Source organism: Streptomyces sp. NBC_00234 (genome assembly GCF_036195325.1).
Taxonomy (GTDB): Bacteria; Actinomycetota; Actinomycetes; order Streptomycetales; family Streptomycetaceae; genus Streptomyces.
Genome location: NZ_CP108101.1, coordinates 2,800,036 through 3,030,721 on the forward strand (window position 1 = coordinate 2,800,036; position 230,686 = coordinate 3,030,721).

Here is a 230,686-nt window from a genome sequence, read left to right on the forward strand (position 1 = left end):
GCCGCCGCAGGGGTTCCAGCAGCCGTTCCCCGGCCAGGGCCAGGGCCCCGGACAGGGACCCGGCCTCGGACAGGGCCCGGGGCAGGAGCAGGGGCCCGGCCACGGCCAGGGTCACGGCCCCGATCAGGGGCAGAACCGGGGGCAGCAGTCCACCACCTGGACGGCCGTCATCGCTCCGGACCGCGAGTACTTCCTGGCGATGATGCAGCGCAGCGGCCCCGAGGCGACCGGGCTCAATCTGCCCGCGTACTCCCCGGAACAGCACCTGCCGCTGACCGGCAACCAGATCACCATCGGGCGCCGCCGGCAGAGCACCGGCGAGTCCCCCGACATCGATCTGTCCGTGCCGCCGGAGGACCCCGGTGTCTCGCACCAGCACGCGGTGCTCGTGCAGCAGCCCGACGGCGGCTGGGCCGTGGTCGACCAGAACTCCACCAACGGCACCACGCTCAACACGGCCGAGGACCCGATCCAGCCCTACGTCCCCGTTCCGCTCCAGGACGGCGACCAGGTGCACGTCGGGGCCTGGACCACCATCACGCTCCGTCGCGGCTGAGGTCCTGGCAGCCGGCGACGGGCCAGGCGTACGGCCCCTCCGGGTCGTCGAGCCAGGCCCACTGCCGGCCCCGCCAGACCGTGACGCCGTACCTCTCCCTCCGGGGGCGCCGCTCGCGCTGCCAGAGGGAGAGGGCCTCGTGCGGATCGAGGACGCCCGCGGTCAGCGTGAGCAGGAAGCGGAACTGTTCGTTCTCGACGACCCGTGCCGGCAGACCGCCGAGGCGCTGGAGCTGGGCGGGCAGCGGCAGCGCCCCGCGCAGCGGCACGAAGTACGCGGGCGTGTCCAGGAACCGGCCCTCCGCGCACGGGCCGTGCGCGGTCTCCCGTACGTCCAGCGCGACCAGCCCGGTGGCGAGCGGGGCGAGGATGCGCGCGCCCGGCCGGCACTGCGCCGGCCAGGTCGGCGGTACGCAGGGCAGGGCGCAGGTCGCGATGATCCGGTCGTACGGACCGCGCTCGGGGCAGCCGCGCGCCCCGTCGCCCGTGACCACCGCGGGCCGGTAGCCGGCCGCCGCCAGATGCCGGCGGGCCGACTCCGTGATCTCCGGGTCCAGGTCGACCGTGGTCACCGCGGAGTCCCCGAGCCGGTGGGCGAGAAGGGCGGCGTTGTAGCCGGTGCCCGCGCCGATCTCCAGGACCGTGTGCCCGTCGCGGACGTCCAGCGCCTCCAGCATCCGGGCCATCAGTGACGGCCTGCTGCTCGACGAGACGAGGACACCGTCCCTGATACGGGTGGCCAGCGGCGCGTTCTCGTACGCCCCGCGCAGCCAGCGCGCCCGTCGGCCGGCATCGGGGTCCTCGCACCACAGCCGCTCCTCCCGGCCGACCGGACCCGCGAAGTAGCAGGGCACGAAGAGATGGCGCGGGACGTGCTCGAAGGCGGCCCGCCAGGCCGGATCGTTCAGGCCGCCCTCCGCGAGGACGGCACGCACCATGGCCCACCGCGCCTCGGCGCCGTCGGCCGCGCAGTGGTCCAGGTATGCGCCCATGTCACCACTTTCCCGCTGCGACGCCCGTGTGGCCAGGGTGCGGGGTCCTAGGACCCCGGTCCTCGGCCGGTGCGTCTGCGACCATGGACACGTGACTGACATTCCGCGCGACACGCTTCAGGAGCAGACCTTCTACGAGCAGGTCGGCGGCGAGGAGACCTTCCGGCGCCTGGTGCACCGCTTCTACCAGGGTGTCGCCGAGGACCCGCTGCTGCGTCCGATGTACCCCGAGGAGGACCTCGGCCCCGCCGAGGAACGCTTCACGCTCTTCCTCATGCAGTACTGGGGCGGCCCCCGGACGTACAGCGACGAGCGCGGGCACCCGCGGCTGAGGATGCGGCACGCCCCGTTCCAGGTGGACCGGGCCGCGCACGACGCCTGGCTCGGGCACATGCGGGTCGCGCTCGACGAGCTCGGACTGTCCGCCGAGCACGAGCAGCAGCTGTGGAACTACCTGACCTACGCCGCCGCTTCGATGGTGAACACCGAGGGCTGAGGCAACCGGAATCCGGTACTCCACGGTCGGATAACGGTCACGATCCCATCAAGGTGCACCCGTAAGCGGTTTCCATAACCCCGTGCTCTCTGAAAGCATCCCTGGAAGCGTCGGGGGGCGTGCGTACACAGGGTGTCTGGGGGGTCAGGTGACGGGGTTCGTCTTTCTGCGGGTGAGGGCGCACCGGCTCCTTCTCGCCGCGGCCGTACTGGCCGTGCTGCTGACCACGTCCGTACTGGCCGCGCTCACCGCGTTCTCCGGTTCCATCGGCGACGCCGCCCTGCGCCACACGCTCACGCACCGGTCCGCCGCCCCGGCCTCGCTCCTCATATCCGCCCAGGTGGACCGCGATCAGCGCGAGGAAGCGGACGCGGCGGCGCGCGAGGCGGCCCGCGACACCTTCGACGGGCTCCCCGTGACCGTACGGAAGCTGGAGCTCTCCGGGCCGTACGCCCTGCCGCGCGGCCTCCAGGCCCCGGCAGCCCGGCGCGGCGACCCCGATCTGACCCAGTTCGCGGCGCTGGACCACAGCCGCATCCGGATCACCTCCGGCCGCATGCCGGCCGGCGGGAGCGGGAAGGCCGACGGGCCCGTGGAGGTGGCCCTGCCGGGTACCGCCGCCGAGGTCCTGAAGGTGAAGCCCGGCGCCCGGCTCACCCTCACCGACCGGCTGGGCGGCAAGCCGCTGCGGATCCTGATCACCGGTCTGTACGAGGCCGCCGACCAGGCCGATCCGTACTGGCAGCTGGACCCGCTGGCCGGGCGCGGCGTCCGCAAGGTCGTCTTCACCACCTACGGTCCGCTGCTCACCGATCCCGCCGTGCTCGGCTCCGGCCGGATCAGCCCGGGAGAGATGTCCTGGCTGGCCGGCGCGGACTTCCGTACGGTCACCACCGGCCGGATGGACGCGCTGCACCGGGCGTCGACGGACGGTCCCGCGGCCCTGCTCACCACCGAGGTGTTCAAGGACGGCGCCTCCGTGCGGACTTCGCTTCCCACGGTGCTCGAACAGATCGAGAAGGCGCTGCTGGTCTCCCGCTCGACACTGATGATCGTCGCCGTCCAGCTGGTGCTGCTCGCCGCCTACGCCCTGCTGCTGGTGGCCCGGCTGCTGAGCAGCGAGCGCGGCGGTGAGACCGAGCTGCTGCGGGCCCGTGGCGGCTCGCGGGGGCGGATCACCTCGTTCGCCGCGATCGAGGCGCTGATGCTCGCGGTGCCCGCGGCAGTCGTCGCGCCGCTGCTCGCAGGGCCGTTGACCCGTCTGCTCGCGGAGCGCAGTGAGCTGTCCCGGATCGGCGTGCGCCTGGGCGGCAGCGCGTCCGGCACCGTGTGGCTGGTCGCCGCCGCCGTCGCGCTGGCCTGCGCGCTCGCCGTGGTGGCGCCCGCGCTGACCTCGGGCGGCGGCGGGCGCGGCCGTGCGGCCTCGCTCCCCGGGCCCGTGCGGGCGGGCGCCGATGTGGGCCTGCTGCTGATCGCGGCGGTGGCGTACTGGCAGCTCGACCGGCAGACCGGGGCGTCCGGCAGCGGAGCGCTCAGCGGGGACCGGGAGGGCGAGCTCGGTATCGATCCGCTGCTCGTCGCCGCCCCCGCGCTGGCCCTGCTCGCGGGCACGGTCCTGACCCTGCGGCTGCTGCCGCCCGCGGCCCGGCTCGCCGAGCGCCGCGCGGCGAGCGGCAGGGGGCTGCCCATGGCGCTGGCCGGCTGGCAGTTCAGCCGCCGGCCGCTCCGCGGCGCGGGGCCGGTGCTGCTGCTGGTGCTGTCCGTCGCGATGGGCATGCTGGCGATCGGGCAGAGCGCGTCCTGGGACCGTTCGCAGGGCGACCAGGCGGACTTCAGGTCCGGAGCGTCCGTACGGATGATGGGCGGACCGAACAGCGATCCCGCGAAGGCGGGCGCCTACGGCACGCTGGACGGCGTGCGGGAGGCCGCGCCCGCGTACCGCACGAGCATGGAGCTCTCCGGCGAGCGCACGGCCCAGATACTCGCCCTGGACACCGCGCACGCCGACGAGCTGATGATGCTGCGCGACGATCTGGCCGACGAGTCCCCGGCCGCGCTCCTGCGTTCACTGGCTCCGCCGCGGACCGAACGGCCCGGACTGGTGCTGCCGAAGGGCGGCACGCAGCTGAGGTTCGACCTGAAGATCACCGACACGGCCGCCCGGAAGGGGGCGTCCCCGTCGGGGCGCACGCCGCAGGTCGGCGTGATCCTGGAGGATCGTTTCGGTCTGCCGTACCGCGCCCTCGTCGGCCCGGTGCCGGCCGACGGCAGGCCGCACACCGTGTCCGTCCCGGTCTCCGCCGCCGGCGGACTGGCCCTGACGGGCTTCGAGCTGGACGACAAGCCGCCCGTCGGCAGTGCCGAGCAGCACCGGCTGTCGGTGACCGCCCTGCGGACCGCGGCCGGCGACGGCGCCGAGCAGCCGGTGCCGGTACCGGACGGTTTCCGCTGGCAGGCGGTCAGCACGGTCAACACCGGGGGCGAGGACGTGCCGGGCCCCGGCCTGGAACCGACGGTTCCGGCCGGGACCGCGCTGTCCCTCGACTACGGCACCGGGCTGGTGGCCGAGGAGGACGCCCGGTTCGTCCTGCCGACGAACAGCATCCGTGTCACCGCGGCCCGTTCGAAGGTCCCGGTGCTGAACGCCGTGGCCACGGACGCGTTCCTGAAGGCGTCCGGGGCGAAGAAGGGCCAGAGCGTCGACGTGCCGCTGGCCGGCGAGCAGGTCCGCGTGAAGATCGCGAAGGTGGTCCGGCAGCTGCCCACGACGGGCCCGGCCGCCGCCGCCGAGACCTCCGGTCCGACCGGCGACGGCGGAGCGCTGCTGCTCGATCTCAAGGCCCTCACCGAGGTGTTCGCCCACGATTCGACCTCGCTCCTCGCCCCCACCGAGTGGTGGCTGAGCGCCGGGCCCGGCGACGCGGACAAGGTCGCCGCCCAGCTGCGCGCCCTGCCCGACACCGACCCGGCGCAGGTCCACGTGCGCGACGAGGTGGCCGAGGACCTGGTCGGCGATCCGCTGGGCGCCGGGCCGCAGTCCGCGCTGCTGGCCGTGGCCGTGGTCGCCGCCGCGCTCGCGGCGGTCGGATTCGCGGTGAGCGCCGTCGGCTCGCAGCGCGAACGCGCCGCCGAGTTCGCCGTGCTGCGGGCGCTGGGCGCGCCGCGCCGCCGGCTGGCGCGGATGATCGCCGCCGAACAGGGCGTGCTGATCACCATCGGACTGCTGGCCGGGCTCGCGCTCGGCGCGGTACTGACCCGGGCCGTGGTGCCGCTCATCGTGCTGACCGGGCAGGCCGCCCAGCCGGTGCCCACGGTGCTGGTGCAGCTGCCGGTCCCGCAGGTCGCCGGACTGCTGGCGGGCGTCGCCGCACTGCCTCTGCTGATCGTCGCGGCGATCGCACTGCGCCGGGCCGACCCGGCGGTATCGCTGCGTCACCAGGGGGACAACTGACATGAGCGCCGACAAGAATCCCGCACAGACCGCCACCGGCCGCGCCCCCCGTGGCCCGGCCGCCTGCGCCCCCTGGATCCGCACCCGGCTGCGTACCGCACCCGGCGCCGCCGCCGCGCTCGCCGTGCTCGTGGTGCTCACCGCGTTCCTCGCCGCCGCGTTCCCGCGCTCCGTGGACGCGTACGAGACGAAGGGGCTGCGTCACGACGTCGGCTCCGCCAGTCCGGAACGCAGTCTGCTGGAGGTGACGACGCCGCCCCTGGGTCTCGACCTGGAGGAACGGGCGGATGCCTCGCGCAGGGCGGAACTGGCCAAGATCCACGGCGAGCTCCTGGCCGCGGTGCCCTCCCCCGTCCGGCCCGACACGGCGAACTCCTCGTACGGGGTCCACACCACGAAGCCGGTGCCCGCCACCGAGCCCTGGCTGCCGCGCCCCAACACCCTTCCCCCGCAGTTCACGTACGCGGCCCCGTCGGCGCTGTCCGAGCACAGCACCCTGAGCGCCGGGCGCTGGCCCACGTCCCGTGGCGAGGTCACCCCCGCCACCCGGGAGGTGGAGGCGGCCGTCACGGCCGAGAGCGCCGCCGCCCTGAGCATCGAGGTCGGATCGACGATCGCGGTGTCCACGCACGACGGGAAGCCGCTGACCCTGCGGATCAGCGGGATCGTCACCCCCCGGGACCCGGAGAGCGCCTACTGGGCCGCCGAGCCCCTGATGCGTGCCGCGTCGCTGGTCCCGGCGCCCGACTCCCCCACGCCCGTCTTCTACTGGGCGGCCACGCTGATACTGGCGCCGGACGCCGGTCCCGCGCTGCTGACCACGACGGGCGAACCCGAGCTGTTCTGGCGCATCGCGCCGGACTCCTCGCACCTCACCTCGCTCGACGCCGCCCCGCTCCAGGACGCCGTCGCCTCGCTGGAGCGCGGGCCGGAGCTGCTGAAACTGCGCGACATCGCGGGCCCCACCGCGACGCTGACCACCGATCTGGACGAGATCCTCCTCTCCTACGAGGCGATGCGCTCCGCGATCAGCCCGGTCGTCGCGGTCGCCGCGGTGGGGATCGGCGCGGTCGCCGGGGTCGTCCTGCTGATGACCGGAGGGCTGACCGCGAGCCGCCGGCACAGCGAACTGTCGCTGCTGCGCTCGCGCGGCGCCTCCCTCGCCGGCATCGGCAGGAGGCTGTTCGGCGAAGCGGCCGTGACCGTACTGCCCGCCGCCGCGCTCGGCCTGCTGCTCTCCGTGCTCCTCGTCGGGGACGCCCGGCTGTGGCCTGCGGTGACGGCCGCCGCGGCGGTCGGTGCGCTGGTGTGCGTCGCCCTGCCTCTGCGTACGACGCTCCAGCACCGCAGGCCCCAACTGCACGGCGCCCGCGACGACATGATGAACGCCCGGCCCTCACGGCGGCGCACCGTCGCCGAACTGACCGTGCTGGTGCTGGCGATCGGCGCGGTCACCGCGCTGCGCCGCCGCGGCACCGCCTCGGCCGGGGGCACCGACCTGCTCGTCAGTGCCGCCCCCGTCCTCGTCGGGCTGATCGCGGCCCTGGTCCTCGTACGGCTCTACCCGCTGCCGCTGCGCCTGGCCTCCCGCCCCGTCGCCCGGATGCGCGGCGCGGTCGGCTTCCTGTCGCTGGCCCGCGCAGGGCGTTCGTCGGCGAGCGGCACGCTCCCGCTGCTCGCCCTGCTGATCGCGCTGACCACGGCGGCGTTCGGCGGTTCGGTGCTCGCGGGCGTCGGGGACGCCCGGGACGACGCCGCGCTCTCGGCCGTCGGCGCGGATGCCCGGATCAGCGGGCAGGGCGACGCGACACCAGTGACGGACCGTTTCGCCAAGGAGGTACGGGCCTCGGGCGGCGTACGGGACGTGGCGCCCGTCCAGATCGACTACAGCGTCGTACTGCCGCCCGGCGAGGGCGGCTCCGAGGGCAACAAGGGGGCGACCCTGGTCGGTGTCGACCCCGGATCGTACGACCGGCTGGCCCGCGCCACCGGCGCCCCGTCGTTCCCTCCCGGGCTGCTGAAGGCCACCGGCCCCTCGGCGCCACTGCCCGAGGGTGCGCCGTACTCGGCGGACCGGGTGCTGCCCGCGATCGCCTCGCCGTCCGTCGCCGAGCGCCTCGGCGACGGGCCGCAGGCCATCGAGACACTGGCCGGGGACTTCAAGGTCCGGGTCGTGGCGGTCCGGCAGACCACTCCCGCGGTGAACGGTTCCTCCTTCCTGATCGTCAACTCCGCCTCCCTCACGCAGCGGCAGACCAGCGCGCTGCTGGTCACCGGGGGCGCGCTGGACAAGAAGGCGCTGAAGGCCGCGGCCCACGACGCCGGCGAGGACTTCGTCGTACGTCTGCGGTCCGAGGAGCGCGAGACGTTCGTCGACACCCCTCTGCAGGCCGGCGCCGAACAGATCTACGGCGCGGGGATCGCGGCGGGTGCGGGGTACGCGCTGCTGGCCGTCCTGCTGTCGCTGCTGCAGACCGCGCCCGAGCGCACCACCCTGCTGGCGCGGCTGCGCACCATGGGGCTCACCACACGGCAGGGCAGGCGGCTGCTCGCCTTCGAGGCGATGCCGCAGGCGCTGCTGGCAGCCGTCGGCGGTCTGCTCGTCGGCTGGGCGACCATCGCCCTGCTGGCCCCGGGCGTCGACCTGGTCTCGCTCGCACTGTCGGGCGCGCGCGGCGCCACCGATGTACCGCACACCGCTTCACTGCGGGCCGACCTCTGGTCCCTGGCACTTCCGGCGCTCGGCGTGGTCCTCCTCGCCGCCGCCGTGGCCGGCATCCAGGCATGGTGGGCGAGCCGTCGTGGATCGATCACCGAACTCAGGGCAGGAGACACCCGATGACGTCGTCGACCGAGACCACCCTGGCGGAGCTCGAACAACGGGCCGCCGCCCGCCGCGACCGGCCCTCGTACGGCCATGACGCGCTGATCGCCTGCGACCGGCTGGTGCGCATCTTCACCACGGACGGGGTGGAGGTGCAGGCTCTCCAGGGTCTCGACCTGCTCGTCACCGAGGGCGAGTTGATGGCCCTGGTCGGCGCGTCGGGCAGCGGCAAGTCGACGCTGATGAACATCCTGGCGGGCCTCGACGTGCCCACGGCCGGATCGGCGAAGGTCGCGGGCTGCGATCTGCTGTCCATGGGCAAGAAGGAACGGCTGCGCTACCGCCGTGACGTGGTGGGGTTCGTCTGGCAGCAGACCGCCCGCAATCTCCTCCCGTACCTCACCGCGGTCCAGAACATCACGCTGCCGATGCAACTGCGCGGCGGCGGCCGGAACTCCGAACGGGCCGCCCGCGCCGAGTCCTTGCTTCAGATGCTGGATGTGGCGGACTGCCGCGACCGGCGCCCGCAGCAGATGTCCGGCGGCCAGCAGCAGCGGGTCGCGATCGCGGTGGCCCTGGCCAACTCCCCCTCGGTGCTCCTCGCCGACGAACCGACCGGCGAGCTCGACTCGGCCACCGGTGAGCAGGTCTTCGCCGCGTTCCGCCGTGCCAACGAGGAGCTGGGCACGTCGATCGTGATCGTGACCCACGACCAGGCGGTGGCGAGCGAGGTGCGCCGTACGGTCGCCATCCGCGACGGCCGTACGTCCTCCGAGGTGCTGCGGCGCACCGAGGTCGACGCGGCGACGGGCCAGGAGTCGCAGGTGGCCCGCGAGTACGCGATGCTCGACCGCGCGGGCCGGCTCCAGCTGCCCGCCGACTACACCGAGGCGCTGGGCATGGAGCACCGGGTGATGCTGGAGCTGGAGCAGGACCACATCGGGGTGTGGCCGGACGGACGGCAGGAGTAGGACCGGAGGCCGCGCACACCCCCCACGGGATGCGCGGCCTCCGGCGTTCTGTGGGCCCCTCCTGATCAGCGCACGTGCACCGCGTGGATCACGGTCTGGTCGATGCTGCTGCCCGCGGCGTTCTCGCCGTGGATCCGCAGGGAGATCCCCTTGGCCCCCTTCGGGGCGTTCAGGGCTCCGGTGACCGTGCCCTTGTACGTCGCGACCAAGATCTTCTTCCAGGTCGCACCCTCGTCGTACGAGACCTCGATGGTGCCCTTGGTCAGTGCCGCGCGGGTGCCGTCGGGGTTACGGAAGGACACCGAGACCGGGTGGTACTTCCCGGCGGTGACGGTGGAGTCCAGTGCCACGCCCTCCAGGTCGTAGTCGGCCTGGAGCAGCGGGAGCATGGCCTTGGCGTCTCCGTCGACATGGGCCGAGGAGAAGTTCCAGGCGGTGTGCTGCTCCGTGCTGACGTTCCACCACATGTTGGTGCGCTTGGCGTCCGCCTCGATGCGGTACTGCGACTTCTCCTGGGGCAGGTTGTTGACCGCGACCCAGGAGTTGGGGGCGCTGCCGAGCAGGGCCCCGTTCCGGTAGAGGCGGAACTCGGTCTCGTCGCCGTCGGCGTTGCGGCCACCGTACTCGTAGAAGTCGGACGGGCCCGTGGCGTACTTCGGGATCGCGACGATCATCGAGTCGCCCTTGCGGTACGGCTGCTGGCTTCCCGTCGGGTCGGAACCGGGGCCGGGAGTGCCCGCATGCAGCACCGGCTTGAACCACTCCTGGGTGGAGCGGCTGCCCGGCCGGTAGGAGGCGGCGGCCGAGTAGTACGGCTGGGCCGAGAGGTACCCCGAAAGGTAGGCCGTGCGGGACCACTTGGTGTTCGCGGCGGTCAGGTAGGCACGCTGACTGGTTCCGAGGTGGGCCGTGTCGAACAGGCCGATACCGACGCCGGTGACGGTGCTCTGCCCCTGCCAGGCGGCCTGGGTGTAGAGCTCGCTCTCCGACTTCGGGGCGGGCGAGTAGTCCCGTGTCGTGACCTCCGCCAGATCGGAGGCCAAGGGGGCATACGTCTGATTCGCAGGGACAGCGCCGTTGTGACCGTTCACCAGCGCGTACAGGTAGGACGGTGTGAGCTCACCCGTGAGCCGCACGGTGACACTGCCCTGCGCGACCGCCGCGGCGACCCGGTCGCCCTCCCCCTTGGGCACGCTGAACACGGGCACCTTGACGGGGGAGCCGCCGAAGAACGGCTCGTCGACGCTGTTGACGAGCATCACCGCCGCCGCACCCGCGTCCGCGAGTCGGGGCAGCAGGGTGTTCAGGGGTTCGCTGCCCACCCGGACCAGCGCGAGCTTTCCGGTCACGGCGTGCGCGGCGAGGTCGTCGGCGCTTCCGGTACCCGCGTCGGCGACGGTGAGCCGGCGGCTGCCCTGGAAGCGGGCGGTCAGGTTGATGGACTGCGTGGAGAGGTCGAGCGTGCCGGTCGGCAGCATCGCCCGCGCGGTGAACGGCCGGGCCTGCAGATTCTGGAACACGGTGGACGTGAGCATGCCGTCCCGGGCAGCGGCGGAGGGCAACAGGTAATGGGGGCCGGAGCCTCCTATCAGGCTGGCACTCACCCCTACGTTCTGCTCCGAGGACATGCGCGAGACATTGACGCTCATCCCGCGTTCCTCAGCCGGCAGGGGCGTCTTCGCCCGGATCCTGGCCGCGTCACGGCCGTCGGCGGACAGGGACACGTCGCGGTCGGTGACATCGACGTCGGGCAGGATGAAGGTCACCGCCGTGCCGCTCTTCATCACGTGTCCGAGGACGGTGTACCGGCCGGGCTTCACCGAGGTGCCGAAGGTGCCGTCGGATCCTCGGCGCAGCGTCACGGGGGGTTTGTTGTCGCGCAGGTTGTAGAGCGAGGCCGATACCACGTCGGGAGCGCTGCCGTCGGGCATCACCGCCTTCAGTCCGACCCTGAAGGTCGGCAGGGCACGGCTCAGGGCCACGGTTGCGTGCGCGGTGACGCCGTCACCGGTGGCCGTGATCGTGCCGGTGTAGGTGCCACCGGTGGTGGCGAGGTCGGGGTCGACGGTGACCTCGACGCCCTGGCTGCCGCCTGCGGGCAGGGTGATGCTGCTGCTGCCCAGGGCGAGCGCCCCGGCCACCTCGGAGCCGCCGTCCAGGGAGAGCGCGCCCGACAGGGCGAGGGTGATCTCCTTGTCGGCGGTGTTGTGGAAGGTGACCGTCCTGGTGACCGGCTCGGAGGTGGCTCCCTGCGCGTAGCTGCCGAAGGAGGCGTTGGTGGCCCAGACACTCGCGCGGATGGCGGTGGTCAGGTCGACCCGCCCGGAGCCCTCGGCGAAGCCGCCGTTGCCGCTGGTCCTCGCGCTGGACATGAGGGCGCCCTTGAGGGTCGCGGCGTCCCAGTCCGGGTGTTCCTGCGCGAGGATCGCGGCGGCGCCCGAGACGTGCGGGGTGGCCATCGACGTACCGCTGGCGGATGTGTAGCCGGCCTCGGCCGGGGTGCCCATGGCGGTGCCTGCCGCGCGGGCGGCGACGATGTTCACGCCCGGGGCGGCGATGTCCGGCTTCATGGCCTTGTCACCGAAGCGCGGGCCCCGGCTGGAGAACGAGGCGATCTTGTCCTGGTCGTCGACCGCCGCCACGGTCAGGGCCGCGTCGGCAGCGCCGGGCGTGCCGACGGTGCTCTCGTCGGGGCCCACGTTGCCCGCCGCGACGACGAAGAGGGTGCCGGTGTCCTTCGTCAGAGTGTTCAGGGCCTGACTCATCGGGTCGGTGCCGTCGGTGAAGGTGTTCGCCCCGAGGCTCATGCTGACGACCTTGGCACCGCTGTGCGCGGCCCATTCCATGCCCGCGAGCACCCCGGACTCCGTACCGGAGCCGTTGTCGCCGAGCACCTTGCCGATCAGCAGCTTCGCGCCGGGGGCAACACCCTTGTACTTTCCGCCCGATGCCGCGCCGGAGCCGGCGACGGTGGAGGCGACATGGGTGCCGTGCCCGTGGCGGTCGACCGCGTCGGCCGAGGTGGAGAAGTTACGGGCCTCGTCGATCCGGTCCGAGAGGTCGGCGTGGGTGGCGTCGATTCCCGTGTCGAGGATGGCGACCTTCGTGCCGGAACCGTCGTAGCCGGCCGCCCATGCGGTGGGGGCGCCGATCTGCGGGACGCTCTTGTCGAGGGTGGGAGTGACCTTGCCGTCGAGCCACACCTTCCGTACCCCATCGGCCAGTTGCTTCGCCGTGGCACCGTCCTGTGTGTCCCGCAGCCCTGCCCAGAACTCCTGCGCCTTCTCCGGTGCGACCTCCGCGGCCGTCGCCCTGATCGCCGACAACCTCCGCACCTGCCGGGAGTCGGCCGGCGCCTTCGCCGACGCGTCGGCGTTCTGCACGATCAGCGGCAGGTCGTTGCCGTCGGCGTATCCCTGCTCGATCAGTGCGCCGACCTCGAAGAGGCGCGGGTCCAGAACCCCGGAGTCCAGCAGTGGCCGGGCCTCCTCCGGGACGACGGTGATGTCCTTGCCGTGCTGGAGGATCGAGGCGGTCCCGGTCGGACTGTCGGAGTCGGGGGCGAACGACACCTGCCGGTCGGTGCCGCTGCCGGTGATCACGACCCGGTCGCCGGTGACCAGCCGCACGGTGTGGGCGGATTTCGCCACGGCCGAGGGCCTGAGAACGGACACGGCCGGATCGTCGGCCGGAGAGGCACCTGCCGGAGCGGCGATACCGGCGGCCATCAGCGCCGTCAGCACCGTCACAGCAGGCACGGACGCCTGGCTGAGTAATCTGCGCATGGTCGGAAAGCTCCTTCGCCTCGAGTGAATCGCTGTGCACCCGATGCGGAACTCTCCCAACCCTCACTCCCTGCGCATAGATGACAACGTGGCGCATGCATGCCACCTGACACACATACGCCACGGGTCTCAACCAGGTTCGCCCGTCAGGGACTTGAGTCGAGAGGGACCGGTTACCCGGTTCAGTGCGTGCTGCCGACCGTCACCGCGAGGTTCCCGAGCCCGCCGCCCGCACCGCGGACGATGACGGAGCCGAAGGGTGTGCGCAGCCGGAGCCACGGGCCCGAGGCCAGCAGGGTCACCGGGAAGTCCGGTGCGGCGCGCAGGAAGCCCAGGGACTGGGCGGCGTGGACGGCGCGCAGCGGAAGCTGCGTGGTGCCGACGGTGCGGGACCAGATCTCGCGGCCGAGCCGGTCGCGTTCGGCCCTGGTACGGCGGTCCTCGGGCAGTTCCTCGTCGCGGGTACGGAACTCCGCGACAGCGGCCGTGAGCTGGGCGCGCAGGGCCATCGGGTCCGGCAGTCCGGACCGTTCGCGCCAGCCGCCGCGCGGCGGGAGCACGCCCGTCCACGGCGGTCCCGTGACCGGCGCGGGGACGGCGCCGGAGCCGGTCGACTCCTCCAGCGATTCGAGGAGTTCACCGGCGGACACGGTCACGTCGAACTCGTGCGTGCCGGTCAGCCGCGCCGTCCGGATCGCGAGGACCTCGAACGACGGCGGCCGGCCGAACACGGCCAGTGCGCCGCCGCCGGCCTGCAGGCGGACGGCGGCGGCCCGGTCGTAGTGGAGCAGCCGGCCGAGGAAGGCGGCGAGATCCGCCGCCTCCCTCGCGTCGGCGAACTGCAGCGACCGCACGGGCACCGTCATACTGCGGCGGGCTCCTCGGCCAGGAACTCCTGGAGGAAGAGCTTCTCCTCCGGGGAGATCCGCCGGGGCCGCTCCTCGGCCAGGTTGTACGGGACGACAACGGTCGACGCCCGTACGTACACCTGCTCCGGGTCCTTGATCTCGTACGCGATCGTGAGCGAAGCGGCACCTATCTTCGTGACCCACGACTCGACGGTCACCGGGGCGTGCCGGTGGACCAGCGGCCGTACGTAGTCGATCTCGTGCCGGGCCACGACGGACCCGCCCGAGAAGGACGGCGAGCCGTCCCCCGGCGCCAGCCGGAACATGAAGTCGATGCGCGCCTCCTCCAGATAGCGGAGGAAGACCACGTTGTTGACGTGGCCGAAGGCATCCATGTCCGACCAGCGCAGCGGGCAGCTGTAGATATGACGAGCCAAGACGATCAGCCTCGCGTGAGCTTCTTGTACGTGGCACGGTGCGGGCGGACCGCGTCCGCGCCGAGACGCTCGACCTTGTTCTTCTCGTACGACTCGAAGTTGCCCTCGAACCAGTACCACTTGGACTCGCCCTCGTACGCCAGGATGTGCGTGGCGACTCGGTCGAGGAACCAGCGGTCGTGGGAGATGACCACGGCCGCACCGGGGAACTCCAGCAGCGCGTTCTCGAGCGAGGACAGGGTCTCGACGTCGAGGTCGTTGGTGGGCTCGTCGAGGAGCAGCAGGTTGCCGCCCTCCTTGAGCGTCAGCGCCAGGTTGAGGCGGTTGCGCTCACCACCGGACAGGACACCGGCCGGCTTCTGCTGGTCCGGGCCCTTGAAGCCGAACGCGGAGACGTACGCCCGCGACGGCATCTCGACCTGGCCGACGTTGATGTAGTCCAGCTCGTCCGACACGACGGCCCAGAGGGTCTTCTTCGGGTCGATGTTGGCGCGGGACTGGTCGACGTAGGAGATCTTGACCGTGTCGCCGACCTTGATGCCGCCGGAGTCCGGCGTCTCCAGGCCCTGGATCATCTTGAACAGCGTGGTCTTGCCCGCACCGTTCGGACCGATGATGCCGACGATGCCGTTGCGCGGCAGCGTGAAGGACAGGTCGTCGATGAGGACCTTGTCGCCGAACGCCTTCGAGAGGTTCTCGACCTCGACGACGATGGACCCGAGCCGCGGGCCCGGCGGAATCTGGATCTCCTCGAAGTCCAGCTTCCGCATCTTGTCCGCCTCGGCCGCCATCTCCTCGTAACGGGCGAGACGTGCCTTGGACTTGGTCTGCCGGCCCTTGGCGTTGGAGCGGACCCACTCCAGCTCTTCCTTGAGCCGCTTCTGGCGCTTCTCGTCCTTGCGGCCCTCGACCTTGAGGCGCGCCTGCTTCTTCTCCAGGTAAGTGGAGTAGTTGCCCTCGTAGGCGATGGCGCGGCCGCGGTCGAGCTCGAGGATCCACTCGGCGACGTTGTTCAGGAAGTACCGGTCGTGGGTCACGGCGATGACGCAGCCCGCGTACTTCGAGAGGTGCTGCTCCAGCCAGTTCACCGACTCGGCGTCGAGGTGGTTGGTGGGCTCGTCGAGGAGGAGCAGGTCCGGGGCCTCGATGAGGAGCTTGCAGAGCGCGACACGGCGCTTCTCGCCACCGGAGAGGTTGGTGACGGGCCAGTCGCCGGGCGGGCAGCCCAGGGCGTCCATGGCCTGCTCAAGCTGCGCGTCCAGGTCCCACGCGTTGGCGTGGTCCAGGTCCTCCTGGAGCTTGCCCATCTCGTCCATGAGCGCGTCGGAGTAGTCGGTCGCCATGAGCTCGGCGACCTCGTTGAAGCGCTTGAGCTTGCCCATGATCTCGGCTGCGCCGTCCTGGACGTTCTCCAGGACGGTCTTCGACTCGTCGAGCTTCGGCTCCTGCATGAGGATGCCGACGCTGAACCCGGGCGTGATGTACGCCTCGCCGTTGGACGGCTGCTCGAGGCCCGCCATGATCTTCAGCACCGTGGACTTACCGGCACCGTTGGGTCCCACGACACCGATCTTTGCGCCGGGCAGGAAGTTCAGGGTGACGTCATCGAGAATCACCTTGTCGCCGTGCGCCTTGCGCGTCTTGCGCATGGTGTAGATGAACTCAGCCAAGAGAAACCGTCCGGCAGCAATAGAGGTGTGGGCAGATACACCCCATCTTGCCTGACGGCTACCTCTTGACGGAAACCAGTCTCATCAGGGACCTGTGACCTGCCCCTTCACCATGAGGGCCGGTAGCCGACCCGTCACCGGTCGTCGCGCTCGATCCACGTCGACGGCCTCGATGGCGCCGGCGCGCGTGGCGGAGACGGGGTGGCAGGGGCGGCGGACCGCGGTCGGGAGGCGCTTGAGCGCCCCACGGCGGCGTCGCTGCCAGGACGGTTTCAAGAGCGCTGTCGCCCCTCTGCGGCGAGTGCGTTCGACAGCCTGTACCGGATCCGCACGTTCCGGTACTCCACGCCGACGTCGACCGGATCGGCCAGGTTCGTCCTCGTGCACACCGTGACCGAGCGAGTGCCGGGGCTCCCACTGAATCGGACGTCCGCCCGCGGTGCTTCGCGGAAACGGAGCCGGTCGGCCGCCACGGTGGTGGTGAACTCGATCTCCGCGTGCCGGTGTTCATGCCTTCACGGAGGGTGGCCGTCGTCCTCCTTCTCCCGCACCCGCTTCGTCTTGCGACGAGGCGCTTCAGCACTCCGTCGCGCCCGCCCCTCGTCACCTTCGGCGGCCCGGCGCCTTCGCGCGGGTCCTTCGCGCGCGGGCTTCTTCTCCGCGCGGCCTCTCGTGCCCCCGGCCTTCTTGGCGCGCTTGGCGCGCTTGGCGCCGCCACTCTCCGTGTCGGTGTCCGGCAGCGTGTCGCCGACCCGCGCAGCGGCTCCCTCCACCGTGTCCCCGGTCCGTTCCGCGAGCTCCGCGACCGCGCTGCCCGTGTCGTCACCCAGGCTCTCGACCGCGGCCCCGGCTCCGCGCCCCACGTCCTCCACCGCCCTGCCGGCACCACGCCCGACCTCGTCGAGCGTACGGCCGGCCCCGGTGCCCACCTCACGCGCGGCGGCCCCGACGCCCGAGGTCAGGTCCCTGAGGATGTCCGGGTTTCGGTCGATGGTCGTCAGAACCCTGCCAATGGCCTCCACGACGTTGTCCAGGCGCACCTTCAGCAGCGCCTGCGCCTCCACGCCCTTGATGTCGAGATGGACGGCGCCCAGCTCCACGTACGCCCCCACATTCAGCCGGAGCAGGTCGTGCACCTCCGCCTGGAGCGACACCCTCGCGCGCAGGTCCTCGACGTCCAGGGCGATCTCGTCGACCTTCAGCAGGGGGATGTCGAGGAGAACGTCCGGCTCCTCGGACTCCGCACCGACGGGCTCCTCGTCGGCGTATTCGTCGATGTCATCGACGTCGGCTTCCGGCACATCCTCTGTGCCCTCGTCTGTGCCCTCGTCGTCCATGGCGCTCCTCGAGAACGCGTACGGAATGGGATCCGGGATCTTTCCGATCCTTCCACCGCCCATGGGGGGCCGCCACCGGTCGGCAGGCTGCCCGCCGCCGCCCCGGAGGGTGTTCCGGGCGCTGTGCGGGGCCGACCTCCCGAGCGCTGCCCCCGGTACGCGCTCCGGACGCCTCCGCCCGGATCCGGGAACGCCCCGGGCCCGGTACGCGGAGGCGTACCGGGCCCGGAACAGGCGCGTGATCAGGGTGCGCCGGTGGTCATTCGCTCACTCGCCGTCGCCGGTCGGCTTCTTCCGGCGCAGGAGGAGGACCGCGCCGCCGCCGATGACGACGAGCGCGATGGCGATGCCCGCGATGATCGGGGTGGCGCTGGAACCGCCGGTCTCGGCGAGGTCGCCCTCGAGCCCTGTGGAGCTGGTGCCGGTGGAGGCCGGGACGGGCTGCCTGGCGCTCTGCGTACCGATCCCGCCCTTGTCCTCGGAGGCGGTGTCGGCCGCGGTCGCGCAGTCCAGGACGCCCGTGAAGCGCTTCTGGAGGCCGCCGGGCCCGGTGATCGTGAAGTCGTACGCCTGGTCCTCGGCGACGGGGATCGTCACGGTCCTGGTGGCTCCCGCGGCGATCGTGTGCTCGAAGCCGGCCAGCTCGAAGGTGAAGGGTGCGTCACCCTGGTTGCTCGCGGTGATGTCGACGCCGCCCTCGGCGCAGTTCTTCCTCGCGCTGAGGGCCGGGACCGCACCCACCTCGGCCCAGGTGGCGGTGGCGTGGGCGGAGACCGTGGATTCGCTGGACCCGGCGAGGATCTGCGTCTGGCTCCGGGTGACACCGGCGAAGGCCCGGCCGACCGGTACGGACGTGGTCGCCTGCACCGTCAGCGCGGCGGAACCGTCGGTGGCGTCCTTCGGTATGTCGAAGTAGAGCCGCGCGCCGTCGACCGCCGAGGTGACGGGCTTGCCGTTCTTGTCGGTGATTCTGACACCGCTGGCGGCGTCGGCGGGCGGCGTCAGGGAGACCTGGCCGGCGTTGGTCCGGACGGTGACCGGCCCGAGCCGCTCACCGGCCCGGCCGGAGACCGCGGCGGGCTCCAGGGCCAGGGACGCCCTGGGCTCGGCGGAGTCGGAGGCGTGCTTCGCCAGCCAGTCGGCGAGCTTCTCGGCCTGCGGGTCGGCGGCCTCGACCCGGACGTCGTCCGAGAACCGCCAGATGGCCACCTGCGTCCCGGCCGCCGCGGTCTGCTCGGTGAGCGGTCCCGTACCGGCCAGGCGCGCGAGGCCCGCGAGGTCGTCGACGCGGGGGTAGGAGTGCTGGAGGATCCAGCGGATCTTCCCTGCGTTCCTGTTGGCCCCGAGCGAGGTCTGGTCCCAGGAGGTCTCCAGGTACTTCGCCTGGTCCTGGGTGGCGTTGTGGATGTCGACGCAGTACGTCTTGAGCTTGCCGCCGCCCTCGACGGTCATCTCGAAGAGACCTGCGGGGATCACCTGGGTGGTGTTCTTCCCGCCGTCCTCGCCCTCGATGTGGAGCACCGCGCGGTCGAAGGTCTTCAGCCCGTCGAGGACCGCGGTCGCCCCGCCCTGGTGCTGAGGGGCGCTCTCGGCCGCCGCCACGGTCGCGCCGAGAAGGGTGCCTGCCGCGACGAGTCCGGTGACCAGCACGGTGGCGGCCAGTCCGGCGAGCCCTCCGGCGCGACCCCGTACGGAGCTCGTCGCCGGGGCCGCTGACTGCGGGCCGGACGGCGGAGCGGACGCACAGGACCCGGATGTTCCGGAAGACGCCGAGAACGCAGAAAACACAGAATTCCCCTCCGGGCGAGGACCTCGCGCTTGGTGCGCGTGTGGGGATTGCCTCGCCAGCAGACTCAAGTGCCCCATGAATACTGAGGAATCCTAAAGACCGAGCGAAGCACAGTCCCCCGTCATACGGTCCGACAACCATTCCGACTCGGAATCGTTATCGCGGGTATCCGGCATCCCCCTGCCGCTTTCAGGACACCGATGCGAGTTCCGTGGCCGGTTCCTGACGCTTCGCCGAATCCTCGCCGACGGCTTCCGCCTCCTTGGGCGTACGTGCCGTCAGGGAGGGTTCCGCCCTGAGCACGCGGCGGAACGCGGCCGTCCCCCGCGTCAGATCGTGGCCCGCCGCCACCGCCTCGATGTCCACGAAGGTCCTGCGCTGCCCCTCCCGTTCCTCCTCGCGCACCTTCAGACGGCCGTGCACGACCAGGGGTTCTCCGACGGAGACGGAACCCGCGAGGTTCGAGGCGAGCGTGCGCCAGGCCCAGACCGTGTAGAAGCTGGTGTGCCCGTCGGCCCAGAGCTGTTTCTCCCGGTCCCAGCGGCGGGCCGTCACGGCGAAGCGGAATCGTGCCATTCCGCCGGTGGCCGTTTCCCGGAACTCCACAGCGGTCGCCGCGTTTCCCACCAGCGTCACAAAGGTGTCGTTCATTTCCCCGTCTCCCGTCCGCACTCCGCGTAGCGGTCCGGTGCACACTCCGTGCACCGGCTTCCGTACCGACTTCATGCTGGACCGGAAACGGGAATCCCGCCGACGCCTGTGGACTACCGGCCGGTTGTGGAAATCTCCGTCACTGCCACGTACCTCTCCCGCACCTCGCGATAGCGCGCCAGCTCCGCCGACACCGGGTCGAGGACCCTGGCCCGGCCGCACCCGGCCGCCGCGTCGCGCAGCCGCCGCTCCGCCTCCTGCCCGTACCGCCGCGCCGGACCCCGCGCCGCCGCCGCGCACGACCACTCCACGAGCGGTCCGCCGATGACTCCGGCCAGCATCAGCAGCGCCGGTGCGACCAGGCCCGGTTCGAGTACGCCGACGATCTGGCCGAGCAGCCAGAGCCCGCCGAAGATCTGCAGCAGGGTCATCGACGCCTGCACCAGCACGGCGGCGGGCCACCAGGCCGGACGCGGCGGCTTGGCGCTCCGGCCGCCCGCCGGGACGACGGCGCCTCTGCCGGCCACCCCACCCGTCTCCGTACCGCCCGCGGGCCTGCCCCGGCCTTCCGCGGCGGCCGTCTGGGCCAGTTCGTCCAGGGCCTCCGGCAGCCCCTTCGCCCCGTTCACCGCCGCTTCGCGGACGGCCTGCGCCCACGGGGCAGGCAGCCCGGCGGAGGCGTCGTCCGCCACCGCCCGTACCGCCTGCTCGACCCGCTGCCGTGCGGTGATCTCCTCCTCCGGCGGGGCCAGGGCCAGCGCCTGGGCCATGCGGTCCAGGCCACCGAGCTGCCGGGTGGACTCGTACCAGCGCCAGAGCCGCAGCCAGGGCGTCCCGCAGGCCCGTCCGGCGTTCCGGCGCCACTCGCGCTCCGCCGCCTGGCCCGCGGCTGCCGCGCCGACCGCCTCCGCGAGCCGGTCGGTGAACTCCTCGCGCGCCAGCTCGCCGAGCCCGGCCCGCCCCTCGGCGACGTACACCGGCCGGAGCTGCGCCGCCGCCGCGTCCACATCGGCGGAGAGACGGCGTGCGGCGGCCGTGCGCTCCTGGACGAACCGGCCGAGCACCTCGCGCAGTTCACCCATTCCGTCGCCGGTGAGCGCGGACAGGGACATGACGGTGGCGCCGGGTTCGCCGTGCTCCCCCAGGGCCATGCCGTCCTCGTCGAGGAGTCTGCGCAGATCGTCGAGGACCAGCTCGGCGGCCTCCCCCGGCAGCCGGTCGATCTGGTTGAGGACGACGAAGGTGACCTCCGCGTGCCCGGCCAGCGGTCGCAGATAGCGCTCGTGGAGGGCCGCGTCGGCGTACTTCTCGGGGTCGACGACCCAGATCACCGCGTCGACCAGCGCCAGCACCCGGTCCACCTGGTCCCGGTGGCCGGACGCCGCCGAGTCGTGGTCGGGCAGGTCGATGAGGACGAGGCCCTGGAGCGCCGCGTCGGCCTCGGCGCCGCAGCCCGGCTGCGGCCTGCGCCGCAGCCGTCCCGGGATCGCGAGCCGGTCCAGGAGCCCGGCGGCCCCGTCGGTCCAGCTGCAGGCGATCGGCGACGCGGTCGTCGGCCGCCGCAGCCCGGTGTCGGAGATCTGTGCGCCCGCGAGGGAGTTGAACAGGGTGGACTTCCCGCTGCCGGTCGCCCCTGCGATGGCGACGACGGTGTGCCGGGAGGAGAGACGCTGACGGGCCGCGGCCTCGTCGAGCACCCGGCCGGCCTCGGCGAGGGTCTCGCGGTCCAGCCGGGCCCGTGACAGGCCGACGAGTTCGCGCAGCGAGTCGAGCCGCTGGGTGAGCGGCCCGCCGGACGGTACGTACGCCTCGACCTGGGGCCCCGCGTCGCCGTCCGGCCCCTCACCGGCCGCGTCGGCCTCCTTGGCGGCGGCAGCGGCGCGACGGGCGATCAGCCCGTCGTCCCAGCGCCCGTCCCGGTCCCCGCTCTTCGCCGGGCCGGACTCCTTTCCCCGCTCCCCCTCGTCCTCGCGCGGCTCCCGCGCCCCGGCCTTCCCGGCGTCGGGCCCCGGCCCCGGGTTCTGATCCTGGTCCTGGTCGGTGACGGCGGTCATGGCTGGACCCTCTCCTTCTGCAGTACGGACAGCGCGGCGATCAGCTCGGCCTGCGGCTCCGGCGCCACGTCGAGCGCATCGAGGGGCGCGAGCCGCCGGTCCCGCTCCCCGTGCATGACCTGGTCGAGATAGGTGGTGAGCAGGGCCCCGCCCTTGTCGCGCAGCCGCAGCGCGCCCTGGGCGCCGATCCGCTCGGCGAGCTGCTCCCCCGCGGTGCGGGCGCGACGCCCGCCGAGCAGGGCGGCGGCCAGCAGCGCGGCCACGGTCTCGGCGTCGGGGGCGACATTCCGTTCCAGGAGCCGCACCTCTTCCTCGGCCAGCTCTTCGAGGACGCGGCGCCAGCGTCGTACGGCCATGGCGATACGACCCTGGATGTCCTCGGCCGGTCCCCATCCGCCGGCTTCCCGTCCGGCGTCCTCGAAGCGGAACGCGCCGGAAGCCGGTTCCTGCCGCCACCTCGTGCGGATCTCGTCGTCGGCGGCGGCCACCGCCGACTGGAGCAGCGCCACCAGGCTCTCGACCAGCGCTTCCAGCAACTCCCCCGCGGAGCTGTCGAGGGGATAGCCGCGCCACCGGGTCCGGGCGTCCCCGGCGAGCACGGCGCCGCTCTGGAGCCTGGAACGGATCCGGGACGTCTCCTTGCGGTACGCCTCCTCGACGACGCCGGTCAGCCGCACCGAGGCCGCGTACTGGGCGGCGACGGCCCCGGCCAGCTCCGGCATCCGGACGTTCAGCGACTCCATGACCCCGGACGCCGTGCGCCCGACGGCCTGCTGACGGGCCGCCGGGTCATGGGCGCGGTGGGTGAGCCAGGCCCGCAGCGGGGCGACTGCGGTGGTGGGCAGCAGACCGCTGCCACCGCCCGCGGACTCGGGCAGCTCGGGGATGGTGAACCGGGGGATCTCGCCCAGCCCGGCCCTGGTGAGCAGGGCCGCGTACTGCCGGGAGACCTCGGCGATCACCTGGTGCGGCACCCGGTCGAGGACGGTGACGAGGGAGGCGTCGTACTCCTTGGCCGTACGCAGCAGATACCAGGGCACGGCGTCGGCGTACCGCGACGCGGTGGTCACCATCACCCAGACGTCGGCGGCGCAGATGAGTTCCGCGGCGAGCACGCGGTTCCGTACGACGAGGGAGTCGATGTCGGGCGCGTCCAGCAGCGCGAGACCGCGCGGCAGGCTGACGGCGGTCTCGACCCGCAGGGCAGCCTCCTCGTCGTCCCCGCCGGCGGCACCGAGGTCGTCCAGGCCGTCCGGGTCCCTGGCCTGACCCGGCGGCAGCCAGATCCTGGTCAGCTGCGGCAGCACCCGCACCCCGGCGAACCAGTGGTGGTCGTCCGGGTGGCAGACGAGCACCGGTGTCCGGGTCGTCGGACGCAGCACACCGGCCTGGCTGACCCGGCACCCCACGAGCGAGTTCACCAGCGTGGACTTGCCCGCGCCGGTCGAGCCACCGATCACCGCGAGCAGCGGAGCCTCGGGATCCTTGAGTCGTGGAAGCAGATAGTCGTCGAGCTGCGCGAGCAGCTCGACTCTGGTTTGCCGGGCCCGTTCGGCCCCTGGAAGAGGGAGTGGAAGACGCACGGCGGCGACACGGTCGCGCAGGGCGGAAAGTGCGTCGATGAGCTGAGGCCGTACGTCCATGGTCACCACATGCGAAGAATGCCCAATTTTGGCGCCTTTTTGAAGCGTATAGGCACCTCTGCGCGGCGGTTCCATCCTGGGGACAGACGGGACGAGTGGGGCGCAGGCATAACGAGTGCACAACACCCGGCGCGCGAGACGTCAAAAGCGGTGCATGAATCGCACCTACCTGCGATTATCGGTTCGCTTCACCGAACCTCCACATCGTGCCACGCAGGTGAAGCAACCGGGTCGAGGCGATCGGAGCCCTATCCTTGTCCCGGCAAGGTCAGGACCGGCCAGGACCGGCCCCGACCACAGGGCCCCAGGCCACCACCGGCCCCCGTAGCTCAGTGGATAGAGCAGGCGCCTTCTAAGCGCTTGGCCGCAGGTTCGAGTCCTGCCGGGGGCACACAGCTCGCACGACATCAGGCCCTCCCTCGGGAGGGCCTTTTTTGCAGGTCATCGCACGGTAGCGAGGGCGGCGTAGCGAACGCATAAGCGCCGGAACCTCCCCAGGTCACGGCGGGGAGGGTCCGGCGCTGTGCGGCTGTCACCGGGGTTCTGCGGGTGGCCACGGTGGATACGCGGTGGCCACCCAGGTCAACGAACTCACGGGGTCTACAAGACGCCTTGAGCGTCATCGTCGCCCTGGCCACGCTGCAAACCCTCTGGCGACGCGTGGGTGAGGCTGTCGGTACCGTGCAGCTCTCGGAGCGGACGACGACAGAGGCAACATGGGCGAGAACGCACCGCATCAAGACTTCCGGGTCGGCGACGTCCTGCGTGTGAGCTGCCCGCAGGCGCAGTGCCGAGTGGCCGAAGTGTCTCGTTTCTGTGCCTCGGTCGAGTGGCCATGGGCCGAGATCGATCCGGAATCTCAGTTCAGGTGGAATGGCCGGAGAGCCTTCGCGGTGTCGGCCGACTCCTCGGAATGGACCATGAGCCTGTTCAAGACCGACCCTGAGCCGTGGAACCTGCACGCTGGTGACAGCTGCCTCGTGGGCATACCTGAGACGCTGGTGCGGATCATTGATATCGGCCGCTACGACCCTCCACAGGATGTGGGCTGGCTTCCCCGCCCACACACGATGCTGGTCGTAGTGCCTGCCGACTACCCCGACGAGGCTCTCTCCGAGGACGACGGAGACACGATCGACCTTGACTCAGCGGCCCCGCTGACCATCGAGCTGGTGTCCCGGAGCTGACACGAACAGGGGCGTACGGCACCGATCAACGCCGAACCTCAGCGACAGCCGGACCAGGGTTCAGCGGACGTTCCTCATGGTCGAGATGGCGCCTCGATCGACCTGATAAGGATGAAGCCAGAGTGCAAAGCCGGTGGCGCCGGCATCGGCAGACGGACGGCGCCGCGCCGGCTTGACTCCGTCGTCGAGACTTCGCCGGAACCTCAGTGGTGCATCAGGTCGGACCTTTCCTGGCCCGGTTCCTCAGGGAGGAGGTACAGCCTCAAGTGCTGGCGGAGAAAGCTCTCCAACCGTGGAAGCTCGATGGCATCGGCTGGGATGTCACCGGGACGCGCACGGTAGAGGTCGACCAGCCGGGTCATCAGCTCCTCGTTGAGCAACGGCGCCTGATAGCGATCAATCGTTCCGATGTAGAAAAGCCAGCTGAACAGCCGGTTGGCGGGAGAGCGACCTTCACCTGCATGTAGGTTCTCCGGCTCGTGCTCCTCACTCCAGGAACCGACGTACAGGTAGGAGGCGCAACGCAGGACCTCGTCCAAAGTGGGGGTCGGATCGTCCTTGCAATTCCAATAGATCCGAGCCTCGTCCTCGGGTATGGGAGTCGGTGCGGCTGCCAACCACAGGTGGTAGATCTCTTCCACGACCGCAGTCTGGCATGCCGAGTCGCACGATCAACAGGGATCGAGAATGGCCGGGTGGACTGGGCCGCTGATCTCTGCCGTACAGCAGAGAAGTACAGCAACCACCCCGAATGCAGGCAATCGACGCCAACCGCGAGTGGCTACGCGACGAGCGCGCATGCCCTCAGTGACCGCCCCGCCCGTAGTTCGGCATCCATTGGGTCGCGGTGGACTGGTACGACGGCGCTGTCCGGCTGTCGCCGGGTTTCTACGGGTGGTCAGGCGCCCTTCGGGTGTCGGGAGACGGGGGCGGTCAGGCCGTCGCGGTCACCGAAAGGCAGTTGTACAGTCCGCCGTTGTCCGTCTGGCACACCTTGAGGGTGATCTTGGAGCCCTCGGGGAACGTGAGGTCCGCCGAATCGCTGTCGCCCGAGCCACCGGTGGCCCATACCTCTCCGGACTGTCCGCCGGCGGCCCAGGTCGCCTTGGCGTAGACGCCGTACCCGTCCGCGTGGGAGTCCCTGGCCGTCAGGCGCTCACCGTAGGCGGTGAAGTACCCGATTCCGGCTTCCTCCAGGTAGCTGTTGTCGGTCCAGAAGCGGACGTGACAGTCCACGGCGCCGGCGTCCTGCTCCGAGCCTTCGCAGAGCGACAGCGGCTGGGTCCAGGCGTACGACACCCCGGACATCGCACCGAACAGTGCGGCCGCACTGGCCGCCACGAGAATCGAACGCGCAAGTCGGCGCACGTGACCTCCCCTTGTTCCACGTTCGAGCGATCCTAGGAAAAGGAACGGGAGTTGAGGCTGGAGTGGCGCAAAGACGCCACTGTGAGCCTAGATCGTGAAGCGTACGGAGGTCAGCTCCTCCGAGAGCTGCCACAGGCGCGCGGCCGTCCCGGGGTCGGTTGCCGCGGGGGACAGACGCACCCGCGTCGGCGCGCCGCGCAGTTCCGCCGGGCCGTCCGGGCCGATGAAGTCGCCGCCCGCGATGTCCGGGGCGGTCGCCGCGTACAGCTGGGGCAGGGCGCCGTGGGCCGGGGACTGGGCGAGCAGGGGGTTGCCGATGCGGCCGAAGACGAAGCGCATCAGGCCCGTCGGCGCGGCCAGTTGCAGGTTGGTGGCCGTGTAGCCGGGGTGGGCCAGCACGCTGCGTACCGGGCTGCCGGCCTCGGTCAGCCGCCGGTGGAGCTCGTGGCCGAACAGGGCGTTGGCGAGCTTCGACTGGTCGTAGAAGGCCATCGGCCTGTACCCGCGCTCGCCGGAGAGGTCGTCGAAGCGGATGCGGCCCTGGCGGTGCTTGATCGAGCTGACCGTGACCACACGGGGGTCGCGCCCGTCGCCCAGCAGGCCGAGGAGCAGTCCGGTGAGCGCGAAGTGGCCGAGGTGGTTGGCGGCGAACTGGAGCTCGTGGCCCTGGGCGCTCAGCGAGCGCGGGGGCGCCATCACTCCGGCGTTGTTGACGAGCGCGTCCAGGCGCGGATGGTCCGCGCGCATCCCGGCGGCGAAGGCCCGGACCGAGTCGAGGTCGGCCAGGTCGAGGGGGCGCACCTCCAGGGCGGCGCCCGGCTGTGCCGCGGAGATCTCCGCGACGGCGCGGCGGCCCTTCTCCTCGTCGCGTACGGCGAGGATCACGCGCGCGCCGCGGCGGGCGAGCGCCCGGGTCGTCGCCAGGCCGAGGCCGCTGTTGGCTCCGGTGACGACGAACAGCCGCCCGGCCTGGTCCGGGATGTCCTCGGTGGTCCAGCGCTTCTTCTGCGTCATGTGACATACGTTGCCGCCGGTGGCACCAAGTGTCAAGACGATACCGAGTGTCATGTGTGGCATGGTGTGTACCATCGGCGAGGTGAGCTCCCGCCCTGAAACCAGCAGCCTGGCCCAGCGCAAGCGTCAGCTCGTGTCGGACGAACTGACCGAGGCCGCGCTGCAGTTGCTGGCGCTCAAGGGCTTCGACGTGGTCACCGTCGACGAGATCGTGACCACCGCCGGCGTGTCCAAGCGGACGTTTTTCCGGTACTTCGCGTCCAAGGAGGACGTGGTCGTCCAGTTCCTCGCCGACATGGGCACCGGTATGCGCGCGGAGCTGGCGGAGCGCCCCGCCGGTGAGCCGCCGTCCGTGGCGCTGCGGCACGCCGTCACGGTCCCGCTGGCCACCTGCGCCGACCACTCCGAGAGGGCGCTGCGCGTGGTCCAGCTGATTCTGCGTACGCCCGCCCTGCGCGCCCGCTTCCTGGAGCGGCAGGGGCAGTGGCACGACGATCTGACGGCCGAGCTGGGGCAGCGGCTCGGCCGCGATCCCGAAACCGACCTGTACCCGCGGATGGCCGCCGGGATGGCGCTGACCGCCTTCGACACCGTGCTCGCACGGTGGAGCGGCAGCGACGGGACGCAGGACCCCACCGAACTGATCGCGCGGGCTTTCGCCCTCGTCGCCCCCGCGCTGGATGCCGTGCGGGGGCAGGGCTGAGGAGTCCTCGGGTTCGGGGGCCCCGGCGCGTCCGGTGAGCAACGCCGTGGGGAGCGACCGCTGGTCGGCGGCCGCTCCCCCGGTGCGTTCAGGTCCCGCGCCGCCTCAGCGGCCGAAGGACGCGCCCAGTGCGGCCTTCACGGCGACCGTCGCGAGCGTCGCGTTGTTGATGGCCGACGAGCCCGTGGCCGTGGTGCCGGCCGTCGTGGCGGGGAAGAACCAGAGCGCGCCCGCGCCCGCGTCCTCTCCCGGGGCACCCACCGCGAGTTCCGCGCGGCCGTCCTTGTTGCCGTCGACGAAGGCCGCAGCCGCGCCGAACCTGTCGTTGAGCTCGGCGACTCCGGCCACGCCCGCCGTGTCCTGGTTGAAGCCCTTGGTCCCCGTACCCGTGGGGCCGGTGGAGGTGCCGGGCATCACCAGGACCGCGCCCGCCCGCGCGACCGTTCCGAGCGCCTCGCCCGAGACACCCACCGCGACGTCCCCGTAGCCGTCGCCGTTGGTGTCGCCGATCGCGACGGACGAACCGAAGCCGTCCGACGCCTCCGCCGCACCGGGGATGCCCGCCGAGTCCTGGTTGAAGACCTTCGTCCTGGTGCCCTGCGCGCCGGTGGCTCCGCCCGGTACGTAGGTGACCATGCCGCCCTTGGCGAGCGGCAGGTCGAGGTCGCTGTCGTAGCCGTCGACGGATCGTCCGACGACGAGGTCGGCGTAGACGTCACCGTTGACCCGGCCGACGGCGAGGTGTTCGCCGCCCTCGATCGCGTAGCCGTCGGCGCCCTTGACCGGGGCGAGAGGCCCCAGGCCGGTGGCGCCACCGGCGGCGACGGCGACCGAGCGGCTGTCGTACTCGTCGCCGGAGTGCCGGAGCGCGACGACGTCGTCGCGGCCGTCCCCGTTGACGTCGCCGGAGGCGAGGTCGAGGTAGCGCATGTCGTCCATGTCGGGGTAGGCGGTGGTGCCGGCCGCGGCTCCCGCACGGGTGAAGGGGCCCGACAGGGTCTGGAGGTCGGCCCACTTGACGGTGGCGAGGTCCGGGGCGCCGTCTCCGTTGAAGTCGCCCGCCGTGAGCCGGCCGCCGACCCCGTCGTACTGCTCGCCCGTGTAGAGCGTGGCGCCTCCGGACAGGCCGCTCGCCCCGCCCCAGACGACGGTCAGCAGGCCCGTGCGCTCGACGGTGCCGTCCTTCTCGGTCTCGGCGCCGACCACCAGGTCGCTGTAGCCGTCCCGGTCGAGGTCGGCGGAGACGATCGCGCTGCCGAAGGCGTCACCGGCCTCCGCCACGTCGGGGACACCCGCCGAGTCCTGGGTGACGATCTGCTTGGTGGCGGTCGCCGGACCGCTCGCGGAGCCGTAGACCACACCGACGTAACCCGCCCCCGCCTTGCCGTTGACGGTGGCGCCGGGTGCGGCGACCGCGAGGTCGGCGAATCCGTCGCCGTTGTAGTCGGTACGGCCCGGGACCGGGGCGACCGGTGCCGTCGGCGCAGCGGCGGACGCGGTCGCGCGCGCAGGGGCCGCCGCCTGGGCCGCGGGTGCGGTGACGACCGCGGCGGCGGCCACGGTGATGGCGAGTGCCACGGTCGTTCCGAATGCTCGGGATGCCACACGGACTCCTTAACGAGAGTTCAAGAGAAATTCTCTGTGCTGAATCGGTGAGTACGCGGGGGTGTGTCCTGCATACGCTGAGACGGGCGGGACCCGGTAAGGGTTGTGCGCCGCCCGTGGCCGGATCCGCCGATTCGGGAACGGCATCAGGCGTACGGCGCCCTATCCTTGATCACTCGTCACGGCGGCCGGCCGGGGCGCCGGGGACGGGAGCGATGGCGTGGGCACAGAGGTGCGGCTCGTGGCGGGCGCGAGTCTGCCGGTGCACGCCGACGGCATCCGACGGGTGTACGCGGAGGTGTTCTCGGCCCCGCCGTGGGACGAGGACGAGGCCATGGCCGGCCTCTACGTGGAACGGCTGGCCGCCGACGCGCAGCGGCCCGGGTTCACGGCCGCGCTCGCGTTCGACGGGGACACGGTGGTCGGATTCGCCACCGCCTGGTCCACGCCCGAGTCCTTTCCGGAGGACCGCAGTTACGGACACGTGGCCGCCGCCCTCGGGCCGGAGCGGACCACCGCCTGGCTGTGCGGCGGGCTCGAGGTCGACGAACTCGCCGTCACCGCACGGGCGCGCGGCACGGGCCTGGGCGCGGCCCTTCTCACGACGGTCACGGGTCCGGCGGCGGACGGCCGTTGCTGGCTGCTGACCTCGGTCCGCGCGCAGGGGGCGCTGCGCTTCTACCAGCGGGCCGGCTGGTACCAGGTGCCCGTGACGGTGCCCGGCAGAGCGGCCCTGACGGTCCTGCTGGGCCCCCGGCACCCGGCCCGACCGGACGCGTCGGGACCGGATGCGCCACGGCCGGAAGGCTCCTGACGGGGCGTCGGCGGCACCGGGCGCCTCGGACGGCTCCCGACCCTGGCATGAATCGTTTCAGAAAACGGGGAAGATAGGGGGCAGGCCGGAACACTGTCAAGTGTTCCGGCCCATTCGGCCCGTTCAGGTCGCAGCCCCACGTTCCCTCACGAACTTCCCACCACCAACCCATTGACTGCGCCCGCAATCCCCGTTTAGCTTCCGAGCAACCTCATTGAAACCTTTCACGGCGGGTGGAGACCGACTCGACCCCACCGCTGAGGAGCTCCCATGAACCAGTCCGCCACGGGCCCGGCCCCGGTCCTGGCCCTGAAGGGCGTGAGCAAGTCCTTCGGAGCCGTACGGGCCCTGCAGGACGTGTCTCTGAGCCTCTTCCCCGGCGAGGCCCACGCAGTCGCCGGGGAGAACGGCGCGGGGAAATCCACCCTCATCAAGGCCCTCGCCGGGGTCCACCGGCCCGACAGCGGGCAGGTGCTGCTTGACGGCGAGCCCGTCGTGTTCCACGGCCCGGCCGATGCCCGCGACGCGGGTATCGCGGTCATCTACCAGGAACCGACGCTCTTCCCCGACCTGTCGATCGCCGAGAACATCTTCATGGGCCGCCAGCCGCGACGCGCGTTCGGCCGGATCGACCACCAGGCGGTGCGCGAGACCACCGCGGCCCTGATGCGCCGGCTCGGAGTCGATCTGGCCCCGGACCGGCCGGCCCGCGGCCTCTCCATCGCCGACCAGCAGATCGTCGAGATCGCCAAGGCGCTCTCCTTCGACGCCCGGGTCCTGATCATGGACGAGCCGACGGCCGCGCTGACCGGCAGCGAGACGGCCCGGCTCTTCTCCGTCGTACAGACACTGCGGGCCGAGGGCGCCGCCGTGCTGTTCATCTCGCACCGCCTCGACGAGATCTTCGAGCTGTGCCAGCGCGTGACGACCCTGCGCGACGGCCGGTGGATCTCCTCCGAGCCGCTGGACGGGCTCACCGAGGACGATCTCGTACGCAGGATGGTCGGGCGCGATCTCGGCGACCTCTATCCGAAGCAGGACGCCGAGGTCGGCGAAGTCGCCCTGTCGGTACGGCGGCTGACCCGCGAAGGCGTCTTCCGCGACGTGTCGTTCGAGGTCAGGCGCGGGGAGATCGTGGCACTCGCCGGACTCGTCGGCGCCGGGCGCACCGAGGTCGCCCAGGCCGTCTTCGGCGTCGACCGCGCGGACGCCGGCGAGGTCCGGGTGAACGGCACGGTCCTGCGGGCCGGTTCGCCCACCGCCGCGATGGCCGCCGGGCTCGCGCTCGTCCCCGAGGACCGGCGCCAGCGCGGGCTCGTCATGGATATGTCGATCGAGCGCAACATCGGTCTCACCGGTCTGGACGAGGTCCGGCGGGGAGGTCTCGTCAGCCGCGCCCTGGAACACGACCGGGCCGCCGACTGGGCCGTACGCCTCCAGCTCAAGTACAACCGCCTCGCCGACGCCGTCGGCGTCCTGTCCGGCGGGAACCAGCAGAAGGTCGTCCTGGCCAAATGGCTGGCCACCGAACCGTGCGTGCTCGTCGTCGACGAACCGACGCGCGGCATCGACGTCGGCACCAAGGCCGAGGTCCACCGGCTGCTCTCCTCACTCGCCGCGGAAGGACTCGCCGTACTGATGATCTCCTCCGACCTCCCCGAGGTCATCGGGATGGCGGACCGCGTCCTCGTCATGCACGAGGGCCGGCTCGTCGCCGAGATCCCGCGCGCGACGGCCACCGAGGAATCGGTGATGGCGGCGGCGACCGGACTGGGCGGAAGGACGGCGGCATGACCACCACCATCGAGAGCCCTCCGGAGACCGGCCGGAAGGCTCCGGCGAGGAGCGCGGCCTCCCTCATGGACGCCGTCTTCCGGGCCCGTGAGATCTCCATCGCCGGGGCGCTGCTGCTGCTGATCCTCGGTACCTACCTCGCCAACCCGCGGTTCCTGTCCGACCAGGGCATCAAGGACCTGCTGCTCAACGCCTCAATCCTGGTGCTGCTCGCGGTCGGCCAGTCGGCCGTCGTCATCACCCGCAACATCGATCTGTCGGTGGGGTCCGTCGTCGGCCTCTCGGCGTTCGCCTGCGGCAGATTCGTCGCCGGGACCGACCACGGCGTGGTGACGGTGATGCTGCTCGGGATCGCCATCGGCGTGGTGTGCGGGCTGGTGTCCGGCGCCCTCGTGAGCTTCGGCAAGGTGCCGGCCCTCGTCGTGACGCTCGGCATGCTCTACATCATCCAGGGCGTCGACTACTGGTGGGCGCAGGGCGACCAGATCAGCGCCGCCGAGGTGCCGGAGCAGATCCTGGGGCTCGGCAGCGGCAGCCTCCTCGGCGTGCCGTATCTGCCGCTCGTCACCGTGGTGCTGCTCGCGGCGACCGCGTACTTCCTGCGCAGCTACCGCTCGGGCCGTGAGCTGTACGCGATCGGGTCGAGCCCCGAGGCCGCCCGGCTCGCCGGTGTGCCGATCCGGCGCCGGGTGCTCGCCGCGTACGCCTTCTCCGGCGCCGTCGCCGGTTTCGCCGGCGCCCTCTGGCTGGCGCGCTTCGGCACGGTGGTGGCGGACAACGCGCACGGCTGGGAACTCACCGTCGTCAGCGCGGTAGTCGTCGGCGGCGTCGCCATCACCGGCGGCACCGGCACCGTCTGGGGCGCGGCCCTCGGCGCCCTGCTGCTCACCACCATCGGCAGTGTCCTGGTCGTCCTGAAGGTGGACTCCTTCTGGCAGGGCGCCATCACCGGCGCACTGCTGCTGCTGGCCATCAGCGTCGACCGGATCGTGAACCTGCGGATGACCGCCGCACTGAGGAAGAGGAGCGCCCGCCATGACCATGGCGCCTGAGACGACGGCGGCCCCGCAGCCGCCCGCGAAGACCCGCTCCGGCGCCGGTCTCCTGCGCTCCCTCGCGCTGCGCTGGGACACCGCGGTCGGTGTGCTGCTGGTGGCGGTGCTGGCGGTCGGCCTCGGTACGACGGAGGGCTTCGGATCGAGCGGGAATCTCGCCTTCGCCTTCAACGACATCGCCGAAGTCGCCCTGATCGCCCTCCCGATGACGCTGCTGGTGGTCGCGGGCCAGGTCGATCTGTCCGTCGCCTCCATGCTGGGTCTGGGCAGCGCGCTGACCGGTGCGCTGTGGGAGGCGGGCTGGGCGTTCGAGACGATCGTGCCGGTGGTGCTCCTGGTGGGCGTCGCCGGAGGGCTCCTCAACGGCTGGCTGGTCACACGGGTGGGCCTGCCGTCCCTCGCCGTCACGATCGGCACCCTGGCGCTCTACCGGGGTCTGGCCTCGGTGGCGCTCGGCAGCGACGCGGTGACCGACTTCCCGCAGGTGTACGCGGACTGGGCCGTCGACACCACGACGGTGCCCGGCACCTTCCTCACGTATCCGGTCCTCCTCTTCGTCGTGCTGGCGGCCGTCACCGCGGTGGTGCTGCACGCCACCGGCCTGGGCCGCTCGCTGTTCGCGATCGGCGCCCAGGAGGAGGCCGCGTACTTCGCGGGCATCCGGGTCAAGCGCATCAAGCTGCTGCTGTTCGTGGTGACCGGGCTGTTCGCCTCGTTCGCGGGGATCGTCTTCACCCTGCGGTACGGAAGTGCCCGCGCCGACAACGGACTCGGCTTCGAGATGCTCGTCATCGCCTCCGTCCTGCTCGGCGGCACCGACTTCGACGGCGGAAAGGGCACGCTCTTCGGCGCGGTCGCCGGTGTCCTGCTGATCGGGGTCCTGAAGAACCTGCTCACCCTCAACGACATCGCCAACGAGGTCCAGGTCATCGTGACCGGTCTGCTGCTCGTCGCGTCGGTCCTGACCCCGCGGGTGATCGCGTCGGTCGTCGAACGAAGGCACCGGCGCGCCGCGAACGCGCCCGCCCAGTAACGGAACTCCCCTCCTCCGCACCCCGTCGAAAGGCACAACGCCGCCATGATGCTCCGCAATGCCGCCGGGCGCCGCGCCGTCGCGACCGCCGCCACCGCCCTCTCCCTCGCCCTGGCCCTCACCGCCTGCTCCGGCACCACCAAGGACAGCAAGGGGAGCGGCGCCGCGAAGGCGGGCAGCTCCGCGAAGGCCGATCCGGACGCGCCGCTGAAGAAGGGCCTGAAGCTGGCCTTCCTGCCCAAGCAGATCAACAACCCGTACGAGAAGATCGTCGACGAGGCGGGTATCGCGGCGGCGAAGGAGTACGGCGGCACGGGCAAGGAGGTCGGCCCGTCCGACGCCAACGCCTCCTCGCAGGTCTCCTACATCAACACCCTGATCCAGCAGCGCCAGGACGCCATCCTGATCGCGGCCAACGACCCCAACGCGGTGTGCGGCCCGCTCAAGCAGGCCATGAAGAAGGACATCAAGGTCGTCGCGTACGACTCCGACACGGCGCAGGACTGCCGTCAGCTCTTCATCAACCAGGCCAGCTCCGAGCAGATCGGCCGCAGTCTCGTCCAGCACCTCGGTGAGCAGCTCGGCCACAAGGGCAAGATCGCGATTCTCTCGGCCACGCAGAACGCGACGAACCAGAACACCTGGATCGAGTTCATGAAGAAGGAGCTCGAACTTCCCGCGTACAAGGACATGGAGCTGGTCAAGGTCGCGTACGGGGACGACGCCGACCAGAAGTCGTTCCAGCAGACGCAGGGGCTGATGCAGGCGTACCCCGACCTCAAGGGCATCATCTCGCCCACCACGGTCGGTATCGCGGCTGCCGCCCGCTACCTCAGCGACTCCTCGTACAAGGGCAAGGTCGTCCTCAACGGGCTCGGGACACCGAACCAGATGCGGAAGTACGTCAAGGACGGCACCGTCGAGCAGTTCTCGCTGTGGAATCCCGAGGAGCTCGGCTACCTCGGTTCGTACGCGGCGGCGGCACTGGCCTCGGGGCAGATCACCGGTGCCGAGGGCGAGACGTTCACGGCGGGCAAGCTCGGCGAGTACACGGTGGGCAGGAACGGCGAGGTGATCCTCGGCGAGCCGACGGTCTTCGACGCCGAGAACATCGACCAGTTCAACTTCTGAGCCAGGGAGCCGGTTCCGTGCAGCGCGTCTGTTTTCTGCTGAAGGTCCGCGAGGACCGCGTCGACGAGTACCGCGCGCGGCACGCCGCGGTCTGGCCCGACATGCTCGCCGCGCTCTCGCAGTGCGGCTGGCGCAACTACTCGCTCTTCCTGCGTGAGGACGGACTGCTCGTCGGCTATCTGGAGACGGAGGACTTCGGCGCCGCCCGCGACGCCATGGCGGCGACCGAGGTCAACGAGCGGTGGCAGCGGGACATGGCGGAGTTCTTCGAGCAGCCGGAGGCGGCGGACGAGGCGATGGTCCCGCTGACCGAGGTCTTCCACCTGGCCTAGGGCCTCTCGTTTGGATCATGCCGGGCTCGCGGGGTCCGGCCTGATCCAAACGAAAGACCCTAGGCGGGCCCTACAGCGCCACGGCGGCGAGCAGCGCGAAAGAGGCGATGGTGACGAGGGTGCGGATCCGGTGGAGCCGGTTCCAGCGGGGCTCGAACGCCGCCCGGGCCGCACGGTCGTCGCCGCCCTCGGAGGCGGCCAGCGCGTTGTTCAGCGGGATGTTCCCGGCGATCGTGATCAGATGACTGACCACCGCGCAGGCCAGCGCGCCCGCGACCAGCAGCCGTTCGCCGCCGTCGCGCCCGCCGGACGTGAGGAGTGCGGCGGCGGGGAAGGCGACCACGCCGAGGAAGACGACCAGGAACACCGGTCCCGGCACCTTCTCGTTGAAGCGGCGCATCGTGGCCGTGAACATGTCGTCCGGCAGCGCGCCGAGGCCGGGCATGATCGCGATCAGGAACGTCAGCATGAAGCCGGCGTAGAGGCCGGCGGTGATCACGGCAGCCATCATGAACGGGGAGAACATGGCGCCCATCATGACGTGACGGGGCGGTCCGCGCGCGGCCTTTCCGCAGGACGCCGCCGGACTGCCGGTCTCCGCTCCGCGCGCCGGTCAGCCCGCCTCCGGCCGCCGTTCCGGGCAGCTGTCCGGATGCAGCGCGGTCCGGGCCGAGGTGTCCGCGCCCAGGGGAAGTCCGAGCGTGAAGGCCCAGCAGACCGCGGGCTCGGTGCCCAGGGCCGGGGTCGTGGTGGCCACCACCCGGATGGCCCGGTCGGTGCGCCGTACGGCCCAGGGCTCCGTACGCAGCGTGCGGGAGATCTCCTCGTCGGTGAGTGCGCCGTCGTGGGCGGAGGCCGACAGACCCCTGGCGAGGCTCTGGGCGTGCAGGCGGTCGTTCTCCCGCGTGGTCCGGTCGGCCCCTGCGGGCAGTTCGGCCTGGAGCCACCAGACCAGACCGCCGACGGCGGCCAGTACGACGAGGATTACGAGGAGGGCGGCGCCCCCCGCCAGTCGCGCCAGTGGGCGGACTGCCGGGGGGCGCCGGTCGTTGTTTCCGGTCACGAACCTGTGTAGCCGATCTCGTCGAGTCTCTTCTTCATCACGGCCGCGTAGCCCGTGGTGCCGTCGGACTTGGGGTGGAAGGACTCCCGGCTGAGGCACACCTCGGGCAGCCAGTCGGTGGTGCACTGGCCGCCGACCTTGGTGACCGGGTCGCCCTGGTGGAAGTCGCCGTCGCCGTTGGGGCCGACGACCACCTTGTTGATCCACTCGGGATCGTCGCAGCCGGAGTGACCGACGAACGCGTCCACCGGATTGGCGTACTCGATCTTCATGCCACCGGCCTTGAGGGTGTCGACCAGCGCCTTCTGCTTGTTGTTGGCGTAGTTGACCAGCTCGGCCAGCGCGGCCACCTCCGGCATCATGTAGTAGTACGAGCCCGAGCACTTCACCGTACGGCTGAGCAGCTCCGGGTACCCCATGAGCATGATCTGCGCCTTGTCGGCCCGGAAGCTGACGTCGTACAGGGTGGTCCTGAGGTTCGGGATCATCAGGTCGTCGATGATCTTCTTGTACTTGACGAGGAAGTTCGGGTCCTCGTTGCAGTTCGTGCCGATCCCCGAGCAGTCCAGCATCGCGTTGGCGAAGCCACCGCCGTCGTTACCGCCCAGGGTGAGCATGGCCAGGGTCGTGTCGGAGCTCAGCACCCCGGAGTTGACCTGGTTGATCTCCTTGAACTGCCCTTCGCCGAAGCTCTGCGACGCGGGGTCGAACGCCCCGTCCCAGACGTTCCTCGTCATCGCTCCGGAGCAGGCGACGAAGCCGAGCTCCGCCTGGGTGCTCCAGTCGTCGGAGAGCTGTCCCAGCGGGGTCGAGGACCCCGGGAGCGCGATCTTCCGGCCCCAGGCGTTCTTGCTGCGCCGGCAGGCGTTCCAGCCGGACTCGCCGTGGTCGGTGTTGGACTCGGGCGCGTAGTCGCCCGCGCCCTCGCCGGCGGTGTACGAGTCCCCGATGACGGCGACGATGTGCTTGGGCTTGGCCGGCAGCGGCTGGAAGGCCACCGCGTCCCAGGCCACGTCCTCACTGCCCTCGCCGTCGTCGGTCTGGCTCGCGAGCTGCACCCTGGGCTTGCCGCTCATGTTGTAGACGCCCAGTGACACCCAGGAGTTGGCCTTGATCTTCTGGTTGATGTAGCGGGTCCGGGTGAAGTTTCCGGTTCCGGTGTCCACCTCGTACTTGGCCTGCTGGGTGTGCGCACCGTGGTCCGGGATGTGGACCATGACGCGGGACCAGCCGTTGATGTCCTGGCCGAGGCTCCAGGTACCCGTGGTCTCCAGCCGGTCGGCCTCGGCCGTGGCCGTCTTGCGGGTGTGGGTGAACCAGAAGTGGTTGCCGTGGCCCGCACCGATCTGGTGCAGGTCGATCTTCCCCGGATACACGCCGTTCGAGGCGGCGAAGGTGAACTTGAAGCTTCCTGCCGAGCTCACCGCCCCGCAGGTACGCGCGTCCGAGCCGGCCGGCCTGGTGCCGCCCGGCAGTTCGTCGACGACCAGCGCGCCCGACGGGAGCCCGCCCGAGCAGCGCGGCGGATAGGAGTTCTCGTCCGGCTGTTCGGGATAGGTGTCGTCGAAGCGGTGGATGGCGTTGCCGCAGGTGCCGACCGCGCAGTTCTTCCAACCGGTCGCCGCGATCGGCTTGTTCCACCAGCAGTAGAGGTCGGAACGGGTGCAGGCGCCCATGCCCGGGTCGTTGGAGTCGTTGGGGCCGATCTTCGACGGGTCGCACTCGTTGGAGCTGTCGCAGAACAGGCCCTCCGGCGGCTTGAGCGCCGTACGGTCCTGCACGGTCGTCCACCACGCGGGGCGGTAACCGGCCTGCATGTCACCCGGCTTGAACAGGGCCGAGATGGGCCGGGCGGCCCAGCCGAGGACCTTCTCCTGGTACGGCCAGTCCTGCGGGTGCGCCGCGTGCGAGTAGTCGTCGGTACCGGTCGAACTCTCCAGGAAGGGAGTGCGGTTGGCCTTCCACAGCGGGTTGGCGGGGTTGTTGGTGAAGCCGACGCCCCACTTGCCCTTGTTGTTGGCCGCGTCGGACTGCTTGTAGTAGCCGGCGTTGTACGCCCACAGGGCGAAGAACCAGCTCTCCAGGTAGGCCGGGTCGGCGTTGCCGATCTTCAGACCGCCTTCGAGGGTCTGGTTCCACTTCTCCACAAGGATGTTGACACCGGCGGCGATGTTGGCCGTGTAGTCGATGGCCACCGCCTTCTGCTGGAGGGAGGACCACTGGGTGTCGCCCTTGCGCATGCCGTCCGTGACCTGGGTGATGCCGTAGCCGCAGTCCGACTCGGTCCAGTCGATCGCCCACGGGTCGGGGATCTGGCCGTCCGAGTTGTACTTCGTGCCGTAGTAGTTGCCGATCAGGGAGTTGGCCGTGACACCGGGCACCGCGTAGCGGGTGGCCTGCCACATGTTGGACTCCTGGGCGGTGATGCCGAGCATCACCTGCGCCGGGATACGGCCGCCGCCCGAGAGCGGCTTCAGGGGGAAGAGCTGCTGCGGACGGTACGCACCGATGCCGGTGCCCTTCCAGTCCGCGGGCCGGACCACGTGCTTGTCCAGGTTACTCGTGATCGCCTGGTCCACCGCCCACTCGATCTGGCGGGGCGTGGGCTGGAACGCCTGGAGCTTCGGGTCACCGCGCGGCACCGCGCAGGTGCGCTCCTCCTCGACCGGGTTGTTCGGGTCGGCGGCCAGTGCGCTCGTCCCGGACGCCTGGGCGTCGCCGGGCAGCGCGGGCGACTGCTGGTGCCCGGCGGACTCGGCGGGCGCCGTGCCGGGGAAGGAGTCGAGGGTGCTGCTGCGGCCCGAGTCGAGGTCCTTGACGCCGATCCGCACCGTGCGGGCGGTGAGCGCCTCCTCGGCACGGATACGGGAGTCCTTGCCGTCGGCCCAGGCGGTCCTGGTGACCAGCGCCTCGCCCCGGGTGGAGACCAGCGAACCCTTGGGGGTCTTCGCCGGGCGCCGGACGGACGCGGGCAGCGCGGCCGTTCCCGCCTCGGTGTCGCCGGTGACCACGACCGTGCCCCCGGCCGACGCGGCGAGGTCCATCGCGCTGAGCGTGCCGCGCGCGAGCTGTGCGGGCCTGGCCTTGCCGTTGCCCTTGCGCAGGTCGCCGGAGGCCACCCGCATCACGGTGCCGCGGGGTGCGGCCTTCGCCTTCGTGGACACGCCCGGGGCCTTGTCCAGGTAGACGACGCCGCCCTCGTGGTCGGCCCTCAGCTGGAAGGGGATGCCTTCGGTGACGGCGACCGCGGTCCGCTCGCCCTTCGCGGAGCCCTTCATGCCGATGCGTACGATCCGGTTGCCGTCGGCGGCGACGGCCTCGTCCCCGTACGGCACCGCGGACGTGACCTGCCCCGTCAGCGCGACCGGCGCGGCGACCTTGCCGGTGGCCGTGTCGACGCGCAGGAGGCGGGTGGCGTTCCGCTTCATGGTGTCGTCGGTGAACTGGGACAGGATCGCCTGCTCACCCGTACCGCAGCCGGGCGAGAAGTAGGCGAGGGACGTCTGTACCGGAAGCTTGGTCACCTTGCCGGTGGAGAGCTCCACGACGGCGGTGAAGGCCCCGCGCGCCATCAGGTCGGCCTTGTTGGTGAACGTCCGCGGGGCGTACGTGACCACGGCGCGCTTGCCCGAGCCCGTCACACAGGCGTTGCCGATCCAGGTGTCCGTCTCGAATCCGGGTTCCGACAGCGTGGCCGCGGTCCGCCACGCGTAGCCGTCCTTGCGGGGGGCGACGAGCAGATGGAATCCGGTCGCGTCACCCGACGTCGTCCACGCCTGGTCCTTCGACGCGGTGAATCCCTTTCCGAGCACCTTCGCGCGCTGCTCGGTGGGGATGGCGGCCGGCTTGCGGTCCGCCGTGGCCGCGTCCGGTGCCGCGTCGGCCGCCGGCTCGGACCAGCCCTTCGCGGCACCCTTCGGAGCCTTGGGTTCCGGGGTGGCGGCCTGGGCGGGGACGGCTGCCAGCAGCGCGGCCGAGATGCCCGCCGCCACCAGCGCCTGGAGGTTCTTCCTTCTGTGTCTGCGTATCAATGCTCTTCCTGCCTCGGTGCAGTGGGGGGGGCCGGACACCGATGGGACGAGGTGCCGGCCTGGCGGCGGATCGAGAGGCCACCGTGGTCCAGTCCACACGGCGGCTCTCTCGCGCCACTCTTCCTGACGCCCCCTCAGCCGATCTCGCCCTCCCCGTCACCCGCCTCCGGCGCGCCTTCTCCGCCCATGAGCGAGTCGGCCTGTTCGATCGCCCTGGCCAGCTTCGACACGGAGCTGTCCTCGGTGACGCCCGCCAGTTTCCGTGCCCTGTCGGAGAGTTCGCCGAGTCCGGGAGTACCGGGCAGATCTCCACCGCGCAGCACGTCGGCGAAGTACGCGGCCACGGCCGTCACTTGGAGGCGGGTGTTGTCTCCGCCCCACAGGGTCCCGTCGATCGCGCCGGTCTCCACCGATCCGGTCTCCTCGTGCGCTTCCCTGGTCTTCGGGTCCTGCCAGCGCACCGTCGCGGTCGCCACGTGACCGTGGGCGCCGTCCCGGAGGCGTACGGCATAGAGCGCCGTCACCGTGTGGCCGGGACCGATCTCGCCGCCGTCCACGCTGTCGTCGCGGAAGTCCTCGTCGGCTACCTTGCGGTTCTCGTAACCGACGAGCCTGAACTGCTGGACCGTCTCGCGGTCGAAGGCCACCTGGGCCTTGGCGTCACGGGCCCGCAGCTCGACGTGGGCGGGGAGCTGGTCGACGAAGACCTTGCGGGCCTGCGTCTCGTCCGAGATGTACGTGGTGTGGCCGTCGCCCTTGTTCGTGAGGCGTTCCATCAGCGCGTCGCCGTAGTCGCTGCCGACGCCCACCCCGAACAGGGTGATGCCGTACTCGCGGCGCGAGGAGTCGATGCGACCGAGGATCGCGTCGGCCTCCGTCTCCCCGGTGTTGGCGAGCGCGTCGGACAGCAGCACGACCCGGTTGTTGGCGCCCTTGCGGTGGCCCTTGACGGCCTCGTCGTATCCGCGCCTGATACCGGCGTCCACATTGGTGGAGTCCTGCGGCTCCATGGCCTCGACGACGTCCCGGACCTTGGTGCGGTTGCCCTGGAGCCGGGTCATCGGCAGCCGGGTCTCGGCCTCGTCGCTGAAGGTGACCAGGGAGACGGAGTCGTCGTCGCGCAGTTCGTCGGTGAGGATGCCCAGGGACTTCTTCGCCAGGTCCAGACGGCCCGGTTCGGCCATCGACCCGGAGATGTCGACGACGAAGGTGAGTGCGGCCGGCGGGCGTTCTCCCTGACCGGTGGCGGCCTTGGTGGCGAGCCCGACCCGGACGAGCGACCAGTCGCTCGCTCCCGCCCCGGCGCGGGCACCGTCGACGGTCACCGAGAAGCCGTTGTCCCTGGGCCGCTCGTAGCCCTGGCGGAAGCTGTTGACGAACTCCTCGGGCCGCACGGTCTCCGGTCCTGGCAGCTGCCCGTCGCCCAATGTGCGGCGCGCGAAGCCGTAACTGGCGGTGTCCACGTCGAGGGCGAAGGTCGACAGGTAGTCCGGCGGCGCCACCTCACGGGCCGCGTCCTTCCCCTGTTCCGGAGCGGCCTTGTCCGCCGCCGCGCCGGGCGCCGTCGCGGCCGGGGCGGGGGCCCCGCCGCTCGAACCACTGGCATCGGTCTTGCGGTCCGCGGAGTACGAGCCGTCCGATCCCCCGCCGCAGCCGGTGAGCAGCATTCCGCCCGCCAGCAGCAGCGCGAGCGTCCCGCTGTACTTCGCCGTCCTGTGATTCATCGGTACCCCCCACATCGTCGACATCTGTGAATGTGACGTACGAGGAGGGGCGAAAAAGCAGACGAACGAGTTGCGGATCAATCTCGATGCGGCAACGGCGGGCGGAATCGGTGCGGAATATCAGCGTCAGGACACGATGTCCTTACGACTGAACCCCCGGAAGGCGAAAGCGAACAGGATCAGGGCATAGGTGACGGACACCGCGGCGCCCTTCGCCATGCCGCCCCACTCCAGGTCCGGCTGGAGCGCGTCCGCCCAGGCGAACTGCCAGTGCGCGGGGAGGAATTCGCGCCAGGAGCCGAGCGCGGTGACGGCGTCCAGGACATTGCCGACGATGGTGAGGCCGACGGCGCCTCCGACCGCTCCCAGGGGTGCGTCCGTCTTCGTCGACAGCCAGAACGCCAGGGCGGCGGTGACCAGTTGGGAGACGAAGATGAACGCCACCACGAGCGCCAGCCGCGGAACCGTGTCCCCGGTGGCGAGCGCGCCGCCGGTGGGGAGTTGCAGTGGCCCCCAGCCGTACGCCGCGGCTCCCGCCGCGAGTGCCACCACGGGCAGCAGCACCATCGCGGCCAGGCTGAAGCCGAGCGCGACGACGAGCTTGCTCCACAGCAGCCGGGTCCGCGGCACGGGTGCGGCGAGCAGGTAGCGCAGCGAGGACCAGCTGGCCTCGGAGGCGACGGTGTCCCCGCAGAACAGGGCCACCGGCACCACGAGCAGGAATCCGGCCGAGACGAACAGGCAGGTGGCGGCGAAGTTGGCGGCGGAGGCCGTCGCCGTGTCCATCAGGGTGATGCGTTCACCGCCGCCCGGTCCGCCGTCGGGGGTGCCGCCGATCGCGAAGGCGATGATCAGGATGAAGGGCAGGGCGGCCAGCACTCCGCCCATGAGCAGGGTGCGGCGCCTGCGCAGCTGCCGCATCGCTTCGACACGCAGCGGCAGCGTGCGCCGGGCCCGGTAGCCGGGCGCCTCGGGGGCGTGTGTCACATCGACTGCGGCACTCATGCGGAGCCTCCGGAGATCAGGGTGAGGAACGCGTCCTCCAGGCGGCGGTGCGGGCCGACACCCGTCAGCGGCAGGTCGAGACGCACCAGCTCGGTGATCAGCTCGGACGAGGTGGCCCCGTCGAGCCGTACGAGCAGCCCGAGCCCGTCGCCCATACGGACGGCCGAGCCGATCCCCGGGAGTGCGGCGATCTTCTCGACGAGCGGTTCCGGGACCTCCTGCGCGGTTCTGACGAGGAGCATGTCGCCGGATCCGGTGATCTCGGCGACGGGGCCCGCCTGGACGAGCCGGCCGCGGTCCATGACGACGAGGTGGGTGCAGGACTGCTCGACCTCGGAGAGGAGGTGGCTGGAGACGATGACGGTCCGGCCGCCGGCCGCGTACCGGATCATCACGTCGCGCATCTCGCGGATCTGGGGCGGGTCGAGGCCGTTGGTCGGTTCGTCGAGGATGAGGAGGTCCGGCATCCCGAGCATGGCCTGGGCGATGGCGAGGCGCTGCCGCATGCCCTGCGAGTACGTCCGCACGGCGCGGGCGAGAGCGTCGCCGAGCCCCGCGATCTCCAGGGCTTCCTCGATGTGCGAGTCCTCGGCCGGCCGGCCGGTGGCCTGCCAGTACAGCTCCAGGTTGGCCCGCCCGGAGAGGTGCGGCAGGAAGCCCGCACCCTCCACGAACGAACCGACCCGCGACAGCACGGGCGCACCCGGCCGGATCGCGTGTCCGAAGACGCGGATATCACCCTCGTCTGGAGTGATGAGACCCATCAGCATCCGCAGGCTGGTGGTCTTCCCGGCTCCGTTCGGACCGAGGAGTCCCAGCACCTGCCCCTTCTCCACGCGGAAGGACAGCTCCCGGACGGCGTACCGGTCCGCGGACTTGGCGTACTTCTTCGACAGGCCGGTGATCTGGAGCGGGACGTCGGCGAGCGCCGGGTCGGGCGCGGGCGTCGCGGTGCGGCGGCGCGCGGAGAGCAGGAGCGCGGCGGCGATCACGACGGCTGCGCCCGGGAGCCCCCAGGTCCACCAGGGCAGCGCGGTCGACGCGGTCTTGACCTGCGGTGCCGTGGGAACGGTCAGCGGGCTTTCCAGTGAGGCGGTGTACGTGACGGGCTCGGCCGGCGACGCGTAGCCGAGGTCGGTCGCGGACAGGACGAGACGGAGCCGGTGCCCGGAGTCGATCTCGTGGTCGACGGCCGGGAGGGTCAGCTCGACGGGCCTGCCCTGCTGGGCCGGGGTGATGCGGTGGGGGGTGACGAGCTGGGACGGCAGCACCTGCTGCTTGCCGTCCGGCGACACGTCGTAGACCTTGCCGAACAGCACGGCGTCGCCGCTGCCCGCCGTAACGTTTACGCGGACGGTGGGTGAGCCGGTGACGCGGACGGATTCGGTCAGCGGCCGGGAGTCGAAACGGGCGTACTGGCCGGGGAAGTCGAGCGAGAGCCCGACGCCGACGGACGACAGCTGCGCGAGCCCGCCGCCGATGCCCGGCACGGCGGAGATGGCGGGCGGACTGGCCCCGGCGGGATTGCGGAAGGTCTGCTTACCTCCGGCGAGCGCGATCTCCTCGCCACCGCCCGTCAGCCCCGGATAGCGGTCACTGCTCGCCCCCCGCTGCTGGGCGGCCCCGTCGGTCGAGTCGATGCCGCCGGTACGGGTGACGCGGAAGGCCGGGCCCGTATCGGCGCCCTCGTCCTCCTTGAGGTACCGGTCGAACCACGCACCGACGCGGCTCGCGACCCGGTCGCCCTCCATGTCCCCGCCGTCGTGCCCGCCCGCGATCCAGTCGACGGACACGGGCGCGCCGTTCCCGCTGATGGCCTTCGCCATGGCGTCGGCCTGGTCGAGGGGGAAGAGGGAGTCCGACTGGCCCTGCACGATCAGTGCGGGTACGTCGATGCGGTCGGCGACGGCGACCGGGGAGCGCTCGGTCAGCAGCTCGCGGGCGGCCGCGTCCGGCTTCCCGTTGACGGCGACCCGCTCGTACATCTCGCAGAGCCGCTTCTCGAACTTCTCGCAGCCGCCGCCGGTGGTGACGAAGATCCCCGCCCAGAGCTTCTTGAAGACGCCGTCGGGGAACAGCGCGTCGGCCAGATTCCAGTACGTGATCACCGGTGCGACGGAATCGACGCGCTGGTCGTATCCGGCGGCGAGGAGGGAGACGGCCCCACCGTAGGAGGCGCCGGTGAGACCGACCCGGGGGTCTCCCTTGCCGTCGAGTTCGACCTCGGGCCGGCCGGCCAGCCAGTCGATGAGCCCGGACACGTCCTTGACCTCGGCATCGGGTGCGTTGAGGGAGATCTCCCCACCCGACTTCCCGAACCCACGGGCCGACCAGGTCAGTACGGCGTACCCGTCGGCGGCCAGCTTCTCGGCCTGCGCCCGCACATCGGCCTTGCTGCCGCCGAAGCCGTGCCCGATGAGCACGGCGGGGCGCCGCTCCGCACCTCCGGTGGTGAAGTACGAGGTGTCGATCGGCACCCCGTCCATCCGCAGCATCCGGTCCTCGCGCTGCACGGCGGGGGCGCTGTCGTCGGCGACCGCGGTCCACGTACCGCCGGCCGCGAGCACGACGAGCGCGGCGAGGCCCGCGGCCCATCGGCCGCGCTTGCGTGGCAGCCGGGGCCGCCACCGGGAAGTTGGGGAGTCCATGTCTCGACCCTAAGCGGGTGACGGCCGTCCGTAAGAGGCCGGCAGGGGGAAGTGCCCGGCCTCCCTGAGAGGTACGGGGCTCCCCCGCCGTACTCCGGACGCGGTACGTCAGCCCTCGTGCGCGGGCGCCCGCACCGGGCGGGGCACTCGCCCGGTGAAGGGCAGGGGGGTCTCCCGCGGCAGCAGCGCGGCAGCCGCTTCGGTCTCCCCCGCGCGTACGAGCCCGTGGATCTCCCGGGCGAGCGGCGTGACGTCCCGGATGGAGACCGTCCACTCGTCCGCATACCGCCGGGCCGCCTCGCCCGCCAGCCCGAGCTGCAGGGAGCGGTACGGGAGCTGGTTCAGGTGCAGGTCGCGCTCCGGGTCCCACTGGACGCGGGTCGGCGCCCGGCGCAGGGCGCGCTGCCAGGTGGCACGGTCCTGGTGCGCTCCCCGCACGTAGTGGGAGAGTTCGGCGTTCTCCAGCGCCCAGGTGAAGCCCTCACGGGTGATCTCGACTGCGAGGACCGTCTCCTGGCCCTCCTTCGCCGCCCAGCCGCAGCGATACATCATCCACAGGAAGCTCGGCTTGATCCAGGTCATGCGGTCGCGCTTCCAGACGGCGGGGAAGCGGCCGTCGCGGGCGGCCGGAAGACCGATGGCCGGCCGGTACGCCTGGTAGACGGTGACGGTCGAAGCGGTGTGCAGGGCGCGGATCTCGTGGGGCGGAGTGGTCATGGCGTTCAGGATGCGTGGGGCGGCCGGTCCCGTGCCACCGGCTTTTTCACTGCGTGTACCACGGGCGCTTCGCGGGCACGGGCTCCAGCCTCGGCCAGCGCGTCAGCATCCGGTCGCGCAGGTCCGTGGCGAGGGTGCCCAGACCGGCGAGTTCCGGGTGGTCCGTGGTCAGTTCGGCGACTGCGCCCAGCCGATGGACGAGGCGGCCCCGGGCTGTCGTGGTGCCCCACGTCCAGTCCTCGTCCGGGACGCGGGCCAGGTGGTCGGTGGTCCCCCGGTGGGCCCGCTGGACCAGGGCGTCGCCGCGGATCAGCCAGCCCGCGCAGGCGTCGGCGAGGCCCGTGTCGTCGAGTTCGGTGCCGGTCGCGGTGTGCCAGGCCGCGCGGTAGGCGTGGGTGGCCCGGTCCAGCAGCGGTCGGGCCGCAGCGGTGACGCACCAGCAGGTCGGGAAGCCGATGCGCAGGTAGGCGAGTTCCATCAGGCCGTTGCCCAGCGAAGCCTGTTCGAAGTCGATGAACCTGATGCCGTCGGCGGTGTGCAGGTCGTTGCCCGGGCAGGGGTCCCCGTGGAGCAGGGCGTTCCCCGGTGCGTGGGCGAGCCGGTGGACCAGGGCGTCGAGCTCTCCGGCCACGCCCGGTGCCACCGGGGCCCCGAGGGCGTCGGCCAGGGTGAGGAAGGCGGTGGCGTCGGCCTGCGTCGGGCCCTGCCAGCGGGGAAGGGAACCGGTGTCGCCGGGTTCCGCGGTGGCGTGCAGCCGGGCCAGGGCCTCCGCGTAGTCGACGATCCAGTCGGCGGGCGGGCGCCGGTCGTCCACGAGTTCCAGGACCAGCACGCGTTCCTCGGGGTCGGTGCCCAGCAGCGCGGGCACCACGGGTGTTCCGGCCGCTCCGGCACGGGCGGCGATCCGCAGCGCCGCCACCTCACGCCCGTAGCGCTCCTCGGCGTCGGGCCCCTCCACGAGCTGCTTCAGCACCGCCGGACGGCCGGCCGGCGCGATGCGCCAGACCCTCGAACGCGGGCTGCTCTCCAGCATCCGGGCATCCCCGGGCTCGCCCAGACCGGCCCGTAGCGCTTCCCCGAACGGCAGTGGTGGATTCGTCATCCGGCCACCCTTTCACCCGGGGCGCGGAAAGCCCCCGCCCGGGAGAGGGCGGGGGCTTCGTGGTCCGGTGTACGGATCAGTGGTTGCGGGGGAAGCCCAGGTCGACGCCGGAGGGGGCGTCCGCCGGGTCGGGCCAGCGGGTGGTGACGACCTTGCCGCGGGTGTAGAAGTGCACGCCGTCGTTGCCGTAGATGTGGTGGTCGCCGAAGAGCGAGTCCTTCCAGCCACCGAAGGAGTGGTAGCCGACCGGCACCGGGATCGGGACGTTGACGCCGACCATGCCGGCCTCGATCTCCAGCTGGAAGCGGCGGGCTGCGCCGCCGTCACGGGTGAAGATCGCGGTGCCGTTGCCGAACGGCGAGGCGTTCATGAGGGCGACACCCTCGTCGTAGGTGTCGACGCGCAGGACGCACAGGACCGGACCGAAGATCTCGTCCTTGTACGCGTCGGAGTCCGTCGACACGTTGTCGAGGAGGGACAGGCCGATCCAGTGGCCGTCCTCGAAGCCCTCGACCGTGTGACCGGTGCCGTCGAGGACGACGTCGGCGCCCTGGGCCGCGGCGCCCGTGACGTAGGAGGCGACCTTGTCGCGGTGGGCGGCGGTGATCAGCGGGCCCATCTCGGACGCGGGGTCGTTGCCGGGGCCGATCTTGATCTTCTCGGCCCGCTCCTTGATCTTGGCGACGAGCTCGTCGGCGATGGAGCTGACGGCGACGACGGCGGAGATCGCCATGCAGCGCTCACCGGCGGAGCCGTACGCCGCCGAGACCGCGGCGTCGGCCGCCGCGTCCAGGTCGGCGTCGGGCAGGACCAGCATGTGGTTCTTGGCGCCGCCGAGCGCCTGGACGCGCTTGCCGTTGACCGTGGCGGTGGTGTGGATGTAGCGGGCGATCGGGGTGGAGCCCACGAAGGAGACCGCGGCCACGTCGGGGTGGTTCAGCAGCCCGTCGACGGCGACCTTGTCACCGTGCAGGACGTTGAGCACACCGTCCGGGAGACCGGCCTCGGCGGCCAGCTCGGCCAGCAGGTTGGCGGCCGACGGGTCCTTCTCGCTGGGCTTCAGGACGAAGGTGTTGCCGCAGGCGATGGCGAGCGGGAACATCCACATCGGCACCATGGCGGGGAAGTTGAACGGCGTGATGCCGGCGACCACACCGATCGACTGACGGATCGAGGAGACGTCGACCCGGCTGGAGACCTGGGTGGACAGCTCGCCCTTGAGCTGCGTGGTGATGCCGCAGGCCAGCTCGACGATCTCCAGACCGCGGGCGACCTCGCCGAGCGCGTCCGAGTGCACCTTGCCGTGCTCGGCGGTGATCAGCGCGGCGATGTCGTCGCGGTGGGCGTCGAGCAGTGCGCGGTAGCGGAAGAGGACCGCGGTGCGGGCGGAGAGCGAGGACGTGCCCCACGTCTCGTACGCGGACTTCGCGGCGGCGACCGCGGCGTCGACCTCTTCGAGCGAGGCGAGCGCGACCTTGGTGGTGACGGCACCGGTGGCGGGGTCGGTGACCGGACCGTAATTGCCCGACGTGCCCTCGACGCTCTTGCCACCGATCCAGTGGTTGACGGTCTTCGTCATGACTACGTGCTCCTTCAGAGGTGGCGGCGTCGGGCTGCGACGTGGCGTTCGTACTCTTCTCTCGCCTTGACCGCCGACGGGCGGGTCGCGGTTTCGGCTACCGGAACATCCCACCACGCCTGCGCCGGAGGGGGGCCCGACACAGTGTCTGCCGTTTCGGTCTCGACGTAGACACAAGTGGGACGGTCCGCCGCACGGGCTTCGGCGAGGGCTTCGCGCAGGTCAGTCACGGTCTCGGCGCGCAGGACACGCATTCCGAGGGACGCCGCGTTGGCCGCGAGATCGACGGGGAGCGGCGGTCCGGTGAAGCTGCCGTCCTCGACCCGGTGGCGGTAGGCCGTACCGAAGCGCTCGCCGCCGACGGACTCGGAGAGGCCACCGATCGAGGCGTAGCCGTGGTTCTGGAGGATGACGACCTTGATGGGCAGTCCCTCCTGCACGGCGGTGACGATCTCGGTGGGATTCATCAGATACGTACCGTCTCCGACGAGCGCCCAGACGGGCCGGCCGGGGGCCGCGAGCTGGACTCCGACGGCCGCGGGGATCTCGTATCCCATGCAGGAGTATCCGTATTCGACGTGGTACTGGTCGGGGGAACGGGTGCGCCAGAGCTTGTGCAGGTCGCCCGGGAGCGAGCCGGCGGCGTTGATCAGAATGTCGTCCGGGGTGACCAAGGTGTCGAGTACGCCGAGGACCTGGGCCTGGGTGGGGCGCCGCCCCTCGTCGGCGGGCGTGAAGGCGGTGGTGACCCGCTCCTCCCAGCGGGCCTTGGCCTCGCGGTAGTCCGCTTCGTACTGCGGGCCGACCCGGTAGGGGGCGGCGTCGAGGCTGCCGTGCAGGGCTTCGAGGGTCGCGCGGGCGTCGGCGACGACCGTCAGCGCGGAGAGCTTGTGCGCGTCGAAGCCGCCGATGTTGATGTTGACGAAGCGGGCCGAGGGCGCGAAGAGCGTCGACGAGGCGGTGGTGAAGTCGCTGTAGCGGGTGCCGACACCGATCACCACGTCGGCCGCGCGCGCGAGGTCGTCGGCGGTGGCGGTCCCGGTGTGCCCGATGCCGCCGACGTCGCAGGGGTGGTCGTGGGGCAGCGACCCCTTGCCGGCCTGGGTGGAGGCGACGGGGATACCCGTCGCGGTCGCGTAGGCACTCAGCGCGGCCTGGGCCCCGCTGTGACGCACACCGCCGCCCGCGACGATCAGCGGGCGGGCGGATTGCCTGATCGCCGCGATCGCCGCGTCGAGTTCGCGGTCCTCGGGGCAGGGCCGGCGGATGTGCCAGACCCGCTCCCGGAAGAACTCCTCCGGCCAGTCGAAGCCCTCCGCCTGCACGTCCTGCGGCAGCGCCAGGGTGACGGCGCCGGTCGCCGCCGGGTCCGTGAGGACGCGCATCGCGGCGAGGGCGGCGGGGATCAGCGCCTCCGGGCGGCCGATCCGGTCGAAGTACCTCGACACCGGCCGCAGGCAGTCGTTGACCGAGACGTCGCCCGCGTACGGGACCTCCAGCTGCTGGAGCACGGGGTCGGCCGGCCGGGTCGCGAAGGTGTCACCGGGGAGGAGCAGAACGGGCAGGTGGTTGACCGTGGCGAGGGCCGCGCCGGTGACGAGGTTGGTGGCGCCGGGGCCGATGGAGGTGGTGACGGCCTGCGCGGAGAGCCGGCCGCACTGGCGCGCGTAGCCCACGGCCGCGTGCACCATGGCCTGTTCGTTGCGGCCCTGGAGGAAGGGCATCACGCCCGGTCCGGACTCGGTGAGCGCCTGGCCGATCCCGGCGACGTTGCCGTGGCCGAAGATGCCCCAGGTGGCGTTGATCAGGCGTTGGCGGTGGCCGTCGCGCTCGGTGTACTGGCGGGCGAGGAAGGCGACGAGGGCCTGGGCGGTCGTCAGCCGCCGGGTGCGTGCGGTGGTCACCGGACCACCTCCGGACCGTAGAGGGGGAGCCGCGGGTCCCTGGGCAGTCCGGGCCAGGTGTCACGGATCCAGCGGTGCTCGGGGTGGTCGCTGATCAGCCACTCGCGCCGCCCCGGTCCCGCCATCACGTTCAGGTAGTACAGGGTGCGGCCGGGCGGAGCGATGGACGGGCCGTGCCAGCCGTCGGGGACCAGAACGGCGTCCCCGGTGCGGACCTCGGCGAGGACGTCCGCACCGCCCGCCCGGGACGGTGACACCCGGTGGTAGGCCAGGCCGCCGTCCGCCACCTCGAAGTAGTAGATCTCCTCGAGCACCGACTCGGCTCCGGGGACGTGCTCGTCGTGCTTGTGCGGCGGGTACGAGGACCAGTTGCCCCCGGGGGTGAGGACCTCCACCGCGATGAGGCGGTCGCAGTCGAAGGTGTCCGCGGCGGCGAAGTTGTTGACCTGCCGGGAGCAGTTGCCGGCGCCCCGCAGTTCGACGGGTACCTCCGGCGCGGGGCCGTAGCGAGCGGGGAGTCGTCGCTCGCACTTCGCTCCTGCCAGGGCGAAGCGGCCTCCTGCGCCGGAGGCGATCTGTGCGTGGGCGTCACGCGGGAGGTACGCAAAATCGCTCACCCCGCTGAACACGCTTTCCCTGCCCAGCAGTTCAAAGGTCTCATCTGCCGTGTGCACCGTACAGCCACCCGTCAACGGCAGAATGATCCATTCACTCTCCCCGGTGGCCAGGGTGTGAACACCTCCCGGTTCCAGTTCGAGCACGCGCAGACTCGACCGGTCCCAGCCGGCCCCCTCGGGATCGATGTCGAGGGCGTAGGCGTCGCTTCCCGCGCTGCCCGCCGGGAGGTGGTGGCGGCCGTGCCGCGGGTCCGTGTGCGTCGTCATCTCCATGCCCTTTCCATGCCCTCCTAGAGCAGTGCCACGGCCGCGTCGACCGCCCCGGCCACATCGCCGTCGGCCGGATAGAGCAACGAGCGGCCCACCACCAGCCCCTGGACGGACGGCAGTCGCAGCGCGCCGCGCCACTTCTCGTACGCGCCGTCGAGATCGCCGCCGACCTCACCGCCGAGCAGCACGGCGGGCAGGGTGGAGGTCTCCATCACCTGGGCCATGTCGTCGGGGTTCTCCGTGACGGGGACCTTGAGCCAGGTGTACGCGGAGGTGCCCGCGAGCCCCGAGGCGATGGCGATGGACGTGGTGACGGCGGCTGCGCCCAGGTCGTTGCGGAGCCGGCCGTCGACACGGTGACAGAGGAACGGCTCGACGAAGACGGGCAGCCGGTGCGCCGCCATGTCGTCGATGACGCGGGCGGTGGAGTGCAGGGTGTCGAGGGAGCCCGGGTCGTCGTAGTCGATGCGGAGCAGCAGTTTGCCCGCGTCGAAACCGAGCCTGGCCAGGTCGGTGGGCCGGTGGCCGGTGAAGCGGTCGTCCAGCTCGAAGGCGGCGCCCGCGAGTCCACCGCGGTTCATGGAGCCGATGACGACCTTGCTCTCCAGGGCACCGAGGAGCAGCAGGTCGTCGAGGATGTCGGCGGTGGCGAGGACCCCGTCGACGCCCGGCCGGGAGAGTGCGAGGCAGAGCCGGTCCAGGAGCTCGAAGCGGTTGGCCATGGCCAGTTCGCGGTCGCCGACGGCGAGCGAGCCGCGGGCCGGATGGTCGGCCGCGACGATCATCAGTCGTCCGCCGGCGGAGACGAGGGGGCGCCTCCGGCGCCGCCCTGCGGCCTCGGCGACGGCCTCCGGATGGTGCACCCGCAGCCGGACGAGCTCGGAGGCGGAGGAGGCGGCCGGCGTCATGAGACCGCTCCGGTCGTGAGGACGGCGCCGTCGGCCAGGGCCTGTTCGACCTCGTCCGGGAACGGCATCGCGGACGAGCAGGCCAGCCGGGACGCGACGATGGCACCGGCCGCGTTCGCGTACCGCATGATGCGTTCGGTCTCCCATCCGGCGAGCAGCCCGTGGCAGAGCGCCCCGCCGAACGCGTCCCCGGCGCCGAGCCCGTTGACGACCTCCACGGGCAGGGGCGGTACGTCGGCCGTGGTGCCGTCGCGGTGAACGGCCAGAACGCCCTTGGGACCCTGCTTGACGACGGCCAGCTCGACCCCGGCCGCCAGCAGGGCGCGGGCGGCGGCATACGGCTCGCGTTCCCCGGTGGCGATCTCGCACTCGTCGAGATTGCCGACGGCCACGGTGGCGTGGGCGAGCGCTTCGCGGTAGCGCGCGGGCGCCACGGTCCTGTGGTCGCCCTCCCAGAACATCGGCCGCCAGTCGAGATCGAAGACGGTGACACCGGACGCGCCCTCCCCTGCCGGCTCATCGGCACGGGCATCACTCCGTGCCTCGCCGCGGGCCTCGCTCCGGGCCTCGCTCCGGGCGCGGAGTGCGGCGAGGGTCGACGCGCGGCTCGGTTCCGCGCACAGCCCGGTGCCCGTCATCCAGAACACCCGGGCGGCGCGCACCGCGTCCAGGTCCAGTTCCGCACCGCGGATCTCCAGGTCGGGCGCCTTGGGCAGGCGGTAGAAGTAGAGCGGGAAGTCGTCCGGCGGGAAGATCTCGCAGAAGGTGACCGGGGTCGGATACTCCTCGACGCCCGTCACCCACCGGTCGTCCACCCCGAACTCCCGCAGCTGTCCGCGGAGATAGTCACCGAAGGCGTCCCGTCCGGTCCGGGTGATCACGGCCGTGCGCCGGCCGAGACGGGCCGCGGCCACCGCGACATTGGTCGGCGAGCCGCCGAGGAACTTCCCGAAGGTCTCGACGCGAGCGAGCGGCACACCGGCCTGCAGGGGGTAGATGTCCACCCCGATCCGCCCCATGGTGATCACGTCGTACGGCTCAGGCATACGCATCCCTTCGCGCCGCGGTTCGACCACGGCCGGACGGCTGGTCCCAGGTCTAGCCCTCCCTCGGAACCCTGTCAACATTTTGTCCGGACATTCGGACGAACTCTTGACACTCCTCGGCGAGGACCGGAGGGTGGGCGATATGACCTCCTCCGTACCCTCTCCGGCCCGCCTCCGTATCGGCTCGGCACCTGATTCGTGGGGGGTGTGGTTCCCCGACGATCCGCAGCAAGTGCCCTGGCAGCGCTTCCTCGACGAGGTCGCCGAGGCCGGTTACGAATGGATCGAGCTCGGTCCGTACGGCTACCTCCCCGTCGACCCGGCCCGGCTGACGGAGGAGACCGAACGCCGTGGACTCACCGTCTCGGCGGGCACCGTCTTCACCGGATTGCACCACGGCCCCGCCGTCTGGGACCGGACCTGGGCGCATGTCGCCGAGATCGCGGCACTCACCCGGGCCATGGGCGCCGAGCACCTCGTGGTCATCCCGTCGTTCTGGCGCGACGACAAGACGGGCGAGGTGCTGGAGGACCGCACACTCACGGCGGCGCAGTGGCGCGATCTGACCGTCCAGACGGAGCGGCTGGGCCGCGAGGTCCAGGACCGCTACGGGCTGCGGATCGTCGTCCACCCGCACGCCGATACGCACATCGACAGCGAGGAGAACGTCAGCCGCTTCCTCGACGCCACCGACCCCGACCTCGTCTCGCTCTGCCTGGACACCGGCCACTACGCGTACTGCGGCGGGGACAGTGTCGAGCTCCTCAAGACCTACGGCGAGCGCATCGGCTATCTGCACCTCAAGCAGGTCGATCCCGAGATCCTGGCCGAAGTCGTCGCCGACGGGGTGCCGTTCGGGCCGGCCGTGGCCCGCGGAGTGATGTGCGAGCCGCCGCACGGGGTCCCCGCGCTCGAACCGGTCCTGGAGGCCGCCCGCGCCCTGGACGTCGATATGTTCGCGATCGTCGAGCAGGACATGTACCCCTGTCCGCCCGACAAGCCGTTCCCGATCGCCCGCCGCACCCGTGACTTCCTCCGCTCCTGCGGCGCGCCCCGCAGTCCCCACTGACCTCGCTCCGTCACGGCTGTCACCTCCTCGTCACACATATCTCCGTTACGCGGGTCTTCCGTCACAGGCGCCCGACATCTCTCCCCGATCGTCACTCTGCGTCGTTGACCGGACACAGGCTGAGTGATCGTCAGCGTCCATGCCGCACATCCCCCCGACGGCCCCCGCCGCCGCTGCGGTACAGAGAGGTGTCACCCATGACGGACAGAAGTCTCTGGTCCTACAAGGACATTGCCGCGCACATCCGGGTGCAGCCGGACACCATCCGCTCCTATCGCAAGCACGGTCTGCTCCCACCTCCCGACCACGTGGAGAACGGCAAGCCCTATTGGTACGCGGACACGGTCCGTGCCTGGGTCGCCTCCCGCCCCGGCAACCGCGGACGACGCGACTGACCTGACCTCTCCCCCGCCCCCGTACGACGACCGGTCCCCTCCGGCGCCGTGCGGGGCCTCCTTCGTGCTACTCCGACGGTGCGGTGCCCGACGGTTCGATGATCGTCACGCCCGCACCGGGCGCCGTCCCCATGGCGGCGAGCGCGGCCGGGGCCGCGTCCAGCGGGATGGTGGACGTCACCAGCAGATCCGGGCGCAGCGTCCCGGCCCGCACCATGTCCATCATCGGCCGGTAGTCGTGGGCGGCCATGCCGTGGCTGCCGAGGATCTCCAGCTCCAGACCGATCACCCGCGCCATGGGCACGACCGGGTCGCCGGTCGCGGAGGGCAGCAGGCCCACCTGTATATGGCGGCCCTGCCGGCGCAGGCTCCGTACCGAGGCGGCACAGGTGACCGGTGAACCGAGCGCGTCGATCGACAGATGCGCACCGCCGCCCGTGAGTTCGCGCACCGCTTCGTCCGCGCCCTCCGGATGCGCCGAGGCGTCCACGCACGCCGCCGCACCGAAGGCCCGCGCCAGCTCCAGGGCTCGTGGGGAGACATCGACCGCCACGACGCGTGCCCCGCACGCCACCGCGATCATCACGGCCGACAGACCGACCCCGCCGCAACCGTGCACCGCGACCCACTCCCCCGGTGCCACCCGGCCCTGGCCGACGACGGCCCGGAAGGCGGTGGCGAACCGGCAGCCGAGTCCGGCCGCCGTGGCGAACGACAGCCCCTCCGGCAGCGCGACCAGATTGACGTCCGCCTGCTCCAGCGCCACGTACTCGGCGAAGGAGCCCCAGTGCGTGAACCCGGGCTGGGTCTGCCGCTCGCAGACCTGCTGGGCGCCGGCCGCACATGCCTCGCACCGGCCGCAGGCGCAGACGAAGGGCACCGTCACCCGGTCGCCCGGACGCCAGTTGACGACATCGGCGCCCACCGCCTCGACCACACCGGCCAGTTCATGACCGGGCACGTGAGGGAGGGTGATGTCCGGGTCGTGGCCCATCCAGCCGTGCCAGTCGCTGCGACACAGGCCGGTGGCCTCGACCCGGACCACCACGCCCTGGGCGGAGGGAGCCGGATCGGGCACCTCCCGCAGCCGGGCCTCCTGCCCGAACTCCTCGAACACAACTGCCCGCATCGGTTCCGCCCTTCGCCTCGTCCGCCGCTCGGAGGCGCCGAATCTACGCCCCGCCACTGATCTTGTCCCGCCCCTCACCGGACTCGGACACCCCGCCCGCCTCCGCGTCCACCGGAGCCTTCGGAGCAGGTGGGGGACCCGCTGATCGGCGAATCCGCACCCGGCGCGGCCCCACGCGCCCGATAAGGGCATGAAGCATAGGATTTGGGCACCCTAGGAGACACCCAACGGGAGTTCGCGTGAACTGGATCGCTTCAGATTCCCCACAGCCCCCACGGAACCCTCAGCAGACCCGGTCCACCCAGCCCCTTCAACGCCCCCAGCCACCCGCGCCCCCGGCGCCGCGCGGCCCGGCCTGCGGAAGCGCCGCCTCTGGGGCGGGATCACCCTCTGAGCCCTCACCGCGCTCGCCACGACCAGGAACTCGCATTGATACCCCCTAGGGGTATAGTGTGAGACAGGTGAGGGCGCACCGGCTCCGTCGGGCTCCCGCACGTCGCACCCACCTGTGTTTGCCGAAGAGGAGAACGCCATGACCGCCGAGACCGAGACCCCCCAGGCCACCACCGGCTCCTGCTGCTCGCCCACCGGCTCGTGCCACGACGGCGCGACGGATGCCCAGGCGGGCGCCGTCACCACGGTGTACGAGGTGAAGGGCATGACCTGCGGCCACTGCGAAGGCGCCGTCTCCGAGGAGATCTCCGGAATCGACGGGGTCACCTCCGTGAAGGCGGTCGCCTCCACCGGCCTGGTGACCGTGGCCTCCCGGGCGCCGCTGGACGAGGACGCGGTGCGCGCCGCGGTCGACGAGGCGGGCTACGAGCTCATCGGCCCCGCCTGAGCCTCCGGAGTTCCGCACGTCCCACCCGCACCACCGCACCATGCCGTCGGGCCGGACCTACCAGCAGATACTGGTGGGGTACGGCCCGATCTGCGTTACCCAGGAGTTCGGACATGGCCAGCACCACAACAGCCGAGGTCCCGGCTGCGGAATCCTCCGAGACCGAGCTCACGATCGGTGGGATGACCTGCGCCTCGTGTGCGGCCCGCGTCGAGAAGAAGCTCAACCGGATGGAAGGCGTCACCGCCACCGTCAACTACGCCACCGAGAAGGCGCACGTCTCCTTCGGCGAGGGGACGGAGGTGGCGGACCTCGTCGCCGTGGTCGAGAAGACCGGCTACACCGCCCGCCCCGTACCCCGCCCGGCCCCGGCCCCGCCGCCGTCGGCCGCACCCGGGCCCACCGCCGGAGGGACCGCACCGGCTGGAGCGCCGGCCACCGACGGCGAAGAAGCATCCGCGGCGGAGGGGGCCGCCACCGACACCCTCGCCGCACTCCGGCAGCGCCTCCTCGTCTCCGCGGTGCTCTCCCTCCCCGTCGTGCTGCTCGCGATGGTCCCGGCCCTCCAGTTCGACAACTGGCAGTGGCTCTCCCTCACCCTGGCCGCCCCCGTGGTCGTCTGGGGCGGGCTGCCCTTCCACCGCGCCACCTGGACCAACCTCCGGCACGGCGCGGCCACCATGGACACGCTCGTCTCGATCGGTACCCTCGCGGCGTTCGGCTGGTCGCTGTGGGCCCTGTTCCTCGGGGACGCGGGCATGCCCGGCATGCGGCACGGCTTCGACCTCACCGCCTCGCGCGCCGACGCCAGCTCGACGATCTACCTGGAGGTCGCGTCGGGTGTCATCACCTTCATCCTGCTGGGCCGGTACCTGGAGGCGCGGTCCAAGCGGAAGGCCGGTTCGGCACTGCGCGCGCTGATGCATCTCGGCGCCAAGGACGTCGCGGTCCTCAGGGACGGTACGGAGGTACGCGTCCCGGTCGGCCGGCTCGCCGTCGGGGACCGCTTCGTGGTCCGGCCCGGGGAGAAGATCGCCACCGACGGCACCGTCGTCGAGGGCGTGTCCGCCGTGGACGCAGCCCTGCTGACCGGTGAGTCGGTCCCGGTGGACGTGAGCGCAGGCGACGAGGTCACCGGAGCCACCGTGAACGTCTCCGGCCGGCTCGTCGTCGAGGCCACCCGCGTCGGCGCCGACACCCAGCTCGCCCGGATGGCCAAGCTCGTCGAGGACGCCCAGAACGGCAAGGCGGCGGTACAACGCCTCGCCGACCGGATCTCCGCCGTCTTCGTGCCCGTGGTGCTCCTGATCGCCCTGGGCACCCTGGTCACCTGGCTCCTGCTCACCGACGACGCCACCGCCGCGTTCACCGCCGCGGTCGCCGTCCTGATCATCGCCTGCCCCTGCGCCCTCGGCCTCGCCACACCCACCGCGCTCATGGTCGGCACCGGACGCGGAGCCCAGCTCGGCATCCTCATCAAGGGCCCCGAAGTCCTCGAAACCACCCGCCGCGTCGACACGATCGTCCTCGACAAGACCGGCACCGTCACCACCGGCCGCATGACCCTCCTGAACGTCCACACCACCGACGGCACCACCGAAACGGACGTCCTGCGCATCGCCGGAGCCCTCGAACACTCCTCCGAACACCCCATCGCCCAAGCAGTCGCCACAGGCGCCGCCGCCAAGGTCGGCACCCTCCCCACCCCCGAGGACTTCACCAACGTCCCCGGCCTCGGCGTCCGCGGCACCGTCGACGGACACCGGGCGCTGGTCGGGCGTCCGAAGCTGCTCACGGAGGCCGGGATCACCCTGCCCCCACCCCTGGCCGCCGCGATGACGGAGGCGGCGGAGCGGGGCCGTACGGCCGTCGCCGTCGCCTGGGACGGCGAGGCACGGGCGGTCCTCGAAGTCGCCGACGCGATCAAGGACACCAGCGCGGAGGCCGTCGCCGAACTGCGCGCCCTGGGCCTGCGCCCCGTTCTGCTCACCGGGGACAACCGGGCCGTGGCGGACTCCGTCGCCCGCGCGACCGGGATCGACGAGGTGTACGCGGAGGTGCTCCCGCAGGAGAAGGTGGACGTGATCCGGCGGCTACGGGCCGAGGGCCGGACGGTCGCCATGGTCGGCGACGGCGTCAACGACGCGGCTGCGCTCGCCACCGCCGACCTCGGTCTGGCGATGGGAACCGGCACGGATGCGGCGATCGAGGCGAGCGACCTGACGCTCGTTCGTGGAGATCTCAAGGTTGCCGCCGATGCCATCCGACTCTCCCGCAGCACCCTCGCGACCATCAGGGGCAACCTCTTCTGGGCGTTCGGCTACAACGTGGCCGCCCTGCCACTCGCCGCATTCGGCCTGCTCAACCCCATGATCGCGGGCGCGGCGATGGCTTTTTCGTCCGTCTTCGTCGTGACGAACAGCCTCCGGTTGCGCTCCTTCACGTAATTTCCACAAAGAGATCTAGATCACACTGCTTTTAGGGTAACCATCTGAGGGGTTCGCGAGTCTTAGAGTGCGATGCCAAGGATGTCTTGGGGGACATCCGATGGAGTGTCTTGGGGGACGCTCCTGGCTAGCGTTGGCCGGGGCACGTGCACCGGGGAGCTTTGAGCGGCCCTCCCGTACGTACCCCGGCGGAACGCCAAGCGGCATCCAACTGAATAAGTACGACCAGCGCAGCACCAGGAGCCTCGGCTCTGCACAGACGCCCGGCCGGATCCCGTGGGGGGAATCCGCTCCGGGACAAGGGAAGCGCCCTGTACGTCGACCCGTGGGGGGATCGGCGGCGGGGCGCTTCTCGCTATCCCCGTCCGGGCGGACGGCGGATCACTCTTCAGACAGTGGATCCCGGCAGGAGCTCCCCTGAAGGCCGAAGGCGCGCAAAGGGCCGGACGGCCTCCCCCGGAACGCCGAATCGCCCCGGACACCGCGCTCTGTGCGAAAGCGCGGTACGCGGGGCGAAGGCAGACGGCCCTGAGGCCAGGTGCGGCAGAGCCGGCCGTACCGGGAAGGCTCTGCGGAGGGGTCGGGGTCAGCGACCCTCGACCGGGACGAAGTCGCGCAGGACCTCGCCGGTGTAGATCTGGCGCGGGCGGCCGATGCGCGATCCCGGCTCCTTGATCATCTCGTGCCACTGGGCGATCCAGCCCGGCAGCCGTCCGATCGCGAAGAGCACGGTGAACATCTCGCTCGGGAAGCCCATGGCCCGGTAGATCAGGCCGGTGTAGAAGTCCACGTTGGGGTAGAGGTTGCGCGAGACGAAGTACTCGTCGGAGAGCGCGTGCTCCTCCAGCTTGAGCGCGATGTCCAGCAGCTCGTCGGACTTGCCGAGCGAGGACAGCACGTCGTGGGCCGCGGCCTTGATGATCTTGGCGCGCGGGTCGAAGGACTTGTACACCCGGTGGCCGAAGCCCATCAGGCGGACGCCGTCCTCCTTGTTCTTCACCTTCTGGATGAAGGAGTCGACATCGCCGCCGTTGGCCTGGATGCCTTCCAGCATCTCCAGCACCGACTGGTTGGCGCCACCGTGCAGGGGGCCCCACAGCGCCGAGATACCGGCGGAGATCGAGGCGAACATGTTCGCCTGCGAGGAGCCGACCAGACGCACGGTGGAGGTCGAACAGTTCTGCTCGTGGTCCGCGTGCAGGATGAGCAGCTTCTCCAGCGCCGAGACGACGACCGGGTCCGGCACGTACTCCTGGGCCGGGACCGAGAACGTCATCCGCAGGAAGTTCTCGACGTAGCCGAGGTCGTTGCGCGGGTAGACGAACGGGTGGCCGATCGACTTCTTGTACGCGTACGCCGCGATCGTCGGGAGCTTGGCCAGCAGCCGGATCGTCGAGAGGTGGCGCTGCTCCTCGTCGAACGGGTTGTGGCTGTCCTGGTAGAACGTGGACAGCGCGCTGACGACCGAGGACAGCATGGCCATCGGGTGCGCGTCGCGCGGGAAGCCGTCGAAGAACCGCTTGACGTCCTCGTGCAGCAGCGTGTGCTGGGTGATCTCGTTCTTGAAGTCCGACAGCTCGTCGGCCTTGGGAAGCTCACCGTTGATCAGCGTGTAGGCGACCTCGAGGAACGTCGACTGCTCCGCCAGCTGCTCGATCGGGTAGCCGCGGTACCGCAGAATGCCCTGCTCACCGTCGAGATAGGTGATGGCCGATTTATACGCGGCGGTGTTGCCGTACCCGCTGTCCAGCGTCACCAGGCCGGTATTGGCCCGGAGCTTCCCGATGTCGAAGCCCTTGTCGCCGACGGTGCTGTCGATCACCGGGTAGGTGTACTCGTCATCGCCGTACCGCAGTACTACAGAGTTGTCGCTCACGTCATCCCTCACCGACGTAGTGCCTCTTCTTCGAGGTGCCCTGACTGTCTTCCACCCTCCCCCATTTGGCTCAGGAGAGTGCACTCGGGGTCGTCCATTGGACCTACTGGCGGCACTCAGTGCCGCCAACTTACTCATCCTGCCCCCTTGACTCTGGTTCCGGAAGACCTCAGTGATGTTTCCCACCGATTTGATCGATCATTTTTGTGCGAAGTCTCCGCCGAGCCCTCCGCGCAGCCGAAAATCCAGTCCCGTACAGCGTCTGCCTGCGGAAACCGTGCGTACGGCCTGGCCTATCGCCTTGCGCGACCCGACGAGTACGACGAGCTTCTTGGCGCGCGTGACGGCCGTGTAGAGCAGGTTCCGCTGGAGCATCATCCAGGCGCTGTTGGTGACCGGGATGACGACGGCCGGGTACTCGCTGCCCTGGGAGCGATGGATGGTCATGGCGTACGCGTGGGCCAGCTCGTCGAGCTCGTCGAAGTCGTAGACGACCTCTTCGTCCTCGTCCGTCCGGACGGTCAGCTTCTGCTCGTCCACGTCCAGGGTGGTGACCACGCCGACGGTCCCGTTGAAGACGCCGTTCTCACCCTTGTCGTAGTTGTTGCGGACCTGGGTCACCTTGTCGCCGACGCGGAAGACCCGGCCTCCGGACCGCTTCTCCGGCAGGTCCGGGCGGGCGGGGGTGATGACCTGCTGGAGCAGCCCGTTCAGCGCGCCCGCGCCGGCCGGGCCCCGGTGCATCGGAGCGAGAACCTGCACGTCACGGCGGGGGTCGAGGCCGAACTTCGCCGGGATGCGACGGGCCGCGACATCCACGGCGAGCAGGCCCGCCTGCTCCGTCTCGTCCTCCACGAAGAGGAAGAAGTCGGCCAGGCCCTGGGTGAGCGGGGGAACTCCGGAGTTGATGCGGTGGGCGTTGGTGACGACTCCGGACTGCTGGGCCTGCCGGAAGATGGTCGTCAGCCTCACCGCCGGAACCGGTCCGCCCTCGGCGAGCAGATCGCGCAGCACCTCCCCCGCGCCGACCGAGGGAAGCTGGTCGACGTCACCCACCAGCAGGAGGTGGGCACCGGGTGCCACCGCCTTCACGAGCTTGTTGGCGAGCAGCAGATCGAGCATGGACGCCTCGTCGACGACGACCAGATCGGCGTCGAGCGGCCGGTCCCTGTCGTACGCCGCGTCCCCGCCCGGCTTCAGTTCGAGCAGCCGGTGCACGGTGGACGCCTCGGCCCCGGTCAGTTCGGAGAGCCGCTTGGCGGCCCGCCCGGTGGGCGCGGCCAGCACGACCTTCGCCTGCTTGGCGCGGGCCAGCTCGACGACGGAGCGGACGGTGAAGGACTTGCCGCAGCCCGGCCCGCCCGTCAGCACGGCGACCTTCCGGCTGAGGGCGAGCCGGACGGCGGCCTCCTGCTCGGGTGCCAGCGTCGCCCCCGTACGCGTGGCGAGCCAGCCGAGCGCCTTGTCCCAGTCCACGTCCTGGAAGGCCGGCATCCGGTCCTCCGGGGTGCCCAGCAGGCGGCGCACCTGTGCGGCGAGGGAGATCTCGGCGCGGTGGAAGGGCACGAGATAGACGGCGGTGACCGGCTCCCCGTCCCCTCCCTCGGGGGACGGCACCTTCTCCCGTACGACACCCTCGGGGTCCGCCGCCAGTTCGGCGAGGCACTCGATGACCAGGCCCGTATCGACCTGGAGCAGCTTCACCCCGTCGGCGATCAGGCGCTCCTCGGGGAGGTAGCAGTGTCCCTGGTCGGAGGACTGCGACAGCGCGTACTGGAGACCCGCCTTGACCCGCTCCGGGCTGTCGTGCGGGATGCCGACGGCCTGGGCGATCTTGTCGGCGGTGAGGAAGCCGATGCCCCAGACGTCGGCGGCCAGCCGGTAGGGCTGGTTCTTCACGACGGAGATCGAGGCGTCCTCGTACTTCTTGTAGATACGGACGGCGATGGAGGTGGAGACGCCGACGCTCTGGAGGAAGACCATGACCTCCTTGATCGCCTTCTGCTCCTCCCAGGCCGCCGCGATCATCTTCGTCCGCTTCGGGCCGAGGCCGGGCACCTCGACGAGCCGCTTCGGCTGCTGCTCGATGATGTCGAGGGTGTCGACGCCGAAGTGCGTGGTGATCCGGTCGGCCATGACGGGGCCGATGCCCTTGATCAGTCCGGAGCCGAGATAGCGGCGGATGCCCTGGATGGTGGCGGGGAGGATCGTCGTGTAGTTCTCGACGGTGAACTGCTTGCCGAACTGCGGATGGGAGCCCCAACGACCCTCCATCCGAAGGGACTCGCCGGGCTGCGCACCGAGCAGCGAGCCGACCACCGTGAGGAGATCGTTGGCGCCGCGTCCGGTGTCGACGCGGGCGACCGTGTACCCGTTCTCCTCGTTGGCGTAGGTGATCCGTTCCAGGACCCCTTCGAGGACGGCCGTGTTGGACATGCGCCGACGCTACCGTCCTGCACCGACAACCCGGTGCAGCCGCCGGGGCATCGCGGTGAGAACCTCCGCGAGCGGCGCCCGGGCCCGCCGTCCGCGGGGCGGACCGGGCCCGTACGGCCGATCGGCCCGTACAAGCGGAATGGGGCCCGGCCTCACGGCCGGACCCCCCTCGCTTTCCCCTCCCGTCGGGATTTCCCGTCCCCCCGGACCCCTCCCCGGAAGTCCCGACGCTGAGTACGACCCGGCAAGGTACGTAAAGGTTGCATCCCTTGACGATCTCTTTACCTTTGATCGTGCCCAGGTCTCTCAGCAGGCATGTTCCAGGTAGCGGGCGGCCACTTCGGCCAGGACTTCGGCGCCGTCCCGGACCCACAGCGCCTCGTTGAAGATCTCCACCTCGATCGGTCCGGTGAAGCCCGCGGCCTCGACCAGACGCCTGTGCTCGCGGAAGTCCACGCTTCCCTCGCCCAGTTGGCCACGGCCCAGCAGGACCCCCGCCGGAAGGGGAGTGATCCAGTCCGCGAGCTGGAAGGAATGGATGCGTCCGCCCGCGCCCGCACGGGCGATCTGCGCGGGCGCCTGGTCGTCCCACCAGACGTGGTACGTGTCGACGACCACCCCGACCTGCTCGGCGGGGAAGCGCTCCGCGATGTCCAGGGCCTGCGACAGCGTGGAGACGACACAGCGGTCCGAGGCGAACATCGGGTGCAGCGGCTCGATGGCCAGCCGCACACCGCGCTCCGCCGCGTACGGGGCCAGCTCGGCGAGGGCGTCCGCGATGCGCTCGCGGGCGCCGTACAGGTCGCGGCTGCCGGGCGGGAGTCCGCCGGAGACCAGGACCAGGGTGTCGGTGGACAGGCCGGCCGCCTCGTCCACCGCCGCCCGGTTGTCGTCCAGGGCGCGGGCGCGTTCGGCCGGGTCGAGTGCGGTGAAGAAGCCGCCCCGGCAGAGGCTGGTCACGGAGAGACCCGCGTCGCCCAGCAGGCGGGCGGTGCGCTCGACCCCGTACTCCTGGACCGGCGCCCGCCACAGTCCGACCTTGTCGATGCCCGCCTTGACGCAGCCCTCGGCGAGTTCCGGCAGGGACCACTGCTTGATGGTCTCCTGGTTGATGCTCAGTCGGCCCAGCTCGCTCATCGTGCTCCTCCGTGGACCGTCAGCAGCGCGCGCATCCGGGATTCGGCCAGCTCGGGGTCGGGGAACAGGCCCAGCCGGTCGGCGAGTTCGTACGCCTTCGCCAGGTGCGGCAGCGAGCGCGCCGACTGCAGACCGCCGACCATCGTGAAGTGCTCCTGGTGTCCGGCCAGCCAGGCCAGGAAGACCACACCCGTCTTGTAGAAACGGGTCGGCGACTGGAAGAGGTGGCGGGACAACTCGACCGTGGGATCGAGGAGTTCGCGGAACCCCTTCGTGTCGCCCGTGTCCAGGACCCGTACGGCGTGCGCGGCCAGCGGACCCAGGGGGTCGAAGATGCCGAGCAGGGCGTGACTGAAGCCGCGCTCGTCGCCCGCGATCAGCTCGGGGTAGTTGAAGTCGTCGCCGGTGTAGCAGCGCACGCCGCCGGGAAGACGGCGCCGGACATCGATCTCGCGCTCCGCGTCCAGGAGCGAGATCTTGATGCCGTCGACCTTGTCGGGGTGTTCCGCGATGACCTTCAGGAAGGTGTCGGTGGCGGCGTCGAGGTCGGCGCTCCCCCAGTACCCCTCCAGCGCCGGGTCGAACATCGGGCCGAGCCAGTGCAGGACGACCGGTTCCGTGGCCTGACGCAGGAGATGGGCGTACGTCTCCAGGTAGTCCTCGGGGCCCTTCGCCGCAGCGGCGAGCGCGCGGGAGGCCATCAGGACGGCCTGGGCGCCGCTCTCCTCGACGAGGGCGAGCTGCTCCTCGTACGCCGCGCGCACCTCGGCAAGGCTCGCGGGGCCCGTGAGCTGGTCGGTGCCGACGCCACAGGCGATGCGCCCGCCGACCGCCTTCGCCTCGGCCGCCGAGCGGCGGATCAGCTCCGCCGCTCCCGCCCAGTCCAGGCCCATGCCGCGCTGCGCGGTGTCCATGGCCTCGGCGACCCCGAGACCGTGCGACCAGAGGTGGCGGCGGAAGGCGAGGGTGGCGTCCCAGTCGACGGCGGCCGGTGCGTCCGGGCTGATGTCGGCGTACGGGTCGGCGACGACGTGGGCGGCGGAGAAGACCGTACGGGAGGTGAGCGGGGCCTTGCCCGGCGCGAGGTCGAGCGGGGTGGCCCGGGGCTCGTACGGGCCCTGCGGGAGGTGGATCGTCACAGGGTCAGCTCCGGCACGTCGAAGCGCCGGCCCTCGGCGGAGGACTTCAGGCCGAGCTCGGCGAGCTGGACGCCACGGGCGCCGGCCATCAGGTCCCAGGTGTAGGGCTCGTCGAGGACGATGTGGCGCAGGAAGAGCTCCCACTGGGCCTTGAAGCCGTTGTCGAAGACGGCGTTGTCGGGGACTTCCTGCCACTGGTCGCGGAACGACTCGGTGACCGGGAGGTCCGGGTTCCAGACCGGCTTGGGCGTGGCCGAGCGGTGCTGGACGCGGCAGTTGCGCAGGCCGGCGACGGCGGAGCCGTGGGTGCCGTCCACCTGGAACTCGACCAGCTCGTCGCGGTTGACGCGCACCGTCCAGGAGGAGTTGATCTGGGCGACCGCTCCGCCGGCGAGCTGGAAGATGCCGTAGGCGGCGTCGTCGGCGGTGGCGGCGTACGGCTTGCCCTGCTCGTCCCAGCGCTGCGGGATGTGCGTGTGGACGTGTGCCTGGACGGTCGTGACCTGGCCGAACAGCTCGTGCAGGACGTACTCCCAGTGCGGGAACATGTCGACGACGATGCCGCCGCCGTCCTCGGCGCGGTAGTTCCAGGAGGGACGCTGGGCGTCCTGCCAGTCGCCTTCGAAGACCCAGTAGCCGAACTCTCCGCGCACGGACAGGATCTCGCCGAAGAAGCCGCCGTCGATGAGGCGCTTCAGCTTCAGCAGGCCCGGCAGGAAGATCTTGTCCTGGACGACGCCGTGCTTGATTCCGGCGTCCCGGGCCAGGCGGGCCAGGTCCAGGGCGCCTTCGACGTCCGTGGCGGTGGGCTTCTCGGTGTAGATGTGCTTGCCGGCCGCGATGGCCTTCTTGATCGCCTCGACGCGGGCCGAGGTGACCTGGGCGTCGAAGTAGATGTCGATGGTGTCGTCGGCGAGCACCGCGTCCAGGTCGGTCGACCACTCGGTCAGACCGTGCTGCGCGGCCATCTCCTCCAGGGCGTGGGCTCTGCGGCCGACGAGCACCGGTTCGGGCCACAGCACCTCGCCGCCGCCGAGGTCGAGGCCGCCCTGCTCGCGGATCGCGAGGATCGAGCGCACCAGGTGCTGCCGGTATCCCATGCGACCTGTGACGCCGTTCATGGCGATGCGCACTGTCCTGCGTGTCACGAAGTTCCCTCCATACAGCCGTAGCAAGCGCTTTCTATGCGGTATGACGCTAGCCTGCCGACAGCGACCCGGACAAGAGGGGGCGCCCTGATTACTCCTCGGAGGAAAGCGATGACAGTCACCCTGGCGGACGTGGCGGCTCGCGCCCGGGTGTCCCCGGCCACCGTCTCCCGTGTCCTGAACGGCAACTACCCGGTCGCCGCCTCGACGCGTGAGCGGGTCCTGCGGGCGGTGGACGACCTGGACTACGTGCTCAACGGCCCGGCCAGCTCGCTCGCCGCGGCCACCTCGGACCTCGTCGGCATCCTGGTCAACGACATCGCCGACCCGTTCTTCGGGATCATGGCGGGGGCCGCCCAGACCGAGATCGGCGGCCCGGGCGACGGTTCGGGCCGGGCGGGCGGCGAGAAGCTCGCCGTGGTCTGCAACACGGGCGGCTCACCCGAACGCGAACTCACCTATCTCACCCTGCTCCAGCGCCAGCGCGCGGCGGCCGTCGTCCTGACCGGCGGCGCGCTGGAGGACCCCGTCCACCAGGCCGCGATGTCCGCGAAGCTGGCCAAACTGGCGGACGCGGGCACCCGGATCGTCTTCTGCGGGCGCCCCCCGCTCCCGGGCAGCGACGCGGTCGCCGCCTCCCTGGCCTTCGACAACCGGGGCGGCGGCCGGCGGCTCACCGAGCACCTGATCTCCCTCGGTCACCGTCGGATCGGCTACGTCGCCGGGCCCCGCGAGCGCACCACCACCCGCCACCGGCTGGAGGGCCACCGCGAGGCGATGCGGTCGGCGGGGCTGTACGGGGACGGGAGCGAGGCCGAGAAGCAGCACGCCGAGGAGCGCCTCACCGTCCACGGCCCGTACGACCGCCGCTCCGGCTACGAGGCCACGCTCGAACTCCTGCGCCGCGAACCGGAGGTGACGGCGATCGTCGCCGCCAACGACACCGTGGCACTGGGTGCCGGGGCGGCCGTCCGCGACCAAGGGCTGCGTATCCCGCAGGACGTCTCGGTGGCCGGTTTCGACGATCTGCCGTTCTCGGTGGACGCGGTCCCCGCGCTGACGACCGTACGGCTGCCGCTGTTCGAGGCGGGGGCGCGGGCGGGCCGGCTGGCGATGGGCAAGGAGACCCCGCCGCCCGGCGGCATCGCGACGATCGCGGCCGAACTCATGGTGCGGGGCTCGACGGCCCCGCCCCGGGCGGGCCGGAGGCCGGCGGCAGGCTGAGGTTTCCGCCTCCGTAGCCCGGACATCCGTACATGTACCGATTGGAAGGACCACGCACGTGAAGCTCGCATTCTCGACCCTCGGAGTGCCGGGGACGCCGATCCCGGACGTCGTGCGGCTCGCCGCCGACCACGGCTATCAGGGGGTGGAGCTGCGCACCCACCCGGAGGAGCCGGTCCACCTGGGGCTCTCACCCGCCGAACGCGCGGACGTGGTGCAGGAGTTCAAGCGCGGCGGGGTGGAGATCCTGACCCTCGCCGGATACGTGCGGGTGGCGGCCGAGGGTGCGGACGAGCCCGTGATCGCCGAGCTCGCCGAGCTGGTCGAGCTGGCCCGGGACCTGGGGGCGCGGAACGTCCGGGTGTTCCCCGGCGGGGGCGACCAGGACCCGGAGGCGGCGGACGCCACGGCCGCCCGCCGGCTCGGTGCCGCCGCCCCGCACGCCGCCGACATGGGCGTACGGATCCTGCTGGAGACCCATGACTCGCACCGGGCGGGCGTCGACACGGCCCGGGTGGTGGCAGCCGTCGGACACGGTCACATCGGTGCGCTGTGGGACATCATGCACACCTGGCTGGCCGGCGAGGAACCGGCCGCCAGCCATGCGGTACTGGCCCCGCACCTGGGCTACGTACAGGTGAAGGACGTCGCGTCGGCGGACGACATCGAGCCCCTGCCGCTGGGCGCGGGCGTCCTGCCGCTCGGGGCGTGCCTGGACACCCTGGACCCGGACAGCTGGGTCTGCTGGGAGTACGAGAAGCGCTGGCACCCGGACGCGGCGGAGCTGCCGGGGCTGCTGGCCGCGGGACGCGAGCACCTGCTGCGGCTGGGAGCGCCGAAGCAGTAGGCACCGGCGGCGGATCGGAGCCGTGACCCCGGCCTCGATCCGCCGGAACAGGCCCTAGACCCCCGGCCCGGGTATGCCGGGCCGACCCGGTTCAGACCCGCGCCACCGGCGTCTCCGTCGGCGCGGGCAGGGCCGGGCGGGGGCGGCGCACTCCGGGCAGGGAGGTCAGCGCCACCCCGCCGACGAGCAGCGCCGCCGCGCACCACCGCAGCGGGCTCACCGACTCGCCGAGCAGCAGCGCGGCCGAGGACATCCCGAAGACCGGCACGAGCAGCGTGAACGGGGCGACGGACGAGGCCGGGTGGTGGCGCAGGAGGAAGCCCCAGGCGCCGAAGCCGAACACCGTCGTGATCCAGGCGACGTAGAGGATGATGCCGGCGCCGCTCCAGTCGAGGGCGGCCAGCGCCTCCACATCGCGGTCCCAGCCCTCGAAGAGCAGGGAGAGGCCCAGCAGCGGCGGCACGGGCACGGTCGACACCCAGACCATGAAGTTGAGGGAGTCGGGCGGCGCGGCCTTGCGGGTCAGCACGTTCGACACGCCCCAGCAGGCCGCCGCCGCGATCACCAGGACGAAGGCGAGCACGGGGCCGCCCGCCCCTTCGTCGACCGCGGCCACCCCGATGCCGGCGAGCGCCACGGCCATGCCCAGCACCCGCACCCCGCCCGGCCGCTCGCCCAGCGTCAGGGCGGCGAAGAGCGCGGTGAAGACCGCCTGGACCTGGAGGACGAGGGAGGAGAGCCCGGCGGGCATCCCCTGGTCCATGCCGATGAAGAGGAGTCCGAACTTCGCCACCCCGAGGACCAGGCCGACGCCGACGATCCACTTCCAGGCGACCTTGGGCCGCCCGACGAGGAACACCGCGGGCAGGGCCGCGACGAGGAAGCGCAGGGCGGAGAAGAGCAGCGGCGGGAAGTGGTCCAGGCCGATCTCGATGACGACGAAGTTCACACCCCAGACGGCGGCGACCAGCGCGGCCAGGGCGATGTGGAGGGGACGCATGCACCGAGCATCGGCCCCACGGACCATGTAGCACCAGCGCGGATTTCTTCATGGTGCAATTAAGCGTTGCTCACGCTTCCTTTCGGCCTGCGAGGTACCGGTGCTCGATCTCTCCCGGCTGCGCGCCCTGCACGCGATCTCCGTCCACGGTTCCGTCGCGGGCGCCGCCGCCGCGCTCGGCTACACCCCGTCGGCGGTCTCCCAGCAGATCACCAAGCTGGAGCGGGAGACCCGGACGACGCTGCTCGAACGCCGCGGGCGCGGTGTCGCGCTGACCGAGGAGGCGCTCCATCTGGCCGCCACCGCGCAGCAGTTGCTGGCGATCGTCGAGCAGGCGGAGACCACGCTGGAGGAGCGCAGGGGGCTGCCCACGGGGCGTCTGTCGATCGGGGCCTTCGCCTCGGCGGCGCGCGGCCTGCTGCCGGGCGTACTGGCGGAGCTGGACCGGGAGCACCCCGCCCTGGAGGCCCGGCTCACCGAGGTCGATCCGCACCTCTCGGTCGATCTGGTGGCCAGGGGCGTGATCGACCTGGCGGTCGCGCACGACTGGGACATCGCCCCGCTGCCCGCCCCGGAAGGGGTCGCGCAGGCGGTGATCGGGGACGACCGCTGCGATCTGCTCGTGCCGGAGGGGCATCCGCTGGCCGGGCGCGAGGCGGTACGGCGCACGGAGCTGGCCAAGGAGCGGTGGATCTGCCAGCCACCGGGGACGGTCTGCCACGACTGGCTCGTACGGACGCTGCGCGCCGCGGGCTACGAGCCGGACATCAGGCACCAGGCGGAGGAGAACCACACCCAGCTGGCCCTGGTCGCCGCCGGCCTCGGCGTCGCGATGATCCCCCGGCTGGGGCGGGGGCCGTTACCGGCGGGCGTGGTGGCGGTACGGCTCGATCCCGTACCGGTGCGGCGGCTGTACGCGCTGTGGCGCACGGAGGCCGCACGGCGGCCGGCGATCACGGCGGCGGTGGACGCACTGCGGGTGCGGGGCGCGGAGGCGGGGCTGACCTACGACAGGCCCTAGGTCGCCCGTTCGGACAAGCCGGGCTCCGGGCGGATTGATCGGGCGCCGCGCTCCTTTTCTGTGGCCGCACCCTTGACTGGTAGTTACTTTCCATATATCCGTACAGTCTTGGAAGTTTCTTTCAGTACCGGAAGGAGCCCACGTGCACCACCGCACCTCCAGGCGCGCCATCCTCACCGCCGCCGCGATCTCCGCCGCGGCAGCCGCGACCGGCGCCGTCGCCCCCGGCGCCGCCGCCGAGGAGTCCGGCAGCGCCTCCACGCACGACCGCCTCAGGCGGCTCATCTCCCGGATGAGTCTGGAGGAGAAGGTCGGCCAGCTCTTCGTGATGCGGGTGTACGGACATTCCGCCACCGAACCCGACCAGGCCGACATCGACGCCAACCTCGCCGAGATCGGGGTGCGTACGGCGGCCGAGCTGATCTCCACGTACCACGTCGGCGGGATCATCTACTTCGCCTGGGCCCACAACACCCGTGACCCGCACCAGATCGCCGAGCTCTCCAACGGCATCCAGCGGGCCGGGCTCGGGGGCTCCACCCCCGTACCGCTGCTGATCTCCACCGACCAGGAGCACGGCATCGTCTGCCGGGTCGGCGAACCCGCCACGCTGATGCCGGGCGCGATGGCGCTGGGCGCGGGCGGTTCCCTCTCCGACGCCCGTCTCGCGGGCCGGATCGCGGGCGCCGAACTGGCCGCCATCGGCATCAGGCAGAACTACGCGCCGGACGCCGACGTCAACGTCAACCCGGCCAACCCCGTGATCGGCGTACGCTCCTTCGGCTCCGATCCGCAGTCGGTGGCCGGCCTGGTCGCCGCCCAGGTGAAGGGGTACCAGAGCGCCGGGGTCGCCGCCACGGCCAAGCACTTCCCCGGCCACGGCGACACCAGCACCGACAGCCACACCGGCATCCCGTACATCCACCACACCCGGGAGCAGTGGGCCGAGCTGGACGCCCCGCCGTTCCGGGCGGCGATCGCCGCGGGCATCGACTCGATCATGACCGCGCACATCGTGGTGCCCGCGCTCGACGCCACGGAGGACCCGGCGACGCTCTCGCACCCGATCCTCACCGGGGTCCTGCGCGAGGAACTGGGCTACGACGGCGTCGTGGTCACCGACGCGCTGAACATGGAGGGGGTGCGGACGAAGTACGGCGACGACCGGGTGCCCGTGCTCGCCCTCAAGGCGGGCGTCGACCAGCTGCTGAACCCGCCGAACCTCTCCGTCGCCTGGAACGCCGTCCTGGCGGCCGTGAAGAGCGGCGAGATCAGCGAGGCGCGGATCGAGGAGTCGATCCTGCGCATCCTGCGGCTGAAGGCGAAACTCGGGCTGTTCCGCGACCCGTTCGTGAGCAGCAGGGGCGTGGACACCGTCGTCGGCATCCCGTCCCACCTCGCCGCCGCCGACCGGATCGCCGAGCACACCACCACCCTGCTCGCCAACTCCGGTTCGCTGCTGCCCCTTTCACGCCGCACCCACAAGAACGTCCTCGTGGTCGGCGCCGATCCGGCCTCGCCCTCCGGCACGACGGGCCCGCCGACCGGCACGCTCGCCGCGGCCTTCGGCGAGCTCGGGTACACGGCGACCGCCCTGTCCACCGGCACGGCCCCCACCCAGGCGAAGATCGACGAAGCGGTGGCCGCGGCGCAGGGCAAGGACGCGGTGGTCGTGGGGACGTACAACGTCACGACGACCAGCAGCCAGCGCACGCTCGTCAGCGCGCTCGCGGCGACCGGCGTGCCGGTGATCGCCGTCGCCATCCGCAACCCGTACGACATCGCCCGGCTGGCCGGGACCGGATACGCGGCGAGCCTCGCCACGTACTCCTGGACGGATGTCGAACTGCGGGCCGCGGTACGGGTCATCGCGGGCGTCGCCCGTCCCGAGGGCACGCTGCCGGTGCCCGTCCAGCGCGCGGACGACCCCACGCAGGTGCTCCACCCGGTCGGATACGGGCTCTCCTACTAGCCGGGAAAAGGCCGATGGGCCGCCTCCGCGGATCCAGGTCGGATCCGCGGGGGCGGCCCACTGCGGTGTCAGGGCGTCACGGACGCAGCGTGCCCTGGCCCCGCTCGGTCTTCGCGTCCCGCTTGTCCAGGCGCGCGTCGAACGCGGCGAGCGGCTTCGCCTTGGCCGGGTCGGCCTGAACGGCCGCCGGGGCGACCCCCGCCCAGCGCAGGATGGCCGCGATGGCCTCGGCCTTCTCGTCGGCGACGAGACCGGCCACCTTGGAGCCGTGGTTGCCGCCCGGCACGGTGTAGACGTAGCTGTCACGGGCGCCCGCGCCGAGGCGGAAGGGCTCCGCACCCCACGGGTCGTTCTCCCCGTAGACGTACATCATCCGGTTGGCGTTGTGCCGCACCCAGGTGTCCACGTCCCGCATCGCCCACGGCTGGAACGTCATCGGGATGTCGCTCGGCACGAAGTTGCGCGGCGGCTGGTAGCCGTAGCGGCTCAGGTCGCCGAGCCACGGCTGCTTGATGTCGGGCGATCCGAGCTGGGTGCCGGCCTGGTAGTAGTACGGCGTGTAGTTCCCCAGGCCCTGGTCGGCATAGGCGGAGAAGCCGGAGATGCCGTCGATCGAGTCCCAGATCGCGTCGTCGGTGGCGTTGACGGCGTCGGCCGGGATGGCCTCGCAGTCGGCGAGGAGGCTGTACTGCCAGAACGCCCAGACGTAGTCCATGACCACGGCTTCGTACGCCTTGTCGAGCGAGCCGACGGTGGTGAAGGTGTAGCCGTTCTCGGCGGCGTACGCCTCGTACTTCTTCTCCAGCGGCTCGCGGCGGACGAGCGCCTCGCGCTGCACACCGTTCAGCCGGTCGCGGCACTCCTTGGTGCCGACGTTGTCGAAGAACCGGTCGTACGCCGAGTCCTCCTTGTTCACCACGTCGTTGGGCGCGACGTAGGCGACGACGCCGTCCATGTCCTTCGGGTAGAAGCGCTCGAAGTACGTGGCGGTCATGCCGCCCTTGGAACCGCCGGTGGTCAGCCAGTTCTGCGTGTAGATCTTCTTCAGCGCCTTGAAGACCCGGTGCTGATCGGTGGCCGCCTGCCAGATGTCCAGCTTGGACCAGTCGGCGGGAGCCGGGCGGGACGGGGTGAAGAAGCGGTACTCCAGCGAGACCTGGTTGCCGTCGATGATCTGCGTCGGCTCACTGCGGCTGGGGTTGGTGGAGACGTTGTAGCCACTGGTGAAGAAGACCGTCGGCCGGGTCGTGTCCTTGTGCAGCAGGGTGATCCGCTGCTGGAACGTGCCCTTGGACGGGTTCCGGTGATCGACCGGCTGGGTGTAGTTGAGGACGAAGTAGCGGTATCCGGGATACGGCTTCTCCTGGATCAGACTCATCCCCGGGATGGCCAGGATGCGGTCCTTGATGTCCTCGCTGACTGCTTCGCTGCTGATCGTGCTGCTCTGCGTCGCGGTCGGTTCCGCGGCGGTGGCCGCACCGGCCGAAGCTCCGGCCGCACTGACAGTGCCTATGAGCACCGCGAGCGACAGAAACCCTCTGAGCGCCTTGCGCATGCACCCTCCCCTTGATTCACGACATTCGCCGTGAACCTAGCGGGGGCAACACGTGCCACGCCAGACCCGGTTGTGCGATCTTTCAACAGGACGTCAGCAGAGGATCCATCCGGTGGAGGCCGAACTGCCCGCGACGGAGCCCGTCGCGCGGACGCAGCGGTGGAGTGCGTAGACCGTCACGGGGCCCGCCCGCGTCGTATAGCGGCCCTTGTCGACGACCGGACGGCCACCGCGCGCCTGGAGCTTGACGCTCATCGCGCGCCGGGCGCCGGGCCGCTTGGCGACGGTGACGGCGCAGACGTAGGCGCGGCTCTTGTAGACACGCAGCTCACCCTTGGCGAAGGCCACCGTCTTCGCAGGCCGGCCGGAACAGGCTCCGGCGGCCTGGGCGGGTGCGCCGAGGGCGAGGCCGACGGACGCGAGCAGCGGCAGGACGAGCAGATACGTCAGGGCGCGCTTCCTCCGGGACCGCACGGATCCCACGGCATCCTCCGCTCCCGACGGTCTCGATGACCTCAGCGGTCTCACCATCCCCATCGAACACATTGGCCCTACCCGAGACGTGCGCGTACATGCGTACGACGCACGTGGCCGTCCGAAGGTTGCACGCCGGCGGACCCACCTCCGCCCGCCCTCACACCGCCGCCGGTTCGTCCTCCCCGACGAAGGTGCGCCACAGCCGGGCGTACTGCCCGTCCCTGGCCAGCAGTTCGTCATGGGTGCCGTCCTCGACGACCCGGCCGTGGTCCATCACCACGACCCGGTCCGCGCGGGCCGCCGTGGTCAGCCGGTGCGCCACGACCAGGGTGGTGCGGCGGCCGGTGAGCCGGTCGGTGGCCTGGTTGACCAGGGCCTCGGTGGCGAGGTCCAGTGCGGCGGTGGCCTCGTCGAGCAGCAGGATGTCCGGGTCGACCAGTTCGGCGCGGGCGAGTGCGATCAGCTGGCGCTGTCCGGCCGAGAGGTTGCGGCCCCGCTCGGCCACCTCGTGCAGATAGCCGTCCTCCAGCGTGGCGATCATCTCGTGCGCGCCCACCGCGCGCGCCGCCGCCTCCACCTGTGCGTCGGTGGCGTCGGGGAGCCCGTAGGCGATGGCGTCGCGGACCGTGCCCGCGAACAGGTACGCCTCCTGCGGCACGACTCCGAGGCGGTGCCGGTACGCGGTCATGTCGAGCTTGCGCAGATCGGTGCCGTCCGCCGTGACCCGGCCCGCCGTCGGGTCGTAGAACCGGGCGACGAGCTTGACGAGCGTGGACTTGCCCGCGCCCGTCTCCCCGACGAAGGCCACCGTCTGGCCCGCCGGGACGCGCAGGTCGATCCCGGTGAGCGCCTCCTCCTCGCCGTTGTAGGCGAAGGACACGTCCTCGAAGGCGATCTCGCCGCGCAGCGACAGCACGTCCAGCGGCTCGTCGGGGTCGGCCGTGGACGTCCGCTCCTGGAGGAGTTCCTGGATGCGGCCGAGCGAGACCGTGGCCTGCTGGTAGCCGTCGAACACCTGGGAGAGCTGCTGCACGGGGGCGAAGAACAGCTCGATGTAGAGGAGGTACGCGACCAGCGCACCGGTGGTCAGCGTGCCGTTGTCGACGCGGCCCGCACCGACGATGAGCACGGCTGCGGCGGCCACGGACGACAGCAGCTGGACGAACGGGAAGTAGACCGAGATCAGCCACTGGCCACGCACCCGGGCCTCGCGGTAGTGGTCGCTGCTCGCTGCGTACCGCTCGGAACCGTCCCGCTCGCGGCGGAACGCCTGCACGATCCGCAGTCCGGAGACGGACTCCTGGAGGTCGGCGTTGACGGCGCTGATCCGCTCACGGGCCAGCTCGTACGCCGCGACGCTCTTGCGGCGGAAGAAGAACGTCCCGACCACCAGGACGGGCAGGGTGGCGAAGACGACCAGGGCCAGCTGGACGTCGAGGACGAGCAGGGCGACCATGATGCCGAAGAAGGTGACGACGGAGACGAAGGCCGTGACCAGTCCGGTCTGGAGGAACGTGGACAGCGCGTCCACGTCCGTCGTCATCCGGGTCATGATCCGGCCGGTCAGCTCGCGCTCGTAGTAGTCGAGGCCCAGCCGCTGGAGCTGCGCGAAGATCTTGAGGCGGAGCGAGTACAGGACGCGCTCACCGGTGCGGCCCGTCATCCGGGTCTCGCCGATCTGCGCGAGCCACTGCACGAGCACGACGAACAGGGCGAGCCCGGAGGCCGCCCAGACCGCGCCGAGCGCCAGCTGGGTGACGCCCTCGTCGATGCCGTGCCGGATCAGTACGGGCAGGAGCAGGCCCATGCCCGCGTCGATGCCGACGAGTCCCAGGCTCACCAGCAGCGGCAGCCCGAAGCCCCGCAGCAGCCTGCGCAGGCCGTAGGACTCCTCGGCCCGTACGGCGCTCGCCTCGTCGATGTCCGGGGTGTCCGTGGCCGGCGGCAGTGCGTCGACCTGGGCCAGCAGCTCGGGGGTGGCGGGCATCCCGTCCGCCGCCGTGCCGCGCGGCTCGTCCTTGCGGATCCACAGCTCGGGGGTGATGCCGTGCTCGGCGTCGAACTCGGCCTCCATCTCCTCCTGGAGCATCCGGTCGTCCTCGCGCACGTCCGCCCTGACCGGCCGGTGGCCGGGCGAGGTGGAGCCGAGCTCGTCCGGGTCGGTGAGGAGACGACGGTAGAGCGCGGAGCGCCCCTCCAGCTCCTCGTGCGTACCGATGTCGGCGAGCCGGCCCTCGTCGAGGACGGCGATCCGGTCGGCGAGGCCGAGCGTGGAGCGGCGGTGGGCGATCAGGAGCGTGGTGCGGCCCGCCATCACCTGCTTGAGGGCCTCGTGGATCTCGTGCTCGACCCGGGCGTCCACGGCGGACGTGGCGTCGTCCAGGAGCAGCAGACGGGGGTCGGTGAGGATGGCGCGGGCGAGCGCGACCCGCTGGCGCTGGCCGCCGGAGAGGGTGAGCCCGTGCTCGCCGACCTTGGTGTCGTAGCCCTTGGGCAGATCCGCGATGAAGCCGTGGGCCTGCGCGGAGCGCGCGGCCTCCTCGATCTGTTCCTGGGTGGCGTCCGGGAATCCGTACGCGATGTTGGCCCGGACGGTGTCGGAGAACAGGAAGCTGTCCTCCGGTACGAGCCCGATGGCGGCCCGCAGGGAGTCCTGGGTGAGCTCGCGGACGTCGTGGCCGCCGACCAGGACGGCGCCGTGCGTCACGTCGTAGAAGCGGGGCAGCAGGAGCGAGACGGTCGACTTGCCGCTGCCGGAGGCGCCGACGAGGGCGACGGTCTCACCGGGCTCGATGGTCAGCGAGAAGCCGTCGAGGACGGGGCGCTCCTCGTCATACCCGAAGCGGACGTCGTCGAACTCGACGCGCGCCGGGGCGTCGGCCGGGAGTTCCTTCGTGCCGTCCTGCATGGTCGGCTCGGTGTCGATGAGCTCCAGTACGCGTTCCACACCGGCCCTGGCCTGCTGGCCGACGGTGAGGACCATGGCGAGCATCCGGACCGGGCCGACGAGCTGGGCGAGATAGGCGGAGAAGGCGACGAACGTGCCGAGAGTGATCTCCCCCCGGGTGGCGAGCCAGCCGCCGAGCGCCAGCATCGCGACCTGGCCGAGCGCGGGCACGGCCTGGAGGGCCGGGGTGTAGCGGGAATTCAGCTTGATGGTGCGCAGCCGGCCGGCGAAGAGCCGGCGGCCCACCTCGCGCAGCTTGCCGGTCTCCTGGTCCTCCTGGCCGAATCCCTTGACGACCCGGACGCCGGAGACGGCCCCGTCGACGACTCCGGCGACGGCGGCGGCCTGGCTCTGGGCGTACCAGGTGGCGGGGAAGAGGCGGGTGCGGGAGCGGCGGGCGATGAACCAGAGCGCGGGGGCCACGGCCAGGGCGACGAGCGTCAGGAGCGGCGAGAGCCACGCCATGATCACCAGGGAGATGACGAAGAGCAGGACGTTCCCGATCGTCATCGGGAGCATGAAGAGCAGCCCTTGGATCAGCTGGAGGTCGCTGGTGGCGCGCCCCACGACCTGGCCGGTGGACAGCTCGTCCTGCCGCTTCCCGTCGAGCCGGGTGATCGTCGTGTACATCTCGGTACGCAGGTCGTGCTGTACGTCGAGGGCGAGCCTGCCGCCGTAGAACCGCCTGATGTACGTGGCGATGTAGACGAGCACGGCCCCGGCGATCAGGAACCCGGTCCAGACGGCGAGAGAACGGGTGTGGCCGACGACCACGTCGTCGATGATCACCTTGGTGACCAGCGGGACGAGGGCCATGACGGCCATACCGGCGAGCGAGGACCCCAGCGCCAGCACCACATTGCGCTTGTAGCGCCATGCGTAACCGGCCAGCCGCCGGCCCCACCCCAGTTGCTCTGCGCCCTCCACCGGTGCCTCCCGTTCGACCCGCTGTCCACCTGATCTACCGGAAGTCACCAACGCGCTCAGCAGCGGATTTCATCCCGCCGCAACACAAAAGGTCCCCCGGTCCATGGACCGGGGGACCTCTGGACGTCCTACAGGTGCGTCGGCTCGAACATCCTCAGCAGGGCCGGGAGCACGACCACGGAGGGCCCGGGGGCCGCCAGCGCCTTCGCCAGGTCCTCGGTGAGGGACTCCGGCGTCGTACGGACCGCGGGGACGCCGAAGGACTCGGCGAGGGCGACGAAGTCGGGGCGTGAGAGCTCCGTCCCGGTGGCCTCGCCGAACGCGCCCGTCATGTACTCGCGCAGGATTCCGTAGCCGCCGTCGTCGACGATCAGCCAGGTGACGGGGAGGCCGTACTGCCTGGCCGTGGCCAGTTCGGCGATCGAGTACATCGCGCCGCCGTCCCCGGAGACCGCGAGGACCGGCCTCGTGGGGTCGGCCGCCGCGGCGCCGATCGCCGCCGGGAATCCGTAGCCGAGGCCGCCGGCGCCCTGGGCCGAGTGCATCGTGTTCGGGTGGCGGGCGTCGAAGGCGGACCACGCCCAGTAGGCGAGGATCGTCATGTCCCAGAAGCTGGGCGCGGTGTCGGGCAGGGCCTCGCGCACCGAGGCGAGGACCTGCTGCTCCAGGGTGAGGTCCTGGGCGTCGATCCGGGCCCGTACCTTCTCCAGCACCGTACGGACCCGCTCGGCCGCCGTCGCGTCCTCGCGGTCCTCGACCGCTTCGAGGAGGTCGGAGAGCGCTTCGCGGGCGTCGGAGTGGATGCCGAGGGCGGGGTGGTTGGACTCCAGCTTGCCGGCGTCGGCCTCGATCTGGATGACCCGGCCGCGCGGGGCGAACGTGTGGTAGTTCGAGGAGAGCTCGCCCAGGCCCGAGCCGACGACCAGCAGGACGTCCGCGGACTCCAGGAAGTCCGTGGTGTGCCGGTCCTCCAGCCAGGAGCGCAGGGACAGCGGGTGCTCCCAGGGGAAGGCGCCCTTGCCGCCGAAGGTGGTGACGACGGGGGCGTTGAGCTTCTCCGCGAGGGCGCGCAGCTTGCCGCTCGCGTCGGACCGTACGACTCCGCCACCCGCGATGATCGCCGGGCGCTCGGCCTTCGACAGCAGGTGGGCCGCCGCGACGGTCAGCTCGGGGCGCGGGTACAGCTCGCGCGGGGTGGCGTCCATCGCCGTGACGACCGGCAGGATCGTCTCGGCGAGCAGCACGTCCTGCGGGATCTCCACCCAGACCGGGCCGTGCGGGGCGGTGAGCGCGGACTCCCAGGCCGCGGCGATCGCGGACGGGATCTGGGAAGCGGTACGCACGGTGTGCACCGACTTCACGATGTCGCGGAACGACGCCTTCTGGTCGCGGAGCTCGTGCAGGTAGCCGTGACGGCCACCGCCGAGGCCCGCGGTCGGGATCTGGCTGGAGATCGCGAGGACGGGGGCCGAGGCCGCCGCCGCCTCCTGGAGCGCGGCGAGGGAGGTCAGGGCGCCCGGACCCGTGGAAAGCAGCAGCGGGGCGACCTCGCCGGTGATCCGGCCGTAGGCATCGGCGGCGAAGCCCGCGTTGTTCTCGACGCGCAGACCGACGTACGAGAGGGAGGAGCGGCGCAGCGCGTCGAACATGCCGAGCGCGTGCTGGCCGGGCAGTCCGAAGACGGTGGTGGCGCCGAGGCCCTGGAGCGTCTCGACGACGAGGTCGCCGCCGTTGCGGCCGGGCGGCGGGCTGAGAGCCGCCTCGGCCTGCGCGGGCGTGAGCTGCGGGCGGTCGTCGTGGTGGTCGTGGGTCACTTGGAGCGTGCCTCCGCGATCTGACGGGACATGATCGTGGTCAGTTCGTACGCCGTGTGGGAGGCGGCGACGGAGGTGATCTCCGCGTGGTCGTACGCGGGGGCGACCTCGACCAGGTCGGCGGAGACCAGGTGGCAGGAGGAGAGCCCGCGGAGGATCTCCAGCAGCTCGCGGGAGGTGAGACCGCCGGCCTCGGGGGTGCCGGTGCCGGGCGCGTGGGCCGGGTCCAGGACGTCGATGTCGATGGAGATGTAGAGCGGACGGTCACCGATGCGCTGGCGCAGCTGGTCGGCGATCTCGTCGACGCCGCGCCGCATGACGTCGGCGGAGGTGACGATGCCGAAGCCCATCTTGGCGTCGTCGGTGAGGTCCTGCTTGCCGTAGAGCGGGCCGCGCGTGCCGACGTGGGAGAGCGCCTCGGTGTCGAGGATGCCCTCCTCGACGGCCCGGCGGAACGGGGTGCCGTGGGTGTACTCGGCGCCGAAGTAGGTGTCCCAGGTGTCCAGGTGCGCGTCGAAGTGGAGCAGGGCGACGGGGCCGTGCTTCTTGGCGACGGAACGCAGCAGGGGCAGCGCGATGGTGTGGTCGCCGCCGAGCGTCATCAGCCGGGCGCCGGTGCCGAGCAGCTCGTCGGCGGCGGCCTCGACGGTCTCGACGGCCTCGTTGATGTTGAACGGGTTCGCGGCGATGTCACCGGCGTCGGCGACCTGCGCGAGGGCGAACGGCGAGGCGTCCTGGGCGGGGTTGTACGGACGCAGCAGACGGGACGCCTCGCGGATCGCGTTCCCGCCGAAGCGGGCGCCGGGGCGGTACGAGACACCGCTGTCGAAAGGCACGCCGACGACGGCGACATCGGCGGTGCCGACCTCGTCGAGCCGGGGCAGCCGGGCGAAGGTCGCGGGTCCGGCGTACCGCGGGACGCGGGACGAGTCGACGGGGCCGCGCGGCGTTTCGTTGCTGCTCATGGACGGAGTGCCTTTCCTTCGGGTTTCGTACGGTACTTCGAGTGTGCGGGATCGCCCTGGGTGAGGGCCGGGCCCGGGGTCAGGTGGTGGCCGGTTCCGGGACCGGCAGCGGTTCGGCCTCCGCGCCCCGCCCGGCCAGCCGCTCGCGCCAGGCGACCAGCACCGCCGCGTCCGTCGGCTTCGTCGCCAGGGACACGATCACGTAGGCGGCGAGCGAGGACAGCAGGCCGTAGTACACGGGCTCGTTGGCCAGGATTCCGTACCAGGCCATCAGTCCGATCACCGCGACGCCACCGACCGACACGGCCGCCAGCGCCCCCGCAGCCGTCCCGCGGCGCCACAGCAGCCCGCCCAGGATCGGCACCAGGAGCCCGCCCACGAGCAGGTTGTAGGCGACGGTCAGCGCCTCGACCACGTTGTTGAGCGCGATCGCGATGAGGACGACGGCGATGCCCATGATCAGGATGAAGACCCGGTTGCCCCTCACCTCGTCGCGTTCCTCGTCGCTGCCGCCCCCGGCGACCGCACCCCGCAGCCGGGACCAGATGTCGTTGTTGGCGACGGTGGCGCAGGCGATCAGCGCGCCGGAGGACGTCGACATGACCGCGGCCAGCGCGGCGGCCAGCACGAGACCGCGCACACCCATCGGCAGCTCGTCCTTGACGATGGTCGCGAAGGCGGCGTCGGCGCTGGGCAGCGTCGGGTAGATGACCTTGGCCGCCGTGCCGATGACGGCTCCGGCGATCGCGTACACCAGGCAGTACGTACCGGCGACCGTGCCGCCCCAGCGCGCCGTCCGGTCGGTGCGGGCGGTGAACACGCGCTGCCAGATGTCCTGGCCGATCAGCATGCCGAAGGTGTAGATCAGGACGTACGTGAAGATCGTCTCGCCGCCGATGCCCAGCGGGTCGAAGTACTCGGTGGGCAGCTGGGCCTTCATCTCGCTGAAGCCGCCGGCCTTGACGACCGCGATGGGCAGCAGGAGCAGCAGCACACCGATCGTCTTGACGACGAACTGCACCATGTCCGTCAGCGTGATCGACCACATGCCGCCGAGCGTCGAGTACGCGACGACGATGGCGCCGCCCAGGACGATCGAGACGGTCCGGTTCATGTCGAACAGGACGTCGAAGATGGTGGCGTACGCGATGGTCGAGGTGACCGCGAGCATCAGGGTGTACGCCCACATGACGATGCCGGAGATGAGTCCGGCCCGGCCGCCGTAGCGCAGGTCGAGCATCTCGGAGACGGTGTAGACCTTCAGCCGGGCGATGCGGGCCGAGAAGAAGACGGACAGGGCCAGGAGCCCGAGGCCGATGGTGAAGACCATCCACGCGCCGGAGAGCCCGTACTGGTAGCCCAGGCCGACGCCGCCGATGGTGGAGGCCCCGCCGAGGACGATGGCGGCCATGGTGCCGGAGTACATCCAGGGGCCGAGGCGGCGGCCCGCCACGAGGAACTCGCTCTTGGACTTGGCGCGGCGCATGCCCCACCAGCCCATGGCGAGCATGCCGGCCAGGTAGACGACGATCACGGCGTAGTCGACAGCCATGGGCTTTCCCTCCGTCTCGCTCAACAGGTTGGTGAAGACGGTAGGTGGCCGATAAGCAAGCCTGAAGTGTACGTTTCATCCATTCTCGACGTGACGAATGGATGGACCGTCCATGCCGGACTCCCCCGCCGGTCCGCCGGCCCCGCCCATCCCGCTGGCCGAGCTGCTGGCCCGCGAGGAGCTGGGGCTGCGCCGGATCGCCGGCCCCGCCCACGCGGACCTGCTGTGGGTGCACACCTCGGAGATGGCCGACCCGTATCCGTACCTCCTCGGCGGTGAGCTGCTGCTGAGTGCCGGAGTGCTGCTGAAGGACGCGGACACCTATGTCGCCCGGCTGGTGGAGGCGGGGGCCGCGGCACTGGGCTTCGGGGTGGCGCCGGTGCACGACACGGTGCCGCAGGCGCTCGTCGAGGCGTGCGACCGGCATGGGCTGCCGCTCCTGGAGGTGCCGCCGGAGACCCCGTTCACCGCGATCGCGCGGGCCGTGTGGCGGCTGATGGCGGAGGCCCGGCACCGTGAGCTGCGCCGGGTGACCCGCGCCCAGCAGGCCCTGGCGACCGCGGCTGCCCGGCCCGACCCGGTACCCGCGGTGCTGCACCAGCTGGCCACGCAGCTGTCGGGGCGGGCGGCCCTGCTGACCGCGGACGGCGAGGAGCTGCACGCGGCGGGCCGCCGCCCGGCCCCCGAGGCCCGGACCGCCCTGACCCGCCTGGCCCGGGTCGTCTCCCCCGCGACGCGCGCCGCCCCCGCACCCACCTCAGCCACCGACACCGTCGCCGGCCGGCAGCTGTCCGCGTACGCGCTCGGCGGCGGCCAGGGCCTGGTCCTCACCCTGGCCGCCGACCGGCGCGGGGCGGGCGACCACACCGTGGCCGGCATCGCCGTCGTCCTGCTCTCCCTGCTGACCGCCCCGCACCAGGGCGCCGACGCGGCGGGCCGTTCGGCCGCGCTCGTACGGATGCTGCTGGGCGCGGACCCCGGGGACGTCACCCCGCTCCTGGGCCCCGCCGACCGGTGGACGGTGGTGCACGCGCGCCGCACCGCGGGCGCCCCCGCCGATCCGCTCACCGCCGGGGCACTCGGTACGGCCCTGGGTTCCGCCCTCGTCGACGCGGACCGCCACCTCGTCCGCGTGCTGGTCACCGAAGCCGACCGGATCGTCCCGCAGCCGGGCTGGACGCTCGGCGCCTCGGCCACCGCGACGGTCGCGGACCTGGCGGCGGCCGACGCCCAGGCGTCCCTCGCCCTGGGCCGGGCCGAGGCCACCCGCGCCCCTCTCCGCGTGCACCGCCCGGCCACGGGCCTGGCGGAGCTGGTCCCGCGCGAGCAGGCGGAGGCCCATGCCCGCACCCTCCTCGCCCCGCTCGACGAACCGCTGACCGGGACCCTGCGCTGCTGGCTGAGCCTGCACGGCAGCTGGGACCGCACGGCGGTCGCGCTCCAGGTCCACCGCAACACGGTCCGCCAGCGCATCGCCCGCTGCGCGGCGCTGCTGGACGCGGACCTGGACGACATGGACGTACGTACGGAGCTGTGGTTCGCCCTGGGGATCCGCGAGTGACGGCACAGGGCCGCCGGGGCGGCGAGGCCACCGGTCACCGGCAGCGGGCGTGCTGAGCATCACCCTGGACAGGCCCGGTGACTGCCGGGTAACTTTTGACCAGGTCTGAGCAAGCGCTTAGCCAGCCCGCCGGAAGCTCACGCCGAGCTGACGAAGCCGACAGAGGAGGCACCCCGTGCGCCGTACGGTATTCAACGAGGACCACGAGGCGTTCCGGGAGACCCTGCGCGCCTTCATCGAGGCCGAGGTCGTTCCCGTCTACGACGAGTGGTTCGCCGCGGGGCAGGCGCCGCGCGAGTTCTATTACAAGCTCGGCGAGCTGGGTGTCTTCGGCATCTCGGTCGACGAGGAGTACGGCGGCGCGGGCGTCGACTCGCACAAGTACGAGGCCGTGCTCCAGGAGGAGTGTGCGCGCGCGGGCGTCTCCTTCGGCGGCTCCGGTGTGCACGTCCTGCTCGGCCTGCCGTACATCAAGATGCTCGCCACCGGCGACCAGAAGAAGCGCTGGCTGCCGAAGTTCGTCAGCGGCGAGGAGATGTGGGCCCTCGCGATGACCGAGCCGGGCACCGGTTCCGACGTCGCGGGCATGAAGACCAACGCGAAGCTCTCCGAGGACGGCACGCACTACGTCCTCAACGGCTCGAAGACCTTCATCACCGGCGGTGTGCACGCCGACCGGGTGATCGTCTGCGCCCGCACCTCCGCCCCGCGCGAGGACGACCGCCGCTTCGGCATCTCGCTCTTCGCCGTCGACACCAAGTCCGAGGGCTACTCGATCGGCCGCAAGCTGGACAAGCTCGGCCTGAAGGTCTCCGACACCGCCGAGCTGGCGTTCGTCGACGTGAAGGTCCCGGTCGAGGACCTGCTCGGCGAGGAGAACAAGGGCTTCGGCTACCTGGGCACCAACCTGGCCTCCGAGCGCTGGGGCATCGCCTTCGGCTCGTACGCGCAGGCCGCCGCCGCCGTACGCTTCGCGAAGGAGTACGTCCAGGACCGCACGGTCTTCGGCAAGACGGTCGCCTCCTTCCAGAACACCAAGTTCGAGCTGGCCGCCTGCCAGGCCGAGGTGGACGCGGCCCAGGCCGTCGCCGACCGCGCCCTGGAGGCACTGGACGCCGGTGAGCTGACCGCCGCCGAGGCCGCCTCCGCGAAGCTGTTCTGCACCGAGGTCGCGCACCGCGTCATCGACCGCTGCCTCCAGCTGCACGGCGGCTACGGCTTCATGAACGAGTACCCGATCGCCCGCCTGTACGCCGACAACCGGGTCAACCGGATCTACGGCGGCACCAGCGAGGTCATGAAGTCGATCATCGCCAAGTCGATGGGCCTGTAGAGCAGTTACGTTCCCTCCAGAACAGTTACGTTCCTCTCATGAGCGCAGCACTTGAATCCCTGCTCGATCTGCTCGACCTGGAGCAGATCGAGCGGGACATCTTCCGGGGCACGAGCCGTTCCGCGGTCGTGCCCCGGGTCTTCGGCGGACAGGTCGCGGCCCAGGCGCTGGTCGCCGCGGGCCGGACCGTCCCCGCGGACCGGACCGCCCACTCCCTGCACTCCTACTTCCTGCGGATGGGCGATCCGGGCGCCCCGATCGTCTACACCGTCGACCGCATCCGCGACGGCCGCTCCTTCACCACCCGGCGGGTCGTCGCCGTCCAGCACGGGCAGCCGATCTTCCACCTCTCGGCCTCCTTCCAGACGTACGAGGAGGGGCTGGAGCACCAGGCGGCCATGCCGCCCGCCCCGGACCCCGAGACCCTGCCCACCGCCGCGGAGATGCTTCCGCGGTACGCGGACCGGTTCGTCGACCCGAGTGTCATGGACAGGCTCCTGGAGGCCCGGGCGGCCGTCGACCTGCGGTACTCCGACGCCCCGCCCTTCGCCACGGTCGGCGATCCGCGCGAGCCCCGCTCGCAGGTGTGGTTCCGGACGAACGGCAAGCTCGCGGACGATCCGCTGCTCCACGTCTGCATGGCCACGTACGTCTCCGACATGACGCTGCTCGACTCGGTGCTCCTCGCCCACGGGCGCGGCGGCTGGACGGTCGGTGACGTGGTGGGGGCCAGCCTGGACCACGCGATGTGGTTCCACCGTCCGTTCCGCGCGGACGAATGGCTGCTGTACGACCAGGAGTCGCCGTCCGCGTCCGGCGGGCGCGGGCTCGGCCAGGCGCGCATCTACACGCAGGACGGCCGACTGGCCATCACGGTGATCCAGGAGGGCGTGATCCGCGCCCCGCGGGACTGAACAGGCCACAGCCATCCGACTCGGACATACTCCCCACCATGACCGATGCGAAAAGTGAGGGTGAGGAGTCCACGTTCACCGTCGTCGTCGCGGCGATCGCCAATCTGGGCATCGCCGTGGCGAAGGCGGTCGCGGGGCTGATCAGCGGATCGAGCGCGATGCTCTCGGAGGCCGCGCACTCGGTCGCCGACACCGTCACCGAGGTCATGCTCCTGACCGCGCTCCGGCGCAGCCAGAAGCCGGCCGACGAGGAGCACCCGCTCGGCTACGGTCCCGAGCGCTACATCTGGGCGATGCTCGCCTCCATCGCCACGTTCGTCGGCGGCGCCGTCTTCTCCGTCTACGACGGCGTCCACACCCTCGTCGCGGGCGAGGAGCTGGGCGATCCGCTCATCTCGTACATCGTGCTGGCCGTCGCCTTCCTACTGGAGGGCTACTCGCTGCGCACCGGGGTCAAGCAGGTCCGCCGCGAGGCCGCCCGGCTGCACTCCCCCGCCGGTTACTACCTGCGCCACACCCCCGACACGGCCGTCAAGGCGGTCGTGATGGAGGACTCCGCGGCCCTGGTCGGGCTGCTGCTCGCCGCGGGCGGTCTGCTCGGCGGCCAGCTCACCGGCTCCGGCGTCTGGGACGGCATCGCCTCGATCCTGATCGGCGTCCTGCTCGTGTACGTGGCCTGGGTCCTCGGCCGCTCCAACGCCCAGCTGCTGATCGGCCGTCCGCTGCCGAAGGCGATGCGGGACGGGGTGCGCGAGGAACTGCTCTCCGTCCCGCACATCGTGGACGTCCTGGAACTCACCACTTTGATCCAGGGGCCGACGGAGATCCTGATCGCCGCGAAGATCGACTTCCGGGACGTGTCGAGCGCCGAGCAGGTCGAATGGGCCTGCGAGGAGGCGGAGGCCCAGCTCCGGGAGCGCTTCCCGGCGGTCCGGCGCGTGTATCTGGACCCCACGCCGGGACCCGGCCGGCGAAGGGACGGCCGAACCGCGTCCAATCGTAGGTAATACGGCCGAATTGTCGGGTCGGTACACCGGAGGGTGTGTCGCGGAAAAATATGTTGCCCCGTGAAACCATCCGGCTTCTCGGGAGATGCGCGTACATGCCGACCATCGACAGCACACCGCAGTCACACCCGTCCGCCGGACCGGGGAGGAAGATCCCCCGCCGGGCTCTCGCAGCCACCGCTCTGGCCTCCGCGCTCGCCCTGGGCGCGGTGATGCAGAGCGCCGACGCGCTACCCGGCGCGGACGACGCCGACGGCAGCGGCACCGGCACGAACATCCTGCTCATCGGCACGGACAGCCGGGACACGATCACCGCGCAGCAGAAGAAGGAGTTCCGCCTGGGCGGCGTGGGCTGCGACTGCTCGGACACGATGATGCTGCTCCACGTCGCGCAGGACCGCGAGCGGGTCAGCGTCGTCAGCATCCCGCGCGACTCACTCGCCGAGCTTCCCGCGCACACCGACCGGCGCACCGGCGAGGAGCACGGAGCCCATCTCGCGAAGATCAACGCGGCGCACTCCGAGGGCGGCGGGGACCTCGCCGTCCGTACGGTCGAGGCGAAGACCGGCCTGGACATCGACCGGTACCTCGCCGTCGACTTCGCGCGCTTCATGAAGACCGTCGACGAGCTGGGCAAGGTCGAGGTCTGCACGCCGTCCCCGCTCCAGGACCCGTCGACCGGGCTCGACCTGACCGCGGGCACCCATCACCTGGGCGGCGGGGACTCCCTGCGGTACGTGAGGTCCCGCAAGGTCGACAACTCCGCCGACTTCGGCCGCATGCAGCGCCAGCAGAAGTTCCTCGTCTCCTTCGTGAAGAAGATCAGGAGCGACGGCGCACTGCAGAGTCCGGCCCGCCTCAAGGAACTGGCGGGGCTGCTGCTGCCCGCCGACCGCGCGGAGAAGGCGCTGACCCCGATGGAACTGGTCTCGCTCGCCGGCGACCTGCGGGACATCGGGCTCTCGTCGCTCGAATTCGCCTCGGTGCCGATCAGCGACTTCAACTCCACCATCGAAGGGGTCGGGTCGACACTCGCCTGGGACGGGACGAGGGCGGCGGTCGTCTTCGACACCCTGGGCCGGGACCGGCCGCTGACGGAGGCCACGGCCGCTCTCCCGTCCCGGCCTGCCGACGGCACCGCCCGCCAGGGGGAGTTCGTGCCCGTCGGGGGTTCGGCGCTGGAGTGCCGCTGACTGGGTCAGAGCAGTCCGGCCGCGTCCAGCAGGTAGTCGGTCATCGGGTCGTAGAAGCGCGGATCGGTGACGTGGTCGTCCAGCGGCACCGTCACCTGGAGCGTGCCTTCCGCCTCGCCGAGGAACAGCGCCGGGTCGTTGCAGTCCGCGTACCCGACCGAGTCGATGCCGCGCTGCCCCGCGCATCCGGCCCACCCGTGGTCGGCGACGACGAGGTCGGGCATCGGCCGCCCCTCGCGCTCGAAGGCGTCCAGGATCGCCGCCATGGGGGCGGGCGAGTGGGTGTGCCACAGCGATGCCCCGTGCTCCAGGACGGCCACGTCGGCGAACTGGAAAACCATGCCCTCGTCCGTCATCAGCCCACCCGGGATACGGACGATCTCGCATCCGGCGGCCCGCAGCGCGTCCGCGGTCTGCCGGTGCACGTCCAGCAGGCCGCCCGGGTGGCCGGTCGCGAACAGCACCCGCTCGGAACCGGCAGCCGCCTTGCGCAGCCGCGCCGCCATCCGTTCCAGGGCGTCGACGGTCAGCTCCGGATCGATGGTGTCCTGCCCGTACCGGTGCTCGGGGTCGTCGCTGACCCCGCAGCGCTCCGCCATCACGGCGAGCACGTCCTGCTCGTCGGCCCACCGGTCGCCGAGCTCCAGGCCGAGCCAGTAGTGACGGTCACCGTTGGCGAGCTTGCGGTAGTGGGAGAGGTTGTTGTCGCGCGGGGTGGCGACGTCTCCGGCGATGCGCGTACGGACGAGGTGGTCGACGAGGGCGGCGCGGCTGGGTATCGGCATGAACCCATTGTGCCGTCAGGTGTGCGCAGTGTGCCGGGTGTCTTGCACGGCGGACGGACGGCCCCGGACACGTACGGGGGACACATCGGGGCCACGGGCCCCGGCGGGCCCGCCGGCCGTTCGCGGAGACTTCACGCACCCGTCCGGGCGCCCTCCGTACCTCTGCTAGGAGGCCGCCGCCGCGAACGCCCCACGCGCCAGCCGGTGCAGCAGCGCGGCCGTCGCGTCCCGGTCCGGAAGAGCGCCGGGGCCGGTGAGGTGCGGGGTGGAGTTGAGCAGGCCGAAGACCGCGTGGACGGTCATCCGGGCCTCGTCCTCGGCCAGCGGCGGATAGACGGCGCGGACCACCTCGACCCACACCTCGACGTACTGCCGCTGGAGCTGGCGGACCCGCTTGCGGTCCGCGTCCCGGAGGCGGTCCAGCTCGCGGTCGTGGAGGGTGATCAGGGGGCGGTCGTCGAGGGCGAAGTCGATGTGGCCCTCGATGAGCGCGTCGAGGAGCGATCGCGGCGATCCGTCACCGGCCGCCGCGTCCTCCGACACGCGCAGCTTTCCGCCCGCCAGCAGACGCTCGCTGATTCCCACCAGCAGTTCGGCGAGCATCGCGTCCTTCCCGGGGAAGTGCCGATAGAGGCCGGGACCGCTGATACCGACCGCGGCCCCTATCTCGTCGACACCCACTCCGTGGAAGCCGCGCTCCGCGAAGAGGCGGGCGGCCTCCCGGAGGATCTGCTCGCGGCGGGTGGGAGCCGCGACTCGGGCGGCGGCATGGGTGCTCATGAGGATTCATTCTAGACAGGGCCGTTAGCGCTCGTTAACCTGAGCGCAATGCGTTAACGGTCATTAACCAGTGCGGTACGGGCAAGGGGGCTCGACACGATGCAGCAGGCACCGGTCCTGACGAGCGGGGCCGATCCCGCCTCGGCGGCCTGGCAGGCCAACGAGGCGGCGCATCACGCGCTCGCCGACGAGCTGCGGACGCGGCTCGCCACGGCCCGTCTCGGCGGGGGTGAGAAGGCCCGCGCCCGGCATGTGGCGCGCGGCAAGCTGCTGCCCCGGGAGCGGGTGGACACCCTGCTCGACGCGGGCTCGCCCTTCCTGGAGCTGGCCCCGCTGGCGGCCGAGGGGCTGTACGGGGGCGCGGCCCCGGCGGCGGGAGTGATCGCCGGGATCGGGCGGGTCAGCGGCCGGGAGTGCGTGATCGTCGCCAATGACGCGACCGTCAAGGGCGGCACGTACTACCCGATGACCGTGAAGAAGCACCTGCGGGCCCAGGAGGTGGCGCTGGAGAACCGGCTGCCCTGCCTGTACCTGGTCGACTCGGGCGGGGCCTTCCTGCCCATGCAGGACGAGGTGTTCCCGGACCGGGAGCACTTCGGACGGATCTTCTACAACCAGGCGCGGATGTCGGGGGCCGGTATCCCGCAGATCGCCGCCGTGCTCGGTTCCTGCACGGCGGGCGGGGCGTACGTCCCCGCGATGAGCGACGAGGCCGTCATCGTCCGCAACCAGGGGACGATCTTCCTCGGCGGGCCGCCGCTGGTGAAGGCCGCGACCGGTGAGGTCGTGACGGCCGAGGAGCTGGGCGGCGGCGAGGTGCACTCGCGGACCTCGGGCGTGACCGATCACCTCGCCGAGGACGACGCGCACGCGCTGCGGATCGTGCGGAACATCGTGGCCACCCTGCCCGAGCGCGCGGCGCTGCCCTGGCCGGTGCGGCCGGCCGAGGAGCCCAAGGTCGACCCCGCCGGGCTGTACGGGGCGGTGCCGGTCGATTCGCGGACGCCCTACGACGTACGGGAAGTGATCGCCCGCGTCGTCGACGGCTCCCGGTTCGCGGAGTTCAAGGCGGAGTACGGGACCACGCTCATCACCGGGTTCGCGCAGATCCACGGCCACCCCGTCGGCATCGTCGCGAACAACGGCATCCTGTTCTCGGAGTCCGCCCAGAAGGGCGCCCACTTCATCGAGCTGTGCGACCAGCGCGGCATCCCCCTGGTGTTCCTCCAGAACATCTCCGGCTTCATGGTCGGCCGAGACTACGAGGCCGGCGGCATCGCCAAGCACGGCGCGAAGATGGTCACGGCCGTGGCCTGCACCCGGGTGCCCAAGCTGACCGTGGTGGTCGGCGGGTCCTACGGGGCGGGCAACTACTCGATGTGCGGGCGGGCCTACAGCCCCCGCTTCCTGTGGATGTGGCCCAACGCGAAGATCTCCGTCATGGGCGGCGAGCAGGCCGCATCGGTGCTCGCGACCGTCAAGCGCGACCAGCTCGGTGACGACTGGAGCGCCGAGGACGAGGAGACCTTCAAGGCTCCGATCCGCGCCCAGTACGAGCAGCAGGGCAACGCGTACTACGCCACCGCCCGGCTGTGGGACGACGGTGTGATCGACCCGCTGGAGACCCGGCAGGTGCTGGGGCTCGCTCTGACCGCGTGTGCCAACGCCCCCCTGGGTGAACCCCAGTTCGGCGTCTTCCGGATGTGATGTGAGGACCTCCATGTTCAGCACTGTTCTGGTCGCCAACCGTGGCGAGATCGCGGTCCGGGTCATCCGGACCCTGCGCGAGCTCGGCGTGCGGTCGGTCGCCGTCTTCAGCGACGCGGACGCGGACGCCCGTCATGTACGGGAGGCCGATACGGCGGTACGGATCGGGCCCGCGCCCGCCGCCGAGAGCTACCTCTCCGTGGACCGGCTGCTGGACGCCGCCCGGCGCACCGGCGCCGAGGCCGTCCACCCCGGATACGGGTTCCTCGCCGAGAACGCGGGCTTCGCGCAGGCGTGCGCGGAGGCCGGTCTGGCCTTCATCGGACCGCCCGCCTCCGCCATCTCGCTGATGGGCGACAAGATCCGGGCCAAGGAGACGGTCGCGGCGGCCGGTGTGCCGGTCGTACCCGGCTCCTCGGGCAGCGGACTCACCGACGCCCAACTGGCCGACGCCGCACGCGAGATCGCCATGCCCGTCCTGCTGAAGCCCTCGGCGGGCGGCGGCGGCAAGGGAATGCGGCTCGTGCGCGACGAGGCGCTGCTCGCCGACGAGATCGCGGCGGCGCGGCGCGAGGCCCGTGCCTCCTTCGGCGACGACACCCTGCTCGTGGAGCGGTGGATCGACCGGCCGCGCCACATCGAGATCCAGGTCCTGGCCGACGGCCACGGAAACGTGGTGCATCTGGGCGAGCGCGAATGCTCGCTCCAGCGCCGCCACCAGAAGATCATCGAGGAGGCGCCCTCGGTCCTGCTCGACGCGGAGACCCGGGCGGCCATGGGCGAGGCGGCCGTCCAGGCGGCCCGCTCCTGCGGCTATGTGGGCGCGGGCACGGTGGAGTTCATCGTTCCGGGCAGCGACCCCTCCTCGTACTACTTCATGGAGATGAACACCCGCCTCCAGGTCGAGCACCCGGTGACGGAGCTGATCACCGGCCTCGACCTCGTCGAGTGGCAGCTGCGGATCGCCGCCGGTGAGCAACTGCCGTACAAGCAGGACGACATCACCCTCACCGGCCACGCGATCGAGGCCCGGATCTGCGCCGAGGACCCGTCCCGGGGCTTCCTGCCCTCGGGCGGCACGGTGCTGCGGCTGAACGAGCCGCAGGGCGGCGGGGTCCGCACGGACTCCGGGCTCAGCGAGGGCGTGCCGGTCGGCAGCACGTACGACCCGATGCTCTCGAAGGTCATCGCGTACGGCCCCGACCGGGCGACGGCCCTGCGCCGACTGCGCGCGGCCCTCGCGGACACGGTGGTGCTCGGCGTCCCGACCAACGCGGGATTCCTGCGCCGGCTGCTCGCCCACCCGGCCGTGGCCGCGGGCGAGCTGGACACCGGGCTGGTGGAGCGCGAGGTGGCGGGGCTGATCCCGGACGGCGTACCGGAGGAGGTGTACGGGGCGGCGGCGCTGCTGCGGCAGTCCTCCCCCGCCACGCCCCCGGACGTCTGGGCCGACCCGTTCTCCGCACCCAGCGGCTGGCGCCTCGGCGGCACTCCGGCCACGATCGTCCGCCACTTCCGCGTCCCCGGCCACGAGCCGGTACGGACCGGTCTGCGGCCGGGCACGACGGGGGCCGGGCTGACGCTCGGGCCCACCGTGGACAACGGGCCGGCCGAGGGCGTCCAGGTGGACGCCTGCGGGCCGGTCCCGCCGCAGCCCGGCGCACGGGCGGCCCGGCTCGTCGACGGGTCCTCGCATCGCGTCACCGTCGAGATCGACGGGCTCACCCACACCTTCGACCATGCCGCCTCCGCGGAGGGCACCTGGCTGGGCAGGGACGGCGACACCTGGCACGTCCAGGACCACGACCCGGTGGAGGCGTCCCTCAGCGGCGCCGGCCGCGCCGGGGTCGACACGCTCGCCGCGCCCATGCCCGGGACCGTCACCGTGGTGAAGGTGGCCGTCGGGGACGAGGTGACCGCCGGGCAGAGCCTGCTCGTCGTCGAGGCGATGAAGATGGAGCACGTCATCTCCGCGCCGCACGCCGGGACCGTGACCGAACTCGATGTCACGGCGGGCGCCACCGTCGCCATGGACCAGGTGCTGGCCGTCGTGACCGCCACGGAGGAATCATGACCGAGGGACTTCCCATGCAGGTCCCGGCCGACGGGCTGCCGGCCCGGGTCCGTATCCACGAGGTCGGGGCCCGCGACGGACTCCAGAACGAGAAGGCCGTCGTCCCGACCGAGGTGAAGGCGGAGTTCATCCGCCGGCTGGCCGTCGCCGGGCTCACGACGATCGAGGCGACCAGTTTCGTCCACCCGAAGTGGGTGCCCCAACTGGCCGACGCCGAGCAGCTGTTCCCGATGCTCGGCGACATCGCGGACGTGGGGGACGTCGCGCTTCCCGTCCTCGTACCCAACGAACGCGGCCTCGACCGGGCGCTCGCGCTCGGTGCCCGGCGGATCGCGGTGTTCGGTTCGGCGACCGAGACGTTCGCCGCGCGCAATCTCAACCGCACGGTCGACGAGTCGCTCGCCATGTTCGAACCGGTCGTCGCCCGCGCCAAGGCCGACCGGGTCCATGTGCGCGGCTACCTGTCGATGTGCTTCGGCGACCCGTGGGAGGGGCCCGTCCCCGTCCACCAGGTCGTCCGCGTCGCCCGGGCCCTGATGGACCTCGGCTGCGACGAGCTCTCCCTCGGCGACACCATCGGCGTCGCCACCCCCGGCCATGTCCGGGCCCTGCTCTCCGCCCTCAACGAGCAGCGCGTCACCACCGACACCATCGGCGTGCACTTCCACGACACGTACGGACAGGCCCTGTCCAACACCCTCGCCGCGCTGCAGCACGGGGTGACGACCGTGGACGCCTCGGCGGGCGGGCTCGGCGGCTGCCCGTACGCGAAGAGCGCGACCGGAAATCTCGCCACCGAAGACCTCGTGTGGATGCTCGAAGGTCTCGGCATCCACACCGGGGTCGACCTCGCCGAGCTCACCGCCACAAGCGTGTGGCTCGCCGAACAGCTGGGCCGGCCCAGCCCCTCCCGTACCGTCCGCGCCCTCTCCCACAAGGAGCAGTGATCCCTCCCATGTCTCTGGACCACCGGCTGACCGCCGAGCACGAGGAACTGCGACGCACCGTCGAGGCGTTCGCGCACGACGTGGTCGCGCCGAAGATCGGCGACTTCTACGAGCGCCATGAATTCCCGTACGAGATCGTCCGCGAGATGGGACGGATGGGCCTGTTCGGTCTGCCGTTCCCGGAGGAGTACGGCGGCATGGGCGGGGACTACCTCGCTCTCGGCATCGCCCTCGAAGAGCTGGCCCGGGTCGACTCGTCCGTGGCGATCACCCTGGAGGCCGGCGTCTCACTGGGCGCCATGCCGGTCTTCCGCTTCGGCACGGAGGAGCAGAAGCAGCAGTGGCTGCCGCGGCTCTGCGCCGGCGAGGCGCTCGGCGCGTTCGGCCTGACGGAGCCGGGGGCCGGCTCGGACGCGGGCGGCACCCGCACGACGGCGGTGCTGGACCAGGCCACCGGCGAGTGGGTCATCAACGGCTCCAAGTGCTTCATCACCAACTCCGGCACGGACATCACGGAGCTGGTCACGGTGACCGCGGTGACCGGCCGCAAGGAGAACGGCGCCCCGCGCATCTCCGCGATCATCGTGCCGTCCGGCACCCCCGGCTTCACGGTCGCCGCCCCGTACTCCAAGGTCGGCTGGAACGCCTCGGACACCCGCGAGCTGTCCTTCAGCGACGTCCGGGTCCCCGCGGCGAACCTGCTCGGCGAGGAGGGCCGCGGCTACGCGCAGTTCCTGCGCATCCTGGACGAGGGCCGGATCGCCATCTCGGCCCTGGCGACGGGCCTGGCCCAGGGCTGTGTGGACGAGTCCGTGAAGTACGCGGCGGAACGGCACGCCTTCGGCAAGCCGATCGGAGCCAACCAGGCCATCCAGTTCAAGATCGCGGACATGGAGATGCGGGCCCACATGGCCCGCATCGGCTGGCGCGACGCGGCCTCACGGCTGGTGGCGGGCGAGCCCTTCAAGAAGGAAGCGGCGATCGCGAAGCTGTACTCGTCGACGGTGGCGGTGGACAACGCCCGCGAGGCGACGCAGATCCACGGCGGCTACGGCTTCATGAACGAGTACCCGGTGGCCCGCATGTGGCGCGACTCCAAGATCCTGGAGATCGGCGAGGGCACGAGCGAGGTGCAGCGGATGCTGATCGCACGCGAGCTGGGGCTGCCGGCCTGACGGGTCGAGTTCCGGGCGGGAGGCCGCCGTGCGCGCGGTGACGTGACGCACGGCGGCCTTCCGCTTGGACGCGTCGGCCGAAACTCGTTCGACACAGCTCGCCCCGCCCCGGCAGAGTCCCGTCATGACTCCCCGGCACTGGCCCCTGTACGGCCTTCGCATCCATACGCCCCGCCTGGAACTCCGCCTTCCTGGGCTCGACTTGCTCGACGAGCTCGCGAAGGTGGCCGCCGACGGGGTGCACGCACCGGACAGCATGCCGTTCACCGTGCCGTGGACCGACGGGTCGCCCGCCGAGCGCGGGCGTGCCGTGTACCAGCATGTGCTGGGCACAGTCGCGAACTGGTCCGTACGGAGCTGGACCCTCAGCCTCGCCGTGCTGCACGAGGGCAAGGTCGTGGGACGGCAGGACCTGATGGCGGCCGATTTCGCGGTGAAAGGCGAGGCCGAAACCGGTTCCTGGCTCGGGCTCGCGCACCAGGGGCAGGGCATCGGCACCGAGATGCGGGCAGCCGCGCTGCATCTCGCGTTCGCCGGACTCGGTGCCCGGTACGCGGTCTCGGCCGCGATGACCGACAACCCGCGTTCGCTCGGCGTCTCGCGGCGCCTCGGCTATCTTCCCGACGGTCTGGATATCGGCGCCGTACGCGACGAGCCCGTCACCCTGCAGCGGCTGCGGCTGGCACGCGCCCGCTGGGAGGAGTACCGCAGCGTCGACGTCACGATCGAGGGACTCGACGCCTGCCGGGCGGAGTTCGGCGCATGAGCCTCCTCGTCCATACGTATCTGCCCCGCGCGGACGGCGGTCACGACTTCCTCGACGACCCTCCGAACGGCCGCGACCTGGCCGGGTTCGAGAGCTGCCGGACCAAGCTGTGGGGTGCGGAGCCGGTCCGGGCGCTGGGAGCCCGGTTCTTCCCGCTGCTCGCGACCGGAAATCTGTACGTCGAGCCGGAGGACGTCCAGGACTTTCTCGCCGAGTGCGAACTGCTGCGCCCGCATGCTGCGGCGCTCGCGGCACATGGCGGTTACCACGCCGACTACGTCGCCGAGCGGCTGGCCAACATCACGGCGGCCGGGGTGAGGGCGCTCGGCGTGGGCGGCGGGGTCATCGTCTGGTAACCGGTCCGCGTCTGCGAGCAGCCTCAGCCCACGTCGGCACCGATCCTCCCGGCGACGAACCGGGCCACAGGAACCGCCTGGCGCACGCACAGAGTCGCCTGCCGGCGCGCCACCGTGGTCCTGGCCAGGTCCACGCCTTCCACGAGGCGGTCCGCGAGATAGCGGACCACCTCACGCTCTCCCCGTGTATTGAGGTCCGCGGGCACGGCGATCTGTATTGCGGCAGCGTATTCAGTACCAGCCATGTGCGGCGCGAGGGGAGCGCTGTACGCAACGCTTCGACCGCAATACGGACTGCCGCGGACGTGTCTGTCATGCCCGCCCCAAGGCCGTCAGCCTGATCAGTACCAGCCAGGTGTGCTCGTCAGGTTGCACGTACGCGGACTCGACCCGGTCGTCGTCCGCCGCCCGTCGTGATCCACTCCGTGGGCTGTCCTGTCGCTTCCAGTCGGTGGGGACGGCAACGGGCCCCGGGGCTGGTGATCCCTGGGGCCCGTCGTGTCGTGCTGGGTCAGCCCTCGTCGTGGACGTGCTCGGCCACGAATCGGGCCTTGGGCACCGCCTGGTCGACGGCGAGCGTCGCCTTGCGGCGCGCCACCGTGGTCCTGGCCAGGTCCACGCCTTCCACGTGGCGGTCCGCGAGATAGCGGACCACCTCACGCTCTCCCCGTGTATTGAGGTCCGCGGGCACGGCGATCTGCATCGCGATCAGGCGGTCACGCCGCGAGAGCGTGCCCGTGCGCGTTCCCTCGTAGTCGGGGGCGATGAGCGGGCCCGGTACGTGGAAGACCACGTCCACACCCGTTTCCTCATCGGTCGGCCGCCAGGGCGCCTCGTCGGCCAGCCGGGCGAGCAGTCCGACGCCGTCCGAGACCGGCCTGTTGCGGGCGGTGGGACCGCCCACAACAGCACCGATGAACAGCGGCGCCCAACGCCCTTGCGCTGCAGGCTTCACAGCCGCAGTCGGCCCACGTGCCTCAGCACGTCCGCCCATGGGTCGTCGAGCCCGGACGCGGAGAGCCGCACGTACTCCGGGCCCGCCATCCACTGCAGGAAGAACGTCGTGAAGTCCTCCGCTGCCTTCTCGAACGCGGACGACATCCACCATGCGACCCCGGTGTCCGGGAAGTACCAGACCGCGCCCGTCGACCGGTTGACGAAGAACGGCTCGTCGGAGACGACGCCGGGGCAGAACCATTCCTTGCGGTCGAGGGTGACCGGGGCCCCCTCGACCGGGTCGGCGTGGAACTGCATACCGTCGACCGTGGCGGAACCGAAGACGGTGACGTCACCGCAGGTCGCGCCGTCCGCCGCCGTGAGGAACTCCCGGACCTGTCCCGGCAGTCCAGCCCCGATTCGCTCGGGGCCGGCTCCGGCAGGCAGCGAGTTCATCATGCGCCACTCCTCCTGGGTGGAGATCGCAGCGCGCAACTCCTCCACGACCCGCCGAAGCTCGCCATTCACCGTGTCACACCTACCATTCGACCTTGATCTTGATCGGGGTGAAATCATCCAGGTTCTTGATCTGCGGCCAGATCTGCTGGGTGCCGATGTGCCAGTTGGTGAACCGGTCCAGCATCTTGAGGTTACTGGCCGCGTCGGCACCGCCGAGTTGCAGCTCATGGACGTGGTCGGGGTCCATCCGGTTGAGAATCCGGTCCTTGAGCTTGTCGGCGAAGGCCGGGTTCGTCGACCCGTACTGGTCGTAGACCCGCTTGATCAGGTCGCCCTTGTAGTTCTTGGTGATTTGGCTGTTGCGCTTAACCGGGTTGGGGGCCTTGAAGAGCTTCCCCTGGTCGCTCAGCTTCTGCAGGGCGGCCGCCTTCTTGGCGAACTCGACCTTCGACATCCCCTGCTCGTACTTGACCGTGACTTCGGTCGGTCCGCAGTTCGCGTTGTGTACGAGCAGACTCTGTCCGGCCACGGCCACGTAGTAGGTGTGGACGCCGTCGACGGTCAGATTGTGGACGCGTGCGGTGCGGTGCTGGTGATCGACGGCGGTGACCTGTACCCAGGTGCCACTGGAGGTACGCAGCCACGCACCGGGTTCGAGGTCGACGGCCTCCACCCAACGGCCCGCGTCGGGCAGCCAGTAGGTGTGCGCCTCGGTGGACGTGATGTTGGCGGTCTTCCTCCCGTCCCGGCCGTCCACGTCGACGGTCAGCGTGACAAGGTCCTTTCCGCCCTTACTGCTGAGGGTGTCGGTCACCTCCCGGCTGCGGGTGTCACTGGACTCGACGTCGGTGGAGAGGACGTGGTCGCCCTCGCGCAGCTCCTCGATGGCCTTGGTGGAGCCGTCGGCCATCACCACCCGAGTGCCGGGAACGAAGCTGTTGGTGCACTTGGGGGCTTCGGGCTCCTTCTTAGGAGCGCCGGGCGTATCGCCGTCTGTCTTGCGGGCCGCACTGCTCGCGTCGGCCACGTCGTCGACCTTGTCCGCGCTCTTGCGAACGTCGTTGGCCGTGTCGGCCGCGTCGAGGCCCTTCTTGGCGTACTTACCGGCCTTGATCGCCGTGGCCCCGTAACCCACGAGCGGGATCGCCGAGGCCATGGACAGTGCGGCGTCGACGTAGTTGCCCTCGGCCGCATACCAGATGCCATTGGCGACGTCCGCGACCTCGCCGACCACCGGGATCAGGCCGACGACATCGAGTGCGGCATGGCCGATGTCGGACAGCGACATGCCGAACAAATGCCCGTCGAGCTCCACGAAGCTGACCGGGTTGCCGCCTGCGAAGGCGTAGCGGTTACCGGTGAACGGGTCCGTGGCCAGCGACATGTCGGCGAGCGCCCCGCCGTAGGAGTCGCGGGTCGTGAAGCGGTTCAGACCCGGGTCGTAGTTGCGGAAGCCCATGTCGTACGTGCCGGAGCCCTTGTCCCAGCGGGACGAGTTGAACCGGAAGGCGTTGTACGACTCCTTGCCGGGGTTGCCGGAATCCGGCTTGTCCGCGCCGGTGAACTGCGAGGCGTCGTCCTTGCCGTACGCGGTGTATCCGTACGTCGAACGGGTCTTGCCGTCCTCCTTGGTGATCGCCTCGATGTCACCGCGCGGGCTGGTCGTGTACTGCGAGTACTCCTTGCTGCCGTCGTCCTTGTGCTTGATCTGTGTGGCCTGCTGGCCGGACGGCAGGTACTGGTAGGACTTGTCGGCCTTGCCGTCCAGCTCCTCGCGCAGGACTTGGTTGTCCAGACCGAGGTAGGTGAACGCCGTGGTCTTGGACTCGGCGCCGGAGGTGACCTGGGAGACGGTCCGGTCGAACGGGTCGTAGGTGTAGGACGTGCTCACCGATGCCGCGCCGGAGCCCGCACGGGCCTTCACCTGGCGGTCGAAGCCGTCGTAGGTGTACTTCTGCGCGGTCTGGCCGCCGATGCTGACGGTGTCGAGCCGGCCGAGCGGGTCGTAGTTGTAGGTGGAGGAGACGCCTTCGGCGCTCGCGCTCAGCAGCCGGTTGCGGTCGTAGCGCTGGGTCGTGGTGGTGTCGTCGACCGTCTGCTCGATGACGTTGCTGTTGCGGTCGTAGGTGTAGGACTCGGTGGCCGGCGAGTCACCGGTCTTGTCGACCTTCGTGACCCGGTCCTGGGGGTCGTAGCCGAAGGTGTAGGTGTTGTTGATGTACGCCGCGTTGTCGTCGGCGTTCATCAGCTTCAGTACGTCCTTGGAGCGGTGCCCGTTGGACGAGTACTCCAGGTCGTGCTGGGAGACGACGGTCCCGCCCGAGGTCTTCTCGACTGACTGCTTGACCGAGCCGTCGAGGTAGTAGGACATGCCGAGCGTGTTGCCGTTGGGCCGGGTCTGCTTGAGCAGCTGCCCGCGGGCGGTGTACTCCAGCGTGGTGACCTGCTGGTTGCCCGCCGTCGCCGAGTCCGCGTTGGTGACCTTGGATACCAGTTCGCGTGCGTCGTACTCGATCTTCGACCAGGTCAGATCGTGGGTGGAGGTGACGGGGTTGCCGTTGGCGTCGTAGGTCAGCGCGGTGGTGTTCTTGACCGTTCCGCTCGCGACCTCCTCGACCTTGGAGATGCGGTTTCCGCCGTCGTACGCGATCTTGTACGTGTCGACCTCGGCACCGGAGGAGTTGTCCTTGACCTCCACCATGGCACCGTTGGCGTCGTACTTGTAGGTGAAGTCCTTCTTCTCGGTGTCGGTCTCACCGGTGTTGGCGCGGACCAGCTTCACCGTGTCGGCGAGAACCGTTCCGTTGGCCTGGTCAGTGACGCTGACCTTCTGCGGTCCGTCCTCGACGAACGCGTAGCTGCCGAGCGAGACCCAGGTGCCGGTGTTCTGGGTCTGGTTGACGGTCTTGGTGACTCTGCCGCCGCTGTAATCGATCGTGAACTTGGCGTCGCTCGCGGCCCCCGTCATCTTCGGGTGCCGTACGAGGACCTCGTAGGTGCCGTTCTGCGGGATGTTCAACTGCCACACGAACTGGTCCGCGCCAGAACCGGCAGGATGCGAGTAGGTGTCGTAGCCGTACTGCTGCTCGGCCTGGGTACGCGCCCAGTTGCCCTGAATCGCCGTGTTGTTGAAGTCCGAGCTGTCGACCAGTACCACCTGCTTGCCGACGGGCACCCCGTCGTCCGAGCGGGCCCGCTGATTACCGGAGTCGAAGAAGTCCCAGGTCATGGTGCGCTGCTGGGACCCGCCGGCCGAGGTCATGGTGTTCTTCGTCTGCTGGCCCAGGTCGTTGTACTCATAGGACGTGGTGATGTCCCACGGGTCCTTCGCGGTCCGGGTCCAGCCGTTGTCGAAGTAGCTGTACTCGGTGATGTTGCGGACGCTCTGACCGTCCGACGGCGGGGCCGAGACGGAGCTCAGGTTGCCGACGGAGTCATAGAAGTAGAACGTTGAATCGGGTGTGTTGTAGCGGGTCACATCCTTGTCGAAGGGTGACCGCTCCTCCTTGACCCGGTTCAGTTCGTCGTAGACGGTCTCCGCCGTGAAGTCGGTCGCGTCGTCGGTGGTCTCGACCCCGCGCGGAGTGATGGTCTTCGTGCGGTTGCCCACCTGGTCGTACGCGTATTTGGTGGTGCGATAGGTGATGCCCCCTGAGCCGTCCTTGGCGAACGGCACCTTCGACTCGGCGAGCGCGCCGCGCTCGTCGTACACGGCGAGCGCCTCATTGCCCTCGGAGTCCGTCTTGCCGACGGTGAGTCCATCGAGGTCGTACGCGACGGAGGTGAAGTTGCCGATGGCATCCGTGGTCTTCACGACCCGGTGGTTCAGGTCGTTGGTGAAGGAGGTGGTGTAGTCGTCGGGGTCGGCGCTGGCGTTCTTCTTCGGGTCCGACACCTTGACGATGTTTCCGACGCTGTCGTACGCCGTGGTGACCTTGCCGCCGTCCGAATCCAGCATTTCGACCGGCTGGTACACCGCGTCGTATCTGGTCGTCGAGGTGTGATCCCCGACGGTCGGGGTCTCATTTCCCCGGGGGTCGGTGATCGTGACGACGTTGCCGACCTTGTCGTAGGTGGCGGTCGTCCTGCGAGCCGGAGCGGTTGCCTCGTCTCCGGGCATGGTCGAGTCGGTGAGCTGGTCGGCCTTGTCGTACACGGAGTCGGACAGGGAACCGTTCGGCGAAACCGTCCGTGTGATGTTGTCGTTCGCGTCGTAGACGGGCGCCGGTGTCGTGATGAAGTCCCCGGACGCCTGGTCCTTCGGCTCCTTCTTCTCCAGCGGGCGGGCGAAGGTGTCGTAGGCCTGTGTGACCACGGCACCCTTGGCGTTGGTGACCTTGGTGACGTTGCCGCGCTCGTCGTACACGAAGGTGGACAGGGCGTTCGTGGCGTCGGTGATCGTCGCCGGGAAGCCGATGGGCTGGAAGTCACTGTTGACGGTCGCGTGGCCGTTGGCATCGATCGACTTCGTCAGCTGGCCGTACGCGTCGTACTCGGACTTCGAGGTGTAGTCGTCCAGGGTCGCCGTCGCGAGGCCCTTGGGGTCGGTGACCGAGGTCACGTTGCCACGGAGGTCGTAGCCGAACCGCCACGTGCGGCCCTCGGGAGACCGCTTCTCGAAGAGATCGGCGATGTGGCCGTTCAGCCCGGTGGAGTAGGTGTAGGTACGAGCCGGGGTGCCGTTCTTGTTGGCCTCGGCGTCCTTCTGCTCCAGCGGGTAGCCGGTCTTCTGGTCGTAGACCCAGGTGGTGTAGGCCCCGTTGGCCTCCTCCAGCCGGGTGACGTTGTTGTCCGGGTCCCAGTTGAGCTTGCTCGTCTCCGACTTGGCATTGGTGATCTGGGTGGCGCGCCCGTAGCCGTCGAGGACCTGCGTCGTGACGTGGTTCTCCGCGTCCGTCACCTTGGTCTCGATCACCGAGCCCGCGGTGCCGTCCGTGTCGGTGTACACGAAGCCCGTGTTACCGCCGAGACGGTCGGTGATCTGCTGGGTGTACCAGTGGAACTTCGGGTCCTCGCCCTCGTTCGGGTAGTAGTAGTCGAGCGAGGTGGCGTTGCCGCGCGGGTCGGTCGTCTTGACCAGCTTGACGTTCTTGTTGCCCTGCGTGGCGTCGTATTCGAAGAGGAACACCTTCGGCTGGGACGAGCCCGCGCCGTCGGTGAGCTTGGTGAGCAGTCCCTTGTCCGAGTACTCGAAGGTCAGCTTGCGCAGCGAGACGTCGGTCATCGACTTGAGGTGGTCGATGATCTTCGGGTTGCTGCTCTCCGCCTTGGAGTAGTAGTCCAGGGTGAGTGTCTGCCGGCCCGCCGGGTCGGTGATGTACCGGAGGAACTTGACCGGCTTGTTGTTGGACTTGCGCTCCTCGTAGGTGAACAGCTGGGTGTTGCCGTTCTTGTCCACCGTCGAGGTCACATAGCCGTCGCAGTCGAAGAAGAACCGCGTACGGTCCGGGCGGGTCAGCGACCACGCCTGCGGGTCACCGTCCTTGTCCGGTGTGCAGTCCACTCCGGAACCCTGTTCCAGCAGGTAGTGCACGCCCGCGGGCGCCTTCCACGACCCGTCCTCCTGCTTGCGGAAGATGTGTGAGGTGCCGTCGCCGTCCGGCAGGGTCACCTCGGTCGGGTGCGGGTTGGGGTGGAAGTCGAGCGCCGCGCCCAGGCGCAGCGGCGAGGCGGCCTGCGCCGACCAGCCGTGGCCGAGGACGGTGTCCGAGGTGTCGAGCGAGTTGTACGCGAAGCGCGCGAAGGTCGAGAGGCCTCGGCCCGGGTTGCTCAGCGCGTTGTACTGCCAGACCGTGTTGCCCGCGTACAGGTTGTTCATCAGCGTGCCACCGCCGCCGGTGTTCTTCCCGCTGTACGAGAAGAACTTCTCCATGCCCAGCTGGTCGGAGGTCGGGTCCTCCACGCGCACGTTCTGCGCGAGCGGCGGGATGGACTCGGTGGCCGAGAGCCAGGTGCCCGTCGTGTTGTTGCGCAGGTCCCACTTGAGGACGTAGTCGAGGCGCTTGTTGCCGGAGTCCGAGTTGATCGGGGTCTTCAGCTGCGCCTTGACCGTGACGGTCTCACCGGGCAGGACGTTCTTCGGCAGCGCCGTCTGCAGCTGGTTGCCGCCGGTGGTGGCGTCCGTGCCGTCGGGCAGGGACCAGGTGTAGGAGAGGGCCTGGTCGGCCGACTTCCACTCCGTCGTGGTGGTGTTGGTGAGGGTGACGTCGATGCCGTACTGGTCGCCCGGGATCATCCGCGACGGGGTGTCGGGGGCGTAGTACGTCGAGTCCGTGGACTTGTCGATGTACGTGACGACGAGCTGGGGCCGCAGCTGCGGCTCCTCGGCCTCGGAGGACAGGAACACGGTGCGTTCCTGCGGCCCGCTCAGGGACTCGTCCTTGAGCCGGATCGCCACGCCCTTGTTGCTCGTGGGCTGGGAGACCCACTGCTGGGCCAGCGAGGTGAGCATCCAGCTCTGGCGCGCGGGGTCGTTGGTGACCTCGCCCACCGTGTCGGCGACGGCCGTGCCCATGTCACCGCCCGGTGCCGTCCACGGAGTGGTGGCGGTGGCGTTGTTCCAGCTCGCGGTGGACTCGTCGAAGTCCTTGGTGAGTCCGCGCAGTTCGTAGACCGCACCGGCGGTACCGGTGGTGGTCAGCGTGCCCCACAGGTCGAGCTGCGCCTCCAGGACGCGAGCCCCGGCGGGGACCTCGCTCAGCGAGGGGAACTTCAGGAGCGCCCGCGTCTTGCCGTAGGTCGCGGAGTTGTTGCCGACCGTCATCCACGGGTGGTTGATTCCCGATTCGGATATCGCGTCGTGGCCGGTGGTGGGCTGGGCGCTGGCGAGCGTCGTGTCCGCCGCGTCGCCCTGGAGGACGACGGTCGTCCGGCCCGCGGTGGGCAGCTTGACGATCTCGGTGGGAGCCGGGATCACCTGCCCGTCCCGCGTCTTCACCGCGACCATGTAGTAGAAGACGTTCCCGAAGGTGTCCGCCGAGTCCGCCGGGGTCGGCGTGGCGGTGGAGTCCGTGAAGGACCTGCTGTTGGGCGCCACGGGCGCGAGCAGGGTCTGCGAGGACGGCGTGAAGGTCTGGAACACGCTGCGGTGTACCTGGTACTCCACGATGTCGTCGGCCGTCGAAACCGTGGACGGGTCGACGTACGCGGACCAGTTCAGCTCGGCGCCGGTGGAGTGGATGACCCTCGGTGCGTCGAGGGTGACTCCGGGGCGGCCCCAGGTCAGCACGAGGCGCGGGAAGTTGGCGCCCTCACCCTTGTACGCGAATTCGGCGGCCTCGTAGCGCGGTCCGCCCATGGGTCCGGTCGCGGACTCGTCGGCGGCCTTGACCACGAAGCCGTTGTTGGTGTTGGTGCCGTTGATCCAGGACTGCACGGTGTCGGTGACACCGAAGGAGTGCCAGGTGTTGACGACCCCCGCCCGCTTGGTGACGGTGCCGCCCTTGGTCAGCCGTACCGCGTCGGCGATGACCGAGGTGGAGGTGGAGGCCGGGCCGTCACCGAGGACGACCTTGCCCGCCGTGCCCGCCTTGAAGGGGTGGCTGCCGAGCGTCTTCCACACGCCGCCCGTACCGGCGGTCTGGTCGACGGTGTACGCCTTGGTGCCGCCGTCGTACGTCACGGTGTAGGGGACGTTGGTGGCACGGTCCGACGCCGGGATGCTGTGGACGTCGACCCGGTAGGTGCCGTCCGAGGGGATCTGCGGCTGCCAGGTGTACGTGTCCCCGGCGACCGTGTCCTTGTTGTACAGGTAGTCCTTGTTGACCGCGTACTGCGTGAACGCGGTGTTCCCGGACGCGGGCCAGGCACCCTTGGCCGCGGTGGCGCCGGTGTCTCCGTCGTCCACGACGACCGAGGTGCCGGAGAGCTCACCCGTGATGTCCTTGGCGCTGTTCCACGTGGCGGTGGTCTCGTCCCAGGCCGAGGTGGCGCGGTGCGCCTCCAGGGGGACGTCCGTGTCGGCCGTGCCGTGCGTCTGGTCGTAGTAGAGCTTCAGGTCGGCGGAGTCGAGCTTCACGCCGGCCGGGACGCCGGTCAGGGGGAACCGCACCAGGGCGCGGGAGGCCCCGCCGAGGCTCGTGGCACCGACGGACAGCCGCCAGTTGCCGTCGTAGTTCTCGGCCGGGTCGTCCGAGGAGATCATCACGTCCTGGGACTGGGTGGACGTCGGCGCGATCGAGATCGTCGGGTCGATCACCACCGGGTACTGCCGCTCGGGGGCGGCCAGCCACTTCGCGTCCGGGCGCAGGACGAGCTCGTACGAGCCCTTCGCGCCCGTGAGCTTCTGCTGGACGGCGTCACTGGAGGACGTGCCGTACGCGGAACCGGCGTCCTTCTTCGCGTCCGTCATGAACGGCGCGGGGATGACCAGCTCGGGGCGCCCGGAGCCGCCGCTCTCGCTGTAGAGGGCGATGGAGCCGTTCTTGAGCTGGTTGGCCGTCAGCCCCTTGGTGTCGAGGGTGAAGGTGTACGCGGCGCTCCCGGCGGGCGGGGCGGCGAGGACGATGTCCTCCTTCACCGAGCCGTGGCCGACGGTGTAGCGGAGGTCCGCTCCCGTACCCAGGGCGCCCGCGTAGGTGACGGCGTTGCCGGACACCTTCGGGGTGAGCTTCGACTCCGCCGGCTTCTTGAGACCGACGGTCACCCAGTGACCGGACTCGGTGGCGAAGCGGACGAGCCGGTCCGGGTCGGAGCCGAACGAAGTCCCGGCGACGTTGGTGGTGTTGGCGTGGCTGAAGCCGTCACGGCCGGTGGGGCGCACCGTCGTGTCGATGGCCTTCCAGTCCTTGCCCGACTCGTAGTGCGTCGGCGTGCCGGAGACCTCGGCCTGGACCCTGCCGTCGGAGAGCTTCCAGTAGCGCGCGCTGGGTGTGCGCCGGTCCTTGAGCTCGGCCGTCCGCTTCGGCTTGGGCGCCTCGCGCCCTTCGGGGAGACGTTGGTTGTCCGTCACCCCCTCGTCGGGGAGCTCGGGTGGCCGGGATCTCTCCCCGTCGCCACCGTCGTCGTCGGCTCCGAACCAGCTTCGCACCCCGTCGACGAGGGCCTTGCCCTCGACCTGGGCGGCGAACGCCGGTTGCGGCAGGCCCGCTAAGAGCAGCCCCACAATCGTGCCGGTCGTCAGATTTCGGCGTGTGCGTCGTCCGAACATCGCGTATGTCACCCTCAGTGCCTTCGGACCGCACCGGACCAGGCTCTTCGCAGGGGTGCGCGAAATGACTGGGTGGTGACGGTCGGTACAGGACCGGCTCCCCAGCGTTCGTCACCGGCGCAAGAGTTGTACTGCGTCTGAAGGGGTTCATGTCAACTGTGAGAACGGATGGGGCATAGCGCACTTAAGGCGCCTTCGTCTCCAGAACCGCCGATAGCCAAGGACCGCATGGAGCCGTGAGGCCGTTGCGGAGCGCAAGCGGGGCGCAGGCGCAACGGGCCTCGGCCCGTACGCCTTCGAGGAGATCAGCGGGCTGGCCGAATAACCCCTTTCCGTCAGGCGTACCGCCCCTACGCCCCGTTCACCAATGGGCAAGGGTAGGCTAACCTTCCTTCGGACCGCCGCTGCCGGGCTCCCCTCGGGAACCCCGGCCCGTTCCGGAGGAGTGCCCGCATGTCCACCGCCACCGCACCCGCCATAGCTCCCTTCCGGTTCTTCGGCCTGACAGTTCTGCGGACCAGACGGCTCGGGCCGTCCATGCTCCGGGTCACCTTCGGCGGTCCCGGCCTCGACGGCTTCGCGGCCGGAGGCCGGGACCAGAGCCTCTCGCTCTTCCTGCCGCACCCCGGACAGTCCGACCCCGTGGTCCCGGTCGACGAGAACGGCGAGTGGTTCGCCGCCTGGCGGGCGCTCCCCGAGGACGAACGGGCGGTCATGCGCTCGTACACGGTGCGGGCCCAGCGCCGCGCGGACGACGGCTCGACCGAGATAGACATCGACTTCGCGCTGCACGCGGACGGCGGACCGGCCTCCCGCTGGGCGACCGCCGCCGCTCCGGGCCTGCGCGTCAAAGCGCTCGGCCCGGCCGTCGAGGACAACACGGCCGTCCGCTTCCGCCCCCCGCAGGGCACCGACTGGGTGCTGATCTGGGCCGACGAGACGGCACTGCCCGCCGCTTCGGCGGCCCTGGAGTGGCTGCCGGCCGGAATGCGCGCCCTGGTCTGGCTGGAGGTCGGGCACACCGAGGACCGCCAGGCCCTCAACACCGCCTCGCGAGCAAAGATCAACTGGCTCGTACGCGGGGAGGGCGCCCCCTCCGCGGTGGACGCCGTCCGCGCCGCGGAGCTGCCCTCCGGGACTCCGTACGTCTGGATCGCGGGCGAATCCTCGGAGGTGCGGGCGCTGCGCCGACACCTCGTGCAGGAGCGGAAGTTCGACCGCAAGCGGGTGACCTTCGTCGGTTACTGGCGCCGCGGGCTCAGCGAGGAGCAGTTGCGCGCCGAAGCAGCCACCGAAGGCGCATGAACCAGACAACTTCCGGACCCAGGAGGGGACGGGGGACGCGGACGTCAAAACTTAGGTTAGGCTAACCTTACTTCGACATCGCACCCTCGTCCCCTTTCTCCTGCCCGGAGGGTTTCGATGAAGTTCCCCTCACCCGGGAGGACCCCCCTCATGCGTTCGCACCTGCTCAACGACTCGACCGCAGAGCACTACCGTCGCTCCGTCACCGCAGGAGTCGAACGGGTCGCGGCCAAACTCGCCGCCACCGAGCGGCCGTTCAGCGGAATCGGCGTCGACGAGCTGGCGCCCGTCATCGACGCGATAGACCTGGACCGGCCCCTGGGCGACGCGTCGGCCGCTCTCGACGAACTCGAGGACGTCTACCTCCGCGATGCCGTCTACTTCCACCACCCGCGCTACCTGGGCCACCTCAACTGCCCCGTCGTCATCCCCGCCGTCCTCGGCGAGGCCGTGCTCTCGGCCGTCAACTCCTCCCTGGACACCTGGGACCAGAGCGCGGGCGGCACGCTCATCGAGCGCAAACTGATCGACTGGACCACCGAGCGCATCGGCCTCGGCCCGGCTGCGGACGGCATCTTCACCAGCGGCGGTACGCAGTCGAACCTCCAGGCCCTCCTGCTGGCCCGTGAGGAGGCCAAGTCCCGCCCGGAGCACTTCAGCCGGCTGCGGATCTTCGCCTCCGAGTGCAGCCACTTCAGCGTCCAGAAGTCGGCGAAACTCCTCGGTCTGGGGCCCGACTCCGTCGTGGCCGTGCCCGTCGACAGCAACAAGCGCATGCAGACCGTGGCGCTGGCCCGCGCGCTGGAGCAGTGCGTCGCGGAGGGCGCCGTGCCGATGGCGGTCGTCGCCACCGCCGGCACCACCGACTTCGGCTCCATCGACCCGCTCCCCGAGATCGCCGCCCTCTGCGAGCGCTTCTCCACCTGGATGCACGTGGACGCCGCCTACGGCTGCGGGCTGCTGGCCTCGCGTACCCGCCGCGGCCTCATCGACGGCATCGAGCGCGCCGACTCGGTCACGGTGGACTACCACAAGTCCTTCTTCCAGCCTGTCAGTTCCTCGGCCGTACTGGTCCGCGACCGGGCGACGCTGCGCCATGCCACGTACCACGCGGAGTACCTCAACCCGCAGCGCATGGCCCAGGAACGCATCCCCAACCAGGTGGACAAGTCCCTCCAGACCACCCGCAGATTCGACGCGCTGAAGCTCTGGATGACGCTGCGCGTCATGGGCGCCGACGGTGTGGGCGAGCTCTTCGACGAGGTCTGCGGACTGGCCGCCGAGGGCTGGCGGCTCCTCGCCGCCGACCCGCGCTTCGACGTCGTCGTCGAACCGCAGCTCTCCACCCTGGTCTTCCGTTTCATCCCCGCGGCCGTCACCGCGCCCGCCGAGATCGACCGGGCCAACCTCTACGCCCGCAAGGCCCTGTTCGCCTCCGGCGAGGCCGTCGTCGCCGGCACGAAGGTCGGCGACCGCCAGTACCTGAAGTTCACCCTGCTCAACCCCGAAACGACCGCGCAGGACATCACCGCGGTCCTCGACCTGATCTCGGGCCACGCCGAGCAGTACCTGGGAGACACCCTTGACCGCGCTTCCTGACCCCCACGACTTCATCGGGATCGGACTCGGACCGTTCAACCTCGGGCTCGCGTGCCTGACCGAGCCGATCGACGAGCTGAACGGCGTCTTCCTGGAGTCCAAGCCGGACTTCGAGTGGCACGCCGGCATGTTCCTCGAAGGGGCCCATCTCCAGACGCCGTTCATGTCGGACCTCGTGACGATGGCCGACCCGACGTCGCCGTACTCCTTCCTGAACTACCTCAAGGAGCGGGGCCGGCTGTACTCCTTCTACATCCGGGAGAACTTCTATCCCCTGCGGACCGAGTACAACGACTACTGCCGCTGGGCTGCCGCGAAACTGAGCAGTATCAGGTTCAACCAGACCGTTCAGTCGGTTACGTACGAGGAGAGCGACGAGCTCTACACCGTCCGCACCGCCGACGGCGTCTTCCGCGCCCGCCACCTCGTCCTGGGCACCGGAACCCCGCCGTACATCCCGGAGGCGTGCCAGGGGCTGGGCGGCGACCTGCTGCACAACTCCCGCTACCTGGAGGAGAAGGCGGCGCTCCAGGCCAAGGAGTCCATCACCCTCGTCGGCAGCGGCCAGAGCGCGGCGGAGATCTACTACGACCTGCTCTCCGAGATCGACGTGCACGGCTACCGGCTCAACTGGGTGACCCGCTCCCCGCGGTTCTTCCCGCTGGAGTACACCAAGCTGACGCTGGAGATGACCTCGCCGGAGTACGTGGACTACTTCCACGCCCTGCCCGAGGAGGCCCGCTACCGGCTGGAGTCCGGCCAGAAGGGCCTGTTCAAGGGGATCGACGGCGAACTGATCGACGCGATCTTCGACCTGCTCTACCAGAAGAACCTGCCGGGCCCCGTCCCCACCCGCCTGCTCACCAACTCCTCGCTGAACAGTGCCCGTTACGAGGAGGAGTCCGGCACGTACACGCTCGGCCTGCGCCAGGAGGAGCAGGGCAAGGACTACTCCCTGAGCACCCAGGGGCTGATCCTCGCCACCGGCTACAAGTACACCCCTCCGGCCTTCCTCGAACCGGTCACCGGCCGGCTGAGACACGACAGCCGGGGCCGCTTCGACGTGGCGCGCAACTACAGCATCGACACCACGGGGCGCGGCGTGTTCCTCCAGAACGCGGGCACGCACACCCACTCGATCACCTCGCCCGACCTGGGCATGGGTGCCTACCGCAACGCGTACATCATCGGCGAACTGCTCGGCCGTGAGTACTACCCGGTCGAGAAGTCCATCGCCTTCCAGGAGTTCGCGATATGAGCCAGGCCATCGGTACCTTCACCATCCGCCCGCTGGACCCCCTGTCCGACGCCGAGCTGGTGCACGGCTGGGTCACCCACCCCAAGGCGTCCTTCTGGATGATGGGCGACGCCCGGCTCCAGGACGTCGAGCGCGAGTACATGGCGATCGCCTCCCACGCGCACCACGACGCCTTCATCGGGCTGCACGACGGGGAGCCCGCCTTCCTCATGGAGCGCTACGACCCGGCCGAGGTCGAGCTCAAGGGGCTGTACGAGGCCGAGCCGGGCGACATCGGGATGCACTTCCTGGTCGCCCCCACCGACACCCCGCTGCACGGCTTCACGCTCGCGGTGATCACGGCCGTGATGAAGGAGCTGTTCACCGACCCCTCGGTGCTCCGGGTCGTCGTCGAGCCCGACGTGCGCAACGGCGCGGTGCACGCCCTGAACAAGGCCGTCGGCTTCGAGATCCTCCGCGAGATCGTCAAGCCCGAGAAGACCGCGCTGCTCAGCGCCTGCACCCGTGAACAGTTCCAGGCCACGACCGGAGGGCTCTCCTGATGCCGGCCATCACCGAAAGCGTCGCCCACCTCTCCCCCGAGCGCTGGGCCGTCGCCAACCGGCAGCTGATCCGCAAGGGTCTCGCCGAGTTCACCCACGAACGCCTGCTGGCCCCCGCCCCGCTCGGTGACGACCGCTACTCGGTACGCAGCGACGACGCGGAGACCGAGTACCGCTTCGCCGCCCGCCGCTTCGCCCTCGACCACTGGCAGGTCGAAGCGGACTCCATCACCCGCCACCGGCACGGCGCCGAACTCCCGCTGGACGCGCTGGAGTTCTTCATCGAGCTGCGCTCGACACTGGGGCTCTCGGAAGAGATCCTGCCGGTCTACCTGGAGGAGATCTCCTCCACGCTGGCCGGAACCGCGTACAAACTGACCAAGGAACCGGCCACCTCCGCCGAGCTCGTCGCCGCGGGGTTCCAGGCGATCGAGACCGGGATGACCGAGGGCCACCCGTGCTTCGTCGCCAACAACGGGCGCCTCGGCTTCGGCGTGGACGAGTACCGCGCGTACGCCCCCGAGACGGCGGCCGAGATCCGGCTGGTCTGGCTGGCCGCCCGCCGCGACCGCGCCACGTTCACCGCGGGCGCCGGACTGGACTACGGGACGCTGATCGCCGGTGAACTGAGCGAGGAGACCCGCGGCCGGTTCGCCGGGACGATGAGTGGTCTGGGTCTCGACCTCGACGACTACCTCCTCATCCCGGTGCACCCCTGGCAGTGGTGGAACAAGCTGTCCGTCACCTTCGCCGGAGAGCTCGCCCAGCAGCACCTGGTCTGCCTGGGCGAGGGCGACGACGCCTATCTCGCGCAGCAGTCGATCCGTACGTTCTTCAACGCCGACCACCCCGAAAAGCACTATGTGAAGACGGCTCTCTCCGTCCTCAACATGGGCTTCATGCGCGGGCTCTCGGCCGCGTACATGGAGGCGACGCCGGCGATCAACGACTGGCTCGCGGGGCTCGTCGAGCGCGACGAACTGCTGCGCCGGGCCCGGTTCTCGATCATCCGGGAGCGGGCGGCGATCGGCTACCACCACCGGTCCTACGAGGCGGCGACCGCCAAGGGCTCCCCGTACCTGAAGATGCTCGCCGCGCTGTGGCGCGAGAGCCCCGTCCCGGACCTTGCGCCGGGCGAGCGGGTCGCCACGATGGCCTCGCTGCTCCACACCGACCACGAGGGCAGCTCCGTCGCGGGTGTGCTCATCGCCGAGTCGGGCCTCACGCCCGCGCAGTGGCTGCGCGGCTACCTGGACGCCTATCTCGTCCCGGTGCTGCACAGCTTCTACGCCTACGACCTGGTGTTCATGCCGCACGGCGAGAACGTCATCCTGGTCATCGAGGACGGGGCCGTACGCCGCACGATCTTCAAGGACATCGCCGAGGAGATCGCGGTCATGGACCCGGACGCGGTGCTGCCGCCCCAGGTCGAGCGCATCCGTGCCGAGGTCCCCGAGGACATGAAGCTGCTGTCGGTCCTCACCGACGTCTTCGACTGCTTCTTCCGCTTCCTGGGCGCGGGTCTGGCCACGGAGGGAATCCTCGACGAGGACACGTTCTGGCGGACGGTCGCGGAGTGCGTGACCGGCTACCAGGAGTCCGTGCCGTACCTCGCGGACAAGTTCAAGCAGTACGACATGTTCACGGAGGAGTTCTCGCTGTCCTGCCTGAACCGCCTCCAGCTGCGCAACAACAAGCAGATGGTCGACCTGACGGACCCGGCGGGCGCGCTGCAGCTGATCGGCACCCTGAAGAACCCGATCGCGGGCTTCTAGGACACGACAACGGTCCCCGGTCGCCGGACGGGCTCGGTTCCGAGCCTGTCCGGCGACCGGGGACGACGGTCACCTCACTCCGCGCCCCAGGGAACCTGCGGCGACCGGTAGTAGTTGATGCCTAGCGCCGAGAACCGCGGCCCCTGCGCGGCGAGCCGGACCTTGTACGACTCCCAGTCGTGCGTGGCCGCGGGGGACCATCCCAGTTCCGCGACCCCCGGCAGCCGGGGGAACGCCATCTGCTCGATCTCCTCGCTGTTCGTCAGCGTCTCCGACCAGAGCGGCGCCTCGACACCGAGGACGGAGTCCGCCGGAACGCCCGCGAGATACGTCGCCGGATCCCAGTCGTAGGAGCGCTGCACCTCGACGTAGCCGGCCCATGCCAGGCCCAGCCGGGTGTTCTGGTCGTACTTCATGTCGAGGTACGTGCGGTCCGCCGGGGACAGCACCAGCTTCGTGCCCTTCTTGGCGGCGTCCGCCACCTGCTGCCGCTCGGCGGCACCGGTCCGGTCGTAGCCCCAGTACTGCGCCACCGCGCCCGCCACCGGCTCCGCCCCGGTCAGCTGGTGCCAGCCGACCACGGTCTTGCCGTACTTCCCGACGATCGCCTGCGCCTTCTCCATGAACGCCACGTAGTCCTCGTGGCTGGTGGAGTGCGCCTCGTCGCCGCCGATGTGGAGATATCTGCCGGGCGTGAGGGCGGCCAGCTCACGGATCACGTCGTCGACGAAGTCGTACGTCACGGCCTTCGGCGCACACAGCGAACTGAAGCCGACACTCGTGCCCGTGTAGAGCGGCGGCGCGACCCCGTCGCAGTTCAGCTCGGCGTACGAGGCGAGGGCCGCGTTGGTGTGGCCGGGCATATCGATCTCGGGCACGACCTCCAGATAGCGCGAGGCCGCGTACTGGAGGATCTCCTTGTAGTCGCTCTTGGTGTAGTGGCCGCCGGGCCCGCCGCCGACCTCGGTGGAGCCGCCGTACTCGGCCAGCCGCGGCCAGGAGTCGATCGCGATGCGCCAGCCCTGGTCGTCGGAGAGATGCAGATGCAGCGTGTTGATCTTGTAGAGCGCGAGCTGGTCGATGTACCGCTTCACCTCGTCCACGGAGAAGAAGTGCCGCGAGACGTCGAGCATCGCGCTGCGGTACGCGTAGCGGGGGGAGTCCGTGAGCGTGCCACCCGCGACCTTCCAGGGCCCGTCCTGGACGCTGTCCTTCTCCACGTCGGCCGGGAGCAGCTGGCGCAGGGTCTGCACCCCGTGGAACAGACCGGCGGGACCGCGCGCGGTGATCGTGACGGAACCGCCGGAGGACTGGAGCCGGTAGCCCTCGGCGCCCAGCGAGGGGTCGGTGGAGCCGAGCCGGAGGCGGATGCCGTCGCTGCCGTCCTGGGCGGTGACGGGCAACGCGTAGCCGGTGGAGGGGCGCAGGAGGTCCGCCAGGTACTCCCCGATCCGCCGGACCTCACCGGAGTCCTCGTCGACCCGGATACGGGTGCCTTCCGTGACGGCGTACGGGGAGCCGCCCGCCTTGACCCGGGCGGGGGCGGGCACGATCTGGCCGAGCGGCCTGGGCGGTTCCGCGGCGGCCGGGGCACTGCCGCCCGGGGCGGCTCCGACGCCGGCGATCCCGGCCGCCGCGACGAGCAGCAGCGAGCCGAACAGACGGGAGAACGTTCTGTGCTGTCTCACAAGGGGGCCCTTTCCTCGGGTTCGCACCTGTGGTTCTCGAGCAACCGAACGGTCACCATCCGTACCGTGCGTATCACGGGTGGGTCAAGGGACTAGACCACTTCGGTCGCATCCCGAGGCGACCCCAACCCGGACGGAGTCAGATTTCCGCGCCTCCCTGCCCGATATCGGGCAGATTTCTTGCGGAATGCTCGCCCGACGCGCAATATCGACGAGTGCTCGAACGCCGCTCGTCACATGACGACCTCATCGACCACCTGGTGCGCAGCACCGCGCTCCAGCGCGGCGAAGCGGCCCGGGTGATCCTCGACGTGCTGGCGTACTTCGACGAGACGACGGATGACTTCGTCCGCCGCCGCCACCGCGAACTGCAGTCGGGCGGCCTGGTGAACGCGGAGATCTTCGAGCGGATCGCGGGCGAGCTGCCGCACCGCGCGGTCGCACCGCCGGAGCTCTCGCTCCGGCAGCTGCGCCGCATCGTCTACGGCTGAGCACTCACTTTGTACGTCGATGGAGGGGCAGAGACTCTATGTGCGGAATCGTCGGTTATATCGGCAAGCGTGATGTGGCACCCCTGCTGCTGGAGGGTCTTCAGCGGCTGGAGTACCGGGGTTACGACTCGGCGGGCCTCGTGGTCACCAGCAAGGCGGCTGCGGGCAAGCCCGGCACCCTGAAGATGGTCAAGGCCAAGGGCCGGGTCCGCGAGCTGGAGGCCCGCGTCCCCAAGCGCTTCGCCGGCACCGCCGGCATCGCCCACACCCGCTGGGCCACCCACGGCGCGCCGAGCGACGAGAACGCCCACCCCCACATGGACGCCGACCACAAGGTCGCGGTCGTCCACAACGGCATCATCGACAACGCCACCGAGCTGCGTGCGAAGCTCACCGCCGACGGCATCGTCTTCCTCTCCGAGACCGACACCGAGGTGCTGGTCCACCTCATCGCGCGCTCCCAGGCCGAGACCCTGGAGGAGAAGGTCCGCCAGGCGCTGAAGGTGGTCGAGGGCACGTACGGCATCGCCGTCATGCACGCCGACTTCAACGACCGCATCGTCGTCGCCCGCAACGGCTCCCCCGTCGTGCTCGGCATCGGCGAGAAGGAGATGTTCGTCGCGTCCGACATCGCCGCGCTGGTCGCCCACACCCGCCAGGTCGTCACCCTCGACGACGGCGAGATGGCCACCCTCAAGGCCGACGACTTCCGTACGTACACCACGGAGGGCTCCACCACGACGGCGACGCCGACCACCGTGGAGTGGGAGGCCGCCTCGTACGACATGGGCGGCCACGACACGTACATGCACAAGGAGATCTCCGAGCAGGCCGACGCCGTGGACCGCGTGCTGCGCGGACGCATCGACGACCGGTTCTCCACCGTGCACCTCGGCGGTCTGAACCTGGACGCCCGCGAGGCGCGCGGGGTCCGCCGGATCAAGATCCTCGGCTGCGGCACCTCGTACCACGCGGGCCAGATCGGCGCCCAGCTGATCGAGGAGCTCGCCCGCATCCCCGCGGACGCCGAGCCCGCCTCCGAGTTCCGCTACCGCAACCCGGTCGTGGACCCCGACACCCTGTACGTCGCGGTCTCCCAGTCGGGCGAGACGTACGACGTGCTGGCCGCCGTCCAGGAGCTCAAGCGCAAGGGCGCACGCGTCCTGGGCATCGTCAACGTGGTCGGCTCCGCGATCGCCCGGGAGGCCGACGGCGGTACGTACGTCCACGCCGGGCCCGAGGTCTGCGTCGTCTCGACCAAGTGCTTCACCAACACGGTCGTCTCCTTCGCCCTGCTCGCCCTGCACCTGGGCCGCATCCGGGACCTGTCGGTCGCCGACGGCAAGCGGATCATCGACGGCCTGCGCAAGCTGCCGGGCCAGATCAGCGAGATCCTCGCCAACGAGGACGAGATCAAGAAGCTGGCCGCCGAGTACGCGGACGCCAAGTCGATGATGTTCATCGGCCGCGTGCGCGGCTACCCCGTCGCCCGCGAGGCATCGCTGAAGCTCAAGGAGGTCTCGTACATCCACGCCGAGGCGTACCCGGCCTCCGAGCTGAAGCACGGTCCGCTCGCCCTCATCGAGCCCGCGATGCCGACCGTGGCGATCGTCCCGGACGACGAGCTGCTGGAGAAGAACCGCGCCGCGATGGAGGAGATCAAGGCCCGCAGCGGCCGCATCCTCGCCGTCGCCCACCAGGTGCAGGAGAAGGCCGACCACACCATCGTCGTACCGAAGAACGAGAACGAGCTGGACCCGATCCTGATGGGCATCCCGCTCCAGCTCTTCGCGTACCACACGGCACTGGCCATGGGCCGTGACATCGACAAGCCGCGCAACCTGGCGAAGTCCGTCACGGTCGAGTAGTCCGCCAGTCCGCCCGTACGGCACGAAGAGCGGCCCCGCACCACGCCACCGTGGGTGCGGGGCCGCTCCGTTCCGGCCGCCGCCGCCTCTGCGCCGGCCGGTCCGCTGCCTCAGCCGGCGGCCGTCACGCCCCGGCCGGCAGCACGCCTGGGCACGGCGGTCGGCCAGTTGGCCAGCGCCGCCGTCGCCCCGTACCAGGCGGCGAGCCCGGCGACCGCGGCGACCCAGCCGCCTGCCTCGCCGAGGACGTCGCTGTCCGCCAACTGCCCGACACCCATGAGCAGAAGCCCCAGGAAGAGCAGTCCGTACATCCCCTGGGCGAGCGGACCGCTGCCCGCCGCCCCGAGGGTGAGACTGAGCGCGAAGAGTGCCCAGAGGAGCAGGAAGAGCCCGGCCGCGTCACCGGAGGACGGCGTTCCCGCGCCGGTGCCCCAGGTGAACCAGAAGGCCCCCAGGCCGGCGAAAGCCGTACCGGCGAAGGCGTTGCCCGCCCGGAACTCCAGGAGTCCGGTGACGAACAGGGTGATACCGCCGACATAGAGCGCGAGCATGACGGCGTCGGCCGCGGTCACACCGTCGATGACTCCGGTGCTTCCGATTCCGAACGCCAACAGAGTGATTCCCAGGGCGAGTTGACCGAGGGTGGTGGTACTGGCGCTTCCCGCGGAGACGTCTTTGTCCACGGCGGGCTCCCTTCAGGTGTGGTGCTGTTTCCACGTACCGTCGGGATACCCTTCACAAGCGCACAATCCACCCCTACGCATCGGTAGATTTACCGCGTACCCAGGGTTTTTGACGCTTCGTCGGTGAACGGGCGGCGTCAGGGGATGACGATGACCGGGCGCTGCGCCCGGCGCGCGAGGCGGCCCGCCACCGAACCGAAGATCCGGCCGACGATGCCGTGCGTGGAGCCGACGACGATGGCGTCCGCCGAGTACTCCCGGCCGACCTCCTCCAGCTCGTGGCAGATGTCCCCGCCGCGCTCGACGAGCACCCACGGCACTTCGGAGAGATAGTCCGCGCAGGCCAGCTCGAGACCGAGGACCTCGGTGCGGTGATCGGGCACGTCGACGAAGACCGGGGGCTCGCAGCCCGCCCAGACGGTGGTCGGCAGCCGGTTGGCGACATGGACGATGATCAGGCCCGAACCGGACCTCGATGCCATGCCGATGGCGTACGCGAGGGCTCGCTCACTGGATGTGGAGCCGTCGAAACCGACCACGACCCCATGTCGGAAGGCGGGATCGCAGGAATGACGTGTTTCTTCTACCGTCTGCGGGTCCGACCGTGGGTCGGCAACCTGCTTGCGGTCTGCGGGTTCAGGGATTTCGTGACCGGCCATCGGTGTCTCGGCGAAGAGAGTCCTCGTGTGGAGGGAGCGGCTTCGGGCGGTACTTCCAGGTCGTAAAGGTGTGTCCGGGAATCATCTTCCCAACCCCATACCCCCAAGGGTACGGCTCCACTCCTCCACAGCCCAGACCCCCGCAAAGCGCGTGCGACGTTGCAGGGAGCATGCCCGAGGCGGCAGCGTATGGCAATGCCGGTTGTGCCGTACACCGAGCCTCACCCGACCGGACGACACCATTCCTCTTACTTTCCCCCGCGCACGGGGGGTCGTCGGTGTGACCCACAGGTACGAGCAGTGACCAGGCGTGGCGCCCGGGCGTTAGCCCGACCGTCACACTGAGCCACCGCAGCTTTCCAGGGAGCCGAAACCGTGCCCGTAGCCGTGTCCGCACCGCCGACCGACCCGACCTCCGGCACGCCCCGCGCCGAGTCCGCCGGAGTCTCCGCGTCACCGGACGCCGTTCGCTGGGGACTGTTCTGGTGCCTGCTCCTCCCGGCCGCCTTCGCGGTCTACGGAACCCGGGCCGGCAGCGCCGCGTCCTTCGCCCTCGGGCTCGCCGCCGTCACCGCGGCCTGCCGGCTCCTGCTCCGCCGGTCCGCACCCGGAACGGCCCCGAGGACGGCCCCCGCACGCACCCGCACAGCCGCCCGACGTGTCGAAGGGGCGCGCCGGGGCAGGCGATGATCGAGGGGTGGTGCGCCCGGTGTGACCGGTTTCCGCGCACACAACCGCTGCTTTTCAGCCAACTTCACTCCCGTGCCCAACTCTTGGTGTTCTGCCCGACCAACCCACATGCCACCAGGCAGGAATAGACCGCGCGGTACGCTTTTACCCAACGTGGACGGGCCATGATCGCGCGACGCACTTCCCTGGGCGCCTCGCGAGTGGAACGCTTCGTGATCGACGGCTTCGCGCCAAGTGGCCTTGTCGACATAGTGCGGGTGGGAGAACGTGTCACTGCGGCACCACGGGACGCAGTAGATTCGATCATGGGACGAAGTCTGCGGACTCGTGCGAGACCGAGGGGAAACGTGCAGGAGCGACAGGCCCGTAAGGACCAGGGAGACGCGAACACCGAGGGGGGCTTAGCGTCATGAGCCAGGACTCCGCCACCGCAACGGAGGCCGCACGGAAGCTGACCGGGCGGCGACGCCGGGAAGTCGTAGCCGTACTGCTTTTCAGCGGCGGCCCTATCTTCGAGAGCTCCATCCCGCTCTCCGTTTTCGGAATCGACCGGCAGGACGCGGGAGTTCCCCGCTACCGGCTGCTCGTCTGCGGAGGCGAAGAGGGGCCACTGCGCACCACGGGTGGACTCGAACTCAGCACACCGTACGGACTTGAGGCGATCAGCAGGGCAGGCACCGTCGTGGTGCCCGCCTGGCGATCCATCACATCACCGCCGCCCGCGGAAGCGCTGGACGCGCTGCGCCGTGCCCACGAAGAGGGCGCGCGCATCGTCGGACTGTGCACCGGGGCGTTCGTCCTCGCCGCGGCCGGCCTGCTGGACGGCCGGCCGGCGACGACACACTGGATGTACGCACCGACGCTGGCCAAGCGCTATCCGTCGGTGCACGTCGATCCGCGTGAGCTCTTCGTCGACGACGGCGACGTACTCACCTCCGCCGGCACGGCCGCCGGGATCGACCTCTGTCTGCACATCGTCCGCACGGACCACGGCACGGAGGCAGCCGGGGCACTCGCCCGCCGGCTCGTCGTACCACCGCGCCGCAGCGGCGGCCAGGAGCGCTATCTCGACCGGTCCTTGCCGGAGGAGATCGGCTCCGACCCGCTCGCCGAGGTGGTGGCCTGGGCGCTGGAGCATCTCCACGAGCAGTTCGACGTGGAGACGCTGGCGGCGCGCGCCTACATGAGCCGACGGACCTTCGACCGGAGGTTCCGCTCGCTCACCGGCAGCGCACCGCTCCAGTGGCTCATCACCCAGCGGGTGCTGCAGGCGCAGCGGCTGCTGGAGACCTCCGACTACTCGGTCGACGAGGTCGCGGGCCGCTGCGGATTCCGCTCCCCCGTCGCGCTGCGCGGGCACTTCCGCCGCCAGCTGGGCTCGTCGCCGGCCGCCTACCGGGCGGCCTACCGGGCCCGTCGTCCGCAGAGCGGAGGACTGGAGAGCATCGCCCACGCGATCGACCCGGTCGTGCCCGCCCAGGGGACGGTCACGGCCCGACGGACCGCACCGCCCGGGCCGACCCCGGTCGGCGTGGCCTCCGGCGGCTCGGCGGACCACCTGAAACCGGGCTCTGACGCGTACGCGCCGGGGCGCCCGGCCCTGCCGGGGCAGCGCAGCGCCCCGTAGGGTGGGGCACATGAACGACCGTATGGTGTGGATCGACTGCGAGATGACCGGGCTCTCGCTGACGGACGACGCACTCATCGAGGTGGCCGCGCTGGTCACCGACTCGGAGCTGAACGTGCTCGGCGAAGGGGTGGACATCGTGATCCGCCCGCCGGACGCGGCCCTGGAGACCATGCCCGAGGTGGTGCGGCAGATGCACACCACCTCGGGGCTCCTCGACGAGCTTGCAGGGGGCACGACCCTGGAAGCCGCCGAGGAGCAGGTCATGGCCTATGTGCGCGAGCACGTGAAGGAGCCCGGCAAGGCCCCGCTCTGCGGAAACTCGGTCGGCACCGACCGGGGCTTCCTCTCGCGGGACATGCCGTCGCTGGAGGGCTACCTCCACTACCGGATCGTCGATGTGTCCTCGGTCAAGGAACTGGCGCGCCGCTGGTACCCGAGGGCGTACTTCAACAGTCCGGAGAAGAACGGCAACCACCGGGCACTGGCGGACATCCGGGATTCGATCACGGAGCTCCGCTACTACCGGGAGGCGGTCTTCGTGCCGCAGCCCGGTCCCGACTCGGCCCGTGCCAAGGAGATCGCGGCGCGTCTCTCGGCCCCCGCGGAGTAGAACGACGACCCTGGTCACGGGCCTTTCGGGGCCCGTGGGCGGGGCGGAAACAACCGGGGCGCGAGCACCCTCCCGGACCCTGTACACTTTTTCTCGGCCGGTCGGAAAAGCGACCGGGCGACATGGTGGGTATAGCTCAGCTGGCAGAGCACCTGGTTGTGGTCCAGGATGTCGCGGGTTCAAGTCCCGTTACTCACCCTGAAGGAAGGGCCCCGGTCTTCGGACCGGGGCCCTTCTCGTTGCGCCGACGCCCTTCCTGTCATCTGTGACCCGGGTCACGGATGACAGGAAGGGCGTCTCCGTGTCCGGTCAGGAGGATTCCCGTACGACCAGCTCGGTGGGCAGCACGATCCTCGGGCGGTCCTCGGAGGTGCCCGCGATCTCCTGGAGCAGCACGCGGGTCATGGTCCGGCCCATCTCCTCGGTGGGCTGCCGGACGCTCGTGAGCGGCGGGTCCATGTGGCGGGCGACGGCCGAGTCGTCGAAGCCGATCATGGCGATGTCCTCCGGGACGCGGCGGCCGGCCTCGCGCAGGACCTGACGGGCCCCCGCCGCCATCACGTCGGACGCGACGAAGACCGCGTCGACGCCGGGGCAGCGGTCGAGGAGCTCCCGCATGGCGCGGGCGCCGCCCTCCTCGGTGAAGTCCGCGGGGGCGATCAGGCGCTCGTCGGGGGCCAGGCCCGCGGCGGCGACGGCCTCGCGGTAGCCGTCGAGGCGGCGCTGGGCGCCGTACACGTCGAGGCGCCCGGTGATCGTGGCGATGGAGCGGCGCCCTCGGGATATCAGGTGACCCACGGCCATGCGGGCACCCTCGAAGTTGTCGGAGTCGACCGAGGCCAGGGGTTCGGTGGCGTGCCTGCGACCGCTGATCACACAGGGCATCCCCAGCTGTTCGAGCAGGTCGGGAAGCGGGTCGTCGGCGTGCACGGCGACCAGCAGGACACCGTCCACGCGGTGCGCGGTCAGATACTGGGCCAGCCGGCGGCGCTCGCGGTCGTTGCCCGCGAGGGTGAGCAGCAGCTGCATCTCGGTGTCGGCGAGGGCCGCACCGACCCCGCGCACGATGTCGGAGAAGTACGGCTCGGCGAAGAACCGGGTCTCGGTCTCGGGCACGACGAGCGCGATCGCGTCCGTGCGGTTGCCCGCCAGGGCGCGGGCGGCACGGTTGGGCACGTAACCCAGTTCGTTGACCGCCGCCTCGACCGTGGCCCGGGTGGAATCACTCACGCGCGGTGAGCCGTTGATCACGCGGGAGACCGTCCCGCGGCCGACTCCCGCCTTCGCCGCGACCTCCTCCAGTGTGGGCCGCCGCCCCTGCCGTCCACGAACAGTCATGGCTGCCCCTCCCAGTCGTCGAAAATTTCTCACAAGCCGATAACTGAAACAAGTCTCGCCGTCCGGTCCCTTGACACCCTCCCAGCGAGCCGCAACCCTTCAACACATCACGTATGGGAGCGCTCCCACCGTACCTGACTCATACATCTCCCGCACGTCCCTCACCTGGACCACAGCGCGAAACAACGTACGGACGCGTTCGCGCAGTTGGGCCGGGGAGGGCACGCACGGGGCACAAGGAGGCCGCAATGCGCACTTCTGTCTTCACCCGGGGTACGACCGCACCACCGCCACGCCGCGCTTTCCGCCGTGCAGTGGTCATCGCAGCCGTCGCCGCCCTCGGCGCCGGCCTGCTGGCCGGCTGCGCCGAGGATTCCGAGGACGCCTCGTCCAGCCCGTCCTCCGGCGGCGGGAAGGGGAAGACGACGATCACCGTCGGCGTCTTCGGTGCCTTCGGTCTGAAGGAGGCGGGGCTGTACGACGCGTACATGAAGCTCCACCCCGAGATCAACATCGAGCAGACGTCGATCGAGCGGAACGAGAACTACTACCCGCAGCTGCTCACCCACCTCGCCTCGGGCAGCGGTCTCGCCGACATCCAGGCGATCGAGGTCAACAACATCGCCGAGATCGCCCAGACGCAGTCCTCCAAGCTGGTGGACCTGGGCAAGACCGCCGGGGTGAAGAAGGAGAACTTCCTGGAGTGGAAGTGGTCCCAGGGCACGGACAAGAGCGGCAAGACCGTCGCGCTCGGTACCGACATCGGACCCCAGGGCATCTGCTACCGCAAGGACCTCTTCGAGAAGGCCGGGCTTCCCACCGACCGCGAGGAAGTCGGCGCGCTGTGGGCCGGTGACTGGCAGAAGTTCCTCGCCGCGGGCGAGAAGTACAAGGCGAAGGCACCCAAGGGGACCTCGTTCGTCGACTCCGCCTCCGGGCTGATGAACGCCGTGCAGGGTGGCTCCGCCGCGCGCTACTACGACGAGGACGGGAAGGTCATCTACAAGACCAACCCGGCGGTCAAGGACGCCTGGGACGTCGCTGCCGAGGCGGCCGACCTCGGTCTGACGGCCAAGCTCCAGCAGTTCCAGCCCTCGTGGGACCAGGCCATCGTGAACGGCACCTTCGCCACGATCTCCTGCCCGCCGTGGATGATCGGCTACATCAAGGACAAGGGCGCCGAGAAGACCGAGGGCAAGTGGGACGTCGCCGCGGCACCCAAGAGCAGTAACTGGGGCGGTTCCTTCCTGACCGTGCCCGAGGCCGGCAAGAACAAGGAGGAGGCCGCCAAGCTCGTCGCGTGGCTGACCGCCCCCGAGCAGCAGGCCACGTTCTTCGCCAAGCGGGGCAGCTTCCCGAGCGCGCAGGCCGCGTTCTCGCTGCCCGAGGTCGCCGACGCCAAGGACCCGTACGTCAACGACGCCCCGATCGGCAAGATCTTCTCCGACGCCGCCAAGAACATCCCGGTGACCGTCGTCGGCCCGAAGGACCTGATCATCGCCCAGAACCTGGCCGATGTCGGCATGCTCCAGGTCGACCAGAAGGGCGTCTCGTCCGAGGACGGCTGGAACGCCGCGGTGAAGGCGATCGACAACGCCCTGGAGAAGTGACCTCCGGTGAGCGGAACGACTAGCAAGTCCCGCACGGCCGCGCCCCTCTCCGAGGGGGGCGCGGCCCCGCGCCGCGTGGGCGGCAGCGGCTCCCCGGGCCCCGTCCGCAGCGAGCGGCGCAGCCGCCTGTACCGGTGGGACCTGAAGTGGAGTCCGTACGCCTTCGTGGCCCCGTTCTTCGTCTTCTTCCTGGCCTTCGGCCTGTTCCCGCTGATCTACACGGGCTGGGCCTCGCTCCACCAGGTCGAGCTGACCGCCCCGAACGACATGGAATGGATCGGGCTGCGCAACTTCTCCAGGCTGATGGAGGACGAGTTCTTCTGGAACGCGCTGCGCAACACCCTGACCATCGGGGTCCTCTCCACGGTCCCGCAGCTGCTGATCGCCCTGGGTATCGCGCATCTGCTCAACTACCGGCTGCGCGGCTCGATGTTCTTCCGGGTCGCCATCCTCACGCCGTACGCGACGAGTGTGGCCGCGGCGACGCTCGTGTTCGTGATGCTGTTCGGCCGTGACATCGGGATGGTCAACTGGGTGCTGGGTCAGGTCGGTTTCGGCCCGGTGGACTGGGAGAACGGCGAGTGGACCTCGCAGCTCGCCGTCTCGACCATCGTCGTCTGGCGGTGGACCGGCTACAACGCGCTGATCTATCTGGCGGCGATGCAGGCGATCCCCAACGACCTCTACGAGTCGGCGGCCCTGGACGGCGCCACCCGCTGGCAGCAGTTCGTCCATGTGACGATCCCGTCGCTGCGGCCGACGATCCTCTTCACCTGCGTGGTGTCGACGATCGGCGCGACCCAGCTCTTCGGTGAGCCGCTCCTGTTCAACCGGGGCGCGGGTGCCACCGGCGGGGCCAACCACCAGTTCCAGACGCTCGGTCTCTACCTGTACGAGCAGGGCTGGGTCAATCTCCACCTCGGCCGGGCCTCGGCCATCGCCTGGACGATGTTCCTGATCCTTCTGCTGATCGGCGCCGTCAACTGGCTGGTCGGCCGTCGTCTGCGCAAGAGCTCATGAGGGGCGACACGATGACAACCCTGATTCCGGCGGAGCCGGTGAGCCCGCCGAAGGCGCCGCCGGGCAAGCGGAAGCGGCGGCGCGGCGGGGAACGCGCCGGCAAGCAGCTGTACGGCGGCAAGTTCACCTACGCGGTGCTGATCGTCTTCACGGTGGGCTCGCTCTTCCCCCTGGTGTGGACGGCGATCGCGGCGTCCCGCAACAACCACCGGCTGGCGCAGAATCCGCCGCCGTTCTGGTTCGGCGGCAATCTCTTCAAGAACCTGGAGATCGCCTGGACCGACGCCAACATGGGGTCGGCCCTGATCAACACGGCGATCGTCGCCGGTTCCATCACCGTGGGCACGGTCGTCTTCTCCACGCTGGCGGGCTTCGCCTTCGCCAAGCTCCGCTTCCGGTTCAAGAACGTCCTGCTGCTGCTGGTCATCGGCACGATGATGGTGCCGCCGCAGCTCAGCGTCGTACCGCTGTACATGATGATCGCCAAGCTGCAGTGGACCGATCAGCTCCAGGCCGTGATCCTGCCGACCCTGGTGAGCGCCTTCGGGGTGTTCTTCATGCGGCAGTACCTGATCGGGGCGCTGCCCACCGAACTGATCGAGGCGGCCCGGGTCGACGGGGCCAGCAGTCTGCGCATCGTGTGGCACGTGGTCTTCCCGGCCGCGCGGCCGGCGATGGCGGTGCTCGGGATGCTCACCTTCGTCATGGCGTGGAACGACTTCTTCTGGCCGATCATCGCGCTGACCCAGAACGGGAGTCCCACCGTGCAGGTGGCGCTGACCGGGCTCGGCCGCGGCTACATCCCCGACCAGTCGGTGATCATGGCCGGCGCACTGCTCGGCACGCTGCCCCTGCTGGCCGTCTTCGTGATCTTCGGCAAGCAGATCGTCGGCGGCATCATGCAGGGCGCCGTCAAGGGCTGATCCCCCGCGCCCTCTTTCTCCTTTCTCAGGACTCTCAGGACTCTCACGGAGGCTCTTCATGTCCGCACACTTTCCGCCCGGTTTCCTCTGGGGCACCGCGACCTCCGCCCATCAGATCGAGGGCGCGGTACGGGAGGACGGCCGTACCCCCTCCATCTGGGACACCTTCAGTCACACGCCGGGCAAGACGGAGGGCGGCGACCACGCCGACGTCGCCACCGATCACTACCACCGCCGCACCGAGGACGTGCAGCTGATCGCGGACCTCGGGGTGAACGCGTACCGCTTCTCCGTCTCCTGGTCCCGGGTGCAGCCCACCGGGCGCGGTCCCGCGGTCCAGCGCGGCCTGGACTTCTACCGCCTCCTGGTGGACGAGCTCCTGGAGCGCGGCGTGAAGCCGATGCTCACGCTCTACCACTGGGACCTCCCGCAGGAGCTGGAGAACACCGGCGGCTGGACGGCGCGGGAGACCGCCCATCGCTTCGCCGAGTACGCGGGCATCGTCGCGGAGGCGCTCGGCGACCGGGTGGAGCTGTGGACCACCCTCAACGAGCCCTGGTGCAGCGCCTTCCTCGGATACGGCTCCGGGGTGCACGCCCCGGGACGTACGGAGCCGGTCGCCACGCTGCGCGCCGCCCACCACCTGAATCTGGCGCACGGTCTGGGTACGCAGGCGCTGCGTGCGGCGCTGCCCGCCCGCGCGCAGGTCTCGCTGAGCCTCAACCCGAGTGCGGTGCGGGCGCGGACGCAGTCGCCGCAGGACCTGGACGCCAAGCGCCGGATCGACGCGCTGGCCAACCGGATCTTCTCGGACCCGGTGCTCAAGGGCTCCTACCCGCAGGACCTGTTCGAGGACACGGCCCGGCTGACCGACTGGTCGTTCGTGGAGCCGGGCGATCTCGCGGCGATCAACCAGCCGCTGGACTCGCTGGGCATCAACTACTACACGCCGGCGGTCGTCTCCGACGGCAGTGACCTGGAGGGCCCGCGCCGCGACGGACACGGGGCGAGCGAGCACTCGCCGTGGCCGGGTTCGGAGCACGTCGCCTTCCACCAGCCGCCCGGCGAACAGACCGAGATGGGCTGGTCGATCGACCCCTCGGGGCTGCACGACCTGTTGATGCGGTACACGAAGGAGGCGCCGGGCATGCCTCTGATGATCACGGAGAACGGTGCGGCGTACACCGACAAGGCGGGGGACGACGGTGTGGTGCACGACGAGGAGCGCATCCGCTATCTGCACGGCCATCTGTCGGCGGTCCACCGGGCGATAGCGGACGGGGCCGACGTGCGCGGCTACTTCCTCTGGTCCCTGATGGACAACTTCGAGTGGGCGTACGGCTACGGCAAGCGCTTCGGCATCGTGCACGTGGACTACCCCACCCAGACGCGCACGCCGAAGGCCAGCGCCCACTGGTACGGCGAGCTGGCGAGGTCGGGAGTCCTGCCGAAGCCGCCGACCGGCTGAACGCCACGGACCGGGGCACGGCGGAACGAGGGTGCCGCCGTGCCCCACTCCTGTAATTTCCCCCTTATGTCCCTCTTGATCAGATGTCTGACGGTGTGGGGCTCGTGATCGTCATCCTCGACCACTGAACCGCACGGGAGCGGACGCCACCATGCCCAAGACCACCCTCAGCCGTGAAGAGATCCGGTCCCTCGCCCGGCTCAGCCCGTTCGAGCTGAAGGACGCGTTCATCGCCCTCGCCCGTAACGCGCAGAGCGACAAGCCCGGCCAGAAGGGCAAGACCACCCGGGCCATGCTCAACGCGGGCCGCGGCAACCCGAACTGGGTGGCCACCGGCCCCCGCGAGGCGTACCACGCCCTCGGCTACTTCGCGCTCTCCGAGTCCCGCCGGGTGTGGACGGCGGACAACCTGGGCGGCATGCCGGAGGAGGAGGGCTCCGCCGACCGCTTCGACTCCTTCGTCCGTACGCATCCGGAGCTGCCCGGCATCGAGCTGCTGAAGGCGAGCTTCGACCTCGCGGTCAAGCGGTTCGGCTTCGACCGGGACGCCTTCGTGCACGAGATGGCGGACTCCTCGATCGGCGACAACTACCCCGTGCCAGAACGGATTCTGCGCCACACCGAGGAGATCGTGCGCGGGTACGTCACGGACGAGATGTTCGACCACCGTCCGCCGGAGAACCAGACGCTGAGCCTGTTCGCCACGGAGGGCGGCACGGCGGCGATGTGCTACGTCTTCGACTCGCTGACGAAGAACGGCATCCTGAGGAAGGGCGACCGGATCGCGCTGATGGTGCCGGTCTTCACCCCGTACCTGGAGATCCCCGAACTGGACACGTACGAGTTCGACGTGGTCCACGTCGAGGCGAACCTGTTCACCGAGACCGGGGTGCGCCAGTGGCGCTACCCGCCCGAGGAGATCGCCAAGCTGGCCGACCCGGCGGTGAAGCTGGTCTGCTGCGTCAATCCGAGCAACCCGCCCTCCCTGGCGCTGGCCCCGCACGTCGCCGAGCAGATCGTCTCGATCGTGGCGGAGGAGAACCCGAACCTGATCGTCGTCACCGACGACGTGTACGGGACGTTCGTGGAGGGCTTCCGCTCGCTCGCCGCCGATCTCCCGCGCAACACCCTGCTCGTGTACTCGTACTCCAAGCACTACGGCGCCACCGGGTGGCGCCTCGGGGTGATCGGGCTCCACGACGACAACGTGATCGACGCGATGCTGGCGGCGCGGGGCCCGAACGAGAAGGCCCGGCTGAACAAGCGGTACGGGACGCTCTCCCCGGAACCCGAGAAGATCCGGTTCATCGACCGGCTGGTCGCGGACTCCCGGCAGGTCGCACTGAACCACACCGCGGGGCTCTCCCTCCCCCAGCAGGTGATGATGTCGCTGTTCTCGCTCTTCGACATGCTGGACGAGGGCCAGGCGTACAAGCACCGCATCCGCGCGATCGTCCGGCAGCGCCTGGACCTCCTGCTGGAGGGCGTCCACATGAAGGTCTCCGAGGACCCCAAGCGGGCGGCCTACTACATCGAGCTGGACCTGCTCGCCGAGGCCGAGCGGGTGCACGGCAAGCCGTTCGCCGACTTCCTGGAGAAGAACTACGAGCCGGTCGACCCGCTGTTCCGGCTGGCCGAGCAGACCTCCGTCGTCCTGCTGAACGGCGGCGGCTTCGACGGGCCCGAGTGGTCGGTACGGGTCTCACTGGCCAACCTGGACGACCTCGACTACCTGAAGATCGGCCACCATCTGCGGGCGATTTTCAACGAGTACGCGGAGGAGTGGAAGGCCCGGTAGCAGCCCGTCCGGCGGCTGACGAGGTCTCCGCAATGGGGCGCGCACCCCGGCCGGGTGTGGGGGGACGTGGGGCCCGGCCGGGGCGCGCGGGGGGGGGTGGCGGTCTATAGGGACTACTTGTACGCGCCGAACGCCTTCGTGAAGGCCAGGGGCTCCTGGGCGATCGAGCTGCAACTGGCGTCCGCCGTCGGCTGAGCGCCGCCCGGGCACGCCTTGTCCCGCGTGCCGGACCACATCGCCAGCCGACCGATGCCCTTCTCCTGGGCGAACTTCACCAGCTGGGTGGCATCCTCGACCGTGAAGATCTCGGTGACGACATCGTTGACGCCGATCATCGGCGTGACCGCGACGGCCTTCCACGCGGCGCTGTCGGAGAGGCCGAGCACACCCTTGATCTGCGCCTGGGTGGCCGTGGCCGCCTGGGTGGCGTACGTGCCCATGTCGCCGCTGTACGCGGGGCCGTAGTCCATCGCCATGACGTTGACCGCGTCGACGCGGACGCCGTTCTTCCCGGCGTCGGCGATCAGGTCCACACCCGGCTGGGTCAGCCCCTCGGGCATGACCGGCAGGGTGAAGGAGACGTCCAGCCCGGGGTGCGCCTTCTGGAGCTGGGCGATGGCCTGGGAGCGGCGGGAGTTGGCGGCCGTGTCGGGCAGCGCACCGCCCTCGATGTCGAAGTCGACCTTGGTGAGCCCGTACGCGTCGATGACCTTCCCGTACGCCTCGGCGAGGGCGGACGCGGAGGAACAGTGGAGGGCCAGTTCGGCGCCGGCCGCACCGCCGAAGGAGACCCGGACGTCACCGCCCTTCGCCCGCAGCGCGTCGATCTGCGCGGCGACCTTGTCGTCGCCGAGCCCGGTGACACCGCCCCAGAGGGGGGCGCAGCTGCCGCCGGAGGTGATGAAGGCGAGGTTGAACTCCTTCACACCGGTCTTCGTGACGGTGTCCAGGAGGTCGTACGAGGGGTAGAGCGAGGTGTCGATGTACGGGGCGAAGCCGGCGGAGGTGGTTCCGCCACCGGTGCCGCCCGTCTCGGACGGGGTGGGCACCGGCGTCGTGCTCGGGGTGGCGGTCGGGGCCGGGGTCGCGGTCTCGGAGACCGTGGGGGTGGGCTTCGGCGTGGGGGACGCGGTGCCGGTGGGACGGCCGCTCGGCTCCGGCGTGGTGCCGGGACCGGCCGAGCAGGCGGCCTCGTCGATGAGGCAGCCGGTCGGGTCCGCCGCGGTGCCGGCCGAGGTGGTGACGAAGCCGACCGTGACGGACGCGCCGGGGGCGAGCCCGCCGTCCCAGCTCGCGGGCTTCACCGTGACGTGGCTGCCGCTGACCGTGTGCTCGGCGTTCCAGAGGGAGCTGATCGTCGTGCCCGTGGGCAGGTCGAATTCGAGCGTCCAGTCCGACCGGGACTCGGCGCTGTCGTTCGTGACGACGTACTGGCCCGTGTAGCCACCGGTCCAGCCGCTGGTCCTGGTGTACGTCGCGCCGACCGCGGCGGCCTGGGCGGTGCCGGTCAGGGCGAAGACCGTGCCGCCGATCACTGCCGCGGCGACGACGGCGCCGACCGCCTTGGTCCGGGTGCTCGCCGTGCGGCGGTGCGTGCTGGTGCCCATCGGGTGACTGCCTCTGTCCTGCGGGGGGTGGGGGTTCGCGGCAGACGCTAGCGGCACCGAAGGCGGCAAATGGGGCTCTTCGGACGGCGGTTGATGTTCTTAGGGTTGGCTTAAGGGGCGCATCGGCGCCGGTTAATGCTGGGTGCCCGCGCCGGAGCCACCCCGGAACTCTGTGTTCCGACGCAGCACTCCGCGTCGCTGCCGTCCGACCCGGTGTCCGCGCCTGCCCCGCTCGGGCCGACGGCCGTCGAGCCCTATCCAGATCCGTACCTCGGTGCCGCCGAGCACCGACCGTCCGATCCGCAGATCGCCCCCGGTGGACTCCGCGACCCTGCGCACGATGTCGAGCCCGAGCCCGGTCGAGCCCACCGCGCCCGCCGCACCGCCGCGTCCGCTGGTACCGCGGGTCAGCGCCGCGCGGGGGTCGGCGATACCGGGTCCCGCGTCGGACACCAGCACGATGACCGCGTCGCCGCTGTGGTGCACGTCGACGGAGAAGGCGGTGCCCTCCGGGGTGTGCCGGAAGACGTTGCCGAGCAACGCGTCCAGGGCCGCCGCCAGTTCGGGCCTGGCGACCGGGATCCGTACCGTGCGGTCCACTCCCGCCAGCCGCACCGTGCGCCCCTCGTCCTCGGCGAGCGCGGACCAGAACCCCATCCGCTCCCGGATCACCTCCGACGCGTCGCAGCCGGCGCCCGCGCCCGACGGGGCGCCCTGGGTCTGGGGGCGTTGCTCGCGGGCGGTGCGGATGATCGTGTCGACCTCGTGCTCCAGCTGCTCGACCGCGGCCCGGGTCTGCTCGGCGGCCGGACCCTCGCCCAGCGAAGCCGCGTTGAGACGGAGCACGGTGAGCGGGGTGCGCAGACGGTGCGAGAGGTCGGCGGCCAGTTCGCGTTCGTTGGCCAGCAGTTGGACCACCTGGTCGGCCATCGAGTTGAACGCGACGGCGGCCGAGCGCAGTTCGGTCGGCCCCTCCTCCGGGACCCGCGTTCCGAGCCTGCCCTCCCCCAGGTCCTGGGCGGCGCCCGCGAGCCGCTGTGCGGGCTCGACCATCCGTACGCCGAGCCGGTCGGCGACCGCGACCGAGCCGACGATCAGCGCGATACCGACTCCGGCCAGCACCAGCCAGGCGGTGCCGACCCCGTTGGAGACCTCGCCCTCGGGCACGAAGACCTCGACCACGGCGATGTCCCCGGAACCCAGCGCCGTCGGCTGGAGCAGCACCGAACCGCCGGTGACCTCGGCGATCGCGGCGCGCCCCGACTCCCGTACGGTCTCCAGGTCCTTGCGGGTGGCCCGCCGGCTGCCGATCTCCAGCGCCCGCCGGTCCGGTTCCTCGGCGGCGGGGACATGGACGGCGAGCCGGCCCTCGTCGCCCGGTTCGGTGGACAGGACGGCCCGGGTCAGTTCCTTGCGGTCGGTGGTGATCGAGAGGGTCGGCCCGATGGTGGCCGCCTGCCGCTCGGCGTCGGTGAAGGCCCGGTCCCGGGCCATTTCCTTGATGACGAGGCCGAGCGGTACCGCGAAGGCGATGACGACCATCGCCGTGACGGCCAGACAGACCTTGACGAGGGCCCATCTCATGCCGGCGGCTCCAGCTTCACACCGACACCGCGCAGGGTGTGCAGATAGCGCGGCCGGGCGGCGGTCTCGCCCAGTTTGCGGCGCAGCCACGAGAGATGGACGTCGATGGTCTGGTCGTCGCCGTAGGACTGCTGCCAGACCTCCGCGAGCAGTTCCCTGCGGGCCACGACCACACCGGGCCGGCCGGCCAGAAAGGTCAGGAGGTCGAATTCGCGGCGGGTCAGATCGAGGGTGGCCCCGTCCAGTTCGGCCTGCCGGCGCAGCGGGTCTATGGAGAGCCCGCCGACCTGGATGACGCGCGGCGGCGGCGCCTCGCCGCCGGCCGCCCGGGAACGGCGCAGCACGGCGGCCATCCGCGCCGAGAGGTGTTCCACCGAGAACGGCTTGGTCAGGTAGTCGTCGGCCCCGTCGTTGAGGAGGCGCACGATCTCGGCCTCGTCGTCCCGCGCCGTCGCGATGATGACGGGGACGTCGGTGATGGAGCGGAGCATCTTCAGTGCCTCGGCTCCGTCGAGGTCGGGCAGTCCGAGGTCGAGGATGACCACGTCGAATCCGAAATGCGCGACCTCGCGCAGCGCTTCGAGCGCGGTGCCGACACTCCGCACGGTGTGGGATGCCTCGCTGAGGTGCCGGATGAGGGCGGAACGTACGAACTGGTCGTCCTCGACCACGAGCACTCTTGCCATGGGCGGCACCGTACGCCATTCGCCCGCCCGTGGTGCCGGGCCGGTCCTCTCCGGGACAGCGGAGGCCCGTGTGGTGCAGGATGTCCCGGATGCAACGAGGACTCGTACACGCGATCGCGTGGTCGCTCGCCACCGGGGCGGCGGTCACGCTGTCGTGGTGGGGTGTGCACACGGTGATGGCGGGGACCGCCTACGACCCGCCGCGCGCGGTGCCCCTGGCCGTGGGGGCGCCCACCGGGCAGAGCACGCAGGAACCGGTGTCCTCGTCCACGCACCGCCCCGCGCCGTCCCCCTCCTCGCGCACGGCCGCCCCCCGCACCACGCCTCCGGCCACCCGGAAACCGTCCCGTACCCCGTCCCGTACGCCGTCGAGCAGCCCGGCGCCCGCACAGTCCTCGGCCCCCTCGGGCGAGGTGAAGAGCTACAGCACGGACGGCGGGCGGGCCGTGTTCGAGCTGGGGAGCAGCTCGGCGAAGCTGGTGTCGGCGACCCCGGAGCCCGGCTGGTCGATGCAGGTGTGGACGAACACGACCTGGATCAGGGTCAATTTCAGCGACGAGACCGGGGCGACGTACTCGCTGTTCTGCACCTGGAACGACCATCCGCCGCAGGTCCAGATCGTCGGCCCGTAGCGTCGCGCCTACGTGAACGTCGAGGGCGGGGGTGCCGGGGACGCCTTGGCGCCCGCGTCCGTGACGGGGGCGGCGCCTCCGGTGAAGTCCGCGAGCGCCCGCCCGTGTTCGACCCGGCCGGGGTGCGGATCGGTCGCGACCCGGCGGGTGAGTTCGGCGACGGCGAGCGGCAGATCCGAGGCGAGCAGCACGGCGTTGCCGAAGCGCCGGCCGCGCCAGACGGTCGGGTCGGCGGCGAGTGCCAGCTCGGGGAAGAGCGTGGCGGCGGTGGCGATCTGGCCGCGGAGGTGGGCCAGCGGCGGTCCGTCGGCGAGGTTGGCGACGTACTGTCCGCCGGGCTTCAGGACGCGGCGGACCTCGGCGAGGAATTCTGCCGAGGTGAGGTGCGCGGGGGTACGGGCTCCGCTGAAGACGTCGGCGATGACGAGGTCCGCCCAGCCGTCCTGGATCTTGGCGAGTCCGGCGCGGGCGTCGGCGGAACGGACGCGTATCCGGGCCTGCGGGTCCAACGGAAGCTCCCGGCGGACCAGTTGGACGAGCGCCGCGTCGACCTCGATGATCTGCTGGGTGGAGCGCGGGCGGGTCGCGGCGACGTAGCGGGCGAGCGTGAAGGCCCCGCCGCCGAGGTGCAGCACCTGCAGGGGCTGCTGGGCGGGCGCGGCGAGATCGATCATGTGGCCGATCCTGCGCTGGTACTCGAAGGACAGGAACGAGGGATCGTCGAGGTCCACGTGCGACTGCGGGGCGTCGTCCAGCAGCAGCGTCCAGCCGTGGGGCCGCTCGCGGTCGGGCACCAGCTCGGCTCGACCGCCGTCCACCTCCGCCACGAGGGGCTCCCGCTTGCGGTCGGACCGCTTCCGGGCGCTCGCGCCTCCTGCCGACGCTCCTCGACGTGCCACGCCTGCTCGCCCTTGCTCGTCCGTTGCGGGGCCGGTACGCCACTGCTCCACCGGCGGCGGCAGGAGATCCGGCCGTCCGGCCATTATGGACTCACTGGCAGTTGTCGGCCGCCTCGATCAGCCGGGCCGCCTGGCCCAGGGCCTCCCGGAGGACGGCCGGGTCGGTGACCGGTGCGTCGGCGGCCGGCGGCAGCAGCCAGCCGCTGCCGGAGACGGGGGGCTCGGCGGGGATGCGGAATCCACGGCCGTTCGTCCGCGTACAGGCGCTGCCGGGTACGTCCCAGGCGTCGGCCGTTCCGGGCGGTACGAGGAATCCGAGGGTGGCGCAGGCGCCGTCGTGGAGGACCGGGCCCACGGCCTCCAGGTCGGGGCCGCGGCGCAGGATGTCGACCGCCTCCAGGCCCTGCCGGGCCGGGACCGTGACCAGGTCGCACGGTTCACCCGCCGGTGCGGGGGATGCGGCCTGCGCGGGTGCGGGTGGTGCGGCGGGTGGTGCGGTCGTGGGGTGCGCCGCGGTCGTCAGTGAGCCGGTCTCCGTGCCGAGGTGCAGCAAGGGAACCCCTCCTCTCGTCGCCGAACGGAGCCTGACTCCGTCTCCACGTGGACCAACGCGTCCACGGCGTCAAGGGCTACGGCACCACGCCGCCACAAAGGATGGCAGTTCATGGCGGATCACGGGCGAGATATCCCCTTTGTACGCAAACACTCCGTGTGCGTCCCGTCACAGCAGGTACGTTCTTGCTCCGCCGGGACAACGGAACAAGCGCCCGGCTGCACCAGAGAGGGCCCAGCCATGGTGTCGACACGGCCAGTTCCCAACCTCGCCTTCCGCCGGCTGCGCGGACAGCGCTCCGCGGGGGAGTTCGCGGCGGCGGTCCGCCGCGCGGCGCGGGAGATCGGTGAACAGGTCGCCTGCGACGCCCGGTACATCGGCCGCGTGGAGTCCGGCGAGATCCGCTGCCCCAACTACGCGTACGAACGGGTCTTCCTCCACATGTTCCCCGGGGCCGGCCTTGCGGACCTGGGCTTCTCGGCCCGCGAGACCGTGCGTGGCCGGGGGGCGCGCACTCCGGACGCGGACGCTCCGGCGCACCGCACCACTCCACCGCCCCCCACGCTCCACAGCGACACCGACGAGGAGAGCGACGTGCTGCGTCGCATGTTCATGACCAGCGGGACCGCCACGGTGGCTGCCGCGTCCCTGGGCCTCGGCGGCGCATCCGCCGCCGCCCTGACCAGCCTGCCCGCACAGCGCCGGGTGGGCGAGGCCGAAGTGACCGCCGTCGAGAAGGCGGTGCGGCAGATCCGGCTGCTGGACGACCGGCACGGGGCCGACGGCCTCTACCGGCGGGCCGCCCAGCCGCTCCGGGCTGCGTACGCCCTGCTCGACGCGGGAACGACCACGCGCCGCGCCACCGCGGACCGGCTGCACGCGGGCGCGGGCGAGCTGGCGATCTCGGTGGGCTGGCTGGCCCACGACTCGGGCCGCTTCGAGGACGCCCGCTCCCACTACGCGGAGGCGCTGGCGACGGCGCGGCTGGCGGGGGACGCGGCGCTGGAGGCGCACGCCTTCTGCAACGCGTCGTTCCTGGCCAGGGATACGGGACGGCCGCGCGAGGCGGTGCGCGCGGCGGAGGCCGGCCAGCGGGCCGCCCGGCCGCTGGGCTCCCCGCGGCTGCTGGCGCTGCTGGCCCTGCGGGAGGCGGGGGGCCGGGCGGGGCTCGGTGACCGCACGGGGTGCGACCAGGCGATCGGGCGGGCGCACGCCGCGTTCGAGCGGGGGGCGACCGTGTCCGACCCGGAGTGGATGACCTTCTTCCGCGAGGCGGAGATGGAGATGCTGCAGGCCCAGTGCTGGTCGGCGCTGGGCGACTGGCCGCGGGCGGCGCGTCACGCGCGGCGGGCCACCCGGTTCCAGGACCCGCACTTCACACGGAACCTGGCGCTCTACCGGGCCCAGCTGACCGGCGACCTGGCACGCGCCGGGATCGCGGACGAGGCGGCGGCAGCGGGACACGCGGTGCTGGACCTGCTGGACCAGGTCCAGTCTTCCCGCATCCGCGCGATGCTGGCGAGCGCGGTGCGGGTGCTGCGGGCGCAGAGCGGTTCGCCTGCGGTCACGGATTTCGTCTCCCGGTACGCGGAGGCGGGCGCGGCCGTGACCGGTCCGTCGGCTCGGCCACCGGCTGCCCGCTGACCGCTATCCGTCCAGGTGACCCGTGTCGTTCCAGCGCTCCAGCGCGGGCATGCCGTACGCCCAGCCCAGCACCGACAGCGACGTCGGGTCGAGCCGGATGCGCGCCGCGAACGACACGTCCTCCCCCAGCCACCGCGCCCCCAGGGCCCGCAGGATGTGGCCGTGGGCGAAGACCAGGACATCGCGGTCCGCCGAGCGCGCCCAGTCCACGATCTCGTCCGCACGGGCGGACAGCTCCGCCGGCGTCTCACCCTCCGGCACCCCGTCCCGCCAGATCAGCCAGTCCGGCCGGTCCGCCTTGATCTGGGCCGGGGTCAGGCCCTCGTAGGCCCCGTAGTCCCACTCCATCAGCGCGTCCCACGGCTCCGCCCGCTCACCGAACCCGGCGATCGCACAGGTCTCGGACGCCCGGACGAGCGGGCTGGTCCTGACCTCGACACCCGGCAGGCCCGCCCACGGCTCGCGGTGCAGGCGCTCGCCGAGCAGCTTGGCGCCCTCACGGCCGGTGTCCAGCAGCGGAATGTCCGTCCTGCCGGTGTGATTGCCCTGCACCGACCACTGGGTCTGGCCGTGCCGGGCGAGCAGGATGCGCGGTGCCATGAAGGCTCTCCCTGGAACTGAGATCTCACGATCTGGTAGGTCCCGGACGGCGGTGTCCGTTACGGCGACGAGGGGCGGGAACCGGCCCCGGGCCCGCTCGGGGGCACCGCCGATTCCTCCCGCTCCATCATCTCTCACGTGCCCGGGAGGCAACCCCCGGGGCCGTAACGGCGTCCCTTCCAGCACGGTCCCGGCCACAGCCGGGCCGCCCCGGGTCCGCACCCGCGAACGGGGCGGCCGGAACCGGGACCCCCCAGGGAATCCCGGCCGACGACCGCCGTACGGTTGAATGCCATTCGTCGGCAGCATGAACATGGGGAGAGCTACCGGATGCAGCACGCCACCGCCGCGCCCGCACCCGGCCACCGTCCCCGATGGTGGACCGAGCTGCCACTGATAGCGGTGGTGTACGCGCTGTACTCGGCGGGACGGCTGCTGGTCCGCGGTGACGTGTCGACCGCGGTCGACCACGGGCTCGCGATACTCCGGCTGGAACAGGCCCTCTTCCTGAACGCCGAGCATCCGCTGAACCGGCTGCTGACCGCCAACCCCGCGCTCGGGATACCCGCCGACTTCGCGTACGCCTCACTGCACTACCTCGTCACCCCGGCCGTCCTCATATGGATGTTCCGGCGCCGGAAGGCCGCCTACCGGGCGGCCCGCACCTGGCTCATGACCTCCACGCTCCTCGGGCTGATCGGCTTCACGCTGATGCCGACCTGCCCGCCCCGGCTGCTCGACGCACGGCACGGCTTCGTCGACACGATGGCCCAGTACAGCTCGTACGGCTGGTGGGGCACCGAAGCGAGCGCACCGCGCGGGCTCGGCGGGATGACCAACCAGTACGCGGCGATGCCGAGCCTGCACGTCGGCTGGTCGGTGTGGTGCGGGGTCCTTCTCTGGCGGCACGGCCGCCACCCCGTCGTACGGGCCCTCGGCATCGCCTACCCCCTGCTGACCACGCTCGTGGTGATGGGGACCGCGAACCACTACTTCCTCGACGCCGTGGCGGGCGTCGCGGTGATGACCGTCGGAGCCCTTCTCGCGAAGCCGGTCATCCGCCTCTCCGACCGCCTGAAGAACCGGTTCCGGGCCGGCGCGGTCCCCGTGAGCACGGCCGTGAATGCCGGTAAGTCCCCGGATGTCAGTGCCGGATGCAAGACTTCCGCGGGTGAGCGAATCCCCGGCCAGCGGACCTCCTCCGCAGATTCAACCGACACCGGCGCACCGGTCGACGACGCTGCGGCAGCGGCTCGCTGAGCTGCGCGGCCCGTCCGTCGCACCGCACCCGCTCGACGCACGCGCGCTGGCCGCCCTGGCCGCCAATCCCGGCTGCAAGCGGCGTGCCCTGCTGGACGCCGCGGGGGTGAACAAGACCGTGCTGGCCACGGCGCTCGGTTCCCCCGCCGCCTTCGGCCAGTCGCAGTTCGCGTTCATGCGGGGCAACGCGTTCGAGGCGAAGGTGAAGGCCGACGGCGGTACGGAGCTGCTGCGCCTGCTGTACGAGCGCCTCGGCGGCGACTGCGAGGCACCGCGCGAGGCGCTGGTGCCGGATCTGACGGCCGCCGGGCCCGAAGGCCGTGCGGCCAGGACGGCGCTGGCCCTGCGGGAGGCGACGGCGGCGGGCGGCTGGGCCCTGCTCGACCATCCGATGCTGGCCCTGGAGGTGGCGGGCTCGCCCGCCTATCTGGAGCCGGACGCCGTGGTGGTGCACCCCGACGGCACCTGGACCGTGGTCGAGATCAAGTCATTCCCCATGATCGACGGCTCGTCGGACGCGGCCAAGGTCGGCGCCGCCGCCCGGCAGTCCGCGGTCTACGTCCTGGCCCTGGAGCGGATCGCCGCGGTGACCGAGGGCGCCGAGGTCGGGCACCGGGTGCTGCTGGTCTGCCCGAAGGACTTCTCCAACCTGCCGACGGCCTCGGTCGTCGACGTCCGCAAGCAGCGGGCCGTCACCCGCCGCCAGCTGACCAGGCTGACCCGCATCGAGGACATCGCCGCCACCCTGCCCGAGGGCACCACCTTCGACCCGGGCTGCTCGCCGCAGGAGCTCGGCGAGGCCGTCGACGCGGTCGGCGCGGCGTACGCCCCGGAGTGCCTGGCCGCCTGCGAACTGGCCTTCCACTGCCGGGAGAAGTCCCGTGCCCGAGGCGCCGTGGAGGCACTGGGGCGCAGTGTCCGCGGCGAGCTCGGCGGGCTCACGACGGTGGGCGCGGTGCTGGCCGCCGCCGCGGGCAAGGAGGGCGACCCCGCCGATCCGACGGTCGCGGCGCTGCGCCGTGCCGCTGCCCTGCGCGCGGAAGCGCTGGAGGGCCGCGCGGTATGTCACTGATCACCACACTGGCGCGGCTGGAGGCGGTGGAGAGCGGGCGGGCCCAGCCCCTGGCCACCGTCCGCCACCGCCATCTCACCGCCGGGCCGCTCGTGCTGGTCCCGCTCACCACCGCCGGTGAGGCGGGCGCCCCGCTCGGGGCGCTGGTGGGTACGGACCGGGAGACGCCCCGGCTGCTGGCCGTGGCCCAGCCGCGCGACCGCGATCTGCGCTTCGCGTTCCTCGCCGAGCTGGCCGAGGCCGTGCTGCCGCACATCGAGTCGTACGCCGACGTGGTCGAGCCGGCCGAGCGCAACGAGACCGATCCCGAGACCGGCAAGAAGGTCAAGGTCGAGGTCGAACTGTGCACGGACGCCGCGCAGCTGATCGTGCCGAGCCGGGCGGGCATCGACTTCGTACGCCTCCTGGGGCGCTCGATGCGCTTCCGGCGGACCGCGGAGGACGATCCGGACACCCCGTATCCGGCGCCCGCGCGGGTCCCCCTGCTGGGTCGTTGGCTGACGCACTACGCGGAGCGGGCCAGGGTGCCCGGCTCCTCCCTGCTGCTCGCCACGACCGATCTCCTGAACCGCCACTGGGCGACCGGCCAGAGCAGCCTGGAGGACCAGCACCTGGGAGCGCTGCTCGCCTGGATCGCCCCTCCGGACGGCGGATCGGGTGCCGATGCCGCCCTGCGCGCGGAGCTGGAACGGGACCGGGAGGGCCAGTTGCTCTGCCCGCCGGCGGGGCCGGCCACGGACCCCGCGTTCGACAACCGGCTGCTGGCCCCCGCGATCGAGGCGTACGACCGGGCGCGCACGGCGCTCGCGGCGGCGGAGGACGGACTCGCCGCGGACGCCCGCCTGGCCGAACTGACGCGCGCCGAGCGGGAGATCAGATCGCTGCTGGCCAAGGTCATGCTGCCCACCTGGGACGCGGTGTGGCGGGGGCTCGACCTGCTGCGCGAACTGCCCGAGGGGGCCAGGGCCGAGGACCGCTGGACGCGGGACCGCTGGTCGTTCACGGGCCACCGGGACCGGGTGCGGGCCGGGGAGCCCCCGCAGCCCCGCCGGGACGACGCGGTGACGGCCGCGCAGAAGCTGGCCTCCCGGGAGTCGGCCCAGGCCCAGCTCGACGCGCAGGAGGCGCTGGACGATCCGCTGGTGCTCGCGGGGCGCAGACTGTCCGGCGAGGCGTTCGTCGGGGAGGTGACGGAGGTGGTGATGGCCTACAGCGAGTCGAAGCGTCCTTCCCCGCGCCCCCTGGTCACGGTCCGTACGGACGAGCACCCGCAGCTCGGTGAGCGGACGAAGGTGTACCGCTCGCTGGACGGCAAACCGCAGACCGCGGAGTTCGTGGAGCGGGTGTCCGCCGGGGACGGCGGGGAGGACGGTCCGCTGCTGGTGCTGCGGATCACCGACCGGATGGGCCGGAGCAAGGAGCCCGCGCCGGGATCGGTCCCCGAGCCGGGCGACCGGATCGTCTGGACCCTGTTCGAGCACGACCCTCGCGGCGGTCCGAAGCTGCCGGACCCCGAGGAGACCCCCTGGACCCACGGCGGCCCGCCCGGTGCCGCCGCCGAACGGGCCGAACGGCCCGATCCCGTGACCGCGGAGGACCTGCTGTGACCTCGGAGAAGGCCACGTTCGACCCGGGCGCCGCGGCGAAGCGGGCGACCGACGCGATCCTCGACGACACCCTGCACGGCACCTCGCGCGGCATCGTCGTGGACTCGCCGCCGGGCGCCGGCAAGTCGACCCTGGTGGTGCGCGCCGCCCTCGAACTGGCCGCCGCGGGAAAGCCGTTGATGGTGATCGCGCAGACCAACGCCCAGGTCGACGACCTGGTGGTCCGGCTGGCCGAGAAGGCGCCGGACCTGCCGGTGGGCCGCCTGCACAGCAACGACTCCGATCCGTACGACACGGTGCTGGACGGCCTGGACAACGTACGGAAGTCGGCGAAGGCCGCGGACCTCGCCGGTCTCGGCATCGTCATCTCCACGGCCGCCAAGTGGGCCCACGTGAAGAACGTGGAGCCGTGGGGGCACGCGATCGTCGACGAGGCGTACCAGATGCGTTCGGACGCGCTGCTGGCCGTCGCGGGGCTCTTCGAGCGGGCGCTGTTCGTCGGCGACCCGGGTCAGCTGGACCCCTTCTCGATCGTCGGCGCCGACCAGTGGGCGGGCCTGTCGTACGACCCGTCGGCGAGCGCGGTCACCACGCTGCTCGCCCACAACCCGAAGCTGCCGCAGCACCGTCTGCCGGTCTCCTGGCGGCTGCCCGCGTCGGCGGCGCCGCTCGTCTCGGACGCGTTCTACCCGTACACCCCGTTCCGCAGCGGTACGGACCACGGGGAGCGCCGCCTGGCCTTCGGGGTCCCGTCGGACGGCTCGGGTCCCGACCGGGTGCTGGACGAGGCGGCGGAGTCCGGCTGGGGCCTGCTCGAACTGCCGGCCAGACACACCCCGCGCACCGACCCGGAGGCGGTCCGGGCGGTGGCCCTGATCATCCGCAGGCTGCTGGACCGGGGCGGCGCGGCGACGAGCGAGCGCTCGCCCGACCCGGTCCCGGTGACGGCGGACCGGGTCGCGGTCGGTACGGCCCACCGCGACCAGGCGGCGGCGGTCCGGGCGGCGCTGGCCGAGCTCGGTGTCACGGGCGTGGCCGTGGACACGGCGAACCGGCTGCAGGGCCGCGAGTTCGACGTGACGGTGGTCCTGCATCCCCTGTCGGGTCGCCCGGACGCGACGGCCTTCCATCTGGAGACGGGCCGCCTGTGCGTCCTGGCCTCCCGCCACCGCCACGCCTGTGTCGTGGTGTGCCGGGAGGGCGTCGCGGACCTGCTGGACGAGCACCCGTCCACCGAACCGGTCCAGCTGGGCGTCACGGTGAAGTTCCCGGACGGGTGGGACGCGAATCACTCGGTGCTGGCCCATCTCGCGGAACACCGGGTGCGCTGGCGGCCTTGACAGGGTGGACGTCGGCCCGCCGGACGCTCCCCAGCCCTCTTGCGCCGGGTTGGACAATGGAGGGTGGCCACCGGGCCGCCCGAAGGAGGAACACTCATGGCACAACCCGAGCGGAACGAGCGGCAGCGGCTGCGTCCCGCACCGCTGCTCTTCGAGCCGTCGGAAGCGGCAGCCGACCCCGAGCGCTTCTTCGACCTCGACGCGATGGAGGACCCGAAGGAGCTGCTGGCCCGTGCGACGGAGCTCACGCACGCCTTCCGGGCCGCGGCCGACCGTGCCGTCGAATTCCAGGCGGTGGCCGCCGCCCAGCTCGCCGATCCACGCCGCTTCGACCGGCTCACGGCAGCCGATGTCGCGCAGCGCGCGGAGTGGACCGAGGACTATGCCAAGAAGATGATCGAGTTCGGCCGGACCCTGATGAAGAACGCCGGACCCTGACGGGCCAACGGGTCCGCCCCGGTTCCGGGCACCGCCGCTGGCATATGCCCGCGCGCAAGATACTCCTCCGCGCCCGACTCTGTCCCCGTTTCCGGCAACTCTCGGAATCAGCACCGTCACTCCCTGTAGACCTGTCCGCATGAGCGCTTGGCCGAAAGACGAAACGACCCGCCCCGCAGCCGCAGGGGCCTCCCACCGCAACGTCGACATCTTCGCTCTGCTGCGGGACCAGCCCCGGCACCAGACCGCGCAGGTGACCGCCGCGGGTGCCTCCTGGCTCGCCGGCGCCACGGCCTATCCGCGCAGCACGCTCTCCCAGTGGCAGGCCCGCCCCGGCTCCCCCGGCGTCCTGCCGTGCGGCTCCGTCTTCGACGTGGTGAACGTCCCCGCGCTGTTCGGGCGCCGCATGCTGGAGCAGCTCTGGTCCGAAGGGCCCGGTTCCGGCCCGGTCGCCACGCACCGGGGCCGGATGCTGCTGTTCGCCGCGCCGGGAACGGCCCAGCGGCTGCCGTCCCTGCTCGGCTGGGAGGAATGGGGCACCGGCGGCACCGGGGAGCACCGCGCCTCCGTGCCCCCGCTGCTCTGCCACGGCACCGGTGACGCGGTGACCGTCCCGCCCCTGGCCAGTGGTTCCGAGGGCGCCGGCCCCCGCTGGGTGGTCGCCCCCGACACCCGTAACCCCTGGCTCCCGGGTCCCGACGTGCTGCTGTGGGCCTGCGTGAGGGTGGGCAGGTCACAGCCTTCCCCGGCCTCCGGGTATTCGATTTTTCCTCCTGCGGATCCGGGTGCTAATGTCTACGACGTCACCAGGCGCCGTTAGCTCAGTTGGTTAGAGCAGCTGACTCTTAATCAGCGGGTCCGGGGTTCGAGTCCCTGACGGCGCACAGACGGTGGAAGCCCCCTCGCGGAAGCGAGGGGGCTTCTTCGTGTGCGCTTCTCCGTGGGCGCGCGCCCCCGGGGCCTCCCGTCAGGTGCCCGTCGTGATCCGTACGGTCCAGGACCCGGAGGGGGTCCGGCCCGCGACCTCGATCCTGGTGCGCTCGCCGGGCACGGTGTAGGTCTCGCCCTCGCCCAGTGGGGCGTCCGCGAGCGGCGGGTAGACGGACCTGTCCCAGCAGGCGTCGGAGTCGGGGTGCGTGTCCAGGACCTCGACGGGGCCGCCGCCGGACGGGGTCTCGTTGCGGATCCGGTAGATCAGCACGCCTTCGGTGCAGGTCGCCCCGTCGTTGCCGGTGGCGCTGCGGGCCTCGATGGCCAGGGCGCTCTCCTCGCCGGTCCTGATCACCGCGAGCCGGGTCCCGATGGACCCGCCGCGCGCGGGAACGGCGGCGACGGGCTCCAGGGTGAGGTTCGCGCTGCCCTGCACACACCGGATCTGACGGTGGTCGAGCCAGCCGAGCTTCCACTTGTGCCAGCCGAACAGCTCGGGCGCGAGCCCGAACTGGCTGCCCATGACGTCCCAGTCGCCGACGTAGGTGTCCCAGTCGCCCTTGCCGTCCCTCGGCCGGTGGTACAGGTCCGCCAGGTCGAAGACGTGCCCGGTCTCGTGGGCGAGGACGTTGCGGTCCGGCGGGTGCTGCTCGAAGACGGTGACGACGCGCTTGATGTCCGCGCCGTCGGCCCGCAGCGGCCGGTCGAAGTTGACGACCTTGGTGGCGTCGGAGTCGACGCCCGGCGCGTCCGGGTCGGCGACCAGGTAGACGATGTCGTACGCCGAGAAGTCGGTCTTCGCGTCCGCCACGTCGATGGCGTCGCGCAGATACGCGCTGCGCCGCCCCGAGTCCCAGTCGCGCTCTATGCCGTACCAGCTGGAGGGGCGCGGCATCTCGATCCACTGCTGCTGCGGGTGCGGGCGCAGGGTGAACTTCCCGTACGAGGCGCGCTGGAAGAAGCGCGTGGTCGAGGGGAAGTAGTCGGCGGTGAGCACGGCGGGGGTGACCGCGGGTTCGGCGTCGGGGAACGAGAGAAAGATCATGACCGCGTCGAGGCTGCGGTCGGGACGCGGGTAGGCGCCGTTCCAGGTGTCGAGGCCGAGGGAGTGGTGCGCCCCCGTCCTGGGCAGGGCGCACGGGCCCGCGTCGCGCGTGGTCGCCACGGCGGGTCCCGCGACGAGGGAGGTGGCGGCGAGCGCCATGAGAGAGGTCAGCGCGGCTGCGACGCCACGCAGACTCGGCCTCTCCACTCCCCCGGGTCTGCGCTGTCGCGGCACATCTACCTCCGGGTGGGAAACACGGGACACCCCACCCACCCTGTGCCGGACCGGGGCCGTACGTCCTGTTGGGCTGCCCCACTCGGGTCAGTGGGACCTCGGGCAGCCGCCCCGCCTCACGGACAGTCACAATCGATCATTCCGTCGAAGCGATATAACAGAACCACACGGAAACGATCAGTCGAGGGCAAACCGGATGGAAGCCCGGAGCGACGTCCGGAGGGGTTCGGCGAGCCGGGAACGGCCGGCGAGCTGGAACGGCCGACTCAGGACCATCTATGCTTCACCACGTTTTCCGGCGTGGATACCGTTCCTGACAACGGGACTCCACACGGTGGCCTGTCCGACCACACCTGTTCACGACAATCTGCACAGCGGGAGCAAGCGGTGAGCGGAACCTCCGAAGGGCCGGAGCCCCCGGCAGGCAGCGCGCTCGGCACCGTGCGACCACCGGTCACGGAGCGTCATGCGGCGGGGCCGAGCGCCGCCGGACCGAGCGCCGCCGAACTGCGCGACTACCGGGCCGCCTTCCAGGTCGCCGTCCTCGCGATGGCCGTCGTCGACCACGAGGGACAGATCGTCAGCGCGAACGACGCCCTGGCCGGGCTGCTCGGCACGGATGCCGCCGCCCTGGCCGCACGGCCGGCCGCCGACCTCGTCGACCTCGCCTCCGACGGCCGCACCTGGCACGCCTACCGCGAGGTCCTGCACGGCCGGCGCTCCCGGTTCCGCTGCACCCGCAAGCTGAAGCACCCCGACGGGCGTTCCCTGTGGGCCGAGATCACCGTCGTACCGATGGACACCCCGTCAGCCACCGGTGGCGCGCTGCTGTCGGTCGCCGACATCAGCGACCGGCGCGAGCTCCAGAAGCGGCTGCGCCACCTCCAGATGCACGATCCGGTGACCCGGCTGCCCAACCGGACGCTGTTCTTCGAACGGCTCGCCGCGGCCCTGGACGCACCGCCGTTCCAGGACGACTCGCTGCCCCCGCACGGCCGGATCGGGCTCTGCTACCTGGATCTGGACGGCTTCAAGGCGGTCAACGACACCATGGGGCACCGCATCGGCGACCGGCTGCTGGCCGCCGTCGCCGGCCGGCTCACCGACTGCGCCGAACGCGACAGCTCCGGCCGCAGCGGCAGTCATCTCGTGGCGCGGCTGGGCGGAGACGAATTCGCCATCCTGGTCGAGGACTCCACCGGCACGGCGCAGCTCACCGAACTCGCGAACGAGGTCCTCGTCTCGCTCCAGCAGCCCTTCGACCTCGTCGGCCGGCGGCTCTCCGTGTCCGCGTCGATCGGGGTGGTCGAACGGGCCTCCGCCGGCACGTCGCCCACCGGTCTGATGCAGGCCGCGGACACGACGCTGTACTGGGCGAAGGAGGACGGCAAGGCTCGCTGGACGCTCTTCGACCCCGAGCGCAACGCCCACCGCATGACGCGCCAGGCGCTCTCCTCCACGCTCCGGCCCGCCGTCGAGCGGGGCGAGTTCACCCTGGAGTACCAGCCGCTGGTCTCCATGGCCGACGGAACCGTACGGGGGGTCGAGGCCCTGGTGCGGTGGAACCACCCGCAGTTCGGCCTGCTGGCGCCGAATCGGTTCGTCGCGATCGCCGAGGAGGACGGCACGATCGTGCAGCTCGGCAGGTGGGTGCTGCGCACCGCGTGCCGTCAGGCGCGGCGCTGGCAGCTCGACCATCCCGGCGAGCCGCCGCTGTTCATCAGCGTCAACGTGGCCGTGCGTCAGGTCTGGGACTCCGACCTGGTCGCGGACGTGGCGGAGATCCTCGCCGAGACCGGACTCGACGCCGGACTCCTGCAACTCGAACTGACCGAGTCCGCCGTGATGGGCTCCGCGGGCCGTCCGCTGCGGGCGCTCCAGGCCCTCAGCGACATGGGCGTCCGGATCGCCATCGACGACTTCGGAACCGGCTACTCCAACCTCGCCTATCTGAGCCGGCTGCCCGTCTCCGTACTGAAGCTGGACGGCTCCTTCGTACGCGGCTTCCGCTACGACGACGGCGCGCACCCCAGCCCCGCCGACGAGACGATCGTGGAGGCGATGGTGCAGCTGGCGCACCGGCTGGGCCTCACGGTCACCGCGGAGTGCGTGGAGACGGCGGGCCAGGCCGAACGGCTGCGGAGGATCGGCTGCGACACGGGGCAGGGCTGGCTGTACTCACGGGCGGTGGCGCCCGAGCGCATCGCCGAACTGATCGGCGCGAAGCGACGGCCGGGCCCGTCCGGGGCCTGAGGGCCGACGGCGCCGGACGGGCCCTTCGGGCTTCAGGACGGCAGACCGTACGCGTCCGCGATCAGCTCGTAGCTGCGCAGCCTCGCCTCGCCGCCGTGCGCGTTCGCCGTGATCATCAGCTCGTCCGCTCCCGTGCGCTTGGCCAGGTCGTCGAGGCCGGTGCGGACCTCGTCCGCGGTGCCGTGGACGACGTTGGAGAGCCAGCTGTCGACGAACTCCTGCTCCATGGGGCTGAAGGCGTACGCCGCCGCCTCCTCCGGGCTCGGGATCAGCCCCGGGCGTCCGGTGCGCAGACGGACCATCGACAGGGCTCCGGTCAGCACCTGACGACGGGCCTCGCGCTCCTCGTCGGCGGCGAGGGCCGAGACGCCGATCACGGCGTACGGGGCGTCCAGCACCGCGGAGGGCTTGAACGACTCCCGGTAGAGGTCGAGGGCCGGGACGGTATTCTGCGCCGAGAAGTGGTGCGCGAAGGCGAAGGGCAGGCCGAGGACACCGGCCAGCCGGGCGCTGAAGCCGGAGGAGCCCAGCAGCCAGACCGGCGGGCGGGCCGCGGACTGCACGCCGCCGGGAGCGGTCGCCTGGACCGGGCCGGGCACGGCGTGGATCCTGGCGTACGGGTGGCCGTCCGGGAAGTCGTCGTCCAGGAACCGCACGAGCTCGGCGAGCTGCTGCGGAAAGTCGTCGGCGCCCTCGTTCAGCCGGTCCGTGCGGCGCAGGGCCGCGGCGGTCGCCCCGTCGGTGCCGGGCGCCCGGCCGAGACCCAGGTCGACGCGCCCGGGGGCCATGGCCTCCAGCGTGCCGAACTGCTCGGCGATCACGAGCGGCGCGTGGTTGGGCAGCATGACTCCGCCGGAGCCGAGCCGGATGCGCTCGGTGTGCGCGGCGAGGTGGGCGAGGATCACGGCCGGGGACGAGGAGGCCACGCCCGGCATCGAGTGGTGCTCGGCGACCCAGAAGCGGTGGAAGCCGCGGCGCTCGGTGAGCTTGGCGATGTCGACGCTGGTCCGCAGCGCCTGGGTCGCGGTGCGGCCCTGTCCCACGGTCACCAGGTCGAGCACGGACAGGGGCACGGGGGCCGTTCCGCCTGCGGTGCCGCGAATCTGGTCGCCTCGGATCTCGTCCACGTTTCGGCCTCTCCCGGTGATGCGTATGTATCGGAAGAAGCCAACAGGAGGTTGGCTCCGTTTATTCCCGAACCTCGATCCCGCGGGGTTCCGCGGCTCCGATGGGCGGCTCGCGGGTGGCGAAGAGCGCGCCGAGCTCCGGCTCCCAGATGCGGCGGTCCACCAGCCGCAGCCCCTCCCAGACCGTCACCTGGTTCGCCGTGAGGACCGGCTTGCCGAGGAGTGCCTCCAGCTCGGTGACGTACGCGGCGGTGTGCAGGGCCGTGTGCGGCAGCAGCACCGCCTCCGCGTCCGGGTGGTCCCCGGCGACGGCCAGCTCCTTCACGAGCCGCTCGTCCCAGGTGCCGATCTCGGTGGCGGTGAGCAGCCCGCCGCCCCGGGTGGCGACCACCTCGATGCCCGCGGACTCCAGGAAGCGGGCGAAGAGCGCGGCGATGTCCTCGGGGTAGGTCGCCGCGATCGCGACCCGGGACGCCCCCACCTCCCGTACCGCGTGCACGAAGGCGAAGGCGGTACTGGACGCCGGCAGGCCCGCCGCCCTGGCCAGGCCCGCCGTCTGCTCGTGGGCGCCCTCCCAGCCGTACGCGAAGCTTCCACCGGCGCAGGCCCAGACGAGGGCCTCGGCGCCCGCCAGTCGCAGATCCTCCACGCCCGCCACGAGCCGCTCCGGGGAGCCCAGCTCACGCAGGACGCCGACGCCGGGGGTGGTGTCCTCGCCGACGGCGGTGTGGAAGAGGGGCAGTCTGATGTCGCTGTCGAGGATGACCTCGATCCGCTGGAAGTCGTCCTCGGCCGAGTGGCCCGGGTAGAGAAGTCCGATGGTCGTCATGTCCACCCTTCCTGTGCGTCCGGAGCGCCGGGCGGAGGCAGGAGGCCCGGTGGGCGGCCGGCGGACGGCCGGTACCTCCCTCGGCGCGTGATCCGTCACCGCTGCCCTCGCCTCTGCCAAGTATTCCCCCTGCGACCGCACCCTGTCGGCCGCACGGAGCGTGACCGGTCGTTCCGTTGACGAAGCCGGGTTCGGGTGCGAGCGTGGTCAATCCGTACATCTCAGACGTCGAGAAGCGATCACTCACCCATGCCAGAGCCCACCCTGCTCGTCCTCGGCACCGACCCTCCGCCGCGCCTCGGCCGGCTGACCGGACGGGTCCGGGTCCGCTACACCGACGAGCGGAGTCTGGCCCGGGACCTGCCCTCCGCGGACGCCCTGCTGGTGTGGGACTTCACCTCGGACGCAGTACGCGTGGCCTGGCCCGGCGACGGGCCGCGCCCGCGCTGGGTGCACACCGCGAGCGCGGGCGTGGACCGGCTGCTCTGCCCCGAACTGGCCGCGTCCGACACCGTGGTGACCAACGCGCGGGGCATCTTCGAACTGCCCATCGCCGAGTACGTCACCGGGCTGGTGCTCGCCTTCGCGAAGGACCTGCCCGGCACCCTGGAGCTCCAGCGCCGCCACCAGTGGCGCCACAGGGAGGCCCGGCAGCTCTCCGGCACGCGCGCGGTGGTCGTCGGCGCGGGTCCCATCGGCCGCGAGATCACCCGGCTGCTGCACGGCCTCGGCGTCCGGGTGGCGCTCGTGGCGCGGCGGGCCCGGCGCACCATCCACGGCGTCGAGGACCTCGACCGGCTGGCCTCCCGCGCCGACTGGGTCATCTGCGCGGCACCGCTGACGGAGTCGACGCGCGGGATGTTCGACGCCCGGTTCTTCGGTCTGCTCCAGCCCTCGGCCGTCTTCGTCAACGTGGGGCGCGGCCCCATGGTCGTGGAAACCGATCTGGCGGACGCCCTGCACAAGCGGTGGATCGCCGGCGCCGCGCTCGACGTGTTCCAGGACGAACCGCTCGGACCTGACAGCCCGCTGTGGGACGTCCCGGACCTGGTGGTCTCACCGCACATGAGCGGCGACACGGTCGGCTGGCGCGACCGGCTGGGCGAGCAGTTCGTGGACATGTACGAGCAGTGGGCGGCCGGCCGGCCGCTGCCGAACGTCGTCGACAAGCAGCAGGGTTACGTACCCTCCACCGACCGCACCGACTGAGACCGACGCGCACCGCCTCGACTGACGGCCGCTCACATGCCAGGCCCTGCCCGGCAATACGCCCCGCACACCCCTCGTCGCACTCCGCCCGCATCAGGGCACGAAAAGGTCACCCTCCGGCCACTTTTGGGTTACATGCCGCCCTGTCCTGCATAGACGTACGGGATCGGGCAGGCGCTCACCCTGTCCGGTGTCCGACCTCCAGGAGATTGCGAACCATGGCTGACTTCCCGAACCTGTCCCGCCGGGGTTTTCTCAACCGATCGGCAGCCGTGGGCGGATTGCTCGTCGTTCCCGGCCTGCTCTCCGCGTGCAGCAAGACCGACGCCGGCGCGGCGGACGGCGAGGGCGCCCTCGACAAGCTCCGCAAGCAGGGCTTCGTACGGGTCGCCTACGCCAACGAGGCCCCGTACGGCTACCTGGAGGGCAAGGAGCTCAAGGGCGAGGCACCCACGCTGCACCGCGAGATATTCAAGGCGCTCGGCGTCGAGGAGCTGAAGCCCACGCTCTCCGAGTGGGACGGCCTGATCCCCGGACTCCAGGCCGGCAAGTACGACGTGGTCAGCGCGGGCATGGCGATCACCCCCGAGCGGTGCGCCAACGCCATCTTCTCCGAACCGGAGTTCATCTCCCCCACCGCGCTGATGGTGCGGAAGGGCAACCCGAAGAAGCTCACCGACCTGGCGTCCGTCAAGGCCGCCGGGGCCACCGTCGGCGTGATGTCGGGTGCGGTCGAGGGTTCGTACGCCAAGGGCGCGGGCATCGCCGAGGACCGGATCAAGACGCTGCAGAAGCCGCAGGACGGCGCCGACGCCGTCAAGGGCGGGCGCATCGACGCCTTCCTGCTCACCGGCATCTCCCTGCGCTGGCTGGCCAGGACCAACCCGGCCACCGAGGTCACCGACGCCTTCCTTCCCGAACTGGACGGCAAGCAGCAGTTCTCCCCGGGCGGTGCGGTGTTCCGCCAGGGCAACGAGGACCTGCGGGACTCCTTCAACCGCGAGCTGAAGAAGATCGTCTCGGACCGGTCGCGCTATGTCGGCCTCCTGGAGCCGTACGGCTTCGGGGCGACGGAGATCCCGCCGGCCACGCTGAAGACCGCCGATCTGTGCAAGGGCTGACGGGGGCGGACCACACCGTATGAGTGACTTCTTCTCCACTCTCCTCGACGAACTCCCCCAGGTACGCGCCGGTCTGTGGGTGACCCTCCAGGCCACCGTGCTGGGGTCCCTGCTCGCTCTGCTCCTGTCGTTCGCCCTCGGCCTGATGGCCGGCAGCCGGCTGCTCCTGGTGCGCGGGGTCTCGCGGACCGTCGTCGAGTTCTTCCGCGGCACCTCGCTCTACATCCAGCTGTTCTGGCTGTACTACGCGATGCCGCCGCTGACCGGCTACGAACTGACGCCGCTGCTCTGCGGTGTGGTCGCCTTCGGCCTCAACTACGGGGCGTACGGCTCCGAAGTGGTGCGGGGCGCCATCAACTCCGTACCCCGCGGGCAGTACGAGGCGGCCCTCGCGCTGAACCTCACACCGTCCCGGCGGCTGCGCAAGGTGATTCTTCCGCAGGCATGGGTGCAGATGATCCCCTCCTTCACCAACCTGCTGATCCAGCTGCTGAAGTGCACCCCGCTGCTGTGGCTGATCTCCGCCGCCGACCTGATGACCGTGATCCAGCAGCTGCGCGACCGCACCGGTGAGACCCTCACCGCGTATCTGACGCTGCTGGCCGCCTACTTCGTCCTGGCCTACGCCCTGACCCTGCTGATGAACCTGCTGGAACGGTCCGCCAAACGGCGGCTCGGCCTGGAGACCGGCACGGGCAGCCTGCTGAAGAGCCGCAGCGCCGCGGCCACCACCACCGTCGGAGGTGCCCGGTGAACGGCTTCGACTGGGGCGCCGCCGAAGACGCCCTTCCGCTGGTCCTCGAAGGGTTCCGGGTCACCCTGCTCGCGACGGTGCTCGGCACCCTCGTGGCCGCCGTCCTGGGGCTGGCCGTCGCGGTCGCCGGACGGGCCCCGAGCCGCTTCGTCACCGTGCCGGTGCGGGCCGTCATGGAGTTCGTCCGCTCCACCCCTCTGCTGGTCCAGCTCGTGGGCGCGGCGGCGGTCTTCGGCTCCGTCGAGCCGCTGACCGTCGGCATCGTGGTGCTCGGCATCCACTACGCCGCGTACACCTCCGAGGTGTACCGCGCCGGGATCGACGGCGTACCGAAGGGCCAGTGGGAGGCAGCCCGGGCGCTCTCGCTGCCGGCCCGCCGGACCTGGCAGGCCGTGATCCTGCCGCAGGCGGTGCGCAACGTGCTGCCCGCGCTCGGCAACTACGCCGTCTCGATGTTCAAGGAGACCCCCTTCCTCGCCGTGATCACGGTGCAGGAAATGGTCTTCGAGGCCCGGAAGTACGGGGCCGAGCACTTCGCGTACACCGAGGCGTTCACGCTCGCGGGACTGGTGTTCCTGGTCGCGAGCTACCCGACCTCGCTACTGATGAGAAAGCTGGAGAAGCGCCTTGGCCACTGAATCTGCTCCCCTCAAGGAGCCCGCGGACGCGGTCGCGGGCCTCGTGTCGACCGGCGTCGAGCCGCTGGTCCGCTTCGACCGGGTGGTGAAGCGGTACGGCGACCATGTGGTCCTGGACGAACTGGACTTCACGGTGCGGCGCGGCGAGCACGTCACCCTGATCGGCCCGAGCGGCTCCGGCAAGACGACCATCCTGCGGCTGCTCATGACGCTGGAGAAGGTCAGCGACGGGGTGATCTGGGTCGACGGCTCTCCGCTGTCGCACGTCCGCACGGCGGACGGCTCCCTGAAGCCCGCCGGCGAGAAGCAGCTGCGGGAGTCCCGGAAGAAGATCGGGATGGTCTTCCAGCAGTTCAACCTCTTCCCGAACATGAAGGTGCTCCAGAACATCACCGAGGCGCCGGTCAGCGTGCTGGGCATGGACCGCGACGAGGCGGAGGCCCGGGCCCGTGAGCTGCTCGACCTGGTGGGGCTCGCGGGGAAGACCGACGCGCATCCCTCCCAGCTGTCCGGCGGACAGCAGCAGCGGGTGGCCATCGCCCGGGCGCTGGCGATGCGGCCGGAGATCCTTCTGCTCGACGAGGTGACGTCGGCGCTGGACCCGGAGCTGGTGGCCGGCGTGCTGGACCTGCTGTCCGACATCGCCAGGAGCACCGACATCACCATGCTCTGCGTGACCCACGAGATGAATTTCGCCCGGGACGTCTCGGAGAAGGTGCTGATGTTCGACGCCGGACGGGTCGTGGAGTCCGGATCTCCGGAAAAAATCTTCTCGGATCCGGAGCACGAACGTACGCGCGAGTTCCTCAACGCGGTGCTGTGACCATGCTGTTGGTACATCGACAATGACGCGGGCATATGCCAGACGGGTGCGCCCCAGCTGACAGGGCCGGGGCGCCCCCATCCAGTCGTCAACAGCAGCCCCGTACAGGGCTATTGGCGGCTATCGTGGGGCGAAAGCTTGCGGTCACAACCTGGTAGGGGGACACCGTGGCGTTGAAGCCCGAACCGACCACACCGTTCCACTCGGTGCAGTACGCCCTGCGCGTGCTCGAAACGGTCTCCAAACACGGCAACGGTGTCACCGACGTACAGGTCGCCCGCGAGACGGGGCTGCCCACCGGCCATCTCGCCTCCCTCCTGCTGACGCTGCGCCGCGAGGGGTACGTCGAGCAGGTCACCGACGGGGCGTACGTCATCGGCTCCTCGCTCCTCCTGCTCGGCTCCGGCGCGGCCCGCCGCCAGGCCCTGGAGGACAAGCTCCAGCAGACCCTGGTGCAGCTGCGGGACTCCGTCGGCGCCGCGGTCTACCTCAGCCGGTACGTCGACGGCGAGATCCACGTCACACAGATGGCGGCCGGCCCCCGGACGCCCGCGGTCCACGAGTGGGTGGACTTCCGCTCGGCGGCGCACGCCAGCGCGATCGGGAAGTGCCTGCTGACGCAGCTCGACCAGAACGGCCGGCGCGACCACATCTCCCGCCACAAGACCGCCCGGCTCACCTCGCGGACGATCACCAGCGAGAAGGTCCTCTTCTCCAAGCTGGACAGCCAGCCCGCGACGGTCCCGATGCTGGACCTCCAGGAGTACGCGGTGGGCACGGTCTGCGCGGCGGTGCCCCTGACCGCCGGAGCCTCGGCGGGATGCCTGGCACTCTCCCTGCCGGTCGAGGACGCGCACCGGCTGCGGTCGGCGGCGGACACCCTGAACCGGCGGGCGGCACCCGTCCTCCTGTCGCTGGCGCTCTAGGGACGACCCACCCCGAGAACACGGACAAAACGGTCACGGGTCCGGCGTGGGCGACGCGTGTCGTCAGCACCCCCGGAGAGCAGGTATTATTTTCGAGTCAGCAGGCGCCGTTAGCTCAGTTGGTTAGAGCAGCTGACTCTTAATCAGCGGGTCCGGGGTTCGAGTCCCTGACGGCGCACGACAACGCAGTGGGCGGTTCCGGTACACCGGAACCGCCCACTGCGCTTTGTGCTGCCCACGCATACGTACGCATGTTCTATACGTGCGTCACCTGTGTGCGTTCCGGACGCGCGCACGCGTCCGGAACGGCGACCCCCGCCCGGGTCGCCGCCTCACACACCGTGTCGGCCGAACGTCAGAACTGCACGTCCGAGCAGGCGTAGAACGCGTTGCCGGTGTCCGCGACGTTCCAGACGGCGAGGATGATGTGCTTACCGGTCTTCTGGGTGGGGATCGTGCCCTGGTGGGTCAGCGTCGCCGGGGGCTGCTGGTTCCCGTACGGCACGGTCATGAACGGCTGGGACTCCAGAGCGGCCCGGGTGAGCGGCTGGGTGCTGTTCCAGCCGTCCTTGGTGATGTAGTACCGGAAGTCGCTGGTGGAGTGCCGGGCGGTGAACTGCCAGCGGAAGCTGTAGCCCTGGCCGCCGGTGACCTTGGTCGCGGGCCAGCCGCCGCCGCGCGGGTCGTCGAGCGCCGCGAAGCTGCTGTTTCCCGCGGAACAGATCTTGCCGTCCGCCGGGCCGGCCGCCGGGAAGCCCTTCGGGCCCTCGACGCTCTGCGGCTCCCACTGGATGGCTCCACAGCCGGTCACCGTGCCGTTGGCACACAGCTTCTGACGGCTGATCGGGGAGTCCGTGTAGCCGTGGCTGCTGGCGCTGCTGGTCGCGAACATCGATGCGCCCGCTATCGCCAGGCCGATCACGGCCGCGCTTGCCCTTTTCCGCATGCTTCTGCTCCTCAAGAACGTGGGGGAGGTTCCATGAGCTCTGCTCTGCGCGCGTGTTGTGCGGTCTAGACCAAGTCATAGGTTATTGACGCGACGTGAACATGTCCAGACCAATGAGCGTCCGATTCCGGTCTGCCGTCCGGGTGCCGGGGGGCACTTCTCAGGCGCCGTCCCCACCGCTGCGCCCGGTGTAGAACGCCACCGTCAGGTCCTTCACCAGAGCCTTCCGCTCGTAGTCGTCGAGCTCCACGATGCCCCGCGAGGTGAGCCGGTGCACCGTGTCGTCGACGGCGTCGACCACGGAAGTCAGCACGCTGTCACGGTGCTTGGCGTCGATGGCGGCGATCCGGGTCCGCTGCATCGCGGCGGCCACCTCGGGGGCGTACTCGATTCCGGTCGGCTGCGCCGAGTACACCTCGATGCCCACCGGTTCGCAGTCCGCCTTCAGCATCCGGGTCAGCGCGTCACCGACGGCCTCCGCGTTGCGCAGGGTGTGCGCGTCCTCGTGGAAGGCGTCGGCCGGCAGCTGCGAGAGCACCCGCGCCATCGCCGCCCCGACCTGCTCGCGCAGGTACTCCTCGTGGTCCGCGACGCCGAGCGTGGCCCGCACGGTGTCCTTGATCCGCCAGACGACCAGGACGACCACGCGCAGCGCCGTACCGTTCGCGTCCACGGCGGGCAGCGGCTCGCTGCGCCAGTGCCGCAGACGTACGTCGACGCGGCGGCGCAGCAGGAGCGGCGAGACCCAGACCAGACCGGTGCGGCGGACGCTCCCCCGGTAGTCGCCGAAGAGGGTCAGCACCCAGGCGTGGCCGACCCGGCCCCGCCCGAGACCGCCGAGCGCGAACAGGACCACGGTCGTCAGGAAGGCGAGCAGCGCCCAGGCGCCGATGCCGATGCCGTCGTACGGGCGGGATCCGATCCCGATGCGGGAGAGCACGGCGTCGGGCAGTGCCCCGGACCACCACAGGGTGGCGAGGCCGGCCGCGGTTCCGATCGCCCCGGTGAGCAGCGCCGCCCAGCCGGGCAGCGCGGGCCCGGGGCGCTCGGCCAGCCGGGGATCGCCCAGCGGCGCGGGCCTGGTCGGCGCCTGCACCTGCGGCGAGCGCGGCAGGGGTGGCCGGCGTACGGGCGGCGGGCGCCGGGTCACGAAGGCGGGCAGCGTGCCCGGGTCGTAGTGCTCGGTGTCCGCGCCGGGGTCACGGTCGTCGCGACGGCCGTTGCCGTCCCGGCCGTCGGCCCGGTCGTCGCGGCCGTCCCGGTCGTCTCGGAAGAGCAGGTGTACGGGGATGGAGGCGGTGGACTCGTTGGCGATGACCGGATGCCTGCGGCCGGTGTCCCACCAGGTGTCGACGCCGGCCGCCCCGGTCCTGCCGCCCGGCCCCGGCACGGTGACGAGACCGGGTACGAGGTCGGGCGAGCCGTTCCGCGCCGGGCCCGCACCCACCACCGGTCCGCCGTCGGAACCCCGGACCGGCAGCGCGACCGGCGCCGTTGTGACCCCGCCCGGGGCGACGACGGTGTCCGCCGGGGCCAGGTCGAGCACGAGGTCCACGACGGTGTCGGCCCCCCGCTCGGGGTCGTCGGCCGGGGAGCCCGGATCCGGCGTGGCACCGGACTCCGGCGCGGGCCGGGCGGCGCGGTGGCCGTCCCGCCCGTCCTCCGCCTCCGGGGCCCGGTCCGGGTCCGCCTCCAGTTCGGGTTCCGGTTCCGGTGACCTCCTGTTCCCGTCCGGAGCGGCACCGGCCTCCCGCTCCGCCAGGATGCCCGGGGCCGGGTGCGCCCCGGGTGGGGTGGTCGTATCGGCGGGGACCTCGGTCGCATTCTCGTGTCCGTACACCGGCTGCCCTGCCTTTCCGTTCTCCGGGAATCCGGAGCTGTCCGACACCGTGGGTCGCATTCCCGCCTCCGTCATGTCCGTGCCGTCAGGCGAAGAGCCGCCGCCAGGTCTCCGGTCCCGGGTAGCCGTCGGCCGCGCTGCCGCGCCAGCCCAGGGACCGCTGGAACGCCTCGACGTTCCGGCGGTCCGCCTCGGTCCACCGGGGGCCGGGGCCCGACCGGTAGAACGTGCCGTAGCCCTTCTTCACCAACTGTTTGCCGAGCCGTGCGACATGACTGTTGGACTGACCCGGCTTGAAATAGCCGCGGCCCGGGAACGCCGGGGCCGCGCTCGGGCTGCCGCCCGTAGCGGCGGCGGGGATGCTGCGCCCGGTGCCGGTGACCAGATACCGCCAGGTCTGCGGTCCGGGGATGCCGTCGGCCTCCTTGCCCTTCCAGCCCTGGGCCTTCTGGAACGCCTGGGTCGCACGCCTGTCCGCCTCGGTCCAGCGCGGTCCAGGCCCCACCGTGTAGTAGCGCTTGCCGCCGCGGGCCACGAGCATCTTGCCGAGCTGGGTCACGTACGTGTTGTTGGCTCCGGGCCCGAACTTCCCCGCTCCGGGGAAGGCGGTCGAGGAGCCGCTGCCGCCCGTACCGCCCGAGAGACCGCGGTACCGGTACGCCACGTACCGGTCGGAGTTGTTCCAGTACGCCATGGGCGTCGCCTGCTTGCGGGTGCGCGGGCGCGCCTGCTCGTAGGCGGTGTAGTGGCTGTGCGTGTAGTCGGTCCAGCCGCCGAAGATCGTGACGTGCGAGCCCTTGGCCGGATCGGCCGGGTTGTGAAAGAGCAGGATGTCGCCGGGCTGGAGCTCTTCCCGCGAGATCCGCGTCCCGTACTGGGCGAGGCTGCCCGTCCACTCGTTCCCGCCCAGGTTCCAGGCCATCGAGACGAAGCCGGAGCAGTCCTGGCGATAGCCGTCCGACCAGTACCTCTCCATGCTGTAGGGGACCTGCGCGGAGACCCAGACCTTGGCCCGGTTGATGATGTCGGCCCGGGTGGTCTTACGCAGCGCCGGTGCCGAGGACGGCGGGCCCGCGGACCCGGCCCCCTTCAGCGGACCCTTCTCGCCCTGCGGGGTGGCCGGTTCGGGATCGGCCGGCGCGTCCGTCCGGGCGGGTCCCGCGGCGTGTCCCGTCGAGGACGCCGCCTCGGCGGCCCCGCTGGACAGGACCACTCCGGCGGCCGTCACCAGCACCAGCGCACGGCGTGCGCCGTGCGCCGCCGGATGTCCGCCGTGCCGTGCCGACAGGGCCCTGGCCGCGGTACGCCGCTGCTCGGCACACCCCGCACAGGTGCAGTCGACAGCGGGTTCGTACTCCTCGAAGACCGGCACAGTCATGCGATTCCCCTCCGCACTCGTCAAGATCTTTGGGCGCATCTGCAACGGGCGTCAGTGTCTCAACTCTCCCGACATATCGCATTTTGACGGATCAAAGAGAAAAAACGACCATCCCACAGGGCGTGGCGCGGCGGAATTGGTCAGGGGCACCGTGTCTCATCGGGTAGAGTTCTCCAGGTCAGCAGGCGCCGTTAGCTCAGTTGGTTAGAGCAGCTGACTCTTAATCAGCGGGTCCGGGGTTCGAGTCCCTGACGGCGCACGCACAGTCAAGGCCCTCTCACCGAGCGTGAGGGGGCCTTGTCCGTGTCCGCGCCCGCATTTTTTCTTCCGCACTCCGGCGTGCGCCACAAAGGCAGCGAGCGGGCGTTCCACAAGCTCCCACGGGCGCCCTTCCGCGCCCCCTCCCCTCACGCCCCCCTCGGTGGCCAAACCGTGCGTATGGCCGGTAAACACCTTGTTTCACCCTTGCGATCACGCGACAAGTCGGACAACCTGTCCTGGAGCCATCGACTTCAAGGGGGCCGCTGCCACGGTCAGTTGGGCAGCGGAGAGTGATGTACCGGTTGCACGTACGACGGGGTGGGGGCCCCGTTCACGGAGGAATGCCGAGGGGGCATCATGCAACCGGAAGGCCGCCTTTCCATGTCTGTGGAAAAGTAGCCCGCCACTGTGTGCGTGTGCGGTGTTCCAGGGGGCTCCACCGCACATGAACTGACCGACCAATCACGCACTGACCATGCGTGCGGGGGGATGACCCATGACGTCGACGCCGCCAGGCGCCCGGCAGGACAACGACCCTTCCCGGACCACGCAGCTACGGATACCGCCGCAGCTGCGGGCCGGGCAGCGGCGACGCCAGACGAACAAGGCGCTGCCGCGGTACGACTACGAGCACTACAGCCGGCTCGCCGGGCCCCTGACCCAGCCCGAGCCCGGTCGGCCCTACACGGTCCGCTACCGCTCCCTGCTCTCGCAGGAACCGCACCGCTTCCGGGCCGCGCTGCTCCTCGGTGCGGCCCCTCTCGTGTCGCTCGGCCTCTTCGCCTGGCTGATGCAGCCCGGGCACTGGACGGAACGCGATCCGAACCTCCGGAACGACACGCTGCTGATCCTCGACATCGTCATGCTGGTCTCGATCGGTCTGATCGAGCTCTTCCGCACGATGAACGTCCTCTCCAACGCGCACGCGACGCTGGTCGCCCGTGACCCGATTCCGGTGGTGCCGGAGACGGGCACCAAGGTCGCCTTCCTCACCTCCTTCGTCCCGGGCAAGGAACCCCTGGAGATGGTGACGAAGACGCTGGAGGCGGCGGTGCGCATCCGGCACCGCGGGCTCATGCACGTCTGGCTGCTGGACGAGGGCGACGATCCCGCCGTGAAGGAGGTGTGCGCCCGGCTCGGTGTGCACCACTTCTCCCGCAAGGGCGTCGCGCACTGGAACCAGGCCAAGGGCCCGCACCGCGCGAAGACGAAGCACGGCAACTACAACGCCTGGCTCGACGCGCACGGCGGGAACTACGACTTCTTCGCCTCGGTCGACACCGACCACGTACCGCTGCCCAACTACCTGGAGCGGATGCTCGGCTACTTCCGCGACCCGGACATCGGCTTCGTCATCGGCCCGCAGGTCTACGGGAACTACGACACGTTCGTCACGAAGGCCGCCGAGTCCCAGCAGTTCCTCTTCCACGCGCTGATCCAGCGCGCGGGCAACCGCTACGGCGCCCCGATGTTCGTCGGCACGAGCAACGCCGTACGGATCTCGACCCTCAAGCAGATCGGCGGGCTGTACGACTCGATCACCGAGGACATGGCGACCGGTTTCGAGATCCACCGCGCCCGCAACCCGCTGACCGGCAAGAAGTGGCGCTCGGTCTACACCCCGGACGTCCTGGCCGTCGGCGAGGGCCCCACCGCGTGGACGGACTTCTTCACCCAGCAGCTCCGCTGGTCGCGCGGGACGTACGAGACGATCCTCAAGCAGTACTGGAAGGGCTGGTTCTCGCTCCCCGCGGGCAAGCTCTTCAACTACACGATGATGATCATCTTCTACCCGATGTCGGCGATGAACTGGATTCTCGCCGCCCTGAGTTGTGCGCTGTTCCTCGGCATGGGCGCCTCCGGTGTGCAGATCGACCCGACGATCTGGATGATGCTCTACGGCAACGCCTCCGCGCTCCAGATCGGGCTCTACATCTGGAACCGCCGCCACAACGTCTCGCCGCACGAACCCGAGGGCTCCGGCGGCCTCGCCGGGATGATGATGTCGGCGCTCTCCGCGCCGATCTACGCACGTTCCCTGATGGATGCCGTCCTTCGCCGCAAGAGCTCCTTCGTCGTGACGCCCAAGGGCGACTCGTCGAGCCCGGACACCCTCTTCGGCACCTTCCGCATCCACCTCTTCTTCCTTCTGGTCTTCGGCGGCTCCATCGCCGCGTCCTTCTTCCTGGGCCACAGCCACCCCGCGATGCTGACCTGGGCCTGCCTCGCCCTGCTGATCACGGCGGCGCCGATCTTCGGCTGGCGGCACACCGTCCGGGCCGAGAAGAGGAAACGCCGCGCGGGACCACCGGAGGGCGGGGCCCCCGCCCCGCAGCCGGGAACCGCGCCGCAGCACCGGCCCGGACCGGCCGACAACGAACAGACCATGCAGATCGCCCTTGGGGGACGTAACCAATGAAGTACCGTCCGAGCCGCCGTACCCGCCGACTGGCGATCAGTACGGCGGTGGTTCTCGCGCTCGCCGGCGCGAACGGACCGTGGCTGTACCGCTTCGGCACCGAGCACTACCACACGTACAAGATCAACACCTCGGAGTACAAGGCGGCGAACGGCCACTGGGACTTCCTCGACGTCCCCGCGGAGTTCCGGATCAACACGATCCACGCGGCGCTGCTGCACACCGGAAAGGTGCTGCTCGTCGCCGGCTCGGGCAACAACCAGAAGAACTTCGACGCGAAGAGCTTCCGGTCGGTGCTGTGGGACCCGAAGACGAACGGGTTCAAGAACATACCCACGCCCAAGGACATGTTCTGCGCCGGTCACACCCAACTGCCCGACGGCAAGCTCCTGATAGCCGGCGGCACCAAGCGGTACGAGAAGCTGGAGGGCGACGTCACCAAGGCCGGCGGCCTGATGATCGTCCAGAACGAGGACCCGGACAAGCCGGTCACCCTGCCGGCCGGGACGCGGTTCACCGGCAAGGAGAACGGCAAGACGTTCGTCTCCAAGGACCCGGTGCTGGTCGAGAAGGCCACCAAGGTCTTCGACAAGCAGACCGGCGCCTTCGTACGCAACGAGCCCGGCCGCGGCAGGATCTACGTCGAGGCCAAGCAGTCCGGCGCGAAGCACGAGACGGGCACGGAGGACAACTACCGGATCGCCGGCCTGTCCGGCTCCGACACCCGTAACGTCTACGGGATCGCGCAGAAGCTCGCCCTGGACAAGAAGGACTTCCAGGGGATCAGGGAAGCCTACGAGTTCGACCCGGTCGCGGAGAAGTACATCACCGTCGACCCGATGAACGAGGCCCGCTGGTACCCGACGCTGACCACGCTGAAGGACGGCAAGGTCCTCGCCCTCTCCGGCCTGGACGAGATCGGGCAGATCGTGCCCGGCAAGGACGAGGTCTACGACCCCGAGACGAAGAAGTGGGAGTACACCGGAATCATCCGGAAGTTCCCCACCTATCCGGCGGTCTTCCTCCTCAACGACGGGAAGCTCTTCTACTCCGGGTCCAACGCCGGGTACGGGCCCGCGAGCGTCGGCCGCGCCCCCGGTGTCTGGGACCTGGCGACGAACAGGTTCACGAAGATCCCCGGGCTGAGCGACCCGGACAAGATGGAGACCTCGGCGACCGTACGGCTGCCTCCCGCCCAGGACGAGAAGTTCATGGTCATCGGCGGGGGCGGGGTCGGCGAGTCCGAGAAGTCCAGCGAGAAGTCGCGGCTGGTCGATCTCCGGGCCGAGAAGCCGCGGTTCGAGGACGGGGCGGCACTCTCGGACGGGACCCGCTATCCGAGCGCCTCACTGCTGCCCGACGACTCCCTGCTGGTCACCGGGGGCTCCGAGGACTACCGCGGGCGCGGCGGCTCCGATGTCCTCCAGGCGCGGCTGTACGACGCGAAGTCGGACACGTACAAGCGGGTCGCGGACCCGGCGGTGGGCCGCAACTACCACTCCGGCTCGGTGCTGCTGCCGGACGGCCGGGTCATGATCTTCGGCTCCGACTCGCTCTACTCGGACCGGGACAACACACGGCCGGGCACGTTCGAGCAGCGGATCGAGATCTACACGCCGCCGTATCTGTACCGCACCGGCCGTCCGGAACTCTCGGAGGGTCCCAAGCGGATCGCGCGCGGCGGTTCGGGGACGTTCGCGACGCGGCAGGCGTCGTCCCTCGCCTCGGCGAAGCTGATGCGGCCCAGTGCGGTCACCCATGTCACGGACACGGATCAGCGGACGATCGCGCTGGACATGAAGAAGTCGGCGGACGGGGTCACGGTGACCGTGCCGAAGAACCGGGCGCTGGTGCCGTCGGGGTGGTACATGCTCTTCGTCACCGACGAGCGGGGCACGCCGTCCGAGGGCACGTGGGTGGAAGTGCCGTAACCCGAGGGGACCGCCCGGCGACCGTTGCGCACGGTCGCCGGGCGGTCCCTTCGTGGTGCGGTTACCGGCCGGCCAGATCCAGGGCGTACTCGGGCCACCACTCGCCCGCCTTCGGGCCGCCCTTGCAGTCGCCGTCGGACTCGCCGGGGCGCTTGATCCAGAGGTAGGCGTCGATCAGCTCGTCGCCGGTCTGCGTGGTCGGTGTCTCGCCCAGCGCCCGGCCGGGCGGGTTGCACCAGTTCTCCGCCGGGTCGCCGCCGTCGTAGGGGCCGTTGCCGTTGCGGCTGGTGTCGATCACGAAGGGCTTGTTGCCGACCTTCTCCGAGAGCCGCTTGCCGAAGTCCGCACTGGCCGCCGTGGTCTGGAAGTTGGAGACGTTGACCGCGAAACCGTCGGCGTCCCCCACCCCCGCCCGCTGGAGCGGATCGAACAGCGCGTCGGGGCTCTGCCAGCCCGCGTTGCCCGCGTCCACGTAGACCGTGGTCCCGGGCTGCTGCTTCAGCCGCTGGACGGCCCCCTTCAGCAGGTCGTAGCGCTCCTCGTGGAACTCCTGCGGCGTACAGCCGTCGACGAGGTGCAGCAGCGCGTCCGGCTCCAGGATCACCGTGGTCCGGCGGTCGCCGATGCCCTTGGCCACGCTCTCCACCCAGGCGCGGTAGGTGTCGCCGTCGGACGCTCCCCCCTTGGAGAACTGCCCGCAGTCGCGGTGCGGGATGTTGTAGAGGACCAGCAGCGCCTCCCGGTCGGCCTCCTCGGCCGCCCCGGTGACACCCTTCACCTCGTCCTCGGCGTTGTCCGGGCCGATCCACACGCCGACCGGCTGGCGCGCGATCTTCCGGATCAGGTCGGCGTTCTCGTCCTCGCCGCTCTTCGCGTAGTCGGCGACCTGCTGCGCCGCGGTGCCGTCGGGGTCGACCCAGAACGGGTCGCTCCCCTTGGGCTGCTGGCCCACTGCGGCCGGGCCGTCGGTGTCCCCGCCGTCCGACGAGGAACATCCCGCCAGGAGCAGAACCGCTCCGATCACGGCCGCCGTGCCGGTCCGCAGACCGGCACCCGGGCGCGTGCGCGCGCCGGACCGGCCGGTGTAACTGCCGTACATCCACTCCCCCTCGGGTGTACTGGTCGCACTGGTCGCACCCGTTGCCGGCCGCGCCGTTGTACTCCCGGTCGCATCCATCCTGACACAGCGGCACGGGGGCCCACCGGGCCCGCACGAAGTCGCCGGGGGAGCTGCTTCGGCGGGCCCGCGGCGACCGCGTCATCCGGACATCCCGTCAGAAATTCGCTGGGCCACGGGCATCGCCCCACCTACAGTGGCGGGCACGCACCCGACCTCCCGTGCTGGCCCGGCCTCTCCCGCGGCCCGGTCACCAACGGTCGAGGACCGGCCCGGCCGGCGACTCCGAGGGGGAGCGGGTGGCCGGCCGGGCCCGGTATTCGCGGTGTGCCGTACGTCAGACGCGGCTCTTCTCGCCGTTGCTCTTCTCCCCGGCGCTCTGCTGGCCGGTGAGATAGGCCGAGACGACCACATTGGCCGTGTACGACCGCGACTTGTGGTCGTACGTGCCGCCGCAGGTGATCAGCCGGAGCTCCGCCCGGCCGTCCTTGCGGGGACCGTACGCCTTCTGGGCGTCGAAGCGCTCCCGGGTGAAGACCTGGACGTCGTCGATGGTGAACTCGGCGATGGTCCCGTCGGCCCTGGTCACCCGGACCTTCTCGCCGGGGCGGGCCGCGCTGAGCCCGTAGAAGACGGCGGGCTTCGTCTCCGTGTCGACGTGGCCGACGAAGAGTGCGGCGCCCTCGGTGCCCGGCTCGGTGCCGCTGCCGTACCAGCCGACGGTCTGCGGCATCGCGTACGGCGGCGGATCGATCGCCCCGCCCTTGTCCAGACCGCGCCGGACGACGGGGGCCTCGATCCCTATCGAGGGGATCTCGACCCGCTTCGGCGCGGCACCGTCGAGCGGCTTGTGCGCCGGGGGCAGGGGTACGCCCAGGGGGCGCCCGACCGCCGCGACGTCACCGGTGGTCGGGGCGGAGCTGCCGCCCGGGCCGTCGGTGATCTCACGGCCCCAGAGCCACAGGCCGAGCAGGAGAACGGCCCAGGCGACTCCGGTGAGCAACCGCCCGGTGCCTGCCGGGCGGTCCGAGGCGGACATCTCAGTCCGTGGCCGAGCGACGGCGCCGCGCGCTGCGGAAGGCGACGGCGACGGCCGCGACGGCCCCGAGGACCAGTCCGGTCACGGCGTGCCGTGTGCCGGGGCCGTCCTGCTCGGCTGTCTGGTCGGCGAGCGTGGCGGTGCCACCGCCGCCGGCCCTGACGGGTGCGACGGGCGAGGGCTGCCGGTGGTGGACGACGGTGATCTTGCCGGTGGCCTTGCCCTTGCCGCCCTTGCAGTTCACCCAGACGTCGTAGTCGCCGGGTTCGGCATCGGAGCGGATCCTGGCCTCGGCGAACAGACCCTTGTCGTCGGCGGGGGCGAAGTGGGCCTCGTTGACGAAGGCATCGGAGTTGCCCTTGGCCTCCTTGCCTTTGCCGCAGATGTCGACCCAGAGCTCCACCTCCCCGCCGGGGGCTATGGCGGACGGGGTCACCGAGACCCTTCCCTGGGGCTCGGAGTCGGCCAGGGCGGCGGTCGCGGGCAGCAGTGTCGCCGCGACCGTCGCTGCGGCACAGAACGTGAGGGGCAGTGAACGCATGGTGAACCTCCTTCTGGCAGGTTCGCCCGTGCGTCGGCATTTCGCATCCGCAGGACGCCTGGTCGGGCGACCTGCCTCGCTCACCGTCAGACGAGGTCGACGAGATCCGCGATGGACTCCACGATCGTGGACGGCGTGAACGGGAACCGGTCGACGTCGCCCGGCTGCGTCACCCCGGTCATCACCAGGAACGTGGTCATGCCGGCCTCCAGACCCGCGAGCACGTCGGTGTCCATCCGGTCGCCGATCATGGCCGAGGTCTCGGAGTGCGCCCCGATGGCGTTCAGGCCGGCCCGCATCATCAGCGGGTTCGGCTTGCCGACGAAGTACGGGTCCTTGCCGGTCGCCTTGGTGATCAGCGCGGCAACCGATCCGGTCGCCGGCAGCACGCCCTCCGTCGACGGCCCGGTCTCGTCCGGGTTGGTGGCGATGAACCGTGCGCCGTTGTTGATCAGCCGGACGGCCTTCGTCAGAGCCTCGAAGGAATAGGTACGGGTCTCCCCGAGAATCACGAAGTCGGGGTCGGAATCCGTGAGGATGTACCCGATGTCGTGCAGCGCGGTGGTCAGCCCCGCCTCGCCGATGACGTACGCCGTGCCGCCCGGCCGCTGGTCGTCCAGGAACTGGGCGGTCGCCAGCGCCGAGGTCCAGATGTTCTCGACCGGCACGTGCAGGCCCATGCGGGTGAGACGCGCCTGGAGGTCACGAGCGGTGTAGATGGAGTTGTTCGTCAGCACCAGATAGGGCTTGCCGGACTCGCGGAGCTTGGTGAGGAAGGCATCGGCCCCGGGGATGGGCACGCCCTCGTGGATGAGGACACCGTCCATGTCGGTCAGCCAGGATTCGATCGGCTTGCGCTCTGCCATGTGACGGGCTCCTGCCGTACGTACTGTGCACGCAATGTGCTGGGACGCCGGCGGCACCGCGTTGTGCAGCGCCGACGTCCCGATTTTAGGCTTCCCGTCCCACCGGGCGGAACTGCCCGGTCACGAGGAACTGATCTTGACCCCGTCGACCACCCAGTACCAGTTGTTGCCCGCCGTGTAGCGGAACCGCACCCTGGCGTTCGTGGCGCCGGAGGGGACCTGGAGCGTGACCGCCTCTTCCCTGGACGGGGCGTCGGCGGTGTACGTGCGTACGGAGACGGGTGCGCCCCCGTCGTACGAGACCAGGACCTCGCCCTTCTGCGGGGACTCCTGGCGGTAGTAGGTGGTGTAGCGCAGGACCGCCGTGCTGCCGCCGGTGACCGGCCAGGCCGGACTGACCAGGGTGGAGTCGAAGGTGCCGGTGTAGCTCCTGTCGACCCATTCGTCGCCGTCCGCGACGGCGAAGACGTTGCGGGCGCGGACGTTGGACTCGCGCCCCTGGTCGCGTTCGGCCGCCGTCCAGAACTCGTCGGTGGTGAAGGTCCAGCCGCGCCACTCGGTCATGCCGCCGGTGCCCATCGCCCCGTTCTCGACGGTCCAGCCCGCGGGCGGAGTGTGGGTGAAGCCGAGGACTCCGGCGCCGATGCCCGTCTCGTCGACACGGGTCGTCAGCTGGGGCCTCAGCGCGTCGAAGGCGTCGGGGGCGGGCTGCTGGAGGGGGCGGCCGTCCAGGTTCCAGGACGGGGATATCGCGATGCCGAGGTGGGCGAGCGCGGAGGCGGCGAGGTCGGGCATCTTGACGTCGTGGCGGACGGATCCCGCGGAGATGCCGCCGCCGCTCGCGATGAGGAAGGTCTGCCGTTCGGCGGCGCTGGAGCCGCCGTGGCCGCCGGCGTCGGTGTGCCCGTGGTCGGCGGTGACCATGATGAGCCAGTCCTCGGACGCGTACGTGGGCCGGGCGGCGACGGCGGCCACCAACTGCCCGATCTGGGTGTCCACGAGCTGGACGGCTTCGAGGTACTTCGGGGAGGCGGCGCCGTAACTGTGGCCCGCGTGGTCGATGTTGTCGAGATGGACGAAGACGGCGTCCCGGTTGCCGTTCCTCAGCTCGGCGACGGCGCGGCTGGTGGTCCCCGTGTCGTACTCGGCGCCCGGGGTGGAGACCCGGGTGTCGACCTTCGAGGAGAAGATCGTGTCGGTGACGGGGGCCCAGGAGGCGACCGCGTACGTCGACAGGGCGGGCTTCGCGGTCTCGATCCGGGTGAGGAAGTCGGGGTACTGGGAGAACTTGCTGCCGCTGAAGGTGTTGTCCTTGACGCCGTGCTTGTCGGGCCAGACACCGGTGATGATCGTGGACCAGCCGGGGCCGGAGACGGTGGGTGCCAGCGGGTTGGCGTAGATCGAGCTGGCCGCGGTGAGTCCGGCCGCCATGAGGGCGTCCAGGTGCGGGGCGGCGGCGTCCTTGATCCGGCCGAGCAGGGCGCCGTCCAGGCCGATGGCCAGGACCTTGGGGGTGCGGGCGGCTGCGCGGGCGGTGGCCGCGCCGAGCGGTCCGGCAGCGGCGGCGAGGGCGGCGGCGCCCATGAGGAGCGAACGGCGGGACAGTCCTGATGACACAGGATCCTCCGGGATGAAGGGCGGTTGGGGGTACTCGACTCCCCTTGCGTACAAGGGGAGTCGAGCGTGGGTCCAGACCCGTTATCATTCCGCTACACTTCACCGGCGGTCCATAGCCGTGCGGTGAATGGTGGAGCAACGATCAGCTGCCCGTCGCCGACTTCCAGGCATCGACGTAGCTGTCCAGGTTGGTGCCGATGTCCGACCAGTCCGGCTCGAAGACCTCCACCCCGTCGAGCAGCGCGGCGAGTTCGATGGCGTTGGCGTCGGTGGCCTCGATGTCCTTGCGCGCGGTGAAACCGCCGCCGACCGCGCTGACGTCCTGCTGGGCCTGCTCGGAGAGCATGAAGTCGAGGAGCTTCTTGCCGTTCTCGCTGTGCGGGGCCTTGTCGACCAGTCCGGCCGCGTACGGGAGGGCGAAGGTGGTGGGCTTGCCTGCGCCCTTCGCGGGGAACCAGATGCCGAGGTTCGGCATGTCCTTGGACTGGGCGAAGTTCATCTGGACGTCGCCGTTGGCGACGTGCAGCTCGCCCTTGTCCACCTTGGGGGCGAGCTTGCCGGTGGAGGCGGACGGGCCGACGTTGTTGGTCTGGAGCCGCTTGAGGTACTCCATCGCCGGTTCCTTGCCGCCGAAGTCGTGCATGGCCTTGATGAGGACGGCCGTGCCGTCGCCCGCCACACCCGGGGTGGAGTACTGGACCTTCTCCTTGAACTTCCCGTCGAGCAGCTCCTCCCAGGTCTTCGGCGGGGTCGTCAGCTCCTTCTTGTTGTAGATGAAGCCGAAGTAGTTGTTGACGACCGAGGTCCACGTGCCGTCGGCGGCCTTGTCGGCGCCGTCGACCTGCTCGGAGCCGGCCGGCTCGTACGCCTTCAGCAGGCCCTTGGAGTCGGCCTGCTGGATGAACGGCGGCAGGGTGACGAGCACATCGGCCTGGGTGTTGGACTTCTCGCGGACGGCGCGCTGCACCATCTCGCCGGAGCCGCCCTCGACGTACTCGACCTTGATGCCGGTCTTCTTCTCGAAGTCCTCGAAGACCTTGTCGTACCAGCCGTCGCCGTTCTCGCCCTTGAGGCCGTCGGCGCTGTAGACAGTGACGACCTTCTCGTCGGAGGCGGCCGAGGAGCCGCCGCAGGCGGTGAGGCCGGCGGCGAGGACGAGGCTGCCGGAGACCGCGGCTATCGGCGTGAGGAGGTTCTTGCGCATGGGTGTCGTATCTCCTGGAAGTGCGTACGGGGGTGGTCAGCGGTACGAGGCCCTGGTCCGGATGCGGGAGACGCCGAGCAGGACGAGCAGCGTCGAACCCATCAGGACCACGGCCACCGCGGCGCCGGTGAAGAGCGAGCCACGGTCGGTGGCCGCGAAGATCTGCACCGGAAGCGGTGTCCAGTCCGGCGGGTAGAGCATCATCGTGGCGCTCAGCTCGCCCATGGACAGGGCGAAGCAGAGACCGGCCGCCGCTGTCAGCGAAGGCAGCAGGAGCGGCAGTCTGATCCGCCACAGGACGTACGAGGGGCGGGCGCCGAGGCTGGCCGCCGCCTGCTCGTACATCGGGTCGAGACGTACTGTCGCGGCCGAAACCGACTGATAGGCAAACGCCGTGACAAGAACGGTGTGCGCGAGGATCACGATCCAGCGCGTCCCGTTGAGGAGCATCGGCGGCTGGCTGAACGCGACGAGCACCGCGAGGCCGACGACGACCGAGGGCACGGCGACCGGCAGCATGAACAGCGCGTCCAGGAACCTCTTTCCGCCCTTGCGCAGCGAGGCGGCGGCGATCGCGGCCCAGGAGCCGACGGTCAGGGCCAGCAGGCTGGCGCTGACGGCGGTGACCAGGCTGGTGGTGAGGGCCTGGAGCGAATCACCGCTGGTGGCGGCTGCGTAGTGCTCGGCGGTGGGCCCGGAGGGGAAGGCCCCGGACCAGTTCGTGGCGAACGAGGCGGCCACGATCACCAGCAGCGGCACCGCGAACAGGGGGACGAAGAGGAGGAAGAAGAGGGCCCGGACGGCCCACGTGGCGGCTCGGCTATGCACCAACACGGCGGCTCACCATCCGATAGAGGCTGTAGAGACCGACCGAGATCGCGATGTTGACGACGGCGACGACGCAGGCGGCCGGGTAGTCGGATTCGAGGATGGCCTTGCCGTAGACGAGCATCGGCAGGGTCGTGACCCCTTTCGCCCCGGTGAACAGCACGATGCCGAATTCGTTGAGGCACATGACGAGGACCAGACTGCCGCCCGCCGCGAGCGCGGGAAGGGCCTCGGGGATGATCACCTTCCGCACGATCCGGGCGGGGCGGGCGCCCAGCGAGGAGGCCACCTCCAGCTGCGCGGTGTCGAGCTGGGAGAAGGCGGCGAGCAGGGGCCGCATCACGAACGGGGTGAAGTACGTGATCTCGGCGAGGAGTACGCCCCACGGGGTGGTGAGGAAGTGGAAGGGCCCGTCGGCCGCGCCGGTGGCGTCGGTCCAGATGCCGTTGGCCATGCCGACCGTGCCGTAGATGAACAGCAGGGCCAGCGTGATCAGGAACGACGGGAAGGAGAGGAAGACGTCGATGAACCTGGCGACGGCCTTCCCGCCCGGGAACGGCACGAACGCGATGATCAGGGCCAGGACGAAGCCGAGCACGAGACAGCCCACCGTCGATCCGACGGCGAGCCACACGGTGGTCGTCAGCGCGGAGCGGAAGGACTCGGAGGCGAAGACGTCCGCGTACGGGGCGAGTGAGGTGCCGCCCTCGTCGGGTGTGACGGACTGCTGGACGACGAGCGCCAGCGGGTAGAGGAAGACGAGGGTGAGGACGGCGACGGGCGGCAGGGCCCAGACCCAGGCCGGGGCCTTCCGGCCCGTCCGCCGGTCGAGGGCGGACCGGCTGCCGGACGGACCCCGGCGGAGGTCTCCGGTCACGGCGCTAGCCACGGGCTCCTCCGGACACGGTCGCGCCCGCGAACTCCTCCATGGCTCCGGCGCCCTGGGAGGCGCCCACCGCGGGCAGCAGCACCGCGTCCTCGGGCGCGAAGTGCAGCGTGACCCGGTCCCCCAGCACGGGCGTCTCGCGCAGCTCCCGCACATCCGCCTTGAGGCGGTGGCCGTCGACGTCCACGTAGAGCCGGTGGGTGGAGCCCCGCCACTGGACCTCGGCGATCGTTCCGGTGAGGGCGTTGGGACCCTCGCCGAGACCGACGAGGTGGGGGCGTACGCACAGGGTCGCCGTGCTGCCCTCGGCCGCCTCGCCGGTGGAGAGCCGCAGCTCCTGTCCGGCGAAGGCGACGGATCCCGAACCGACCGTGACGGGAAGGAGATTGGCGTTGCCCACGAAGGAGGCGGTGAATTCCGTACGGGGACGGCGGTACAGGTCCTGCGGGGTGCCGCAGTCCTGCAGCCGCGCCTTGTCCATGACGGCGATCCGGTCGGCGAGGGTCAGCGCCTCGACCTGGTCGTGGGTGACGTACAGGATGGAGACGTCCGGCAGTTCGCGGTGCAGGCGCGCCAGTTCGGCGAGCATTCCGGAGCGGAGCTGGGCGTCGAGCGCGGAGAGGGGTTCGTCGAGCAGCAGGACGCCGGGCCGGATGGCGAGGGCGCGGGCGATGGCGACGCGCTGCTGCTGACCGCCGGAGAGCTCGCGGGGGTAACGCCGGGCGTAGCCGCCCATGCCGACGAGTTCGAGTGCTTCGGTGACCCGTCCGGGTATCTCGGACTTGGGGACCTTGTGGGCCTTGAGTCCGAAGGCGACGTTCTCCCGGACCCGCATGTGCGGGAACAGGGCGTACTGCTGGACGACCATGCCGATGCCCCGCCGGTACGGGGGCAGCCCGGTGACGTCGCGGTCGCCGAGCAGGACCCGCCCGGAGGCGGGCCGGACGAATCCGGCGACGGCGCGCAGCGCGGTGGTCTTCCCTGAGCCGGAGGGTCCGAGCAGCGCCATGACCTCGCCGGGTTCGACGGTCAGGTCGAGCCGGTCGAGGACGACGTTCTTCCCGTACGCGACGGTGACCTGGTCGAACCGGATGCCGCTGCGGACGGCGCCGCCGCCGCCCGTCATGCCTCGGCCCTCGCGATCAGGTCGGGCAGCTCGGCGACCGACCCGAGGACGTGGGTGGCGCCGTGAAGCTCCAGCCGCTCCTTGTCGTGGGCGCCGGTCAGGACGCCCGCGACGATGCCGGCCCCGGAGCGTACGCCGCTGAGCATGTCGTACGAGGTGTCGCCCGCGACCACGACGTCCCGGACGCCGTCCACGGCGCCGGTGCGCAGGAACGCGGCGAGGACCATGTCCGGGTAGGGGCGGCCACGGCCGCCCGCGTCGGCCGGGCAGAGGGTGAGGGCGGCGAGGTCCTGCCAGCCGAGGGCGCCGAGGATGGCGTCCTGGGTGGGGCGGGCGAAGCCGGTGGACAGGACCACCGTGCGGCCGGCCGCCTTCAGTTCCTCGATGGCCTCCCGGGCACCGGGGACCGGGGCGACGAGGCCGCCGTCGACGAGGTCCCCGTACGCCTCCTCGAAGGCGGTGTTGGCCTGCTGGGCCCTGTCCTCGTCCCCGAAGAGGTGCCGGAAGACGGAGATCTTGGACTCGCCCATGGTGGCGCGGACATGGGCCAGCTTCTCGGCGTGCTCGGCGGAGCCGGGCTCGACGCCCAGCCGCTTGGCGGCGGCGGCGAACGCCTGCTCGACCAGTCCGCCGTCGGCGACGGTCGTCCCCGCCATGTCGAGCACGATCAGGTCGTGGGTGCGCTTCTCGGTCACTGTGTTCACCAGCCCAGTTCGTCGGCGGTCGTTTCGGCGATGGCGGGCGAGCAGGTCATCCCGCGCCCGCCCGGTCCGGTGACGAGCCAGGTGCCGCCGCGTACCTGCTGGCGGTGGACGACCCGGCTCGTGTCGGTGCACTGGGCGTAGACCCCGGCCCAGCGGTGGCGGATCCTCGGCAGCGGGCGGCCGAGGAAGGACTCGACGACCCGGGTGAGGTGCTCGTACGGCTCCTCGACGGTGTCGAAGGCGAAGGGGTGTTCGTACTCGTGCGTGTCGCCGATGGTCAGCCCGCCGTCGCGGCGTTGCACCATGAGCAGTTGCATCCGGTGCTCGGCGGCGGTCGGCTGCTGGGCCTGGCCGGCGTTGAGAGCGTCCAGGGCCCCGCCCGCGTAGGCCGGGTAGTAGCGGAAGCTGTCGGCGTCGGCGACGGACGTGGTGAGCGCCTCGCCCAGCGGGTCGGTCTGCATCATCTGGAGGCGGACACGGCGCACGGGCAGGTCGGGGCCGGCCAGTTCGCGTACGAGACCGCCGAGCCAGGCACCGGTGCACAGGACGACCGCGTCGCCGGTGTGCACGTCGCCGTGGTCGTCGCGGACCGCACTGTCGCCGATCACCTCGCGGACCTCACGGCCACCGAGGTAGGTGTATCTGCCGGACACCAGCAGTGCTTCCTTCAGCGCCAGTTGGGCGGTGCGCGGCTCGACGGCCGCGTCCCGCTCGCACCACAGCGCCGCCTCGAACGCTCCGCGCAGGGCCGGGTTGACGGCTCGTGCCTCCCTGGCGGTGAGCAGCTTGTAGCCGCGCGCCGCGGCGTCGGGGCGGGCGACGGCCGCCTCGGCGACGGCGATCTCCAGTGCGGTACGGAGCGGGGTGAGCGATCCGCAGGGGCGGAAGCCCAGGCCGGGGACCTGTGCGCCGATGCCCTCCCACAGCTCACGGGCGCGCAGGGCGGTGTCGAGCTCCTCGCCGCCCGCCCGGCCACTGACCCATATCTGTCCGAAGTTGCGAAGGGATGCTCCGCGCGCCTCGCTCTCTCGCTCGATCTGTACGACCTCGTGGCCGCGGTTCACTGCGTGCCAGGCGTGCATGGTTCCCACCACGCCGGCTCCTACGACGATGACTCTCACGACGGCAACGCTCCTCGGGGCGGGTGGCCCGAACGAATCGGTACGGCAACGGGAGGGTGAACGAGCACCCAAGGTTGGCCTAGACCCGTTACGTCGTCGTTATCAATATGCGTCGTTTACCGGTCGCCGAGGCTCGATTCGGCCTCGGCGGCTCAGCGTTGGTTGCCCAGATGCGTCGTGAAGGAGAACCGGTCACCACGGAAGAGTGTCCGCACCCGCTCCAGCGGCAGACCTGACGTGTCCCGCGAGACCCGGTGGATCAGCAGCATCGGGAGCGCGGGCGGAGTGCCGATCAGCAGCGCCTCGCGCGGGGTGGCGAGCACCGTCTCGATGCGCTCGTCACCGTCGCCGAAGGAGATGCCCAGGCGCTCGTGGAGATAGGCGTAGAAGGAGGAGTCGGGGTCGAACTCCGTGTCCAGGTGCGGGACACGCGCGACGGAGACGTACGTGCTCTCCAGGCCGACCCGCTCGTCGTCGGCCAGCAGGACGCGTTCCAGGTGCCAGACCGGCTCGCCGCGGGTGACCCCCGTCTCGGCGGACAGCGCCTCGGGGCAGGGGAAGCGGTCGAGGCCGATGAGCGTACGGCCGGGCCTACGGCCCTGGCGGCGGACGCCCTCGGTGTAACTGGCCAGGGAGAGCGGCTGCTCCAGCTTGGGCCCGGCCACCACGGTGCCGCGGCCCTGGCGGCGCAGGCGCCCCTCCAGCAGCAGTTCGCGCAGTGCCTGGCGCACGGTCTCGCGCGACACCTCGTAGCGCAGGGCGAGATCGCGCTCGGTGGGCAGCGAACCGCCCTCTCCCAACTCGTCGATCAGGAGCGATACATGAGCTTTGACGGCGTAGTACTTGGGGATACGGCCGTGCTCCGGAATGCCGGAACGGATCGGTGCGCCAGGTGCCTGGTCGTTCGGATAGTCCACGGCCCGATGGTGGCAGACGGACATGAACGCGACGGTACGGGCGGACCGGGCTCAGCCCTGGCCGCGCCGGGCCCGTCCCGCGCGGGCCACGACGGCCGCACCGCCGAGGACCAGCGCTCCGGAGGCTAATCCGGCCGGCAGCAGCGGGTCCTGACCGGTGCGGGCGAGCTCGGGGAGCGGGTTGCCCGCCGCGTCGCGACCGGGGGTGTCGCCGCGCTCCTTCGTGCCGGTGCCGTCGCCCGCTCCGGTGCCGCCGTCGGCCTCGGCCTCGCGCTCGGCCTCGGGCTCGGCCTCGGTCTCCGGGTCGGCCTCGGGCAGGCGCTCCTTGCCGCGGATGCCTCCGGTGTCCGCGGATTCGGGCTCGCCGCCGACGTCGGTGTCTCCCCCGCCGCCCTCGACGATGACGAAGGGATAGCCGTCGGACTCCCCGACCCAGTCCCCGTCGTCGCCGCCGCGGCCCTTGTGCCGTTGGACGACGGCGGCGCTCGCGGTGACCTTGCCCGGTTCGGTGTCGGAGGTGAACGCCATCCGGACCTGGACGGTGACGGTACGCCCGGCCGGCACGGTGAAGCCGGGGAAGCCCTCGCCCTTCCCGTCTCCGCCGAAGACCCCGATCTGCTCGTCCCGGTCCGTGGTCTCCCAGGTGACCCGGTGCCGGGTGACGGGGTCGGGGCGCTTCGTCCGCTCGGAGAACTCCAGCCTGATCTGGTCGGAGGCCAGCTTCCGGTCCTGGTCGGTCAGCACCAGGACCGGGTGGACGGCGCGGCACGGCTCGGACGTGGTGTTGGTCAGGTCGAGGAACCAGGTCCCGTAGCCGCCGCCGGAGGCGTACGTGTCCGGGCCGCCGTGGATCCGGGTCTCGATGGGGAACTCGTCGGCGTTCGGGTCGCCGCAGCCGGGCTGGCGGCCGGCGCTGACGGAGACCGCGGCGGCGCCCTCGGGGGCGGCTCCGACGAGGAGAACGGCCGCTGCGGCGATACCGGCCGCCGGTCCGAGGGTTCCGAGAGTGATGAGGGCGCGGCCGTCGCGCACACGTGCGATGGGTTTGGGCATCGGGGATCACCCTTTGCTGCTCGCGAACGACCGGGCGGGGGCCACGGCTGTGACCGGCGACGCTGCCACGCGCGCGCGGGCGAACGACGCCGACATGCGGATGGGTTCGCCCGTACGGAGCCACGGCGCCGCTCGTGCGGCCCAGCGCGGGCGCCGCTCCGTCCCTCGAACGCCCGCCCGTCCCTCAGGCGGTCGAGGTCAGGGCCTCGGGCGGGGGCACCGCAGCTCCCACCCGGCCGAACAGGGGCGCCAGGACCAGTTGCGCCGCGCCCTCCGCGACCGGGCGGTCGCCTCCGCCGGCGACCGTGACCGGGGCCGGGGCGCCCGTGCCGTCCCGTTGGGCCCGCTCCTCGATCACGGCCCGCACCCCTCGTACGTACGCCTCCTCGTCCGCGGCGACGATGCGCCCGCCCAGGACCACCCGGTCGATGTCGAGCAGGCCCACCAGATTCGCCGCGCCCGCCCCCAGCACCCGCACCGCCTCCGCGAGGTCGCCGCGTGCGACCGCGGCCAGGCAGAGCGCCTCGATGCAGCCGCGGCCCCCGCAGCCGCACGGCGGACCGTCCAGCTGAAGCGTCTGGTGGCCGAACTCCCCCGCCCCCGTGCGGGCCCCCCGGTGCAGTTCCCCGCCGAGCACGAGCCCCGCGCCGAGCCCGGTGCCCAGATGCAGATACGCGAAGTCGCCCCCGTCCGGCTCCCGCAGGGCCAGGCCGAGGGCCGCCGCGTTGGTGTCCTTGTCGACGACCACGGGCAGCCCCGTCCGCGCGGACAGGGCGTCCCGCAGCGGGTAGCCGTCCCACTGCGGGAACCCCGTGACCCGGTGCAGCACCCCGCCGCGGTGGTCCAGCGGTCCCGGCATGGCGACGCCCAGCCCGAACACCGGCTTCGGCGCCGCGCCCGTCCCGCGTACCGCGTCCGCCGCCTGCGCCGCCTCGGCGATCACCTCGTCCGCCGGGGCCCCGAGGTCCAGCGGGGACGTCCGGGCGGCGACCGGTGTGCCGGCCAGGTCGACCAGGACGGCCGTCAGTTCGTCGCGGTCCAGGTGGAGCCCCACCGCGTACCCCGCGTCCGGGACCAGCCGCAGCACCGTGCGCGGCTTGCCGCCGGTGGACGCGCGGTGGCCCGCCTCGGCCGCCAGCCCCTCCGCCCGCAGCCGGGTGGTGATCTTGCTGACGGCCTGCGGGGTGAGCCCCGTCCGCTCGGCCAGCTCCAGCCTGCTGATCCCGCGCCCGCCCGCCACGCGCAGCAGATCCAGCACGAGTGCGGCGTTGTGGTGGCGCAGTGTCGGGAGGTTGGCTCCGGTGCCGCTCCTGGTATTGCTTCTGTTCACGACCCCATTGTCCCCACCGCTTGCACTTTGGCAACAGCGTTGCTTAAGTGGCAGGCATGACTGGGAACCCCAATGCCCCGCTCCGGGTCGCACTCGTCGGATACGGCCTGGCCGGCTCCGTCTTCCACGCCCCGCTGATCGCCTCGACCGAGGGGCTCGTCCTCGACACGGTCGTCACGTCGAACGAGGAGCGGCGGGCGCAGGCCCGCGCCGAGTTCCCGGACGTACGGCTCGCCTCCTCGCCGGACGAGCTCTGGTCCCGTGCGGACGAGCTCGACCTGCTCGTGATCGCCTCCCCGAACAAGACCCATGTCGCACTCGCGACGGCCGCGCTCGAAGCCGGTCTGCCGGTGGTCGTGGACAAGCCGATCGCCGGAACGGCCGCCGAGGCGCGGGAGCTCGCCGCGCTCGCCGACCGGCGCGGACTGCTGCTCTCGGTCTTCCAGAACCGCCGCTGGGACAACGACTTCCTCACCCTCGCCCGATTGATCGCCGACGGCGAGCTCGGCGACGTACAGCGCTTCGAGTCCCGGTTCGAGCGGTGGCGTCCGCAGCCCAAGGGCGGCTGGCGCGAGTCCGGCGACCCTCAGGAGATCGGCGGACTGCTGTACGACCTGGGCAGCCATGTCGTCGACCAGGCGCTCACCCTGTTCGGCCCGGCCGTGCAGGTGTACGCCGAGAGCGACGTACGCCGTCCGGGTGCTTCCGCCGACGACGACACCTTCCTCGCGATCACGCATGCGAACGGGGTGCGCTCGCACCTGTACGTCAGCGCCACCACGGCCCAGCTCGGCCCGCGCTTCCGGGTGCTGGGCTCCACGGCCGGGTACGTGAAGTACGGCCTGGACCCGCAGGAGGCCGCGCTGCGCGAGGGGCTGCGCCCCTCCGCGGGCGAGCCCTGGGGCGAGGAAACGCAGGAGCTGTGGGGCCGGCTCGGTTCCGGCGAGTCGCCGCTCACCGGCGGCGGCATCCCGGTCCGCTCGCTCCCGGGCGACTACCCCGCGTACTACGCCGGAGTGGCCGCCGCCCTGCGCGGCACCGGCGAGAACCCGGTGACCGCCCTCCAGGCCGCCGCGGCCCTGGACGTCCTGGAGGCCGCCCGCCGCTCCGCACGCGAGGGCACGTCCGTGACCCTTCTCCCCCACCCCGAGGAGCAGTCCGCATGAACCCCACCGCTCCGACCATCTCCGAGCTCATCGCCCAGGAGCGCAGCCTGACGCTGCCCCACTTCGGCTACGACGACGCCTACGCCCTCGGCGGCCTGCTCGTCTCGCTGGCGCGCGCCCGGCACGCCCCGGTCGCGATCGACATCCGGCGCGGCGCCCAGCAGCTGTTCCACGCGGCGCTGCCCGGTTCGACCGCGGACAACGACGCCTGGATCGACCGCAAGCGCCGGGTCGTCGAGCGGTACGCGGAGAGCTCCTACCTGGTCGGCACCCGCTTCCGGGCCAAGGGCACCACGTTCGAGGAGTCCTCGCGCCTGGACCCGGACGTCTACGCCGCGCACGGCGGCTCGTTCCCGATCGCGGTCGAGGGCGCGGGCGTGATCGGCTCGGTCACGGTCTCGGGTCTGCCGCAGGCCGAGGACCACGCACTGGTCGTCGAGGCACTGGAGCAGTTCGCCACGAAGCTCGGCGGCTGACTCCCGCAGCACGGCGGAGGGGTGGGGCGCTGCACGTGTGCAGCGCCCCACCCCTCCGATCTTTCAGGTCCCTCCGGGAGCCGTCAGGCGTCCTTGAGCTCCTGCCGCTGACGCCCGAGCCCCTCGACCTCCAGCTCGACGACGTCGCCCGCCCGCAGATACGGCTTGGGCTCGGGCTGCCCCATGGCGACCCCGGCCGGCGTGCCGGTGTTGATGACATCGCCCGGGTACAGCGTCATGAAGTGGCTCAGATAGCGGACGACCTCACCCACCGGGAAGATCTGGTCGGCGGTGGTGCCGTCCTGCTTCAGCTCGCCGTTGACCCAGAGCCGCATCGGCAGCGCCTGCGGGTCGGGCACCTCGTCCGCGGTCACCAGCCAGGGGCCCAGCGGGTTGAACGTCTCGCAGTTCTTGCCCTTGTCCCAGGTGCCGCCGCGCTCGATCTGGAACTCGCGCTCGGAGACGTCGTGCGCCGTGGCGTAGCCCGCGACGTGCGCGAGGCCCTCCTCGGCCGACTCCAGGTAGCGGGCCGTCCGCCCGATGACGACCGCGAGCTCGACCTCCCAGTCGGTCTTGCGGGAGCCCCGCGGCACCAGCACCGTGTCCTCCGGTCCGACGACGGTGTCCGGCGCCTTGAAGAACAGGATCGGCTCCGGCGGGATCGCCGCGCCGGTCTCCGTGGCGTGGTCGTGGTAGTTCAGCCCGATGCACACGATCTTGCCGATGCGGGCGAGCGGCGGCCCCACCCGGAGCCCGTCCGCGTCGAGCACGGGCAGCTCGCCCGAACCGGCCGCGGCCCGGATCCGGGCGAGGGCCTGCGCGTCGGCGAGCAGCCCGCCGTCGATGTCGCCGACGAGGCCCGACAGGTCGCGCAGGGTTCCGTCCTGGTCAAGCAGCGCAGGGCGTTCCGCGCCCGCCGTACCGACTCGAAGCAGCTTCAACGGTCCATCTCCCCTTGGTCGAGATCGAGCCCGTCGGTGGTTGCGGCCATCGAATGGGCTTGGCCGATCCTCCAAGACATCCGATCACCCCGCAAGACCCTGTTCACACACTGGACCGGAGTACATGCCGTGCCCGACTACGCCGCAGTGGCCATGGCGCTGCCCGGGACCGGCATGTCGCGGTACAGGTACGCCCGCTCGATCGCGGTCCAGGTGGTGCTGGTCACCACGTAGAGCGCGGCGGCGAGCGGCACGAAGGCCACGGTGAAGAGCGTCATGAAGGACATCAGCGGCATGAGCTTGGTCATCGCCCCCATGCCGGGAACCGGCTGCCCGTCGGGGCCCGTGGCGGGGGTCACGGGGTTGGCGGCCATCTGTCGCTTCGTACGCCCGTAGTTGAAGGTGGCGACGGCCGCCACGATCACGAAGAGCCCGAGGTAGACCAGTCCCTGCGCACCGAAGAGGCCGCCCTCGGCGAGCGCGTCGCGCCAGCGGTCGCCGAGCGGGGCCTCGAAGAGCCGGTGACTGAGGAGCTCGTTGGGCTCGCCGCCGATCCGCGCACTGGAGAACAGGTGGTAGAGCAGGAAGAAGGCGGGCATCTGGAGCAGGCTCGGCAGGCATCCGGAGAGCGGGGAGACCTTCTCCTTGGCGTGCAGCTCCATCAGCGCCTTCTGCATCCGCTCGGGGTTCTTGCCGTGCTTCTTGCGCAGCTCCGCGATCTGCGGCTGGAGCTTGGTCCGGGCCTTCTGCCCGCGGGCCGCGGCCCGGGACAGGGGGTGCACGGCGAGCCGCACGAGGGCGGTGAACAGGACGATCGCGGCGGCGGTGGAAGCCGTCTGGAAGAACGGCTGGAGGAGGTCGGCGAGCGAGCCGACCAGGCTCGCGAAGGCGGACATGAAAGCGGACATGGATGAGCCCTCCGGGGGTCTCGTCGTGCCGGGAGTACGTACGGACTCGGCATGACGGCCCACGTGGGGTGCACGGCGTCGCGCGATGCGACGTCCCGGTGCGGCTTCCTGCGCGGATTCTTGAGCGAATTCCTGGTGCGGCGAAGCCCCTACGCGGCCGTCAGGAGGGCACGGCCGGGTGCTCGGGGCCTGGTGCGGCCCCGGGCGTCGGGATCGCGCTGGGGCAGGAACGCGGTGCGTTTCTCCCGGTCGCGGATGGCGGTGCGGACCCGGGTGCGGGGCACGGGGACGGCGCAGCGCGCGCTGATCACGGCGGAGGCGAGAAGGGCGGAGCCGGCTGCGGCGGTGGCGGCGAGCGCGACCGCGGCGGAGAGACTGCCGCCTTCGGCGAGGAGGACCTCGGTGAGGAAGAGCACCACCAGTCCGACCGGTCGCAGCAGCCGTGCGAAGGTGCCACGGAGACGGTTCGCGTCGCCCATCAGCCCCTCCTTCACCACAGTCACCACAGTCACGGTCCGGCGGGACGCGCGCACACGCGTTCGCCCCTCCAGCCGTTATACACGATGCCCCGGCCGGGCGAGGACGCCCGCGCGAGGGTGGGCCGCGGCCGGGAAGGCAGTCCTGTACCGGCCGGAATGCGGAGGGTTAGGGTTCGTGCCATGAGCAGACAGATCCCGACGCTCGAAGACGTGGCGCGGGAGGCGGGGGTGTCCCGGGCGACGGTGTCCCGGGTCGTGAACGGGGTACGCAACGTCGACCCCGGCATCCAGGATCTGGTCCGCCACGCGATCGACCGGACGGGATACGCCCCCAACCGGGCGGCCAGGGCCCTGGTCACCCGGCGCGCCGGAACCGTCGCGCTCATCGTCTCCGGGGCCGGGGACGCGTTCGCCGCCCGGGTCTTCGCCGACCCGTTCTTCGGCCGGGTGGTCAGCGGTGTCCTGGGACACCTGCGGGCCAACGGCACGCACCCGGTGCTCATGTTCGCCGAGTCCGAGCAGGCCCGGGGACAGGCGGTCGACTATCTGCGCCAGGGCGGCGCGGACGGCGCGCTGGTGGTCTCCATCCAGGCCGCCGATCCGCTGCCGCACCTGCTGGTCTCGGCCGGGGTCCCCATCGTCCTCTTCGCCCGCCCGGAGCTGCCCCAGCCGGTCAGCCACGTCGACCTGGACCACTACGCGGGGGCCCGGCTGGCGGCCGAGCACCTGCTGACCAGGGGGTGCCGCCGGATCGCCACGATCCGCGCCCCGCAGGACATCCCGGCCGCCCGCGCCCGGCTCGACGGCTTCCGCGACACCCTGGCCCGCGCGGGCCTGCACCGCCCGCCGGTCGCCGAGGGCACGTTCACCCTCGACAGCGGTGCGGTGGCGATGACCCGGCTGCTGGAGGAGCACCCGGACATCGACGGAGTGTTCGCCGCCAACGACCTGATGGCCCAGGGAGCCTGCCAGGTCCTGCGCGAGCAGGGCAGGCGCATCCCGCAGGACGTGGCCGTCATCGGGTTCGACGATTCGAGCATCGCCGTGACGTGCCGGCCGCCGCTGACGACGGTCCGGCAGCCCGTGGAGCGGATGGCGGCGACCATGGCCCAGCTGCTGGAGGAGCACGTCCAGGGCGTCCGCACGGAGCCCGCCTCCACGATGTTCGAACCGGAACTGATCGTCCGCGAATCCGCCTGACCCGCCCGTCAGCCGTGCGCCTGCCGGTGGGCGCTGATGATCTCCGCGTACCGGTGTCCGCTGCTCTTGATGGTGCGGGTCTGCGTCGGGTAGTCGACGTGGACGAGTCCGAAGCGCGGGTCGTAGCCGTAGGCCCACTCGAAGTTGTCGAGCAGGGACCAGGCGTAGTAGCCGGCCAGCGGCGCCCCCTTGCGGACGGCGCGGGCGCAGGCGGCCACGTGCTGTTCCAGGTACCGGGTCCGCTCGGGGTCGTGGACGGCGCCGTCGGGGCCCCGGGTGTCCGGGAAGGCCGAGCCGTTCTCGGTGACGTAGATCCGGCTCAGGCCGTAGTCGTCCGTGAGGCGCATCAGCAGCGCCTCCAGGCCGTCGGCGTCGATCTGCCAGTCCAGTCCGGAGCGCGGGACGTCCGGCAGGCGGACCTCCCGGGCGTACGGGACGGGTCCCTCGGGGTCGTCGACGACGGTCGCGGGGAAGTAGTAGTTGAGACCGTGCCAGTCGAGGGGCGCGGCGATCGTGTCCAGGTCGCCGGGGCGCTCGGGCAGGTCGACCCCGTACAGCTCACGCATGTCGGCGGGGAAGCCCCTGCCGTACACCGGGTCCAGCCACCAGCGGTTGGTGTGCCCGTCCATGCGGACGGCCGCGGCGATGTCCTCGGAGCGGGTGGAGGCGGCGGCCACGGTCGAGTGGTTGGTCACGAGGCCGATCTGCGCGCCGGGGGCCGCCGCGCGGATCGCCTGCGTGGCGAGACCGTGGCCGAGCAGCAGGTGGTAGGAGGCCCGGACGGCGGTCGTGAGGTCGCTCAGGCCCGGTGCCATCCGGCCTTCGAGGTGGCCGATCCAGGCGGAGCAGAGCGGCTCGTTGAGGGTGGCCCACTGGGTGACGCGGTCGCCGAGGCGCTCGGCCACGACGGAGGCGTACGCGGCGAAGTGCTCGGCCGTCTCGCGCTCCGCCCAGCCGCCCCGGTCCTGGAGCGCCTGGGGAAGGTCCCAGTGGTAGACGGTGACGGACGGGGTGATGCCGGCGTCGAGCAGTCCGTCGACGAGGCGGTCGTAGAAGTCGAGTCCGGCGGCGTTGACCGGGCCGTCGCCGCCGGGGACGATCCGGGGCCAGGCGAGGGAGAGGCGGTAGGCGTCGGTGCCGAGCCGCTTCATCAGGGAGATGTCCTCGGGCCACCGGTGGTAGTGGTCGCAGGCTTCGTCGCCGTGGTCGCCGTTGTCGATCTTCCCGGGGGTGTGGGAGAACGTGTCCCAGATGGAGGGGCCGCGGCCGTCGGCCGTGACGGCGCCCTCGATCTGGTAGGCGGACGTGGCGGTGCCCCAGGCGAAGTCGCGGGGAAAGGCGGCAAGGTCGATGGGAGCGGACACGGAGGACCTCTCTGGGTTGTTCGGTCGGGAGGGCAGGGTCACGGGACCGCTGGGCTACTTGACGGCGCCGGCGGTGAGGCCGGTGACGAGGTAGCGCTGGAGGAGAAGGAATCCGGCGACGACGGGCACGCTCACGACCAGGGAGGCGGCCATGATCTGGTTCCAGTACACGTCGTTCTGGGTGGAGTAGCCCTGGAGGCCGACGGCGAGGGTCCGCGTGGCGTCGTTGGTCATGACGGAGGCGAAGAGCACCTCGCCCCAGGCGGTCATGAACGCGTAGACGGCGACGGCGACGATGCCGGGGATCGCGGCGGGCACGATGACCCGGAAGAGCGCCCCGAGCGGCCCGCATCCGTCGACCTTGGCCGCCTCGTCGAGATCCCGGGGTACGGAGTCGAAGTACCCGATCAGCATCCAGATGGAGAACGGCAGGGAGAAGGTGAGGTACGTGAGGATGAGCCCGGCCCGTGATCCGAAGAGCGCGATGCCGGTGGCGTTGCCGATGTTGACGTAGATGAGGAAGAGCGGCAGCAGGAAGAGGATGCCCGGGAACATCTGGGTGGAGAGCACGGTCACGGTGAAGACGCGCTTGCCGCGGAAGCTGTAGCGGCTGACGGCGTAGGCCGCGAAGACGGCGATGACCACGGACAGAACCGTCGCGGAACCGGCCACGACCAGCGAGTTCACGAAGTAGTCGGCGAGCGGGACGGTTTCCCAGATGTCGAAGTACGGGCGCACCGTGAGCCCCGAGGGGACCCACTGGAACTTCCCCGAGACGTCCTGGAGCGGCTTGAGCGAGCTGGACACCATCACGAACACCGGAAGCACCACGAACAGCGTGAGGAGCGACAGGAAGATCCGCCGGCTCCACAGGAACGACTGCGGCGGTGCCATGGGTGAGCGGGACCGCTGCCGGGAGTGGCTAGACATCGGTGGCCTTCCTTCCCCGTGAGGTGAGGAGGAGGTAGAGCCCCGTGACGACCAGCAGGAACAGGAGCAGCAGGACCGACATGGCGGAGCCCGTACCGAAGTTCCAGGTCTGGAACGAGGACTGGTAGATGTGGATCGAGATCAGGTCCGCCGACTCGGGCGCCGCCTTGCCGAAGAGCACGAACGGCGTGTTGAAGTCGTTGAAGGTCCACAGGAACAGGACGAGGATCAGGACCTGGTTGACGGGCCGCAGCGAGGGCAGCGTGATGCGGCGGATCTGCTGCCACACGCCGGCCCCGTCGAGGGCGGCGGCCTCGTAGATCTCCCGGGGGATGTTCTGCAGCCCGGCCATCATGATGAGGAAGGCGAAGGGCCAGCCCTTCCACACCGCCACGACGAGCAGGGTGACGAAGCTGTTCTCGCCGATCAGCCAGAACGGCGGGCTGTCGGTGAGCCCCAGCTGGTCGTGGATCACGTGGTTGATCAGGCCGTTGTCCCGCTGGAACATGAACGCCCAGGTGATGACCGCCGCGTAGACCGGCAGCGCGTACGGCACGAGGAACAGGGTGCGCAGGAAGCCCCTGCCCCGGAAGTTCTCCTGCATGAAGACCGCGGCGGCGGTGCCGATCAGCCAGCACAGGGCGACCGAGATCAGGGTGAACACACAGGTGGTGACGAAGGACTTCAGCAGCGCCTCCCCCACGGGGGCGTCGAAGTCGACCGCGAGCGCGTAGTTGTCCAGCCCGGCCCAGGGCGCGGTGGTCCAGTCGCGGATGTAGAACTGGGTGAGTTCCCTGAAGCTGACGACGATGCCGATCGCCATCGGCACGATGTGGACGAGGAGTTCCAGCAGGACGGCGGGAAGCAGCAGCAGGTAGGGCAGGCCGATGCGGCGCAGCCGCCCGGAGCGGCGCCTGCGGGGCTCCGCTCCGGGCTGGTCCTTCGGTGCTGTCCGCGCACCCGTGCCGGGGGCAACGGTGGTGGTCATGGTGGTGTCTGCACTCACTTCTTGGGCATCTGCTGCTGGGCCTTTTCGAGCTTGGCCTTGACCGATGCCCCGGTCACCGGGCGGCCGGCGGCGGCGTCGGCGAAGAGCTCCTTGACCGCGGTACCGACGACCGTCTCGAACTGCGACTCCTCGGGGACCTGGGGCAGCGCGGCGGCGCTGGTGGCGAGAGTCTCCCTGAGGACCGAGAGGGCCGGTCCGTTGAACGCCGGGTCCTCCTGGGCGGCCTTGACCGGCGGGATCGAGCCGTACGCCTTGTTGAGGATCGTCTGCTCCTCGTCACCGGTCATGAACTTCACGAACTTCATGGCGCCGTCGGTGTTCTTGGTGTTCTTGAAGACGGCCATGTTGATGCCGGCCACCATGGAGTTGGTGGCGGTGCCCTCGCCGGGCGCGCCGGACTGCACCGGCGCCGGCGCGACCCCCCACTCGTCCTCGTTCATGCCCTGGGCCTTGAAGGTCGCGGAGGCGGTCTGCCAGAGCACCATCGCGGTCTTGTCGGTGGCGAAGTCGCTCAGGGACTGGTTCTGCGCGTACTCGGCGTTGCCGGGCGCGATGATCTTGTCCTTGGCCATCAGGTCGACGTACTGCTTGACGGCGGCGACGGCTCCGTCGGAGGTGAAATCCGCCTTGCCGTCGGGGGTGAAGAAGTCGGCGCCGTGCTGCTTGCCGAGGACGAAGACCTGGTGGATGTTGTTGGAGAGGTTCGATCCCTCCGCGCCGAGGCCCCCCTTGCCGTCCTTGGCCAGCAGCTTGCCGGTCTTGGCCACCTCGTCCCAGGTCGCGGGCGGCTCGGCTATGCCCGCGTCCTCGAACATCTTCTTGTTGTAGTAGAGGGCGTACGCCATGGAGTAGAGCGGGACGGCCGCGGGGTCCTGGCCCTGGACGCCCGTCGAGCCGAGGGCGGACTCGACGAAGCGGTCCTTTCCACCGATCGCGTCGAAGTTCTTCGCGTCCCAGGGCAGCAGCGCGCCACTGGCCTGGAGCGAGGCGCTCCAGGTGTTGCCGATGTTGAGGACGTCCGGGCCCTGGCCCGAGGTGGTCGCGGTGAGGATGCGGTTGAGCAGGTCCCCCCACGGCACCACCTCCAGCTTCACCTTGATGCCGGTCTCCTTCTCGAACTTGTCGAGTTCGGGCTGGAGGACCTTCTTGTCGACTTCGAGGCTGGCACCCTGGTTGGAGGCCCAGTAGGTGAGGGTCTTGGGCTGCTCGTTGGACCCGCCCCCACCGGACGATCCGCCGCCACAGGCAGCCGCGGTGAGTACGAGCGAGAGAGTGACGGCACCGACGGCCGCGGCTCGGCTTCTGCGCATGACGACAGGGGCCTTTCAGGAAGTGGCGGGTGTCGCCGGGGAGATGGGTCGGAGCAGCGCCCCGCGTTCGGACCCTGAATGCCCCCACGACTTAATTTAGGATGTGAGTTAAACCTCAAGCGAAGGTCGCGTCAAGGGTCTTGGCACCTGTAGGTTGCGGGTAGGAACTTCAGGAAGAGGGGGCAGGGTGAAAGTGCGCAGTGGCCGTACGGTGCGTGACCTGCGGCGGGAAAACCGCACCGCCGTTCTGCAACGGTTGTATTTCGACGGGCCCCTGAGCCGCTTCTCGCTCGGTCCGGCCACCGGACTCAGCTCCGGCTCGGTCAGCAACGTGGTGGCGGAGCTGGTCGCGGAAGGGCTCGTGGAGGAGGCCGGCAGCGTCGACTCCGGCGGCGGACGTCCGCGCATCCTGGTACGGATCAGCCCGCGCTGCGGGTACATGATCGGCGTCGACGTCGGGGAGACCCGGGTACGGATCGAGCTCTTCGACCTCGCCCTCACCGAGCTCGCCCGGGTGGAGAAGCCCCTCACGGGCGACCGTGTCGGCCGCAACACCCGCTACGACGTCGGTGTCGTCGTCGGCCATCTCCTCGACGGCATCGCCGAGGTCCTGGAGCGGGCGGACATTCCCGCCGAGCGGCTCCTCGGGGTCGGCATCGGCGTGCCCGGCATCGTCGCGCGCACCCCCGAGGACGGGGCCGTCGTGCACGGCCAGACCATCGGCTGGGACGCCGTGCCGCTGGAACGCCTGCTGCGCGAGTCCGGGCTGCTGCCCGAGACCGTTCCGTACTACATCGACAACGGCGCCAAGACGCTCGGCCAGGCCGAGATGTGGTTCGGCGCAGGCCGGGGCGCGCAGAGCGCGGTGGTCGTGCTCTTCGGCTCCGGCGTCGGCGCCTGCGTGGTCTCCGACTCCATGCGGCCGGGCCGGGCCGTGGAGTGGGGGCATCTGACGGTACGGGTCCGTGGACGCCGCTGCCGTTGCGGGGCCCAGGGCTGCCTGGAGGCGTACGCGGGAGCCGAGGCGCTCCTCCAGCGCTGGGCGGAGGCGGGCGGACGCCCGCCCGAGGGCGCGGACGAGGAGACGGCACTGACCGCGATGCTCGCCGCCGCCTACCCCGGCGCGGACGCCGGGGGCACGGTGCCCGAGGCCGACGCCACGGCGCTGGCCGTCCTGGACGAGACCGCCGAGTACCTCGGCGCGGGCTTCTCCGACCTCATCAACCTGTTCCAGCCCGAGCGGATTCTCGTCGGCGGCTGGGCGGGCCTCCAGCTCGGTGCGCGCTTCCTGGAGTCCGTACGGACCCACGCCACCTCGTACGCGCTGTCCTACCCGGCCTCCCACGTCCGCATCGACCTCGGCACCCTGGGCCCTGACGCCGTCACCGTCGGGGCGGCGATCCTGCCGCTCGCCGACTTCTTCGCGCGCGGCGGCCGTGCGCAGGAGACCGGTCCCGAGGAACCGGCCCCCGCCTGGCAGGCGACCCTCCAGCAGCGGGCGGCGCACTGAGCGCCGGGCCGCCGCCCGCAGCCGCGCCGTGGGCGGCCCCGCCCGTCACGGCCCGGCGACCGTGACCGTCCCCTCCTGGCGGAGGTCCCCGGCCGACCGTCCGGCCATGACCCGGTACGGTCCCGACTCCACGGACCAGGCCCCGGTCTCCGGGCACCAGTGCCGCAGCGCGCGGGCCGGCACCTCCACCTCCGCGGTCGCCGTCCGCCCCGGGGCCGCGTGCACGGCCGTGTACCCGGCGAACCAGCGCACGGGCCGCTCGACCGCGGACCCCGGGCGCGCCAGATAGACCTGCACCACCTCGCGCCCGGGCCGCGCCCCCGTGTTGCGCAGCCGGACGCGCACGGTGAACGCGGCTCCCCGCTCCACCGCGTCCGGCACCTCCAGCGCCTCGAACTCCCAGCTGGTGTACCCGAGTCCGTGGCCGAACCAGTAGGCCGGCTCCCGCTCCGCGCGCAGCCAGGCCCGGTGACCGATGTGGAGACCTTCCGCGTAGACCAGGCGGCCGTCCGACGGCTGCACGCCGGTGACGGGTGCGTCGGACAGCCGGGCCGCCCAGGTGGTGGGGAGCCGGCCGCCCGGTTCGGCGACTCCGAACAGGACGTCGGCGATTCCCGCACCGCCCTCCTGGCCCGGGAACCAGGTGAGCAGCACCGCGCCCGCCTCGTCCCGCCACGGCAGCTCGACGGGGCCCCCGCTGTTGACGACCACCACGGTGCGCGGGTTGGCGGCGGCCACCGCGCGTACGAGAGCGTCCTGATGACCGCCCAGGGCCAGTCCGGTCCGGTCGTAGCCCTCGGTCTCGCTGTGCTCGGTGGTGCCGACGACCACGATCGCGGCGTCCGCGTCGCGGGCCGCGCGGGCCGCCGCGGCGAGGGAGGCCGCCGCGTCCGGCTCCGGTGGCGACGCGGCGAGGACCGTGGCCCGCCCGCTCCCCGGGACCAGCTCGCGGCGGGCGACCAGGTGGACGGGCCGGGTGGAGTCCAGGGGGACCCGTACGGTGTGGACGGGCGGGTTCACATGGACGACGGCCGGGTCGTCCGTCAGCCGGGGGAACTCCCCGTCCAGGAGCGTCCGTCCGTCCACCGCGAGTGACATCCGGCCGAAGCCGCCCACGCCGAACGTCCACTCCCCCGCACCCTGCGGGCGCAGCAGCGCACCGATCTCCACGGTATGCGCCCCCGGCACCTCCTCCGGCTCCAACTGGCGCCCCGACAGGCGGCGTTCCGCGTACAGCTCCTCGCCCGAAGCGTCCAGGACCCGCAGCAGGACCCCGGGCTCCCCCGACCTCGGGTCCACGCACCGGACGGTGTCCAGCGGAGCGGGCGGGACGCCCAGCGAGGGGCCGGGGACGTGCACCACCCGGGCACGGCCGCGCAGCCGGGCGCGGATGCCGTCGAGCGGGGTGACCACGCCGGAGGGGAAGACGCCCGCGCTGCCACCGCCCTGGGTGCGGGGGGAGGCGGCGTGCACCCCGATGACGGCGACGCCCGACAGCGCGGCGGGGTCCAGCGGAAGGACCGCGCGGTTGCTCAGCAGCACCGATCCGGCGGCCACCGCGCGGCGCAGCAGCGCCCGGCTGTCACGTGCTCCCGCGACCGCCGTGGCGCGGCGGCGGTGCGGGCCGAGCGCCCCGACGCGGTCCGCGAGCCGCAGCAGGCGCCGCACCTTGTCGTCGACGGCGGCCTCGGGGACGAGCCCGTCCTTCACCGCGCGGACCAGGGACGCGCCCCAGGGGCCCCCGGGCCCCGGCATCGCGAGGTCGAGCGCGGCGCGGGCCGTCGTCCCGGTGGACCGTACGGCGCCCCAGTCCGAGACGACGGCCCCGTCGAAGCCCCACTCCCCCTTGAGCGGCTCCGCGAGCAGCTCCCCGGCCGTCATGGTCGTGCCGTTGACGGCGTTGTAGCCGGCCATCACCAGCCACACCCCGGCCTCGACCGCCGCTTCGAACGGGGCGAGGTACACCTCCCGGAGCACGCGCTCGGACACCCGGACGTCGACGGTGAGACGGTCGGTCTCGGAGTCGTTGGCCACGAAGTGCTTCGCCGTGGCGGCCACTCCCCGGGCCTGGATGCCCCGGATCAGTGCCGCGCCGATACGGCCGGTCAGCTCGGGATCCTCGGAGAAGCACTCGAAGTGCCGGCCGCCGAGCGGGGAGCGGTGCAGATTGAGGGTGGGGGCCAGCACCACGTCGACCCCCTTGCGGACCGCTTCGGCGGCGAGCAACGCGCCCAGTTCCCCGACCAGTTCCTCGTCCCACAGGGCGCCGAGCGCGGAGGCCGAGGGCAGCAGGGCCGAGGTGCGCCGCTCGTCCCACGCCTCGCCCCGTACCCCGGCGGGTCCGTCGGACATCACCAGCTCCCGCAGCCCCGCCTCCTCGTCGGCGGCGGTCCGCCAGGTCGTCGCACCGGTGAGCAGGCGCACCTTGCGGGCCAGGTCCAGCCGGCCGATGAGCCCGTCGAGCGTCTCGTCAGTCATTCCACTCCGTCTCGGATACGAAGGACCCGGCCGCCCCCTCCTCCGGTGAGGGGGAGGGAACGGCCGGGCACGGACAGGCCCTTACCTGGTCAGGGCAGCCGGTACTCCGCGTTCAGTACCGCGCCGCGCTCCGGGTACGACTGGTCGTAGCCGCGGGGGTCGCACTGGAGGCCGCCCACGATGCAGTGGTCGACCATGGCCTTGAGGGTGCGCTCCTCCCACGCGTTGAAGAAGTCGTAGTGGAAGGAGTAGCCGCGTCCGCTGGCCAGCCTGACCTGCGACATGTCGCCGTCCGCCGGGAAGGCCATCTTGAACTCGACCATGGGCAGGGCGACCGGATGGCTGGCCGGGCACACGTCGTCGTTCGTGCCGGCCTTGACCTCCGGATAGGCCATGTGGCTCTTGTGGTCGGGGGTGTCCAGATACAGACCGTTCCAGCAACTGGGCGCCTGCATACGGAGGTTCAGCTGCGAACCGGCGGGACAGTTCGACGGGAAGTCGACGTTCTTGAAGCTCTCCCCGCACTCCCAGCCCTCGACCCAGCCGGGGTGGTCGCGGAACTCCTGCGCGCTCTGCATCGGGTTGCCGACCACGAACCGCAGGCCCTTGGGGAAGGGCCGCACGCTGGTGTAGTCGGTGACGCCCGTCTTGTAGTAGATGACCTGCGGTCCGATGGGCAGGATCTTCTGCTCGCCCTTGAAGAGGGAGGGCATCCAGTACGCCGAGGCGTCACCGGGGGCCTTGCAGGTGGTGCCGCCCCCGTAGAGCGAGTCGGTGGTGCTGTTCGCGTTCGTGGACCTGTTCCCCATGAACGTGTGGTCGTGGGACCGCCCCGCCTGACCCGGATAGACGATCGGGTCGTCCGGCGCGGTGTGCGTGACGGAACAGTTCGCCTGGAACTCGTGGAAGTAGCGCGGCGGCGGGTTCGCCGTGGACGGTGTCACGCCGGTGACCTGGGGCACGGCCGGTATGTAGCCGTCCCCGTCGGCGTCGTCACCCGATGCCTGGGTGGACACCGCCATGGTGTGCCCGGAGTGGACCGCGGCCGTCGCGCTCGTCCGCCCGCCCGCGGCGTTGCCCGGGTCGGCGGCGGTCGCGATCGTGCCGACGCCCAGGACTCCGGCGACGAGTGCGGTGCCGAGGAGGAGTGCGGGAAGACGTTTCGTACGTAATCTCATGGGAGGTTCTCCAGCCTTTCGGTCGGGTGGGGGTGCCTCAGCTGTAGACACCGAACTCGTGGAGGGAGTAGCCCCAGCCGGTACCGCGTGCGGTCAGCTGGAGGCGCACATGGCGGGCGGTCGCGGAGACGTCGAGGGTGTCGACGTCGCCGTTGCCCGTGGTGGTCGTGTGGAGGGAGCGCCAGGTGGTGCCGTCGTCCGAGACCTGCACCTCGTAGGACTTGGCGTAGGCGGGGTCCCACACCAGCTGCAGCTTCCGGAAGGCCGTACGGGCGCCGAGGTCGACCTGGATCCACTGCGGATCGCTCCAGTCGCTGGCCCAGCGGGTGTCGGTGTTGCCGTCCGTCGCACGGGCGGCGGGGCAGGGGCAGTCGCCGTACTCCGCCTGGAAGGACGAGGCGGTGGTGGGCTTGTTCAGGGCCACGTTGGTGCCGGTGACGGGCGGCGCGACGACCTTGACCGACTTGGTCTCGATCCCGGCGTTGCCACGACCGTCCTCGGCCTGGATGTACACCTTCCACACGCCGAGCTTCTCGGGCGCCGTGACGGCGAAGGTGCCGTTGCCCGTCGACCGCCACTGGGCCTCGACGAGCCGCTTGTCGCCGCTCGCGTAGTTGCCGCTCAGGAAGATCTTGTACGTGATCTGGTCGCCGTCCGGGTCACGGGTGTCGGCGCGCACGGTGAACTCCCCTCCCGCCGGGGCGGAGGAGGCAGGCGAGACGGTCATGCCCGAGATCACCGGCGGGGTGTTGTCGCCGGCCGTCGATCCGGCGTACGCCTTCTTGACGGCGTAGTACGACAGCCGCTTCAGACCGTCGGGCACCAGGTTGAACCAGACGCCGCCGAAGTCGTGTTCGGTCCCGTAGTGGAAGAGCGTCGCACCCAGGGCGACTCCCTGGTGGCCGGTGACGCAGTTCCACGCCTGGGTGTATCCCGCGGCCTTCTGCACGTCGGTCTGCTCGTCGGGGACGCCGTTCGCGTCGTCGGGCACCTCCCACTCACCGGCCGGGCCGGCCTCGGTGATCAGGTAGGGCTTGGTGTAGCCGCCGTCGATCCAGTCCTGCCGCACTCCGCAGATGTCTCCGTAGGAGTTCATCGAGTACAGGTCGAGGTCCGGGGCGTTGCGCTTGTAGTAGGGCCAGGCGCCGGTCCAGGCGTCGGTCGAGGTGACCGGGTGGTCCGGGTCGATCGTGTGGATCTTCTTCGCGACGTCGTTGACGAAGGAGGTGTACGCGTTGCGCTGCGCCTCCAGTTCCGTACCGCTGTAGCAGTTCTGGAGACCGAGGACCGACTCGTTGCCGACGTTCCACATGAGGGTCGCGGGGTGGCTCTTGTACGCGTCGACCCACTTGGCGAACTCGTCGAGCATGGTCGCCTTGTACGCGGTGTCGGTGACGTAGTTCGCGCAGCCGCCGCTGCCCGGGCCGCCGCCCGGCTGGAGCCAGAAGCCGTTGACGACACGGAGGCCGTTCGCGGCGGCCGAGTCGAGGAGCGGCTTGGTGCCGGCGTCCGTGCCCCAGGTGCGGATGGTGTTGACGCCCATCGACCGCACGTCGGGCAGATACCGGGGGGCGTCGGCGATGGCCGGACCCCAGGTCAGACCCTTGACGGTGTACGGCTGTCCGCCGACGGTGAGCTGCCAGGCGCCCTGGGTCCCGGTCACCTTGACCGCACCGCCGCTCGCGGGCGGCGGGGTGTCGCCGTAGGCGCCGTAGACCTGGAACTCCCAGAGCGAGTAGCCGTAGCCGCCGGAGCGCGTGGTGCCGAGCATCCGGACGTAGCGGCCGGAGCCGGTGAGGGCGAGGTCGTCGGTGGCTCCGTCGGAGTCGGTGACCTTCTTGGCGGTGGTCCACGTGGTGCCGTTGTCCGAGACCTGGATCTCGTACGCCTTGGCGTAGGCGCCCTCCCAGGTCAGCACGACCCTGCTGAGGTCGGCCTTCTTGCCGAGGTCGATCTGGATCCACTGGGGGTCGGACCACTGGCTGGCCCAGCGGGTGCCGGTGAGGTTGCCGTCGACGGCCAGCGCGGCGGAGTAGCCCTCGCCCTCCGACGAGGAGGCGGTGGCGGGCTTGCCCTGGGAGAGGAGCGGGTCGGCGGCCTGTGCCGTGGAGGGCTGGGCGACGACCGTCAGCGAGGTGGCGAGCAGCGCGGCGAGCGTGAGCGTGAGAGCGGGTCTGCGCAGGGAGAGCATGGCGGCTCCTGGGGATGGTGGTGGGGGGAAGGGGTGGCCGCCCCGGTGGGGGCGGCCACCCGGGGGGGATCAGGGGAAGGAGACGAGGTTGGACGGGACCGTCGTCGTGCCCGCCGGGACCGTCGACGCCCCGGTGTTGTTGATGACGTGGTTGTAGTGGCCCATCCCGCCGAGGGAGACGACCAGCAGGCTGTGGAACTTCACGCCGGGCTTGACCGGGGCCTTGAAGCCGTGGTCCTGCCTGATGTTCGGGTCGACGTTGTAGTTGCAGTAGCTGCCCAGGCCCCAGCCCTCGTGGACGTTCACCGAGTCGTCGACCCGGTAGGCCGCGTACCCCTTGGTGTCGCCGTTCTGGATGGCGGCCTGGTTGGGCGCGTCGTACGCCTTCTCGTTCTGGTAGAAGACCGTCCGGCCGCGCTCGCCGTACCACTCGACGTCGTACTTGTTGAAGTGCTCGACGAACAGGCCGGTGGCCAGCACGTCGTCGCCGTACACCCGCACCCCGTAGTCGGCGCGGTTGGTCTCCCAGCCGACGCCCTCACCGTGGTCGGCGCGCCAGACCCAGGTGTGGTCGATGATCGCGTCGTCGCTGTTGACGACGATCGACGTGGTGGCCTTGCCGGCCCCCGCGCCGCCGACGCGGACGTAGACGTCCTGGACGGTGGTGGGGTTGGCGGCGTGGTCCGCGGAGGAGCTCTGCGGGCCGAGCTCCAGCAGGGTCGGGGAGTTGACCGGTCCGGCGTCGATGAGGAAGCCGGCGAGCTTCACTCCGTCGACGTCGGCGACCTTCATCGCGGTCACCCCGCCGTCGGGAATGATCGTCGCGAGGCCGAGGCCGAGGACGACCGTGTCGGCACGGTTGACGTTGATGGTCTGGTCGACGTGGTAGACGCCGGGGGTGAAGAGCAGGTGCAGGCCCTGGGCCAGCGCCTGGTTGATGGTGGCCGCGGTCGCACCGGGCTTGACGACGTAGAACTGGTCCAGGCCGATCGAGGTGCCCTGCGGGGTGCCGTTCCAGGAGACGCCGCGGGCGTTCTCGCGCTTCGCCGGGACGAAGACCTTGTAGGTGCTGCCGTCCAGGTAGAGGAACGGCTTCTCACGGGAGATCGGGGTGTTCTGGAGGGTGGTGTACGTCGGGTTCGGGAAGCCGGTCGCCGGGGCGCCCTCGACGCCGGAGAAGGTCTGGTTCCAGACGCCGTTGGACCAGCCGCCGATCGAGCTGTCACGGGTGTACCACTGCTGCTGCGAGTAGTTGCCGATCTGACCGTCGATCTTGGAGTCGGCGATGTAGCCGCCGGAGGCCCAGCCGTAGCCGTTCGGCGCGAGGTTGAGCCCGCCCTTGACGTGCATGCGGCGGAAGGACGATGCCTGCGAGACGGCCCAGCGGTCGGTGCCGCTGACCGGGTTGAGGGCCAGGTTCTCGGCGGAGCGCCAGAAGTTCTGGGTGGCGTTGCCGTTGAACCAGCCGGCGTCGACGGTCACGTCACCGTTGATGGTGGTGTCGTCGGGCTTGAGACCGAGACCGGCGATCGAGGTGTAGAAGCCGATCTGGGCGTTGAGGTTGTTGTACGTGCCCGGCTTGAAGAGGAAGGCGTGGCGGCCGTTGCCGAACTGCGCCGACTCCTGCTGCTGGAACACCTCGTCCAGCTTGCCCTGGATGCCGGGCGTGGACGGGTCGAAGACGTGCACGTTGGGGCCGAGGTCACCGCCGCCGGGCAGCTGCGGACCGCCGGTGCCGCTCTCCCCGTACACCTTGAACTCCCAGAGCGAGTAGCCGTACTGGGTGGCACGCGCGGTGCCGTACATCCGGATGTAGCGGGCCTCGCCGGTGATGGCGACGGTGTCCGTGCCGCCGTCGCCGGTGGTGGTCTGGTAGGCCGTCGACCAGTCGGTGCCGTTGGTCGAGAGCTCGATGCGGTAGCCCTTGCCGTACGCGGCCTCCCAGTCGAGGACGACCTGGCTGACCTGGGTGGTCGCGCCGAGGTCGACGCGGAGCCACTGCGGGTCGGAGTGGGCACTGGACCAGCGGGTGCCGCCGTTGCCGTCGACGGCGGAGGCGGCGAGGGTGCCGTAGTTCTCCTCGCTCGACGCCGTCACCGCCTTCCCCTGGGACAGGAGCACCGGCGCCGCCTGGGCGGCCGAGGCGGGAAGGAGCACGAGAAGGGTGCCGACCAGGGCGCCGACAACGGCGCCTGCGATGCCTCGGCGAGCAGTTCTTCGGGGTGGTGCGGCCACACGTATGCCAAGTGCGGGCATGGGGGGTCTCCTTGGAACAAGGCTGAATGGGAGAGCGCTCTCCGGAACCTTGCCCGCCCCCGTTCGCACGGTCAATAACCCCGACCGGACTTTTCTTTCGTCTTTCATTAAGACGCAACATCTGGGTGGGACACTCACCCCGGCCCCGTGCGGAGGGCGCCCCCGACGACCTCCCCGGTCACACCACCCGCTCCGCCGCGACCCCCTCCCCGTCCCACGCCAGTACTTCCGCGTCCGGCCGCGCGTCCGCGTCGCGGGCCCCCGCGAACGTCACCACCAGCGCCACCGTCAGATTCGCCGCGAGCGCCACGAGCCCCGCGTTGACACCCCACACGGGGTCGTTGCCGGTGAAGACGAGCACGCAGACCGCGGCCACACCGGTCACCAGCCCGCTGAACGCGCCGAGGAAGGTCAGCCGCCGCCACACCAGCGCGAGCAGCACCATGGGAAGGAGCTGCGCCATCCCCTCGTACGAGATGAGCGAGAGCCGTACGAGGGTGTTCGGCGCCGTGTACGTGAGAAGCAGCGCGAAGCCTCCCGCCGCCACGACGACCACCTGGGCCGCCACCTTCTGCCGTGGGTACCAGCGCGGGACGAGCGAGAGCACACTGCGCCCCCACATCGTGCCGATGACCAGCATGAACACGGCCATCGGCACGATCGACGAGAGAGCGGCGGCGACCCCCACGAACCCGACCGCCCAGGCCGGCAGCGAATCCACGACCAGCTCGAAGAGCGCGAGATTCGACTCGGCGCCGACCAGTCCCGGCACCACGAACAACGCCGCCATCCCGAGCAGCATCGGCACGAACAGCAGGACGTTGTACGCGGGCAGCCACATCGCGTTGCGCCGCAGCGCGTCCGCGTTCCGCGCCCCGAGGTATCCGGCGACGGTCGTCGGGAAGATCACCACGGTCAGCGAGTTGAGGAACGACGTGCTGACGAACCAGAGCTCCCCGAGCCCGCTGTCCCCGTGCCCGGGGAAGGTCAGCCACTCGCTCTTCTCCGTGACGAGCCGGTCGAAGAACGGCCCGACCCCGTCGAAGTAGTGCATGGGCACATACACCGCGAGGAACCCGAGCGTCACGATGACCAGCACGTCCTTCAGCACCGACACCCACGCACTGCCCCGCAGCCCGCTGACCACCACGAAGCCGGTGGTGACGGCGAAGGCGAGGAAATAGGCCCAGTTCAGGCTGATCGCACCGTACGAGATGGTCGAGACGACGACACCCATGCCCGTGATCTGGAGCTGGATGTACGGCAGCAGGAACACGGTCGCGAGCACCGCGACCACCGCGCCCAGCCAGGGCCGCCCGAACCGGTGCGCCACGATGTCGGTGATCCCGACGAGCCCGTGCCGGCGCGCGTACGCCCAGAGCATCGGCCCGACGACGTACCCGATCGCGTAACCGCAGGACATGTACGCGATCACGTACAGGACGGGCGCCCCGTAGTTGTATCCCCAGCCCGCCGCCCCCAGGTAGCTGAAGCTGGTGTAGCCCTCGCCGGCCATCAGCACCCAGATGAACACGGCCCCGAGACTGCGCCCGCCGACCGACCACTCCGTGAGCCCGCCCGAGCCGCCGCGCCCGCGCACGGCGAGCAGGCCCAGGGCGACGGTCGCCACCATGAAGACCCCGAAGACGGAGGTCGCGACCACCGCGTTCACCGGCGGTCCGCCCGCCGGGTCAGCCACACCGCGACGGGTGTCAGGAGCGTCGCCCCGAGCATCCACACGAACAGGAACGGCACCCCGAACACGAGGGGCCGGACCCTGTTCACGAACGGCACCGCCACCAGATAGAGCACATAGGGAACCAGCAACCACAGCAACTGAGGACGTCGTCCAATGAATCCACGCACGTCAGGGACGCTACCCCCGGCCCGTTCGGCTACCTCGGACGCATCGCGGTCAGCGTGCCCCACACGATCAGGCGGTACCGGGAGGTGAACTCGGGCGTGCAGGTCGTCAGCGTCAGGTAGTACCCCGGCGCGCTGTATCCGACGGACGTGCGCACATTGCTGCGCGGCACCGCGGCGATCACCCCGCTGTCGGAGGCCGAGGTCTGCGCGAGGGTCTTGCCGACGGTGTACGTGTAGACGGCTTCCCTGGTCTCGACGGTGATCCGGTCACCGCTCCGCAGGCGGTCGATACGGCGGAAGGGCTCGCCGTGGGTGTTGCGGTGTCCCGCGACGGCGAAATTGCCCGGCTGCCCCGGCTGCGCGGTGCGCGGGTAGTGACCGACGTACCCCTTGTCCAGGACGCCGCGCTTGCTGATGCCCTGGGCGACGGGTGCGGTGAGGCCAAGCCGCGGGATGCGCAGGACGGCGTACGCCTGGTCCCAGCGGGGAGCCGCGGGGGCGGCGGTACGCCCCGGAGCCGGGCGCCCGGATTCCGCCCCGTCCCCCTCCGCCTGCCCCTCCTCGTCGGCCGGGCCCGCCTCCGGGGCCGGGGTGTCGGGCGCCTCCGCGGGACCCTGCTCCCAGCCCCGCTGGAGGGCCCTCACCTGGCGCTCCGCGCCGTCGCGGGCCTGCCGGTTGGTCCACCACAGCTGGTGCGCGACGAGGAGCAGCAGCACGACGCCGAGCGTCACCACCAGTTCGGCACCCGTCCACAGGCTCCGCACAGCGACCCGCCGGCCCGGCGAGTTCCGCTGCACCACCACAGGTATCCGCTCCCGCACGGCCCGCACGATAGGGGGAATCCCCGTAACCCGCCAGGCATGTGTCGTCTCCCACGCCACCGTCGGGCTCTCTCCCCAAGCACCCCTACGGCAGTACCGTGTGGTCCATGCGCCCCGACACGCCTGCCGACCACATCACCGAAGCCGAGCGCCTGCTGCGCACCGCGGCGCAGTACCCCGAGGACCACGAACCGCTGTTCCTCCAGGCAGCGGCCCATCTGGAACTCGCCGGCGACCGCGCCCGCGCCACCACCCTCTACGACGAACTGCTCAGCGCACCCGCCACGGAGGCCGACCACCCGTACCTGGTCAAAGCGCTCAAAGCGGCCAATCTCTGGGAGTACGGACACGAGGCCGAGGCCCGCGCGATCATCGACGGCATCCGCGTGGCCGGCCCGCTCCAGGCGGCCCCGTGGGAGATCGTCGCCGGGACCCTCGAAGCCCACGACGAGCTGGAGGCGGCCCACGACTTCCTCCAGACCGCGCTGACGCTGCTCCTGGCACCGGGCGAGGAAGTCCCGTACGCCACGCAGTCCCTGCTGACCGGCCGCCATCGCGTCCGCAGGCTGATGGGTCTCGCCCACGACGCCTGGGACGAACTGGCCGACGCCCTGAGCACGGCGAACGTCCCGCTCGACGAACTCCACGACCCCAAGCGCCTGTGGTCCCTCGGCTCCTCCGACCCGGGCGAGCTGAAGGCCGAGATCACCCGCCTCCGCGCCGAACTGGGCACCTACCGGGCGGCCTTGTCCCGCCCGTTCCCGGTGGCGGTCCTGCACTGGCCGGAAGCCGAGCTGGCCGAACTGCTCGGTGCCTACCCGGCGCTGGCCGAGGAGTACACCACCCACACCGAGCACCTGGCCCGCCTGGAGGCGGCGCTGCGGGACCTGCACGCGGGGGGCACGCCGAACCTCGGCATCGTCGCGGGCACGGTCCCCTCGTACGAGGCGTTCGCCGCCTCGGAGGCCGCGTCCCCGGCCGATCCGAACCTGCTCCCCCAGTACGCCACGACCCTCGCGGCCCGGGGCCGCGCGATCCCGTGGCCACCGGCGCGCAGTGCCGCGTGCTGGTGCGGCTCGGAGCGGGCGTACCGGGAGTGCCACGGGGTCGCGTGAGGGGGCGTGCTCGGGGACGGCGCGGGGGTCACGACCTGTCGTGACCCCCGCGCCTTCTCACCTGTTGTCTCCGTCGGCCCGGCCGTCCGGCGCCCCGGTACCCTCTGCTGGTCCGCGAGGGGAAGGGCTTACATGCTGGAGACGCTGGGGCTGAGCACGGCCGAGTCGCAGTTGTACCAATTGCTGGTCAGGTCGGGGCGCATCCGTACCGACCAGGTGCGGCAGCGGCTCCACCTGAGCGATGCGCAGACGGACGAAGCGGCCCAGGGACTCGTGGCCAAGGGACTGGTGACGCTCACCGACGAGCAGCCCGCGCAGCTGATCCCCTCCCCGCCCGACATCGCCGGTGAGGAGCTGCTGCTGTTGCGGATGAACCAGCTGCGGACCGCCCGGGGCGTGCTGAACCGGCTCACCAAGGAATACCGGCAGGCGGCCACGTCGGGCCCTGTCGCCCTGGAGGAGTTCGCCGAGATCGTTCCCGACGAGACTCTGGCACTGCGGTACGAGCAGATCCAGCGCAACGCCCGCAAGCAGGTGCTGAGGTTCGACGCGCCGCCCTACGTGCTGTCCGACGGACTCAACGCCGCCGAGCTCGACCAGCTGACGGCCGGGGTCACGTACCGGACCGTGTACGACCGTCTGGCCGTGACGGAAGCCGGCGCCCTCCAGGAGATCCAGCAGTACGTCGACGCCGGCGAGCGAGCTCGCGTGCTCAACCAGGTCCCCGTCAAGCTGGTCGTCGTCGACAGATCCACGGCACTGCTGTCGATGCGGGCCGAAGCGTCGGAGGTACCCGGCGTGACCGTCCTGATCCACCCCGGACCGCTCCTCGACGCTCTGCTCACCCTCTTCGAGATGGTGTGGGCATCCGCACTGCCGCTGGACCCCGTCTCCGATCAGGGACCTCTCACGCCCTCGGACGCCCAGCTGCTGACCCTCCTGCTCTCGGGACTCACCGACGATGCGATCGCACGTCAGCTCGGGCTGGGCAAGCGGACGGTGAACCGACGGGTGCACAGCCTCATGACCCGGGCCGGCGTCTCCAGCCGGATGCAGCTGGGATGGCAGACGGCCCGGCTGGGCTGGATCACGGATGCTCCCGTTCCGGCCACCGGACCCCAGGCGATCTGAGCCGCCGCATCGGCTCGTGGCAACAAAGCGCCATGTGGCGCAAGTGCGCCACGGCTCCTATGGCTCCCGTCGTGACCCGCCGGTTAGGTTCCGGTCGGCGCGGCATCGTACGGACGTTTCGGCTGGTCACCACCATCCCTGTCCACGGGTCAATCCCTTTGGCGCGCCTGCCTGTTGAGCGTGCGAAAGGAACCCGATGTACGTATTCCGCGAGAGACGGCTGCGAACCGCCGCCGTCAGCGGAGTGGCAGTGGCGGTCGCCCTGTCACTCACGAGTCAGCTACCGGTAGCAGCTGCTGCGGTGACCCCGCAGAGCGGCGCCCTCGTGCAGCCCACGACCGAGAAGAAGACAACGACCACGTCGACGCTGACCCTGATCACCGGGGACACCGTGGCGCTGACCACCGAGAGGGACGGCCGGCAGTCGGTCAACATCCTTTCCGCGGCCGGGACGTCCAAGACGTTCGAGACCACGAGCGGGCGGAACGGCGACCTGTACGTCTATCCGGACGACACGACGGCCGCGATCGCCTCGGACACGGTGGACCGCGAGCTGTTCAACATCAGCCGGATGATCAGGGACGGCTACGGCGACGCGAAGACCGACGAGGTCCCGGCGATCGTCGACTTCCGGGGCACGCCTGCCGCCGGCGCCCTGAAGCAGAAAGCCGAAGATCTGCCGGGCAGTGACACCCAGCGCGTTCTGCCGAAGCTGGGCCTGTCCGCCGTCCAGGTCGACAAGGACGGCGCGAAGGGCTTCTGGCGGGCGGTCAAGCCCACCACCTCGCTCACCCGTAGTGGCGACAGCAGCGTCGTTCCCGGCACCGCCGGAGTGGCCAAGGTCTGGTACGACGGCCGGGCGAAGGTCCTGCTGGACAAGAGCGTGCCGCAGATCGGTGCCCCGGAGGCATGGGCCAAGGGGTACGACGGCAAGGGCGTGAAGGTCGCCGTCCTGGACACCGGCGCCGACCTGAACAACGCCGACATCACGTCTGACATCGTTGCCAGCCAGAGCTTCGTCAACGGCCAGACCGTCCAGGACGGCCACGGCCACGGCACCCACGTCGCGGCCACCGTCGCGGGCAGCGGCGCCAACGCCGGCGGCGCGTACAAGGGCGTGGCCCCGGGCGCCGACCTGCTGATCGGCAAGGTGCTCAGCAACAGTGGGCAGGGCCTGGACTCCAGCATCCTGGCCGGCATGGAGTGGGCGGTCGCGCAGGGCGCCGACGTCGTCAGCATGAGCCTCGGCGGCACCGACACCCCCGGCGAGGACGTCATGACCAATGCGGTCAACTCGCTCAGTGCCTCCTCGAACGCCCTGTTCGTCATCGCGGCAGGCAACGACGGCAGGAAGGGCGAGTCGACCCTCGGTACCCCCGGCGCCGCCGACGCGGCCCTCACCGTCGGCGCCGTCGACAAGTCCGATGCGCTCGCCGACTTCTCCAGCCGCGGCCCGCGGCTCGGAGACATGGCGATGAAGCCCGAGATCACCGCCCCGGGTGTGGCCATCGTCGCCGCCCGCGCGGCCGGCACCACCATGGGCACCCCCGTGGACGCCAACTACACCTCGGCCAACGGCACCTCGATGGCCACCCCGCACGTGGCCGGCGCCGCCGCGATCCTCAAGCAGCGACACCCCGACTGGACCGGTCAGCACATCAAGGAGGCCCTGACCACCCACGCCAGGTCGGCCGCCGAGCAGACCGTCTACCAGCAGGGCTACGGCCGGGTCGACATCCCCGCCGCGCTCGACCCGTCGCTGGAGCTGTCCGGTACGGCCGACTTCCGCGTGATCCCGTGGCAGAAGGGCACGTACGAGAAGCGGACCCGCACTCTCACGCTCCGCAACAACACCACGAGCGACACCGTCGTGACCCTGGCCGCGTCGGTCAAGGACGCGAGCGGCGCCGAGGTCCCCGCCGGCACGCTGGCCCTCTCGGGAGCGGGCCTGTCCGACGGCCGGGTCACCGTCCCGGCCGGCTCCACCGCAGAGGTCACCGTCACCCTTGACCCGAACGGACTGAAGACCAGCCGGTACAGCGGATCCGTCAACGCCACAGCCGCCACCGGTGAGTCGGTGCATGCCGCGCTCGGCTTCGTCACCGCCGTCGAGCAGCACGACGTGACGCTGAACGTCACCGACCGCTTCGGCAAGACGCCCAGCGCGCTCAAGTTCACCCTGCACGGCGTGGACAACACCGTCTGGCAGACCCAGACCCTGTACGCCAACGGCACCGCCACCCTGTCGGTGCCGCTCGGCACGTACTCCATCGAGGGCTCGGTCTACTCCGCGGCACCCACCGGCGGCGCGATCTCCTACGCGGCCGACCTCTTCGCCGTGCCGAACATCGAGGTGAGTGACCGGGACCAGACCCTCACCGTCGACGGCACCACCGCAACTGACCTCAGCGTGAACGTCAAGGGTGAGAAACGGCCCCTGGAGAACGGTCAGGTGACCACGTTCATCGTCCGTGACCCCGGCACCGCAGGCGGTTACTCGAACTTCTCCGGCATCGGCAACCTGCTCAACCTCGCCGACCTCAGGCAAGGCGCCATCCCCAGTGCCGCCGCCACCACCGGCGCGCTGCGCCTGGAGACCTCCCTGGCCCGGCGCGAACCGCTGGTCCAGCTGGAGGTGACGGCCCCCGGGCACGCGACCATTCCGCTGAAGTCCTCGGTGAACGCGAAGCGCTTCGAGGGCACCAAGCGCACCGAGCTGGTCGACCTGGGCGCCGGTACCGAGCAGGACTTCGCCGGTGCTGACGTCAATGGCAGGACCGTTCTGGTCTCCGTGGCCGACGTCACCAAGGCCGACGGCCAGGCCACCAGGGCAGCGGCTGCCGGAGCCGTCGCGATGATCGTGGCCCCTGCCGACCCCGGGCCGAGCGGGAGCGGCGTCCCCGCCGGACAGACCATCCCGGTCGCCCACGCCACGTACGACAACGCCGCAACCCTCAAGGCTTTGCTGGCCAAGGACACGGTCCGGATCGCCCTGAAGGGCGTCCTGGAGTCGGGCTACACCTACAACCCGCACTTCACCGACGACCGGATCCCCGCCGACCTGGCCAAGACCGTCGACGTCCAGGACTTCGCCAAGGTCACCAACACGTTCCACTCCGACGGCGCCCGGCGCCTGGGCGCCGAGTACGTGAACGTCTGGGGCCCGCTGCAGGCGACCGCCGGCTCCGTCGGCCAGCCCCTCTACCAGGGCACCACCCGCGACGACTACTTCCTCGCGGGTACCGGAGTGTCGTACCAGTCGTTCACGACTGCCAATTTCCAGTCCAATGCCTGGCGGATGGGCGACCTGCGCGCCACCTTCAGCACCCCGGGCAAGTCCTACACCCGGAGCTGGTTCGCCGGGCCACTGCGCCTGTCCCCGTACGAGTTCGGCCCCTGTGCGTTCTGCCGCAGCGACGTCTGGCAGAAACTGCCCGGCAACAGTGGTGCGGACAACGATCCCACCCACACCATGTCGGGTCTGACCGCCACCTGGAGCTTCTACCGCGACGGGCAGCCGATCACCGGCTTCGGCCAGTTGGCGCAGGAGAAGGCGGACTACCGGTACGTCCTCGACCAGAAGCTGACCACGGACGTCCCGGGCGTCACCCTGGGCCGTCAGATACGAACCGAGTGGAACTTCAGCCAGGCGGCACCGACCACCATGGCCATCAAGGACTGCGACACGGCGTTCATTCCCACGCCCAAGCTCTGCGAGTCCATGCCCGTGATCCTGCTCGACTACGACCTGCCACTGAACGTGCTCAACCAGGCACGGGCCGGCCTGCCGTACACGTTCACCGTGGACGCGGGACGCCCCAAGGGCTGGGCCGGCTCCACCAAGGTGGCAGGTGCCAAGGTCTCCGTCTCCTACGACGACGGCGCCACCTGGAAGTCCGCCGCGATGCTGCGCAAGGACGACAGCTCCTTCCAGGCGCTGCTGTGGCACCCCAAGTTGGCGGACACCAACGGTTTCGTGACCCTCAGGACCGAGGCATGGGACTCCGCGGGCAGCCGCACCGTCCAGACCATCACCCGGGCCTACGCCCTCAAGTGAGGTCCTGAAGGCGGCCGAAGACAGGAGCTGACGAGGCGTCCGGCGGCAGGAGTGGTGACACCCGCGTCGCCGGACGCCTTCCGTTCACTTCCCTTCGAAGGCGTCCCGCAGAGCGTCGTCAAGTCTGGCGGCGGCCTTGTCGCTGTCCGGCGATTCGGCGGTCAGCAGGTCGTGCACGTGCGACTGCAGCACCTGCGTGAACGCTCCGTAGTAAGGGGTACGCGGGCGCTGCACCGCATCGTTCAGCGCCCGGCTCAGCGTCATCGTGTATGCGGCACGTGCCTGCGCCCCCTGGCCCCTCGCGCCGCCCTCCCCCACCGGGGAGGGCGACGCGGACGACGGACCGGTGGCCGCGGCCTTCGGTGAGTCGTCGGCCGGGCGGAGTGCTGCGGCGACACGGGGCCAGCAGGGCCTGGACTTCCCGTTGTACGCGGAGGCCCGGGTAGCGGCGAAGCCCGCGTCGAGCAGGCAGCGTTCGCTCTCCTGCGAGGTAAGGAACGTGATGAGTTCGCGGGCATTCTCGGCACGCGGCGAATCGGCGGTGACGGCGAGGTTCTGCCCGCCGAGCACGGACTTGCCGGGCAACCGGTTCACGGAGTAGGCGTCGGGCGGCAGCAGGCCGCTCAACGCGCCGTACACATAGGGCCAGTGGCGAAGAAAGGCGACCCGTCCCGCCGCGAAATCCGCCAGCGTCGCCGTCTCGTCCGAGGAGACCGCGGTGGGCAGTATCCGCTCGTGGTGGGCCCGTTCGAGGAGTTCGTCGAGGCCCTTCTTGAGCTCCGCCTCGCTCGCCACGTACGTACCCTCCTCGTCGGCGAGTTCGACGCCCGCGCTGGCGAACGCCTCGACGGCGTTGACGGTGAGCCCCTCGTACTGCTTGAGCTGGGTGGTCCAGCCCGCCTGGTCGTCGCTCCGGTCCGGGCTGAGCGCGAGCGTCTTCATGGAGGCGTTGAGGTCGCCCCAGGCCCAGTTGAGGGTGGGGTGGCGGCTCGGCTGGATTCCGGCGTCCTCCAGCAGGTCGGGGCGGTAGTAGAGCAGTCCGACATCGGTGTTGAAGGCCCGTGCGTAGGAACGGCCCTTCCATACGGTGGTCCGGTCGACCCCCTTGATGAAGTCGAGGTCGACGGGCTCCTCGTCCGGCAGCGCACGGATCAGCCCGGCTTCGGCGAACTCGGGAATCCAGGTGATGTCGAGGTTCACCACGTCGTAGCCCGCGCTCCCGGACTGCAGCGCGCCGAGCAGCTGGCTGCGCTGCTGGTCGGCGCCGCCGGGCAGTTCGACGAGCTTGGCCTGCTGGGCCTTCGATCCGGCGTGCTGCCGGTTCCACTCCTCTATGAGCTGCTGCCGCACACCGCCGGACCCGGTGACATCGAGCCCGCTGGCGACGACGATCGGCCCCTGGGCGGCTTCCTTGTCGTCCTGGTCCGGCTGGGGCGTTCCGTCGGGACCGCCCGAACAGGCGGCTGAGGACGCGGCGAGAAGACAGCCGAGTACGGCGGCGAGGAGGACACGACGGCCCCCTCCCCATCCCCTGTGCGTGGTCACTCCGCGTCCCCCGTGCCCGTCTTGGCGACCTCGGCGGTCAACTCGGTCGGGATGTCGTCCGACAGATCGAGGCAGCGCCCGCCGGTCGCCTCCGTGATCGTCTCGTTGAGCCGGCCGGACGAACAGCCACCGCTGCGCAACGACACCACCACGACCCGTACCAGTGGGGCCCGTTCGGCATCGGTGACCAGTTCCGCCAGCTCCTTCTTCGTGATGTCCGCGGAATCCTCGTCGTCGGTGACCAGGACGAGGAGCCGGGGCGGATCATCCTCGGCGGGCCCGCCGCGCAGTGTGCCGAGCCCGTCTCGGAGCCCGTCGACGATGCGCGCGTCGACATCGGCGGTCCGGGCCGCGGCCACGGCCTTCTGCGCGTCGGCGCGAGTGTGCGGCCCGAACGGCACCACATCCGCGCCCTTCCTGGACGCGACCGACCACACACCGTAGGTGTCGCCCGCGCCCAGGGAACTCATCGACCGGGTCACCAGTTCCTTGGCCCGCCCGGAGCCGTCCCAGAGCCGTTTGTCGGCCATCGAGGTCGAGTTGTCCAGGAGGTACAGCACCCGGCCGGGACCGAGCGCCTGCCGGTAGCGGCGCAGGGTCTCGCCGAGCGAGCCGGCCGTGACGGGGCTCCCGCCCGTCGGCGGAATCGATTCGCGTACGTCGTTGAGGTCCGCCGTGAGCGGCGAGCCCTCGTCGGGCGGTGCGGGCCTGCCTTTCCTCACGCCCCGGAATCCGTCCGCCGTGAAGTACTTCTGCGCCGCCGGGTCCTGGGCCAGCCAGGTGTGGAAGCGCTCCACCTCCGCCTTGCGCGCCTCGGCGTCACGGCCCGCGTCGTCCCATGTGACGCGGAGGAACGGCAGATCCAGCACCGGTACGTCGGAGGGGTACTGGGCGGTGCGGACCTCCAGGGTGTCCGTCGCGCAGGCGGGGCGGCCCGGGTCGCTGGACGGCAGATTGAACTGGGCCATGGTCTGTTCCGGCACGAGAACGGCGGCGTTGTCCTCCAGGCTGTTGCGGGAGCCGTCGGCCAGCGCGCACATCAGCTCCCTGGCGGTGCCGGGCATCGGCTGCAGCGCCTGCACCATGCTCTGTTCGAGGGACGACACGGGCCCGGAGCCCGGTGAGGCGTACAGGGCCTCGGTGGCCAGCAGCGCCCCGTCGGTGCCCTCGGGGTCGGGCCGCAGTACGGAGACGGGGCGTTGGCGCTGCTGCGATTCCCGGAGAGCGGAGATGATCGAGCCGAGGGGGTTGCCGGTCTGCAGGGCCTTCGCCAGGGACATACTGACGGGCACGGCGAGGACCATCGGCGTATAGGCGACGGACCCCAGGGACTCGAAGGTCACGACACGTTTCCCGACGGCCGCCCCGGCCCCCGCCCCTCCACCCCCTTCTCCCGTCTCCTTCTCCGTCCCTTTCCCCTTCTCCGTCCCTTTCCCCGCCCCCGCACCGTCCATCACCTGGCGCCAGGCACTCCCGGCCGCCGGAATCCAGATGTCCGGCTGCGCGCCCACATCGCGCTGGGGCCGGAGACAGTCGCCCGTGGTGGGGCAGGTGGGCGGCGGGTCCCGCCAGAGCGAGGAGGCCCGGAAGGCGGCCACGACGTCGGTGGCCTTGGCGTCGTACGTGGTGATCCCGACGGAACGGCAGCCGTTCCCGCGTTCCATGTAGGCGTCCGCCGCCTTCTCGACGGTGGACCGCAGGTCGGGATCGGTCAGCACCCGCAGTTCCATGGCGGGCGGACAGGCGCGGGGCACCCGGCCGGGCAGGTTCCCGGACATCCACGTACCGACCCCGGTCACGGTGACAGCACCGGCGAGGACGAGGGCGATCGTCCGGCCGCGCGGCGAGCGCAACCACCGTCGTACGGGCCCCGGCAACGGCAGTTCCCGCCGTACGGCCCCGGAACGCGGCAGCCGTAACCAGCGCCGCCCGGCGACGGACGGCCGCGCGACCGGCACCCCCGCGCCCCCGGCATCCGCCCGAGGGCCGCCCCCGGCATCCGCTCGGGGGCCGTCCCCCGCACGCTCCCCGTGACGACCTCCACGCCGAGCCCCCGCGCCCTCCTTCTCCCTCTCCCCGTGGTCCGGGGGCGATCCGCTCCCCCCACCCCCAGTCCCCGGGACGGCAAGCAGGACATCGTCCCCGTGCCGCCGCTCCTCGGGGATCCACCGGTGTCCGTCGACGGCCTTGAGGGGCGCCATCGCCTCCCGTATCTCGGTGACGATCCGGGTGAACGTGGCCGGCTCCCCGGCCGCCGAACGCCCGGTCAGCAGCCGGTGCAGACGGAGGGTGAACTCCGTACCGGCCGAGGGGTCGCCGGGCGGAATCTCCACGCCCGGCTCCGCGGCGGTCAGCAGGGCGAAGTTCTGCCCGACGGCCGGGTTGAACGCATGGAGTGCGTTGCCCGCGAAGCAGCAGTCGAGAATCGCCACGACCCAGTCGGCACGGGCCTTGGAGAGCTCCGGCATCACGTCGTCGCGCCAGGACAGCGCGTCCACGAACGGGTGCCGCCGGTCCCGCGTCACCCGCGAGGAGGTGAACAGCAGATGCAGGTCGCTGCCGTCGGGGCGCACGATGCCGTGCCCCGCGAAGTAGACGATGAGCAGCCCGTCGACCTCGTCGCGGGCGGCGCGCAGGGCGGCCCGCACCTGAAGCGGATCGACGGCACGCGGCTCACCGTCCCCCGGAACCATGACGAGATCCTCAGGATCGAGCACCCCGGAGCCCTCGGCCGTCAGCGCCTCGGCCATCAGCCGGAGGTTCCTCCGGACGGCGGGAAGGTCATTCCGGTCACCGCTGTAGGGCTCGACACCGACGATCACCGCACGATGCCGTTTGCCCCTGCCCTCCTCGCCGCGCGCACTGTACGGCGGCACGACGCCTAGACCTCCCCGGCCTCGTCGCCACCACGCGCCCGGCTCCCGTCACGGGCCGCGTCGTCCCGCCGCCCGCCACCCTCTCCGCCGCCGCTGCTTTCACCGTCCCGATCGGTGTCACGCCCCAGCCCGGCCCCGGGCCCGGTGGTGGGCGCGTCGAGGGTGACGCGGGGCGTCTCCTCGGGATCCGCGAACCTGCGCCGGTTACGGATCCAGGTCTCCACGGACCGCCACACCTTGTCGACGACGTTCCGGGCCACCTCGACGGAGACCACGAGGACGATGTCCTGGATCAGCTCGCCACTCATCGCGTCGGTCTGGTGCGCCGAGTCCTTCCGCCCGACGGCCAACTGATCTGCCTCACGCACCTCTTCGAGGTCGGGCGCACTCCGCAGCCACGTATCAAGCGCTTCGAGATCATCGCGCCGGGTGTGCGTACCACTCACCCCGATCCGCAACTCGACGGTCCCGACCCCTTCCCCCGGCACCTGCCCACCCACGCCCGACCCGTCCGTCATCCGCTTGCCCCTATCGGCGCCATTGCCGTCCACTCCGAAGCGGCCTGGGAAGGCCCCTGAACGCGCCATTATTTCACGCGAGTTGACAGAGAGCACCGCTTTGACGACAGCGCTCGGGAGCGGGCGGGAACAACACAGCGCCAAGTTGGCCCCGCTGTCAGTGCCCCTTGATACAACTGCTCACGTATCAACGTGACGAGATGTGGGGACTCGGCCATGCCCAACGATTTCGCAGATGCGGCGCCAGTTGCTGGGCTGTACGAAACGCTCATCACTCATCGACTCGAAGCACGATTGAAAGAGTTTGATGCCGCAGGTTGGCGCGCCATCGACGCGACCGTCGGGCAGGAGTCCACACCGCATGTGCTCGCTCGGCACATCGGCGACACCGTACGGCAGCTGCTTCAGCGCCTCTCACCTGCGGAACAGGTCCTGGCCGCCAACCACATCCTGGAGTCCCTGAACACCATCGAGGGCACGACGCAGTGGGTAGACCTCGTTGCCGATGGCCCGCGTCAGCTGCTCGCCGTTGCCGAGCAAGAGGCTCCTGGCGTGTACGCGATTCGACCTGCCACTCCGCTCTCTGACACCGCGCTGATCACCAACTCGCCCGACGACCCGAGCCTTGGCTTCGAGCTCCGCGCCGAGCTGGCCACAGCCGACCGGGTTGATCTCCTCTGTGCGTTCGTGAAGTGGCACGGACTCCGCGTTCTTGAACAGTCGCTGGCAGCTGCCCGGGAGCGGGGCATCCCCATTCGCGTGCTCACGACGACCTACATTGGTGCCACAGAGCGTCGCGCATTGGACCGATTGGTTCAGGACTTCGGCGCCGAAGTGAAGGTCAACTACGAGCTCCGCTCCACCCGCCTCCATGCCAAGGCATGGCTCTTTCGCCGGGACAGCGGATTCGACACGGCGTATGTCGGCAGCTCCAACCTGTCCAAGGCCGCTCTCCTCGACGGTCTCGAATGGAACGTACGACTGTCGTCTGTGGCCACGCCTGCTGTCCTGCGAAAGTTCGAGGCAACGTTCGATGCCTACTGGAGCGAGCCAGCCTTCGAGTCATATGACCCAGACAGTGATGCCCAGCGGCTCGACGAAGCATTGTCACACGCCAGCGGCACCTCCACCCACGTGCGAAATAGCATTACGCTCTCGGGGCTGGAAGTCCGCCCCTACCCCCACCAGCGTGACATGCTCGAACGCCTTGAGGTCGAGCGCACAGTGCATGACCGGCACCGCAACCTGCTGGTAGCTGCAACAGGTACGGGCAAGACCGTGATGGCCGCTCTGGACTACAAGCGCCTACGACAGCAGCTCGGCCGTGACCCGCGGCTCCTCTTCGTGGCCCACCGCAGAGAGATCCTCGAACAGTCCCTGCGGGTGTACCAGAATGTTCTGGTCGACGCGAACTTCGGCGAGCTCTTCTTCGCCGGGGAGATTCCCGATAACTGGACCCACGTATTCGCCAGCGTCCAGTCCCTCAACCCGCGTGCACTGGAGCGCTTCGCTCCCGACCACTTCGACGTCATCGTGATCGACGAGTTCCACCATGGCACGTCGCCCACCTATCGCAGGCTCTTGGATCACTTCAGTCCACTGGAACTTCTCGGCCTCACAGCCACGCCTGAGCGCATGGACGGTCTGAACATTCAGGATGAGTTCTTCGAGGGCCGGATCGCAGCCGAGATGCGGCTTTGGGAAGCTCTGGAGAACGACCTACTCAGCCCCTTCCACTACTTTGGCATCACCGACAACACCGACATGAGTGCTGTCACATGGAAGCGCGGAGCCTACGACTCGACGGCTCTGAGCAGCCTCTTCACAGGCAACGACGCCCGCGCCAGACTCGTCGTGCAGGCCGTGAAGGACAAGATTGCCGATCCAGGCGCCATGCGGGCCCTCGGATTCTGCGTCTCCGTCGCACACGCGCACTTCATGGCCGACTTCTTCCGTCGAGCGGGCCTTGCGGCCGTCGCGCTCTCTGGGGAGAGCCCAAGGGAAGAGCGCAAGGCAGCGCTGGATGAGCTGAGAACGGGTGCGCTCCAGGTCATCTTCTCGGTCGACCTCTTCAACGAGGGCCTAGACGTCCCCGACGTCGACACCCTGCTCCTGCTCCGTCCCACCTCCAGCGCCACCGTATTTCTGCAGCAACTGGGCCGCGGGCTGCGCCGAACCGAGGGCAAGGCCGTCCTCACTGTCCTGGACTTCATCGGACAGCATCGCAAGGAATTCCGATTCGAAGAACAATTCCGCGCGCTGACCAACCTGACACGCAATCGACTCCTTTCCGGCATCGAGCACGACTTCCCCCAGCTGCCCTCTGGCTGCCAGATCATCCTTGAGACGAAGGCCAAGGAATTGATCATCGACAACATCCGCAACCAGATCGGGGTCAACGTCACCCAACTTGCCCGCGAGGTGGCGTCCTACGCCGAGCCGCTCCTCGCCGACTACCTCAGGGAGAGCGGCCGAGAGCTCAAGGAGCTCTACCGAGGCAACGGGAACTCCTGGACGGGGCTCCTCCGCCGCGCGAAGCTCCTCAACGCGACAGGCCCCGAGGGCGAAGAGGCTCTACTGAAGCGCGCATCGGCCTTCCTGCACGTCGATGACCCGCTCCGCGTCACCGCCTACACGAAGCTCCTGATCGACGATGCACCCACGTACGACGAACTCAGCAGCCAAGATCAGGCGTACGCCCGCATGTTCTTCTTCTCCCTGTGGCCGCTGGGCGGGAACTTCACCAGTTACCAGGCAGGCTTCGACACTCTCCGGCCCCAACAAGCCTTCCGCGACGAGCTACGCCAGATCCTTGCCCACGTCCTGGACCAGGCAGCCCACGTCCCCGTCCCCCTCCTCGGCACGCACGCCAGCCTGCCCTTGACGGTCCACGCCTCGTACAGCCGCGAAGAGATCCTCCCCGCACTGGGCCAGTCCACCGTGGACAGCTTCATGCCTGGGCACTTCCGCGAGGGCGTGAAGTGGTGTGAGGGCATCCAGACCGACGCCCTGCTCATCACGCTCGAAAAGGATGAGAAGGACTTCTCCCCAGAGACCCGCTACAAGGACTACGCCCTCAACGACTCCCTTTTCCATTGGGAGTCTCAGAACCAAACATCTGAGACCTCCCCCACCGGCGTCCGCTATCAGAACCACAAGGAGCAAGGCACACACGTCCTCCTCTTTGTCCGCCGCTACAAGAAGACGGACATCGGCGGACCCCAGCCGTGGATGCTGCTCGGCCCTGCCGAGTACGTGAAGCACAAGGGCAGCAAGCCTATGGGCATCGTCTGGAAGCTCCGCCATGAGATCCCAGCGGATGTGCTGACTTACTCCGCAATTGCTGCCGGCTAAGAGTCGATACCTATGCGCCAGAAGCGACGGTGGGCTCGTATGAATCGTTCCTCTATGCGGTGCTGCGCCACGGTCCTCAGTGGCGCCCGCCCTGGAGCCCCATCCCTCGCAAACCGGTTCACCACCTGCAGATCATCAGTCAGGAAGATGGCCCCGCGATCCAGCTGCACGTGGCAATTCGGGCATAGACACAAGACGTTGCCATCGACATCCGGCCCACCGTCTGCCCCGCCGAGTGCGTGTATGTGCGCACCCTCTGCATAGCTTCTGCCATCCGCTCCGACGGCCAGAGCAAGGCCGCACACCTGACAGGCAAATCCGTGCCACCGCTTCACCCGCCGGACGACTGCAGTGTCGCGGACAATGCGTTCGACCGTAGAAGTCCGCCTCCTGGGCGCGGTGTCGTCATCGCCCCCTTCGTCGGTCGATGCCTGCCCCCTGCGATCGAGCATGTCTTGGACCTGCTGCTCGATTGAGGTGAGCTCCTGTCGTGCGGCCGGGAGCCGACGCAAGGCAAACCGACAGATCTGGAATCCGGCTCTGCCCACCTCGGTCCAGTCGGCGACAACCTCGTACAGACCGTCGTACCGATACCCCGAGGCCGGCGAGTACTCCCGCTCGCCGTCGCTGCCCCGAATGACACGGACGCAGTTCCCCTTGATTCGACTCCGCCGGAGACTGGCATTGCCCTTGTTGTCCCAGGTCTGGTCCGAGGTCTGGCGGCTGGAGTTCCGAGTCTGCCCTCCAGCACCGGTGTACGTGATCTCGTCCCACCCATCAACATCGTCCTCATAACCGTTGTTGAGCACGATCGCGTCAGCCGCCCGCTCATCCTGCTCATCGCGCCCCCACGAGATGCCCGCCTCACTTTCCTTGTGAAGCTGGGCGTCCTTGACCGCGCGTCGTGACTCGAAATGAGTACCGGGGAGAACATCGTTCACATGACCGAAGGTCGCTCTGTATGCAGGCATGTGGACATGCTGCCGCCCGGCCGAGGCGGCCCGATCACCACGCGGACTGAGCTGACACGAGCGTCCGAAAGCAGTCGCAACCTGACTGAAATGAACTCAGCGGATATCCGCCAACTCGGCCTCAAAGTGAGTTTGCGCGCGGTCCAACGCCTCATCTGGGTCACATCCGTGAGCGCGTAGCCAGTGAAGGAGGTCAGCGATGAGGTCGATCGCCACCGCCTCCCCTCGCACCACTCTCAACCGAGGCAAGGGCTCCGGTGCATGCCTCAATTGAAGGAGCCCCAGCACCGCCTCTGCCTTCGCCACACGTGGCCCACCAACGTGGCCCGCTGGCGAGAGAAGGCCCGTAGCCAACTCGCACCAGGTGACCTTGGAGTCGCCACGAAGAATGACGCCCCACCGCTCAGCAACGCCATCGACAAGGCCAAGCCCCCGCCCTTCCTCTGCCATATCGGCTGCCCTAACGAAGGTGGGCAGCGCGTGCGTGTCAGGATCGCTCACCTCGATCCGGAGGTTGGCGCCGCTCATCGCGACAGCCAGGCACGCCCGAGTCCCCGGCCCGACGTGCTTGATCACGTTCGTCACTAGTTCGGTGACGCAGAGCTGCGCCGCGTGGACCACGCCAGGCAGGCCCCAGAGCTCCAGGTGCAGCCGCATCACCCGGCGCAAGCCGGCCAACTCTTCCGCCTCCGCCCGAAAGGGCAGATCCCATGCCTTCCTGACGACACCGAAACGACACCCATCCATCCCGATCACTTCCCTCGACAAGCGCGGTCACCCAGAGTGTTCATGCTCATCAATACAGTGACAGTGAAACTCTCATTTTGGAACTCTCATGTGTGACTGACGGGAGCACGAGAGTCGACGCGCGCCCCCGGGGTGCGCTGTCTTGCTCGGAGAGCGCCACACCATGCACCCTCTGAGGGATCAACACGAAGGACGGCCATGCCAGTCGGACCAACCACTCGTAGACGCCAACTCGGCGCAGACCTACGCCGTCTCCGCGAGCGCAAGGGCCTCACGTTGGAGGATGCGGGTGCCCGAGTCGGCATCTCAAAGGCGACTCTGAGTCGCTACGAAACGAAGGAAGGCACCGTCAAATGGCCTGCCGTTGACGCCCTGTGCCGTGAGTACGGCGCCTCCGACCACGAGCGTGCGTTGCTCGTCGACTTGGCCAAGGGAGCGCGCATTCAGGGCTGGTGGCGCTCCCTCGCCGACCCGATTCCCGAGTCGATGAACCTCATGCTGACGCTCGAAGACGAAGTGGTCAGCGAAGGCCACTACGCGTGCATGTACGTGCCGGGGCTCCTCCAGACGCGTGCGTACGCGGAGGCAGTGCACCGGGCCTCGGAGATGAGATGCACGGATCAGGAGATCCACCACATGGTGGACATCCGCATGAAGCGCCAGGAGCTTCTCACTCGCGTCGAGCCTCCGCATATCTGGGCCGTGATCGATGAAGCAGTTATCCGGCGCATGGTGGGTGGACGCGGCGTCATGCGCGAGCAGTTGAAGCATCTCGCCGAGCAAGCATCCCAGCCCCACGTCACCGTTCAGATACTGCCGTTCGAGGCAGGCGCCCACGCCGCAGCAGTCGGCAGTTTCGTCATCCTCGGCGGCCCTGCGCCCGAGCTCGACGTCGTGTACGTGGACATCATCGGCGGTGGGCTCTTCATGGAGAAGCCGCAGGAACTGGCGCGCTATAGGTTGGCGTTCGAGTACCTGCGTGCGCAGGCATTGGATATCGACCAGTCTGCCGCGCTCCTGAATCGGGTCATTGGGGAGCTTTGATGGACACCGAACGCGTGCACTGGTTCAAGTCGTCGTACAGCGGCGGCAGCGGCACCGAGTGCGTCGAGGTGGCCGACCTGCACACCGTCGTCGGTGTACGTGACTCAAAGTGCCCCGAAGGGGCCCGCATCTTCGTCCAACCCAACGCATGGGCTGAGTTTGTGACAACTCTCAGCGCGTAGGGCGCGCTCTCGCTCCTAACCCCGCACCACCACCGCAACCGGTTCCCGCCGTCCCGCGCCCAGGCGTAGTTTGGCGAGGATCGCGGCTACCACCTCCTCCGGGTGGTCGCGTACCAGCGCAGGGGCCACGCTCACCACCTCGATGCCGTGGGCCTCCAGTTTGAGGCGGCGGCGGAGGGTGGCGCGGTATTCGTTCACGCCCAGGTGGAATTCCTCCGAGTCGACCTCCAGGGCGACGCCCTCGCGGGGCCAGTACGCGTCCGGGACCGCCAGGAAGAGGCCGTCCGGGGTGAGCAGGGTGGGGTTCCACAGGGCGTCCGGGACTCCGGCCGCCCGTAGTGCGTCGCGGGCGCGGCCCTCCTCGATCGAGCGGACGCCCACGAGGAGTTCCTCCGCTGCCGCGCGTACCGGGGCCCCGCGCAGGGCATGGCCCGCGCGGAGTTCGGCGAGGAGGTCCCGCGGGTCGCACCTGCCTGCCTGGACGGTGTTCGCCAGGACCGCTCGCACGCGGTCCGGGGACGTCTCGCGGGCGACGAAGTCCGCCGCCGCGCGCGGTCTGCGGACGCACGGCACGCCTTCGAGGAGCAGGTTGGGCGGCCGGCGCCGGGTGCGGCGGATGCGTACGTACGCCACGTCCCGCATCCTGCGCGGCTCGTCGAGCAGCACGTCCACCGTTTCGCTGCCCGTGCCGCGTACCCCGTAGAGCGACAGCGCGGCCTCTCCCGTCACCACGGCCGTCGCGCCCGACAGGGGGTCGGAGTCCGGCACCGCCGCGTAGAGGACCGCAGCCAGCATCCGCTGGTACGGGTCCGGAGCTCCCCTGTGTATCAACGTCACCCGGGGCAGCACCCGTTGCCACGGTCCGCCCGGTGCGCAGCGGCGCCTGATCGTGCTTCGGTGCACTCCGGCAGCCTGCAGCTGCCGGTGAGTGGCCAGGCCCCGCTGCCGGCCCGCGAGCCGGTCCAGCGTCCTGACATCGGCTTTCGTCGGAGCGGCCATGATCCCCTCCTCCCCGGTCGGGCGTCCGTTCCAACCACGAGTCCGAATGCGGATTCTGCGTTGCGTTCATGGCTACGGAGCGTCCGCAAGCCGAGTGCGTCAGCCTGGGGGAGGTGGGGGCCGGTGGTGCGGGTGGGGGCGGGTGGGGGCCCGTGCGTGGGGGCGTGGGGGCGTGGGGGCGTGGGGGCGTGGGGGCGTGGGGGCGTGGGGGCGTGGGGGCGTGGGGGCGTGGGGGCGTGGGGGCGTGGGTGCCCGTGCGTGGGTGCGTGGGTCGGTATCGGGCGGGCGGCCTGGCGGCCAGCCCGTATTTGCCTGGTGACGCTCCGCGTCGCGTGGCATGCTCCCCCGCATGCCCATTCGATATCCGCGCCCGCTCCGCCCCGGTGACCGCATCGGCGTCACCTCGCCCTCCAGTGGAGTGCCCAAGGAGCTGCGCGCGCGGCTCGACGTGGCGGTTCGCGAGGTGGAGGCGCGGGGGTACGAGGTCGTCGTCGGGGAGTGCATGGACGGTGCCGGGCATGTCAGTGCGCCCGCGGCCGAGCGGGCGGCGGAGCTGACGGGGATGCTGACCGATCCCGGGATCCGTGCCGTGGTGCCGCCGTGGGGTGGGGAGACCGCCGTCGACCTGCTGCCTCTGCTCGACCAGGAGCGGCTGCGCGACGCCGAGCCCACCTGGGTCGTCGGGTACTCGGACATCTCGACCCTCATCACGCCGCTCACCCTGCTCACCGGCATCGCGACCGTGCACGGCAACAACCTGATGGACACGCCCTACCGCGTGCCCGAGGGGCTGCTGTCCTGGCTGGACATCGTCACCATGCCGGCGGGGCAGCGGTTCACGCAGACACCGCCGGGGCGCCATCGGAGCTCGGGCTGGGACGACTTCCATGCCTTCCCCGAGGTACGTGACGTCACGCTCGACACCCCCGGCCGGTGGACCCGGCTGGACGGGGACGGCGATGTAGACGTCTCGGGGCGGCTCATCGGGGGCTGCGTCGAGACCGTCGGCGGGCTGGCGGGCACTCCGTACGGGGACGTCCCGGCCTTCGCCCGTGACCACGCCCCGGAAGGGCTTCTCGTGTACGTCGAGGCCGGGGGTGACAGTGCCTTCACGATCTGCCGCACCCTTCACGCGATGCGGATGGCCGGGTTCTTCGACCAGGCCAACGCCGTCCTGGTGGCACGCACTTCGGCGCCGGACGCGCCCTCACTCACGCAGCACGAGGCGGTGATCGACGCGCTCGGATCGCTGGGGGTACCGATCCTTGCCGATGTCGAGTGCGGTCATGTTCCGCCGTTCATGCCTCTCGTCAACGGGGCGCTCGGGCGCGTCGTCCACACGTCGGAGCGCAGCGAGTTGAGCCAGTCGCTCGTCGACTGAGACCGGCCGGGATCTTTTGACGTGTGATCATGTCGTTCTCTTTAGTGGACAGTTGACGGCGCGGGTTCCGCTCCGCGTCACGTGACATCAGGAGATCAGCAGCGTGTCTTCCGGGGGATACGGACCGTACGGGCCGTCGTGGCAGCCGAACCGGGGCGGGAGTCCGTACCGGAACCCGCATCCATATCCGCCCGCCACCGTGTGGCAGCGGTTCCGTAGTGGGGACTGGCCCACCCTGCGGGAGCTGCTGCGTCCCGCCCGCCGTATCCACGGCTGTGTGTGGGCCGTTCTCCTCCTCTGCTTCTGGTCGTTCCTCCTTCCCCCGCTCGTGCTCTACCCCATGGCCCGGTCGGCCCGCGCCAAGGCCCGTCAGGTGTTCCCGGAGATCGCCCGGCACCGGATTCAGGACCCCGACGTGGCGCGCCTGCAGAAGGCGCGGGCCTGGGCCGCCCTCGCGGCGACCTTCCTCCTGCTGGTGGCGTACGGGAATCCGGAGGAGTGGGAGCAGGCCCAGGACCAGTTCACGCTGCGGCTGGCCGTCACCCCGTGGCTGCTCCTCCTCAGTGCGCCGGTCGTGGTCGCGATCCTCATGCGCTGCGCGCCGCCGCACGCGCGGCAGCCCATGCGGGCCCGGCTCCGCCCGGCCGTCCGCACGGCGCTCCGGTACTTCGGGTCCCTGACCGCCGTACCGGTGCTGTTCGCCGCCGGTTTCTTCGTCCGGCAGGCCGTGGACGGCGTCGCCTGGGCGCCGTTCCTCTCCCTGGCGCTGCTTCTGCCCGCCCTGTGGGTGACGCTGTTCGTGGCGTTCGCCTCGTCCACGGTGGTCCGCTCGGCGTTCAGCACCGCCGAGGTGCATGCCGCGTTGCCGGCGCTGCTCACCGGCGTACTGGTGTGGGAGTTCGCGGCCATCAGCCTGGCGGTGGGGGGAATGCCTCCGGGTCCGCCCCTGGTCCAGGTCCTCGCCGTCCTCGGTGGGCCGGCGTCGGTGACGGCCCTGGTGTGGTGGGAGATCGACCGTCTGCGCACCCGGTACGGCATCACGCTGAGGGGCTGAGACCTCCGAGGACGGCAGGAGCCCCAGGCGCGTCCGCACGCCGGGGGCTCCCTCGTGTCCGCCGGTGCCGCCCGCCCACGCTCAGGCGTACGTGCCCGCCGGGCGCTCCCGCGTCACCAGGTCCGGGCAGCCGTGGTCCCGCCGGGCGCTCCCGCGCACCGGGTCCGTGCAGCCGTGGTCCCGCCGGTCCAGACCACCCGCCGCCCGGACCCCGCCGCGGACAAGGGTTTTCCCCGTATCGGGTTCATCTCCCCGTTCCCTACTGTCTGCCGCACCGGTAGACCTCGTCTCCTGACTCCTAGGTGTCAGGTGCACGTAAACAGGGGTCCCTCCGGTGACGGCCTTGACCAGGGCCGTGGCGTCGGCGTCGGCGCACGGGCAACCCCGCCCAGGAACTGCGGATCGCGGCCCCCACGCCGCACCGCGGTTCTCGCGCCGCCCGCCGCGCTCCGCACGAGTAGTCATTGAAAGGGAACACCTTGAACGGTTCCAGGCGGAGACTCATATCCGTTGTGGCAGCAACTGCCACGATCGCCGGTGTCGTTGCCACTTCCTCCGTGGCGCTCGCCGCCGCCCCGGCGGCCCCCTCGCCGAAGCCGGCTCCGGCTTCACAGGCCATGACCACGCTGCCCACCGCGCCGGTCGAGAACGTCATCGTCACCTACAAGTCCAAGGCTGCCGAGGCCGGTTCCAACGCGGCTGCCAAGAGCGATGCGGCCGCCAAGGCCGAACAGACCGGCGAGAGCCTGTCGTTCGAGCGCCGCCTCGCCGGCGGCGCCGCCCTGGTCGACCTGGGCGGCGAGGCGTCCAAGAAGGACCTCGCCGAGGTGATGGACGCCTTCCGCGCGGACACCTCAGTCGCGTCCGTGGAGCCCGACATCCGCGCCTACGCGATGGCGGTCACCCCGAACGACACCGACTACGCCAAGCAGTGGGACCTGTTCGAGGCCACCGGCGGCATGAACGTCCCCGGCGCCTGGGACAAGGGCACCGGCAGCGGCGTCACCGTCGCCGTCATCGACACCGGCTACGCCGCCCACTCGGACGTGGCAGCCAACGTCGTCTCCGGATACGACTTCATCTCCTCCTCCGCGGACGCCCGTGACGGCAACGGCCGCGACAGCGACGCCAAGGACGAGGGCGACTGGAACGCCACGGCGGGTGAGTGCGGCACCGGTTCCACGGCGAGCAACTCCTCCTGGCACGGCACGCACGTCGCCGGCACGATCGGGGCGACCGCCAACAACAGCAAGGGCATCGCGGGCATCGCGTACAGCGCGAAGATCCAGCCCGTGCGGGTGCTCGGCAAGTGCGGCGGCTCCTCCTCGGACATCGCCGACGCCATCACCTGGGCATCCGGCGGCACCGTCCCGGGCGTCGCGGCGAACGCGACCCCGGCCAAGGTCATCAACCTGAGCCTCGGCGGCGCCAGCTCCACGTGCCCCAGCGTCTACCAGACCGCCATCAACGGCGCCGTGTCGCGCGGCACCACCGTGGTCGTCGCGGCCGGCAACAGCAACGCCAACGCCTCCGGCTTCACGCCCGCCAACTGCGCCGGTGTCATCAACGTGGCGTCCACCAGCCGTGAGGGCAACCGTTCGTTCTACTCGAACTACGGCAGCATCGTCGACGTCTCCGCGCCCGGCGGCGAGACCCGCCGCGCCACCGACACGCCCGGTACCATCACCACCCCCGAGAACGGCATCCTCTCCACGCTGAACTCCGGTACCACCACGCAGTCGACCGAGAACTACAAGCCCTACCAGGGCACTTCGATGGCCGCCCCGCACATCGCCGGCCTCGCCGCACTCCTCAAGTCGGCCAAGAGCACCCTGACCCCGGCCGAGATCGAGTCCGCGATCAAGGGCAACGCCAGGCCGCTCCCCGGCACCTGCACCGGCGGCTGCGGCGCCGGCATCGCCGATGCGGCCAAGACCGTGAACGCCGTCACCGGCACCACCCCCGTCGGCACGACGTTCAGCAACGCGACGGACGTGACGATCGCCGACAACTCGACCGTCACCTCGTCGATCCCGGTCACCGGCCGCACGGGCAACGCCCCCGCCACCCTCAGGGTCGACGTGGACATCAAGCACACCTGGCGCGGCGACCTGGTCGTCGACCTGGTCGCGCCTGACGGCACGGTGCGCAACCTGAAGGCGTCGTCGTCCTCGGACAGCGCCGACAACGTCATCGCGACGTACACGGTCGACGCGTCGAGCGAGGTCGCCAACGGCACCTGGAAGCTGCAGGTCCGCGACGTGGCATCGGGTGACACCGGCTACATCGACACCTGGAGTCTCACCTTCTGAGACGCCCGTCAGGGTACATAACCGCAGGTCAGGGGCGCGTTCGCGGGAAATCCCGCGGGCGCGCCCCGCTGCCGGTCGGTCCGTATGCCGACACCGGGCCTGGACGGCAGCGGTCCACTTCGTATTCTCTGCTCTCGCACGGGCAGCGGGCTCGCGCACGCCGGAAGGTGGTGGTGGGTACGTGACGTCGGCAACGTACCGCCCTGCGCCGGTCGGGCGGGCGCAGCTCCTCGCGCGGCTCGAACGGGTCCTGGACGACCGCGGGCGCGCCCTGCTCACCGGTCCCGCCGGGGTGGGCAAGACGGAACTGGCCCTGGCCGTCGCCGCGCGCACCGAGTCCCGCGGCGAGACCGTGCTGTGGCTCCCCACGCTCCCCACCGACCGCGACATCCCGGGTGCGGCTGCCGCCGCCCTCGTCGCGTCCGTATCGGCGTGCGTGACCTGGCCGGCACCCGGAACGCACGACAGGACAGGCGGGGCACGAGGGACACACGACGGGTCAAGCAGGTCGGCCGGGGTGAGCGAGGCAGGCATCCTCGAAGGGCTGCCCGGCCCGCAGCGGACCGCCGTCGCCATGCTGTGCCGCGAGGCGCCCCTCCCCGACGGCGGCTGGGACCCCATCGCCCTGCGGCTGGCCCTCACCCAGATCCTGCGGACCCTCGCCGCACGCGGCCCCACCCTGCTGGTCTTCGACGGCATCCAGCGCATCGACGCCGCCAGTGCCGACCTCCTGCGTTTCGCGCTCCATCTCGCCCCGGCCGCACTGCGGGTGATCGCCGTCGAGACACCGGAGGCGTACAGCCCCGACTCCCGTACGCCGCAGACCGGTACGCGACAGCCGAACGCCGCCGGCCCGGAACCCCTGTGGGCACCGTCCGAGGCCGACGTCCTGTTCGTGCCGCCGTTGCACGCCGACGAGATCGCCGAACTCCTCATCCATCACCGACTGCCGTCCCGGATGGCCGGTCGCATCCACAAGGCCAGCGGTGGCAACCCGCGCCTCGCGCTCGCCGTCGGCCGGTCCCTCGCCGACGCCCGGACTCCGGTGCACCACGCCGAGGCGCTGTCGCTGTCCGGGCAGGCCCGCGAGATCGCGCGGCAACTGCTCGGCGTCTCCTCGCCCGCCGTTCGCTCCACGCTCCTGCTGGCCGCGCTGGCGCTGCGCCCGACGGCCACGCTGATACGCCGCGCGGGCCGCCCCACCGCCGAGGCCGACCTCGCCGCGGCCGAGCGGGCGAATCTGATCTCCCTCAAGGAGGACGGGACGGTCGGCTTCACAGCCGGTCTGCTGCCGTCGACGCTCGTGCACGACGCCTGCTGGACCGAGCGCAGCGCCGGTCACGCCGCGCTCGCGCGGGTCGTGGACGACCCCGTCGAGGCGGTACGGCACCGGGCGCTGGCCTCGGACACCCCCGATGAGGAACTGGCCGCGGAGGTCGCGGCGGCAGCCGACACCGCCCGGCTCCGAGGGAACAGCGCCCTGGCCGCCGAACTGGCCCTGCTCGCTGCCGAGTCCACACCCGTCCAGCACGGTGCGGCGCGGATCGCCCGGCTCGTCGACGCCGCCCAGGAAGCCGCCCGTGCGGCCCGCGCCGACCTGGCCATGCGCGCGGCCACCGATCTCCTGGCCCGCGACGCCACACCGGCCGACCGGGTCCGCGTCAGGCTCGCGGTGCTGGACACCGCAGGTCAGGGGCTGAGCAACCTCGACGAGCACTATGTCCACGCCATGGAGGACTCCGAAGGGGACACGGCACTGCGGGCAGCCGTCCAGCTCCGTCTTGCGGTGAAGTACGTCCTGGCCGACGGCGACCCCCAGCGTTCCCGGGCCGTCGCTGTCGAGTCCGCCGCGCTCGCCGACTCCGTGGGTGACCGCAGGACGGCGGCCAGGGCTCTGACCGTACAGGCGCGCATGGAGCGCGTCCTCGGCTCGCCGGACACGGAGCGGGTCCTCGCCGAGGCCCGGGCCCTGGAGCTGTTCGAGCGTCCGCTCGGCATCCGTAACGCCGCACAGATACTGACGATCCGACACGCGCTGTTCGACGACCGGCTCACCGACGCCCGCGACCAGGCCCATGCCCTCCTTCCCCTGGTCGAGCGCCGCGGCTCGGTCGAGGACGCCATCGAGCTGTTCCGTACGCTCGCGGAGGCCGAGGCCCGACGGGGGCAGTGCGCGGCGGCGCTCGCCCACGCCGGACGATCTCTCGCCCTGACCCTGGAGGCCGGCCTCTCGCCCGGGCCCGCCTGGTACGCGCTGGCCCTCGCGGAGACCGCGGGCGGCAGTTTCGAGCGCGCCGCGAGCTACGCCCGGCGCAGCGTCCAGGCATCCGGGGAGGAGGGCGACCGCGTCTTCCTCGCCCGGAGTCTGTACGTACTCGGCCGGGTCCAGCTGATCATCGGGGACGTGGCGACCGCCCTGGAGACCCTGCGCCGGGTACAGGCCGACGAACGCGCCCAGTCGACCGTCGACCCCTCCATGCTGCGCTGGCACGAGGAGCTGGCCGAGGCGCTGCTGGCGAACGACCTTCCGGAGGAGGCCGCGGCCCTGCTCGCCGATGTGCGTCCGGTCGCGGAACGCCTCGGCCACACGACGGTTCTGCTCGGCTGCGACCGGGCGTACGCGCTGTACCTGGCGGCGAGCGGGAAGCCGGACGAGGCGGCGTGCCTGCTGTCCCGGACGGCCGAACGGTTCGCTGCTGCGGGGCTGCCGCTGGAGCGCGGCCGGGCGCTGATCGCGCTCGCCCGCGTGGAGCGCCGCCGCCGCAGGCGGTCGGCCGCCCAGAGTGCGCTGCAGGCCGCGGCCGCCGACTTCGAGCGGGCGGGGGCGGCCCCGTGGCTGGGGCTGACGACGGAGACTCCGTCCCCCCGTACGGCCGAACCGTCCCCGGCCCGCGGGAACACCCTGTCCTCCCTCACGGACGCGGAACTGCGCCTCGCGCACCTGGTCGGCCAGGGGGCCAGCAACCAGGAGGCGGCAGCGAAGCTGTACCTGAGCGTGAAGACGGTCGAAGCCCGCCTCACCCGCATCTACCAGAAGCTGGACGTCCGTTCGCGCGCCCAGCTGGCGACCGCCCTGAACGCCTGGCCGGGCCACCGGCCGGCGGCGGCTGCCACGGAGTACCCGGCGGCCGGCTGACCCCGACGAGAGGCGCTAGCGGTAGTCGTCGGGGTGGCCCTGCATCCAGGTGTTGATGCGGTCGCGGGTGTCCACCAGCTCGTCGCGGTGCTTCTCCAGGTTCTCCGCGGAGGTGTCGCCGTCCAGGGTCTTCCACAGCGTGCCCGTCCAGGCCAGCGGCTCCTTGAAGTGGCCCGGCCCCTTCGCGTCCGCCTTCATGGCCGTGTCGAGACTCTGGAGTTCGGCGGTGACCCGGCCCAGGAAGTAGGCGCAGTCCCCCGCACCCGGGGTGCAGGTCTCGTTCAGCGTCGCCTGGAGCCCCGCGAACGCGTCGCGCACCGCCACGGGACCGGGCGAGGGTAGGGATCCCAGCGCTCCGCCGGACTCCGGAGCGGGACTGGGGGTGGGCGCCTGGGCCGCGGCTGCGTCGGCCGCCGGCACCTCGGGTACGTTGCCGCCCGGCCCGCCCCCGGAGGAGGCGCTGGTGCAGGACACCAGGAACGCCGCGACGACCACACTCATCGCGGCGGCACGACAACCCGTTCCGATACGCATGAGACCCCCCTCGTACGATTGGCTCAGACCATACACATGCCAGGGGCGGCGCGTCTGCCTCGACGGCGAGACGTGAGCACGAAGGCGAAGGTGGCGGCAATGGCGAAGATTCCGGCAGCGGCGGTGGCGGCGAGCGGGCTCGTCGGGGGATACGGAGTCGCCCGGTGGACCAAGAAGCGGCCCCTGGGCGGGGTCGCGCTGGCCGCCGCCGGGTCGCTCGCCGCGTACGAGTGGAACCGGCAGGCGGGACCGCGTGCCGCCGCCGGGCTGACCGCCGCGTACGTCGCCGCGTTCGCCGGCTCGCACCCGCTCGCCAAGAAGGTCGGCGCCTGGCCGGCCGTGTTCGCGGTGGCGGGCGGCGTCGCCGCGGCGTCCTGGGCGGTCACGCGCCGCGCGGCGGTCTGAGCGTCCGCCGGGGCCGCCCGGCGTCCTGGGCGGTTACACGCCGCGCGGCGGTCTGAGCGCTCGCCGGGACTGCCCGGCGGACTGAGCGTTCGCCGGACTGCCCGGCGGTTGTCCCGCCCCCGTACAGGGATCAACCGCCG

The 230,686-nt window shown here is 70.8% G+C and carries 176 protein-coding genes and 5 tRNA genes (1 of these 181 cut by a window edge); 84 read left to right on the forward strand and 97 right to left on the reverse strand.

Going from position 1 to position 230,686, the window contains the following annotated elements:
• Positions 1-556, forward strand: the 3' end of a protein-coding gene (locus tag OG230_RS12215; protein WP_328910206.1) for an FHA domain-containing protein. 740 nt of this gene lie to the left of the window's left edge; only the last 556 of its 1,296 coding nucleotides appear in the window; its start codon lies beyond the left edge, outside the window; the stop codon is at positions 554-556.
• Here OG230_RS12215 and OG230_RS12220 read toward each other — a convergent pair.
• Positions 537-1,547: a methyltransferase domain-containing protein gene (locus OG230_RS12220; protein WP_328910207.1), complete on the reverse strand. Its 1,011-nt coding sequence runs from the start codon at positions 1,545-1,547 to the stop codon at positions 537-539. The two genes, OG230_RS12215 and OG230_RS12220, sit on opposite strands and share 20 nt — an antisense overlap.
• 91 nt (positions 1,548-1,638) lie before the next feature.
• On the opposite strand from OG230_RS12220, the gene OG230_RS12225 reads away from it, so the two are divergent.
• The 4 genes from OG230_RS12225 to OG230_RS12240 all read left to right on the forward strand — a co-directional run bounded on the left by OG230_RS12225 (position 1,639) and on the right by OG230_RS12240 (position 9,289).
• Positions 1,639-2,043: a globin gene (locus tag OG230_RS12225; RefSeq protein ID WP_328910208.1), complete on the forward strand. Its 405-nt coding sequence runs from the start codon at positions 1,639-1,641 to the stop codon at positions 2,041-2,043.
• A gap of 148 nt (positions 2,044-2,191) precedes the next feature.
• A complete protein-coding gene (locus OG230_RS12230) occupies positions 2,192-5,494 on the forward strand; it encodes an ABC transporter permease (RefSeq protein ID WP_328910209.1) in 3,303 nt (1,100 codons plus the stop codon).
• A gap of 1 nt (position 5,495) precedes the next feature.
• Complete coding sequence (locus tag OG230_RS12235) at positions 5,496-8,336, forward strand: ABC transporter permease (RefSeq protein ID WP_328910210.1); 2,841 nt, start codon at positions 5,496-5,498, stop codon at positions 8,334-8,336.
• Complete coding sequence (locus tag OG230_RS12240) at positions 8,333-9,289, forward strand: ABC transporter ATP-binding protein (RefSeq protein WP_328910211.1); 957 nt, start codon at positions 8,333-8,335, stop codon at positions 9,287-9,289. The genes OG230_RS12235 and OG230_RS12240 overlap by 4 nt, the downstream gene beginning before the upstream one ends.
• A gap of 65 nt (positions 9,290-9,354) precedes the next feature.
• On the opposite strand, the gene OG230_RS12245 is transcribed toward OG230_RS12240, so the two are convergent.
• The 9 genes from OG230_RS12245 to OG230_RS12285 form a co-directional block, all read right to left on the reverse strand.
• Positions 9,355-13,074 carry a S8 family serine peptidase gene (locus OG230_RS12245; protein ID WP_328910212.1) on the reverse strand — a complete coding sequence of 1,240 codons (3,720 nt, stop codon included), beginning with the start codon at positions 13,072-13,074 and terminating at the stop codon, positions 9,355-9,357.
• Positions 13,075-13,256: 182 nt separating this feature from the next.
• A complete protein-coding gene (locus OG230_RS12250) occupies positions 13,257-13,940 on the reverse strand; it encodes a hypothetical protein (protein ID WP_328910213.1) in 684 nt (227 codons plus the stop codon).
• On the reverse strand, positions 13,937-14,359 hold the full coding sequence (locus tag OG230_RS12255; protein WP_328910214.1) for an acyl-CoA thioesterase: 423 nt from the start codon (positions 14,357-14,359) through the stop codon (positions 13,937-13,939). Before OG230_RS12255 ends, OG230_RS12250 begins: the two co-directional genes overlap by 4 nt.
• 5 nt (positions 14,360-14,364) lie before the next feature.
• Complete coding sequence (gene ettA / locus OG230_RS12260) at positions 14,365-16,029, reverse strand: energy-dependent translational throttle protein EttA (RefSeq protein ID WP_328910215.1); 1,665 nt, start codon at positions 16,027-16,029, stop codon at positions 14,365-14,367.
• A gap of 515 nt (positions 16,030-16,544) precedes the next feature.
• Positions 16,545-17,366 carry a hypothetical protein gene (locus tag OG230_RS12265; RefSeq protein WP_328910216.1) on the reverse strand — a complete coding sequence of 274 codons (822 nt, stop codon included), beginning with the start codon at positions 17,364-17,366 and terminating at the stop codon, positions 16,545-16,547.
• A gap of 267 nt (positions 17,367-17,633) precedes the next feature.
• Positions 17,634-19,154, reverse strand: a complete 1,521-nt coding sequence (locus tag OG230_RS12270) for an LAETG motif-containing sortase-dependent surface protein (RefSeq protein ID WP_328910217.1) — start codon at positions 19,152-19,154, stop codon at positions 17,634-17,636.
• Positions 19,155-19,344: 190 nt separating this feature from the next.
• Complete coding sequence (locus tag OG230_RS12275; RefSeq protein ID WP_328910218.1) at positions 19,345-19,806, reverse strand: single-stranded DNA-binding protein; 462 nt, start codon at positions 19,804-19,806, stop codon at positions 19,345-19,347.
• 113 nt (positions 19,807-19,919) lie between these two features.
• Positions 19,920-21,860, reverse strand: coding sequence for a GTPase (locus OG230_RS12280; RefSeq protein WP_328910219.1), 1,941 nt, complete (start codon positions 21,858-21,860; stop codon positions 19,920-19,922).
• The gene (locus tag OG230_RS12285) at positions 21,857-23,503 is read right to left on the reverse strand and encodes a dynamin family protein (RefSeq protein ID WP_328910220.1); all 1,647 of its coding nucleotides are present in this window, start codon (positions 23,501-23,503) and stop codon (positions 21,857-21,859) included. Before OG230_RS12285 ends, OG230_RS12280 begins: the two co-directional genes overlap by 4 nt.
• Before the next feature lie 318 nt (positions 23,504-23,821).
• Between OG230_RS12285 and OG230_RS12290 the strand changes: the two genes are divergently transcribed.
• Together OG230_RS12290 and OG230_RS12295 are read left to right on the forward strand one after the other, a co-directional pair.
• Positions 23,822-23,894, forward strand: a tRNA-Arg gene (locus OG230_RS12290).
• Between the two features lie 325 nt (positions 23,895-24,219).
• On the forward strand, positions 24,220-24,690 hold the full coding sequence (locus tag OG230_RS12295) for a hypothetical protein (RefSeq protein WP_328910221.1): 471 nt from the start codon (positions 24,220-24,222) through the stop codon (positions 24,688-24,690).
• A 203-nt stretch (positions 24,691-24,893) separates the two neighbouring features.
• Here OG230_RS12295 and OG230_RS12300 read toward each other — a convergent pair whose 3' ends face one another.
• The 3 genes from OG230_RS12300 to OG230_RS12310 form a co-directional block, all read right to left on the reverse strand.
• On the reverse strand, positions 24,894-25,331 hold the full coding sequence (locus OG230_RS12300; protein ID WP_328910222.1) for a hypothetical protein: 438 nt from the start codon (positions 25,329-25,331) through the stop codon (positions 24,894-24,896).
• Positions 25,332-25,623: 292 nt separating this feature from the next.
• Complete coding sequence (locus OG230_RS12305; RefSeq protein WP_328910223.1) at positions 25,624-26,058, reverse strand: hypothetical protein; 435 nt, start codon at positions 26,056-26,058, stop codon at positions 25,624-25,626.
• An 87-nt stretch (positions 26,059-26,145) separates the two neighbouring features.
• Positions 26,146-27,072 (reverse strand): oxidoreductase, encoded by a 927-nt coding sequence (locus OG230_RS12310; protein ID WP_328910224.1) that lies wholly within the window; start codon positions 27,070-27,072, stop codon positions 26,146-26,148.
• Between the two features lie 61 nt (positions 27,073-27,133).
• Between OG230_RS12310 and OG230_RS12315 the strand changes: the two genes are divergently transcribed.
• Positions 27,134-27,775: an acyl-CoA-like ligand-binding transcription factor gene (locus OG230_RS12315; RefSeq protein ID WP_328910225.1), complete on the forward strand. Its 642-nt coding sequence runs from the start codon at positions 27,134-27,136 to the stop codon at positions 27,773-27,775.
• Positions 27,776-27,880: 105 nt separating this feature from the next.
• Here OG230_RS12315 and OG230_RS12320 read toward each other — a convergent pair whose 3' ends face one another.
• Positions 27,881-29,380, reverse strand: coding sequence for an FG-GAP repeat protein (locus OG230_RS12320; protein ID WP_328910226.1), 1,500 nt, complete (start codon positions 29,378-29,380; stop codon positions 27,881-27,883).
• Positions 29,381-29,600: 220 nt separating this feature from the next.
• Here OG230_RS12320 and OG230_RS12325 point away from each other — a divergent pair, with 220 nt between their 5' ends.
• From OG230_RS12325 to OG230_RS12350, 6 genes are all read left to right on the forward strand, one after another.
• The gene (locus OG230_RS12325; RefSeq protein WP_328910227.1) at positions 29,601-30,194 is read left to right on the forward strand and encodes a GNAT family N-acetyltransferase; all 594 of its coding nucleotides are present in this window, start codon (positions 29,601-29,603) and stop codon (positions 30,192-30,194) included.
• Between the two features lie 270 nt (positions 30,195-30,464).
• Positions 30,465-31,988, forward strand: coding sequence for a sugar ABC transporter ATP-binding protein (locus tag OG230_RS12330; protein WP_328910228.1), 1,524 nt, complete (start codon positions 30,465-30,467; stop codon positions 31,986-31,988).
• Positions 31,985-33,040 carry an ABC transporter permease gene (locus OG230_RS12335; RefSeq protein WP_328910229.1) on the forward strand — a complete coding sequence of 352 codons (1,056 nt, stop codon included), beginning with the start codon at positions 31,985-31,987 and terminating at the stop codon, positions 33,038-33,040. The genes OG230_RS12330 and OG230_RS12335 overlap by 4 nt, the downstream gene beginning before the upstream one ends.
• The gene (locus OG230_RS12340; RefSeq protein WP_328910230.1) at positions 33,024-34,076 is read left to right on the forward strand and encodes an ABC transporter permease; all 1,053 of its coding nucleotides are present in this window, start codon (positions 33,024-33,026) and stop codon (positions 34,074-34,076) included. The genes OG230_RS12335 and OG230_RS12340 overlap by 17 nt, the downstream gene beginning before the upstream one ends.
• 45 nt (positions 34,077-34,121) lie before the next feature.
• Positions 34,122-35,207, forward strand: coding sequence for a rhamnose ABC transporter substrate-binding protein (rhaS, locus tag OG230_RS12345; RefSeq protein ID WP_328910231.1), 1,086 nt, complete (start codon positions 34,122-34,124; stop codon positions 35,205-35,207).
• 17 nt (positions 35,208-35,224) lie between these two features.
• A complete protein-coding gene (locus OG230_RS12350; RefSeq protein ID WP_328910232.1) occupies positions 35,225-35,539 on the forward strand; it encodes an L-rhamnose mutarotase in 315 nt (104 codons plus the stop codon).
• A gap of 70 nt (positions 35,540-35,609) precedes the next feature.
• Here OG230_RS12350 and OG230_RS12355 read toward each other — a convergent pair whose 3' ends face one another.
• From OG230_RS12355 to OG230_RS12415, 13 genes are all read right to left on the reverse strand, one after another.
• The gene (locus OG230_RS12355) at positions 35,610-36,065 is read right to left on the reverse strand and encodes an anthrone oxygenase family protein (RefSeq protein WP_328910233.1); all 456 of its coding nucleotides are present in this window, start codon (positions 36,063-36,065) and stop codon (positions 35,610-35,612) included.
• A gap of 87 nt (positions 36,066-36,152) precedes the next feature.
• A complete protein-coding gene (locus OG230_RS12360) occupies positions 36,153-36,602 on the reverse strand; it encodes a hypothetical protein (protein WP_328910234.1) in 450 nt (149 codons plus the stop codon).
• On the reverse strand, positions 36,599-40,633 hold the full coding sequence (locus tag OG230_RS12365; protein ID WP_328910235.1) for a golvesin C-terminal-like domain-containing protein: 4,035 nt from the start codon (positions 40,631-40,633) through the stop codon (positions 36,599-36,601). The genes OG230_RS12360 and OG230_RS12365 overlap by 4 nt, the downstream gene beginning before the upstream one ends.
• A 134-nt stretch (positions 40,634-40,767) precedes the next feature.
• The gene (locus OG230_RS12370; protein WP_328910236.1) at positions 40,768-42,357 is read right to left on the reverse strand and encodes a vWA domain-containing protein; all 1,590 of its coding nucleotides are present in this window, start codon (positions 42,355-42,357) and stop codon (positions 40,768-40,770) included.
• 126 nt (positions 42,358-42,483) lie between these two features.
• The gene (locus tag OG230_RS12375) at positions 42,484-43,362 is read right to left on the reverse strand and encodes an ABC transporter permease (RefSeq protein ID WP_328910237.1); all 879 of its coding nucleotides are present in this window, start codon (positions 43,360-43,362) and stop codon (positions 42,484-42,486) included.
• The gene (locus tag OG230_RS12380; RefSeq protein WP_328910238.1) at positions 43,359-46,010 is read right to left on the reverse strand and encodes an alpha/beta fold hydrolase; all 2,652 of its coding nucleotides are present in this window, start codon (positions 46,008-46,010) and stop codon (positions 43,359-43,361) included. The genes OG230_RS12375 and OG230_RS12380 overlap by 4 nt, the downstream gene beginning before the upstream one ends.
• Before the next feature lie 108 nt (positions 46,011-46,118).
• The gene (locus OG230_RS12385) at positions 46,119-46,727 is read right to left on the reverse strand and encodes a DUF4291 domain-containing protein (protein WP_328910239.1); all 609 of its coding nucleotides are present in this window, start codon (positions 46,725-46,727) and stop codon (positions 46,119-46,121) included.
• A 46-nt stretch (positions 46,728-46,773) separates the two neighbouring features.
• Complete coding sequence (locus tag OG230_RS12390; RefSeq protein ID WP_328910240.1) at positions 46,774-47,829, reverse strand: phosphotransferase family protein; 1,056 nt, start codon at positions 47,827-47,829, stop codon at positions 46,774-46,776.
• 76 nt (positions 47,830-47,905) lie between these two features.
• A complete protein-coding gene (gene mmsA / locus OG230_RS12395; protein WP_328910241.1) occupies positions 47,906-49,408 on the reverse strand; it encodes a CoA-acylating methylmalonate-semialdehyde dehydrogenase in 1,503 nt (500 codons plus the stop codon).
• A 14-nt stretch (positions 49,409-49,422) separates the two neighbouring features.
• Positions 49,423-51,312 (reverse strand): 3D-(3,5/4)-trihydroxycyclohexane-1,2-dione acylhydrolase (decyclizing), encoded by a 1,890-nt coding sequence (iolD, locus tag OG230_RS12400; protein WP_328910242.1) that lies wholly within the window; start codon positions 51,310-51,312, stop codon positions 49,423-49,425.
• The gene (gene iolB, locus OG230_RS12405) at positions 51,309-52,196 is read right to left on the reverse strand and encodes a 5-deoxy-glucuronate isomerase (RefSeq protein WP_328911379.1); all 888 of its coding nucleotides are present in this window, start codon (positions 52,194-52,196) and stop codon (positions 51,309-51,311) included. Before iolB ends, iolD begins: the two co-directional genes overlap by 4 nt.
• A gap of 23 nt (positions 52,197-52,219) precedes the next feature.
• Positions 52,220-53,107, reverse strand: coding sequence for a Cgl0159 family (beta/alpha)8-fold protein (locus tag OG230_RS12410; protein WP_328910243.1), 888 nt, complete (start codon positions 53,105-53,107; stop codon positions 52,220-52,222).
• Positions 53,104-54,153 carry a 5-dehydro-2-deoxygluconokinase gene (locus OG230_RS12415; protein WP_328910244.1) on the reverse strand — a complete coding sequence of 350 codons (1,050 nt, stop codon included), beginning with the start codon at positions 54,151-54,153 and terminating at the stop codon, positions 53,104-53,106. Before OG230_RS12415 ends, OG230_RS12410 begins: the two co-directional genes overlap by 4 nt.
• Positions 54,154-54,295: 142 nt before the next feature.
• Here OG230_RS12415 and OG230_RS12420 point away from each other — a divergent pair, with 142 nt between their 5' ends.
• The gene (locus tag OG230_RS12420; RefSeq protein WP_328910245.1) at positions 54,296-55,222 is read left to right on the forward strand and encodes a sugar phosphate isomerase/epimerase family protein; all 927 of its coding nucleotides are present in this window, start codon (positions 54,296-54,298) and stop codon (positions 55,220-55,222) included.
• A gap of 197 nt (positions 55,223-55,419) precedes the next feature.
• On the forward strand, positions 55,420-55,617 hold the full coding sequence (locus tag OG230_RS12425; protein ID WP_328910246.1) for a helix-turn-helix transcriptional regulator: 198 nt from the start codon (positions 55,420-55,422) through the stop codon (positions 55,615-55,617).
• 67 nt (positions 55,618-55,684) lie between these two features.
• Here the strand turns inward: OG230_RS12425 and OG230_RS12430 are convergent, their stop codons facing one another.
• The gene (locus OG230_RS12430) at positions 55,685-56,746 is read right to left on the reverse strand and encodes a zinc-dependent alcohol dehydrogenase family protein (protein ID WP_328910247.1); all 1,062 of its coding nucleotides are present in this window, start codon (positions 56,744-56,746) and stop codon (positions 55,685-55,687) included.
• Between the two features lie 532 nt (positions 56,747-57,278).
• Here OG230_RS12430 and OG230_RS12435 point away from each other — a divergent pair.
• Both OG230_RS12435 and OG230_RS12440 read left to right on the forward strand, forming a co-directional pair.
• Complete coding sequence (locus OG230_RS12435) at positions 57,279-57,587, forward strand: heavy-metal-associated domain-containing protein (protein WP_328910248.1); 309 nt, start codon at positions 57,279-57,281, stop codon at positions 57,585-57,587.
• A gap of 113 nt (positions 57,588-57,700) precedes the next feature.
• The gene (locus OG230_RS12440; protein ID WP_328910249.1) at positions 57,701-60,034 is read left to right on the forward strand and encodes a heavy metal translocating P-type ATPase; all 2,334 of its coding nucleotides are present in this window, start codon (positions 57,701-57,703) and stop codon (positions 60,032-60,034) included.
• A gap of 586 nt (positions 60,035-60,620) precedes the next feature.
• Here the strand turns inward: OG230_RS12440 and OG230_RS12445 are convergent.
• From OG230_RS12445 to OG230_RS12465, 5 genes are all read right to left on the reverse strand, one after another.
• Positions 60,621-61,910 carry a citrate synthase gene (locus tag OG230_RS12445; protein ID WP_328910250.1) on the reverse strand — a complete coding sequence of 430 codons (1,290 nt, stop codon included), beginning with the start codon at positions 61,908-61,910 and terminating at the stop codon, positions 60,621-60,623.
• Between the two features lie 198 nt (positions 61,911-62,108).
• Positions 62,109-64,346, reverse strand: coding sequence for an SF1B family DNA helicase RecD2 (gene recD2 / locus OG230_RS12450; RefSeq protein ID WP_328910251.1), 2,238 nt, complete (start codon positions 64,344-64,346; stop codon positions 62,109-62,111).
• A gap of 306 nt (positions 64,347-64,652) precedes the next feature.
• Entirely contained in the window at positions 64,653-65,483 is an 831-nt protein-coding gene (locus OG230_RS12455) for a sugar phosphate isomerase/epimerase family protein (protein WP_328910252.1), read from the reverse strand.
• Complete coding sequence (locus OG230_RS12460) at positions 65,480-66,622, reverse strand: dihydrodipicolinate synthase family protein (protein ID WP_328910253.1); 1,143 nt, start codon at positions 66,620-66,622, stop codon at positions 65,480-65,482. The genes OG230_RS12455 and OG230_RS12460 overlap by 4 nt, the downstream gene beginning before the upstream one ends.
• Positions 66,619-67,770: a Gfo/Idh/MocA family protein gene (locus tag OG230_RS12465; protein WP_328910254.1), complete on the reverse strand. Its 1,152-nt coding sequence runs from the start codon at positions 67,768-67,770 to the stop codon at positions 66,619-66,621. Before OG230_RS12465 ends, OG230_RS12460 begins: the two co-directional genes overlap by 4 nt.
• A 111-nt stretch (positions 67,771-67,881) precedes the next feature.
• Between OG230_RS12465 and OG230_RS12470 the strand changes: the two genes are divergently transcribed.
• Positions 67,882-68,994 carry a LacI family DNA-binding transcriptional regulator gene (locus OG230_RS12470; RefSeq protein ID WP_328910255.1) on the forward strand — a complete coding sequence of 371 codons (1,113 nt, stop codon included), beginning with the start codon at positions 67,882-67,884 and terminating at the stop codon, positions 68,992-68,994.
• A gap of 58 nt (positions 68,995-69,052) precedes the next feature.
• Positions 69,053-69,841, forward strand: coding sequence for a sugar phosphate isomerase/epimerase family protein (locus tag OG230_RS12475; protein WP_328910256.1), 789 nt, complete (start codon positions 69,053-69,055; stop codon positions 69,839-69,841).
• A 91-nt stretch (positions 69,842-69,932) separates the two neighbouring features.
• On the opposite strand, the gene OG230_RS12480 is transcribed toward OG230_RS12475, so the two are convergent.
• The gene (locus OG230_RS12480; RefSeq protein ID WP_328910257.1) at positions 69,933-70,841 is read right to left on the reverse strand and encodes an EamA family transporter; all 909 of its coding nucleotides are present in this window, start codon (positions 70,839-70,841) and stop codon (positions 69,933-69,935) included.
• Positions 70,842-70,941: 100 nt separating this feature from the next.
• On the opposite strand from OG230_RS12480, the gene OG230_RS12485 reads away from it, so the two are divergent.
• Together OG230_RS12485 and OG230_RS12490 are read left to right on the forward strand one after the other, a co-directional pair.
• Entirely contained in the window at positions 70,942-71,862 is a 921-nt protein-coding gene (locus tag OG230_RS12485; RefSeq protein ID WP_328910258.1) for a LysR family transcriptional regulator, read from the forward strand.
• A 142-nt stretch (positions 71,863-72,004) separates the two neighbouring features.
• Complete coding sequence (locus tag OG230_RS12490; RefSeq protein WP_328910259.1) at positions 72,005-73,834, forward strand: glycoside hydrolase family 3 protein; 1,830 nt, start codon at positions 72,005-72,007, stop codon at positions 73,832-73,834.
• Positions 73,835-73,910: 76 nt separating this feature from the next.
• On the opposite strand, the gene OG230_RS12495 is transcribed toward OG230_RS12490, so the two are convergent.
• The 6 genes from OG230_RS12495 to OG230_RS12520 all read right to left on the reverse strand — a co-directional run bounded on the left by OG230_RS12495 (position 73,911) and on the right by OG230_RS12520 (position 84,071).
• The gene (locus OG230_RS12495; RefSeq protein WP_328910260.1) at positions 73,911-75,389 is read right to left on the reverse strand and encodes a S28 family serine protease; all 1,479 of its coding nucleotides are present in this window, start codon (positions 75,387-75,389) and stop codon (positions 73,911-73,913) included.
• 93 nt (positions 75,390-75,482) lie between these two features.
• Positions 75,483-75,872, reverse strand: coding sequence for a hypothetical protein (locus OG230_RS12500; RefSeq protein ID WP_328910261.1), 390 nt, complete (start codon positions 75,870-75,872; stop codon positions 75,483-75,485).
• A 151-nt stretch (positions 75,873-76,023) separates the two neighbouring features.
• The gene (locus OG230_RS12505; protein WP_328910262.1) at positions 76,024-79,740 is read right to left on the reverse strand and encodes an ABC transporter ATP-binding protein; all 3,717 of its coding nucleotides are present in this window, start codon (positions 79,738-79,740) and stop codon (positions 76,024-76,026) included.
• A gap of 128 nt (positions 79,741-79,868) precedes the next feature.
• A complete protein-coding gene (locus tag OG230_RS12510; protein ID WP_328910263.1) occupies positions 79,869-81,554 on the reverse strand; it encodes a thiamine pyrophosphate-binding protein in 1,686 nt (561 codons plus the stop codon).
• On the reverse strand, positions 81,551-82,519 hold the full coding sequence (speB, locus tag OG230_RS12515; RefSeq protein ID WP_328910264.1) for an agmatinase: 969 nt from the start codon (positions 82,517-82,519) through the stop codon (positions 81,551-81,553). Before speB ends, OG230_RS12510 begins: the two co-directional genes overlap by 4 nt.
• A gap of 79 nt (positions 82,520-82,598) precedes the next feature.
• Positions 82,599-84,071 (reverse strand): sodium:solute symporter, encoded by a 1,473-nt coding sequence (locus OG230_RS12520; protein WP_328910265.1) that lies wholly within the window; start codon positions 84,069-84,071, stop codon positions 82,599-82,601.
• A 112-nt stretch (positions 84,072-84,183) separates the two neighbouring features.
• Here OG230_RS12520 and OG230_RS12525 point away from each other — a divergent pair, with 112 nt between their 5' ends.
• From OG230_RS12525 to OG230_RS12545, 5 genes are all read left to right on the forward strand, one after another.
• On the forward strand, positions 84,184-85,632 hold the full coding sequence (locus tag OG230_RS12525) for a PucR family transcriptional regulator (protein WP_328910266.1): 1,449 nt from the start codon (positions 84,184-84,186) through the stop codon (positions 85,630-85,632).
• A 175-nt stretch (positions 85,633-85,807) separates the two neighbouring features.
• Positions 85,808-86,965: an acyl-CoA dehydrogenase family protein gene (locus OG230_RS12530; protein ID WP_328910267.1), complete on the forward strand. Its 1,158-nt coding sequence runs from the start codon at positions 85,808-85,810 to the stop codon at positions 86,963-86,965.
• Between the two features lie 38 nt (positions 86,966-87,003).
• Positions 87,004-87,879 (forward strand): acyl-CoA thioesterase, encoded by an 876-nt coding sequence (locus tag OG230_RS12535; RefSeq protein WP_328910268.1) that lies wholly within the window; start codon positions 87,004-87,006, stop codon positions 87,877-87,879.
• A gap of 38 nt (positions 87,880-87,917) precedes the next feature.
• Positions 87,918-88,886, forward strand: a complete 969-nt coding sequence (locus OG230_RS12540; RefSeq protein WP_328910269.1) for a cation diffusion facilitator family transporter — start codon at positions 87,918-87,920, stop codon at positions 88,884-88,886.
• 95 nt (positions 88,887-88,981) lie between these two features.
• Entirely contained in the window at positions 88,982-90,079 is a 1,098-nt protein-coding gene (locus OG230_RS12545; RefSeq protein WP_328910270.1) for an LCP family protein, read from the forward strand.
• 5 nt (positions 90,080-90,084) lie between these two features.
• Here OG230_RS12545 and OG230_RS12550 read toward each other — a convergent pair whose 3' ends face one another.
• Positions 90,085-90,864: a phosphatase gene (locus OG230_RS12550; protein WP_328910271.1), complete on the reverse strand. Its 780-nt coding sequence runs from the start codon at positions 90,862-90,864 to the stop codon at positions 90,085-90,087.
• 165 nt (positions 90,865-91,029) lie between these two features.
• Positions 91,030-91,644, reverse strand: a complete 615-nt coding sequence (locus OG230_RS12555) for an SACE_7040 family transcriptional regulator (RefSeq protein ID WP_328910272.1) — start codon at positions 91,642-91,644, stop codon at positions 91,030-91,032.
• Positions 91,645-91,743: 99 nt separating this feature from the next.
• Between OG230_RS12555 and OG230_RS12560 the strand changes: the two genes are divergently transcribed.
• The 6 genes from OG230_RS12560 to OG230_RS12585 all read left to right on the forward strand — a co-directional run bounded on the left by OG230_RS12560 (position 91,744) and on the right by OG230_RS12585 (position 98,669).
• Entirely contained in the window at positions 91,744-93,351 is a 1,608-nt protein-coding gene (locus tag OG230_RS12560) for a carboxyl transferase domain-containing protein (RefSeq protein ID WP_328910273.1), read from the forward strand.
• 13 nt (positions 93,352-93,364) lie between these two features.
• Entirely contained in the window at positions 93,365-95,425 is a 2,061-nt protein-coding gene (locus OG230_RS12565) for an acetyl-CoA carboxylase biotin carboxylase subunit (RefSeq protein WP_328910274.1), read from the forward strand.
• Positions 95,422-96,372: a hydroxymethylglutaryl-CoA lyase gene (locus OG230_RS12570; RefSeq protein ID WP_328910275.1), complete on the forward strand. Its 951-nt coding sequence runs from the start codon at positions 95,422-95,424 to the stop codon at positions 96,370-96,372. Before OG230_RS12565 ends, OG230_RS12570 begins: the two co-directional genes overlap by 4 nt.
• 8 nt (positions 96,373-96,380) lie before the next feature.
• On the forward strand, positions 96,381-97,547 hold the full coding sequence (locus OG230_RS12575; protein ID WP_328910276.1) for an acyl-CoA dehydrogenase family protein: 1,167 nt from the start codon (positions 96,381-96,383) through the stop codon (positions 97,545-97,547).
• Positions 97,548-97,671: 124 nt separating this feature from the next.
• Positions 97,672-98,313 carry a GNAT family N-acetyltransferase gene (locus tag OG230_RS12580; RefSeq protein ID WP_328910277.1) on the forward strand — a complete coding sequence of 214 codons (642 nt, stop codon included), beginning with the start codon at positions 97,672-97,674 and terminating at the stop codon, positions 98,311-98,313.
• Positions 98,310-98,669, forward strand: a complete 360-nt coding sequence (locus tag OG230_RS12585; RefSeq protein ID WP_328910278.1) for a hypothetical protein — start codon at positions 98,310-98,312, stop codon at positions 98,667-98,669. Before OG230_RS12580 ends, OG230_RS12585 begins: the two co-directional genes overlap by 4 nt.
• 23 nt (positions 98,670-98,692) lie before the next feature.
• Here the strand turns inward: OG230_RS12585 and OG230_RS12590 are convergent, their stop codons facing one another.
• The 4 genes from OG230_RS12590 to OG230_RS12605 form a co-directional block, all read right to left on the reverse strand.
• Entirely contained in the window at positions 98,693-98,914 is a 222-nt protein-coding gene (locus OG230_RS12590; RefSeq protein ID WP_328910279.1) for a hypothetical protein, read from the reverse strand.
• A 266-nt stretch (positions 98,915-99,180) separates the two neighbouring features.
• Positions 99,181-99,624: a hypothetical protein gene (locus OG230_RS12595; RefSeq protein ID WP_328910280.1), complete on the reverse strand. Its 444-nt coding sequence runs from the start codon at positions 99,622-99,624 to the stop codon at positions 99,181-99,183.
• A complete protein-coding gene (locus OG230_RS12600) occupies positions 99,621-100,133 on the reverse strand; it encodes a hypothetical protein (protein ID WP_328910281.1) in 513 nt (170 codons plus the stop codon). The genes OG230_RS12595 and OG230_RS12600 overlap by 4 nt, the downstream gene beginning before the upstream one ends.
• A gap of 10 nt (positions 100,134-100,143) precedes the next feature.
• Positions 100,144-109,167 (reverse strand): golvesin C-terminal-like domain-containing protein, encoded by a 9,024-nt coding sequence (locus tag OG230_RS12605; protein WP_328910282.1) that lies wholly within the window; start codon positions 109,165-109,167, stop codon positions 100,144-100,146.
• 498 nt (positions 109,168-109,665) lie between these two features.
• On the opposite strand from OG230_RS12605, the gene OG230_RS12610 reads away from it, so the two are divergent.
• The 5 genes from OG230_RS12610 to OG230_RS12630 all read left to right on the forward strand — a co-directional run bounded on the left by OG230_RS12610 (position 109,666) and on the right by OG230_RS12630 (position 115,691).
• Complete coding sequence (locus OG230_RS12610) at positions 109,666-110,517, forward strand: siderophore-interacting protein (RefSeq protein ID WP_328910283.1); 852 nt, start codon at positions 109,666-109,668, stop codon at positions 110,515-110,517.
• Positions 110,518-110,667: 150 nt separating this feature from the next.
• Positions 110,668-112,116 carry a pyridoxal phosphate-dependent decarboxylase family protein gene (locus OG230_RS12615; protein ID WP_328910284.1) on the forward strand — a complete coding sequence of 483 codons (1,449 nt, stop codon included), beginning with the start codon at positions 110,668-110,670 and terminating at the stop codon, positions 112,114-112,116.
• Complete coding sequence (locus OG230_RS12620) at positions 112,100-113,374, forward strand: lysine N(6)-hydroxylase/L-ornithine N(5)-oxygenase family protein (protein ID WP_328910285.1); 1,275 nt, start codon at positions 112,100-112,102, stop codon at positions 113,372-113,374. The genes OG230_RS12615 and OG230_RS12620 overlap by 17 nt, the downstream gene beginning before the upstream one ends.
• Positions 113,371-113,916, forward strand: coding sequence for a GNAT family N-acetyltransferase (locus tag OG230_RS12625; RefSeq protein WP_328910286.1), 546 nt, complete (start codon positions 113,371-113,373; stop codon positions 113,914-113,916). Before OG230_RS12620 ends, OG230_RS12625 begins: the two co-directional genes overlap by 4 nt.
• Positions 113,916-115,691 (forward strand): IucA/IucC family protein, encoded by a 1,776-nt coding sequence (locus OG230_RS12630; protein ID WP_443051541.1) that lies wholly within the window; start codon positions 113,916-113,918, stop codon positions 115,689-115,691. The genes OG230_RS12625 and OG230_RS12630 overlap by 1 nt, the downstream gene beginning before the upstream one ends.
• Before the next feature lie 74 nt (positions 115,692-115,765).
• Here the strand turns inward: OG230_RS12630 and OG230_RS12635 are convergent, their stop codons facing one another.
• Positions 115,766-117,379, reverse strand: coding sequence for a beta-N-acetylhexosaminidase (locus OG230_RS12635; RefSeq protein ID WP_328910287.1), 1,614 nt, complete (start codon positions 117,377-117,379; stop codon positions 115,766-115,768).
• Between the two features lie 215 nt (positions 117,380-117,594).
• On the opposite strand from OG230_RS12635, the gene OG230_RS12640 reads away from it, so the two are divergent.
• Positions 117,595-117,870, forward strand: coding sequence for a hypothetical protein (locus OG230_RS12640; RefSeq protein ID WP_328910288.1), 276 nt, complete (start codon positions 117,595-117,597; stop codon positions 117,868-117,870).
• 38 nt (positions 117,871-117,908) lie between these two features.
• A complete protein-coding gene (glmS, locus tag OG230_RS12645) occupies positions 117,909-119,738 on the forward strand; it encodes a glutamine--fructose-6-phosphate transaminase (isomerizing) (protein ID WP_328910289.1) in 1,830 nt (609 codons plus the stop codon).
• A gap of 110 nt (positions 119,739-119,848) precedes the next feature.
• Here the strand turns inward: glmS and OG230_RS12650 are convergent, their stop codons facing one another.
• Positions 119,849-120,421, reverse strand: coding sequence for an acetate uptake transporter (locus OG230_RS12650; protein ID WP_328910290.1), 573 nt, complete (start codon positions 120,419-120,421; stop codon positions 119,849-119,851).
• Positions 120,422-120,558: 137 nt separating this feature from the next.
• Positions 120,559-121,080 carry a universal stress protein gene (locus OG230_RS12655; RefSeq protein ID WP_328910291.1) on the reverse strand — a complete coding sequence of 174 codons (522 nt, stop codon included), beginning with the start codon at positions 121,078-121,080 and terminating at the stop codon, positions 120,559-120,561.
• Between the two features lie 375 nt (positions 121,081-121,455).
• On the opposite strand from OG230_RS12655, the gene OG230_RS12660 reads away from it, so the two are divergent.
• The 4 genes from OG230_RS12660 (at position 121,456) to OG230_RS12675 (ending at position 124,208) form a co-directional block, all read left to right on the forward strand.
• Positions 121,456-121,770 carry a hypothetical protein gene (locus OG230_RS12660; protein WP_328910292.1) on the forward strand — a complete coding sequence of 105 codons (315 nt, stop codon included), beginning with the start codon at positions 121,456-121,458 and terminating at the stop codon, positions 121,768-121,770.
• 409 nt (positions 121,771-122,179) lie between these two features.
• Positions 122,180-123,397, forward strand: a complete 1,218-nt coding sequence (locus OG230_RS12665) for a helix-turn-helix domain-containing protein (RefSeq protein ID WP_328910293.1) — start codon at positions 122,180-122,182, stop codon at positions 123,395-123,397.
• Between the two features lie 10 nt (positions 123,398-123,407).
• On the forward strand, positions 123,408-124,010 hold the full coding sequence (orn, locus tag OG230_RS12670; RefSeq protein WP_328910294.1) for an oligoribonuclease: 603 nt from the start codon (positions 123,408-123,410) through the stop codon (positions 124,008-124,010).
• 125 nt (positions 124,011-124,135) lie between these two features.
• Positions 124,136-124,208: transfer RNA gene (locus tag OG230_RS12675), tRNA-His, on the forward strand.
• Positions 124,209-124,319: 111 nt separating this feature from the next.
• On the opposite strand, the gene OG230_RS12680 is transcribed toward OG230_RS12675, so the two are convergent.
• Complete coding sequence (locus OG230_RS12680) at positions 124,320-125,348, reverse strand: LacI family DNA-binding transcriptional regulator (RefSeq protein WP_328910295.1); 1,029 nt, start codon at positions 125,346-125,348, stop codon at positions 124,320-124,322.
• A gap of 248 nt (positions 125,349-125,596) precedes the next feature.
• On the opposite strand from OG230_RS12680, the gene OG230_RS12685 reads away from it, so the two are divergent.
• The 5 genes from OG230_RS12685 to OG230_RS12705 all read left to right on the forward strand — a co-directional run bounded on the left by OG230_RS12685 (position 125,597) and on the right by OG230_RS12705 (position 132,167).
• Positions 125,597-126,958: an ABC transporter substrate-binding protein gene (locus OG230_RS12685; RefSeq protein WP_328910296.1), complete on the forward strand. Its 1,362-nt coding sequence runs from the start codon at positions 125,597-125,599 to the stop codon at positions 126,956-126,958.
• A 6-nt stretch (positions 126,959-126,964) separates the two neighbouring features.
• Positions 126,965-127,978, forward strand: a complete 1,014-nt coding sequence (locus OG230_RS12690) for a carbohydrate ABC transporter permease (RefSeq protein ID WP_443051542.1) — start codon at positions 126,965-126,967, stop codon at positions 127,976-127,978.
• 11 nt (positions 127,979-127,989) lie between these two features.
• Positions 127,990-128,901, forward strand: a complete 912-nt coding sequence (locus OG230_RS12695; protein WP_328910297.1) for a carbohydrate ABC transporter permease — start codon at positions 127,990-127,992, stop codon at positions 128,899-128,901.
• Positions 128,902-128,959: 58 nt separating this feature from the next.
• Positions 128,960-130,369, forward strand: coding sequence for a GH1 family beta-glucosidase (locus OG230_RS12700; protein WP_328910298.1), 1,410 nt, complete (start codon positions 128,960-128,962; stop codon positions 130,367-130,369).
• Between the two features lie 151 nt (positions 130,370-130,520).
• Positions 130,521-132,167: a bifunctional aspartate transaminase/aspartate 4-decarboxylase gene (locus OG230_RS12705; protein WP_328910299.1), complete on the forward strand. Its 1,647-nt coding sequence runs from the start codon at positions 130,521-130,523 to the stop codon at positions 132,165-132,167.
• A gap of 113 nt (positions 132,168-132,280) precedes the next feature.
• On the opposite strand, the gene OG230_RS12710 is transcribed toward OG230_RS12705, so the two are convergent.
• The 3 genes from OG230_RS12710 to OG230_RS12720 form a co-directional block, all read right to left on the reverse strand.
• A complete protein-coding gene (locus tag OG230_RS12710; protein WP_328910300.1) occupies positions 132,281-133,774 on the reverse strand; it encodes a glycoside hydrolase family 18 protein in 1,494 nt (497 codons plus the stop codon).
• A 132-nt stretch (positions 133,775-133,906) separates the two neighbouring features.
• Positions 133,907-135,358, reverse strand: a complete 1,452-nt coding sequence (locus OG230_RS12715; protein ID WP_328910301.1) for a HAMP domain-containing sensor histidine kinase — start codon at positions 135,356-135,358, stop codon at positions 133,907-133,909.
• Positions 135,355-136,044, reverse strand: a complete 690-nt coding sequence (locus OG230_RS12720) for a response regulator transcription factor (RefSeq protein ID WP_328910302.1) — start codon at positions 136,042-136,044, stop codon at positions 135,355-135,357. The genes OG230_RS12715 and OG230_RS12720 overlap by 4 nt, the downstream gene beginning before the upstream one ends.
• Before the next feature lie 89 nt (positions 136,045-136,133).
• Between OG230_RS12720 and OG230_RS12725 the strand changes: the two genes are divergently transcribed.
• Positions 136,134-136,676 carry a hypothetical protein gene (locus OG230_RS12725; RefSeq protein WP_328910303.1) on the forward strand — a complete coding sequence of 181 codons (543 nt, stop codon included), beginning with the start codon at positions 136,134-136,136 and terminating at the stop codon, positions 136,674-136,676.
• Between the two features lie 8 nt (positions 136,677-136,684).
• On the opposite strand, the gene OG230_RS12730 is transcribed toward OG230_RS12725, so the two are convergent.
• Both OG230_RS12730 and OG230_RS12735 read right to left on the reverse strand, forming a co-directional pair.
• Positions 136,685-137,575: a spermidine synthase gene (locus OG230_RS12730; RefSeq protein WP_328910304.1), complete on the reverse strand. Its 891-nt coding sequence runs from the start codon at positions 137,573-137,575 to the stop codon at positions 136,685-136,687.
• Between the two features lie 91 nt (positions 137,576-137,666).
• Positions 137,667-138,128 (reverse strand): hypothetical protein, encoded by a 462-nt coding sequence (locus OG230_RS12735; RefSeq protein WP_328910305.1) that lies wholly within the window; start codon positions 138,126-138,128, stop codon positions 137,667-137,669.
• 240 nt (positions 138,129-138,368) lie between these two features.
• Here OG230_RS12735 and OG230_RS12740 point away from each other — a divergent pair, with 240 nt between their 5' ends.
• Positions 138,369-139,772, forward strand: a complete 1,404-nt coding sequence (locus OG230_RS12740) for a tetratricopeptide repeat protein (protein WP_328910306.1) — start codon at positions 138,369-138,371, stop codon at positions 139,770-139,772.
• 3 nt (positions 139,773-139,775) lie between these two features.
• On the opposite strand, the gene OG230_RS12745 is transcribed toward OG230_RS12740, so the two are convergent.
• Positions 139,776-140,372, reverse strand: coding sequence for a histidine phosphatase family protein (locus OG230_RS12745; protein WP_328910307.1), 597 nt, complete (start codon positions 140,370-140,372; stop codon positions 139,776-139,778).
• Positions 140,373-140,702: 330 nt separating this feature from the next.
• Here OG230_RS12745 and OG230_RS12750 point away from each other — a divergent pair, with 330 nt between their 5' ends.
• From OG230_RS12750 to OG230_RS12780, 7 genes are all read left to right on the forward strand, one after another.
• A complete protein-coding gene (locus tag OG230_RS12750) occupies positions 140,703-141,632 on the forward strand; it encodes a phosphatase PAP2 family protein (protein ID WP_328910308.1) in 930 nt (309 codons plus the stop codon).
• Positions 141,544-142,704 (forward strand): hypothetical protein, encoded by a 1,161-nt coding sequence (locus OG230_RS12755; RefSeq protein WP_328910309.1) that lies wholly within the window; start codon positions 141,544-141,546, stop codon positions 142,702-142,704. Before OG230_RS12750 ends, OG230_RS12755 begins: the two co-directional genes overlap by 89 nt.
• Positions 142,695-144,311, forward strand: coding sequence for a hypothetical protein (locus OG230_RS12760; protein WP_328910310.1), 1,617 nt, complete (start codon positions 142,695-142,697; stop codon positions 144,309-144,311). The genes OG230_RS12755 and OG230_RS12760 overlap by 10 nt, the downstream gene beginning before the upstream one ends.
• Positions 144,308-145,651, forward strand: a complete 1,344-nt coding sequence (locus tag OG230_RS12765; RefSeq protein ID WP_328910311.1) for an AAA family ATPase — start codon at positions 144,308-144,310, stop codon at positions 145,649-145,651. The genes OG230_RS12760 and OG230_RS12765 overlap by 4 nt, the downstream gene beginning before the upstream one ends.
• Positions 145,652-145,747: 96 nt before the next feature.
• The gene (locus tag OG230_RS12770) at positions 145,748-146,089 is read left to right on the forward strand and encodes a hypothetical protein (RefSeq protein ID WP_328910312.1); all 342 of its coding nucleotides are present in this window, start codon (positions 145,748-145,750) and stop codon (positions 146,087-146,089) included.
• A 139-nt stretch (positions 146,090-146,228) separates the two neighbouring features.
• Positions 146,229-146,909: a hypothetical protein gene (locus tag OG230_RS12775; RefSeq protein ID WP_328910313.1), complete on the forward strand. Its 681-nt coding sequence runs from the start codon at positions 146,229-146,231 to the stop codon at positions 146,907-146,909.
• Positions 146,900-146,973: transfer RNA gene (locus OG230_RS12780), tRNA-Lys, on the forward strand. Before OG230_RS12775 ends, OG230_RS12780 begins: the two co-directional genes overlap by 10 nt.
• 83 nt (positions 146,974-147,056) lie before the next feature.
• Here OG230_RS12780 and OG230_RS12785 read toward each other — a convergent pair.
• Positions 147,057-148,298: a M6 family metalloprotease domain-containing protein gene (locus OG230_RS12785; RefSeq protein ID WP_328910314.1), complete on the reverse strand. Its 1,242-nt coding sequence runs from the start codon at positions 148,296-148,298 to the stop codon at positions 147,057-147,059.
• Positions 148,299-148,685: 387 nt separating this feature from the next.
• Between OG230_RS12785 and OG230_RS12790 the strand changes: the two genes are divergently transcribed.
• A complete protein-coding gene (locus OG230_RS12790; protein ID WP_328910315.1) occupies positions 148,686-150,551 on the forward strand; it encodes a putative bifunctional diguanylate cyclase/phosphodiesterase in 1,866 nt (621 codons plus the stop codon).
• A gap of 32 nt (positions 150,552-150,583) precedes the next feature.
• On the opposite strand, the gene OG230_RS12795 is transcribed toward OG230_RS12790, so the two are convergent.
• Positions 150,584-151,678 (reverse strand): LLM class flavin-dependent oxidoreductase, encoded by a 1,095-nt coding sequence (locus OG230_RS12795; RefSeq protein WP_328910316.1) that lies wholly within the window; start codon positions 151,676-151,678, stop codon positions 150,584-150,586.
• Between the two features lie 61 nt (positions 151,679-151,739).
• Positions 151,740-152,507 carry a maleate cis-trans isomerase family protein gene (locus OG230_RS12800; RefSeq protein WP_328910317.1) on the reverse strand — a complete coding sequence of 256 codons (768 nt, stop codon included), beginning with the start codon at positions 152,505-152,507 and terminating at the stop codon, positions 151,740-151,742.
• Positions 152,508-152,756: 249 nt separating this feature from the next.
• Between OG230_RS12800 and OG230_RS12805 the strand changes: the two genes are divergently transcribed.
• From OG230_RS12805 to OG230_RS12835, 7 genes are all read left to right on the forward strand, one after another.
• Positions 152,757-153,716 (forward strand): D-2-hydroxyacid dehydrogenase, encoded by a 960-nt coding sequence (locus tag OG230_RS12805; RefSeq protein WP_328910318.1) that lies wholly within the window; start codon positions 152,757-152,759, stop codon positions 153,714-153,716.
• Between the two features lie 218 nt (positions 153,717-153,934).
• Positions 153,935-154,837 (forward strand): ectoine/hydroxyectoine ABC transporter substrate-binding protein EhuB, encoded by a 903-nt coding sequence (gene ehuB / locus OG230_RS12810; protein WP_328910319.1) that lies wholly within the window; start codon positions 153,935-153,937, stop codon positions 154,835-154,837.
• Positions 154,838-154,856: 19 nt separating this feature from the next.
• On the forward strand, positions 154,857-155,591 hold the full coding sequence (gene ehuC, locus OG230_RS12815) for an ectoine/hydroxyectoine ABC transporter permease subunit EhuC (protein ID WP_328910320.1): 735 nt from the start codon (positions 154,857-154,859) through the stop codon (positions 155,589-155,591).
• Positions 155,588-156,229, forward strand: coding sequence for an ectoine/hydroxyectoine ABC transporter permease subunit EhuD (ehuD, locus tag OG230_RS12820; RefSeq protein ID WP_328910321.1), 642 nt, complete (start codon positions 155,588-155,590; stop codon positions 156,227-156,229). The genes ehuC and ehuD overlap by 4 nt, the downstream gene beginning before the upstream one ends.
• Positions 156,219-157,052, forward strand: coding sequence for an ectoine/hydroxyectoine ABC transporter ATP-binding protein EhuA (gene ehuA / locus OG230_RS12825; protein ID WP_443051544.1), 834 nt, complete (start codon positions 156,219-156,221; stop codon positions 157,050-157,052). Before ehuD ends, ehuA begins: the two co-directional genes overlap by 11 nt.
• Before the next feature lie 167 nt (positions 157,053-157,219).
• Positions 157,220-157,978: an IclR family transcriptional regulator gene (locus tag OG230_RS12830; protein ID WP_328910322.1), complete on the forward strand. Its 759-nt coding sequence runs from the start codon at positions 157,220-157,222 to the stop codon at positions 157,976-157,978.
• Between the two features lie 104 nt (positions 157,979-158,082).
• Positions 158,083-158,156: transfer RNA gene (locus OG230_RS12835), tRNA-Lys, on the forward strand.
• 177 nt (positions 158,157-158,333) lie between these two features.
• Here OG230_RS12835 and OG230_RS12840 read toward each other — a convergent pair.
• From OG230_RS12840 to OG230_RS12850, 3 genes are all read right to left on the reverse strand, one after another.
• Positions 158,334-158,924, reverse strand: a complete 591-nt coding sequence (locus tag OG230_RS12840; protein ID WP_328910323.1) for a lytic polysaccharide monooxygenase auxiliary activity family 9 protein — start codon at positions 158,922-158,924, stop codon at positions 158,334-158,336.
• Positions 158,925-159,084: 160 nt separating this feature from the next.
• Entirely contained in the window at positions 159,085-160,824 is a 1,740-nt protein-coding gene (locus OG230_RS12845) for an SPFH domain-containing protein (protein WP_328910324.1), read from the reverse strand.
• Between the two features lie 25 nt (positions 160,825-160,849).
• Positions 160,850-162,142, reverse strand: coding sequence for a peptidoglycan-binding protein (locus OG230_RS12850; RefSeq protein WP_328910325.1), 1,293 nt, complete (start codon positions 162,140-162,142; stop codon positions 160,850-160,852).
• A 185-nt stretch (positions 162,143-162,327) separates the two neighbouring features.
• Between OG230_RS12850 and OG230_RS12855 the strand changes: the two genes are divergently transcribed.
• The 3 genes from OG230_RS12855 to OG230_RS12865 all read left to right on the forward strand — a co-directional run bounded on the left by OG230_RS12855 (position 162,328) and on the right by OG230_RS12865 (position 166,753).
• Positions 162,328-162,401, forward strand: a tRNA-Lys gene (locus OG230_RS12855).
• A gap of 498 nt (positions 162,402-162,899) precedes the next feature.
• Positions 162,900-164,822, forward strand: a complete 1,923-nt coding sequence (locus tag OG230_RS12860) for a glycosyltransferase family 2 protein (protein ID WP_328910326.1) — start codon at positions 162,900-162,902, stop codon at positions 164,820-164,822.
• On the forward strand, positions 164,819-166,753 hold the full coding sequence (locus OG230_RS12865; protein ID WP_328910327.1) for a kelch motif-containing protein: 1,935 nt from the start codon (positions 164,819-164,821) through the stop codon (positions 166,751-166,753). Before OG230_RS12860 ends, OG230_RS12865 begins: the two co-directional genes overlap by 4 nt.
• Positions 166,754-166,814: 61 nt before the next feature.
• On the opposite strand, the gene OG230_RS12870 is transcribed toward OG230_RS12865, so the two are convergent.
• From OG230_RS12870 to OG230_RS12935, 14 genes are all read right to left on the reverse strand, one after another.
• On the reverse strand, positions 166,815-167,852 hold the full coding sequence (locus tag OG230_RS12870; protein WP_328910328.1) for a glycoside hydrolase family 6 protein: 1,038 nt from the start codon (positions 167,850-167,852) through the stop codon (positions 166,815-166,817).
• A gap of 355 nt (positions 167,853-168,207) precedes the next feature.
• Complete coding sequence (locus OG230_RS12875; protein WP_328910329.1) at positions 168,208-168,909, reverse strand: class F sortase; 702 nt, start codon at positions 168,907-168,909, stop codon at positions 168,208-168,210.
• 1 nt (position 168,910) lies between these two features.
• The gene (locus OG230_RS12880; protein WP_328910330.1) at positions 168,911-169,450 is read right to left on the reverse strand and encodes a hypothetical protein; all 540 of its coding nucleotides are present in this window, start codon (positions 169,448-169,450) and stop codon (positions 168,911-168,913) included.
• 86 nt (positions 169,451-169,536) lie between these two features.
• Positions 169,537-170,316, reverse strand: coding sequence for an HAD-IIA family hydrolase (locus tag OG230_RS12885; RefSeq protein WP_328910331.1), 780 nt, complete (start codon positions 170,314-170,316; stop codon positions 169,537-169,539).
• Positions 170,317-170,436: 120 nt separating this feature from the next.
• On the reverse strand, positions 170,437-171,900 hold the full coding sequence (locus OG230_RS12890) for an alkaline phosphatase family protein (RefSeq protein WP_328911383.1): 1,464 nt from the start codon (positions 171,898-171,900) through the stop codon (positions 170,437-170,439).
• A gap of 175 nt (positions 171,901-172,075) precedes the next feature.
• Positions 172,076-173,137 carry a 2-aminoethylphosphonate ABC transporter substrate-binding protein gene (locus OG230_RS12895; protein ID WP_328910332.1) on the reverse strand — a complete coding sequence of 354 codons (1,062 nt, stop codon included), beginning with the start codon at positions 173,135-173,137 and terminating at the stop codon, positions 172,076-172,078.
• Positions 173,138-173,173: 36 nt separating this feature from the next.
• A complete protein-coding gene (locus tag OG230_RS12900; RefSeq protein WP_328910333.1) occupies positions 173,174-173,971 on the reverse strand; it encodes an ABC transporter permease in 798 nt (265 codons plus the stop codon).
• On the reverse strand, positions 173,958-174,854 hold the full coding sequence (locus OG230_RS12905; RefSeq protein WP_328910334.1) for a 2-aminoethylphosphonate ABC transporter permease subunit: 897 nt from the start codon (positions 174,852-174,854) through the stop codon (positions 173,958-173,960). The genes OG230_RS12900 and OG230_RS12905 overlap by 14 nt, the downstream gene beginning before the upstream one ends.
• Complete coding sequence (locus OG230_RS12910) at positions 174,847-175,977, reverse strand: ABC transporter ATP-binding protein (protein ID WP_328910335.1); 1,131 nt, start codon at positions 175,975-175,977, stop codon at positions 174,847-174,849. The genes OG230_RS12905 and OG230_RS12910 overlap by 8 nt, the downstream gene beginning before the upstream one ends.
• The gene (locus tag OG230_RS12915; protein ID WP_328910336.1) at positions 175,974-176,681 is read right to left on the reverse strand and encodes a phosphonatase-like hydrolase; all 708 of its coding nucleotides are present in this window, start codon (positions 176,679-176,681) and stop codon (positions 175,974-175,976) included. The genes OG230_RS12910 and OG230_RS12915 overlap by 4 nt, the downstream gene beginning before the upstream one ends.
• Positions 176,678-177,802 carry a TIGR03364 family FAD-dependent oxidoreductase gene (locus OG230_RS12920; protein WP_328910337.1) on the reverse strand — a complete coding sequence of 375 codons (1,125 nt, stop codon included), beginning with the start codon at positions 177,800-177,802 and terminating at the stop codon, positions 176,678-176,680. The genes OG230_RS12915 and OG230_RS12920 overlap by 4 nt, the downstream gene beginning before the upstream one ends.
• 152 nt (positions 177,803-177,954) lie before the next feature.
• Complete coding sequence (locus tag OG230_RS12925) at positions 177,955-178,719, reverse strand: GntR family transcriptional regulator (protein WP_328911384.1); 765 nt, start codon at positions 178,717-178,719, stop codon at positions 177,955-177,957.
• 51 nt (positions 178,720-178,770) lie between these two features.
• Positions 178,771-179,772 (reverse strand): hypothetical protein, encoded by a 1,002-nt coding sequence (locus OG230_RS12930; RefSeq protein ID WP_328910338.1) that lies wholly within the window; start codon positions 179,770-179,772, stop codon positions 178,771-178,773.
• A 184-nt stretch (positions 179,773-179,956) separates the two neighbouring features.
• Complete coding sequence (locus OG230_RS12935; RefSeq protein WP_328910339.1) at positions 179,957-181,102, reverse strand: ROK family transcriptional regulator; 1,146 nt, start codon at positions 181,100-181,102, stop codon at positions 179,957-179,959.
• A 56-nt stretch (positions 181,103-181,158) separates the two neighbouring features.
• Between OG230_RS12935 and OG230_RS12940 the strand changes: the two genes are divergently transcribed.
• Both OG230_RS12940 and OG230_RS12945 read left to right on the forward strand, forming a co-directional pair.
• Positions 181,159-182,268 carry a Gfo/Idh/MocA family oxidoreductase gene (locus OG230_RS12940; protein WP_328910340.1) on the forward strand — a complete coding sequence of 370 codons (1,110 nt, stop codon included), beginning with the start codon at positions 181,159-181,161 and terminating at the stop codon, positions 182,266-182,268.
• A complete protein-coding gene (locus OG230_RS12945) occupies positions 182,265-182,744 on the forward strand; it encodes a heme-degrading domain-containing protein (RefSeq protein WP_328910341.1) in 480 nt (159 codons plus the stop codon). The genes OG230_RS12940 and OG230_RS12945 overlap by 4 nt, the downstream gene beginning before the upstream one ends.
• Before the next feature lie 83 nt (positions 182,745-182,827).
• Here the strand turns inward: OG230_RS12945 and OG230_RS12950 are convergent, their stop codons facing one another.
• The 3 genes from OG230_RS12950 to OG230_RS12960 all read right to left on the reverse strand — a co-directional run bounded on the left by OG230_RS12950 (position 182,828) and on the right by OG230_RS12960 (position 185,072).
• Positions 182,828-183,685, reverse strand: coding sequence for a fumarylacetoacetate hydrolase family protein (locus OG230_RS12950; RefSeq protein ID WP_328910342.1), 858 nt, complete (start codon positions 183,683-183,685; stop codon positions 182,828-182,830).
• 137 nt (positions 183,686-183,822) lie between these two features.
• Positions 183,823-184,593, reverse strand: coding sequence for a YidC/Oxa1 family membrane protein insertase (locus OG230_RS12955; protein WP_328910343.1), 771 nt, complete (start codon positions 184,591-184,593; stop codon positions 183,823-183,825).
• 149 nt (positions 184,594-184,742) lie between these two features.
• The gene (locus OG230_RS12960) at positions 184,743-185,072 is read right to left on the reverse strand and encodes a DUF6412 domain-containing protein (protein WP_328911385.1); all 330 of its coding nucleotides are present in this window, start codon (positions 185,070-185,072) and stop codon (positions 184,743-184,745) included.
• A gap of 180 nt (positions 185,073-185,252) precedes the next feature.
• Between OG230_RS12960 and OG230_RS12965 the strand changes: the two genes are divergently transcribed.
• Positions 185,253-186,272 (forward strand): LacI family DNA-binding transcriptional regulator, encoded by a 1,020-nt coding sequence (locus OG230_RS12965; protein ID WP_328910344.1) that lies wholly within the window; start codon positions 185,253-185,255, stop codon positions 186,270-186,272.
• Between the two features lie 8 nt (positions 186,273-186,280).
• On the opposite strand, the gene OG230_RS12970 is transcribed toward OG230_RS12965, so the two are convergent.
• From OG230_RS12970 to OG230_RS12985, 4 genes are read right to left on the reverse strand one after another with little or no spacing between them, the layout of a single operon-like run.
• Positions 186,281-187,636 carry a GH1 family beta-glucosidase gene (locus tag OG230_RS12970; RefSeq protein WP_328910345.1) on the reverse strand — a complete coding sequence of 452 codons (1,356 nt, stop codon included), beginning with the start codon at positions 187,634-187,636 and terminating at the stop codon, positions 186,281-186,283.
• Positions 187,637-187,690: 54 nt separating this feature from the next.
• A complete protein-coding gene (locus tag OG230_RS12975) occupies positions 187,691-188,530 on the reverse strand; it encodes a carbohydrate ABC transporter permease (RefSeq protein ID WP_328911386.1) in 840 nt (279 codons plus the stop codon).
• A 28-nt stretch (positions 188,531-188,558) separates the two neighbouring features.
• Positions 188,559-189,554 carry a carbohydrate ABC transporter permease gene (locus tag OG230_RS12980; RefSeq protein WP_328910346.1) on the reverse strand — a complete coding sequence of 332 codons (996 nt, stop codon included), beginning with the start codon at positions 189,552-189,554 and terminating at the stop codon, positions 188,559-188,561.
• 14 nt (positions 189,555-189,568) lie between these two features.
• Positions 189,569-190,885 (reverse strand): ABC transporter substrate-binding protein, encoded by a 1,317-nt coding sequence (locus OG230_RS12985; RefSeq protein WP_328910347.1) that lies wholly within the window; start codon positions 190,883-190,885, stop codon positions 189,569-189,571.
• Between the two features lie 187 nt (positions 190,886-191,072).
• On the opposite strand from OG230_RS12985, the gene OG230_RS12990 reads away from it, so the two are divergent.
• Entirely contained in the window at positions 191,073-192,395 is a 1,323-nt protein-coding gene (locus tag OG230_RS12990) for an ROK family transcriptional regulator (protein WP_328910348.1), read from the forward strand.
• A 45-nt stretch (positions 192,396-192,440) separates the two neighbouring features.
• On the opposite strand, the gene OG230_RS12995 is transcribed toward OG230_RS12990, so the two are convergent.
• From OG230_RS12995 to OG230_RS13025, 7 genes are all read right to left on the reverse strand, one after another.
• The gene (locus tag OG230_RS12995) at positions 192,441-194,873 is read right to left on the reverse strand and encodes a glycoside hydrolase family 3 C-terminal domain-containing protein (protein ID WP_328910349.1); all 2,433 of its coding nucleotides are present in this window, start codon (positions 194,871-194,873) and stop codon (positions 192,441-192,443) included.
• Positions 194,874-194,962: 89 nt separating this feature from the next.
• Positions 194,963-196,051 carry a DUF1996 domain-containing protein gene (locus OG230_RS13000; RefSeq protein ID WP_328910350.1) on the reverse strand — a complete coding sequence of 363 codons (1,089 nt, stop codon included), beginning with the start codon at positions 196,049-196,051 and terminating at the stop codon, positions 194,963-194,965.
• A 37-nt stretch (positions 196,052-196,088) separates the two neighbouring features.
• Positions 196,089-198,242, reverse strand: coding sequence for a discoidin domain-containing protein (locus OG230_RS13005; protein WP_328910351.1), 2,154 nt, complete (start codon positions 198,240-198,242; stop codon positions 196,089-196,091).
• 69 nt (positions 198,243-198,311) lie between these two features.
• Positions 198,312-200,498, reverse strand: coding sequence for a discoidin domain-containing protein (locus OG230_RS13010; protein WP_328910352.1), 2,187 nt, complete (start codon positions 200,496-200,498; stop codon positions 198,312-198,314).
• A 178-nt stretch (positions 200,499-200,676) separates the two neighbouring features.
• The gene (locus tag OG230_RS13015; protein WP_328911387.1) at positions 200,677-202,170 is read right to left on the reverse strand and encodes a sodium:solute symporter family protein; all 1,494 of its coding nucleotides are present in this window, start codon (positions 202,168-202,170) and stop codon (positions 200,677-200,679) included.
• On the reverse strand, positions 202,167-202,364 hold the full coding sequence (locus OG230_RS13020) for a DUF3311 domain-containing protein (RefSeq protein WP_328910353.1): 198 nt from the start codon (positions 202,362-202,364) through the stop codon (positions 202,167-202,169). Before OG230_RS13020 ends, OG230_RS13015 begins: the two co-directional genes overlap by 4 nt.
• A gap of 29 nt (positions 202,365-202,393) precedes the next feature.
• Positions 202,394-203,194, reverse strand: a complete 801-nt coding sequence (locus OG230_RS13025; RefSeq protein ID WP_443051545.1) for a class E sortase — start codon at positions 203,192-203,194, stop codon at positions 202,394-202,396.
• 98 nt (positions 203,195-203,292) lie between these two features.
• Between OG230_RS13025 and OG230_RS13030 the strand changes: the two genes are divergently transcribed.
• From OG230_RS13030 to OG230_RS13040, 3 genes are all read left to right on the forward strand, one after another.
• Positions 203,293-204,300, forward strand: a complete 1,008-nt coding sequence (locus tag OG230_RS13030) for an SEC-C domain-containing protein (protein WP_328910354.1) — start codon at positions 203,293-203,295, stop codon at positions 204,298-204,300.
• A 132-nt stretch (positions 204,301-204,432) separates the two neighbouring features.
• On the forward strand, positions 204,433-205,431 hold the full coding sequence (locus OG230_RS13035) for a helix-turn-helix domain-containing protein (protein ID WP_328910355.1): 999 nt from the start codon (positions 204,433-204,435) through the stop codon (positions 205,429-205,431).
• A gap of 301 nt (positions 205,432-205,732) precedes the next feature.
• A complete protein-coding gene (locus OG230_RS13040) occupies positions 205,733-209,488 on the forward strand; it encodes a S8 family serine peptidase (RefSeq protein WP_328910356.1) in 3,756 nt (1,251 codons plus the stop codon).
• Positions 209,489-209,572: 84 nt separating this feature from the next.
• Here the strand turns inward: OG230_RS13040 and OG230_RS13045 are convergent, their stop codons facing one another.
• The 3 genes from OG230_RS13045 to OG230_RS13055 are packed head-to-tail and all read right to left on the reverse strand — an operon-like array spanning position 209,573 to position 214,427.
• On the reverse strand, positions 209,573-211,033 hold the full coding sequence (locus OG230_RS13045; RefSeq protein ID WP_328910357.1) for an extracellular solute-binding protein: 1,461 nt from the start codon (positions 211,031-211,033) through the stop codon (positions 209,573-209,575).
• The gene (locus OG230_RS13050; RefSeq protein ID WP_328910358.1) at positions 211,030-213,909 is read right to left on the reverse strand and encodes a caspase family protein; all 2,880 of its coding nucleotides are present in this window, start codon (positions 213,907-213,909) and stop codon (positions 211,030-211,032) included. Before OG230_RS13050 ends, OG230_RS13045 begins: the two co-directional genes overlap by 4 nt.
• A gap of 5 nt (positions 213,910-213,914) precedes the next feature.
• Positions 213,915-214,427, reverse strand: a complete 513-nt coding sequence (locus OG230_RS13055) for a hypothetical protein (RefSeq protein ID WP_328910359.1) — start codon at positions 214,425-214,427, stop codon at positions 213,915-213,917.
• 216 nt (positions 214,428-214,643) lie between these two features.
• On the opposite strand from OG230_RS13055, the gene OG230_RS13060 reads away from it, so the two are divergent.
• Positions 214,644-217,781, forward strand: coding sequence for a DUF3427 domain-containing protein (locus OG230_RS13060; protein WP_328910360.1), 3,138 nt, complete (start codon positions 214,644-214,646; stop codon positions 217,779-217,781).
• On the opposite strand, the gene OG230_RS13065 is transcribed toward OG230_RS13060, so the two are convergent.
• Together OG230_RS13065 and OG230_RS13070 are read right to left on the reverse strand one after the other, a co-directional pair.
• Positions 217,778-218,752 carry a YDG/SRA domain-containing protein gene (locus tag OG230_RS13065; protein WP_328910361.1) on the reverse strand — a complete coding sequence of 325 codons (975 nt, stop codon included), beginning with the start codon at positions 218,750-218,752 and terminating at the stop codon, positions 217,778-217,780. The genes OG230_RS13060 and OG230_RS13065 overlap by 4 nt on opposite strands.
• Before the next feature lie 96 nt (positions 218,753-218,848).
• Positions 218,849-219,499: an ATP-binding protein gene (locus tag OG230_RS13070; protein WP_443051586.1), complete on the reverse strand. Its 651-nt coding sequence runs from the start codon at positions 219,497-219,499 to the stop codon at positions 218,849-218,851.
• A gap of 198 nt (positions 219,500-219,697) precedes the next feature.
• Here OG230_RS13070 and OG230_RS13075 point away from each other — a divergent pair, with 198 nt between their 5' ends.
• A complete protein-coding gene (locus OG230_RS13075; RefSeq protein ID WP_328910363.1) occupies positions 219,698-220,543 on the forward strand; it encodes a helix-turn-helix domain-containing protein in 846 nt (281 codons plus the stop codon).
• Complete coding sequence (locus tag OG230_RS13080) at positions 220,543-220,725, forward strand: DUF397 domain-containing protein (RefSeq protein ID WP_328910364.1); 183 nt, start codon at positions 220,543-220,545, stop codon at positions 220,723-220,725. Before OG230_RS13075 ends, OG230_RS13080 begins: the two co-directional genes overlap by 1 nt.
• 15 nt (positions 220,726-220,740) lie before the next feature.
• Here OG230_RS13080 and OG230_RS13085 read toward each other — a convergent pair whose 3' ends face one another.
• Positions 220,741-221,724 (reverse strand): hypothetical protein, encoded by a 984-nt coding sequence (locus tag OG230_RS13085; protein WP_328910365.1) that lies wholly within the window; start codon positions 221,722-221,724, stop codon positions 220,741-220,743.
• A 349-nt stretch (positions 221,725-222,073) separates the two neighbouring features.
• On the opposite strand from OG230_RS13085, the gene OG230_RS13090 reads away from it, so the two are divergent.
• The 4 genes from OG230_RS13090 to OG230_RS13105 all read left to right on the forward strand — a co-directional run bounded on the left by OG230_RS13090 (position 222,074) and on the right by OG230_RS13105 (position 229,607).
• Positions 222,074-223,105 (forward strand): S66 family peptidase, encoded by a 1,032-nt coding sequence (locus OG230_RS13090; RefSeq protein WP_328910366.1) that lies wholly within the window; start codon positions 222,074-222,076, stop codon positions 223,103-223,105.
• A gap of 103 nt (positions 223,106-223,208) precedes the next feature.
• Positions 223,209-224,159 (forward strand): hypothetical protein, encoded by a 951-nt coding sequence (locus OG230_RS13095; RefSeq protein ID WP_328910367.1) that lies wholly within the window; start codon positions 223,209-223,211, stop codon positions 224,157-224,159.
• Between the two features lie 512 nt (positions 224,160-224,671).
• Positions 224,672-226,471 carry a S8 family serine peptidase gene (locus OG230_RS13100; RefSeq protein ID WP_328910368.1) on the forward strand — a complete coding sequence of 600 codons (1,800 nt, stop codon included), beginning with the start codon at positions 224,672-224,674 and terminating at the stop codon, positions 226,469-226,471.
• A gap of 181 nt (positions 226,472-226,652) precedes the next feature.
• Positions 226,653-229,607, forward strand: coding sequence for a helix-turn-helix transcriptional regulator (locus OG230_RS13105; protein WP_328910369.1), 2,955 nt, complete (start codon positions 226,653-226,655; stop codon positions 229,605-229,607).
• A gap of 15 nt (positions 229,608-229,622) precedes the next feature.
• On the opposite strand, the gene OG230_RS13110 is transcribed toward OG230_RS13105, so the two are convergent.
• Positions 229,623-230,141, reverse strand: coding sequence for a hypothetical protein (locus tag OG230_RS13110; protein ID WP_328910370.1), 519 nt, complete (start codon positions 230,139-230,141; stop codon positions 229,623-229,625).
• A gap of 99 nt (positions 230,142-230,240) precedes the next feature.
• Between OG230_RS13110 and OG230_RS13115 the strand changes: the two genes are divergently transcribed.
• A complete protein-coding gene (locus tag OG230_RS13115) occupies positions 230,241-230,546 on the forward strand; it encodes a hypothetical protein (protein ID WP_328910371.1) in 306 nt (101 codons plus the stop codon).
• Positions 230,547-230,686: the final 140 nt, after the last annotated feature.

Excerpts from the sequence above, each read along its gene's own strand:
- OG230_RS12805 (WP_328910318.1), top strand. The coding sequence starts at position 152,757 with ATGCCAGAGCCCACCCTGCTCGTCCTCGGCACCGACCCTCCGCCGCGC.
- OG230_RS13115 (WP_328910371.1), top strand. The coding sequence starts at position 230,241 with ATGGCGAAGATTCCGGCAGCGGCGGTGGCGGCGAGCGGGCTCGTCGGG.
- OG230_RS12525 (WP_328910266.1), top strand. The coding sequence starts at position 84,184 with ATGCCGGACTCCCCCGCCGGTCCGCCGGCCCCGCCCATCCCGCTGGCC.
- OG230_RS12310 (WP_328910224.1), bottom strand. The coding sequence starts at position 27,072 with ATGACGCAGAAGAAGCGCTGGACCACCGAGGACATCCCGGACCAGGCC.
- OG230_RS12910 (WP_328910335.1), bottom strand. The coding sequence starts at position 175,977 with ATGACGGGCGGCGGCGGCGCCGTCCGCAGCGGCATCCGGTTCGACCAG.
- OG230_RS12880 (WP_328910330.1), bottom strand. The coding sequence starts at position 169,450 with ATGCGTTCACTGCCCCTCACGTTCTGTGCCGCAGCGACGGTCGCGGCG.
- OG230_RS12380 (WP_328910238.1), bottom strand. The coding sequence starts at position 46,010 with ATGGACTCCCCAACTTCCCGGTGGCGGCCCCGGCTGCCACGCAAGCGC.
- orn (WP_328910294.1), top strand. The coding sequence starts at position 123,408 with ATGAACGACCGTATGGTGTGGATCGACTGCGAGATGACCGGGCTCTCG.
- OG230_RS12680 (WP_328910295.1), bottom strand. The coding sequence starts at position 125,348 with ATGACTGTTCGTGGACGGCAGGGGCGGCGGCCCACACTGGAGGAGGTC.
- OG230_RS12685 (WP_328910296.1), top strand. The coding sequence starts at position 125,597 with ATGCGCACTTCTGTCTTCACCCGGGGTACGACCGCACCACCGCCACGC.
- OG230_RS12695 (WP_328910297.1), top strand. The coding sequence starts at position 127,990 with ATGACAACCCTGATTCCGGCGGAGCCGGTGAGCCCGCCGAAGGCGCCG.
- glmS (WP_328910289.1), top strand. The coding sequence starts at position 117,909 with ATGTGCGGAATCGTCGGTTATATCGGCAAGCGTGATGTGGCACCCCTG.
- OG230_RS12250 (WP_328910213.1), bottom strand. The coding sequence starts at position 13,940 with ATGACGGTGCCCGTGCGGTCGCTGCAGTTCGCCGACGCGAGGGAGGCG.
- OG230_RS12520 (WP_328910265.1), bottom strand. The coding sequence starts at position 84,071 with ATGGCTGTCGACTACGCCGTGATCGTCGTCTACCTGGCCGGCATGCTC.
- OG230_RS12535 (WP_328910268.1), top strand. The coding sequence starts at position 87,004 with ATGAGCGCAGCACTTGAATCCCTGCTCGATCTGCTCGACCTGGAGCAG.
- OG230_RS12965 (WP_328910344.1), top strand. The coding sequence starts at position 185,253 with ATGAGCAGACAGATCCCGACGCTCGAAGACGTGGCGCGGGAGGCGGGG.
- OG230_RS12545 (WP_328910270.1), top strand. The coding sequence starts at position 88,982 with ATGCCGACCATCGACAGCACACCGCAGTCACACCCGTCCGCCGGACCG.
- OG230_RS12480 (WP_328910257.1), bottom strand. The coding sequence starts at position 70,841 with ATGCGTCCCCTCCACATCGCCCTGGCCGCGCTGGTCGCCGCCGTCTGG.
- OG230_RS12240 (WP_328910211.1), top strand. The coding sequence starts at position 8,333 with ATGACGTCGTCGACCGAGACCACCCTGGCGGAGCTCGAACAACGGGCC.
- OG230_RS12740 (WP_328910306.1), top strand. The coding sequence starts at position 138,369 with ATGGTGTCGACACGGCCAGTTCCCAACCTCGCCTTCCGCCGGCTGCGC.
- OG230_RS12375 (WP_328910237.1), bottom strand. The coding sequence starts at position 43,362 with ATGAGTGCCGCAGTCGATGTGACACACGCCCCCGAGGCGCCCGGCTAC.
- OG230_RS12800 (WP_328910317.1), bottom strand. The coding sequence starts at position 152,507 with ATGACGACCATCGGACTTCTCTACCCGGGCCACTCGGCCGAGGACGAC.
- OG230_RS12425 (WP_328910246.1), top strand. The coding sequence starts at position 55,420 with ATGACGGACAGAAGTCTCTGGTCCTACAAGGACATTGCCGCGCACATC.
- OG230_RS12590 (WP_328910279.1), bottom strand. The coding sequence starts at position 98,914 with ATGGCTGGTACTGAATACGCTGCCGCAATACAGATCGCCGTGCCCGCG.
- OG230_RS12875 (WP_328910329.1), bottom strand. The coding sequence starts at position 168,909 with ATGTCCGCCTCGGACCGCCCGGCAGGCACCGGGCGGTTGCTCACCGGA.
- OG230_RS12985 (WP_328910347.1), bottom strand. The coding sequence starts at position 190,885 with ATGCGCAGAAGCCGAGCCGCGGCCGTCGGTGCCGTCACTCTCTCGCTC.
- OG230_RS12265 (WP_328910216.1), bottom strand. The coding sequence starts at position 17,366 with ATGGACGACGAGGGCACAGACGAGGGCACAGAGGATGTGCCGGAAGCC.
- OG230_RS12775 (WP_328910313.1), top strand. The coding sequence starts at position 146,229 with ATGAGCGCTTGGCCGAAAGACGAAACGACCCGCCCCGCAGCCGCAGGG.
- OG230_RS12630 (WP_443051541.1), top strand. The coding sequence starts at position 113,916 with ATGCCGGCCATCACCGAAAGCGTCGCCCACCTCTCCCCCGAGCGCTGG.
- OG230_RS12575 (WP_328910276.1), top strand. The coding sequence starts at position 96,381 with ATGTCTCTGGACCACCGGCTGACCGCCGAGCACGAGGAACTGCGACGC.
- OG230_RS12725 (WP_328910303.1), top strand. The coding sequence starts at position 136,134 with ATGCAACGAGGACTCGTACACGCGATCGCGTGGTCGCTCGCCACCGGG.
- OG230_RS12410 (WP_328910243.1), bottom strand. The coding sequence starts at position 53,107 with ATGACGCCGGCCGCCTCCTCCGCCTCCGAGCTCGTCCGGCTGCGGGTG.
- OG230_RS12580 (WP_328910277.1), top strand. The coding sequence starts at position 97,672 with ATGACTCCCCGGCACTGGCCCCTGTACGGCCTTCGCATCCATACGCCC.
- OG230_RS13000 (WP_328910350.1), bottom strand. The coding sequence starts at position 196,051 with ATGAGATTACGTACGAAACGTCTTCCCGCACTCCTCCTCGGCACCGCA.
- OG230_RS12760 (WP_328910310.1), top strand. The coding sequence starts at position 142,695 with ATGTCACTGATCACCACACTGGCGCGGCTGGAGGCGGTGGAGAGCGGG.
- OG230_RS12335 (WP_328910229.1), top strand. The coding sequence starts at position 31,985 with ATGACCACCACCATCGAGAGCCCTCCGGAGACCGGCCGGAAGGCTCCG.
- OG230_RS12285 (WP_328910220.1), bottom strand. The coding sequence starts at position 23,503 with ATGGACGTACGGCCTCAGCTCATCGACGCACTTTCCGCCCTGCGCGAC.
- OG230_RS12435 (WP_328910248.1), top strand. The coding sequence starts at position 57,279 with ATGACCGCCGAGACCGAGACCCCCCAGGCCACCACCGGCTCCTGCTGC.
- OG230_RS12390 (WP_328910240.1), bottom strand. The coding sequence starts at position 47,829 with ATGACGAATCCACCACTGCCGTTCGGGGAAGCGCTACGGGCCGGTCTG.
- OG230_RS12615 (WP_328910284.1), top strand. The coding sequence starts at position 110,668 with ATGCGTTCGCACCTGCTCAACGACTCGACCGCAGAGCACTACCGTCGC.
- OG230_RS12295 (WP_328910221.1), top strand. The coding sequence starts at position 24,220 with ATGGGCGAGAACGCACCGCATCAAGACTTCCGGGTCGGCGACGTCCTG.
- OG230_RS12315 (WP_328910225.1), top strand. The coding sequence starts at position 27,134 with ATGGTGTGTACCATCGGCGAGGTGAGCTCCCGCCCTGAAACCAGCAGC.
- OG230_RS12625 (WP_328910286.1), top strand. The coding sequence starts at position 113,371 with ATGAGCCAGGCCATCGGTACCTTCACCATCCGCCCGCTGGACCCCCTG.
- recD2 (WP_328910251.1), bottom strand. The coding sequence starts at position 64,346 with ATGTCCAACACGGCCGTCCTCGAAGGGGTCCTGGAACGGATCACCTAC.
- OG230_RS12665 (WP_328910293.1), top strand. The coding sequence starts at position 122,180 with ATGAGCCAGGACTCCGCCACCGCAACGGAGGCCGCACGGAAGCTGACC.
- ehuB (WP_328910319.1), top strand. The coding sequence starts at position 153,935 with ATGGCTGACTTCCCGAACCTGTCCCGCCGGGGTTTTCTCAACCGATCG.
- OG230_RS12845 (WP_328910324.1), bottom strand. The coding sequence starts at position 160,824 with ATGCGACCCACGGTGTCGGACAGCTCCGGATTCCCGGAGAACGGAAAG.
- OG230_RS12415 (WP_328910244.1), bottom strand. The coding sequence starts at position 54,153 with ATGCCTGAGCCGTACGACGTGATCACCATGGGGCGGATCGGGGTGGAC.
- OG230_RS13085 (WP_328910365.1), bottom strand. The coding sequence starts at position 221,724 with ATGGCCGCTCCGACGAAAGCCGATGTCAGGACGCTGGACCGGCTCGCG.
- OG230_RS13035 (WP_328910355.1), top strand. The coding sequence starts at position 204,433 with ATGCTGGAGACGCTGGGGCTGAGCACGGCCGAGTCGCAGTTGTACCAA.
- OG230_RS12930 (WP_328910338.1), bottom strand. The coding sequence starts at position 179,772 with ATGCCCAAACCCATCGCACGTGTGCGCGACGGCCGCGCCCTCATCACT.
- OG230_RS12550 (WP_328910271.1), bottom strand. The coding sequence starts at position 90,864 with ATGCCGATACCCAGCCGCGCCGCCCTCGTCGACCACCTCGTCCGTACG.
- mmsA (WP_328910241.1), bottom strand. The coding sequence starts at position 49,408 with ATGACGAAGACCGTCAACCACTGGATCGGTGGCAAGAGCGTCGAGGGC.
- rhaS (WP_328910231.1), top strand. The coding sequence starts at position 34,122 with ATGATGCTCCGCAATGCCGCCGGGCGCCGCGCCGTCGCGACCGCCGCC.
- OG230_RS12455 (WP_328910252.1), bottom strand. The coding sequence starts at position 65,483 with ATGAGCGAGCTGGGCCGACTGAGCATCAACCAGGAGACCATCAAGCAG.
- OG230_RS13090 (WP_328910366.1), top strand. The coding sequence starts at position 222,074 with ATGCCCATTCGATATCCGCGCCCGCTCCGCCCCGGTGACCGCATCGGC.
- OG230_RS12245 (WP_328910212.1), bottom strand. The coding sequence starts at position 13,074 with ATGCGCAGATTACTCAGCCAGGCGTCCGTGCCTGCTGTGACGGTGCTG.
- OG230_RS12745 (WP_328910307.1), bottom strand. The coding sequence starts at position 140,372 with ATGGCACCGCGCATCCTGCTCGCCCGGCACGGCCAGACCCAGTGGTCG.
- OG230_RS13005 (WP_328910351.1), bottom strand. The coding sequence starts at position 198,242 with ATGCTCTCCCTGCGCAGACCCGCTCTCACGCTCACGCTCGCCGCGCTG.
- OG230_RS13060 (WP_328910360.1), top strand. The coding sequence starts at position 214,644 with ATGCCCAACGATTTCGCAGATGCGGCGCCAGTTGCTGGGCTGTACGAA.
- OG230_RS12885 (WP_328910331.1), bottom strand. The coding sequence starts at position 170,316 with ATGGCAGAGCGCAAGCCGATCGAATCCTGGCTGACCGACATGGACGGT.
- OG230_RS12330 (WP_328910228.1), top strand. The coding sequence starts at position 30,465 with ATGAACCAGTCCGCCACGGGCCCGGCCCCGGTCCTGGCCCTGAAGGGC.
- OG230_RS12470 (WP_328910255.1), top strand. The coding sequence starts at position 67,882 with ATGACAGTCACCCTGGCGGACGTGGCGGCTCGCGCCCGGGTGTCCCCG.
- OG230_RS12555 (WP_328910272.1), bottom strand. The coding sequence starts at position 91,644 with ATGAGCACCCATGCCGCCGCCCGAGTCGCGGCTCCCACCCGCCGCGAG.
- OG230_RS12895 (WP_328910332.1), bottom strand. The coding sequence starts at position 173,137 with ATGCGCAAGAACCTCCTCACGCCGATAGCCGCGGTCTCCGGCAGCCTC.
- OG230_RS13010 (WP_328910352.1), bottom strand. The coding sequence starts at position 200,498 with ATGCCCGCACTTGGCATACGTGTGGCCGCACCACCCCGAAGAACTGCT.
- OG230_RS12940 (WP_328910340.1), top strand. The coding sequence starts at position 181,159 with ATGACTGGGAACCCCAATGCCCCGCTCCGGGTCGCACTCGTCGGATAC.
- OG230_RS12610 (WP_328910283.1), top strand. The coding sequence starts at position 109,666 with ATGTCCACCGCCACCGCACCCGCCATAGCTCCCTTCCGGTTCTTCGGC.
- OG230_RS12870 (WP_328910328.1), bottom strand. The coding sequence starts at position 167,852 with ATGTACGGCAGTTACACCGGCCGGTCCGGCGCGCGCACGCGCCCGGGT.
- OG230_RS12960 (WP_328911385.1), bottom strand. The coding sequence starts at position 185,072 with ATGGGCGACGCGAACCGTCTCCGTGGCACCTTCGCACGGCTGCTGCGA.
- OG230_RS12385 (WP_328910239.1), bottom strand. The coding sequence starts at position 46,727 with ATGACCACTCCGCCCCACGAGATCCGCGCCCTGCACACCGCTTCGACC.
- OG230_RS13080 (WP_328910364.1), top strand. The coding sequence starts at position 220,543 with ATGGACACCGAACGCGTGCACTGGTTCAAGTCGTCGTACAGCGGCGGC.
- OG230_RS12430 (WP_328910247.1), bottom strand. The coding sequence starts at position 56,746 with ATGCGGGCAGTTGTGTTCGAGGAGTTCGGGCAGGAGGCCCGGCTGCGG.
- OG230_RS12865 (WP_328910327.1), top strand. The coding sequence starts at position 164,819 with ATGAAGTACCGTCCGAGCCGCCGTACCCGCCGACTGGCGATCAGTACG.
- OG230_RS12890 (WP_328911383.1), bottom strand. The coding sequence starts at position 171,900 with ATGGGCGCCGCCGCCCTCGCCGCCGCTGCCGGACCGCTCGGCGCGGCC.
- OG230_RS12540 (WP_328910269.1), top strand. The coding sequence starts at position 87,918 with ATGACCGATGCGAAAAGTGAGGGTGAGGAGTCCACGTTCACCGTCGTC.
- OG230_RS12850 (WP_328910325.1), bottom strand. The coding sequence starts at position 162,142 with ATGACTGTGCCGGTCTTCGAGGAGTACGAACCCGCTGTCGACTGCACC.
- OG230_RS12280 (WP_328910219.1), bottom strand. The coding sequence starts at position 21,860 with ATGACCGCCGTCACCGACCAGGACCAGGATCAGAACCCGGGGCCGGGG.
- OG230_RS12440 (WP_328910249.1), top strand. The coding sequence starts at position 57,701 with ATGGCCAGCACCACAACAGCCGAGGTCCCGGCTGCGGAATCCTCCGAG.
- OG230_RS12565 (WP_328910274.1), top strand. The coding sequence starts at position 93,365 with ATGTTCAGCACTGTTCTGGTCGCCAACCGTGGCGAGATCGCGGTCCGG.
- speB (WP_328910264.1), bottom strand. The coding sequence starts at position 82,519 with ATGAGCAGCAACGAAACGCCGCGCGGCCCCGTCGACTCGTCCCGCGTC.
- OG230_RS12720 (WP_328910302.1), bottom strand. The coding sequence starts at position 136,044 with ATGGCAAGAGTGCTCGTGGTCGAGGACGACCAGTTCGTACGTTCCGCC.
- OG230_RS12705 (WP_328910299.1), top strand. The coding sequence starts at position 130,521 with ATGCCCAAGACCACCCTCAGCCGTGAAGAGATCCGGTCCCTCGCCCGG.
- OG230_RS12700 (WP_328910298.1), top strand. The coding sequence starts at position 128,960 with ATGTCCGCACACTTTCCGCCCGGTTTCCTCTGGGGCACCGCGACCTCC.
- OG230_RS12750 (WP_328910308.1), top strand. The coding sequence starts at position 140,703 with ATGCAGCACGCCACCGCCGCGCCCGCACCCGGCCACCGTCCCCGATGG.
- OG230_RS13055 (WP_328910359.1), bottom strand. The coding sequence starts at position 214,427 with ATGACGGACGGGTCGGGCGTGGGTGGGCAGGTGCCGGGGGAAGGGGTC.
- OG230_RS12355 (WP_328910233.1), bottom strand. The coding sequence starts at position 36,065 with ATGTTCTCCCCGTTCATGATGGCTGCCGTGATCACCGCCGGCCTCTAC.
- OG230_RS12370 (WP_328910236.1), bottom strand. The coding sequence starts at position 42,357 with ATGAATCACAGGACGGCGAAGTACAGCGGGACGCTCGCGCTGCTGCTG.
- OG230_RS12585 (WP_328910278.1), top strand. The coding sequence starts at position 98,310 with ATGAGCCTCCTCGTCCATACGTATCTGCCCCGCGCGGACGGCGGTCAC.
- OG230_RS13110 (WP_328910370.1), bottom strand. The coding sequence starts at position 230,141 with ATGCGTATCGGAACGGGTTGTCGTGCCGCCGCGATGAGTGTGGTCGTC.
- OG230_RS12980 (WP_328910346.1), bottom strand. The coding sequence starts at position 189,554 with ATGACCACCACCGTTGCCCCCGGCACGGGTGCGCGGACAGCACCGAAG.
- OG230_RS12570 (WP_328910275.1), top strand. The coding sequence starts at position 95,422 with ATGACCGAGGGACTTCCCATGCAGGTCCCGGCCGACGGGCTGCCGGCC.
- OG230_RS12560 (WP_328910273.1), top strand. The coding sequence starts at position 91,744 with ATGCAGCAGGCACCGGTCCTGACGAGCGGGGCCGATCCCGCCTCGGCG.
- OG230_RS12275 (WP_328910218.1), bottom strand. The coding sequence starts at position 19,806 with ATGAACGACACCTTTGTGACGCTGGTGGGAAACGCGGCGACCGCTGTG.
- OG230_RS12995 (WP_328910349.1), bottom strand. The coding sequence starts at position 194,873 with ATGACTGACGAGACGCTCGACGGGCTCATCGGCCGGCTGGACCTGGCC.
- OG230_RS12340 (WP_328910230.1), top strand. The coding sequence starts at position 33,024 with ATGACCATGGCGCCTGAGACGACGGCGGCCCCGCAGCCGCCCGCGAAG.
- OG230_RS12840 (WP_328910323.1), bottom strand. The coding sequence starts at position 158,924 with ATGCGGAAAAGGGCAAGCGCGGCCGTGATCGGCCTGGCGATAGCGGGC.
- OG230_RS12420 (WP_328910245.1), top strand. The coding sequence starts at position 54,296 with ATGACCTCCTCCGTACCCTCTCCGGCCCGCCTCCGTATCGGCTCGGCA.
- OG230_RS12975 (WP_328911386.1), bottom strand. The coding sequence starts at position 188,530 with ATGGCACCGCCGCAGTCGTTCCTGTGGAGCCGGCGGATCTTCCTGTCG.
- OG230_RS12220 (WP_328910207.1), bottom strand. The coding sequence starts at position 1,547 with ATGGGCGCATACCTGGACCACTGCGCGGCCGACGGCGCCGAGGCGCGG.
- OG230_RS13030 (WP_328910354.1), top strand. The coding sequence starts at position 203,293 with ATGCGCCCCGACACGCCTGCCGACCACATCACCGAAGCCGAGCGCCTG.
- iolB (WP_328911379.1), bottom strand. The coding sequence starts at position 52,196 with ATGACGACGCACACGGACCCGCGGCACGGCCGCCACCACCTCCCGGCG.
- OG230_RS12955 (WP_328910343.1), bottom strand. The coding sequence starts at position 184,593 with ATGTCCGCTTTCATGTCCGCCTTCGCGAGCCTGGTCGGCTCGCTCGCC.
- OG230_RS12495 (WP_328910260.1), bottom strand. The coding sequence starts at position 75,389 with ATGCGCAAGGCGCTCAGAGGGTTTCTGTCGCTCGCGGTGCTCATAGGC.
- OG230_RS12710 (WP_328910300.1), bottom strand. The coding sequence starts at position 133,774 with ATGGGCACCAGCACGCACCGCCGCACGGCGAGCACCCGGACCAAGGCG.
- OG230_RS12770 (WP_328910312.1), top strand. The coding sequence starts at position 145,748 with ATGGCACAACCCGAGCGGAACGAGCGGCAGCGGCTGCGTCCCGCACCG.
- OG230_RS12655 (WP_328910291.1), bottom strand. The coding sequence starts at position 121,080 with ATGGCCGGTCACGAAATCCCTGAACCCGCAGACCGCAAGCAGGTTGCC.
- OG230_RS12860 (WP_328910326.1), top strand. The coding sequence starts at position 162,900 with ATGACGTCGACGCCGCCAGGCGCCCGGCAGGACAACGACCCTTCCCGG.
- ehuC (WP_328910320.1), top strand. The coding sequence starts at position 154,857 with ATGAGTGACTTCTTCTCCACTCTCCTCGACGAACTCCCCCAGGTACGC.
- OG230_RS13075 (WP_328910363.1), top strand. The coding sequence starts at position 219,698 with ATGCCAGTCGGACCAACCACTCGTAGACGCCAACTCGGCGCAGACCTA.
- OG230_RS12235 (WP_328910210.1), top strand. The coding sequence starts at position 5,496 with ATGAGCGCCGACAAGAATCCCGCACAGACCGCCACCGGCCGCGCCCCC.
- OG230_RS12945 (WP_328910341.1), top strand. The coding sequence starts at position 182,265 with ATGAACCCCACCGCTCCGACCATCTCCGAGCTCATCGCCCAGGAGCGC.
- OG230_RS13065 (WP_328910361.1), bottom strand. The coding sequence starts at position 218,752 with ATGCCTGCATACAGAGCGACCTTCGGTCATGTGAACGATGTTCTCCCC.
- OG230_RS13070 (WP_443051586.1), bottom strand. The coding sequence starts at position 219,499 with ATGGATGGGTGTCGTTTCGGTGTCGTCAGGAAGGCATGGGATCTGCCC.
- OG230_RS12715 (WP_328910301.1), bottom strand. The coding sequence starts at position 135,358 with ATGAGATGGGCCCTCGTCAAGGTCTGTCTGGCCGTCACGGCGATGGTC.